The organism is Parabacteroides sp. PF5-6 (genome assembly GCF_029504695.1).
Classification (GTDB): domain Bacteria; phylum Bacteroidota; class Bacteroidia; order Bacteroidales; family Tannerellaceae; genus QVMG01.
Map to the genome: position 1 here is coordinate 173,015 of NZ_JAQFIN010000004.1, position 230,686 is coordinate 403,700.

General features: G+C 48.7%; 159 protein-coding genes and 3 tRNA genes (2 of these 162 cut by a window edge). 76 read left to right on the plus strand and 86 right to left on the minus strand.

Annotation, left to right across the window (positions count from 1 at the left end; all coding sequences use genetic code 11):
• The 10 genes from M2133_RS06640 to typA all read right to left on the minus strand — a co-directional run.
• Window positions 1–811 carry the 5' portion of a TolC family protein gene (locus M2133_RS06640; protein WP_277465245.1) on the minus strand. 449 nt of this gene lie to the left of the window's left edge, so 811 of the gene's 1,260 nt are visible here — the first part of the coding sequence; its start codon is at window positions 809–811; the stop codon falls past the left edge of the window.
• Between the two features lie 28 nt (window positions 812–839).
• Window positions 840–3,911, minus strand: a complete 3,072-nt coding sequence (locus M2133_RS06645) for a CusA/CzcA family heavy metal efflux RND transporter (RefSeq protein WP_277465246.1) — start codon at window positions 3,909–3,911, stop codon at window positions 840–842.
• 2 nt (window positions 3,912–3,913) lie between these two features.
• Window positions 3,914–5,017, minus strand: coding sequence for an efflux RND transporter periplasmic adaptor subunit (locus tag M2133_RS06650; RefSeq protein ID WP_277465247.1), 1,104 nt, complete (start codon window positions 5,015–5,017; stop codon window positions 3,914–3,916).
• Between the two features lie 153 nt (window positions 5,018–5,170).
• Window positions 5,171–5,512, minus strand: a complete 342-nt coding sequence (locus M2133_RS06655) for a hypothetical protein (RefSeq protein ID WP_277465248.1) — start codon at window positions 5,510–5,512, stop codon at window positions 5,171–5,173.
• 815 nt (window positions 5,513–6,327) lie between these two features.
• Entirely contained in the window at window positions 6,328–6,657 is a 330-nt protein-coding gene (locus M2133_RS06660) for a hypothetical protein (protein ID WP_277465249.1), read from the minus strand.
• 666 nt (window positions 6,658–7,323) lie between these two features.
• A tRNA-Leu gene (locus M2133_RS06665) sits at window positions 7,324–7,405 on the minus strand.
• A 48-nt stretch (window positions 7,406–7,453) separates the two neighbouring features.
• Complete coding sequence (locus tag M2133_RS06670; RefSeq protein WP_277465250.1) at window positions 7,454–8,461, minus strand: S41 family peptidase; 1,008 nt, start codon at window positions 8,459–8,461, stop codon at window positions 7,454–7,456.
• A gap of 4 nt (window positions 8,462–8,465) precedes the next feature.
• Window positions 8,466–9,323, minus strand: coding sequence for a DUF3316 domain-containing protein (locus tag M2133_RS06675; protein WP_277465251.1), 858 nt, complete (start codon window positions 9,321–9,323; stop codon window positions 8,466–8,468).
• Between the two features lie 3 nt (window positions 9,324–9,326).
• Window positions 9,327–12,050: a DNA gyrase/topoisomerase IV subunit A gene (locus tag M2133_RS06680; protein WP_277465252.1), complete on the minus strand. Its 2,724-nt coding sequence runs from the start codon at window positions 12,048–12,050 to the stop codon at window positions 9,327–9,329.
• A gap of 694 nt (window positions 12,051–12,744) precedes the next feature.
• A complete protein-coding gene (typA, locus tag M2133_RS06685) occupies window positions 12,745–14,541 on the minus strand; it encodes a translational GTPase TypA (RefSeq protein ID WP_277465253.1) in 1,797 nt (598 codons plus the stop codon).
• 174 nt (window positions 14,542–14,715) lie between these two features.
• Here typA and rpsO point away from each other — a divergent pair, with 174 nt between their 5' ends.
• The 15 genes from rpsO (at window position 14,716) to M2133_RS06760 (ending at window position 34,534) form a co-directional block, all read left to right on the plus strand.
• The gene (gene rpsO, locus M2133_RS06690) at window positions 14,716–14,991 is read left to right on the plus strand and encodes a 30S ribosomal protein S15 (protein ID WP_277465254.1); all 276 of its coding nucleotides are present in this window, start codon (window positions 14,716–14,718) and stop codon (window positions 14,989–14,991) included.
• Window positions 14,992–15,357: 366 nt separating this feature from the next.
• Entirely contained in the window at window positions 15,358–15,942 is a 585-nt protein-coding gene (locus M2133_RS06695) for an XRE family transcriptional regulator (RefSeq protein WP_277465255.1), read from the plus strand.
• Between the two features lie 3 nt (window positions 15,943–15,945).
• On the plus strand, window positions 15,946–17,610 hold the full coding sequence (locus M2133_RS06700; protein WP_277465256.1) for an AMP-binding protein: 1,665 nt from the start codon (window positions 15,946–15,948) through the stop codon (window positions 17,608–17,610).
• Between the two features lie 184 nt (window positions 17,611–17,794).
• On the plus strand, window positions 17,795–18,184 hold the full coding sequence (locus M2133_RS06705) for a DUF559 domain-containing protein (protein ID WP_277465257.1): 390 nt from the start codon (window positions 17,795–17,797) through the stop codon (window positions 18,182–18,184).
• A gap of 225 nt (window positions 18,185–18,409) precedes the next feature.
• Window positions 18,410–21,154, plus strand: a complete 2,745-nt coding sequence (locus M2133_RS06710) for a TonB-dependent receptor (protein ID WP_277465258.1) — start codon at window positions 18,410–18,412, stop codon at window positions 21,152–21,154.
• 61 nt (window positions 21,155–21,215) lie between these two features.
• The gene (locus M2133_RS06715; protein WP_277465259.1) at window positions 21,216–23,873 is read left to right on the plus strand and encodes a valine--tRNA ligase; all 2,658 of its coding nucleotides are present in this window, start codon (window positions 21,216–21,218) and stop codon (window positions 23,871–23,873) included.
• An 18-nt stretch (window positions 23,874–23,891) separates the two neighbouring features.
• Entirely contained in the window at window positions 23,892–25,892 is a 2,001-nt protein-coding gene (locus M2133_RS06720) for an ATP-binding protein (RefSeq protein WP_277465260.1), read from the plus strand.
• Between the two features lie 76 nt (window positions 25,893–25,968).
• Window positions 25,969–27,894, plus strand: coding sequence for a HAMP domain-containing sensor histidine kinase (locus M2133_RS06725; protein ID WP_277465261.1), 1,926 nt, complete (start codon window positions 25,969–25,971; stop codon window positions 27,892–27,894).
• Window positions 27,895–27,970: 76 nt separating this feature from the next.
• Window positions 27,971–28,750: a hypothetical protein gene (locus M2133_RS06730; protein WP_277465262.1), complete on the plus strand. Its 780-nt coding sequence runs from the start codon at window positions 27,971–27,973 to the stop codon at window positions 28,748–28,750.
• A gap of 12 nt (window positions 28,751–28,762) precedes the next feature.
• The gene (locus M2133_RS06735) at window positions 28,763–29,986 is read left to right on the plus strand and encodes a HAMP domain-containing sensor histidine kinase (protein WP_277465263.1); all 1,224 of its coding nucleotides are present in this window, start codon (window positions 28,763–28,765) and stop codon (window positions 29,984–29,986) included.
• A 163-nt stretch (window positions 29,987–30,149) separates the two neighbouring features.
• The gene (locus M2133_RS06740; RefSeq protein ID WP_277465264.1) at window positions 30,150–31,994 is read left to right on the plus strand and encodes a HAMP domain-containing sensor histidine kinase; all 1,845 of its coding nucleotides are present in this window, start codon (window positions 30,150–30,152) and stop codon (window positions 31,992–31,994) included.
• Between the two features lie 25 nt (window positions 31,995–32,019).
• The gene (locus tag M2133_RS06745) at window positions 32,020–32,871 is read left to right on the plus strand and encodes a sugar phosphate isomerase/epimerase (RefSeq protein ID WP_277465265.1); all 852 of its coding nucleotides are present in this window, start codon (window positions 32,020–32,022) and stop codon (window positions 32,869–32,871) included.
• 3 nt (window positions 32,872–32,874) lie between these two features.
• Window positions 32,875–33,909 (plus strand): DUF6340 family protein, encoded by a 1,035-nt coding sequence (locus M2133_RS06750; RefSeq protein WP_277465266.1) that lies wholly within the window; start codon window positions 32,875–32,877, stop codon window positions 33,907–33,909.
• 55 nt (window positions 33,910–33,964) lie between these two features.
• On the plus strand, window positions 33,965–34,429 hold the full coding sequence (locus M2133_RS06755) for a hypothetical protein (RefSeq protein ID WP_277465267.1): 465 nt from the start codon (window positions 33,965–33,967) through the stop codon (window positions 34,427–34,429).
• Window positions 34,430–34,461: 32 nt separating this feature from the next.
• Window positions 34,462–34,534 (plus strand) — tRNA-Thr (locus M2133_RS06760).
• Window positions 34,535–34,746: 212 nt separating this feature from the next.
• On the opposite strand, the gene M2133_RS06765 is transcribed toward M2133_RS06760, so the two are convergent.
• The 6 genes from M2133_RS06765 to M2133_RS06790 all read right to left on the minus strand — a co-directional run bounded on the left by M2133_RS06765 (window position 34,747) and on the right by M2133_RS06790 (window position 41,196).
• Window positions 34,747–35,364, minus strand: a complete 618-nt coding sequence (locus M2133_RS06765) for a hypothetical protein (RefSeq protein WP_277465268.1) — start codon at window positions 35,362–35,364, stop codon at window positions 34,747–34,749.
• A gap of 19 nt (window positions 35,365–35,383) precedes the next feature.
• On the minus strand, window positions 35,384–36,154 hold the full coding sequence (locus M2133_RS06770; protein ID WP_277465269.1) for a hypothetical protein: 771 nt from the start codon (window positions 36,152–36,154) through the stop codon (window positions 35,384–35,386).
• Window positions 36,155–36,497: 343 nt separating this feature from the next.
• Window positions 36,498–37,085, minus strand: coding sequence for a tyrosine-type recombinase/integrase (locus tag M2133_RS06775; RefSeq protein WP_277465270.1), 588 nt, complete (start codon window positions 37,083–37,085; stop codon window positions 36,498–36,500).
• Between the two features lie 142 nt (window positions 37,086–37,227).
• Window positions 37,228–37,683 (minus strand): JAB domain-containing protein, encoded by a 456-nt coding sequence (locus M2133_RS06780; RefSeq protein WP_277465271.1) that lies wholly within the window; start codon window positions 37,681–37,683, stop codon window positions 37,228–37,230.
• Between the two features lie 689 nt (window positions 37,684–38,372).
• Window positions 38,373–40,229 carry a hypothetical protein gene (locus tag M2133_RS06785; protein WP_277465272.1) on the minus strand — a complete coding sequence of 619 codons (1,857 nt, stop codon included), beginning with the start codon at window positions 40,227–40,229 and terminating at the stop codon, window positions 38,373–38,375.
• A 229-nt stretch (window positions 40,230–40,458) separates the two neighbouring features.
• The gene (locus M2133_RS06790) at window positions 40,459–41,196 is read right to left on the minus strand and encodes a phage Gp37/Gp68 family protein (protein ID WP_277465273.1); all 738 of its coding nucleotides are present in this window, start codon (window positions 41,194–41,196) and stop codon (window positions 40,459–40,461) included.
• Between the two features lie 978 nt (window positions 41,197–42,174).
• Between M2133_RS06790 and M2133_RS06795 the strand changes: the two genes are divergently transcribed.
• Entirely contained in the window at window positions 42,175–42,741 is a 567-nt protein-coding gene (locus tag M2133_RS06795) for a hypothetical protein (RefSeq protein WP_277465274.1), read from the plus strand.
• Between the two features lie 134 nt (window positions 42,742–42,875).
• On the opposite strand, the gene M2133_RS06800 is transcribed toward M2133_RS06795, so the two are convergent.
• Together M2133_RS06800 and M2133_RS06805 are read right to left on the minus strand one after the other, a co-directional pair.
• Complete coding sequence (locus tag M2133_RS06800; protein ID WP_277465275.1) at window positions 42,876–43,436, minus strand: hypothetical protein; 561 nt, start codon at window positions 43,434–43,436, stop codon at window positions 42,876–42,878.
• 88 nt (window positions 43,437–43,524) lie between these two features.
• Window positions 43,525–44,724: a site-specific integrase gene (locus M2133_RS06805; RefSeq protein WP_277465276.1), complete on the minus strand. Its 1,200-nt coding sequence runs from the start codon at window positions 44,722–44,724 to the stop codon at window positions 43,525–43,527.
• A gap of 121 nt (window positions 44,725–44,845) precedes the next feature.
• Between M2133_RS06805 and M2133_RS06810 the strand changes: the two genes are divergently transcribed.
• Window positions 44,846–44,918: transfer RNA gene (locus M2133_RS06810), tRNA-Thr, on the plus strand.
• 112 nt (window positions 44,919–45,030) lie between these two features.
• Window positions 45,031–45,327, plus strand: coding sequence for a nucleotidyltransferase domain-containing protein (locus M2133_RS06815; protein WP_277465277.1), 297 nt, complete (start codon window positions 45,031–45,033; stop codon window positions 45,325–45,327).
• Between the two features lie 1,083 nt (window positions 45,328–46,410).
• Here M2133_RS06815 and M2133_RS06820 read toward each other — a convergent pair.
• Complete coding sequence (locus tag M2133_RS06820; protein ID WP_277465278.1) at window positions 46,411–47,379, minus strand: hypothetical protein; 969 nt, start codon at window positions 47,377–47,379, stop codon at window positions 46,411–46,413.
• Window positions 47,380–47,540: 161 nt separating this feature from the next.
• On the opposite strand from M2133_RS06820, the gene M2133_RS06825 reads away from it, so the two are divergent.
• Both M2133_RS06825 and M2133_RS06830 read left to right on the plus strand, forming a co-directional pair.
• Window positions 47,541–50,345: an ATP-binding protein gene (locus tag M2133_RS06825; protein WP_277465279.1), complete on the plus strand. Its 2,805-nt coding sequence runs from the start codon at window positions 47,541–47,543 to the stop codon at window positions 50,343–50,345.
• A gap of 3 nt (window positions 50,346–50,348) precedes the next feature.
• The gene (locus M2133_RS06830) at window positions 50,349–51,452 is read left to right on the plus strand and encodes a 6-bladed beta-propeller (protein WP_277465280.1); all 1,104 of its coding nucleotides are present in this window, start codon (window positions 50,349–50,351) and stop codon (window positions 51,450–51,452) included.
• A 15-nt stretch (window positions 51,453–51,467) separates the two neighbouring features.
• Here M2133_RS06830 and M2133_RS06835 read toward each other — a convergent pair whose 3' ends face one another.
• The 7 genes from M2133_RS06835 to M2133_RS06865 form a co-directional block, all read right to left on the minus strand.
• The gene (locus M2133_RS06835) at window positions 51,468–52,184 is read right to left on the minus strand and encodes a hypothetical protein (protein WP_277465281.1); all 717 of its coding nucleotides are present in this window, start codon (window positions 52,182–52,184) and stop codon (window positions 51,468–51,470) included.
• 40 nt (window positions 52,185–52,224) lie between these two features.
• Window positions 52,225–56,943 carry an efflux RND transporter permease subunit gene (locus tag M2133_RS06840; RefSeq protein WP_277465282.1) on the minus strand — a complete coding sequence of 1,573 codons (4,719 nt, stop codon included), beginning with the start codon at window positions 56,941–56,943 and terminating at the stop codon, window positions 52,225–52,227.
• 291 nt (window positions 56,944–57,234) lie between these two features.
• Complete coding sequence (locus tag M2133_RS06845) at window positions 57,235–60,336, minus strand: efflux RND transporter permease subunit (protein WP_277465283.1); 3,102 nt, start codon at window positions 60,334–60,336, stop codon at window positions 57,235–57,237.
• The gene (locus M2133_RS06850; RefSeq protein ID WP_277465284.1) at window positions 60,333–61,397 is read right to left on the minus strand and encodes an efflux RND transporter periplasmic adaptor subunit; all 1,065 of its coding nucleotides are present in this window, start codon (window positions 61,395–61,397) and stop codon (window positions 60,333–60,335) included. Before M2133_RS06850 ends, M2133_RS06845 begins: the two co-directional genes overlap by 4 nt.
• A gap of 67 nt (window positions 61,398–61,464) precedes the next feature.
• Window positions 61,465–62,952, minus strand: a complete 1,488-nt coding sequence (locus tag M2133_RS06855) for a TolC family protein (protein WP_277465285.1) — start codon at window positions 62,950–62,952, stop codon at window positions 61,465–61,467.
• A gap of 77 nt (window positions 62,953–63,029) precedes the next feature.
• On the minus strand, window positions 63,030–66,341 hold the full coding sequence (locus M2133_RS06860) for an ABC transporter permease subunit (protein WP_277465286.1): 3,312 nt from the start codon (window positions 66,339–66,341) through the stop codon (window positions 63,030–63,032).
• Between the two features lie 65 nt (window positions 66,342–66,406).
• Window positions 66,407–67,303, minus strand: a complete 897-nt coding sequence (locus M2133_RS06865) for an ABC transporter ATP-binding protein (protein ID WP_277465287.1) — start codon at window positions 67,301–67,303, stop codon at window positions 66,407–66,409.
• Window positions 67,304–67,659: 356 nt separating this feature from the next.
• Between M2133_RS06865 and M2133_RS06870 the strand changes: the two genes are divergently transcribed.
• On the plus strand, window positions 67,660–69,990 hold the full coding sequence (locus tag M2133_RS06870; RefSeq protein ID WP_277465288.1) for an outer membrane beta-barrel protein: 2,331 nt from the start codon (window positions 67,660–67,662) through the stop codon (window positions 69,988–69,990).
• Window positions 69,991–70,240: 250 nt separating this feature from the next.
• Here the strand turns inward: M2133_RS06870 and M2133_RS06875 are convergent, their stop codons facing one another.
• Together M2133_RS06875 and M2133_RS06880 are read right to left on the minus strand one after the other, a co-directional pair.
• Window positions 70,241–71,101, minus strand: coding sequence for a sugar phosphate isomerase/epimerase (locus M2133_RS06875; RefSeq protein WP_277465289.1), 861 nt, complete (start codon window positions 71,099–71,101; stop codon window positions 70,241–70,243).
• Between the two features lie 29 nt (window positions 71,102–71,130).
• Window positions 71,131–72,459, minus strand: coding sequence for a Gfo/Idh/MocA family oxidoreductase (locus M2133_RS06880; RefSeq protein WP_277465290.1), 1,329 nt, complete (start codon window positions 72,457–72,459; stop codon window positions 71,131–71,133).
• Between the two features lie 253 nt (window positions 72,460–72,712).
• Here M2133_RS06880 and M2133_RS06885 point away from each other — a divergent pair, with 253 nt between their 5' ends.
• A complete protein-coding gene (locus M2133_RS06885; protein WP_277465291.1) occupies window positions 72,713–73,885 on the plus strand; it encodes a cellulase family glycosylhydrolase in 1,173 nt (390 codons plus the stop codon).
• 38 nt (window positions 73,886–73,923) lie between these two features.
• On the opposite strand, the gene M2133_RS06890 is transcribed toward M2133_RS06885, so the two are convergent.
• Entirely contained in the window at window positions 73,924–74,766 is an 843-nt protein-coding gene (locus M2133_RS06890) for a hypothetical protein (RefSeq protein WP_277465292.1), read from the minus strand.
• A gap of 174 nt (window positions 74,767–74,940) precedes the next feature.
• Here M2133_RS06890 and M2133_RS06895 point away from each other — a divergent pair, with 174 nt between their 5' ends.
• Complete coding sequence (locus M2133_RS06895; RefSeq protein WP_277465293.1) at window positions 74,941–76,056, plus strand: DEAD/DEAH box helicase; 1,116 nt, start codon at window positions 74,941–74,943, stop codon at window positions 76,054–76,056.
• 351 nt (window positions 76,057–76,407) lie between these two features.
• Window positions 76,408–80,142 carry a leucine-rich repeat domain-containing protein gene (locus tag M2133_RS06900; RefSeq protein WP_277465294.1) on the plus strand — a complete coding sequence of 1,245 codons (3,735 nt, stop codon included), beginning with the start codon at window positions 76,408–76,410 and terminating at the stop codon, window positions 80,140–80,142.
• 117 nt (window positions 80,143–80,259) lie between these two features.
• On the opposite strand, the gene M2133_RS06905 is transcribed toward M2133_RS06900, so the two are convergent.
• A complete protein-coding gene (locus M2133_RS06905; RefSeq protein ID WP_277465295.1) occupies window positions 80,260–81,882 on the minus strand; it encodes a PL29 family lyase N-terminal domain-containing protein in 1,623 nt (540 codons plus the stop codon).
• A 372-nt stretch (window positions 81,883–82,254) separates the two neighbouring features.
• Between M2133_RS06905 and M2133_RS06910 the strand changes: the two genes are divergently transcribed.
• Both M2133_RS06910 and M2133_RS06915 read left to right on the plus strand, forming a co-directional pair.
• On the plus strand, window positions 82,255–83,688 hold the full coding sequence (locus M2133_RS06910; RefSeq protein ID WP_277465296.1) for an HD domain-containing protein: 1,434 nt from the start codon (window positions 82,255–82,257) through the stop codon (window positions 83,686–83,688).
• A 379-nt stretch (window positions 83,689–84,067) separates the two neighbouring features.
• Window positions 84,068–84,433 carry a hypothetical protein gene (locus M2133_RS06915; protein ID WP_277465297.1) on the plus strand — a complete coding sequence of 122 codons (366 nt, stop codon included), beginning with the start codon at window positions 84,068–84,070 and terminating at the stop codon, window positions 84,431–84,433.
• 4 nt (window positions 84,434–84,437) lie between these two features.
• On the opposite strand, the gene M2133_RS06920 is transcribed toward M2133_RS06915, so the two are convergent.
• Genes M2133_RS06920 through M2133_RS06940 form a run of 5 tightly spaced genes read right to left on the minus strand, consistent with a single transcriptional unit; the run spans window position 84,438 to window position 88,509 of the window.
• On the minus strand, window positions 84,438–85,181 hold the full coding sequence (locus tag M2133_RS06920) for a LytTR family DNA-binding domain-containing protein (RefSeq protein ID WP_277465298.1): 744 nt from the start codon (window positions 85,179–85,181) through the stop codon (window positions 84,438–84,440).
• Entirely contained in the window at window positions 85,178–86,365 is a 1,188-nt protein-coding gene (locus M2133_RS06925; protein ID WP_277465299.1) for a histidine kinase, read from the minus strand. The genes M2133_RS06920 and M2133_RS06925 overlap by 4 nt, the downstream gene beginning before the upstream one ends.
• Window positions 86,366–86,369: 4 nt before the next feature.
• The gene (locus tag M2133_RS06930; protein ID WP_277465300.1) at window positions 86,370–87,047 is read right to left on the minus strand and encodes a DUF2490 domain-containing protein; all 678 of its coding nucleotides are present in this window, start codon (window positions 87,045–87,047) and stop codon (window positions 86,370–86,372) included.
• Window positions 87,048–87,059: 12 nt separating this feature from the next.
• The gene (locus tag M2133_RS06935; protein ID WP_277465432.1) at window positions 87,060–87,680 is read right to left on the minus strand and encodes a DUF4956 domain-containing protein; all 621 of its coding nucleotides are present in this window, start codon (window positions 87,678–87,680) and stop codon (window positions 87,060–87,062) included.
• A gap of 49 nt (window positions 87,681–87,729) precedes the next feature.
• Window positions 87,730–88,509, minus strand: a complete 780-nt coding sequence (locus tag M2133_RS06940) for a polyphosphate polymerase domain-containing protein (RefSeq protein WP_277465301.1) — start codon at window positions 88,507–88,509, stop codon at window positions 87,730–87,732.
• A gap of 226 nt (window positions 88,510–88,735) precedes the next feature.
• Here M2133_RS06940 and M2133_RS06945 point away from each other — a divergent pair, with 226 nt between their 5' ends.
• From M2133_RS06945 to M2133_RS06960, 4 genes are all read left to right on the plus strand, one after another.
• Complete coding sequence (locus tag M2133_RS06945; RefSeq protein ID WP_277465302.1) at window positions 88,736–90,316, plus strand: carbohydrate-binding domain-containing protein; 1,581 nt, start codon at window positions 88,736–88,738, stop codon at window positions 90,314–90,316.
• Window positions 90,317–90,609: 293 nt separating this feature from the next.
• Window positions 90,610–91,092, plus strand: a complete 483-nt coding sequence (locus M2133_RS06950) for a sigma-70 family RNA polymerase sigma factor (RefSeq protein WP_277465303.1) — start codon at window positions 90,610–90,612, stop codon at window positions 91,090–91,092.
• A gap of 17 nt (window positions 91,093–91,109) precedes the next feature.
• Window positions 91,110–91,685 (plus strand): hypothetical protein, encoded by a 576-nt coding sequence (locus M2133_RS06955; RefSeq protein ID WP_277465304.1) that lies wholly within the window; start codon window positions 91,110–91,112, stop codon window positions 91,683–91,685.
• Between the two features lie 99 nt (window positions 91,686–91,784).
• The gene (locus M2133_RS06960; RefSeq protein WP_277465305.1) at window positions 91,785–93,122 is read left to right on the plus strand and encodes a TlpA disulfide reductase family protein; all 1,338 of its coding nucleotides are present in this window, start codon (window positions 91,785–91,787) and stop codon (window positions 93,120–93,122) included.
• Window positions 93,123–93,151: 29 nt separating this feature from the next.
• On the opposite strand, the gene M2133_RS06965 is transcribed toward M2133_RS06960, so the two are convergent.
• Complete coding sequence (locus tag M2133_RS06965) at window positions 93,152–94,552, minus strand: rRNA cytosine-C5-methyltransferase (RefSeq protein WP_277465433.1); 1,401 nt, start codon at window positions 94,550–94,552, stop codon at window positions 93,152–93,154.
• A gap of 50 nt (window positions 94,553–94,602) precedes the next feature.
• Here M2133_RS06965 and M2133_RS06970 point away from each other — a divergent pair, with 50 nt between their 5' ends.
• Window positions 94,603–95,307 (plus strand): SAM-dependent methyltransferase, encoded by a 705-nt coding sequence (locus M2133_RS06970; protein ID WP_277465306.1) that lies wholly within the window; start codon window positions 94,603–94,605, stop codon window positions 95,305–95,307.
• Between the two features lie 8 nt (window positions 95,308–95,315).
• On the plus strand, window positions 95,316–95,903 hold the full coding sequence (locus M2133_RS06975; protein ID WP_277465307.1) for an acyltransferase: 588 nt from the start codon (window positions 95,316–95,318) through the stop codon (window positions 95,901–95,903).
• 140 nt (window positions 95,904–96,043) lie between these two features.
• Here M2133_RS06975 and nadC read toward each other — a convergent pair whose 3' ends face one another.
• Window positions 96,044–96,883: a carboxylating nicotinate-nucleotide diphosphorylase gene (gene nadC / locus M2133_RS06980; RefSeq protein WP_277465308.1), complete on the minus strand. Its 840-nt coding sequence runs from the start codon at window positions 96,881–96,883 to the stop codon at window positions 96,044–96,046.
• A gap of 3 nt (window positions 96,884–96,886) precedes the next feature.
• Window positions 96,887–97,258 carry a DUF4783 domain-containing protein gene (locus M2133_RS06985; protein WP_277465309.1) on the minus strand — a complete coding sequence of 124 codons (372 nt, stop codon included), beginning with the start codon at window positions 97,256–97,258 and terminating at the stop codon, window positions 96,887–96,889.
• An 89-nt stretch (window positions 97,259–97,347) separates the two neighbouring features.
• Between M2133_RS06985 and rlmH the strand changes: the two genes are divergently transcribed.
• Both rlmH and M2133_RS06995 read left to right on the plus strand, forming a co-directional pair.
• Window positions 97,348–97,821, plus strand: a complete 474-nt coding sequence (gene rlmH, locus M2133_RS06990; protein ID WP_277465310.1) for a 23S rRNA (pseudouridine(1915)-N(3))-methyltransferase RlmH — start codon at window positions 97,348–97,350, stop codon at window positions 97,819–97,821.
• 142 nt (window positions 97,822–97,963) lie between these two features.
• The gene (locus tag M2133_RS06995) at window positions 97,964–98,743 is read left to right on the plus strand and encodes a DUF1080 domain-containing protein (RefSeq protein ID WP_277465311.1); all 780 of its coding nucleotides are present in this window, start codon (window positions 97,964–97,966) and stop codon (window positions 98,741–98,743) included.
• 95 nt (window positions 98,744–98,838) lie between these two features.
• Here M2133_RS06995 and M2133_RS07000 read toward each other — a convergent pair whose 3' ends face one another.
• Entirely contained in the window at window positions 98,839–100,614 is a 1,776-nt protein-coding gene (locus M2133_RS07000; protein WP_277465312.1) for a DNA polymerase III subunit gamma/tau, read from the minus strand.
• A 71-nt stretch (window positions 100,615–100,685) separates the two neighbouring features.
• Here M2133_RS07000 and M2133_RS07005 point away from each other — a divergent pair, with 71 nt between their 5' ends.
• Both M2133_RS07005 and M2133_RS07010 read left to right on the plus strand, forming a co-directional pair.
• Window positions 100,686–100,991, plus strand: coding sequence for a septum formation initiator family protein (locus tag M2133_RS07005; protein ID WP_277465313.1), 306 nt, complete (start codon window positions 100,686–100,688; stop codon window positions 100,989–100,991).
• Complete coding sequence (locus M2133_RS07010; RefSeq protein ID WP_277465314.1) at window positions 100,992–101,327, plus strand: hypothetical protein; 336 nt, start codon at window positions 100,992–100,994, stop codon at window positions 101,325–101,327. It begins immediately after the preceding gene.
• 33 nt (window positions 101,328–101,360) lie between these two features.
• Here M2133_RS07010 and M2133_RS07015 read toward each other — a convergent pair whose 3' ends face one another.
• Window positions 101,361–103,688 (minus strand): ABC transporter permease, encoded by a 2,328-nt coding sequence (locus M2133_RS07015; RefSeq protein ID WP_277465315.1) that lies wholly within the window; start codon window positions 103,686–103,688, stop codon window positions 101,361–101,363.
• Window positions 103,689–103,875: 187 nt separating this feature from the next.
• Here M2133_RS07015 and M2133_RS07020 point away from each other — a divergent pair, with 187 nt between their 5' ends.
• The gene (locus tag M2133_RS07020) at window positions 103,876–106,029 is read left to right on the plus strand and encodes an HRDC domain-containing protein (RefSeq protein WP_277465316.1); all 2,154 of its coding nucleotides are present in this window, start codon (window positions 103,876–103,878) and stop codon (window positions 106,027–106,029) included.
• A gap of 4 nt (window positions 106,030–106,033) precedes the next feature.
• On the opposite strand, the gene M2133_RS07025 is transcribed toward M2133_RS07020, so the two are convergent.
• Window positions 106,034–106,591, minus strand: coding sequence for a phosphatase PAP2 family protein (locus M2133_RS07025; RefSeq protein WP_277465317.1), 558 nt, complete (start codon window positions 106,589–106,591; stop codon window positions 106,034–106,036).
• A 173-nt stretch (window positions 106,592–106,764) separates the two neighbouring features.
• On the opposite strand from M2133_RS07025, the gene M2133_RS07030 reads away from it, so the two are divergent.
• From M2133_RS07030 to M2133_RS07060, 7 genes are all read left to right on the plus strand, one after another.
• Window positions 106,765–107,481 carry a glycosyltransferase family 2 protein gene (locus M2133_RS07030; protein ID WP_277465318.1) on the plus strand — a complete coding sequence of 239 codons (717 nt, stop codon included), beginning with the start codon at window positions 106,765–106,767 and terminating at the stop codon, window positions 107,479–107,481.
• A 1-nt stretch (window position 107,482) separates the two neighbouring features.
• The gene (locus tag M2133_RS07035) at window positions 107,483–108,223 is read left to right on the plus strand and encodes a lipopolysaccharide kinase InaA family protein (RefSeq protein WP_277465319.1); all 741 of its coding nucleotides are present in this window, start codon (window positions 107,483–107,485) and stop codon (window positions 108,221–108,223) included.
• Window positions 108,224–108,311: 88 nt separating this feature from the next.
• Window positions 108,312–108,818: a sigma-70 family RNA polymerase sigma factor gene (locus M2133_RS07040; RefSeq protein ID WP_277465320.1), complete on the plus strand. Its 507-nt coding sequence runs from the start codon at window positions 108,312–108,314 to the stop codon at window positions 108,816–108,818.
• Window positions 108,819–108,821: 3 nt separating this feature from the next.
• On the plus strand, window positions 108,822–109,313 hold the full coding sequence (locus M2133_RS07045; protein ID WP_277465321.1) for a hypothetical protein: 492 nt from the start codon (window positions 108,822–108,824) through the stop codon (window positions 109,311–109,313).
• 33 nt (window positions 109,314–109,346) lie between these two features.
• Entirely contained in the window at window positions 109,347–109,811 is a 465-nt protein-coding gene (locus tag M2133_RS07050) for a hypothetical protein (RefSeq protein WP_277465322.1), read from the plus strand.
• 44 nt (window positions 109,812–109,855) lie between these two features.
• Entirely contained in the window at window positions 109,856–110,764 is a 909-nt protein-coding gene (locus M2133_RS07055) for an outer membrane beta-barrel protein (protein WP_277465323.1), read from the plus strand.
• Between the two features lie 540 nt (window positions 110,765–111,304).
• Window positions 111,305–112,105, plus strand: coding sequence for an aspartate dehydrogenase domain-containing protein (locus M2133_RS07060; protein WP_277465434.1), 801 nt, complete (start codon window positions 111,305–111,307; stop codon window positions 112,103–112,105).
• Here the strand turns inward: M2133_RS07060 and M2133_RS07065 are convergent.
• The 9 genes from M2133_RS07065 to M2133_RS07105 all read right to left on the minus strand — a co-directional run bounded on the left by M2133_RS07065 (window position 112,088) and on the right by M2133_RS07105 (window position 120,841).
• The gene (locus M2133_RS07065) at window positions 112,088–112,972 is read right to left on the minus strand and encodes an NAD(P)-dependent oxidoreductase (protein ID WP_277465324.1); all 885 of its coding nucleotides are present in this window, start codon (window positions 112,970–112,972) and stop codon (window positions 112,088–112,090) included. The two genes, M2133_RS07060 and M2133_RS07065, sit on opposite strands and share 18 nt — an antisense overlap.
• Window positions 112,973–112,996: 24 nt before the next feature.
• Window positions 112,997–114,076: a gliding motility protein GldN gene (gldN, locus tag M2133_RS07070; RefSeq protein WP_277465325.1), complete on the minus strand. Its 1,080-nt coding sequence runs from the start codon at window positions 114,074–114,076 to the stop codon at window positions 112,997–112,999.
• A 12-nt stretch (window positions 114,077–114,088) separates the two neighbouring features.
• Window positions 114,089–115,654 (minus strand): gliding motility protein GldM, encoded by a 1,566-nt coding sequence (gene gldM / locus M2133_RS07075; protein ID WP_277465326.1) that lies wholly within the window; start codon window positions 115,652–115,654, stop codon window positions 114,089–114,091.
• Window positions 115,655–115,659: 5 nt separating this feature from the next.
• Window positions 115,660–116,727 (minus strand): gliding motility protein GldL, encoded by a 1,068-nt coding sequence (gldL, locus tag M2133_RS07080; protein WP_277465327.1) that lies wholly within the window; start codon window positions 116,725–116,727, stop codon window positions 115,660–115,662.
• 23 nt (window positions 116,728–116,750) lie between these two features.
• Window positions 116,751–118,205, minus strand: coding sequence for an SUMF1/EgtB/PvdO family nonheme iron enzyme (locus M2133_RS07085; protein ID WP_277465328.1), 1,455 nt, complete (start codon window positions 118,203–118,205; stop codon window positions 116,751–116,753).
• A gap of 4 nt (window positions 118,206–118,209) precedes the next feature.
• Window positions 118,210–119,163, minus strand: a complete 954-nt coding sequence (locus M2133_RS07090) for a type IX secretion system membrane protein PorP/SprF (RefSeq protein WP_277465329.1) — start codon at window positions 119,161–119,163, stop codon at window positions 118,210–118,212.
• A 133-nt stretch (window positions 119,164–119,296) separates the two neighbouring features.
• Window positions 119,297–119,518, minus strand: coding sequence for a DUF2795 domain-containing protein (locus M2133_RS07095; RefSeq protein WP_005633363.1), 222 nt, complete (start codon window positions 119,516–119,518; stop codon window positions 119,297–119,299).
• 76 nt (window positions 119,519–119,594) lie between these two features.
• The gene (locus tag M2133_RS07100) at window positions 119,595–120,158 is read right to left on the minus strand and encodes a cob(I)yrinic acid a,c-diamide adenosyltransferase (protein ID WP_277465332.1); all 564 of its coding nucleotides are present in this window, start codon (window positions 120,156–120,158) and stop codon (window positions 119,595–119,597) included.
• Window positions 120,155–120,841, minus strand: a complete 687-nt coding sequence (locus M2133_RS07105) for a class I SAM-dependent methyltransferase (protein WP_277465333.1) — start codon at window positions 120,839–120,841, stop codon at window positions 120,155–120,157. The genes M2133_RS07100 and M2133_RS07105 overlap by 4 nt, the downstream gene beginning before the upstream one ends.
• Window positions 120,842–120,920: 79 nt before the next feature.
• Between M2133_RS07105 and M2133_RS07110 the strand changes: the two genes are divergently transcribed.
• The 13 genes from M2133_RS07110 (at window position 120,921) to dgt (ending at window position 141,995) form a co-directional block, all read left to right on the plus strand.
• Complete coding sequence (locus M2133_RS07110) at window positions 120,921–121,391, plus strand: DUF4625 domain-containing protein (protein WP_277465334.1); 471 nt, start codon at window positions 120,921–120,923, stop codon at window positions 121,389–121,391.
• 840 nt (window positions 121,392–122,231) lie between these two features.
• Window positions 122,232–123,398, plus strand: coding sequence for a Gfo/Idh/MocA family oxidoreductase (locus M2133_RS07115; protein ID WP_277465335.1), 1,167 nt, complete (start codon window positions 122,232–122,234; stop codon window positions 123,396–123,398).
• 30 nt (window positions 123,399–123,428) lie between these two features.
• Window positions 123,429–126,533 carry a glycoside hydrolase family 2 TIM barrel-domain containing protein gene (locus tag M2133_RS07120; RefSeq protein ID WP_277465336.1) on the plus strand — a complete coding sequence of 1,035 codons (3,105 nt, stop codon included), beginning with the start codon at window positions 123,429–123,431 and terminating at the stop codon, window positions 126,531–126,533.
• Entirely contained in the window at window positions 126,530–128,098 is a 1,569-nt protein-coding gene (locus tag M2133_RS07125; RefSeq protein WP_277465337.1) for an SUMF1/EgtB/PvdO family nonheme iron enzyme, read from the plus strand. Before M2133_RS07120 ends, M2133_RS07125 begins: the two co-directional genes overlap by 4 nt.
• A 117-nt stretch (window positions 128,099–128,215) precedes the next feature.
• A complete protein-coding gene (locus tag M2133_RS07130; RefSeq protein WP_277465338.1) occupies window positions 128,216–129,625 on the plus strand; it encodes a Gfo/Idh/MocA family oxidoreductase in 1,410 nt (469 codons plus the stop codon).
• 95 nt (window positions 129,626–129,720) lie between these two features.
• On the plus strand, window positions 129,721–131,724 hold the full coding sequence (locus M2133_RS07135) for a hypothetical protein (protein ID WP_277465339.1): 2,004 nt from the start codon (window positions 129,721–129,723) through the stop codon (window positions 131,722–131,724).
• A gap of 145 nt (window positions 131,725–131,869) precedes the next feature.
• Window positions 131,870–132,868 carry a GSCFA domain-containing protein gene (locus M2133_RS07140; protein WP_277465340.1) on the plus strand — a complete coding sequence of 333 codons (999 nt, stop codon included), beginning with the start codon at window positions 131,870–131,872 and terminating at the stop codon, window positions 132,866–132,868.
• Window positions 132,869–132,928: 60 nt separating this feature from the next.
• A complete protein-coding gene (locus tag M2133_RS07145) occupies window positions 132,929–135,394 on the plus strand; it encodes a bifunctional UDP-N-acetylmuramoyl-tripeptide:D-alanyl-D-alanine ligase/alanine racemase (protein WP_277465341.1) in 2,466 nt (821 codons plus the stop codon).
• Window positions 135,395–135,458: 64 nt separating this feature from the next.
• Window positions 135,459–136,316 (plus strand): SDR family oxidoreductase, encoded by an 858-nt coding sequence (locus M2133_RS07150; RefSeq protein WP_277465342.1) that lies wholly within the window; start codon window positions 135,459–135,461, stop codon window positions 136,314–136,316.
• 113 nt (window positions 136,317–136,429) lie between these two features.
• Window positions 136,430–137,038 (plus strand): L-threonylcarbamoyladenylate synthase, encoded by a 609-nt coding sequence (locus M2133_RS07155; RefSeq protein ID WP_277465343.1) that lies wholly within the window; start codon window positions 136,430–136,432, stop codon window positions 137,036–137,038.
• Between the two features lie 100 nt (window positions 137,039–137,138).
• Window positions 137,139–139,655: a glycoside hydrolase family 9 protein gene (locus M2133_RS07160; protein ID WP_277465344.1), complete on the plus strand. Its 2,517-nt coding sequence runs from the start codon at window positions 137,139–137,141 to the stop codon at window positions 139,653–139,655.
• Window positions 139,656–139,662: 7 nt separating this feature from the next.
• Window positions 139,663–140,637 (plus strand): glycoside hydrolase family 5 protein, encoded by a 975-nt coding sequence (locus M2133_RS07165; protein ID WP_277465345.1) that lies wholly within the window; start codon window positions 139,663–139,665, stop codon window positions 140,635–140,637.
• Between the two features lie 29 nt (window positions 140,638–140,666).
• Window positions 140,667–141,995, plus strand: coding sequence for a dGTP triphosphohydrolase (gene dgt / locus M2133_RS07170; protein WP_277465346.1), 1,329 nt, complete (start codon window positions 140,667–140,669; stop codon window positions 141,993–141,995).
• Window positions 141,996–142,506: 511 nt separating this feature from the next.
• Here the strand turns inward: dgt and M2133_RS07175 are convergent.
• The 7 genes from M2133_RS07175 to M2133_RS07205 all read right to left on the minus strand — a co-directional run bounded on the left by M2133_RS07175 (window position 142,507) and on the right by M2133_RS07205 (window position 156,163).
• On the minus strand, window positions 142,507–144,552 hold the full coding sequence (locus tag M2133_RS07175; RefSeq protein WP_277465347.1) for a beta-L-arabinofuranosidase domain-containing protein: 2,046 nt from the start codon (window positions 144,550–144,552) through the stop codon (window positions 142,507–142,509).
• A gap of 235 nt (window positions 144,553–144,787) precedes the next feature.
• Window positions 144,788–147,202 (minus strand): beta-L-arabinofuranosidase domain-containing protein, encoded by a 2,415-nt coding sequence (locus M2133_RS07180; RefSeq protein ID WP_277465436.1) that lies wholly within the window; start codon window positions 147,200–147,202, stop codon window positions 144,788–144,790.
• A 151-nt stretch (window positions 147,203–147,353) separates the two neighbouring features.
• Window positions 147,354–148,328, minus strand: a complete 975-nt coding sequence (locus tag M2133_RS07185) for a family 43 glycosylhydrolase (protein WP_277465348.1) — start codon at window positions 148,326–148,328, stop codon at window positions 147,354–147,356.
• 50 nt (window positions 148,329–148,378) lie between these two features.
• Window positions 148,379–150,079 (minus strand): alkaline phosphatase, encoded by a 1,701-nt coding sequence (locus M2133_RS07190; protein ID WP_277465349.1) that lies wholly within the window; start codon window positions 150,077–150,079, stop codon window positions 148,379–148,381.
• Between the two features lie 121 nt (window positions 150,080–150,200).
• The gene (locus M2133_RS07195) at window positions 150,201–151,712 is read right to left on the minus strand and encodes a RagB/SusD family nutrient uptake outer membrane protein (protein ID WP_277465350.1); all 1,512 of its coding nucleotides are present in this window, start codon (window positions 151,710–151,712) and stop codon (window positions 150,201–150,203) included.
• 11 nt (window positions 151,713–151,723) lie between these two features.
• The gene (locus M2133_RS07200) at window positions 151,724–155,014 is read right to left on the minus strand and encodes a TonB-dependent receptor (protein WP_277465351.1); all 3,291 of its coding nucleotides are present in this window, start codon (window positions 155,012–155,014) and stop codon (window positions 151,724–151,726) included.
• A 219-nt stretch (window positions 155,015–155,233) separates the two neighbouring features.
• Window positions 155,234–156,163 carry a FecR domain-containing protein gene (locus M2133_RS07205; RefSeq protein WP_277465352.1) on the minus strand — a complete coding sequence of 310 codons (930 nt, stop codon included), beginning with the start codon at window positions 156,161–156,163 and terminating at the stop codon, window positions 155,234–155,236.
• Between the two features lie 151 nt (window positions 156,164–156,314).
• On the opposite strand from M2133_RS07205, the gene M2133_RS07210 reads away from it, so the two are divergent.
• On the plus strand, window positions 156,315–157,481 hold the full coding sequence (locus tag M2133_RS07210) for an AAA family ATPase (protein ID WP_277465353.1): 1,167 nt from the start codon (window positions 156,315–156,317) through the stop codon (window positions 157,479–157,481).
• A 1,338-nt stretch (window positions 157,482–158,819) separates the two neighbouring features.
• Here the strand turns inward: M2133_RS07210 and M2133_RS07215 are convergent.
• Both M2133_RS07215 and M2133_RS07220 read right to left on the minus strand, forming a co-directional pair.
• The gene (locus M2133_RS07215) at window positions 158,820–159,389 is read right to left on the minus strand and encodes an RNA polymerase sigma-70 factor (protein ID WP_277465354.1); all 570 of its coding nucleotides are present in this window, start codon (window positions 159,387–159,389) and stop codon (window positions 158,820–158,822) included.
• A 94-nt stretch (window positions 159,390–159,483) separates the two neighbouring features.
• Window positions 159,484–160,938 carry a hypothetical protein gene (locus M2133_RS07220; RefSeq protein WP_277465355.1) on the minus strand — a complete coding sequence of 485 codons (1,455 nt, stop codon included), beginning with the start codon at window positions 160,936–160,938 and terminating at the stop codon, window positions 159,484–159,486.
• A 437-nt stretch (window positions 160,939–161,375) separates the two neighbouring features.
• Here M2133_RS07220 and M2133_RS07225 point away from each other — a divergent pair, with 437 nt between their 5' ends.
• From M2133_RS07225 to M2133_RS07240, 4 genes are all read left to right on the plus strand, one after another.
• Window positions 161,376–163,535: a M64 family metallopeptidase gene (locus M2133_RS07225; protein WP_277465356.1), complete on the plus strand. Its 2,160-nt coding sequence runs from the start codon at window positions 161,376–161,378 to the stop codon at window positions 163,533–163,535.
• Between the two features lie 135 nt (window positions 163,536–163,670).
• On the plus strand, window positions 163,671–167,258 hold the full coding sequence (locus M2133_RS07230; protein WP_277465437.1) for a discoidin domain-containing protein: 3,588 nt from the start codon (window positions 163,671–163,673) through the stop codon (window positions 167,256–167,258).
• 948 nt (window positions 167,259–168,206) lie between these two features.
• Entirely contained in the window at window positions 168,207–170,066 is a 1,860-nt protein-coding gene (locus tag M2133_RS07235; protein ID WP_277465357.1) for an FAD-dependent oxidoreductase, read from the plus strand.
• A gap of 302 nt (window positions 170,067–170,368) precedes the next feature.
• On the plus strand, window positions 170,369–171,139 hold the full coding sequence (locus M2133_RS07240; RefSeq protein ID WP_277465358.1) for an SGNH/GDSL hydrolase family protein: 771 nt from the start codon (window positions 170,369–170,371) through the stop codon (window positions 171,137–171,139).
• 25 nt (window positions 171,140–171,164) lie between these two features.
• Here the strand turns inward: M2133_RS07240 and M2133_RS07245 are convergent, their stop codons facing one another.
• Window positions 171,165–173,114 (minus strand): beta-L-arabinofuranosidase domain-containing protein, encoded by a 1,950-nt coding sequence (locus tag M2133_RS07245; protein WP_277465359.1) that lies wholly within the window; start codon window positions 173,112–173,114, stop codon window positions 171,165–171,167.
• A 101-nt stretch (window positions 173,115–173,215) separates the two neighbouring features.
• Between M2133_RS07245 and M2133_RS07250 the strand changes: the two genes are divergently transcribed.
• Complete coding sequence (locus M2133_RS07250; protein ID WP_277465439.1) at window positions 173,216–176,077, plus strand: sugar-binding domain-containing protein; 2,862 nt, start codon at window positions 173,216–173,218, stop codon at window positions 176,075–176,077.
• Window positions 176,078–176,304: 227 nt separating this feature from the next.
• On the opposite strand, the gene M2133_RS07255 is transcribed toward M2133_RS07250, so the two are convergent.
• From M2133_RS07255 to M2133_RS07275, 5 genes are all read right to left on the minus strand, one after another.
• Window positions 176,305–177,456, minus strand: coding sequence for an MFS transporter (locus M2133_RS07255; protein WP_277465360.1), 1,152 nt, complete (start codon window positions 177,454–177,456; stop codon window positions 176,305–176,307).
• 122 nt (window positions 177,457–177,578) lie between these two features.
• Window positions 177,579–178,466 (minus strand): carbohydrate kinase, encoded by an 888-nt coding sequence (locus M2133_RS07260; protein ID WP_277465361.1) that lies wholly within the window; start codon window positions 178,464–178,466, stop codon window positions 177,579–177,581.
• A 7-nt stretch (window positions 178,467–178,473) separates the two neighbouring features.
• Window positions 178,474–180,042 carry a glycoside hydrolase family 32 protein gene (locus tag M2133_RS07265; protein WP_277465362.1) on the minus strand — a complete coding sequence of 523 codons (1,569 nt, stop codon included), beginning with the start codon at window positions 180,040–180,042 and terminating at the stop codon, window positions 178,474–178,476.
• A gap of 50 nt (window positions 180,043–180,092) precedes the next feature.
• Complete coding sequence (locus M2133_RS07270; protein ID WP_277465363.1) at window positions 180,093–181,817, minus strand: RagB/SusD family nutrient uptake outer membrane protein; 1,725 nt, start codon at window positions 181,815–181,817, stop codon at window positions 180,093–180,095.
• Between the two features lie 34 nt (window positions 181,818–181,851).
• Entirely contained in the window at window positions 181,852–184,971 is a 3,120-nt protein-coding gene (locus M2133_RS07275; RefSeq protein WP_277465364.1) for a TonB-dependent receptor, read from the minus strand.
• 199 nt (window positions 184,972–185,170) lie between these two features.
• Here M2133_RS07275 and M2133_RS07280 point away from each other — a divergent pair, with 199 nt between their 5' ends.
• The 6 genes from M2133_RS07280 to M2133_RS07305 all read left to right on the plus strand — a co-directional run bounded on the left by M2133_RS07280 (window position 185,171) and on the right by M2133_RS07305 (window position 197,225).
• Window positions 185,171–187,885 carry a substrate-binding domain-containing protein gene (locus tag M2133_RS07280; RefSeq protein ID WP_277465365.1) on the plus strand — a complete coding sequence of 905 codons (2,715 nt, stop codon included), beginning with the start codon at window positions 185,171–185,173 and terminating at the stop codon, window positions 187,883–187,885.
• 242 nt (window positions 187,886–188,127) lie between these two features.
• Complete coding sequence (locus M2133_RS07285) at window positions 188,128–191,202, plus strand: TonB-dependent receptor (protein ID WP_277465366.1); 3,075 nt, start codon at window positions 188,128–188,130, stop codon at window positions 191,200–191,202.
• A gap of 64 nt (window positions 191,203–191,266) precedes the next feature.
• Window positions 191,267–192,871 carry a RagB/SusD family nutrient uptake outer membrane protein gene (locus tag M2133_RS07290; RefSeq protein ID WP_277465367.1) on the plus strand — a complete coding sequence of 535 codons (1,605 nt, stop codon included), beginning with the start codon at window positions 191,267–191,269 and terminating at the stop codon, window positions 192,869–192,871.
• A 207-nt stretch (window positions 192,872–193,078) separates the two neighbouring features.
• The gene (locus tag M2133_RS07295) at window positions 193,079–194,392 is read left to right on the plus strand and encodes a hypothetical protein (RefSeq protein ID WP_277465368.1); all 1,314 of its coding nucleotides are present in this window, start codon (window positions 193,079–193,081) and stop codon (window positions 194,390–194,392) included.
• Between the two features lie 14 nt (window positions 194,393–194,406).
• On the plus strand, window positions 194,407–195,603 hold the full coding sequence (locus M2133_RS07300) for a DUF6057 family protein (RefSeq protein WP_277465369.1): 1,197 nt from the start codon (window positions 194,407–194,409) through the stop codon (window positions 195,601–195,603).
• A gap of 257 nt (window positions 195,604–195,860) precedes the next feature.
• Window positions 195,861–197,225 carry an outer membrane protein transport protein gene (locus M2133_RS07305; protein ID WP_277465370.1) on the plus strand — a complete coding sequence of 455 codons (1,365 nt, stop codon included), beginning with the start codon at window positions 195,861–195,863 and terminating at the stop codon, window positions 197,223–197,225.
• Window positions 197,226–197,262: 37 nt separating this feature from the next.
• On the opposite strand, the gene M2133_RS07310 is transcribed toward M2133_RS07305, so the two are convergent.
• From M2133_RS07310 to M2133_RS07340, 7 genes are all read right to left on the minus strand, one after another.
• Entirely contained in the window at window positions 197,263–198,948 is a 1,686-nt protein-coding gene (locus M2133_RS07310; protein ID WP_277465371.1) for an MFS transporter, read from the minus strand.
• 6 nt (window positions 198,949–198,954) lie between these two features.
• Window positions 198,955–200,037: an HlyD family secretion protein gene (locus M2133_RS07315; protein WP_277465372.1), complete on the minus strand. Its 1,083-nt coding sequence runs from the start codon at window positions 200,035–200,037 to the stop codon at window positions 198,955–198,957.
• A 15-nt stretch (window positions 200,038–200,052) separates the two neighbouring features.
• Window positions 200,053–201,375, minus strand: coding sequence for a TolC family protein (locus M2133_RS07320; RefSeq protein WP_277465373.1), 1,323 nt, complete (start codon window positions 201,373–201,375; stop codon window positions 200,053–200,055).
• 117 nt (window positions 201,376–201,492) lie between these two features.
• Entirely contained in the window at window positions 201,493–202,344 is an 852-nt protein-coding gene (locus M2133_RS07325) for a helix-turn-helix domain-containing protein (RefSeq protein WP_277465374.1), read from the minus strand.
• Window positions 202,345–202,360: 16 nt separating this feature from the next.
• Window positions 202,361–204,958, minus strand: coding sequence for a DUF5686 and carboxypeptidase regulatory-like domain-containing protein (locus M2133_RS07330; protein WP_277465375.1), 2,598 nt, complete (start codon window positions 204,956–204,958; stop codon window positions 202,361–202,363).
• A 171-nt stretch (window positions 204,959–205,129) separates the two neighbouring features.
• On the minus strand, window positions 205,130–207,697 hold the full coding sequence (gene glgP, locus M2133_RS07335) for an alpha-glucan family phosphorylase (protein WP_277465376.1): 2,568 nt from the start codon (window positions 207,695–207,697) through the stop codon (window positions 205,130–205,132).
• Between the two features lie 120 nt (window positions 207,698–207,817).
• Complete coding sequence (locus M2133_RS07340; RefSeq protein ID WP_277465377.1) at window positions 207,818–209,464, minus strand: glycosyltransferase; 1,647 nt, start codon at window positions 209,462–209,464, stop codon at window positions 207,818–207,820.
• Window positions 209,465–209,591: 127 nt separating this feature from the next.
• On the opposite strand from M2133_RS07340, the gene M2133_RS07345 reads away from it, so the two are divergent.
• From M2133_RS07345 to M2133_RS07365, 5 genes are all read left to right on the plus strand, one after another.
• Window positions 209,592–209,888, plus strand: coding sequence for a hypothetical protein (locus tag M2133_RS07345; RefSeq protein ID WP_277465378.1), 297 nt, complete (start codon window positions 209,592–209,594; stop codon window positions 209,886–209,888).
• Window positions 209,885–210,436, plus strand: coding sequence for a lysophospholipid acyltransferase family protein (locus tag M2133_RS07350; RefSeq protein ID WP_277465379.1), 552 nt, complete (start codon window positions 209,885–209,887; stop codon window positions 210,434–210,436). Before M2133_RS07345 ends, M2133_RS07350 begins: the two co-directional genes overlap by 4 nt.
• Window positions 210,437–210,472: 36 nt before the next feature.
• Window positions 210,473–211,258: an amidohydrolase gene (locus M2133_RS07355; RefSeq protein WP_277465380.1), complete on the plus strand. Its 786-nt coding sequence runs from the start codon at window positions 210,473–210,475 to the stop codon at window positions 211,256–211,258.
• 29 nt (window positions 211,259–211,287) lie between these two features.
• Window positions 211,288–212,541, plus strand: a complete 1,254-nt coding sequence (locus tag M2133_RS07360) for an MFS transporter (RefSeq protein ID WP_277465381.1) — start codon at window positions 211,288–211,290, stop codon at window positions 212,539–212,541.
• Between the two features lie 98 nt (window positions 212,542–212,639).
• The gene (locus tag M2133_RS07365; RefSeq protein WP_277465382.1) at window positions 212,640–213,002 is read left to right on the plus strand and encodes a hypothetical protein; all 363 of its coding nucleotides are present in this window, start codon (window positions 212,640–212,642) and stop codon (window positions 213,000–213,002) included.
• 500 nt (window positions 213,003–213,502) lie between these two features.
• On the opposite strand, the gene M2133_RS07370 is transcribed toward M2133_RS07365, so the two are convergent.
• A complete protein-coding gene (locus tag M2133_RS07370) occupies window positions 213,503–214,111 on the minus strand; it encodes a TlpA disulfide reductase family protein (protein WP_277465383.1) in 609 nt (202 codons plus the stop codon).
• A 635-nt stretch (window positions 214,112–214,746) separates the two neighbouring features.
• Between M2133_RS07370 and M2133_RS07375 the strand changes: the two genes are divergently transcribed.
• Window positions 214,747–216,237 carry a DUF3843 family protein gene (locus tag M2133_RS07375; protein WP_277465384.1) on the plus strand — a complete coding sequence of 497 codons (1,491 nt, stop codon included), beginning with the start codon at window positions 214,747–214,749 and terminating at the stop codon, window positions 216,235–216,237.
• 242 nt (window positions 216,238–216,479) lie between these two features.
• Here M2133_RS07375 and M2133_RS07380 read toward each other — a convergent pair whose 3' ends face one another.
• The 13 genes from M2133_RS07380 to M2133_RS07440 all read right to left on the minus strand — a co-directional run bounded on the left by M2133_RS07380 (window position 216,480) and on the right by M2133_RS07440 (window position 229,749).
• Window positions 216,480–216,899, minus strand: a complete 420-nt coding sequence (locus M2133_RS07380; protein ID WP_277465385.1) for a hypothetical protein — start codon at window positions 216,897–216,899, stop codon at window positions 216,480–216,482.
• Between the two features lie 30 nt (window positions 216,900–216,929).
• Window positions 216,930–219,986, minus strand: coding sequence for a type I restriction endonuclease subunit R (locus M2133_RS07385; protein WP_277465386.1), 3,057 nt, complete (start codon window positions 219,984–219,986; stop codon window positions 216,930–216,932).
• Window positions 219,983–220,453: a type II toxin-antitoxin system death-on-curing family toxin gene (locus tag M2133_RS07390; protein ID WP_277465387.1), complete on the minus strand. Its 471-nt coding sequence runs from the start codon at window positions 220,451–220,453 to the stop codon at window positions 219,983–219,985. The genes M2133_RS07385 and M2133_RS07390 overlap by 4 nt, the downstream gene beginning before the upstream one ends.
• Before the next feature lies 1 nt (window position 220,454).
• Window positions 220,455–221,474: a DNA-binding protein gene (locus M2133_RS07395; protein ID WP_277465388.1), complete on the minus strand. Its 1,020-nt coding sequence runs from the start codon at window positions 221,472–221,474 to the stop codon at window positions 220,455–220,457.
• A gap of 5 nt (window positions 221,475–221,479) precedes the next feature.
• A complete protein-coding gene (locus tag M2133_RS07400; RefSeq protein WP_277465389.1) occupies window positions 221,480–222,664 on the minus strand; it encodes a restriction endonuclease subunit S in 1,185 nt (394 codons plus the stop codon).
• Window positions 222,661–224,223, minus strand: coding sequence for a type I restriction-modification system subunit M (locus M2133_RS07405; protein WP_277465390.1), 1,563 nt, complete (start codon window positions 224,221–224,223; stop codon window positions 222,661–222,663). Before M2133_RS07405 ends, M2133_RS07400 begins: the two co-directional genes overlap by 4 nt.
• A gap of 11 nt (window positions 224,224–224,234) precedes the next feature.
• Window positions 224,235–225,905 carry an AAA family ATPase gene (locus M2133_RS07410; RefSeq protein ID WP_277465391.1) on the minus strand — a complete coding sequence of 557 codons (1,671 nt, stop codon included), beginning with the start codon at window positions 225,903–225,905 and terminating at the stop codon, window positions 224,235–224,237.
• 2 nt (window positions 225,906–225,907) lie between these two features.
• On the minus strand, window positions 225,908–226,195 hold the full coding sequence (locus M2133_RS07415; RefSeq protein ID WP_277465392.1) for a helix-turn-helix transcriptional regulator: 288 nt from the start codon (window positions 226,193–226,195) through the stop codon (window positions 225,908–225,910).
• Between the two features lie 379 nt (window positions 226,196–226,574).
• Window positions 226,575–227,537 carry a DUF5712 family protein gene (locus M2133_RS07420; protein ID WP_277465393.1) on the minus strand — a complete coding sequence of 321 codons (963 nt, stop codon included), beginning with the start codon at window positions 227,535–227,537 and terminating at the stop codon, window positions 226,575–226,577.
• 1 nt (window position 227,538) lies between these two features.
• Window positions 227,539–228,126 (minus strand): BfmA/BtgA family mobilization protein, encoded by a 588-nt coding sequence (locus M2133_RS07425; protein WP_277465394.1) that lies wholly within the window; start codon window positions 228,124–228,126, stop codon window positions 227,539–227,541.
• A 207-nt stretch (window positions 228,127–228,333) separates the two neighbouring features.
• A complete protein-coding gene (locus tag M2133_RS07430; RefSeq protein ID WP_277465395.1) occupies window positions 228,334–229,059 on the minus strand; it encodes a hypothetical protein in 726 nt (241 codons plus the stop codon).
• Window positions 229,013–229,402, minus strand: coding sequence for a hypothetical protein (locus M2133_RS07435; protein WP_277465396.1), 390 nt, complete (start codon window positions 229,400–229,402; stop codon window positions 229,013–229,015). Before M2133_RS07435 ends, M2133_RS07430 begins: the two co-directional genes overlap by 47 nt.
• Entirely contained in the window at window positions 229,399–229,749 is a 351-nt protein-coding gene (locus tag M2133_RS07440) for a helix-turn-helix domain-containing protein (protein ID WP_277465397.1), read from the minus strand. Before M2133_RS07440 ends, M2133_RS07435 begins: the two co-directional genes overlap by 4 nt.
• Window positions 229,750–229,929: 180 nt before the next feature.
• Here M2133_RS07440 and M2133_RS07445 point away from each other — a divergent pair, with 180 nt between their 5' ends.
• Window positions 229,930–230,686 carry the 5' portion of a hypothetical protein gene (locus M2133_RS07445; protein WP_277465398.1) on the plus strand. Its footprint extends 395 nt past the window's final position, so the window shows 757 of its 1,152 coding nt (coding positions 1–757); the start codon lies at window positions 229,930–229,932; the stop codon falls past the right edge of the window.

Below are 230,686 nucleotides of genomic sequence, written 5' to 3' on the forward strand. Positions count from 1 at the left end.
CCAGGTCGATCGCCCGGTTCGCCCGCGCCAGGCGTAGGTTATTGGCCGACAATTCACGCCCGTGCAAGGCGGCTTGCAGGTCGGCCCGGCTGTCGAGAGCATTAGCCGTCAGTATGGCCAGGTCGAAGTCGTACGGGTCTGATCGCAGCTCACCGGCCAGGGAGTCGGGCATTTCCATCGTCTGGCTGCCCTGCATCAGTTGCAACACCAACAGGGCGTCTTTCCAATCGGCCTCGCTGGCATGTACCTCGTTCAACATCGAAGCGGCTTCCAGGCGCGACTGCTGTGCGTCGACCTCCATGATCGCCCCCAGACGGAAACGCACACTATCGGCATGCGCCAGCCGGAGCATCTGCTGATACGAGGCCTGTTGGATGGCGTAGGTATCGCGCGCTTTGAGAGCCGTCAGGTAGGCGACGGTCGCATCGGCGCGCAGGTGACGGAAATAGTCTTCCACCAGGGCGGCAGCCATCTCCTTCTCGCTCTGGGCGACCCGGATACGTGCCCGGCGTTTGCCTCCCAATTCGAGGGTATAACTCAATTCGGCGTCGAAGCCGTAACCCATCTGCAGGTTCCACTCCTGGTTGTTCGCATAGGCGACCGAGAACTCCGGATCGGGGAAGATACGGGCCGCTTTCACATTCGCCTCGGCGATATCCACATTGTATTGCTCGGCGAGGTAGCTGATGTTCTTTTCTTTGACATTATTCAGGTAGTCCTGGAAAGTCAGTATTTGCCTTTCCTGGGCATGGGCTGCTGCCGTCAGGCAGCAGGCAAGTAATAGGGGGATTATTGATTTTATCTTTTTCATGTTGTTTCTTTTTTTCTTTTTTAGGAGTTTAAGGAGTCTCCTTCCCCTTCTCCAACAAATAATAAAACGTCGGCAATACATAAAGCGTCAGTATCGTCCCAAACAACAGCCCATAGACAATCACCGTCGCCAGTGGCCGCTGCACATCCGAGCCAATGCCATGGGATAGCGATGCGGGCAGAAGCCCCAGGATCGCCACCGTAGCCGTCATCAATACCGGGCGTAGCCGGTGCGACGAGCCGGAGATCACCGCCTCTTTCAAGGCAATGCCCCGCTTGCGCAGGATATTGATATGGGAGATCATGATCACCCCGTTCTGCAGGAACACCCCGAACAGCGCAATAAAACCTACCGCCGAGGAGATATTAAACGTCATGTCGCGCACCACCAAGGCCAGCATCCCACCGAACACTGCCAAGGGCAACATACCGATCAATAGTCCCGCCTGGCGGAACTTGCCGAAGGTAAAGAACAGGAACAGAAACATCACCGCCAGTGTGATCGGCACGATCACCGCCAGACGGCTATACGCCCGGTGTTGATTCTCCAACTGCCCGACCCAATGGAAACGGAACTGGGAATGATCGTAGGGCACTTCCCTTTCGATTTTCGCCTGGGCGTCGCGTACGAAGGAGGTCAGGTCGCGTCCCCGCGGATTGACGCGTACGGTCACAAAGCGCTGGTTCATCTCCCGGGAGATCATACTGGCGCCGGCGGTCATCTTCACCTCGGCGACCTGCGAAAGCGGGATCTTCGTGCCCGAAGCAGCCGTCAGCATCAGGTTACCGATCTTCTCCGGCGTATCGCGCGACTCCTCTTTGTACCGGCAGATCACATCGTACACCCGGCTGTCGATAAACACCTGCGAGATCGCCATACCCCCGATAGCCACTTCGATCAATTCCGCCACATCGGCCACATTCAAGCCGTAACGGGCGATCTTCTCCCGGTCGGCCACGATCTGCAACTGCGGCAGGAAAGGCTCTTCCATAATACCTACGTCGGCAGCGCCTTCGACCTCCTGCAATACCTCGACCACCTGCTCGGCAATGCGTCGGCTCTCGCCGATGTTTTCGCCGAAGATCTTAATCGCCAGGTCACTGTGCGCGCCGGCGATCTGATCCATCACCATATCGATGATCGGCTGCGAGAAGCCTACGTTGTAGCCGGGCATCGTTTCGATCATCGCCGCCATATCGGCAATCAGGTCGGCCTTGCGGCGCCCGTTCTTCCAGGTGTCGTAGGGTTTCAGCCCCACCATCACCTCGATATGCGAAAAAGAGAAAGGACAGATCCCTTCGTCGTCGCGCCCGGTCTGTGTCATGACGTAAGTCACCTCATCGAAGGTCTTGATCCTGTCGCGCAAGACCGTCGCCATCTCGGACGATTTCTCGAGCGACATACCTGCCGGCAGTTGCACCTGAAGCCAGATACTACCCTCGTCGAGCTGCGGCATAAAGTCCTTACCCACCGACACCGAAAGGGCAACCACGGCCGTGAGCACCACCACAATGGGCGCGATGATCTTCCGCGGTGCGGCTACGATATTGGCCGTCTGCCGTTTGTAGATCTCCGTCAGCCGTTCGAGCCAACGGTTATGGTATACCTTCTGCGGCTTGCGATAGACCGCAAACGCCAGGCCGGGGATCAATATCAAGGCCGAGGCCAATGCGCCCAACAGGGCAAAGCTCAAGGTGAACGCCATCGGCGTAAACAATTTCTGCTCCACCCGTTCGAAAGCGAACAAAGGCAGGTAGGCAATGATGATAATCAACGTAGCAAAGAAGATCGGCTTGGCCACCTCAGCGACCCGGCGGGCAATCGTCGCGCGCTCCAGGGGCTGATCGGGATCGTCTTCCCGTTTCTTGAGAATGGTCTCCATCATCACGATCGTGCCGTCGACAATGATCCCGAAGTCGATCGCGCCCAAGGAGAGCAGGTTGGCGGGGATATCGGTCAGCCACATCAGGATAAAAGCAATCAAGAGGGAGACAGGGATAGTGATCGTCGCCAATAACGCGCCACGGGGACTACCCAGGAAGATAATCAACACACCGATCACCAACAGGATACCGAAAGAGAGCGTATGGGAGATGGTGTTCAATGTGGCGTCGACCAATTCGGTACGGTCGTAAAAGGTATGGATGCGGACGCCTTCGGGCAGGCCGTTGGCGTTTAATTCCTCGACCGTTTCGTTGATTTTCTTCAGTACCCGCGACGGGTTCTCGTAGCGCAACAGGCAAACCATGCCTTGCACGCCGTCTTCGTAGTTCACCTCATCGTCGAGGTAACCCATGATGCCCTTACGCTCGAGGTTGCCGTATTTCAATTCGCCCAGGTCTTTGATATAGACCGGCACGCCCCCGACACTCTTGACCACGATATTGCCCAGGTCTTGCAGATCGCTCACCAGCCCGACGCCGCGCACGACATAGCTCAAATCGCCTCGCATCAATGTGCTGCCGCCGGCGTTGGAGTTGTTCAATTCGATCGATTCGGTCACCTCACTCAATGAGAGGTCGTATTTGATCAGTTTGGCGGGATCGATCTCGATCTGGAACTGCGTAGTCAGTCCGCCGAAGTTGGAGACCTCGGCAATGCCGTGGATCTGCATCAGGCGGGGGATGATCACCCAGTGGTTCAATTCGGTCAGTTCGCGCAGGCTTTTATTTCCGGTGACCACATAGCGGTATATCTCACCCGTAGGCGACGTTAGCGGATCGAGCGCGGGCTGGGCTCCGAAAGGCAGATCGACCTCGCCGATACGTTCCAGGACACGCTGGCGGGCCCAATATTCATCTACCCCATCATCGAAGACCAAGGTGATCTTCGAGATGCCGAAAAAGTTCTTACTGCGCATCACCTTCAAGCCGGGAATGCCATTCAATTCGCGCTCCAACGGGATGGTGATCTGTTGCTCAATCTCCGAGACCGCCAGGCCGGGCACCTGTGTGGCTACCCCGACCGAGACATCGGCAATATCCGGATAGGCATCGATGGCCAGTTGCCGCCAGGCATACAAGCCGATACAGGACACAATGACAAACAAAGTCACGATCAGCCAACGCCGATCGATCAACTGATTGATAAGCTTTTCCATAGTCAGTTCGCCATTAGATAAATACCCCCTTCAATCACTAAGACATCTCCCGGCTGCAAGCCCTTGTTGATCAATACCTCGTGCGGATTGGCCGTCTCTGCCTCTACGGGGCGTTTGACGTACTGTCCCCGGGCCGTCTGTACCAGGACATACGATTCCTCCTCGCTCTGCAATAGGGCTGTCGAGGGGATGACAATCGATTCCTTCGGTGTATGGATAAAGTGGATATTAGCGAACATCCCGGGTTTCAACCGGCGATCGGCATTGTCGCACACAATCAATACCTGCACCGACCGGGTCTCCTCGTCGAGCAACTCGCTGATATGGGAGATCGTTCCCGTCAGGCATTGCTCGGGATGTGCGTCGGTGCGGATCTCCACCTGATCGTCTTGCCGGATCAGGCCGATATGTTTCTCTTTGACCTGCGCCACGACCCAGACCTTACTCAGCTCGGCGACAATCGCCAACGGCTCGGCGTCGCTTCGCACATACTGTCCGATCACCATATTAGTCTGTACCACCTCGCCGGCAATGGGTGAAACCACACGCATCGCCTGGCTCATGGTTACCTCCTGTGGGTCGATATTGAGCATCTGCAATGTGGCCCGGGCGTTCTCATATTCGCGCAGGGCGATCTCCGCCTCTGTTTCCGCTTCCTCGAGATCGCGCACGGCGCCCACACCGTTCTTCACCAGGTCGTGCTGGCGCCGGAGGTTCGACTCCTGCATCTTGTGGGTCTGTGCCGCCTGGAAATAGTTCTTGACCGCTTCGAAATACTCCGCCGAATGCAACTCAAACACCGGAGTACCGGCATTCACTTTCTGCCCCAGACGGACAAAGGAACGGGTCACCCGCCCATCGAACGGCGGAGCGATCTCCGCCAACTGTCCGGCCATGGCACGTACCACACCGGTTGTATTCATCTCCGCGCTATACGCCTGCGTAGCTACGGTATATAACTTGATCTTGGAATTCACCACCGCGCGCTCAGCGACCGTCACCGTATCGCCGCGGTATTGGATGCCGGTCGTCTCCGCCTCCGGCTTATTCGATTGACATGCAGTCAGCAGGATACACCCACTGACGAACAGATATAATTTGTTCATGGAAATAATGGAATAAAATAAATTACCTTTAAAATTGTATTAAATATAGATAAGAAGCGGGTTGAACCCACTTCGGGGTTCAGAGAGGGTGTGACCCACTACCCCGGGTTTCACCCGGGGTTATCCATATGTAACCCCTTGCGGGGTAAATGATTATAAAGGCGGAGCGCGTAAGGAATAAGAAAAGGGTGAAGCGGAAACGGCCTTCTCCGCTATAATAACCGGCCGGATGGCTTTCAACAGTAGGAATATACCCATGCCCACAAGCCATATAAACGCCTGTGACGAGTCGAAAGAAGATAAAAGGGAGATCAGTGTCAGTTCGCTACTATTGTGCGTACCGGTCTGTGTATGGGTATTGTTGTGGATATGGGAGTGCACGATCGTCACCCCATTGATAATGTGGCTATGCTGGAAGAAGTTGATATTCACATAATACGCTGTGAAGATCAACAACAGAATACTTCCGACTATCTGCTTACATTTCTGTGACATCCATACTGATCTTAGACCGTAAAGATAGTGTTTTTTTTGAAACAATGAGATTAGGATATATACCTATATAAATCCCGGTATCCTCTCCCGACTTCATCATTTCTCATGTGGAATTACGATCTTATCGGTTAGTTTAAAATTATTCTCCTATCTATACTATTAGCATAGGATGATGAATTAAAATAAACTAAAGTACAACATGTTTTGAGGAATGAAAACCCGATTTTAAGCTAATCTCTCTGACCGGTGCATAATCCGGAGCATCCCCACCCAGCAATCCGGTTCTAAATCCATTAGAAATTGGGTCTTAAAATCTGCCATTCCGGCAGATACCCACCCAAAAACGGGGCAAAACAGTAAAAAAAGGGCACTAAATAGGGGTGGCCGCACCGGATTCCGGAGGATTACCACCCAGTGAGGCAATCCGATGGTCAAACCGACCGGATTCCGGAGCATACCCACCCACTTTTGCACTCTTAAGTAACTGTTTATAAGCGAGAACATCTTCTGTCTTGCTCTTCATTTCGGTCGTTCCGGATTCCGGACGATACCCACCCACTCACCGGCAAAAAGGCCTATATTCTATATATGTCTGTAAAAGCATATTCATACATAGAAATACAGGTCGATGGCATTTAAGTTCAATACTTCAACAATAATATCACCTGAATTGTACTTTAACTCAGATTTTGCGATCAGCGGAAGACTTGTACAAGAAATATAACAGGGTGATTCCGGATTCGAATAGACACACAAGTGCATTGTCAAACACTTATGTTTCAAAATAGGCCAAAGGGAGTCTCTCCTTTCTCCCCCTACTGCAATAATAGAGTTTGAGAATAATCAGGAATTTTATAGGAATAGAATATATAGGTGCCAAATAAGGGTGTGCAATATTTTATATCTTCTTCCCTCTCTTCGGTTTTTTTAGGTATCTGCTGTTGATTATTTTCCTGTTTTTCATCCTTCTTAATCTTCAGATCGTCCCATGATTTTTGATAGTCCGTATCGGACTTATTCTCTTTCCATAGGTATGGATAAGCATAGGTTTCCATACCCCACCACTTGACTTTGGCTTTGGTGATATGACCATTCTCGACCAAAATCTTATCCCGAATACGCATTTCGTACTTCCCATATTTCACAAACTCATCAGGATTGTTAGAGGGGAAAAGTATTTTTGGGTGACACAAGCTTATAGAATGCCTACTTTTTGCCTAAATCAAAATTTCCAGTTTGCCATTCGTTTTAAAAGAATCGTATGACCTTTTTCAGTTACTCGCGCGAGAAAAAACAATTACTCGCGCGAGTAACTGAATTTTCTCGCGCGAGTAACTGAAAAGGGGCATACGAATGCCCGAAGGCACCCCCTGGCAATACACAACCAACTATGGTAAGATTTGATATGCACGATGATAAGGAATAATAATCAGGGTGATGCATTTACGAAGTCGGGTGAACGGACTGGATTTGTATGAAGCAATCTGCAATAACTTTCAGAGGAGAGGGTTTATAGTATGTGCTAGCACATACGTTACTTTAAACGTTGTTTTTGTCATAAAAAATTGTGTTTGAAATGTTAAACAGTAACCCAAACGAACGTCATAACAAATTGGTATTTAAAGGAATAAGCACCTTTGAAAATGTTAAACAGTAACCCACTCTAATTTTCAAAAATCAGGTTACGATTTAGCACCCAAAGGACTCGAACTTTACAAAAACAATAAAGAATAGAATAACCCATAACCACCTATAAACCACCCCCAAACAAAAAATCCCCCTGAACTCAATCAGGAGGATTTTTAACCTTGTGCGGCTGAAGGGACTCGAACCCCCACGCCGTGAAGCACCAGATCCTAAGTCTGGCGTGGCTACCAATTACACCACAGCCGCATGGTTTGCGGGGGCAAAGGTAAATCTTTTTCAGGAATTGACAAGAGTTTAGTGGTTTTTTTCTGTGAGGTGGCGGATGGCTTCTTCCAGGATCGTGTCGATGCCTTTCTGGAAATCATCGGGGGGGATATTGACGGCGATATCCGGGTCGATACCGAATTCGGTATGCTCTTTGTTCGCATCCAATAAGGGGCTGGAAGAGAAACGGACGCCCCAGCCGTTGGGAAGCTCCGAATTGAAGGGGAAGCCACTGCCTCCACCCGTTCGGTCGCCCATAATGATTACGTGGGGGATCATGCGCATTTTCTGAACAAAATCGTTCGTCGCACTATAACATTGTCGGTTGGTTAAGACCACCACCGGGGCAAACCATTTGACTCGGGGCGAAGGGGAGAGATAGATCGGATAGGGATCGGAGAAGTCGTCATGCCCTTTGCCTTTCTTATGTTGGATGTAGCCCACCAAAAGCTTCTCCCGGATGAAGCGGGAGGCGATCCGGTCGGAATTGGTGAGCGAACCTCCACCGTTGTTGCGCACATCGATGATAAGCCCTTTGCAGCCGCTGAAATGATCGAAGACATAATCCAGGTTAGATTCTCCTATCCCTTCGGCAAAGCTTTCGTAGTAGAGATAACCAACCTCCTCATTGGCCAGTCGTCGGTATTTTATGCCGCCGGCAACCTGATATTCCGTGGACTTCCCCAGGTATTTTTTCTGTATATTCTTATAAAAATTGAGCGGATAGTCTTCATACCAATCCCAGTAGCGGGAAACATTAAAAGAGGAGATCAGATTGGTATGTCCGTCTTTCAATTCGTTCAGCATATCTCCCATCTTCTCGAAAAGCTGATATTGATCCATCGAGTCACTCACCTCCCGACTGTAGCGCGCATGCACCTCATCCCAATCGATTTGTTTGTATTCGAAAAAACAGTAATGCTCATCGATGATCTGCCATAGAGATTCGAAGTTCTCACGGGGGGAAAGCGAATAGTCGCCGGTGTCTTCACATCCGGCCAGTAGTACAAGCGATAGCAATAGACAAGCCTTTTTCATATATTTAATAAAAAGCGCTTTTATGCTTTTCCCGGTCTTTCGCCCGTCGGATGACAAACGAATGGAATTCTTTCACCAGCCCGATCACAAACGAATGGGAGATGATATGGGTCTGGAGATTATTTACATCCGTATAATAATAGCTATGCAGATAGCCGGCACGTACCGTTACATTCCGGATAGGGAAATCAATCGTCAGGTAGTTCCGGATCGCGAATTTGTTGTGGAAAGAGTTGGCTTTGACTACGCCCGAATAGTTTCCGAGGTTAAAGATCTCATAGTACGATTGCCCATAATGCGGCGAGAAGAACACGCCCAGAAAAGGCAGTTCCATCTGATAGCGGAAGGTTAGCGGGTAATCTCCGATATTCAGTCCGTAGATCGCCATGGCAGAAAGGTTTAAGTCGATATCGACTTTGGCGGAAGTGGGATTATTCCCATTGCGGGTATTATAGATGAAACCACCCATGCCCCGTAGGGAGCCTCCGGTGAGTATCTTCAGCTGCGGCAGTGGCTTAAAGCGGTAATGATACCCCAGGCTGTAATCGATAAATCCGGCGAAGTTCGTAGCCGTTTCCGCCGGGTTGTTGGTAAAGGCGATATCAACATTGAGGACCTGCTGGCGAGAGATTCTATGATCAGCCAAGCGAGTCAAGCGCATCCGTTCGTTCAGAATGCGCAATCCGACCCCTGTATAATTCATATTCTTCCCGGGGGAGAGATAGGTGTCCTTCAGATTGGAGCCGCCTATACCCACCAGCGTACCCTCGTTCACCGGATAAGGATCGTTATTCTTCTCTGATTGTGCTGCCAAGGGCAAGGCCAGGCAAAGAAATAGGGGTATCAGCCAGATTGGTTTCATGGGCTAATCATCAAAAAGCTTCATCTGGCCGGTGATCTCATCAATGATGTCCGTATTGCTCTGCTTGTCAGAGTTATCCTCTTCGTTTTCATCTTCAACCTGTGCCGACTCTTCCTGTGGTCTGTTTTCGTCCGGGAAGCGGGTAGGTTCCAATTCATTGATGGTCTGCACTTCGAAGGTGGTCAACCGTTTCCCTTTAGCTTTGAAGCCTTTCACGCCGATGAACTCTTCGGCGTCGATGATGAGCGACTCCCGGAAGCTGTCGGCACCACCGAAGACCACTTCGATACGCGGATACATTTCGTCGGTCAACAAGAACAATCGGCTGTTCGCATTCTCCCCGATAAAGTTTTGCTTCTTATTGGTCGCTTCCAGTTGGAACCGTTTCAGGTAACGGTAACCCTGGTCGGCGTCGAACAATGCGCAGGTCCATACTTTCTGCGCATCATATTTTTCAATCAGTAAGATATTATCTTCATAGTGATTGCTCACGTCAAAGCCGGTCGTGTAGAAATCACCATTGCGCAGTACCACCAGGATCCGGTCTTCGCTATGGAACTCGCCCAAAAGCTCTCCACGTCCGTCGTAATTCAGGCGTAACACGTCCCAGTCGAACCATACTTGGCGCCCGCCCAATGTAGAGCCTCCTCTTTGCTTGAAGGTGATCTTGTGGATCTCGAACTTGGTCAGGATATTTCCCATCGAGCTTCTTCCTTTGATCAGGATGTCGCTGAACTCTTTTTCGAATACCAGTATTTTCAGACGGGGTTTGGGCTTGAGCACAAACTTGATCGTTTCCGCTTCGCCATTCGGGTTGGCACTGAAGTAGAGGATGCGCGAACCTTTCGTGCCTTGCGTCACATCATATTCTTTATCCCGGGTAACACCGGTGACAAAGAAGCGCTTGATATAGTTGAAACCATCTTTTCCGTCGCGGTAGACCAGGTTATAAATCGTTCGTTTATCGTTTTTCTTGAAGACATTGACATACAACACATCCTTACCGACAAACATCTTATCGGCCACTTTCACGATCTTATACACTCCGCTGCGGTAGAAGATAATGATATCATCGATTGTGGAGCAGTTGCAGACAAACTCATCTTTTTTCAATGCCATACCGATAAATCCTTCGGTCCGGTTGATATAAAGCTTTTCGGTTGCTTCCACCACCTTGGTGGCTTCGATCGTATCGAAGTTGCGGATCTCCGTACGCCGGGGATAGGCCGCGCCGTATTTTGTTTTTAGCTTTTCGAACCAGTCGATGGTATAGGCCACAATATTCTCCAGATGATGATTGATGCGCTCGATGTCTTTCAGTATCTGCGCGATCAGCTCTTCATTCTTCTGCGCGTTGAATTTGAGGATACGTCCCATCTTGATCTCCATCAGGCGCAGGATATCTTCCCGGGTGACTTCGCGGATCAGGTTGGGTTTGAACGGCTCCAGCCGCTTGTCGATATGCCCGATGGCCACATCCATATTCTTCGCCTCTTCAAACTCTTTGTCTTTGTAGATCCGTTCTTCGATAAAGATTTGTTCCAGTGAAGCGTAAAAGAGACTTTCTTCCTGTTCGGCCTTTTCGATCTCAAGTTCTGTACGCAACAGGTGCAATGTGTTATCCGTCGAATGGCGCAATACATCGCTCACCGTCAGGAAGTGCGGTTTATTATCCCGGATCACACAACAGTTGGGCGAGATACTGATCTCACAATCCGTAAAGGCATAGAGCGCATCGATTGTTTTATCCGAAGAAACGCCCGGCGCCAGATGCACCAGGATCTCTACGTTCTGCGCCGTATTGTCGTCGACCTTCTTTATCTTTATTTTATTCTTATCGTTGGCTTTGAGGATCGACTCGATGATCGTTGTAGTCGTTTTTCCGTAAGGTATTTCGGTGATGACCAGTGTTTTGTTATCGACCTTGCCGATCTTGGCCCGAACCTTAACCGAACCGCCTCTTTCTCCGTCGTTATATTTCGTTACATCGATATAACCGCCTGTTTGAAAATCGGGATAAAGCGTAAACTCCTCTTCTTTCAGATAGGCGATCGAGGCATCGAGCAGCTCATTAAAGTTATGCGGTAGTATTTTGGAAGAAAGCCCTACGGCAATCCCTTCGACGCCTTGCGCCAGCAATAACGGGAATTTGATCGGTAGGGTGATCGGTTCTTTGTTTCGTCCGTCGTATGAACTTTGCCATTCGGTGGTTTTCGGATTGAAGACTGTTTCCAAGGCGAACTTAGTCAACCGCGCTTCGATGTAACGAGGCGCAGCCGCTCCGTCGCCGGTCAGTATATTCCCCCAGTTCCCTTGACAGTCGATCAGCAAGTCTTTCTGCCCAAGTTGTACCAAAGCATCCCCGATAGAGGCATCCCCGTGAGGATGAAACTGCATGGTATGTCCGACGATATTGGCCACTTTGTTGTAGCGGCCGTCATCCAGCCGCTTCATCGAGTGCAGGATCCGGCGTTGTACCGGCTTCAATCCGTCGTAGATATGGGGAACGGCACGTTCCAGGATCACATAAGAAGCATAATCCAGAAACCAATTCTGGTACATGCCCGACAAATGGTATTGCCGCGTGCCTGATTTCTCCGGCATTTTATATTCCGAGTGCGCTTCCCCTTCCGGAGTGGTTTCTTCCTGAAGAGGTGCGTCTGTCTCTCCTGTTTCTTTCTTTTCGTTGTGTTCTTCTTCGATGTTTTCTAAGTCTTCCGGCTTCATATCTCTTTTATTTCATCTTTATAGCAAATCCAATCTTTCCCCACTATGCTTCAGGGATGCACAAAATAGAGTGAAAGCCAAGCGCAATCATGAAAGCTCGCTTTCAAAGATTGTCAGGGCGCATCCTCTATCCTAAAGGTGTGACTCAAAAGCGGTTAGCGGACAGCCGAGGACAGCCGTTTGATGGTGAGTGCGGAAAGCCCTTTGTTCGACTTGTCTTGCAGGACAGCCTTTACAGTCAATAGACAAAGATAAGATAAAGTTCGGTTACCACCTCATTACCCGATGCGAAAAGTGCAAATTGGCGATAAGTCGCTATCTGTCCGCTTCTTGCCTTAGTCTGCATAACCTCTTGTCGCACAATTGCTCTGTCACAGGGCGTTCCGATAGAAACTGTCCAAGTTTCACCCGATTTGAAACCTACCCCAACTCCCTTTTTCAAACTACCGGTACTTTGCGCGCAAACTACTAATATTTTGTCGACAAACTACCGGTATTTTGTTCGCAAACTACCGGTAGTTTCTGAGGAGAATATTAATATCTCATTTTCAAAGACTTAGAGATTGGGCGTTATTCGTTACTTCGTAGGTCATTGACCTTTGTGAAATCAATCTCAAACGAAGTTCTCCGCAAGATATTTCTTTATTCTACAAATAGGCTGTATACAATAAATAAAGCCGAAAAAAGAAGCTAATTACCGCGAAGCTCTTTTCCTTTCCGTCTCGTCGAGGATGATTTTGCGCATGCGCATGTGGTTGGGGGTGATCTCTACGTATTCGTCGATGCGGATATACTCCAGGGCGTCTTCGAGGCTGAAGAGGACCGGCGGAGCCAGGATAATCTTATCGTCCGTTCCCGATGCGCGTACGTTGGTCAATTTCTTGGTTTTCGTCAGATTCACTACCAGATCGCCATCTTTGGAGTTTTCACCCACGACCTGTCCGGCGTAGATATCTTCACCCGGCGGGATAAAGAAGCGGCCACGCGATTGTAGGTTATTCAAGGCATAAGCAATAGCTGTACCCGTTTCCATCGCAATGATCGATCCGTTCTGACGTTTGTCCATATCTCCTTTCCAGGGTTGGAATTCCAGGAAGCGGTGCGCGATGATCGCCTCACCGGCCGAAGCTGTCAACAGGGCGTTGTTCATGCCGATAATCCCACGTGAAGGGATCGTAAATTCGAGGAAGATCCGGTCGCCCTTGCTCTCCATCATCGTCATTTCCCCTTTCCGACGGGTCACGATATCGATGATGCGGCTGGAACTTTCTTCCGGCACGTTGATCGTCAGCTGTTCTACCGGTTCACATTTCTCTCCGTTGATCTCTTTGATGATGACCTGCGGCTGTCCCACCTGTAGTTCATAGCCTTCGCGGCGCATGGTCTCGATCAATACCGACAGATGCAGGATGCCCCGTCCGTAGACCAGCCAGGCATCCGCCGAGTCGGTCGGTTCGACCCGCAGGGCCAGGTTCTTGTCCAGTTCGCGTTGCAGGCGATCGTATATATGGCGGGAGGTAACGTATTTACCATCTTTTCCGAAGAAAGGCGAGTTATTGATCGTAAAGAGCATCGACATGGTCGGCTCATCGATCGCGATGGTCGGCAGAGCCTCCGGTTCGTTCAGGTCGGCAACCGTTTCGCCAATCTCAAACCCATCGATGCCCACCAGGGCACAGATATCTCCCGAGCTGGCGGAGGCGACCTTCGTACGTCCGAGTCCTTCGAAAACATTCACTTCTTTGATGCGCGACTTCACCATCGAGCCGTCGCGTTTGCATAACATGATATCTTGTCCTTCGCGCACCTCACCCCGATGTACCCGTCCGATAGCGATACGCCCGATATACTGGGAGTAGTCCAACGAGGTAATCAGCATCTGCGTCGGTCCTTCGTACACCTCAGGCTCCGGGATATATTCGATAATCGCATCCAACAGGGGTTGAATATCTTCGGTCGGATTATTCCAGTCGTCCGACATCCAGCCTTGCTTGGCCGAACCGTAAATCGTTGGGAAATCCAATTGCTCTTCCGTCGCGTCCAGGTTGAACATCAGGTCGAACACCATCTCCTGCACCTCCGAAGGGCGGCAGTTGGGTTTGTCTACCTTATTAATAACTACGATCGGCTTCAGTCCGATCTGGATCGCTTTCTGCAATACGAAGCGCGTCTGCGGCATCGGCCCTTCGAAGGCGTCCACCAACAACAGGCAACCGTCCGCCATATTCAACACACGTTCCACTTCCCCTCCGAAGTCGGCATGGCCCGGAGTATCGATAATATTGATTTTATATCCTTTGTAGTTGATAGATACGTTCTTGGCTAAAATCGTAATGCCACGTTCACGTTCCAAATCGTTATTGTCAAGGAATTGGTCGGGCTCCGCCTGTCCCTCACGAAACAGTTTGCCGGCTAATAACATTTTATCTACAAGGGTTGTTTTGCCATGGTCGACATGGGCAATAATTGCAATGTTTCTGATCTTTTGCATCGAAGACTAATTTTTAGTGGGTGCAAAGTTACGATTTCTAATCGAGAAAGAGGGGGTATCGGATCGATAATTCTTCAGAAAAAGAGAGAGAAATACTTGTTGTTCCAAAATAAAGCCTTATATTTGCACCCGCTTAAATAACATAGTATTAATTTATTAAAGTATCAAAGAATCATGTATTTAGATTCAGAAAAGAAAAAAGAATTATTCGAAAAGCACGGAAATGCTAAGTCTGCAACCGACACAGGATCTCCTGAAAGCCAGATCGCGCTTTTCACGTATCGCATCAGTCACCTGACTGAGCACTTGAAAAAGAACCGGAAAGACTTCGGTACTACCCGGTCACTTCAGAAGTTAGTAGGTAAACGTCGTCGTCTGTTGGATTACCTGATCAAAACAGATATCACCCGTTACCGTGCGATCATCAAAGAATTAGGCATCAGAAGATAAAATCTTCATACCCAAGCTAAGGGGCCTCCGAAAGGAAGGCCCCTTTTTTATTCCTTTTATCGCCCCAAGCCCCCAATTTTTCTCCCTATTTCAGCAGAAAGTATTATATACTGTATATGAGCGAATTGTAGGGACCATTCATTTGTTGATAATTATCAACAAACAAATACTCCCACCGGAAAAGGGAAATACTCTCGCTGATTCGGAATCATATAGGGGAGATAAAGAGAGGATAGTTGTTTTCTCTCTCATATGTTTTGTTGAAATGAAATATTCTCTTAATTTTGCGGCGTTTAATTACAAATCATCATCAAAAAGAAGAATTTAATTAACAATCCATAGCAAAATACCATAATAAGAGAAAAGATGGGGAATAACAAGATCATTGGAGAGAAGATCAAAGCGTTGCGCGAGACAAAGCAGTTGAGTATGGAGGAGATAGCCGAACGTTCGGGTTTGAGTAAAGAACAAATCGAACGGATCGAAGGAAATGTGGATTTCCCGTCGTTGGCTCCGCTAATCAAGATCGCGCGGGTATTGGGTGTGCGTCTGGGCACGTTCCTCGACGACCAGGCGGAGCTCGGTCCGGTGATCAGCCGGCGCAAAGACAATTCGGACGAGAACAGCATCAATTTCACCAATAACGAATCGCACGGGCGGAAACACATGGTCTACCACTCCTTGTCGCAAGACAAGTCGGGGCGCCATATGGAGCCGTTCCTGATCGATATCGCGCCTTCGGAAGAGGGGGTCGATTTTGTGCTCTCCACCCATGAAGGGGAAGAATTTATCTATGTATTGGAAGGGGTTGTGGAAATCAATTACGGCAAGAACATCTATGTATTGGAAGCCGGCGACAGCATCTATTACGATTCGATAGTCGCCCACCACGTACATGCCGCCACGAACGAGACTGCCCGGATTCTGGGGGTTGTTTATACGCCTTATTGATCTATGGGAAAAGAATATCAACTGCAAGACAAAACACTGGGAGACTGGCTCGAACATTGGGCACGGGTGACTCCCGACAAAGAATATCTGGTGTATTCCGACCGCAACCTGCGCTTCACCTGGAAGCAGTTCAATCAGCGGGTCGACGATATGGCCAAAGGACTGATGGCGATCGGTGTCAAACACGGCACGCATGTCGGGATCTGGGCAACGAATGTGCCCGACTGGCTGACGTTTGTCTATGCCGGGGCTAAGGTCGGCGCGGTACTGGTGACCGTCAATACCAACTACAAGCAACATGAAGTGGAATACCTGGTCGGCAATGCCGATATTCATACTTTATGTATTACGGAAGGGGTCTTCGACGGCAGTTATATCGACATGACCTACGAGATGCTGCCCGAGTTACGGGAGGCACAACGAGGTTTCCTCTCCAGCAAACGTTTTCCTCACCTGAAGAATGTCGTTTACATCGGGCAAGAGAAGTACCGGGGCATGTATAATACGCCGGAGATCTTATTGCTCGGGCAGAATATCAGTGATCAAACACTGGAAGAAGCGAAAAAGAAAGTCAGTTGCCACGATGTGGTCAATATGCAATATACTTCGGGCACGACCGGCTTCCCCAAAGGGGTGATGCTGACCCATCATAATATCGCCAACAACGGATACTTCACCGGTGAGGGCATGAACTTCACGGCCGACGACAAGCTTTGCTGTTGCGTTCCATTGTTCCATTGTTTCGGTATCACCTTGGCGTCGATGAATGTGATGACACACGGAAGCACGCAGGTGATGGTCGAGAAATTCGATCCGTTGACCGTCTTAGCCTCGGTGCATAAGGAGCGGTGCACGGCATTATACGGCGTGCCGACCATGTTTATCGCCGAGTTGAACCATCCGATGTTCGATATGTTCGACCTCACTTCCTTGCGCACCGGTATCATGGCAGGCTCCCTCTGCCCGATCGAACTGATGCGGGCGGTGACCGAGAAGATGCACATCACCCATATCACCAGCGTGTACGGTCTGACGGAGACCTCGCCCGGCATGACGCATTCCGTGACGGAAGACTCCTTCGAAGCCCGCTGCACCACCGTCGGAAAAGAATACCCTTTCACCGAAGTCAAGATCTTCAATCCCGAGACCGGCGAAGAATGCCCCGTCGGCACGCAAGGCGAAGTCTGCTGTCGCGGTTACCTGGTGATGAAAGGCTACTACAAAAATCCGGAAGCAACAGCCGAAGCGATCGACAAAGACGGCTGGCTGCACTCCGGCGACCTGGGCGTGAAAGACGAAGAAGGCTATTTCCGCATCACCGGCCGCATCAAGGATATGATTATCCGCGGGGGAGAGAATATCTACCCGCGTGAGGTCGAAGAGTTTCTTTACCATCTTGAAGGCGTGCAGGATGTGCAGGTAGCCGGTATCCCCTCGGAGAAATACGGCGAAGAGGTTGGCGCCTTTATCATCCTCAAAGAAGGGGCCGTCGTCACCGAAGAAGAGGTCAAAGACTTCTGCCGCGGCAAGATCGCCCGCCACAAGATCCCGAAATACATCTTCTTCATCGACGCCTACCCCCTCACTGGCAGCGGCAAGATCCAAAAATTCAGGCTCAAAGATATTGCGCTGAAGATGCTGGAGGAGAAAGGGGTGAAGCCGGTGTAATAAACACTCCTTTCATTTCTTTGATTGAGGTTGACCCCAAAACATTAAATATACTATCTTGATGTCCTCGCCTGGTCAGGCGAGGGGGACCATCGCTTGCGATGGTAGAGTGGTTGTTTTCTAAAAACACTTGCTTTCTCCACAGAAATTTCTGATATTTACACACAATTAAATACCAGAAACTATGAATCCAGATAAGCTCATTAACCATAAGGATTGCAAATCTTACCGAAACCATCTACGCACGCACTCCACTCATGCCGAAATAGAATTGTGGCAACTGATAAAAAATCGCCAAGTTGAAGGTTTAAAACTTAGACGCCAACAGAGTATTGGGGCTTATATCGTGGACTTTTACTGTCCGCAGATTCGTTTAGCCATAGAATTGGATGGGCAAGTACACGTCGGTAATGAAGAATATGATGACAAACGCACGAACTATATAAAAGAAAAGCTGGGGATTCATATCCTCAGATATGAAAACAAGTTTGTGTATGAACATCCGGATTGTATATTGGAGGATATTAAAGAATATTTAGAGAAAAGGACAACCACTTCACCGCCTCAAAAATAGCAGATACACTATCAAATCGTCCTCTCCTGACTCAAAAGTTATCAATCCAGTATCTCGATGTCCTCGCCTGACCAGGCGAGGACACTAAGATAGTATTATTCATCACAATGAAGTTACACTTCTCTTCATTCGTCCCTTTCCCCCGAATATTCGTCTGATTAAAAAGTTCTTTCTTTCTATTCGGGAGATTTAAGTATATTTATCCCCTATTCAAATACTTAGGAGATGAAACAATTATACCATGCGATTCTGTTTTTTCTATTGATCTCTACTGTGGCTTATGGACAACAGGTGAGCGGATATGTCTACGATGAGACGACTAACGAGGTATTGCCCGGCGTAAACATCTATTATAAAGAGCAATCGGAAACGGTCGGCGTGGTCTCCGACAAGGACGGGCGGTATGAGATCAACCTGCCGGAAAAAGGGGCAACGCTTGTGTTCAGTTACCTGGGCTATCAGACACAGTCGCTTCCGTTATTCGTTGCCAAACACCAAACGAAGACATTGAACGTAGCCTTGCAGATGGAAACGCAACTGATGGAAGAGGTGGTGGTCAGCGTCGGGCGCTACGAGCAGAAACTCAATGAGATAACCGTTTCGATGGAGGTATTGAAAGCTCCCGATATTGCCAAACAGTCGCCGACAGATCTGACAACGGTATTGAAAACCATCCCCGGCGTGGAGGTTACCGACCGCCAGCCCAGCATCCGCAGCGGCAGTGGTTGGACCTACGGCGTGGGTAGCCGAAGCCTGATCCTGATCGACGGCATGTCGGCCTTGACTCCCGGCTCGGGTGAGATCAACTGGAACGTGATCCCGATGGAGAACATCGAACAGGTCGAGGTATTAAAAGGCGCCTCTTCCGTATTGTATGGCTCGTCTGCATTGAACGGCTTGATCAATGTACGCACCAAACGTCCGGGGCTCGAACCTTCCACACGTATCCATACTTACGCCGGCATCTACGGCAATCCCAAAGAAAAGAGTTATAAATGGTGGGAGGGCGACTACCACAACCCGCTCTACACGGGCATCGAGGCCTCGCACTCCCGGCGCATCAAGGACTTCGACCTATCGGTAGGCCTGAACTACTTCAAAGACGAGGGCTACCGCAGCGATAACGATACGGAACGCTTCCGCATCGGCGGCAACCTGACCTATCACCATCCCCGTGTGTACGGCCTGAACTTCGGTGCGAACGCCAACTTCCTGACCAACGACTACACCGGCTTCTTTATCTGGCGCTCGCCCCAAGAGGCCTACCAGCAGTCGCCGCTCGCCAATATGGGACGGCGGGAGTATATGTTTCAGATCGATCCGTTCCTCAACTATACGAACGACGAAAAGGGAACAACCCACCGCTTCAAGGGACGTTTCTTCCGGCGCGGCAATCAAATCGTGACACATACGACGGATAAAAATATCTTCGACATCGCCAATAACATGGGCTTCGACTACAACCGCATCAACGAGGTAGTCGATCTGGGGCAGAACTGGCAGACGAAACTATTGCCGCGCTTCCTGCCCTACCTGCCGCAGTTGATGAACGGCAATGTGAACGGCCTGATCGGCGAAGCGAAGAAGATCCTGAAAGATTATTTCCCCACCGGTCGGCCGGCGGATTATATGGATCTGGTATCCTGGGTGATGGGACATACGCCGCTGCCCTCCAGTGCCGACCAGGCTATTCCCTGGCTCACCGGCGCCCTTACACCGCCCTCCAACGGGGTAAGCCCGACCGACTATACCACCGCCTATGCGATGGATTACCAGTTCAGCAAAAAGTTCGACCATTCGCAACTAACTGTCGGGGCAAGTTACGACCATGTGTATATCAACTCGGCAGTCACCGGACGCCACCGCAGCGACAACGCCGCCTTGTTTGCACAGTACGATCATAAGCTTTTAGACCGCCTGAACGTCTCTGTCGGTGGGCGATTGGAGTATTTCCGGATCGACGAGAGCTACCGCGAAGCGGAGACGGAGATCTTCGGTATGGATGTGCCGGTCAAGCCGGTCTTCCGCGGTGGGTTGAACTACGAATTGGCGGAATATAGCTTCGTCCGCGCTTCGTTCGGGCAGGGCTACCGTTATCCGTCGGTCGTTGAGAAACATGTCTTGAAAGATATCGGCGGTATCGGCGCTTTCCCCAATGCGAACCTGAAAGCGGAGAGCGGATACAATGCGGAGATCGGCATCAAGCAGGGCTATAAATTCGGCAATCTGCAAGGCTTTGTCGATCTGGCCGGTTTCTATACCCGGTATAAAGATATGATCGAGTTCCGCCTGGGCCTCTTCGACAAGAGAGACTTCAATTATGTCGAAAGCCTCGATGGACTGATCAGCTTACTGACCGGCGGGATCGAGAATATGGGCATTGGCGCTCAGTTTGTCAACGCGGGACGGGCGGAGATCTATGGCGTAGACCTTTCCACCACCGGTTTCTACGCGTTTAATCCCGATACCCGGCTGGCCTACAATCTGGGGTATGTCTTTACTATGCCGATCGACCTTGATGTCGACGAACGCAACGCCGCCGAAGAAGCCAATACCGATCTCTTGGCCATGCGCTCGAAGTCGAACGACTCGCGCTACCTCAAATACCGCCAGAAGCATACGCTCAAAGCGATGTTCGACCTGGAATGGAAAAACTTCTCGATCGGCACCAACCTGGCGTGGAAAAGCAAGACATTGGCAGTCGATTACTTTATGGTGGACGAACGCACGAAAGGAATGCCCAACCTCTGGGATCATGTGCGCGGCATCCTCTTTGGCGACCTGCATTCTTACTGGCAAGAGAACAACAAAAGCCATTTCACGATGGACCTGCGCATGGGGGTTGGGATCACAAAGAATCTTCGCCTACAGGGCATGATAAATAACCTCCTGAACACAGAATACAGCGTCCGCCCGATGGATGTTTCGCCACCACGAACGTTTGTGGTGCAGTTGAGTGCGAACTTTTAGGAAACTTTTTTACCTTTGCACATTCTAATAATGTGTTTATCAAAGTTATTCAAATAGATTTATGGAAATAGCAAGCAAGTACAACCCCGCCGAGGTGGAAGGTAAATGGTACCAGTATTGGTTAGAGAACGGATTTTTTCATTCGGAACCGGATGATCGTCAGCCGTATACAGTCGTTATCCCTCCGCCAAACGTCACCGGTGTGTTGCACATGGGGCATATGCTGAACAATACGATCCAGGACATCCTGGTGCGCCGTGCCCGGATGCAGGGAAAGAACGCTTGCTGGGTACCGGGAACCGACCATGCCTCGATCGCTACTGAAGCCAAGGTCGTGGCCAAACTCGCCGCCGAAGGGATCCAAAAGAACGATCTGACGCGTGAGGCGTTCTTGGAACATGCTTGGGAGTGGAAAGAAGAACATGGCGGGATTATCCTCAAACAACTTCGCCGCCTGGGTGCTTCGTGCGACTGGGACCGTACGGCGTTTACCATGGATGAGATCCGCTCGGAGAGCGTGATCAAAGTCTTTGCCGACCTCTATAATAAAGGATTGATCTACCGGGGTATCCGTATGGTGAACTGGGATCCGCAGGCGCTGACGGCCGTGTCGGATGAAGAGGTGATCTACAAAGAAGAACATAGCAAATTGTATTATCTGCGCTATAAGGTTGAAGGAGAGGATGGCCAGATTATCATCGCCACCACTCGTCCGGAAACGATCCTGGGCGATACGGCTGTCTGTGTCAATCCGAACGATCCGCGCTACAGCCACCTGAAAGACAAACGGGTGATCGTGCCTTTGGTGAATCGCTCCGTTCCGGTGATCCGCGATGAGTATGTGGATATGGAGTTTGGTACCGGTGGCCTGAAAGTCACTCCGGCACACGATGTGAACGACTATATGCTGGGCGAGAAATACAACCTGCAATCGATCGATATCTTCAACGATAACGGAACGATCAACGAAGCCGGTGAGTTGTATGTCGGCATGGATCGTTTTGCCGTTCGCAAGCAGATCGTATTGGATCTCGATGCGGCCGGCTTACTGGAAAAGATCGAGGATTACGACAATAAGGTCGGCTATTCGGAACGTACGAATGTGCCCATCGAGCCGAAGCTTTCCATGCAATGGTTCCTCAAGATGGAGGAGATGGCTCGCCCGGCCTTGGAGGTGGTGATGAGTGACGAGTTGAAATTCTATCCGCCCAAGTTCAAGAATACCTATCGCCACTGGATGGAGAACATCAAAGACTGGTGCATCAGCCGCCAATTGTGGTGGGGACATCGTATTCCGGCGTACTACATAGAAGCCCCCCTCAGTCCCCCCGAAGGGGGAAGCTGGGGTTTCGTGGTCGCTGAAACCGAAGAGAAAGCACGAGAGTTGGCTTTAGCCAAACACCCCTCCTTGGGAGGGGTTGGGGGAGGCTTTACCTTACGTCAGGACGAAGACTGCCTCGATACCTGGTTCTCTTCCTGGCTGTGGCCGATCTCCCTTTTCGATGGCATCAACCATCCGGGCAATGAAGAGATCAATTACTACTACCCGACTTCCGACCTGGTGACCGGCCCGGATATTATCTTCTTCTGGGTGGCTCGTATGATCATGGCGGGCTATGAATACGAGAAGAATATGCCGTTCCGGAATGTGTATTTCACCGGCCTGGTACGCGATAAGCAAGGACGTAAGATGTCGAAGTCATTGGGTAACTCGCCTGATCCGCTGGATCTGATCGATACGTTCGGCGCCGATGGCGTTCGCATGGGCTTGATGCTGACCGCTCCGGCCGGCAATGATATCCCTTTCGACGAATCCCTCTGCGAGCAAGGTCGTAACTTCAATAACAAGATCTGGAATGCGTTCCGCCTCGTTAAGGGATGGACGGTCGATCCTTCCCTGGCGCAACCCGAAGCCTCGGCGGCTGCCGTGAAATGGTTCCGTATGCGGCTGGATAAGACCACTGCGGAGATGGACGACCTCTGCGATAAATACCGCCTGAGCGAAGCCCTGATGACCGTCTATAAGCTGTTCTGGGATGAGTTCTCTTCCTGGTACCTGGAGATGATCAAACCCGGATACGAACAACCTATCGACGCGGCGACCTACCGGGCGACCCTCTCGTTCTTCGACGCCCTGTTGCGCCTGTTGCATCCGTTTATGCCGTTCATCACCGAAGAGCTCTGGCAGGCTATCGAGCCGCGCCGCGAAGGGGAGAGCATTATGGTTGCCCTGTTGCCCGAAGTGGGCGAGATCGATGCGGCTTACCTCGATGCTTTTGAGCGGATGAAAGAAGTGGTGAGTGGCGTGCGTACGGTGCGTCTGCAAAAGAATATCCCGAACAAAGAACCCCTGGAACTGCAAGTGTTGGGCGATCATGATAACAGCCTGGATGCGGTGATCGTCAAGATGTGTAACCTGACAGCCATCACGGCGGTCGAAGAGAAAGCCTCCGGTGCGGTCTCCTTCCGCGTGGGAACGACGGAGTTTGCCGTGCCCCTGGGTGCGTTGATGAATGTCGAAGAAGAATTGACTAAACTGCGCGAAGAGCTGGTTTACCAGGAAGGCTTCCTGAATTCCGTATTGAAAAAGCTCTCGAATGAAAGCTTTGTTAATAAAGCCCCGGCTCAGGTGATCGAAGGAGAACGTAAGAAACAGGCGGATGCCGAAAGTAAAATTAAAACGATAAAAGAAAGCATTTTGGCTTTGGCAAATGAATAATTACTATATTTGTTCTTGATGAGACGTTGGGTTATACTCTATTCCTTTTGCCTGCTGGCTGCCGTTTGCCTGAACGCGCAGGGAACGTGGGTGGATAGTTTACGCCACGAAGTCGGTCTGATGCCCGACTCCGCGCGTCTCTCTTTCCTGAAAAACAAGATAATAGAGAATGACCAAAACCACTCCCGCGTGGAGTATGCCCGTTTGCTGTACGACGAAGCCCTGCGCCAGCAGAATGAAGAAGCGGAAGCGGAAGCGATCTACTCCTTTGCCCGTCATTTCTATCCCGTCAATAGCGATAGCATGCGTTATTGGGTTGAGAAAGGAGTTACATTATTCATCCGCCTGGGACGGTTGGAAGATATCTGTCGCATGAAAGCCTGGGATATCTATTTATTAAATCGGGAAGCGAAGTCGGAGGATGTGTTGAAAGCGGTTGAAGCCTTGCGGCTATTCAGTGATGAGATCAGCTTTCCCGAAGGGCGGGAGATGGCCGATCAGGCGATGGCCGATTTTTATTTCCATAATAATATGCCGGACGATGCCGAACGCTTATACCTCGATGTGATGGAAAGGATGAAAAAGAGGAATGCCCCTCCGGTGAAAACCTTTAATATCCTTCGACAGCTGATGGCGATGATAACCGATCCGGAGAAACGCTTGAAATACACCCGGCAGGCTGAAGAATACCTGGCTGAATGCAAACGGAACGGACTTTCCCAACTGGATGCGATCACGCCTATCTACGCCATGGAATACATCGTAAGCCGTATCACCGCTATGGCTTATGTACAGAGAAAAAACTTCACCAGCGCCTGGGTGTACGCACAAAGAGCCGACTCGATCGCTTCCCAATACCAGATGGTACGCGCCGTCAATGAGATGAACGAATTGTATTTTAAGTATTACAATACTAAGGGCGACTACCGTCTGGCTCTGGCTTATGCGGATCTGATGATCGCCTATCTGGAGGAGCGGAATATGGCTAAACCCTTGTACGACATCTTACGGGAAAAAGCCAAACTGCTCGATCTGATGGAGCAGCCGAAAGCAGCCTATGACTTATCTGTCCGTCTGGTAACACTGAAAGATTCGATCAACAAAAGTGATTTCCATGAGACGCTGGCTACGGTCCGGACGGAACACGAGGTGGAAAAGCTTGAACTGGATAAACTGCGCATGGAAGAACAGGAACAGCAAACCCGGCAACAGATGATGTTTGTGGTGATCGGTTGTATGCTGTTGCTGATTGTGATGGTCGGTTTGATTCACATGATCCGTGTGATCCAGCGCAACCGGCGCGAACTGAAAAAAGCAAAAGAGAAAGCCGAAGAAGCCGATCAGCTCAAATCCGCTTTCCTGGCGAATATGAATCACGAGATACGGACACCGCTAAATGCTATTGTCGGTTTCTCCCAGGTATTGATCGACGAACAGGATAAGGAGGTGCGGAAGGAATTCGCAGGTATTATCCAGAGCAATAACGAACTGTTGCAGCGCCTGATCGCCGATGTATTGGATATCTCGAAGTTAGAGTCCGACTCGATGTCGCTTCTCTATTCGATGCAGAATGTACCGCTATTGATGAAGGAAATCTACAATGTGATCCTGCTCCGGATGCAACCCGGGGTGCAGTTGATTCTGGAACCCTGTGAACCGCTCATGCTGGAAACCGACCGGAACCGGCTGATGCAGGTTTTGACCAATCTGTTGACCAATGCGGTGAAACATACCGCCCAGGGAACAATCCATATGGGGTATGAAGTGCAGGATACACATGTGCGCTTCTACGTGCGGGATACGGGTGAAGGAATAAGTAAAGATCAGTTGGAGAGTATCTTCGACCGTTTTGTGCAACTGGCAAGCGGGAAGAAGGGTGTAGGACTGGGACTGGCGATCTGTAAAGGGCTGGTACAGAAGATGGGCGGCACGATATGGGTCACCTCCGAATTGGGGGTTGGTTCAACCTTTTATGTGCAACTGCCGAAGATACGTCCTGCAAAGCACGAGAAAAACTAAAAAACGCATTACTTTTGCATTTATGCGAAAAGGGGTCATAGTCATATGCTGTCTGATCATTGGGTTTGTCAATCTGATGAGCCAGAATAAAGTGCTGGAAGATAGTGTCCGGACACTGATCAAAGGAATGCCTGCGGCGGAACGTCTGACCTACCTGGATCAACACATGTATGAGAATGTTTCCAACTTCAACCGCCTGATCTACGCCCGTCTGTTGTATGAAGAATCGCTCCGTCAGCGTAACGAACAGACCGAAGCCGACGCACTCTTTATGCTGGCCAAACACTTCTACGCCAACAGCAACGACAGTATGCGCTACTGGATCAAAAAGGCAGAACCTCTCTACCGTAAGCTCGGACGCCATGAAGAACTGTGCCGCATGAAAGGCTGGGATATCTACGCCATGGATTCGGAAGGCAAAGGTGAAGAGGTCTTGCGGGCTATTGACAACCTGAAAACGCTGAGTCGTGAACTGGCTTTCCCCGAAGGATTGGAAATGGCGGATATGGCGTTGGCGAATTTCTATTTCTCGAACACCATGTTCAAAGAAGGGGAAGAGCTGTATCTGAATGTCCTGAAGCGGATGGAGGAACGCGATGCACCTATAATCAAACGCTATACAGTAGTCCGTCATCTCTTTAACCGGATGCCGGAAGTCGATTCCCGTCTGGCTTACCTGAAGAAGGCGGAAGATATGCTGAAAACCTGCAAAGAACAGGGCATGACCTATCTCGATCCGGAATCACCCATCATCGACCTGGAATATACTCTGCATCGGAATTACTGCCGCGAATATGTGAACGTTTATGATTTGCAGGAAGCCTGGAACCATCTGCATATGGCACAGCAAATTGCGGATGCAAACAATATTTCCCGGGCACAGAGCGAGTTGCTCCACTTATATTATATGTGTCATCGTTATGCCGGCGAATACGATAAGGCGTTGGAATACATTGAGAAAACGGAAAAACGTTCGCGTCAACGCAATATCATGCCTTCCCTGAGCAATGCCCTGAAGAATAAAAGCTTCCTGCTCAATGAGCTGGGGCGCTCCCATGAAGCCTACCATACATTGCAGGAACATATCGCCTTGCAAGACTCGATCAATAATAATGATTTTCACAGGGTGTTGGCCGAATTACGTACCAAGCATGAAGTAGAGAAGTTAGAGATCGAAAGCCAACAGGCCGAGCTCAAAGCCGAACAAAACCGCCTGAGGCTCTCCTTTATGTATGTCTGCGGCCTTATCCTGGTGGTCGTTTTGTTTGTGTTGGCGTATATGGTCTATGTCAATAACCGGAAAGAGAAAAAGATCAAAGCGGCCAAAGAGAAAGCCGAAGAGATCGATAACCTGAAAACCACCTTCCTCTCCCATATCAACAACGAGATCCGGAACCCGCTGAACGCCATCGTCGGCTTCTCCGATATTCTAATCGATGAAGAAGATCAGGATACGCGTCAGCAATACGCCAAGATTGTCGAAGAGAACAATGAACTCTTGCAGCAACTGATTGCCGACGTATTGGATATCTCCAAGATCGAGTCGAACTCCATGACGCTGTTCCTCTCCGAGCAAGATCTCCCCACGATCCTCGGCGATATCTATGATGATATGAAACCCTGGGTTTCCAACCGGGTCGAATTCGTATTAGATCCCTGCTCTCCCCTGGGCCTGCGGGTCGATAAAAACCGTTTGACACAAATTATTTTAAATTTATTGCGCAATGCGATCAAATTCACCGAACAAGGAAGCATTCATTTTGGTTATACTGTAGAAAATGAGCAAGTGCGGTTCTATGTGACCGATACGGGCATAGGCATACCGGAAGATTTGCAGATTGTCATTTTCGATCGTTTTGCCCAGATGGCACAAGGAAAGAGAAAAACAGGCCTGGGATTGGCTATTGCTAAAGGTCTGGTCGTGCTGATGGGTGGCGATATCCATGTAGAGTCCACACTGAATAGGGGGACTACCTTCTTTTTCACGATTCCGCGGGCCTGATCCCTGCATAGCTGCGCCGCTATGCTTTTTCCCGGCGAAAGAAAAAGAACTAACGCTAAAGAAGTAAAAGACAGAAATGAGGAATTACAGAGATCTCTTGATCGGATTATGTTTTATTCAGTCTCTTTTGATCAGTGCCTCCGTCTTTGGACAGGAGGCAAACTATGCCGTGCAGGTAGACAGTGTACGGATCGTTATGCAGGATATGCCTGCGTCCGAACGGCTGAACTACCTGGCCGAACTGGCACGCAAGCAGTCCGTGAGCCCGGATTATCGGCAATATATCCGTTTGTATGAAATAGAAGCCCGCAAGCAACATGACGATGCTCATCTGATCAAAGCCTTAGCGATGCTGGGGCGAAGTTATTATCCGGAGAACTCCGACAGTATGTTGATTTTCAAACAGCAGGTTGAGCCCCTTGCTCAAAAGAATAAGGACTATGCCGCCTATCTGGATCTGTTCGGTATGTACAATTATGCCCTTATCTGGCAAGGAAGGAAAGACGGGGTGGAAGAGTCGGTCAGGGAATACCGTGAGTTGGCAATGGAGCTGGGTAATGTGGGTGCCATGGAATTGGCCGATCAGAACATGGCCTATTTCTATTTTATGAACAATATGCCCGTCGAGGCGGAGAAATTATACCTGGAAGCCTTACACAGTAAAGAGAAAAGAGGCGCGGAGATTGCCGGACAAGTCGGTATCCTGGTGCAGTTGTTTAATAATCTGCCACAGGTGGATAAGCGCAAGATGTATCTGCAACAGGCCATCGAGTTGATCGACCGCTATAAGAACGGCACCGAGAAAGACCCGAATTCCGACCAGTTGATTGTGGCACACGAATATTCGGTGCATTGATCGTATGCCTCATTGTTTCTGGAAGAAGGCAAATCGGCCGAAGCGTTCGAACACATGCAGCTCATGGAAGAGCTGATCAGGCAATATAATATGAAAGAAGACCGAATCGTTGGCCTGAAACAGATCTACTTTGAGTATTACTGTAGCCTGAAGGAGTGGGACAAAGCGTTGGAGATCCTCTCGCAACTGGAGGAGGTGATGCAACTGCGTAATATCTATACCAATATCAAGATCTACCGCAGCCGCCGGGCGGATATCTATACGGAGCAGGGACGTCTGCGCGAAGCCATCGCGTTGCAGAAAGAGGTGATCCAGATGCAAGACTCTATCGGTCAGGCCAGCCTGCAAGAGAAGGTGGCGGATATGCGCACCAAATACGAGGTGGAGAAGCTGCAACTGGAGAAACAACAGATCGAGATCGACAACCTGAAGACCCGTAGCCGGGCAGCACTATTGACTGCCGGCTGTATCCTGCTGTTGCTGATCACGTTTGGGCTGGTCTATCTGGTGCGCGTCACCCAGCGCAGTAAGAAATCCTACCAGCGCGCCAAAGAAAAAGCGGAAGAGGCCGATCAGATGAAGTCGGCGTTTCTGGCCAATATGAACCACGAGATCCGTACGCCGTTGAATGCCATCGTCGGCTTCTCCCAGGTGCTGGCCGAGGAAGAAGAAAAGGATAGCCGGGTGGCTTTCGCCGGCATTATCGAACAAAACAACGAACTATTGCAACGCCTGATCGGCGACGTATTGGATATATCCAAGATCGAGTCCAACTCCATGTCGCTGGTCTATTCGCAGCAGGATATCGCCGCGCTGATGAAAGAGATATACGCCATGATCTCGTTGCGCATGCCCGACCAGGTGATGTTGATACTCGATCCCTGTACACCGCTGCAGATGGAGACCGACAAGAACCGCCTGGTCCAGGTCATTACTAACCTATTGACCAATGCCACCAAGCATACTACGCAAGGACATATCCGTTTCGGCTACCGGCTGACGGAGACCAATATCACGTTCTACGTCGAAGATACCGGCGAAGGCATACAGGCCGATCAATTGGACAGCATCTTCGATCGCTTCACGCAGTTGGAGAATAGCCGCAAGGGTGTCGGACTGGGCCTGGCCATCAGCCGCGGACTGGTCGAGAAGATGGGTGGACGCATCTGGGTGGAGTCGGTCTATGGCAAAGGATCAACCTTTTTTGTCGCTATTCCTTTGGACTTGTCTTTGTGACTTTTTTTTGTGTCGCAAACAGCCTTTTCACTGTATCGCAAACAACCAGCTTTCGGCGGATCTTTTGTTAAGCTTTCTAAAACAAAGTATGTAACTGCGGTTCGAAGGGAATTATTTTGCGGATAAAAACTTCTAAAGTGTTTTTTTTCATACATTTGTCGTCATGAAATATTTTCGGTTATTACTCGTGTTGTCTCTTCTGCTCCCTGTGGGTGCTGTCCAGGGCCATCGATTGGCTGTGGATGCGGTTGCGCAGTTGAGGACTCAGCAGCCTGTCGATCCGGCGGATAGCTCGGCCGACAGCCTGCGCGATCAGATCAAACAGTGGGAAGCCGCATTCCTTGAGGAAGAACGCTACGACGATTTGGAACAGTTGCATTTCGAATACATCTCTCTGTTGATCAGCAACCTGCGTAACGTTGAAGCCCTCTCGGCTATCGAAGACCTGCGGGCGTTGAGCCTGGAGATCCAACATGAGAAGGGTGTCGAACTGGCCGATCAGGCCATGGCCAACTTCTACATGGAGAACGATATGCCGTCTGAAGCCGAAGACCTTTACCTTTCGATCCTCGAGCGGAAGAAAAACCGGAAAGCACCCGTCGATGAACAACTCTCGATCCTCAACCAGCTCTATACCAAATCCACCAGCCATTCCCGCCGTATGCAGTTCCTGCGCGAAGCGGAGGATATACTCAATGACTATATGATATCGGGAGCGGACGCCTCCCAACAACCGCTTTACGAAGAAGAATACGATCTGCACCGCAGCTATGGCAATGAACTGATCTTGGCCTCCCGTTTCGACGAGGCACGTGCCCATTTGGAGAAAGCCGAGGATATCGTCAAGGCTCATCACATCAACCGGGCACAGACCGAACTGCCACTGGTGTATCTCAATTATTACATGAAGCGGAAAGACTATACAAATGCTTTGTCGTATATCGACCAGGTCGAAGCGAATGCCCGGGCACAGCATGCGATCACGGATATCTACGATGTATTATTGCGCCGGGCGGAAGTTTACCGCGCTGCCGGACGGAATGATGAGGCGGTCGAACTCTACGATGAGATTATCGAACTCAAAGACCTGATCCGTCAGAGCGATTTCCACAAGCTACTGGCCAGCGTACGTACACAATACGAAGTAGAGAAGCTTCAGACCGAGAAAGACCTGATCCAGGAAGATGCACGTAAAGTGCGCAACCGCATGATGGGCCTGGGTATAGGGCTGATTTGCCTATTGATCATTATTGGCGTGATGGGCTTCCTGATCCATACGATTCAGAAGAACCGGCGCGAGCTGAAGATCGCCAAGGAAAAGGCGGAAGAAGCCGACCAACTCAAATCGGCTTTCCTGGCGAATATGAATCATGAAATCCGTACGCCGCTGAATGCGATCGTCGGCTTCTCACAAGTACTGGTCGATGAAGAAGACCGTGACAACCGCAAGGAATTCGCCGATATCATTGAAAGCAATAACGAGTTATTGCAACGCCTGATTGCCGACGTATTGGATATCTCCAAGATCGAATCGAACTCCATGTCGCTGATCTATAAAGAATGTGATATGGCGGCGATGATGCGGGAGATCTATAATGTGATCAACCTGCGCGTGCCGCCGGAAATCAACCTGATCATGGAGCCGGTCGAACCTTTCGTATTCGAAACCGATCCGAACCGCCTGATGCAGGTCTTGACCAATATCATGACCAACGCGATCAAACACACACAGAAAGGACATATCCGTTATGGTTATGAAGTGACCGAGGAAGAAATCTATTTCTTCATCGAAGATACCGGCGAAGGCATACCCGAGAACCGTTTGGAGAGCATCTTCGACCGCTTCACACAGTTGGAGAACGGCAAGAAAGGGGTTGGCTTAGGTTTGGCAATCTGCAAGGGATTGATCACCAAGATGGGCGGAAAGATCTGGGCAACCTCCATACTGAAGGTCGGCTCCGTCTTCCATGTGAGCCTGCCCCGGGTCAAACCGGTCAATATAAACTAAACTCAATAGAAAAGATATGAAAGAGATGAAACACTCAAGACGTACATTTGTCAAACAAACATTGGCAGGTGCTCTGCTATTCGGCACCGCTCCGGCGATTAATGCCTGGCCTTCTAATGTGATCAAACCAAAAGCGGCCAAGGCGGTTAATCCCTTTCAACTGGGGATGGCCGGTTATACCTTTGTGAACTTTGATCTGGAGACGACATTGAAAACATTACAACGGCTGGATATACATTATCTATGTATCAAAGACTTCCATCTGCCTTTCGACAGTTCGGCAGAACAGATCCGGGCTTTCCATGATAAATGTGCCTCATACGGGGTGACCGGTTATGCCGTCGGCCCGATCTATATGCGCAGTAAGGAGGAGGTCGACAATGCCTTCGAATATGCTAAGCGGGTAGGGGTGAAGCTGATCGTCGGTGTGCCCAACTACGATCTTCTGCCCTATGTCAACGAGAAAGTCAAAGCCTACGACTTCCATTATGCCATTCACCTGCACGGTCCCGATATGCCGCTCTATCCCGACGCTACCGATGCCTGGGAGAATACGAAAGACCTGGATGCCCGCATGGGGATGTGTCTGGATATTGGTCACGACCTGCGCAACGGCTGTGATCCGGTGGCTGATATGAAGAAATACCATTCCCGGGTATTCGATATCCATATCAAGGACGTGACCGACTCCACGAAAGCGGGTGTCGGTATCGAGATCGGACGTGGAAAGATCGACTTCCCGGCATTTATCAGCGCACTGCGTGAAGTGAATTATACCGGTGTGTGCAGCCTGGAGTACGAAAAAGACATGAAAGATCCTTTCCTGGGTATTGCCGAGTCGATAGGCTACTTCAAAGCCGTAAGTGATAGCATATAAGCGATGAAAAGAATAGCTTCCGTCTTATTTCTGGTCATTCTTTTAACCGGGTGTCAGTCGATAAAAGAGTTATATATCGAAACCTATAATCCGGCGGAAATCACTTATCCGGAAGCTGTTGCCCGGATTCTGATTGTGAACAATACTGTACCGCAGCCTCCGGATGTGGGGTATGAATTGTATCTTTTAGGCAAACAGCAAGATACCTGCCGGGCCAATGCGGACAGTGCGGCATGGGATGCCTGCAAAACGCTGGGAAAAGCGATCATTGAGGCCAACTATTTCGAGGATGTATTGCTCTATCATTTTCCTACGCGGACTGATGATCGGTTTATCGCGGATGGGAAAATGTCGGCGGAGAAAGTCCGGGAGCTGTGTAAAGAGACAGGGACAGATGCGATTATCTCTTTCGACCGCCTTCTGTTTAATATGCGGAAAGATGTCGATGCCGTTTCGAACGATGAGTTTCAGGGAAAGATCAAAGTGGAAGTGGGCGGTATTGTGCGGACTTACCTTCCCGACCGGACCATTCCTTTGGCTTCGGTGGTGGTGAACGATAGCTTAGAGTTCCGCGAATATGCTGTTCATCAGGAACTATTGGATGTTTTTCTGCCTACTCCCGACGTGGCCTTGCGGGCAGCAGGTACGTATATCGGTGCGACACTCTATCCGACGTTTGTTCCCTATTGGGATGAAGAGAAACGCTGGTATTATACCGGAGCCGGTTCCCGCTGGAAAGAAGCTTCGGCTTATGCCGCTGCCGGGAAATGGACGGAGGCATTGGAAAGCTGGCATACACTCTACACAAAAAGCTCCAATAAAAAAATAAAAGCGAAGCTGGCGTCCAATATGGCGTTGGGCGAAGAGATGACAGGCCACTTTGATAAAGCACATCATTGGGCCGTTACCTCGAAGGACCTTTTCAAAGAGACAGAAGGAGAGGAAGCGATGCATACAAAATTATTACATGCATACACTGCCGTGTTACAACAGCGAATACAGTCGGATAAGAAATTAGATATTCAATTTGGTGAGTGATAGTGCTCCCGTTTGACCATTTATTACTACTTTTGCAGAAAACAGGAAAGTTATTATGAACACAAACACAGCGAAGGTACAATCTATTATTGAAGCAACCTTTGTCTCTGCGATGGAAGGATTGACCGGGAACGGAGCAGGGAGCTTGATCAGCGACCTCTATGTACAGGTTGAGAAAGAAACCGGTGAGTTGCAGATTTACGATGATAGTGAAAACGTATTGAATAAGATCGTTATCTTCGACTGGGTAAAGCGGAAAGACAATGATACGGATAGTTTCTACAAACATGTAGCTGTCACATTGAAAGCCGTGCTTACTGTTTTGTCGACCAAAGGCCTGTTCGAAAACCCCTGTTTCATAAAACCTCTTTCTGTTAGCCTAACCGATGATTCTTTTGTCGTTATTGAAGAACTTCTCTTCATCGACGATGACTTATTTCGCTTGGATGATCCCTTATTACAAGATTTGGATGCCGAATTAGACGATTTTTTAGCCAATCTGCTTTCAGATGTAAAATAAGGTTTTATCTTTGCACCCGAAAAATAATTCCCGCCGAAATAGCTCAGTTGGTAGAGCAATTCATTCGTAATGAATAGGTCGCCGGTTCGAGTCCGGCTTTCGGCTCAGTGGGAAAGAGACAGTTACTTTAGGGGTGGCTGTCTTTTTTTTGTGTTTTATTTTCTTGGTTTACACGTCAGTTTACACAAGTTGTAAGATTAATACTATTATAATTATCTCAAATATCTTAGTGAGACAGCTTTTGGAGAAGGTATATAACCTGAATCTCACGAAAAGCTGTCTCATGTTTTTCAATTCACCAAATAGAGGTGAAGACTTTACCATTCCGGGTACTCCCCAGGGTCTATTGCGTAGTCTGATAACAGATATAAAGGATCAGATTTTGAGTATAAAGATGTCTTATAGCTTCTATCTGTCTTGTATGAGACAGGATCGTATGAAACAATGTAATGAATATATTCATGTGACAATTGATATAATTCATTTTCTTTTAATACAAGAAGAGAAGAATACGATTCTGTATAGGATTTCACTCCATTTATATATGTTTGACCTTCTTGTTTATGCAACCATATCATATAGTAACAATGATAGTTGCTGTTCATTTTAACAACACGAAATATATCCAAATAACTAAACTTAGTTCTTGAAACTGTAACTGAATCAGATGTAATGTGTATAGTTTCATTAACTTTTTCTTGTGAGGATATAACTGGTTTTGTATGTTTAGTAGTAATACAAGATCCAGATAATGTGTAACTTCCAACACTCTTGCTCAGCATCATTTTCGCATCATCAATAGAGATCTTAATGGTATCAACTATGAATTCTGCGACATCTATTTCTTTTTCAGGTGAGTGTGTTTCCTTATCACATGAAGATAATAGACATAACACTATCACCGAGAATAAAGACACGAATATGATCTTTTTCATACGCTAATCTATTAATCATTTAAAACTCAAATCCAAGTTTGCAATTAATTCCACCGACCCAATTTGTAGTGCCATCAGAGTAACTTGAATCTTGATAGTGAAATTCTGCAACTTGATAGAGATATCCAAGAGATAAATTTGCAGCACATTTAGCTGATATCATAAACTTAACACCGAGAGAAGGTATAATATGAAAACCGGTTTCCCTGTATGTTTCATTTTTAGAAATCAGAAATGAATAACCAGCTTTAACCCCTAAAAAAGGGACAATAGATCCTTTCATAAAGTTAGTTCTAATATCTAAGAATACAGGTATAGCGGTGTGTGTATGCTCTGTATAATGCTTAGACACTCCTGCTGCTCTATAAATTTGTGTTCCTGCTCCTGCTCCTATAAACAAATATGGTGAGAATTGATACCCATGACTTGTTGACAATTCATAGATATCGAATATTCCGTCGACCAATGAACTTTTTGTAAAACCTCCATCAATAAACCCACGATAACCTGTAATATCATATTTCTTAGAGAAGTAAGAATTCGGATTTCTTGTTTTATATCTTGCCAAGACTTCTTCTTTTGTGATTTTCTCCACTTCTTCCATTTTGTAAACGAAAATGCTCCCGTCTGCTGTTTGGACTTTGATAGATTGGTTAGGGACTTGTTCAATAACTGAACCTTTGATAACACTCCCATTTTTCAAGTAAATGGTTTCCTGTGCTTTGTTTTGCGAGAATAAAGCTGAATTAAAGCTGAACAAAACGATTAATAGTAAAAATGCTCCTCTCATGAAATTATCGTTGTACCTTCCTGTTCCCTTTGGGAGGTGATTATATATAAAGAAAGCGTGGGAACTGTATTTAAGCTTATCCACTCATCAGGCTCTCGCAAAGCCAAATCGTACAGATAAGCAACAGTAGCCCACGCCATATTATTATATAGTCTATCATAAGATAGATACATAACATAGACGTGAGCGTTTGTTGCTATCACCCCTGTACGATATACAAATTTGCGAGATTTGATGAGTAGGGATAATTCCAATAAACGCTTTTCTAATATGTCATTCCACTTCTCACCGCTGTGAGATTTGGAATTATGCAAATATAACAAAAAGCGTTTGATTATGTTCGTCAGAAAGAGAGACAATCGTAAGTTTCCATTAACTCATCTTGTCTCAATCCCAAATATCGCTTGGTTATACTCACAGAACTATGATTAAACAGTTCCATAAGCTTCACAAGTGCCATTTCTGCATTATCAGAATTTTGGTTGTAAACCTGTCTACCGAAAGTTTTTCTAAGCGAATGACAAGAGAAATTTTTGATCTGAACCTTGTAATCAGTCTTGATCTCTTTCAACTTCTGATTGATCCTCTGGATACTGAAAACCGTTCCTTTTTGTGACACAAGTATTGGAGAATTAATACTGATCGGATTGATATTCTTGTAACACTCCGAAATATGTCGCTTTAGCTGTGTATTGATTCGGATTGTTCTGTTCTTACCGGTCTTCTTCTCTTGTATGGTAAATTCATCTGTATTTAAAATTTGTTTCCATCTAAGAGAGAGAATATCACTAATTCTCAATCCCCAAAATGAGCCTATCGCAATAAGCAACGAAAAGTTATGCTCCCCGTCCTTTGCTAATCGCCTGACAAGGTTTGTCATTTCGTCCCAATTAAGGAAATCCGCTGTTGTGTTAGAATATTTCAAACTCATAATATCTTCTGTTTTATTTGATTATACATAAAAGTGAATGTTATTAAAGATTCAAATTTTAGGTTTCTCTGTAAAGTGCTGATTTATAGGGAAACGTCCACTTTCTATATAAGTGAAGAACATTTCCCTATAAAGTCAAAATTTAGATGCGCCCTTCATCTGCATAACTGAAATAACTCTCTGGCGTTACTATAATGTGGTCAAGTAATGATATATTCATCAACTTACACGCTTGTGAAACTTTTTGTGTCAATAGATCATCTTGGTTGCTTGGTTGCAAGTTTCCGCTTGGGTGGTTATGACTTAGAATTAATCCGCTTGCATTACCCAAAATTGCAGCTTGCATGATGATCTTAATATCCGCACTGCATTCATTTGTACCACCGATTGAAACGGTATGGAATCCCAAAGCTTTATTTGCTCTGTTTAAGAGAATCAGTTTCAAACTCTCATGGTGTTCGATCGTTTCTGAATCAAATACAGAGTTTATAAGTAGCTTGTAAATATCCTGTGAACAGAATATTTGCGGACGTTCGCTTGCTTTTACTTTGTTCTTGTATGTTAGCTTTACTTCGCTAACTGAATAGATGTTTTCCATAATAAATTGATATTAAACTGTTTGTATTCTGTTTAGTTGATAATTTCAGATAAAGGAGAGGGAAAGGATATTTCAACAAGTAAAGACAGAGAGAGTTTTTCTTCTTTACCTGTTAATTTGGGAAGATGCTATTATATTACCTTTAGTAGGCTTTTCTGAGAGGTCAGATTTTTTCTGAAAACGTCCCTTATTGTCCTGTGCAAATTCGAGTAAAATATCCATTTTTTTATTCCACTACCGGAGGCGGACTTGATATGTAGTCAACTGGGGCGTATTCCGCCCCAGTTTTATGTATTAAATTGGATTTTGATTTATCAGGGGAGGGGGGTGTTTTTCATAGAAGTGATTTTTATTACTGTTTTTTCTGATACAGTTTTTTTGATTCGGAAATGACATATATGCCTATAAAGAAAAAAGTAGTTCAATTTTTCTGTCCTTAAATAATTCAGCTAAAAGAAAGTATGAGTTTGGAGTTTCATGGCTAAGAAGTTACCGTCGGTTTTTGTAATAGGATTGCTTGCTCAAATCCCATTCAGAAGTAAGCAGACAGGTCGATATTACCTGTAAAATATAAACTGATTCTTGATTTTTAAATAGGAGATTGAGACGGATGTTTTTTATAGACCCGGCTCAAACTCTCATATAAAAAAAGAGGCTCCCATTTCTGGAAACCTCTCTTTTATGAAATATCAAATTAGCTTTCGCCTTTTGATATGGTAACATTCTGTTGATTTGCCGTCTATTTTCAACGTGAATTTCTCTGCATCAAACCAATTTTCTATATCTGTCGCCTTTGCTGTTAATCTTTTACCTAAAGAATTATATATCCCTTGCAAGGTTTTCTTAATTTTACTTGAGGGGACATCCATCACCTCACCGATTCCTTCCTCTTTCAGACATTTAACGATCTTGTTATCCATTGATGTATCAGAAAGCCTTGTCAATTCCCGACGGATATTTCCAACATGGTATTTCAGACATTTAACCCGATCAACACCTAACAACTCATAAGCTTCTTTTAGCATTGGCTTTGTTTTCTCTATAATACTCAACCTGTCCTCACCATTCGGAAAGTAGATTAATCCTGCCAAAGAATCACGAATAGTTGCATATTCTAAAAACAAATCCATAAATGACACTTTCGCTTTCGGATTTGCAGCGATTTTATCTGTTTCAAAAATATGTGGTGATAAAGACTTTACCTTGAACCCACTTTGGCTATAAGCTGTTTCCACTCTTAACCGGAGCTGGTAGAGGTGTTTCGTTATCTTGAAATTCATTATATCAACTTTTATCAGGTTTTTATCTATAACCAGTTTGTCGTCTATCACAGACAAGTATTTAATATCCATCTCTTTTAGCAATGACTTTATCACTTTTTTTCGGTTGGTTTCACTCATTGCATTAACCTCTTCCACTAAGCTTTCACTTTCGGCTAATACCTTATATGAACTTTGCGTAAACTCTTCCAAGGTTACATTTCCGCTATACCTTGTTTCAGAATAGATATGAGTTACATGGGTATTATATTCTGAATCTCTGATCCGTCCACAAATCTGAATAAACAAGGTCGATATATCCATCAAAGTATGTGATTTATTCTTATCACTCACAATATAGGTTTTGCCCTCTGGGTCGTAAATATCACATCCTTCAAAGCAGGTGGATGTATAAAAATTGATCTTTTTTACAGGATCAGTTGTTTCAGCAATCGGGTAATCATTCCCTAATTTGGTCTGATTCTTTTTCTTCCCTTTCCCCGGATTGTTATTCTTGGAACATATCACCCTTACGTGCTCTGGTCTTATTCCCGTATCTTTTATAACCTTGGCTATGAAATCAACGCTATTGACGAATATATGCAAATTCCCCAATATTTTACCATTCAAAGCATTCACGATTAAATAGCATACTGTTTTTGTCGGGCTATTTGTTGGTTTGGAATAAACTGTTACCTCCTTTGTGTTTTCCCATTTAACTTGTTTGACAGGAATATCTTTCATTTCCTCTAAGAGAAACTCCTCTTCGATGGGTGTCGCTGTCATATACGTGTACTCTTCAAAATCCGAGACAGTATTTAATACTCTTTTTATCGCACAATTTCTGAACACATATTGATTGAACAGTAAATGCCATTCATCGACAAGAATCCCGAATGTATGGAATACTTCTATATCATTATCCAATAACAGTTTCACAAGTCGGCTAAGACTGTCATAGGTAACAAGTAGCTTCCGCTTGCTTTGGGTCTTTACATATTCGACTATCTCTTCATCTGTTGCCGGCTGTATATCATCCTTACTTAACCCGAAAGATGAATATACCCCTAAAATCTTTGTTTCTGTCTCGTTATGCTGAAATAGCTTGTTCTTTATCAAGCTCACAAATGGCATAACAATAATCATATCTTTCTCACATCTAATTGCAAGCTCTGTACCTCCACATCCTGTTCTCCCTTTATCAAGTAAACATTTAGTGGGTAGCTTACTCATGAAATCGCCTAAATACTTTGTTTTTTCCGGTGCATATATTATTTCCGGGGTCATAGTTTTAAAATTTTGTAATTAATAAATCGTTTGATCTTGGTTCTTGGTTTCCAGAAAATTTGACTATTCTTTCTTTATAGAGGTTTTCTATGTTTCGGAATCAAAAATTCTGGAATCGGAATCTATGATCTAATTAGCTGTTACAGAAAAATTGAGTAGTTTTTCTTTATAGACATTTTTATACTTTCAGAATCAAAAAATCTGTAACAGCAGTTATCTGCATTTCTTCTTAGTATATCTGCATTCCGAAAAAGGACGGAGTATATTCCGGTATTTCTTTATACCTCTTACCATTTAATAGGTCTCCTCCGTCTCCATACTTACCGCCCCATTGTTTAAAGAAGAATTTCACATTCTGATCTTTACATTGTTGTTGTATGTCAAGAACCCATTCTTCTTTCATTGGTCGTGCATTCTCCGCTTTCTCTCCACCGACAATTACCCAATCAATACCTATTAAATTCAGATTATTCAGCGAACCGAGTAAAGGTTCTATTGATAAGAATTTCACTTTCGCATCCGTCTGTCTTAGTAAGTCAATCCGGTTTATTACCTTTTCGTTCTCGACTGAAACACCCATCCAAATGTTATCTGTCCATTTTAGTTGTGGATTCAATTCAAGTAGGCACGCCGGGCGTTTAGTCAAAATTTGGAAAGTAAGATGCTCATTATGGTGCATTACTTGAAATACTTGCTTGATAAAGTCAAATGGAACATCTTTGTGAAAAAGATCACTCATTGAATTGACAAATATCTTTTGTGGCATCTTCCATTTATATGGGAGAGACAAAGTTTCAGGATGACATTTTACTATATCGAAACCATACTTGTACTTCTCTTCTCCTTCTAATCTCTTTTTATTTGCGATGTCTTTCGCATAGCAATTTTTGCATCCATCGGATGTCTTAGTGCATCCTGTTACCGGATTCCATGTTTGATCTGTCCACTCAATCGTGGTGTAACTCATAGTCGTTTTGTTTTAGTTTATAGCAATTTCAATCTTATTTGTTGGCTTCCAGAAAAATGAAGTAATTATTCTATATAAGGATTTCGGAGTGTTCCGGATCAAAAATTCTGGAATGGAAATCTAAACTTGTTTTGGGTGCAGACAGAAAAATTGGATATTTTTTCTTCTTAGAGGTTTTAACCATTTGCGGATCAAAAAATCTGGCGCTATAATCTATGTGGTTTGACTCCAGAAAAATAGAAAAAATATTCTTCTTAGACATTTTACCTGTTTCCGGATCAAAAAATCTGGAAATGAGAAGTAAAAAAATATGAACCTTTCAACTCATCTTTTTTACGACACTCACACCTGTGAGTTTGAGGTATGTTTTAAATGATATTTTTCGGAGTGAGAAGGATTTGAAACAAATAATGCGCTGTTTTGTAGAGTTTTTGCCATGCGCACTCTTCCCGATCTTGTAATACAAAGGTACGAAAAAAAGAGGAGACTGCAAAATCAACGCCTAAGAAAATTTCAGGCAGGTAACAAACACTTCGTTTGGTCGTTTTGGGGTTAAAAATCAACCTGAATGTACGTGTTTGTGGTAGCATTCACCTCGGTTGTACATTTTCTTGTTATAAAACATGGAAATTGGATACGTTTATGTTTGGACATGTTGTTTTTCGGTATTAATTTTGCAATCCCTTTAAGCATTTCAAGCGTGAAATGCCTTGGATATGGTAGTGATACCGTATGTTTAACGTATTGAGTAATTTGCTTAAGGCTAAAGCAAAGCAATGGGAGCGTTGCTTTATTTTTTTAAATAGGTTCTCCCATCAAAATTCTAAATATTTCATTATTTATGAATGGGATCAGTCAGTCAATTAGTGTTACATTTTAGTTTTCATGTAATACGATCATAGTTTATGATTCACGACTGACTATATCATTCGACTGAAAGCTGAATTAATTTATTTGTTTTATTAAATTTTATTCACAATGAAAGAATTTAGAACAGTTGTAGAAGAGCTTGCTGAAGCCAAAAGGTTGTTAACTGAAGCGAATGCGAAGATAGCCGCACTCGAAAATAAGAGAGTAAAAAGAGTTGAATCCATGAAACGTAACCGTAAGATAAACCCTGAAGAAAAGGGTTTTAATGCGGTATTACAAGCCTCCCGGAAGGCTCTTGAAAGCCAGCAGTTTAAAGACCCGTTTACCCTTAATAGAATTATTAAGGATAAAATAGTACAAAGAAAATATGAGAAATTCACTTTCTTTTCTATTTATAACGAACGGATTAAGCGACTAAAGGATATATCCACTTTTATTTCCGATTGTGATTTTCATAGTTTAGATGCTGATATTGTTGCCCAGCACATCGTCTCGCACGGTGAAAAGGAAATGAGTTCAGTGTTTAAGTTTGGTCTGATTTCTGCGATTGGAGAAGATAAGTTGAAACTAATGAAGAAACCTATCTTTGATAAGACAGAGTTGGATTTAAATACCTATGAGCTGGAGCCGCATCCTGATTCTGAACAATCAATAGAAGTAGCAACTCAAGAATAGTGACTTATTATAGACTGGGGAGTACCAAGGCGCCCCGGTCTATTTTTTTGTTATGATGTCAACATAGTCCACTATTTGTTCTGTAAGATATAGTTTAAGCAAAACAATTAAACTCTCTGGTTGGATTCTAAGCATTACAGGTTAAGCCATTTTTTAGATGCATAATATTTAGGTGGACTATCCTTGAATAATAAGTAAATTCTTATTTTAGGATTGAAACCACCCACTTTCTTTAGCAGAAATTCTTTCGATTTCTCAAATAAAGAATTGCTTTCGAGTAAAATAATGTAATAGCATAAATTCCTTCTTGATACTATTAGATTATTTAAAGTTTTAATATCTTTATCAATACCACTATGGTTTTTGTTTATTGACCTTTTGTAATATTTAACTTCTATAGCTATTGCATCCGAGTCATTTTTGTATCCTTTATTCTTAACATTACTTTTTTCATACTTATCCCTTTGCAAAATAACAATATCAACTCTTGCACTATGCCGGGATGCATCATTATTATACCAAGGAATTTGAGTATGAACATCCAAATTATCACATTTGATATTGTCAGCAATAATATTTGATAAATGGCGTTCAAAATCAGACTCGCATAAAATAGAAAGTTTATTGTTTTCTATGTACTTATATGTTTCAAAAAGAGCTTTTTTGATGGTGTTTTGCTTGACTATTTCACACATAACTTGCTATTTGATTAGACTTCAAATGTAATAATAATCTGATATTTAACCTAAAAAATCCCACCTATTACAGGTAGGATTCTCTCTTTTATAGCAAGTTTTTCATCGCTTCATCTATCTGGGAGTTCTCAAAGCTATCCAAGTAAATCTGTGTAACCTTTTCTGAACTATGCCCAAGACATTCGCTAATTATAGACGTAGATACACCGGAGCGTTTCAAATTCGTGGCGAACGAATGGCGGCTAACGTATGTCGTAAGCTTTATTGGTAGCTTCAATTCTTCTCCGATTGCTTTCAGGTGCTTACTCACATGACCATAGACTTTATGTACCCGGTTCACCTTCTGTTGTTCTGTCTTATGAAAGGAAGAGAGAATTGGAAAGAGATAAGGAGAATCGTCTTGTTTATACTTTGCTATCAAATCAATTGCACGTTGTTGTAACGGAATTTTTATAAGTTTCTTTGTTTTCTTTCGCTTGTACACCAACCGATCACCAGTTATATGATCTGTTGTTAGTCTTGCAATATCAGCAAAGTTGATACCTGCTGTTAGATAAGCGAAAGTAAAAACATCTATTGCAAAACATTCATAGTATGACTTTCCTTGATAATTGAGAATACTTATAATTTCTTCTTTGGTGATAGATCGTTTTGCAGTCTGTTCGTTTAGCTTAGAAACCTTAAACTTCTTGAACGGATAGTAATCAGGCTTGACTATATTCTCTTCAATCGCTAAATTATAAACCACCCTCAAATGGCGGAATCGTGTTCCAATAGTATTTAGTGCAAAGCTTTGCTTATGCTGCCATGCTTCATACTTTTTCAACCAAGCCACATCAATATCAGAAAAGAGAATATCCAAATGACCATTGTACGCCAGTAAAGAAGTAAGCGTTGACTCATACATTTGCGCATAACGTAAACGATTTGCATCTTTCAACCTTGTAATGTATGAATCGAATAATTCTTTTACGGTTTTTACCTTTACTGGATTGTTTACCTTCGCTAATAGAGTTGTCGCTGTAAACTCTTTCTTTGTTGCTTTGAACTCTAATATCTGCTCTTGATACTCTTTTGTTCGTTCAGATATTATCTGAATGATCTGTTCTCTGTTTGGACAATTTCGCTTAGGTTGATTCTTTTCAAAATCCCAATGTTTAGGATTTATAGAGATTCCTAAACTCAAATACTTCCTTTTTCTATCCTTAGTGATACGAATCATTAAAGGATGTTCGTTGTTTTTCAATACTTTAGCTTTGTAACAAATTGCATTTACAGTAGTACTCATGGTTTACACACTGGTTTACACAACCTGTATAAATTGAAGTAAAAACAGCATAAAAACACAAAAAACGACAGGATTAAAAGACCTGCAAATAAGCGATATTGCACTGATTATCAATATGCTTGCCGAAATAGCTCAGTTGGTAGAGCAATTCATTCGTAATGAATAGGTCGCCGGTTCGAGTCCGGCTTTCGGCTCAGACAGTATGAGACAGTTACCTTAGAGGGTGGCTGTCTTTTTTTGTATCTGCCTCTTTATCTGCATGTCAAAAACTATTCTTACATTTGCATAAAGCAGAATTCCAAATTTATGGACTTAAGTAAATATATACCCGTGATCGTTGCTTTGTGTAAACAACACAAGGTAAAGAAGCTATTTGCTTTTGGCTCTGTATTTACCCCTCGGTTCAATGAGAAGAGTGATATTGATATGGTGGTAGATTTTGAGGAGGTGGACCTAATGGAGTATGCTGATAACTACTTCTCACTGAAAGAATCCCTCTCTCGCCTACTCGGACGGGAAGTGGATTTATTGGAAGACAAAGCTATCCGCAACCCGATTTTACGGAAGAATATTGATAACTCGAAACAGTTAATCTATGGATGAGTATATAGAGAAACATCTGAATGATGTATTGATGTCCATTCGCAATGAACCGCTCGCCGGTTCGAGTCCGGCTTTCGGCTCAGTGGGAGAGAGACAGTTACTTTAAGGGTGGCTGTCTTTTTTTGTATCTGGCTCTTTATGGATCACCCCGAACCGAAGGTCGCTAAGCGAAGCGTAAAGCAAAAGTTGTGGATTTGAAGGCGCCACACCCCCCTTTTCCAAACTACCGGTAGTTTGCGCGCAAACTACTAATATTTTGTCGACAAACTACCGGTATTTTGTGAACAAACTACTGGTCGTTTCTGAAGGGAATATTAATGTTTCATTTTCAATGGTTTATAAATTCGTGAAGTTCACATCGAAGAAAATTTGAAGATCTTCCGGTGATAGCAAATGGACATTCTCGGCTCCTCTTCTTGGATAAGAAGAGGGGGACCGCCGGCATAGCCGGTGGTGGAGCAGTTTGATCCTAATCGTATATGAAATAAGTATTTATCATTTGTTGCGGCATTCAAACTGCCCCACCATCGCAAGCGATGGTCCCCCCCTTCTTGTCCAAGAAGGGGAGCTGAGAATGTCCACTTGCTACCCCGGAAAATCCTCAAGTCTCACAAGATTTGAACCCCGCCACACCCCCTTTTCCAAAACATTGCACTTTGGGCGACAAAACATTGCGCTTTGGTCGAGCAAAGTGCGATGTTTATTCTGGGCAGCCTACACATAAAAGTTTTGACCCCGGTCTTCACCTTTCACCCTTCATCGAAACCCCTGTATTGATCAGCGTTTTGGGTGAAGGATTGGAGAAGATTATGATCAAGGATGGAGTCCTCACCAAAAGGCCGGCGGGGTTTTCCAAAAGGCTGCCGGCCTTTTTTAAAGGGCTGCCGGGGTTTTAGAAAAGGCCGGCGGCCTTTTTCGGGAAGCCTTCGGAGGGCTGCCGTTTTTTTAAGGTATTCCTTTGCCTTTCACCCGAAACGCTGATCAATGCAGGGGTTTCGGTGAAGGGTGAAAGGTGAAGACCGGGGTGTGAACTTTTATGTGTATGTGTTGCGTCGGGCCGTGTCAAAACCTTTTGAATAGTCTTTAGAGCAGCGACAGGCTATCTATGATCTCGTGTTGTTTCTTTAAGAAATTGAATCTTTCTTTTTCGTTGCATTCGGTGATCAGTATGGATTGGTTTTTCATGGATTGCAACAGGCGTTTGAGTTCTTCAAATACCTTTTTGTCGGTAGTGGCGACCCCGTTGAGTAAGAATGATTTTATGATTGTCAGATGATAATCGGGACCTTCGATATAGCAGTAGCTGGTGTCTATACTTACGTTTGAAATATAGATGTTGATCTTTTTTCCGGTCTCTTTGAAAATGCCGGTACGGGTCCAGCTGTCGATCTCATCCAGTATCCTTAACAGGTCTTGCTTGATCCGCAGGATCTCTTCTTCGGTGATCAAACCGACATAATAGAAATGTTTGATGCTCGTGACCAGGTTGCTGAATAGCTGATAATCGAATACATATTCCGTTTGTAAACACTTGGCCCATTTCACATTTTCCTCCTGCGTCTGCTGCAGCTTATCAACGATGACGATGTCTTTATAAGGTATGACTTCGCTTGGGGAGTTGGATTGGTATTTCCATTTGAAGAGATAGAATTTGAAGATATGTTCGTAGCCTACATATAAAGGCTGGGGCAGTATGTTGGTGATCTCACCTCCTTTGGCAAACGGCGTATCCTTGAAGAATTTCAGGATGGTGATTATCTCTTCCATCAGGGCGAAGTCGGATTCGGCCGGATTGATGTATTCTATTAGTTTGAGTTTGAGTGGTTTGGATATGGGTGAATTGATCATGTCCAGGCTGTCTAACGAGATGCCCAGTTGGCGGGAGATGGTTACAGCTTCGTAGAAAGTAAAAGGCACTTCCCCTCTCAACCTTCTGTATACCGCTTCTTTTCCAATGCATAAGATATCGGAAAGAATACCTGCTATTTCCGTTTTCTGTGAAATCTTTTCTTCTATCTTCGCTAAAAAATTGGTGTAAAGTTCAGATTTCATATGGATCTGCTGATTTTCGGGGATAAAACAATTCTGATGGCTACAAATATACAAAATACTTATTCATGTACGAAAAAAGTTGCTTGGTCGATTTTATTTTGTTGAATAACGGTGATTTATGTATCTTTGCTGATTAAACTGCCATAGTATATAAAGAAAATATGAAGGACGTACAGAAAGAAGCGGATAAGCAGGGTAGGGTTGCCAATCCGTTTGATCTTCAGACTCTCCCCGATTTGTTGGATATGGGTTGGTGGGAAGCAGATATCGAGCGTAACCGGTTCTCTTGTTCGGCTTATACCGCCGGATTGTTAGGGTTTGAAAGTGAATCCATCGATATTGAGTTTTTCTATAAGATGATCCGGGAGGATTATCGGGCGCGTGTTATTGCTTCGATCTCTTTGGCCACAAAGACCCAGGCTTCGCAGCAGATATTCCCCGTGTATGTAGCAAACCAAACGGTATGGGTATGTGCGCGTTTCAAACGCAAAGACGACGGATATAAGATCGCCGGTATGATACATACCGTAGATGATCAGGAAACGCATATCTCGGAAGTGGCTTCCCATGATACCGTCAAGAACCTGATCTACCAGTTGAACGGGATCGCCACTTCGCTTCTGGCCTTTATGAAAGGAGAGAAGCTGGACGATATGGTCAACCATATCCTCGCCTCCTTGGTGACCCACTTCAGCGCCGAGCGCGCCTATATCTTTGAATACTACTGGGAGACCGCTACACAGAGCTGTACCTACGAAGCCGTCAGCCGTCCCGGTCTGGAAGAGATCGAGAACCTGACGAATATGCCTTGCGATGCCGATACCTGGTGGAACCAGCAGGTACTGGCCCAACGTCCGATCATCCTCAATACACTCGACGACCTGCCCGATTGGGATGTGTACGACCGGGAGATCCTGGAGTCTCAGGATATCAAGTCGCTTATGGTTGTGCCTTTCATCAACCAGGACAATACGATCTGGGGCTATGCCGGCATTGATATCGTCGACCGCCAACGCAACTGGTCGGACGAAGACTTTCAGTGGTTCTCTTCCCTGATGCACATCATCAACATCTGTATCGAGCTGAGCAAGTCCAAAGCGCAGATCCAGGAAGACAAAGAATACCTGCAGAACCTCTACAAATATATGCCGATCGGTTACCTGCCGTCGAAGATCATCTACGACGAGAACGGTGTGCCGGTTGATTTTGTGTACACCGAGGCCAATAAAGAGATCGAACGCATCACCGGACGGCCTGCCTCCGATATCGTCGGTATGTTGGGCTCCCAGTCGAACTCTTTCCACGACCTGCCCTTGATGGTCGATGTGGTGAATACGAAGAAGTATGTCGACTTCGACATGACGTTGCAACCCTATAATAAACATTGCCGGATCATTAAGTTCTCCCTGCGCAAAGACGAAGTAATCTCGCTCGTACTCGACGTAACCGATGCCACCAATACCCACAAGGCACTGGAAGAAAACGAAAAACTACTGCGCACCATCTACGCCAACCTGCCCGTCGGTTTCGAGCTGTTCAGCCGTGAAGGCAAACTGGTACAAACCAACGAGAAAGCACTTGAAATACTCGGCTTGAGTGAGCCTACTTCGGATGATGTCTTGAATATCTTCGATCACCCGATGATCCCCGCCGATGTGAAGCGGAAGATGAAAAGAGGGGAGACGGTCGACTTCAATCTCATCTACGACCTCAACAAGATCAGAGACTTCTATCAATTGGACGAACCGGATAAACCGCTGCAGAACCTGACCCTAAAGATCGCACCCATCTTCGACGGCCGACAGGAAGTGGTCTACTACCTGCTCCTGATCATCAATAATACAGAGACTACCAACGCTTACCTGAAGATCCAGGAATTTGAAGAATACTTCTCGTTGATCGCCAACCTGGCCAAGGTGGGTTACTTCAAATGGAACCTCACCACCAACGAAGGTTTCGGTATCAGCCAATGGTTTATCAACCTCGGCAAGCCGGCTACCAGCCAGATGACCGAGAACCTGGAGGATATCTACGGCAATCTCTATCCTGAAGATTTCAATGCCATCGCCCAATTCTACGCCGCTGCTACCGCCGGCGAAGCCCATAGCTTCGAACGCGAACTGCGCGTGATGGACGGCGAAGGACATATCCAGTGGCTGCGCTGTACGCTGATCGCCCGGAAGGAAAAGATGAGCAACGATATCGAACTGATCGGTGTAAGCTACGACATCACCGAATTGAAAGAGATGATCCTTGCCAAAGACAAAGCAGAAGCACTCGACCGTCTCAAATCGGCCTTCCTGGCCAATATGAGCCATGAGATCCGGACGCCGCTCAACTCTATCATCGGCTTCTCCGACCTCCTGGCCGAGACCAACGACGAAGACGAACGCAAGGAATTCATCGCCATCATCCAGCGTAACAACGAACTCTTGCTCAAACTGGTGTCCGATATCCTCGACCTGTCGAAGATCGAGTCGGGGACGTTCGATTTCGTACGCCGGGAGATCAATACCCATACCATTTGCGAAGAGGTGATGCAGACCTTCCGCAACAAAGAACTGCCCGAAGGGGTCGAACTGCAGTTCGACCACGACCTGCCCGAGCAGGTGATGTTTGCCGATCCGGGACGGGTGAAGCAGGTGTTGATGAACTTCATCACCAACTCGTTGAAGTTCACCCATCAAGGCTATGTCCGCCTGGGCTACGAACTTAAACCCGACGACACAATGCTGTTCTTCGTCGAAGACACAGGTACGGGTATCGCACCCGAGAATATCGAAAAGATATTCGACCGCTTTGTCAAGCTCGACAGCTTCGTACAGGGTACCGGCTTGGGCCTGTCGATCTGCAAGAGCCTGATAGAAGAGATGGGGGGCGTGATTGGCGTCTCCTCGGAAGAGGGCAAAGGTTCCCGCTTCTGGTTCACTCTGCCCCTATGCCTCGAACTGGCCGGGCAGGAGTAAGGAATGCGTCTGAAGCACTATATATCCGGCCTTTTTGCCGTCTGCCTCCTGGCCTGTGCGCCGAGAGGGCAGGAGTTTGTGGCGATCGATTTATCGAAAGATAAGTTCGAGGCCGTCACGCTCACGCTGGAACCCTATGTCAAGCAATGGATCCGTGTCGATCTGGAGACCACCTCCGAGGCACTGATCACTCCCTACCACAGTATCTATCCCTGCCGCCATTCAATAGTCGTCTACAACTACAACCGGATCATGGAATTCGATTATACAGGGAAATACCTCGGTGAGATTGCCGGACCGGGAGAAGGACCCGATGAGATCGGCTCGCTGATCGACTGCCAATTCGATACCGACAACAACCGCCTGTATTGGATCGACCGACTCAAACCGGATCATATTCGAGCCTACGACCTGAACACCCATACCCATCTGCCGCCTGTGCCGATCGCTGCCCGACGGATGTTGTACGCTTTCCGCGTGATCGACCGTTCGACCTTGCTCTGCTTTCCTTATATGGGCAGTCGCCCCCAGCGGTGTTATTTTCAGGATATGGAAGGCCGTTTTATCAGACAAGAAAACCCCTCTTTCGAAGACCCCGAAGGCCCTTTCGTGGCTACGCCCCTCAAAGTCTTCGCCCATGAAAACGAATGGTTCTACCAAGGCATACTGGAGGATACGGTCTACTCGGCCACGACCCGCGAGCCGCTGATGTCGCTCGCCAAAGGAAAAAGCGCCACACCCCAAGAGGCCATGTTGTCGCCCGAGAACAAACTGAACTTCCTCAACCCGCTTTTCTATACCACCGATACCTATTGGCTGGCACACAACCTCTATGAAGTACGCCCCGTGCAGGAGAACTCCTTCGAGATGTTCCCCGTCCGGCAACGTTGTTTCCGCTATCACCTGAAAGAGAAACAAATGGTAGAGGTTACCGGACTCTACTTCGAGCCCCTGGACAAGACCTATACCGCTGCGGATATCGGCGAATGGATCTCAAAAGTCTCTGCATTGAACCCCGCCAAAGTAGTCGTCAACTACCCGGCAGACGAACTATCACCCGAGGCCTCAGACGAGAACCCCATCCTGTTTATCGGGGATTTGAAGTAGTCTCCCTTCTCTCATTTACCCGACGAACTTCTCACGTTGCTGCAGCTTCAACAGCCCGATCATCATCCAGATCATACTGCCGATCAACAGGAAGATACGGCTCTTGATAACTATCCCTTCCCAAATGGCAGGCATAAAGTTATTAGGTACCCGGAAAGGGTTGAGCAACACGTTCCAGAACGTCCGCTCGATAAAAGGCATATTGGAGAAGAAGAGCATCAGGATGCTCGTCACAATCACCACCACCGCCGTGCCATTGCCGCTGCGTGTAAGGGTAGAAAACATAAACGCCATATTACCATAGAACAATAACGGAAACATCAACTGAATCGTCATCTCAAACGGATTGATCGGGTAAATCAATATCACCGCCAGATAACCGAAACCCAACAGAATAAAGAAGATGCCCACATAGATCATCAACAACCGCACGCCCCATACCTTATATTTATAGTTCGGAATGCCAAACAACAATTCAAGGATCCGCGCGTCTTCATCATTCTGTATGCCGAACACGGCCGGGTAAAAGATCAGTAACACTGCCGGGAAGATCAATAGTTCATACAGTATACCTTCATTGATCTCCTCCTGTTCCCATGCAAACTGGAACATAAAGAGGCAAAAGAAAGCCAGTGCCGCCAATAGAAACCAGAAGAACTTACCGGCGAAGATCACCTTCATATTGTATTTCGCCACCCGTGGGGCGAGGGAGAGGAATTGTTTTAGTGTCATTTTTGTCGCTTTCAACTTTCAACTTTTAACTTTCAACTATTTATGTTTGCTTGAGCAAACATAAATAGGCATCTTCCAGATTAGGTTCCACCCGCACAGCCCCCTCGAAAGGTTGCTCCGTAGAGAGGTAACGCACCTGGATCGTTTCTTCATCCTGGATATGATGGATCACCAACGAAGGATCCAATTCTTGTTCGAACTGCTCTTTCGTCACGGAGAACTTCCATATCTTGCCCTCTGCCATTCCAACCATATTCGAGGGATGCCCGAAGTACTTCAGGTCTCCTTTGTTGATCACCACCACCTGGTTGCAGGAACTGGCAATATCTTCGATGATATGGGTCGAGAAGATCACAATGCGCTCCTTGCTCAACTCGACCAACAAGTTGCGGAAACGAATGCGTTCGCGCGGATCCAGCCCTGCCGTCGGCTCGTCGACGATCAGGATACGCGGCAGGTGCAACAAGATCAACGCAATACCAATCCGCTGCTTCATCCCGCCCGAGAACGAACCGATCTTATCGTCTTTGCGCTCGTACATATGCACCGCTTTCAACACGTATTCGATCCGCCCGCGCCGTGTGTCCGCATCGGTAATGCCTTTCAGTATAGCCTGGTAATCGAGAAACTCGGTCGACGACATATTCTCGTACGTACCGAATTCCTGCGGCAGAAAACCAATCAGGCTCTGTAGTTCCTCCCGGTACACACGTGTGTCCAGCCCATTGATCCAGATGCTGCCATAACTCTGTTCCAGGATGCCGCAGACGATACGCATCAATGTCGATTTCCCGGCACCATTAGGACCCAACAATCCGAACATACCCGTGCGGATCGTAAACGAAACCCCGCGCAAGGCCTTGAACGGCTTACGCTGTTTCCCAATCAACGGAATACTCTTCACCAAGCGGAACCACGAACGACGCAGCCCGGCGAACCGCCCTTTCACCCGTTCGATATTGATCTGGTTGTCGTACAGATAATGCGAAGTGATATAGATCGCAATACCCACGCCCCAGAGCAATCCGATGGTAATTACCAGGTTTGGGCTATCCATCTGCCGGAACATAGCCGTTAGGATCAATAGCGGGATACCCCAGAATACGACCCGGTTCAGGATCTTGATCCAACGCCTTGCCGGATACCGGTAGAAAAGGTACTGTCGCAGCTTACGCCACAACGCCAATGCCGAGAAGTAAATGGCGATCGACAACAGGAACAGCCACAGGTCGCTATCGAGATAAACGTAGGTAAACCAAACGCCAAACCCAAACAACACAAACTGCCAAAGTGCCGGGATAAAATCTTTCAAGCGATGAAACTCGTTCTCCAGCCCCAGTCGGCGGCGCAGGTTCAGCCCGCTCTGCCACTGACGCGAGAAGCGTCCCGGCCAGTCGTATATCTTTACCAAGTTACGGATGACGATCTCGATCTCTGCCTGCGGGTCGATCACCTTCGCCTGTGCCCGGCGCAGGCTGTTCTGCGCGAAGTAGGTCATACCCGGAATCGCGATCACCAGCGTGACGAAATAAATGATCTGCCACAACAACCCTTCGGCATAATACCAGATACAGAACGTACCCACGGCAAAGAGAACGGCATGGATAAACCACATCCGCTTCGAGAGCGTTCGGTACCATTGCAACGTATTCTCCATGCCCATACAAGCCGTCGGCACAAGTATCAGGGTCAGCAATGCCGAGAACGTCAACCCGCCGATCACCGTAATGGCGAAAGGCGCCCCGATGGCTCCCGCGTATTCCGAATCACCCATCGCCAACGGCAACATCGCCACAATGGTGGTGATCGACGTAATCAGGATCGGACGAATACGCGACAAGCCGGCAGTCATCAACGCCCGACTACGCCGGAAGCCTCGCCGGCGCAGGATATTGGCATAGTCGATCAGGATAATGCTATTGTTGACTACGACCCCCAACAAGATCAGGAAGCCCGTCAGCGTATTGGCATTCAACAAGCTATTACCCGTAATCAATAATGCCACCAACGAACCGATCGCCGCCAGCGGAATGGCAAACAACAACACAAAAGGCGTCGACAACGACTCGAAAACCGAAGCCAGAATCATGAATATCAGGATAAAAGCAGCAAAGATCAGGAACTTAAACTCTGCAAACGCGTCCTCCTCGTGAAACACCTCGACTGCCACGCCCGAAGGCAGGTTGTAGTCGGCCACCAACCGGTCGATATCCGCCCGGTAGCCTTCCAGTAGCGACTTCGACGACTCCACATCGCGCGAGAAATTATAATACACCTCGATCTGCTTGTCCTGATTGACACGCAGGATCTGTGAGCGTCCCCGCCCATATTCGATGGCGGCGATATCGTCGAGCCGGTGCAATCCGCCCGTGCCGCTCTGCACCTGTATCGCCCGCAGGTCGTCGACTGTCTTGTCCCGTCGCGCCTGTTCTTCCTCCTCTTCCGTTAGGATGCTGTTGCGAATGATAATATCATAGCTCTCATCGCCAACCTTAAACGAGCTGCCCGACGAGAGGTCACCATTCAATGTCATCAATCCCGCGGAGATATTGCCCCGGCTGATCTCATACGAAGTCAACAGGATCGGATCAAAGTTCAACAGGATCTCCGGCTGCCGCCGATTAGACGACACGCGTGAGCTGCGGATAAACTCCTGCTCGTTGAGGTAGTAACGGAAGTCTTCGGCAACGACCTGCATCATCTCGAAGTCGGCGCCCTTAATAACAATCCGTTCCTGGTTGTCGCCAATGCCCAATAAACGCATGAAGTTACCCATGCCGCCCATCGAGGCACCGCCGCCACCTCCGCCGCCTCCGCCACCGCTATTGCCGCCCGAAGCTTCGGTGATCGACACCTCCGCCCCGTTGATATTGCGCAATAGCCGTTGCACTTCGGCTTTGATATCCGCGATCTTGCGTTTACCGATCTTCTGGTAATCTTCTTTCAGGATCAATGTCAATACGGCTTCCCGCTCCTGCACCCGGCATACCAGCTCCTCTTTCTCGGGAAACTCCGCCAGCCGGTCTTCCATCACGCGCACGGCCAGGTCGGTCGTCTCCAACGTGCTGCCCGTCTGCATACTCACATAGATATTGAAGCGGTCGGAGTCGACATCCCGCATCTGCTGGATATTGAGCGTGATCGAAAGAATAAGCGTCACAAAGAGTACAACCACCGCCCCCAGGATCGTTACGCCCGGATTGCGCATACACGTCTTCAAAAACACAAGGTAGACCTGCACCGCCCGCTGCCTGACCGACACCTTTTCGTAGAACACACTCTTACCTTTCTTGCGTTTGAGAATCAGGTAAGTCGCCATCGGAATAAACAACAAAGCGACAAAAAGTGAGATTACCAGCGTCGAAACAATCGACACCCCAATATGATGTCCAATCATCTTGATCAGGAAGTTATCCGAGAACACAAAAGGAAGGAACACCGTTACAGTGGTCAGTGTCGCCGCCAGGATCGATCTCCATACTTCTTTCGTGCCCTGCGTCACGGCGCGTTCGGCAGGCATTCCGCCCCCCGAGAGCCGGTAGATATTCTCCAACACCACCACGCTATTATCCAACAGCATACCGACCGCCAATGCCATACCAACCAGCGTCAGGCTATTGATACTGATACCGAAAGCATAAAACAGATTAAACGCCGTATACACCGAGATCGGGATCGACAGCGCAATAAAGAACACCAGCCGCAGGTTGCGTAGAAACACCCAGAGAATCAGGATTGCCAGAAGTCCGCCGGTCAGTGCCAGTTCGATGATCTGGTTGATATTGTCCTCCATAATCTGCGCCGTATTGTTCTGCACCACAATCTCTACATCCATCGGTCGCAATTCCTCGTTCAGGCGTTCGATCACCTGCAATGTACGGTGCGACAGCTCAATCAGGTTTGCCTGCGAATCATTTGTGAGCGCGACGGCAACCGCCTCTTTGCCATTCACCCGGCTAAAGGTCGTCTCCTCTTTCAGATCGAAAAAGATCGTCGCAATATCCTTCAACAGTATCGGGCCGGGTGCCACCACGATATTCTCCAATTCGGAGACATGTGTATAGAGCGAGTTAATATGCACAAAGAATTTCCCGTAAGACTCGTTCACATAACCCACAAATTCTTTCTCGCGGGTGTTCTGTGCCAATAAGTTACTGATCTGTGCCGCCGTCAGGTTAAGCGCTTTGCAGGCTTCCGGATCGAGTTGGATCTCAATCGCCCGTTCCCGACCCCCGAATACGTTTGCAGCCGCTACCCCGTCGATATTCTCCAATTCAGGCAAGACCTCTTTATCCACCACATTACGTACCCGGTCGACACCGCCCGAGCCACGCACCTGCACGACCATAAAGTTATTGGTCAGTTGCTTCGTGTCGATCTTATGCACCTGCACGTTGATCCCCTCAGGAAACCCGGCAGCCACCTCGTTGATCTTCTCCTCCAATCGCAGGGAAGTCATCTTGAAGTTGATATTCTTCTTAAAGTCGATCTGGATAAACGACTGCCGGCTGTCGACGGTCGACTCAATCTTCTCTACCCCGCCAATCGAGCTAATCGCCCCTTCCAGCGGAATAATAATGTCAGACTCGACATACGAAGGATCATTCTCCTGTTGTGAGCTCACCTGCACGAACAGCATTGGCAACTCCGCATTCGGCAATAACTCCACCGGTAACTGCTTATACGACACATAGCCCAGCAACGTAAGTGCGATAAACAGCATACAGATCGTTATCCTTCTATGTAGTACAAAGTTCATACGATTCAATATTACATTAAATTCATGTTAATATATATTTTTACTTAATATTATTTAACGCTGACATCTCCGATTATCCTATCAAAAGCAGCAAAATATGACATTATGGCGTATTTTCGGCCTGCCTTCGATGTGCCTTCGATATGCCTCCGATGTGCCTTCGATGAAACATCGTAGAAAACATATAGAAAATATGTAGAAAATACGTAGAAAACACGTGAAAAACACGAAGAAACTACGAAGAAACTACGGGAAAACTGCAAAAATGGCATAAAATGGGCACGAAGAAGTCTACTTTGCATTTCTTTTTATTAACATTTCTTTCATCTTTTCTAATAGAAAATAGACACACGGGATGACCATCAGACTCATCAGCGTCGAGGTAACCAGTCCGCCGACCACAGCAATAGCCATCGGTGTACGCAACGAGCTGCCTTCGCCAAAACTAAAGGCCATCGGCAACAGGGCCAGAATCGTGGTCAAGCTCGTCATGATGATCGGGCGAATACGTTGCTGCCCGGCTTCGACAATGGCTTCTGTCAATTCCATGCCGCCTTGTTTCAACTGGTTGATCCGGTCGACCAGAATGATGGAGTTGTTCACCGCAATCCCTACCAGCATCACGATACCGATAAAGCCCATCATATTGATTGTCGTTCCGGTAAGGAAAAACAACAGGATCGCTCCAACAACGGCTAAGGGAATCGTCAATAGGATTGTGAACGGGTGAAGCAGTGACTCGAACTGCGATGCCAGTACCATGTACACCAGGATAACCGAAAGAATCAGGGCGAACAGCAGGCTGTTCATCGACTCTTGCCGCTTCTCTTCTTCACCGGTCACCGTGACTGTATAATTGAGTGGCAGTTCCACATCACTCAGGCTCTGCCGAATCTGTTGCGCCATCTTATCCAGTGAATAGGAGCCTTCCATATTCGCCGTCACCTTACTGATACGGTGTTGGTTGCGGCGGAAGATCTCTTTCGGCGCCTGAGTCTCTTCCAATCGCGCGATCTCCTGCAGGCGGAATGTTTTCTCGCCACTCTTGATCGTCAGTGCACCTAATTCACGCAAGCCGATATCCGGCAGTTTGATCACGATGTCGCGCATCTCTCCCCTGTACTCCATTTGTCCGGCCTCACGACCACTCAGTTGCTGACGTATTTGCTCGATCACTGTCGATACGCTGAGGTTATTGATGCCGGCCACCGTCCGGTCGATGGAGATGGTGATCTCCGGCGCCCCGTCTTCGATCGACGACATGATGTTATAGAGTCCGTCTACATTGAGCATCCGGCTTTTCACCTCTTCCGTGATAGTGGCAATTTCATCTAATTCTTCGCCTTTGACTTCGACAACAATAGGCGCGCTTTCATTACCTAAGAGGGAGCTGAGGGAGTTCTCGTCCTGTCCGATAGTGAGTTCCAGCCCGTCGGGGTTCTCTGCCGTCTGCACGAAATGGGCGATCACCGTCTCCGGTGTCAACTGACACTGGGGCGAGAGGATCACCTTCAGCATGGCGGTATGTTCGCCTTCAAAGACGGCATTCTCCGCGTTGCTTCCCGTTCCGATATGACTGTAGACCACCAGTCCGGGGTCTTCCGTAATCGTGGCTAATAGATCTTCCAGGTTGGCCACGGCCGATGCGGTGCGTTCCAATTGGGTGCCTTCCGCCATCTTTACATTGATCGTGAAGGTCTTGCTTTCTGCTCGCGGCATAAATTCAGTGCCGATAAAAGGAATAAGCAATCCGGTCAATACGATCAAGCCGGCGGCTATGCCGACTACCAGCCAGCGGTGTTGCAACAGTTGGCGCAAGAGTGGGGAATACCATTTCATTTCAATGGACTTCACTTCACGCACGGCCTCTTTCCGGCGCTTGCCTACCCAGTAGTAGAGCATCGGGATCACTCCGATTGCTACGATCAAAGACGAAAGCAAGGAGAACGAAACTGTCCACGCCTGGTCTTTAAACAGCTCTCCGGTAGCGCCATGCAGGTAAACGATCGGCAGGAACACTACTACGGTGGTCAGTGTCGAAGCGATAATCGCTCCGCCCACTTCCGCGGTCCCGGTGACGGCAGCCTCATGGGTATCGGCCCCTTTCTCCTGGTTTCGGAAGATGCTCTCGATCACCACAATGGCATTATCGATAAGCATGCCCGCACCCAGCGCGAGGCCACCCAGGGTCATGATATTGAGCGTAAGCCCGTTGAAGAACATGAGGTTGAAAGTAGCTACGATAGAGATCGGGATAGCGATACTGACAATCAGTGTCGTACCCACGCGACGCAGGAACACAAAGAGGACGATTACGGCCAGGATCACGCCGAGTACGGCACTCTCTTGCACTTCATCGATCGCCTTGCGGATAAAGGTGCCCTGATTGGTGATCACCTGAAAGCGATAGCCCGGCAAGGCGTTTTCGATCACCGCCAGTTGCTTATCGACGGCATCGACCACGCGCACGGTATTGAATCGCATTTCTTTATATACGGAAAGCCCGATACTGCGTTCGCCGTTGATGCGCACGATATTTTCCGGTCGGGCATTGACGAAGCTGACGTTAGCGACTTCTCGTAGGTAAATAGGCGCATTCGCGGCTGTGGCAGTGGCTGTTGCGGTCGCAGTCTCCTGTGCCGTTACCGGGCGGTAACCGACAATCAGGTTCTCGAAGTCGGCTTCGGAACTGAACATCGTGGCACTCTTGACCAGGTATTGCAGGCCAAGCTCTGTCACCCGTCCACCCGATACACTCTGGTTGTTTGCTTCGATCTTTGAAGCGATATCATCGATAGTCAGGTTGAAAGCGGCCAGGCGGTACGGGTCGGTATGGATCGTTAGCGTACCCGATTCCTGTCCCGAGAGCTCCACTTCGGCTACCCCTTCCAGGCGGATCAGCTCGTTGCGTATATAGCTCTCGGCGACTTTGCGCAGTTCAGCCATATCGGTGATATTCTGATGCGACATGGCAACCAGGATGACCGGCGATTGGTTAGGGTCGTATTGGGTAATCTTCAGCTCTTCAATCTCATCGTTGCGGGCAAAGGTGTTCATTGCCTTTTGCAAGTCGAGGAAGGCCTCGTCCATATCTTTCGACCAGGCATATTCGACCGTGATGCGTGCCGAACCGGCTTTGATCACGGAAGAGACCTCCGTCACATCGCTCTGACGGATAGCCATCGACTCGATATTGCGCACGAATTGTTTCTCGATCTCTTCGGGTGGCCGCTCACCTGCTTTGACTTCGATAAAGAGGCGGGGGTTGTTGAGGTCGGGCAATAGGTCGACACTCAACTGATCATACGAGATCTTACCCAAGAGTAAGACGGCAAGTACGACCATCGTGATTGTCACCGGGTTGTTGACGGCGAATCTGACCAGGCTTCTCATCGCTGTACCTTCACTTTACTGTTCTCCCGCAAGGTCTCGTATCCCCGGGTGACAAGGTTGTCGTTCTCTTTCAAGCCTTCGAGCACTTCCACATGGGTCTCGTCTTCCAGTCCAGTACGGATATTGCGCACGATGGCGGTGTTCTTCTCTACGATATAGACGTATTTCTGACGGCGGGTGGTCTGAATCACTTCTTTGGGGATAATCAAAGCGCTGTCGGCTTTGTCGACCACGATATCTGCTTTGACAAACATACCCGGACGCAGTAACAGGTCTTTGTTCTCGATCAGTAGTTTGCCTTTGAATGTACGCGTTTCTGTACTGATCGCGGGCGAGAGTTCACTGATCGTGCCTTTGATTGTATCCTCGGGCAGGGTGTAGTGGGTGATATAGACCAGTTGTCCGGCAGCGACGTAGGTTATAGCGCTCTCGGGCAGGTTGATATCCATATACATATGGTTGTATGCCATAATGCCAACCATCGGTTTGCCTTGTTCCACCTTTACGTCCGGGGTGTAGTGGGGGAGATTGACGATCATCCCGTCGAACGGTGCCCGGATCTCCATCTTGGCAAGGCTCAAGCGTGCGTTCTCCACGTCGTAACGGGCGTTGGTTACCCGTACTTCCGTATTACGCATCTCACTCAAGGTGACTCCGCCTTTCTCGTACAAGGCTTTCTGTTTACTCTGTTCCTGCTCGGCAATCTCGAGGCTCAGCTCTTTGGAATCGAGCGCGATGCCGTTCTCGTATTCCTGATCGGTGAGGCGGATCAGTACCTGTCCTTTACTCACCCGGTCGCCCAGTTTCAGGGGACGTCCGGTGCGTGGGTTCTGTTGCAGGCGGTAGGTACCGCTCATCTCCGCGGTGAGTTCCACGCTATAAGTAGCCTGTGCCGTACCTGTGGTATTGATCAGTTTGCTGATCGAGCCTTTTTTCAGTTCGGTTACTGATACCGGAGTGGCGATATCACTTTGTGTGCTCTGCGAGCCGCTGTCGCATCCTGCCAACGCGAGTAAGGCGGACAGGGTAATGGCTGCGATGGTTTGTTTTTTATATCTCATGGCCTATTCTTAATTGCTTTATATTTCGCTAAACGATTCCCAATTCTTAATTTTTAATTTTTAATTCTTAATTCTTAATTTCCATCGGAACAATGGCCTCCCGTTTCTCAAAGTCGTAGAGGGAAAGGATCTTCATATTCAAGAGTTGGATCTTGTAGTTGATCAATGCCTGTGTATAAGAGATGCGTTTGTTGGAGAGCTGAGTCTGAAACTGGTTCATCTCCATCCCGGTGATATCGCCTTCGCGGTAGCGGGTGAGGTTGAGGTCGTAGGTGAGCTGCGCGTTCTCTACGTTCTGCTCAGCAATACTGATCTGCGTACGGTAGTTCTCCAACTGGCGCCAGGCCTGGCGGATCTCGAGCTCGATATCTATTTCCGCATCGCGGGTCTGGTACTCGTGGATCTGTTGGGCGATCTTTTGTGCCTTGATGCGCGCTTTCTTCTCGCCCCAGTCGAAGATGGGCACCGCAAAGGTGATCATCACCTGCGGGCTTTGTGTGGGTTTTTTGTAGATCTGTCCCAGGCTGCTGTCGTCGCCCGTCAGTCCGATCGATAGGTTGACTTCCCCTTTGAATTCGTTCTGTGCTTTGGTACGGATCATCTCGAACTCCAGTTGCTCGGCTTCGATCTCGCGTTCGCGCAATTCCAGGCGGGAGGAGAGGCCGCTCTCGATGGCCTGTCCGAGGTTGATTTCCACTTCTTTGAGGGTGACCTCGGTCACGACGGTGATCATTTCGTCGAGCGGTATACCCAGGATTTTCTTCAGTTGGTCTTTGGCGTTCTCTAATGTGGTGAGTTCGCTTTCGACATTCGACTTCGCCGTGGCCAGATTCAGTTCGGCCTGGAAGAGTTCGTCGCGGGCAGTCAGGTCGGCCTCTACCTTGTCTTTGATGATGTCGTAGCTCTGTTGCGCGTTTTTCAGCTCTTCGTGTGCGATGTCCAGGCTGCTCTGTCCGGAATAGACGCGGTAGAACTGCTCGGTGATCTGCGACTCGGTGCGCAGGCGCTGCAGGGCGTAGTTGATATAGGCGTTTTCGTAAGCAAACTCAATCTCTTTGAGTGCCATTCTGCGCGTGTTGTATGTGAAGATGGGTTGGCTTAATTCGAGGTAAAGACGGTTTTGAAACGAGCGGTTGCTTGTCTCCATGTCTCCGGTCGACGACTGGCTGTCTTGCCAACTCAGGTTATTGATCAATGAGATGGTCCCGTCGGTCAACAGGATGGGTTGTTGTACCATGAACTGGCCTCCGGTGGAGAACGATTCGTTGGTGTACCACTGCGACAGGCGGTTCTCAAATTGCCTGTCTTTGCGGTAATTGATGGGCGTCAGGTTGAGGGAGAACCGTGACTTCAAGGAGGCGCGCTGGGCGATCAGGTTTTGCTGGTAGCGCTCCAGGTTCATCCGCGTATCGCGCAGGGTCGGACTGTTCTCTTCGGCGATATCCAATGCCTGTTCGATAGTCAGTAGCCGCTGGCTATGCCCTGCCACCGACAGGCTCAGTATCAACAGGCATAGTCCTACAAGCCTGAGAGGTGATAATGGTCTTTTTCTCATATTCTTTATTTAATATTCGGCTCCACCAACTTCTCCAAAGGGGAGGCTCTTCCCTTTGAGGGGAGATTGGTGGGGGCCTATCGTTTTACTATCTTTACTGCATCGGCTGTCACACTGCGTGAACGGCATTTGTTTGTTAATGTTACTTCCAGCGTGTCGGCACTCAGGTAATAGACACCCAGTTGCTCCCAGCCGTTATCTGCCCGGCGCATATTGAGGAAGGCGTCTTCTGTCTCGCCATCGTAGTTGATCCGGAACTGGTATTCAGCGTCTCCGCCGCGTCCGCGGCGCAGGTCGTCGTTTTTGTGTACATAATAATAGAGCTCATAATGTCCTTCGGCGGGTACGGGCACTTTCCAGGTGGCCGTTTGGCTGCCGCTGCCGCTCTTGATCACGTAGGCTGAGCGGATATATTGGCCGTAGTAACCGGCGTTGGTGGTTGCTGTCCACCGGTAGGGCGGACGCCAGGTGGTTACGCCGGAGTATTTGAAGGAGGTCTCTTCGGTTTCGTCGAGCCATTGGGTCAATAGCCCGACACGTTCGGGTTCGGACAGGATGAACAGGGTCGAGTCTTCATTGTCGACGATCACCTCACCCCAGGATTCGGGCAGGCCGTTGGTCAGGGTGTAGTCGCCTTCTATGGCTGTCGACTGGCCGCGTTCCTGCTGGATATTACTGATCGGCTGTTGGATCGTATTGGGCAGGTTGCCCGAGATCAAGGTATAGATATCGGCGCTTCGGGGTACTTCCTCCCAGACGGATACCAACTCTTTGGCTTCGTATGGCATCATTCGTATCTTGCGATTGGTACGCGGGTCGCGGGTTTCCGTCTGGCGGCTACCGTCGTTGATATCCAGATGGATGATGCCTTCCTCCGCGGAGTTGTTGCTGATCTGTATCTTCATCACAAAGGTTTCTTTGCCGCGGTAGGTGTATTTGGTGACGACGGGCGGCACGACGGTAAAGACGGGTAGGGGAGTTGCCTCGTCCCAGCTTTGGATATCCGGACGGATCGGCGTCTGGCTGACCTGCTCTAAGGTATCGAGCATGTATTCGAACCGGATGTTACTGAAGGTGTTCCTTTCCAACAGGGCGTAGACGGTGTCGCGGAAACGGTTGACTCCCATGGTGATCTCCGCTGGGGCGAACAGGCGTTGGCCTTTGAGTCCGATAACGCTGCTCATCAGGTCGCGGTGTTCTTCGTTGGCGAGTAGTTCACGGAACGACAACTGTTCCATTAATAGGCTTGCTTTTTCGTTGTTGCTGATACCGTTCACCTCGCGTTCCCAGCCGGAGTTATCTGATTTGTTCTGCAGATACAACTCGATCATGCGATTGGTGATCGGCCATTCGGGTGAATAGATATTGTAGCGGAAGTTATACAATAGGGGGAAGAGGAAGTAGGGGTTCGCCTGGTGACTGACATTGAACCCGCCCCGTCCGCTCGACTCGAAATTGGTCTCACCTTCCTGGCGGGAGAGTGTATGCAGGACGTCATTGAACGTACGGATCTGCGCTTCTTCGTCGTTGATCTCCTGGCCCTGGTTCTTTGCCCATTGTTTCTGCCGCTTGGTGCGCTTGGCCAGGTCGTAGGTCTCGTCTTTCCAGTTGTTCTCGATCATCAGGATCATCTCAGGCTGGATCGTCTCCTGTGCTTCCGACCAGGCATGGGGGTAGGAATGGAACTGCGCGGGCACCTCGACGAGGGAGAAACGCGGGAAGGCGTATTGCAGTTTGTGTTGGCGCTCCATATCTTCTTTGAAGTTGACCAACAGATAAGGGATGGTATCGCGGATCGAGTCGAAGGCCGCTTCGAGCTGGCGGTTACCCAGGTGCCAGACGCTGTAGGTGATACTGTCGGAGGCGATGACGCTTTTCTGTTCGTACCGCCCCGAGAGTAGGGTCATGGCCTGCATGGGGTATTCGGGAGCGAAGGTATAGCTGCCGTCGGCCTGGGGTACTGCTTCACCCTGGGCGATAGGCGTCAGGCCCGGCAGGGGTTTCACGCGCAGGCTGAACCGGCTGAAGTAGTTCTGCTGCCAGTTTGCGTCTTCCGTACTGTAAGCCGTTCCCGGCCGGGGATACCAGTAGGTTTCCGGCGTGAGCAACAGGTAGTCGGACGTATGGAAGCTGTATTGTTTGTCGGCGCTGAACATGAAGTTGCGGTTTTCTTTCCGCAACAGTTCTTCGGGGATATCGAGGTAGCAGAAGGCATTGTCGACCTTGCCTGCGTAGGTGATGGTCAGGTTGAGCGGTTCGCCTTCGGCACGCGGGCGTTCGAAGTCGACAAGTACGATCTGCCGTTCTCTTTCAAAGGAGAGATCCCGATCGCCTTCGCGGATACTTTGGATAGTCAGGCCGGGATTCAGGCAGAAGGTGAAACGGGTGGAGGCTTGGAGCGCAATGCCCTGCAGGGTGGCTTCGGCGGTGAAACGGTCGGCTTGTTGCTCGACGCGGAGGTCGTAGTGGTCGACTACCATCTTGGGGGTATGCACGTATTGATTGTTCACAGCCGTATATACCTGGCGGATCTCCGTCTGATAGGTGATCTTTTGTACATGGCGATAGCCGGAATAACCGCTGCAAGCCAGAAACAACACTGCCAGTGCCAGCCAGGGATAATGCCCGCGCGACGTATTCGGCAGGCGGCGAAACAGGGAGATGGTGATGCATATAAAGGCCAAGCCGGCAAAGAGATAGATGGAACGATGCGTGAGGATGGCCTCCAGATTCGTAAATCCCACCACCCGCGATTTGACCATCGGCAGGTAAAACGCCATATAGTCGAAGATGTAATAGAACTTATCGCTGAAATAGAATATGGTGATGCCCACATAACCCAGTAGGATAATGAATGTCAACGCCTGATTACCCAGGAGCAACATCAGAAAGATCGATAAGCCGATGATATAGATCAGTGTCGGGATGCTGATCAGGAAGAAGTAGATGATATAACTTTGCCAGTCGACCGGTACCTTGCCGATAAAAGAAAAGAGCAGCGCCATGCCCATAATGATCAGGTTGAGTACCAGGAATACGCGCAGGTTACCCCAGATCTTGCCGATCACATACTCGGCGTTACTCAGAGGATGCACATAGAATACCTCGGAGGTGTCCAATTTTTTGTCCCTTTTCAGGAAGTCGGAAGCCAGGAAGATCGCGATCACCGCCTGCCCGGCATTGAGTATGAGCAGGTTGAAATACGGGATGTTCGACGCTATCGCTTTGATGGGCCAGAACCCGCTGCTGTCGGGGACCACAAAAGCACCCAGGTTGAGAATCGTCAGCGGGAACATCGCCATCACCGTAAAAAGCCGGAAGAACCAGCTTCGCAATAATAGCTTGCTTTCGTATTTCGAGACGGATGATATGTTGCTTATAAAGGACATCTTTTTTAAATTGATAATGGATAATGGATAATTGATAATGGATTTCCCCTTTTAATTATCAATTATCAGTTATCAATTATCCATTGATTCAACTTGCTTTCCATATAATAGACGTACGCATGTTCCAGGTTGGGCGGATAGGGCTCGGCGTCGTAGCCTCGGATCTCGTCGGCGATCACCTGCACTTCCCAGCCTGATCCGGAAGGGATCGTGGAGATGATGGGGTATTTTTTATCGATCTCATGCAGTTGGTCGCCCATGATCTGGATACGCCAGACCTTGCCTTCCGCCTGGCGCAGCATCTCCTCGGGCGAACCGTAATAGGCTACCTCTCCTTTGTTCATCAACGCCATGCACTTGCAACTGCTGGAGATATCGCCTACGATATGGGTGGAGAGGATAATGGTCACATCCTGTTCGCTCACCGCGGTCAAGAGGTTACGGAAACGGATCCGTTCCTCCGGGTCGAGACCGGTGGTCGGTTCATCTACAATAATCACTTTGGGATTGTGGATCAATGCCTGGGCGATGCCCAAGCGACGCTTCATTCCGCCGGAGAGTTTGTTGGCATAGCGTTCGCGTACATCGAACAGACCAACGCTTTCCAGCATCTGGTCGACTGCCTCCCGCCGTTTGCGGGTATTGTTCATGCCCGAAAGTCGGGCGGCATAGTCCAGAAACTCATGGGTTTTATACTTGGCAAAAAAGCGGAAATCCTGCGGCAGATAACCCAGTAGGCGGCGCACCTCTTTGCGGTCTTTCAACAGGTCGTGCCCAAAGACATTCACTTCGCCCGAAGTCGGCTCCATCAGTGCCACCAGGATACGCATCAGGGTGGATTTACCTGCCCCGTTCGGACCCAATAGGCCGAACATGCCGGTTGGTATCTCCAGATTGATATCCTTCAACGCCTTATTCCCGTTTGCATAGGTCTTATTCAGCCCCTTGATCGATATGCTCATCTACGCAAGTATTACTCTTTAGGTTATATTTCTTATAAACGACAAAAGTATGGATATATTACTTTATGTCAGGAAAATCAACGACTTAAGACCTGATCCTCTTTTGTCGAAAGAAAGGAAATACAGATTTATAAGATGTAGTCAGATTGACACTGTAGTGTATTAATAGACCGACACACTGCAAATGTAGAATCTATTTTGATCTAAACAAATTATTTGAGCCTTTTTCTTTAGCTATTGTGAAATTCGTTGTAACGTATTTTGCCTTTTGATCGTCTAATTGGATAAAGGGATAATAATATCTCTCGATAATGAGATAGGCCACCTTGTTATCGATCCTAAAAAAAGAAGAACTTATGAAACAAGGATTAATTGTAATGCTACTTTGTAGTGTTATACAGGGTGTTTTTGCTCAGAATCTGAGGGTTACGGGCAAGGTGTTGGAAAGCAAAAACCGGGAGTATTTTGAGTTGGCCAATGTCGTGTTGCTGACTAATGACTCTGTTTTTGTGTCGGGAACAACGACAGATATACATGGCGATTTTGCTTTCGAGAAAATCTCTGCGGGGGATTACCTGATTATTATCTCGGCCATAGGGTATGTCACCCGGGAGCTTGAATTACCTCTATCTCTGCTTCGCGCAAATCATTCCTTGGGTGAGATTTTGCTGGAAGAAGATGCGATCGCTTTGGCTGATGTGACGGTTTCCGCCTCGAATACAAGTAGTTATTCGGACCGGAAACTGATCTATCCTTCCGATCGGCAAGTGCAAGCTTCCACGAACGGGGTGAGCCTGTTGCAGCAGTTGATGTTGCCCAAGCTTCAAGTGAATCCGCTGTTTAATGAAGTTTCTTTGCCGGGAGGCGGTGAATTGCAATTCCGGGTCAATGGGGTGAAGGTGGAGATAAAAGAGATCCTGGCTTTACAGCCGTCCGAGGTTGTTCGTGTTGAGTATCATGATAATCCGGGCTTGCGCTATGGGAATGCCGAGGTGGTATTGGATTATATTGTACGTCGGCCGGAAACCGGTGGGAGCTTCGGGCTTGATCTGAGTGATGCGTTTGACCTTCCCGCATGGGGGAATAATGCGGTCTCGGCGAAGATCAATCATAAGAAGTCGGAGTTCTCCGCCTATTATAGTTTGAGTCATCGTGACTTCGATAAGGTATCCCGTGAGAATCAGGAGCATTTTGTTTATCCGGATGGTTTGGTCTTGGATCGTATAGAAGAAGGAGAATCGGGTAAGCTCAAGGGGGGATGGCAATATCTGAGTGCCACGTATAGTTTTCAGGAACCCGACAAGCGAATGTTTAACGCCACTTTTCGTTTTTCTTATGAAAGCTGGCCGCACAAGGACTATGCCGGCTCGCTCTATAATGTGGCCGATCCGACGGACCGGGTGTATATGATTGATCATACGGCCGATGACGGATCACGTCCCGCTTTGGACTTATATTATCAGGAAAATCTGAAGAATGATCAGACGTTGGTTTTCAATCTGGTTGGGACGTATAACAAAAGCAATATCCATCGTTTCTACCAGGAAGGTCGCGGTGGGGCACTGCTGACGGATGTGAATAATCATGTCGCGGGAAATAAATATTCTATTATCGGTGAAGGGATATATGAGAAGAAACGGGGCGCAAACCGGATCAGCGCCGGGCTGCGGCATACCCAGTCGGTGACAGACAACGAATACCTGAACGGGTATCATTATAAAACCGAAATGGATCAGGCGCTGACCTATGTTTACGGAGAGTTCCGAGGGAAATGGACCAAGCTGGATTATTCTTTGGGCCTTGGCATGACGCGCTCCTGGTATAAACAAAAAGGGGAGGCGGAAGACTATGAAGATTATACGTTTAACCCCCGCCTGTCGTTGCACTACAACCTGCCGGGCCGTTCGTTTATCCGCCTCAACGCGAATATAAATAATAATAATCCCTCTTTGTCGAACCTGAGTGCTGTCGAGCAAATGATCGACTCATTGCAGATACAACGGGGAAATCCCAATCTGAAGCCCTACAATAGTTATAACGTAGCGCTGACGTATGAAGTGCAGAAAGGACTATATTATGGAAATATCTGGGGATATTATGAATATCAACCGAAAGCGATTATGGACGAAAAGTTCTGGGAAGGCGATAAGATCGTACAGACCTGGAATAATCAAAAGGACTGGCAACGCCTATCGGGACGGGCAACCGTACGCATTGGTCCGATCAGGAATATGCTTCAGTTTTCGGCTACCGGAGGTGTCAACCATTACATGAGCAACGGCAATACCTATGCCCACCGCTATACGAACTGGTATGCCAATATGCAGCTGTCGGCAACCTACAAGAAGTGCATGCTGGCAATGGCCTTAGAAACCAATTGGAACTGGTTTTATGGCGAGACCTTGTCGGGCGGTGAGAATATCCATTATATCATGCTGCAATACAGTCACAAGCACCTCGCCGTAGGAGTCGGCGCTTTCAACCCGTTTATCAATAATTATAAAGTGGAAGCAGAAAACCGGTCGCAATATGCCTCTTACCGCCGAACGAATTATATCGGGGAAAGTTCCCGTATGTTCGCGCTCAAGCTTACCTACAATTTCTCCTTTGGACGGAAATTCAATCCGGGACAGAAGAAAGTGGATAACCAGGATACCGAATCGGGCGTTATGAATACCGGGAAATAGCTTCTGTTTTCTATGCCGGTTTATCGTGTTCGATAATAAAACGTTTGACTCCGGCAATGCTGTTCAAGCGGAAGACCTCCAGATCGTCCGCAATCCACCCGAAGCATTTCCCAAATATAGCGACTATTTATTTGTTGATAACCGTCAACACATTTGTTGACAATTGTCAACAGATCTGTTGATAATTATCAACAAATGAATGGTCGCGGCAAACGTGTCCCAGATCGGTCGCTCAAATAAAATACCGATCTCAGAATTTCACTTCCGATAAATACTTCGCCGCTGTGCGAACGCATTGTTCGGGATCAGCCGGTTTGTCGTGTTCGACGATAAAATGTTTGGCTCCGGCGATGCTGTTCAGGCGGAAGATCGACGGGAAGTCGATAATGCCCTGGCCCACATATTCGAAGCTCCGGTCAGGCGTTTTGTCCATATCTTTGATATGAAAGACAGGGTAGCGACCCGGGTATTTTTTGATGTATTCAACCGCCGATTGATTGCCTTTGGTGATCCAGTAGAGATCGAGTTCGATGGATGCGTATTCCGGGTTCAGATTGGGCATCAATACATCGAAAGGGATCTGACCGTCGACGGGCAGGAATTCAATATCGTGGTTGTGGTAGAGTAGGGTAAGCCCTTCTTTGCGACAGATCTCGCCACCCCGGTTCAGGTTATCGGCTACTTTCTTCCAGTCGTCCGCTTTTTTGTTTTGTCCGTCATCGGTCCACGGCCAATAACAAACAATATATTTCTGTCCCAGTTCGTGGCAGGCTTTGATATCCTTAGCCAATTGCACCGGATCGTTCATGGCGCCCATACTTGTCGGGCCAAGCAGGGGCTGCAACCGCAGCTCTTTCAATAGTGCTTTCAATTCGGGCATCTCCAAGCCCATCGTGCCACCGAACTCCAGCTCTTTATAGCCCAGAGACGCAATGGTTTTTAATGCTTTCTTCGGATCGGCTTTCAGCCATTCGCCGCCTGTATTGCCTGTGATGATACCGAAGGACGGGAGTTTGGCTTGAGTTGCGCTAACAGATGCCGATAGCGACTTGGGTAAAAGAGATAAGCCGGACAAGCAGGCACTTGTTTGTATAAAATTTCGTCTGTCCATACTGTTTATTTATTTATAGATTGATTGGATTATACATTGGGGAATTGCCAGGGTGAACGATACGACGGTCGCAGGTATTTGTCGGCTTCCGCGTTGTTGATAAAATGTTTCGCGGAGTCGTCGTAAACCAAAACGGTGCCTGTACGTGCCGCGATATTGCCCAGGTGCGCGTATTTGGCACAGAGGCTACCGTTCTCGATGGTACACGCTGTTTCGAAATCACGGCTCTTCATGCAAGCGAGGAAATTGCTCACATGATCTTTGTGATCCTGGAAGTCGGCTTCTACCTTAATGGACTCGATCTTGTTCCGCTTGTTTTTTCCGTCCCATTCGGGATAGATCTCCCAGTTGTCCCGGTTGGCGACCAACGTCCCGTTCGTGCCTTTGAAAGCCATACCGTAGTTCCGGTTGTAAGGCCCTGTCTCCGTACCGCCCACATTGCTCCAGTTCATCAGGAAAGAATCAAATTCATACGTCACCTTCAGCGTGTCGAATGTCTCCGGGCAGTTGTCCGGATAAGCAAATTTGCCCCCCAGCCCGACAATCCGTTTGGGCATGTGTTTGATATCCATTCCCCAGAGCACCATATCCAAGAGATGCACGCCCCAGTCGGTCATCAGGCCGCCGCCGTATGCCCAGAACATACGCCACGAACCGTGGAAATGCTGTGGATTGAACGGCCGTGCCTGTGCCGGCCCTTGCCACATCTCATAATCGACACCTTCGGGAACGGCCGTGTTCGATACGGGAAGCGAGAGCGCTCCGTAGTTGAAGTTCGCCCAAATATCAGCACAGGCAACAGTGCCCAACTGTCCGCTTTGCAGGTATTCCACCATGGTTTTCCAATGATTGCCGCTTCGTTGTTGCTGTCCGACAGATGTGATACGGCCATATTTGCGCGCCGCGTTGACCATTACATCACATTCGGCGATATAGTTGGCGATCGGTTTTTCTACATAAATATCTTTTCCCGCCGAACAGGCATCTGTAAATTGCAGGCAGTGCCAGTGGTCGGGTGTTCCGATGATCACCGCATCCAGTTCTTTCATCTCGAGCATTTTCCGGTAATCGGCAAACAGTTTCGGTTTTCGTCCGGTTGTTTTTTCCAGTTCCGCCGCTCTTTCATGCAGGATCTTACTGTCGATATCACATAAAGCGATACATTCAACCTCTTTATGAAGCAGGAAATCGGTCAGGTTGCTCCACCCCATATTGCGGCAACCGATAAGTCCGACACGTATTTTGTCATTAGCCCCTGAAGGTTGAAGATTCAGAAGGCTTTCTCCCCAAACGGATGAAGTTAATCCGGCCGCCACCGCTGCCGCCGATGTTTTAATAAATTGTCTGCGTGTTCCCATCTCTATGATTTAAAAGGTTATTACTCTTAATTCTCGTGTTTGCTTGAAAACTATAGGCTTATAGCGCTCATACAAATCTATGAAAAGATAATGTATGATCGGCTAAATTTGAACCATTTTATCGTTTCGATAAAGAAATGCATATCCCGGACAAGCTGTTCGGGTAATAGGCGACCCTTTTTATATGGAAGACTGAAAAAAGTGATTACTTTTACGAATCAATAAAAAGTATGGGATAAAATAAAGGGATACCATGAAATCCATCAATCGACGACAATTTATAAAGACCGCGGCGGCAACGGCTGCTGTGGCAGGTTTGCGGCCTTTCCCGGCGCAGGCAGAGGTGCAGGCCGCGCAAAAAGCGATAGTGAAAAACGCATTGCCGCGTTGGCGGGGATTTAATATCCTTGATTTCTTCTCCCCCCGCCCTTTCTCGGCGAAGAATCTGGCGGCGACAACGCAGGATTTCCAATGGATGGCGGACTGGGGTTTCAACTTTGTCCGCTTCCCGCTGGCTTATCCGGGTTATATCCGTTACGATCAGAAAAGTGATCAGCCTATCCGTCCGGAACAGACGGTGGAGTTCAATGAAGAGGCGATCGAGATGGTCGAGAAAACGATATACGCGGCGAATAAACACGGGCTGCATGTGAGCCTGAACTTGCACCGGGCACCCGGTTTCTGTATCAATGCCGGTTTCCGCGAACCGTTCAATCTGTGGAAGGATACGGAAGCGCAACAGGCTTTCTATACACATTGGGAGATGTGGGCCAAGCGCTTGCGGAACATACCGTCGCGGCTGTTGAGCTTCGACCTGGTGAACGAGCCTTGTTACAAAGAAGATATGAACGATCAATACGCGCCGTCGACGCCTATTCCTGGTGATATATACCGCAAGGTGGCGCAAGGTTGTCTGGAGGTGATCCATCGGTATACGCCCGACCGCTTGGTGGTGGCCGATGGCAACCACGGGGGTAGCCTGGTGATTCCGGAGCTGACTGATCTGCCGATTGCGCAGAGCTGCCGAGGCTATTATCCGCATTATGTGTCGCATTACCGGGCGGGCTGGGTATGGAAAAACCCCGACGACGCACCGATGCCGCAATGGCCGGGTGTGATCAATGGGGAAGAGTTCAACCGCGCGATATTGGAAAAGTTCTACCAACCCTGGCTCGATCTGGTGAAAAGCGGGGTCGGCGTGCATTGCGGCGAATGTGGTTGTTACCGGGAAACACCCCATGAGGTCTTCCTGTCGTGGTTCAACGATCAACTGGATATCCTCACCTCCCACGGCATCGGTTGGGGCTTATGGAACTTCCGGGGCGACTTCGGTATCCTCGACTCCGGGCGCAAAGACGTTGCCTACGAAGATTTCCACGGACATAAGCTCGATCGCAAGCTACTGACGTTGCTGCAAAAATATTAAAACAAAAACTTCGTGCAACTTCGCGAAACCGGAAGAGTTTATTGTTTTGCGTTCTCGCCCTCTGCCAACTTCCCTCTCAGGTACTCTATTCGTTTCTCGGATTTTTCTTTTTCCTGGTGCATGCGTACGAGGTCGCTCAGGACCATGGCCAGGTTGTAGGTGGCGGCGATGGCTTTTTTGTCGCCGTCGGCGATATACATTATATAAGGTTTGCCGCCGGTGTATTCGGTACGGATGCGTTTATCGGCGTTGTCGGCGATGAACTTCAGGGCGTTGATACCGTTCTCGCCGTTATAGGTCACCACTTCGGTGGTAAAGCCCAGGTTGGCAAAGCGGTAGTTGACACCTCCATCGTAAGGGATGGCGGCTGTTTCGGCATAGAGTCCGTCGGGGGTGCTGACTTTGATGCCCGTATGTTGCAGCGGGTTACTGCCGTAGTAAACGCTGGCCAGATGGATTTCTCCCCGTTCATTCACGCCGCTGCGCACGTAGCAGCGCTCCAGATTGCGTTCGATCGTTTGCTGTTTCCAGACGTATTTGCCCAGATCGTCGTAGAGCGAGTCTTTCTCGAAAGTGAAATCTTTCTTCAACCGGTCGAATTCTTCCTGGCGGATGGGTAACAGGCTGTCACAAAAGGCGATATTACGTTCGGCTTCTTTCCATTCGACCTGGCGCATCAGCTTGAGTGCTTGCTGTTGGACTTTCAGTTCTTTGGGATAGAGTGTACGGATACTGTCGATCTCGTTCTTGGCACCGAAATACTCGTTTTGCTCGTACATCATACGGGCTTTCTCCAGCCTCGCTTCTGCCTTTTTGGTTTCCTGATTGCAGGCGGTCAACAATAAGACCGCACAGAGTATCATATAGATCGATGATTTCATACCTTCGTGTTTATTCTCTTGTTAGCGTTGCAAACTTACAAAATTTTCGTATCTTTGCACGCTGAATAACCAAGTTTATGTGGTATCTATCCTCTCCATGTTACGCTCCGCCAGCCTTTCGCGGATCTTTCCATCGCCAGAATCGACATCAAGATAAACCCTAAAAGTAAAAGAATGACATTCAAAGAATTAAATATATCTGAATCGATATTAAAAACATTAGATGAAAAAGGATATGTAAGCCCTACGCCCATACAGGAGCAGGCCATTCCAATCGTATTGAAACAAAGAGACCTCCTGGGCCTGGCCCAGACGGGAACGGGTAAGACTGCCGCGTTCTCCATCCCAATCATACAACAGTTGTATCTCAACTGCAAGAAAGAACAAAGACGACAGATCAAAGCCCTGATCCTGACGCCTACGCGTGAGTTGGCGATCCAGATCAACGACTGCATCCGGGAGTACGGCAAGTACACCGGCCTGCGCCATGCGATCATCTATGGCGGCGTGAAGCAACACGAGCAGGTGAAGGCCCTGCAGGCAGGTGTTGATATCCTGGTGGCTACGCCCGGGCGTTTATTGGACCTGATGAACCAGGGGTATGTGCACCTCGAGGCGATCCGTCACTTTGTGTTGGACGAAGCCGACCGGATGCTCGATATGGGTTTCATCCACGACATCAAAAAGATATTGCCCCGGTTGCCGCGGGAGAAGCAAACCCTGTTGTTCTCGGCAACGATGCCGCAGACGATCGCTTCGATCTCCCAATCGATCCAGCGCAATCCGGTCCGGGTGGAAGTAACCCCCGCCTCGTCCGTAGTCGATACGGTGGAGCAATACCTTTATTATGTAGAGAAGAACGAGAAAAAGAATCTCTTGATCGATCTCCTGGGCAAAGACAAGAAACAATCCGCCCTGATCTTCTCGCGCACCAAGCATGGCGCCGATAAGATCGCTCGTCTGCTCTGCAAGGCCGGTATCGGCAGCGAGGCCATTCATGGCAATAAGTCGCAGAACGCCCGGCAACGTGCACTGACAAATTTCAAATCGAACAAAACCCGGGTATTGATCGCTACGGATATCGCCGCGCGCGGGATCGATATCGATCAGTTGGAGTTGGTGATCAACTACGACCTGCCCGATGTGCCCGAGACCTACGTACACCGGATCGGCCGTACAGGCCGGGCAGGAAACACCGGCACAGCACTGACCTTCTGCGCCGAAGATGAGAAACTGATGTTGCGCGATATTCAACGCCTGACGGGTAAAAAACTTCAGGTAGCACGTTAATCCTAACGGATAGTTGCCGACTTTTTCCACAAAGGCGGCAAATTTTCCCCAATAGCCGGCAGCTTTTTTTGAAAGGCTGCCGGCTATTTTCTTCTTCAGTCAATTTAAATTGGCTTCATCTCAAGTACTTTTCTGCCTCCCGTTCACTGCGGGATGAACTTTATGTCCTTATATTCTTTTCCCCTTCTTTTTTCCCTCTTATTTCGTAACAAACGCTCTTTGTTTTAGTCACTTTAGTGCTTGATGCGCCTTCTTGTCCCCTCTACTTTTGTCTCGCGAAAATAACCGTTTAGACATGACGATAGTATTTACCCCCCCCCCATTAAATTTTTAAAGGAAATGAAGAAGAAAATGACTTTTTTAGTTCTCGTATTGTTTGGGCTGATGGTCCAATGGCAGCCTGTGGCTGCGCAGGATCTACCCTACAACACCGAAGACATGACAACGCTGAAGCAGTTCTTTATGAGCCATCCGGGTTTATTGAAGCTCTGGTGTACTTCCCTCCCCAGTGAAAGACCGGATGACACCAATGCGGATGACCCCTTATGGGATGCCCAACCGAAAGGTTGGCATACTAAATGTGGTATGACCTGGATAGTTGATGAACAAAAGAATGAAAACACGATCCAAAGAATCAGTATCAGTAGTACGAAAACGAATTTGGAGAAAGTGACGTTGAGCGGTTTCAAAAACCTGCTGACCATAAAGTTCGAAGGGTTTAAAGCATTGAAAGAACTCGTTTTGGACGATCTTCCGGCTTTGACGGCGATCAATCTCAAAAGCGCCGAAGTGGAAAGCCTCACCTGTACAGATCTTCCGGCTTTGAAGAATATTGATGCGACTAAGTCCTCGTTGAAAAGTTTTACACATAGCAATCTCTCCGCTTTAGAGGTGTTACTTGTGCAAGAAACCCAATTAGAGTCTCTGGATCTATCCGATCTATCGACACTGACGACATTGGAAACATATGTGGCATATAATTTAGCTACAATCATTTTACCGGAAATGAACTCTGCGTTAAAGCGGATCTATGCGGGACATCATCCGAACTTAACCGAATTGAAAAATTTGGAAAAGCAAACTAAATTGACCTACCTTTATGTGATCAATACGGGTATCTTTTCTTTGGATGCAAGTATGCTCAAGGTGTTGACCAACTTGATTTATTGGAATAGTGATCCCGTAAATGAAGTGAAATTCCCGAATAGCTTAGAAGTCTTACGGTTAGGTGAAACCTTACAAACCGAAATCAATATGTCGGGCCTGAGTAAATTACATCAGTTCACCATTAGCGGCCCGAACCTAAAGGCATTGGACTTGAGTAATAACACAAATCTTACATATCTTGCAGTCAATAATACGCCTTGTTTAACCCGGTTAGACCTGAGTACTCATTCGGGAACCAGGTTGGCTACAGTAGATGTTGATAACAATCCGAACTTGGAGGAACTCGTTCTCCCTATACAAACCATAACAAATCTGAGTTGCAAGAATAATCCTAAATTGTCGAAATTAAAGCTGCCTTCGATGGATAACCCCAAGAAGTATAGTGCTTTTGACTGTACGAATAATAGCTTACCCTTTAACTTTATTCCCCAGTTTTTGGATAAAGAAACAGATAAGTTAAAATATACCGGACAAACGATTACGATACGAATTCCGGAAGGGATTCCTACGATCGATATGGCTGAATTGGGGCTTTATGATGCAACAAACGCGACCGAGTACCGGATTTCACCCTCAAAGATCGTAGAGACCCTCGAGTCGGAATTTACGGTTCCGGCAGACTGGAAAGAAGGAGATGTTTATACGTTCGCGATGTGGCGCAGTAATACACTACCCGATTTTAAAAACAAACCCCTGATCCTGAAGGTGGAGGTAGGGAAAGCTTATAAAGTGTATTATAATGCCGTAAACGGAACGATGGATGTTTCGCATAAAGGAGAAGCGATTGCCAGTGGATCCAATGTGATGGATCAGGAAGAGCTTGAACTTACGGTGACACCGGATACGGATCATTTACTGGCTTTGTTTGCCGTGAACAATCGTCCGATGGAGGGCATAGAGGCAAACCAGCCTTTCAATTTGACTGTAGAGAATAATATACGTGCTTTTGCCCTTTCGACCACTGACGGTGCGCCGGCCGACAATAGCGGTAAAGGCATTGTCGCCTGGGACATGGAGAATGCAACGATCGAAGCCAAAGTCGACGGTACGGCGATAAACAACGGTGCCCTGTTAGCTTCGGGTACGGTGGTGGATTTCACCATTGCTCCGGCGCAGGATATGGGCATTGAGGAGATTCAGTTGAACGAAGAAGAACTGGATGTGACCGAATGGTCGTTTAGCGTGCGTATCCCTGAGGCAGAGAATAAAGTGGTTCCTCCTACGATCCTGTGGGTTAAGGGTAGTGCCGACGGTTGGAAAGCGGGTGATCCCGATCCGGGTGCGGAGAAATACACCTTGACGTATGAAGCGATCGACGGTGGCATTGCCGTAGCCCAGGGTGTACTGATCTATCCTTCGGGTTCCTCCGTACGCAAAGGCACCGAGCTGTCGGTGACGGTTACGCCCGATAATACAAAAGAACTGGCATTGGCAGCCATCAACGGCGTAGCCCGTACGGATGTGGAAGCAAATAAACCCTTTGATCTGACGATCGAAGGCGATACCCGCATCTTTGCCCTTTGCACGACAGCAGGCACAGCCGCTGATGGTAGCGGCAAGGGTATCCTCGCCTGGGATCAGGAGCATGCAACGGTCGTGGCAGCGGCCGATGGAACGGTGGTCGCCAATGGCGCCCTGTTGGCCGCGGGAACGATCGTGGAGATCACTGTCAGTCCGGCTCCCGATATGGGCATGGAATTTATCCGCTTGAACGGAGAAGAACTGGATGTGACCACCTGGTCGTTCTCCATCCGTATCCCCGATGAAGAAAACAATAAAGTCGCTCCGACTTTCCTTTGGGTCAAAGGCAGTGTGGACGGCTGGGAAGCGGGCGATTCCGAACCGGTAGTAGAAGTAGAGCGGTATAAATTGACACACGATGTAGAGTATGGCAGCCTGATGGTCTATAGCGGAAGTTTAGTTTGTCCTTCAGGCATGCAAACCACCAGAGGAACGCTCTTGCGAGGGTTAGTCACGCCCGATGATGGTTATGTGGTAACCGCCGTAGCCCTCAATGATATGGCATTAGGTGCTGTCTCCAGCTTTGAAACGACCATGGACGGCGACCTGGAAATCCTTGCCCTTTGTATGCCCGATGGTGAAGATACCGACGGTAAAGGCCGGATCTATTGGAACCTGCATGACGCGACACTGACCGCCCAGGTCGGAGGCCAGGAGATTGAGAACGGAATTTTGTTGGATCCGGGAACTGTGGTCAACGTAACGGTTGTCCCTGACGATTCGGAACACGGTATCTTGGAATTGCAGGTAAATGGCGATGATCAGGATAAGACCGTATGGAATTTTACCGTAACGATCCCCGAAGCCGATGGTGCCGGCAAAATAGCGGATACCTTTATCTGGGCCAGCTTTGGCGTAGGCGGCTGGAAACCGGGTAACTCGGAACCGGAACTCACTTACCATACCCTGGAGATCCTGGAAACACCGGAAGCCATCACCATCAACCCGTCTGCGGGTAAACACCTGGTCGAAGAAGGCTATCCGGTCACCCTGCGCCTGGCAGTGGATGAACGGTATGACGAGAAATACGTCTTCCTGCGTCTGGACGAAGAGTTTGTATTGGTTAAAAAACCGGCAGCGCCGCTTGATTTCTCCTATATGCTGCCGGGCATCACCCAAGATATGGAGGTCGAAGTGATCGTCTCGAATACCGAAAACCCCGACGGCTCGAGTCCCGTAAGTAATGACCGGATCAACAATGAAACGATCCGTGTCTGGAGCAGTAATAACCAGTTGTGGATAGAAACACCCCGCCCGATGCCGGTAGAGATCTACGCGGTTAATGGACGGGTAGTTGCCCGCCGCACGGTCAACGGAACGGAGCGGTTCTCTGTCGACGCCGGGATCTACTTCATCAAAGCAGAAAAGACTGTGGTCAAAGTCGCAGTTAGTCGCTAAGTGCTTCTTCCTTTCTGAAAAAGAGGGTATGTCAAAATAGACATACCCTCTTTTTTATCAAACGCGTTTGTGTACTGTCTTACAACACCGCGCAGAGGAGATGCATCGATCAGTGGGTTAAAAGGCCAGGATAGCCCGGGTGAGAGAGTTTTTATTATATTTCTTACCGGCAGTGTTCGCTATTTCTCCATCATTGAAACTGATAGACCACATATAGTAGTACTTACCAGCTTCACCAGGAACTTCTTGCTCTTTGGACAACCGGTAGGTTTTTGCCTTATCAATGGAGAGTGCTATCCCTTCATTATTCGTCAGTTTAGTATTAAAATCCGTCAAATCAAATTCAAACGGGGCTATATAATCCGTTTGATTATCACTGTCAGGCCAGCCCCAGGTCTGCAGCGATTTGCCGCTTGCCGCACAGAATAAATATTGTAAATCTGCTGGGGCCGGGAAATACCAAAGACCCGTAGCGTCAGGCGTATAATTGGCTGTGCCGCCGTTCATCGTATGTATCCATTCGAATGCGGGGAAATTACTCCACGATTTATCGTTGTTGTCGCGGATATATGCGGCCATTGCCGCCATATTCAATCGACCGTTTGTGTAAGAGTCGCATCCTGTCTGATCATAATCATATCCACTCTCTGCCCACGCTGCGTTTGATTCTTCCAGGCTTATTATGCGGCCCTTGCCATCGCGGGAGTCCCCGGTAGGGATATAAACCATACCTGCCGCTTTGCCGTTCTCATAATAGGTAGAGCCGTAGAGGTTGTTGGAAACGGAATTGAGCGTCAATTCGTACATGGCCGTTACCAGATCACCGTCGGCAACCAGTATTTTTGCCGTACCGCCTGAATTAGCCGGCCCAATCGTCACTGGAGGCGTGATGGTGATTGTTTTATCTGACATATCGACCGATATTTTCCATTCTGTCGGAATATCTATTGCCCAGACGTGGGTCGGTTCCCATGTACCAGTGGAGATGTATGGAATCACCTGCTCCCGGTTTATTATAAAGACTTCCGGCCGATTGAATCTAATGCCGGAGGCTCTGTGTTTAGGCAGGTTGATGATCGTGCCGTTCGCCAGTGTGAAGGTCACGTAGTCCGGGTGGGAGTTGTCTACACTGCTGAACAGGCCGCTGCCACTGCCTCCTGATTCTCCGGCGTCTCCGGTCGCTTTCACGCCCGTACTTACCCAGCCGGTGCCCGGAGCCTTGCCGGTAGCCGTACCGTTGGCTGAGATATACCAATACCCGTCGCTGCCGATAGCCAGTTTCGGTGTGGCTCCATCTGCGCCTTTCTCACCTGTGACGGCCATCTTCTTGCCGTCGGCGGTAAGCCATTCACCGTTTATTGTCCAATAATAGACTCCGCTGCCGGAAGGGTATTCCTCTACGCCGATGATGGGTGTCGAGCCGTCTTTACCGTTGGTCCCGTTTGTCCCGTGGTAGAGCGTAATCGGTGAGCTCTTGGAGAACGTAATCGTGTAACCGCCCGGTTCCGGACTGGCAAACGGGGTTACTCCGGTTATATAGTCGTTGTCCCCGAGCGCCGAGACCAGTCCCTGTAAGGTAGAGATATTGCTGTTGACCGTCGTTTGCCATTGCTCCAGCGCGGCGATACGTGCGGCCTGGCCGTTCACCGCATCCCATAGTTCGGTGTCGTCATACTTACAGCCGCCCAGCAAAACCGCTGCCGTAAGGATCATTCCCAAAATGTACTTTGTTGTTCTCATAATTGTCTTAATTAGTAGTTATTGATATTGTTTATTCGCTGTTTATTCGCCTGAATGCAGGCATAAGAAGTCTACCCTGCAAAAATAAATAGGGCTCCCCAATGCGTCAATGAGTAATTTTACTCAAATGATACTAGGTAATATTACTTAGAAGGAGGGGAGGAGAACTACCTTAAGTCTTTCTACCCGTAGTGGTTAAGTAATTTGCTTCTACATTCGGCTTTTTCGTATCTTTGATTGCTTCTACGCTCGGCTTTTCGTATCTTTGATTCCATAGAATGGAATCGAAGATAGGATGCGCCTCGGTATAATCAAACAAGTTTGCTTCTACGCTCGGCTTTTACTATCTTTGCGGCGGAATAAAGAAGACAAATGTACCTTATAGAAGAGGAAGAGATAATGCGGCATTTATCGGCAAAGCCTTTCCGGCTGGTGTCGGAGGTGGCCGATGAGTTGCAGGTCGAAGCGTATGTGATTGGTGGTTATGTGCGGGATATCTTTCTGCGGCGTCCGTCGAAAGACATTGATATTGTTACCGTAGGAAGTGGTATTGAACTGGCTAAGGCGGTAGCCGGGAAACTGGGCCGGAAGGCGCATCTCTCCGTCTTTAAGAACTTCGGTACGGCACAGGTGAAACTTCACGACCTGGAGCTTGAGTTTGTCGGTGCCCGCAAAGAGTCGTACCAACGCGACAGCCGCAAGCCGATCGTCGAAGATGGCACATTGGAAGACGATCAGAACCGGCGCGACTTTACGATCAATGCCATGGCACTCTGCCTCAATGCCGACCGTTACGGCGAACTGGTCGATCCCTTCGATGGACTCTCCGATATGGAAGACCTGACGATCCGCACCCCCCTCGATCCGGATATTACTTTTAGCGATGATCCCTTGCGTATGATGCGGGCGATCCGCTTTGCTACCCAACTGGGCTTCTTTATCGATCCGGATACGTTTGATGCCATCGAACGCAACAAAGCACGCATTGAGATCATCTCGAAAGAACGCATCGTAGACGAACTGAATAAGATCATTCTCGCGCCCAAACCCTCCATCGGCTTTGAACTCCTCGACCGCTCTGGTCTATTGGACCTGATCTTCCCCGAACTGACCGCGCTCAAAGGCGCGGAGACCCGGGAAGGCATCGGGCATAAGGATAACTTCGCCCATACCCTGATGGTGTTGGATAAATTGTGTAAGACTTCCGACAACCTCTGGCTGCGCTGGAGCGCCCTCTTGCACGATATCGCCAAGCCGGCCACCAAACGGTGGGATAAACGCCTGGGCTGGACGTTCCACAACCATAACTTTATCGGGGAACGGATGATCCCCGGCATCTTCAAGCGGATGAAACTACCGATGAACGAGAAGATGAAGTACGTGCAGAAGATGGTGAGCCTGCATATGCGCCCCACGGTATTGGCCGATGACGAAGTGACCGACTCTGCCATCCGCCGCCTCCTATTCGATGCGGGCGACGATATCGACGACCTGATGCTGCTTTGCGAGGCCGATATCACCAGTAAGAACCCGGAGAAGGTACGCCGGTTCCTGCGTAACTTCCGCCTGGTACGTGAAAAGATGGCAGCTATCGAAGAGAAAGACCGGGTACGTAACTTCCAACCGCCGGTGACCGGTGAGGAAATTATGGACACCTTCGGCCTTCCCCCATCCCAGCCGGTGGGAGTGATCAAAGAAGCCATCAAAAACGCCATCCTCGACGGCGTGATCCCCAACGAATACGAGGCTGCCCGCCGCTTTATGCTCGAACGTGCCGAGAAGATGGGGCTCAAACCTCAGCCTTGACTCTCCGGCTGACCTAAAAGCAGCGAATATACTATTTGGTGTCCTCTCCTGGACAGGAGAGGGGGACCGCTGCTTGCAGCGGTGGAGAGGTTGTCTTTGTTTACATGGAACAACCACTCCACCATCGCAAGCGATGGTCCCCCTCGCCTGACCAGGCGAGGACACCGAGATAGTGGATTGATCACTTTGAGGTTATCAATATTTAACCCCTGGCGGGGTAATTTCCATAATAATAGTTAAGCTTTGTGAATCAGCCATTTTGCATGCAACAAAATGGCATTCTTTTTGTTCTATCTATACAAAGCATAATAGTTTTTTGTTAGGTGTTAGTTTTTATAGGTTTTAGGTTTTTGAATAGGTATTAGTTTAAGGCAAAAAGATGAAAAGGTTATTGGTACATATTTTAGTATTCTCGTTCGCTCTCCCAGCAGCCTGGGCAGAAGGAGGAGAGGTCGCGAGCAACGCCGCCAAGACCGTTGTGACCAAAGCGACCGAAATGAAGGCCCGGACGGAACAAGCCGCCGGCAAGGAACAGGCTGCATCTCCCCTGACGTTGAAAACATACAGCATGAACAGTTTATTGTTTGTCGAGACCAACAGTGAGCATCCGGTCTCTGTCTTGACGGCAGACGGGAAGCTGGAACGCGAAGTATCTCCCACGGGTGTACTGATGGCGATCCCGGTATCCCGCGGCACGTACACGGTCAAGACCGGCAACCTGTCGGAGCGGGTCGTAGTGAAGTAAGGCTTTACGACTTCCCCAGGATATGTTTCTCAATGTATTGATTAAAACTTTTCTTGTATTGATCGCCCACCGGGATATAGGTGTTCTTGTCGAAGATGATCCGGTTGTTGGCGATCGCTTCTATCTTCTGCAGGTTCACGATAAAGGAACGGTGCACGCGCATAAACCTATCGGCGGGCAACCGGCTCTCGAGCGTTTTCATATTTAGCAGGGTCATGATCGGCTTCATCTCTTCCGTATAGATCCGTACGTACTCACTTTTCCCTTCAATGTATAAGATCTTCTCGATAGAGAGTTTGATCATCTTGTATTCCGCTTTCACGAACAGGTATTTCTCTTCTTCTTTCTCTTTTCTCTTCTCCGTCGAAGAAGGTTGCAAGGCTGAATTTTGCAGCTCCATATAATGTGCCGCTTTATTCGCCGCTTTCATAAAGTCGGTAAAGCCAAACGGCTTGAGCAGGTAATCCAGGGCATCGACGCGGAAGCCTTCCACGGCGTACTCCGAATAAGCTGTCGTAAAGACCACCATCGGGCGGTTTTGCAACGACTTGACAAAGTCCATCCCGTTCAGGTCCGGCATATTGATATCGGCAAAGATCAGGTCGATCTTCTCGTTGGCAAGGATTTCCAAGGCTTCGAACGCATTCTTACAGGCTTTCACCAGCGTCAGGAAAGGCACTTTGGTGATATAGCCGGAGATCTGTCGCAGCGCTAAAGGCTCATCGTCAATGGCAAGGCATCGGATCATAACGGTAGCGGGATAATAAGTAAAACATGGTATTGATTGTCGCTTTCGCGGATCTCCAACGTGTAGTTATCCTTGTAGAGCAGTTGCAAGCGCTTGCGGATATTCTCCAGCCCCACGCCTTTGGTCTGCTTGTCGGCATTCTTAAAGCTACTATTGGCGACAAGGAATTGCAGTTCCCCGTTCCGGATCTCCATCGAGATATGGACAAACGACTCCTGCTGGTAACTGATCCCATGCTTGAAGGCATTCTCGATAAACGAGATAAACAGTAATGGCGGGATCTGCACGTTCGGCACGTCCTCGGGCACAGACAGATGAATCTCGATCTCATCGGTATAGCGGATGCGCATCAATTCGATATAATTGCTGATAAAATGGATCTCATTGCGCAATGGAAGCGCTGCCAGCGACGAGTCGTAGAGCAGATAACGCATCATCTTGGAGAGTTCAATCACGGTCTCTTTCGCTTTCTCCGTATCGATATCGATCAACGCGTGGATGTTATTCAGCGTGTTCATAAAGAAATGCGGATTGATCTGATGCTTGAGGTAATCGAGCTCGGTCTGCAGGTTATGGCGTTCGAGCTCTTTCATCCGGTGGTCGTCGCGGAGCGATTTGAACAATAGTTTGATCGCCAGGTTGAGCCCGAGCACCAGGATCACCATAAACAACACATTGGCATAGGGAAGCATAAAGAAAGGGCGGCGGAAGAATTCAGGACGCCGGTCGTCATTGGGCCGCTGCGGGTTATCCCGCTGCTGCCATCGCGGCGGAGGCATAAGCGCATCCCGCTCCTCCGGATTGAAATGTGTCGTGTCGCGGGGCGGGAACCGGTGTTGCAGCCGTTCGGCAGGCAGTTCCCGCTGTGGCGGACGGTTATTCTGCGGCCCAGGGGGACGCCATAACGAATGAATGCAGTAGACACAACCGATCGTGATCAACAGGAGCGGGAAATACCCCCAGTAACGTTTGCGAAGCAGGAAGAACGGCAACAGCAGATAGTTATGCACCAGAAAGAACGCCAGGAAAGGCGTCAGCATTTTCCATACGCGCAAGACCTCTTCCCAACGGGCTTCCGAATGGGTGTAGTAGTTTTCGATCAGCGGCACAAGAAAAAGAGTCAACCAGATAATGCCGTAAATCAGGTTCTCCAATAACGCCTGTCTTTTCTCTCCCTTTCGCATAATTTTAGAATTTGAATGAATAACCGAGGCCAATCAGATGCTTCGAGTTGTCTTCGTCGTCTGCGTAACTGACGTAGCGATAATACAACTCCAATGCATGCTGCTTGTTCAGCTTGTACGTGCATCCTGCCGTGTACCTGACGCGATCGAGTTCGTTCTTCTGCGGATCATTCAGCGTATGGTAGAACTCCACCGAAAGAAAAGGCTCGAAAGGCGAGCGGCGTATATCGTATTCCACGCCCAGCCTGCTGCGCAGGTAATGTTTGGGATTGGCGCGCTTCGCCGTCTCTTCCACGCCCACGCGATAGGTGCTTTGGAACCGTTCGCGTAAAGATAGGGTAAAACGATTGAAACGGTAAGATCCTGTCGCATAAAAATAATAGCGATGACGCGTTTCCCATCCTTTCGTCTCATGGTTGTAGCGGATCAGGTTGTAGGCGCCGCCGACTTTCAGGTAGTCGATCACTTTATAGCTCAGCTCCGCCGTGGTCGAGAAGCGGTCGGTCTCACCCAGGTTCTCCCGCATGCGGAACTCCTCTTCGAGTGAGAACTGTAAGCCTTTGACGATCTTTTTTGTAACCTTCACTTCCAGGGAAACCCCGAACTCATCCTGTGCCCCGGCCGGAAAGAGGCAGGCGCAGCCAAAGAACAGATAGACGATGATCAGTATCTTGTTTTTCATAACCATTCGATATTAGTCTTCCCGGGGGAAGCGGGTGAGGTGGTCTACCGTATTGATCTCTTGGTTGTCCGACTCGTAGTAGACTTTGATAAACGCGGCGTCGCGTAGGAAGTCGATATGCCCTACTTCCACCTTGTTGATAGGCAGTCCGGTGCGCTTCTTCAGGTCGTCGAGTAATTCGGCTTGCCGGTCGGGTGTGATCAACTGGATCTTATCGTACAGGATCAGCTTGCAGGAGGTATGCTTGAGCCAGCGTTCGCTCTCCAATAGCCAGATACAGCCGATAAACAAGGCGTTGGTCACCAGCATCTCGGCATAAGAGATCTGCACCGCCAAGGCGTTGATCACGGAGATCGCGATGATCACAAACAAATAGGTCATCTCCCGGATCGGCACCTGCTCTGTGCGGTAACGGATGATGCCGAAGATGGCAAAGATACCCAAGGCGAACCCGATCTTCAGCTTCACACTGCCCATCAACAGAATCAAGAGAAAGACACTGACGTTGATCAATGAGAAAGTGAAGTAATAATCCCGGCGTTTGCTTTTCGGATAGTAGAAGCAATGAATAATAATGCCGACAACGATGAAGTTGAAGATGAAACGAAAGAGTAACTGCCCCAGGGCTTCCATCTCGAAGAAGGCCAGGGCGAGGCTCTGGCTGCCCGGCTCTTCCATGAATTCAGCAAGTAGTTCCATGCGTACAACGTGTTAGTTTATTGATTTGTATTAATTTGCTTTTGAAGCGGTTGTGTTTGATCTTCGGGTCGGTCAGGACGGATCCCAGGCAGTATTTGCTGATATGGATCGGACGGATATGCAGTGCTGCCAGAAGATCCTTGGCAGGCGAGGCATGGTTGCCGTCGCGTTTGAGCTCGATGATCACCATCTCGCGTAGCTTCTGTGCCGTTCCCGTGCGGCAGTTGTGGAAACACAGGGAGAGGTCGATAGTCAACCGCTCCGTCATCTTCTGGTTGACCAATGTTATCCGCTTGAAGTCGGTCTCGATGCAAGGATAGAGCTCGTAGAGCGAGAACCGCGAACGGGTGCGGGTAAACTCCCGGATCTCCTCATCCTGTGTGTAATTGAGCGTATGCAATGGCAGGCGAACCTTCGAAGTCCGGCCTTTATTGTCTTTGTCTTTGATCTCGAAGAACGACTGCCGGGTATCGGCGTAGTCGCGGATCCGGATCTTCTCTCGTTGCCGGCGCCCGTTCTGGTGGGCGAGGTACATGTCCTGCCGTTCCGTATCGAGGTAGGTCGTATGGTACCGGCTCAACCGGTTGCCGTTGATCTCCTGCACGTAATAATCCGCGGCCATGCGCTCGAGGATCGTCGCCAGCCGATCAGACGAAGTCAGGAACTTGGTATCGGTCCGGTTCATCAACCTGACCGACACCATCTGTTCCAGTGAAATAGGGCGGAACCGCCCCAGAACCTCAACAATCTTCTTTTCAACCATAATTCTACTTCTGAAACTTGACGCAAAGGTAGGCGCTGCCGGCAAGGCCTGGAAATACAATCAACCAACCGCCGCTTTTCATCTACTAACGCAGGGGAAAAACTCCCGCTTGCGGTTTCTCGCGCGAAAGAAAGGCATTCGCTGATAAAATCGGCGCGTTGGTGGATTTGATTCGCAGGGGAGGAAGGCGTGTCTTACTTTTGCCATGTATTTAAGATTTCAGGATATGAAGAAAAATAGGATCTGGACTGGCCTGTTGGCCTTGTCTGTCTTGTTGTGTTTTGCGTGTTGCGACAAAGAGGATTTGCCGGGAAGTGAAGAAGAACGGGTTGTGCCCGATGATAGTGCCGACGATGTGGGGAACGCGGTGTTCTCCCAGACGCTTCAGATCGTGTTTAGCTCCGGCGGTGCAACGGTCACTAATCCTTTGGAGGGCAAAGGGGTGACGGTCAGTACGAATGGGAATGAGGTAGTCGTGACCTCGACCGTGGAAGAGGTCGAGTATATCGTCTCGGGAACCACTACGGATGGTATGCTGAAGATGTATAGCGACTATAAGTTTCAACTGGTACTGGATGGCGTCAATATCACTCATGCCGACGGGCCGGCGATCAATATCCAGTCGAAGAAGCGGGTGTTTGTCTGCCTCAATGCCGGGACACAGAACTTCCTGACCGATGGCTCGGCATATACTACCGTTAGCGGAGAGGATATGAAAGCTGCCTTCTTTAGTGAAGGGCAATTGATCTTCAATGGGAGCGGAGCGCTGACGGTTACCGGTAACTATAAACACGCGATCTGCAGCGACGACTACGTGCGCATCTACGAAGGAGCGATCACGGCCATGAGCAAGGTCGCTGACGGTATGCATACGAACGATGCTTTTGTGATGGACGGTGGGGCACTGACCATCCAGGCGGCGACCGATGGTATCGAATGCGAGAAAGGATATATACTGATCAACGACGGGGAGATTACGATTCAAAGTGCAGATGATGGGATCGCGGCTTCTTACGAGGAGAGCGATCCCGCTGTTGATCCCTACCTGGAGATCCATAAAGGGCGGATCACGGTGACCACCACCGGCACTTCCGCCAAGGCAATCAAGAGCCGGGGCGACCTGATCATCCACGACGGCGAGATCCGTGTGAAGACTTCCCAGCGGGAGGCCGAAGGCATCGAAAGTAAAAAGACGTTGACGATCAACGGCGGCACGATCCACGTCGAAGCCTACGACGACTGTATCAACGCCGCGAATCATATCGAGATCAACGGCGGTGATATCTACTGTTATAGCACGGCGAACGATGGGATCGACTCCAACGGCACCCTGACCGTCACCGGTGGCCGCGTGATCGCTATCGGCACCTCTTCGCCCGAAGAAGGTTTCGACTGCGACCGGAACACCTTCAAAATCACCGGAGGAACACTGATCGGCATCGGCGGAGCAACCAGCACACCGACCGCCAACGCCTGTACCCAACGCGCACTGGTCTACTCCGGAAGCGGAACGGCAAACACCTTGTTTTACCTTGTCTCGTCGGACGGAAAAGAAGTGCTTACCTACCTTATCCCTCGCTCCCTGAGCCCCATGACTCTTCTATTTAGCAGCCCTTCGCTGGAACAAGGCAGTTATACTATTTATTCCGGCGGGCAGACCACGGGAGGCACCAATTTCAACGGCTTGTACGAAGGCGCCACCTCTTCCGGAGGTAGCCAACTGACAACTTTTACCGTCCAGTCCATAGTCACCACCGTCGGCTCCCAACAAGGCGGCACACCCGGTGGCGGTCCCGGCGGAAGATAGTGAAATTCTCTACTCCCGGGCCGGATTTTTCTCCCGCCCGAGCGCCTTTTGAAGTATGACCTACTTTAAAAATAATTTAGAGGTACCTCAAAAAAAGTTTAGAGGTACCTCTAATTTTTTTTTGACGTACCTCAAAAATGATTTTGACGTACCTCTAAATAATTTTTGACGTACCTCTAAACTGTTTTTCTTTCCGGCTTTCTACTTTTTCGTGCCTTCTTCCGGAGAAAAAAGCCCTATCTTCTGTGATTTTCTATATTTGTTGGCGTCTAATGAGGTAAGAAAACAAAAAAATGACAAAGACAGCCATTGATAAAGAGTTTATGGAGATGATTCGGCGGCATGAAGCGATCATCTATAAGGTCGCTTCGTTCTATACCGATCAGGAGCACCCGATAGGCGATCTTTATCAGGAGGTGGTGATCAATCTCTGGCGCAGCTTCTCCGCTTTCCGGGGCGATAGCAAGTGTTCGACGTGGATCTACCGGGTGGCGCTTAATACGTGTATCTCGTTTATGCGGCGAACGAAGAACCGTCCACAGTTTGTTGATATCAGCATGGATATCCCGCAGCCGGATGATCACCGGTCGGAGAAACTCAAAGAATTATACCGGATAATCAGCCGGCTGGAGAAGATCGAACGGGCGCTGGTCTTGCTTTATCTCGACGATAAATCGTACAAAGAGATCGCGGAGATCACCGGGCTGACGGCAACCAACGTGGCCACCAAGCTGCACCGCGTCAGAGAGAAGATGAAAACAATGACTGAAAATTAAGGAAAGGAGACCATAGGATGGATTTGGATCAAATGAAAAAAGAATGGCAGGAAACGCCGTTGGAGGTGAATGTCGGTGAAGAGAAGATCGGGCAGATGATCGGTAACGAAGGGCGGAGCGCTTTCCGTAAGCTATTGCGCAATGAACAGATCGCGATCATAGTGGCTGTTTTGTGCGCGCTGATCAGTGGGATCTTCAAGTATCCGGAGTTGGTCTGGTTTTATCGGATTACAATCGCCTTGGGCTTTTGCTGGCAGATCTACAAAGTGGTGTATCTCCGGAGGGTGGATCTGATTAATATGTCGATCCTTGAGATCTCCCGCTCGTATATCCGTTACCGGAAGATGGCGATCTATGAGATTGTATTGGGGCTCGTTTGGTTCTGGGCTTTCACCGGTTTATACGCCTACCTGGAATATATACACAATGAGTTTTTTGGGATCTATGAATACCTTGTCTTTGGTATTATCTTCGGATTAGGCTTCCTTCTCTGCCTTTGGACGATCTGGCGCCTGCAATGGCGGCACATTCGCCAACTGGGCCGCAGCATTCGGGAAGTGCAGGAGTTGGAAAAAGGGAATGAATTTTATTAATATAGAAAGAAATAAAAAAAAAACTGCTTATTCTTGCGTTTGCGCGGCCTGATGGGTGCCGGGCTCGATCAGATGGGGAGAGATAACAAAATATATCATATGAAAACTGTTTTCATTATACTTTTAGTCCTGTCTAAGATAACTGTAATGGCAGGTTCCTATGATGCCGTCCCTTCTTTGCATGATAATAAGAAGTCGGTAGATACGGTTAAAGTCATTTACTATCTTGACGGGAAACAAGTACCTTTCAGTACGATCCGGGAAAAAGGACAAAAAGGCGAACTGGGGAGTGTGGAAGGACAAGATGAACCTAAACACGCTATCCGGCAGTATGGAGAAAAGTTCCGGAATGGAGTTCTTTTTGCCTCATCAGTAGAAGGAATGGAGGAGAAAGAAGCCGATGAACCTTATGATCCGGAAACCATGTTTCAACTTAATGGAAAGATTGACTCCCGGTATGACGGCAAGCAGATTATGTTATTTACTTTTCGGCAGGACACCATCCACTCGGTTGATACGGCAGTTGTTCAAAACGGCACATTCCGCTTTCTGGGAGATGAATATGTGGACGATTTCTCCTTAGTGTCTATCGGAAACTACCCGGACAAAGTCCTTTCGTCCGAGGTGATATTAAATAAAGGGAGTATTTACCTTGAGTTCGACACCCTCAACCGGGTATGGGGAGGAGAGTTGAATGATAAGTTCCTCGCTTTTCGAGATTCCATTGAAAGTTTATATACCCAAATGCGTGCCTTTGACGCGGCATCCCAACATGATGAATATGCGAGAACCTTTAAACATCACATGGCATATACTTATGATTTCATGGTTGAGAACCAGAGGAATCTATTGGGGTTATATGCCTTTAACGCCTTCTTAGGGCATTATACATTGGAAGATCCTTCCCGATTCGAGGAGTTATGTGATTGGTTTGATAAAGAGAGAAAGAGTGCTGTCGTAAAAAGAGAACTAAGGCACAAGGAATTATATGCCCAACGGCAGCAAAGCCAGGGAGATAAGTATATAGACTTTGAACTACAAACACCATCCGGCGAAACAGAGAGATTGTCGGATTATGTAGGGAAGTCGGAATATATATTTATTGATTTTTGGGCATCCTGGTGTGGGCCTTGTATTGCCGATATGCCTTATTTGAAGAAGGTTTATGAAAAATACAAAGATAAAGGGCTTGAAGTAATAGGCATCTCGATAGACCACGATAAGAAATCCTGGCTAAAAGCTTTGGAAAGAGTAGACGCTCCCTGGAGGCATCTAAGTGATCTGAAAGGTAAGCCTTCTCCACTGACAGAGGCTTATCGTATCAATGAAATTCCATACGGCATACTACTCAATAAAGAGGGATCTATTATTGCGACAAACCTGAGAGGACTCGTATTGGATGAAAAAATGCAAGAACTGATCGGTGAGACAGAATGAACCATGTCTTACATAAAGTCTACCATCTATCATTTCATGTGACTCGGCAAACTTTCCGTATCTTCAGTCGGTACATAACTCGAACGGATACGCCATTCCGCCGGGTAGAGGTTGTTCGCCCGGTTGCCGAGGTTCTTGACAAAGCCTAACGGATGGTTTTGATAGGTCAGTAGAACATAACCTTTCTCCGTGCCTTCGGGCAGGGGAAAGGTTTCTTTTTGCAGGTAACGGATGGCGTCGTTGCGGGAGAGCTCGATCGCGGGGAAAGCCTCACGGCGGAACGCGTGGCTGATTGCCAAGGCATGATCGGGGATAAAGTCTTTGCCTTTGACCTCGCCCAGGGCGATACCGGCGGAGACGATACGCAAGGCATCGGCCAAGAGGCGGTAGGTATCGAACCAGGCAGCGGGTATGGCCAATAACTTTTCTTGCTGGAAATGCCATTGAAAAGTGGTCGGATCGGCGAGCCAGTCCTTGACCGACAAGGGCAGGGTAGGGGTGACCTTGCCTTTCTCTTTTTTATTCTTCGCCCGGTAGCGGACGGTCTGGACAACAGCTTCTGCCTTGCGCACGACGGCGAGGAAGAAACCTTCGCCCCGGGTTTTATGGGGGAAGAAGCGGTAGACGGGGTTGTCGTGTTTCAAGGGGCCACTGACGTTCCAGGCATCATTGACGGCGATCGGTAAGGCTTCTGCTTCCAAGGCTTCGATGAGGTATTGGATGTTCTCTTCGTTCTCTTCCGTGTTATAGGTACAGGTGCTGTAGATCAATAGTCCGCCGGGCTTCAGGGCTTCCCAGACGTCTTGCAGGATCCGGCGCTGGCGGGCGGCGCAGAGGTTCACGTTCGCTACGCTCCATTCGTTGATGCTCTCCGGGTCTTTGCGGAACATGCCTTCACCTGAACAGGGTACGTCGGTCACGATCAGATCGAACAGGTGCGTCAGGCGGCCGATCTCCGCCGGGTCGTTCTGGGTGACGATGGTGTTCGGATGGCCCCATTTACTCAGATTCTCCGCCAGGATATGACTGCGGCTGCGGATTACCTCATTGCTGACCAACAGGCTTCCTTCCGGCAAGAGCGAAGACAGATGCGTGGACTTCCCACCCGGCGCGGCACAGAGATCCAGGCAACAGACCGGTTCGTGTACATACTGGCGGATCGCCTGCTCCAGAAACATAGAAGAGGCCTCCTGCACATAATACGTGCCGGCATGAAAGAGCGGATCGAAAGTAAACGACGGACGCTCGGGCAAGTAATAGCCCGTATCGCACCAGGCGACCGCCTCGTGTTCCGGTGGCTCAATCCCTTTGGAACGGTTGATACGGATACTGACGGGAGGCTCTTCTTTCAGGGCGTCGACAAACGAGGCAAAAGCCTCTGGGCCTAAGAGGTCCTGCGTGCGGGTAATAAATTCGGGAGGAAGCGTCATCATACTCTATCTTTGATGCAAAAGTACTATATTTGCATAAAACAAGATGTATGAAAGCTTCTCTTTTCCTTATACCGGTCACGCTGGGCGAAACGGATCATCAGAAGGTCCTGCCCGCCTATAACCGGGAAGTGATACTTCAGATCCGCCACTTTATCGTGGAGAACGTACGGACCGCCCGCCGTTTCCTGAAGAAGACTGAGCCGGCGATCGTGATCGATGACCTGACTTTCTATGAACTAAACAAACATACGACGGCCGAACAGGTGGCGGGCTACCTGGCGCCGATGGCCAAAGGCGAGTCGGTTGGCATTATCTCTGAAGCCGGTTGCCCGGCGATAGCCGATCCGGGAGCCGATGTGGTGGCGATCGCCCAGCAAAAAGGGTATCCGGTCGTGCCTTTGGTGGGTCCTTCGTCTATCCTCCTGGCCTTGATGGCTTCGGGATTCAACGGACAAAGCTTTGCTTTCCAGGGCTACCTGCCCATCGAAGGTAATGAACGAACCCAGGCAATCAAGAAACTCGAGAACCGGATCTACGCCGAACACCAGACGCAGATCTTTATCGAGACCCCTTACCGTAACGACAAACTGGCTGAAGAACTCTTGCGCCTCTGCCGCCCCTCGACCCGTCTCTGCATCGCCTGCAACATCACCTGCGACGACGAATACATCCGCACCCGCACCATCCAGGAATGGAAAGGCAACCTGCCCGACATGCATAAGAAACCAACGATTTTTTTACTTTATAAATAACGAAAGCTATGGAACAAGGATTATATATGGCACATGAAACAGCGGTGATTGATCCCGGCTGTAAGATTGGGGATGGTACCCGGATCTGGCACTTCTCGCATATTATGGAGGGGGCTATTATCGGGAACTTCTGCAATATAGGGCAGAATGTGGTGGTCTCGCCCCAGGTGATCCTGGGCGATCATGTGAAAGTGCAGAACAATGTCTCTATTTACACCGGAGTGATCTGCGAGAACGATGTCTTTCTGGGCCCCAGCTGTGTGTTCACCAATGTATTGAATCCGCGTAGCGCGATCGACCGGCGCGGGCAATACGTGCAGACCCTGGTACGCCGCGGCGCGACGATCGGGGCGAATGCGACAATCGTCTGCGGCCATATGATCGGTGAGTACGCACTGATCGGTGCCGGCGCAGTAGTCACTAAAGACGTACCTGCCTACGCCTTGGTTGTCGGTAACCCCGCCCGCCAGATCGGTTGGGTCAGCGAAGCCGGCGAACGATTAGCCTTTGATGAAGAAGGTTTTGCCACCTGCCCGGAGGGCGGTGAGAAATACCTGCTGCGGGACGGGGCGGTAAGCCGTATCTATCTTGCCTGAACCCCTATTTTCAGCATTAGCTTTAAACTCCTTAAGCCCCTTAAACTCTTTTAAAGCCTTTAACAAAAAAAGCAGGACGAAATGCCCTGCTTCCTTTGTATCTAAATCCTGTAAATTTATTTAATCCTCTTAATTGGGATTCAAACCGCCTTCAAACTCATGTCCAAGCTCTTTACCGAATGGGTCAATGCTCCAACGGAGATATAATCGACACCGGTTTCGGCGTAGTCGCGTAAGGTGGCGAAGGTGATGCCGCCGGAAGACTCCAGTTCGTAGCGGCCGGCTACCATCTCTACGGCTTTCCGGGTGTTCTCTACGTTGAAGTTATCCAGCATGATGCGGTCGATACCGCCGACGTTCATTGCCTGTTGCAGTTCGTCGAAGTTACGCACCTCTATCTCGATCTTCATCGTTTTACCCTTCTCACGCAGGTATTCCTGTGCGCGGGTGATGGCTTTCTCTATGCCTCCGGCGAAGTCGACATGGTTGTCTTTCAACAGGATCATATCGAAAAGACCAATCCGGTGGTTGACACCTCCGCCGATCTTCACCGCTTCTTTCTCCAGCATACGCATACCGGGCGTGGTCTTGCGGGTATCGAGCACACGGGTTTTCGTGCCTTCCAGTTCCTTCACGTATTTGCGGGTCGTCGTGGCAATCCCACTCATGCGCTGCATAACATTCAACACCAGGCGCTCCGTCTGCAAGAGCGACTGTACTTTGCCTTCCACCGTAAAGGCGATCTCTCCCTTTTTTACTTCAGTCCCATCGGGGATAAAGACCTGGATCTTCAGATCCGGATCAAAGTGATGGAAGATCTTCTGTGCGATCTCTACTCCGGCCAATACACCGTCTTCTTTGATTATCAATTGGCTCTTTCCCATGGCGGTTGCCGGGATCGAAGAGAGCGTGGTATGGTCGCCATCACCGATATCTTCGGCAAAGGCCAATTTAATTAACTCATCAATAAGTTGATTCATCTCTTATTCTATTCTGATTGATTGTATGATCGCTTTGTCGCCCTCGGAGCGGTAGGTGATATTCACCCGGAACTCACCCGAGGCGGTGGGTAATTTGGCTACGAAGAAGCCGTTCTCTTTCTTGTCGGCATGGTGCAGGACCGTGAAGCCGCTAGGTTTGTTAGAGTTGAAGAAGGTATTCAATAGGGCGGTTGCCTCACTATTGTTCGTTTTCTTTGCCGATCCCGGAATCGCCATATCCACTTCCACATCCATCGAAGCGGTCAACGCGGAGGCATTTCCTCCTTTGAACGCGTTGGTTATCGTTGTTATGTCAGCTGCTTTGATACTGAAAATGGAGAGTAAAAAAGCAAGAGTAATCCATATCCGTTTCATACTTTTTCTCCTTTTAGTTTACATATATAATACAAAGGTATGTTTTTTTCTTGTACTTTCGCCCTTGTAACGGGTTAAATATAAAACAGATGAAAGTCGTATTTGTTGTTATCGGCAAGACAGACGCCGCGTATTTCGCCGCAGCGATTGAGGAGTATAAGAACCGGTTGATTCATTATATTCCTTTCGAAATGACGGTGATACCCGACATAAAGAACGTCCGTAACCTCTCGGAAGAGCAGCAGAAAGAGAAGGAAGGTGAGTTGATTCTCAAAGCACTGCAACCAGGCGATCAGTTGGTGTTGTTGGATGAGCGCGGAAAGGAATTCTCTTCGATGCAATTTGCTACGTATATCGAAAAGAAGATGCATACGGTAGCTCGCCGGTTGGTGTTTGTCGTTGGTGGGCCTTATGGTTTCAGTGAAGCGATCTACAAAGCGGCTGCCGAGAAGATCTCTCTGAGCAAGATGACCTTTTCGCATCAGATGATCCGCATGATCTTTGTGGAACAGTTGTATCGGGCGATGACTATCCTCAAAGGAGAGCCCTACCACCATGAATAATTGACAATTGACAGTTGACAATTGACAATTAATACAGTCTCAGAGACTTTTCTACATACTAATAATTGTCAATTGTCAATTGTCAATTGTCAATTATTTTGTACGTTTGCATACCATTTGTTAAACTTTAAATAATTAGACCATGAAAAGAAGTTCCTATTTGGCTAAAGGTTGTATGGTGGCCTTAGCAAGTTTGTTTTTTGTAAGTGTGAGTGCGCAGGAAAAGGAATATCCCAAGCCCGAACGGATGACTCCCGGTATGTCGGAGTTTTGGACTCCCCAACCGCCCATTGTAACTCCGGGAGTGGATTATACCATTGCTCCTCCTTCCGATGCGATTGTTTTGTTCGACGGAACCAATCTGGATGCCTGGCAAAGCAGCCGGGGGGGTGGCGAAGCGAAATGGACGATCAAAGACGGTGCCTTTACGGTTACTCCGCGTACCGGAGATATTGAAACGAAACAACATTTCAACAGCTTCCAACTGCATATCGAGTGGACTGCTCCGACTGTGGTGAAGGGTGAAAGTCAGGGGCGTGGCAATAGCGGTATCTTCCTGCAGGGAATGTATGAGGTGCAGATCCTGGACTGTTACCAGAACGAAACCTACTCAAACGGTCAGACGGGTAGTATCTACAAACAGACCCGTCCGTTGGCGAACGTAATGCGCAAACCGGGTGAGTGGAATGTGTATGACATCATTTACAATGCTCCGACATTTAAGGAAGACGGTACCTACCGCACGGCTCCGACGGTAACCGTAATTCATAACGGTGTGGTATTGCAAAACCATACGACAATCCTGGGTACAACCGAATACATCGGTTTCCCGAAAGTGACTCCCCACGGTGCCGGCCCGATCAAATTGCAGGATCATGGCGACCTGGTGAACTTCCGCAATATTTGGATCCGGGAACTTTAAGCCGCAGGCTTAAAGTTCAATTATGAATTTTGAATTATGAATTATGAGAATAGGCTTCCTCCTTTTTCTCATAATTCATAATTCATAATTTCTTTCTACCCATCCGTCGTCAGATTAAACTCGTCCTTGAGTTTGCCTAATAAGGGGTTGATCTCCATTAGGTGTTGGTATCTTTCTCCTGTGGTATAAGCCAGTTTCTTTTCGTTTGTTTCGCTGATACTTACTCGCATCTGGATATGGGTATTCTTTAATCTTTGCCGCAAGGAAGCCAGAATATCAACTGCAGCATTGAGTAGTTCGTCCTGTTGTCCCTGGTTGTGTACTTTTACCTCAAAAGAATGATTCTCCTGTAACTGAGGTTTACAGTTGATCATTGCATTTTTCAGATAGATCTTGGTATCCAAAGTTGACGCAAAAATATCCCAGCCGGCAAGCAGGTCTTCCTGGCTGAAAGGATTACTCATAACCTCCGTATGAACCTGTTGTTCTTCCTGTACTTTCGGACCTTCATCCGTCAGCCCCTTCAGCGAGGTGCTGATCGGCCGCACCAGCTTTTTTGCCGGAGGCGGTGTAGGCTGTTGATTCGTGGGGGATACCGGGATATGTGCATCCGGCGAAGCCTGAGTCGGCTGGCTTGGAGGTGCCGATGGCGGAGTGATCTGCACCGGTGGCGCAGTCCTTGCCGGAGCGGTTTGCCCGGTTGGTGGTGCCGGTGGCGTTACCGCGAGGGGTTCAATCAGCGTTTTTTTTTTATCCTCTTCCGTAGAAGCAGCACCTGTTGTGTTCAGTTGGCATAATTGGATCAATGTCAGTTCCAACAATAGGCGTTTGTTGCGGCTGACACGGTAATCCAGGTCGCATTGGTTCGACAGAGCGATCGCCTTGAAGAGGAATTGATCGGGGCATTGCTTCGCCATGGCGATATATCGTTCGCGGATCGAAGCGCCTACCTCAAACAAGATCAGGGTTGCTTCGTCTTTGCATACCAACAGGTCGCGGAAATGCCCGGCCAGCCCGGTGATGATATTCTGTCCTTCGAAACCGATCGACAGGATCTCGTTCAGGATCAGAATCGCTCCCCTGACATCGCCGGAAAGGATCGCGTCGGTCAGGCGGAAATAATATTCGTAGTCCAGGATATTCAGGTTGTCGATCACCGCCTGGTAGGTAATGTTCCCGTTCGTGAAACTTACCGCCTGGTCGAGGATCGAGAGCGCGTCGCGCATCCCCCCGTCGGCTTTTTGAGCGATGATGTTTAGTGCTTCCGGTTCGGCTGTCACACCTTCGGACGAAGCCACATATTGCAGATGCTCCACCATATCGGCGATCGTGATCCGGGAGAAATCGTATACCTGGCAACGGGAAAGGATGGTAGGCAACACCTTATGTTTTTCCGTTGTCGCCAGGATAAACAAAGCGTGATGCGGCGGCTCTTCCAGCGTTTTCAGGAAAGCGTTAAACGCCGCGGAACTCAGCATGTGTACCTCATCGATAATAAACACCTTGTATTTCCCTATCGCCGGCGGGATACGCACCTGTTCGATCAGCGAACGGATATCATCGACCGAGTTGTTCGAAGCCGCATCCAACTCATGGATATTATACGAGCGCGACTCGTTGAACGCCAGGCAGGACTCGCAGGCATTACAAGCCTCGCCATCCGCCGTCGGCGTGAGGCAATTGATTGTCTTGGCAAAGATCCGGGCACAAGAAGTCTTTCCCACCCCGCGCGGACCGCAGAACAGGTAAGCATGAGCCAATTTGTTTTGATGAATCGCGTTTTTCAGGGTGACTGTCAACGTCTTTTGTCCTACCACACTTTGAAACGTATCCGGTCGATACTTCCTTGCCGAAACAATATAGTTGTCCATTTGCTGTATTTACTGATCAATTATACAAAGGTAAATAAAATATTCACTATTTTTGCAAAAAACATTCTCCCATGTCGCGCATTAAAGAGTTTTATGAGAAGTATCTTTCGTGGATCAATGTGTATGGGTTGGTCACGATTGTTTTCCTGGTATTGACGTTTACGGCCGGGGACAGTAGTCTGTACAGGCGCTACCAGTACGACGAGAAGATTCGGGGTCTGGAGAAAGAGATCAAGATCTATCAAAACGAGATTGAGGTGAACCGGCAGAAATTGGATGCGCTTCATACTGACCGGGAAGGGTTGGAGCGGTTTGCGCGCGAAGAATATCACATGAAGAAACCGGACGAAGAGATCTTCCTTATCAAAAAGAAATAAATGAATCCACAAATCCGTACGACTGTTTTTTATATGGCTGCCATCTGCGTTCTCTGCGGTGCAGTACTCTATTTCATCCAATGGTTTTTTGCCCCTTACCTGTTTGCTTTGGGTGCTGCCGGGGTTGCGGTCTGTTTCCTTACACTGCCGACGCGCGATATGGATTTCCGCCAGAAACGGCTCCACCGCTACAATATCTTTGCCGGCCTGTTGATGGTCTTTGCTTCCGCCCTGATGTTTTCCGACCGGAAAGAATGGGTGCTTTGCCTGACCGTAGGCACGGTCTTTCTGCTCTATAGCTCTTTTGCTTCCCCTTCGGATAAAGGGGACGCCTGATTCAGCCCGTTTTTCACTTTCCCATTTGATTCCTTATTCCGCCTTCACACTGTCTACCGGATTGGCATTGGCAGCCTGGTAGCTTTGGAAATAGACAGTCAGGAAAGAGATCAAGAGACAGAACAGTCCTGAACCGATAAAGATCAACGGTGAGAGGTCGATCCGGTAGGAATAGTCCATCAGCCAGCGCCGCATGATATACCATACCAATGGGGTGGCGATCACAAAAGCGATCCCGACATAATTGAGGAAAGTAAAGATCAAACGTTTCAATACCTGTCCCTCGCTCGAACCGAATACCTTACGGACGGCGATCTCCCGCGAACGCTGCTGAATGAAATAGGTCGACATCGCCAGCAATCCCAGAAGTGAGATCAGGATCGCAATCACACAGAAGATCATCACGATCTTCGCTGTGCGGCGCTGTGAAGGAAAAGAGTCTTGGAGCTGCTGCTCCATATACTTCCCGGGCATATCAAGACCCATCATCTTTTCGTAGACCTCTTTGACTTGCTCAAAAGCGATCTGCGGATCACCATTGATCTCGACCAGGATATTCCAGATCCACAGGTTTTCACCACTTCTGACTATCACCTGGGTCGGCGGAAGATCGGACAGGATATTCCCCACCCGGAAGTTTTTCAGTTTGCCGGCGATAGGTGCATCGCGGTCGTAGTATTTGAAGCTGGGCGTATCGTCGCTGATCATCAGTTCCTGATATGCCTGTTCGTTCAGATAAATACCTTCGGTCGGAGCCAATTGGTTATCCACTAATATCTCAAAGCCAAACAGGGAGAAATACGTACTGTCGCCCATCAGCGTCTGGAAAGAGATATTCCGGTCTTCATAACGCATCGTATTGTTATTGCCCCGATTGAAAGGGGTGCCGGCACCATACGCCACCCGGTTGACCGAAGCCAGTTGACTCACCTCATTGCCAAAAGCATAGATCCGCTCGCGCGACTGAAAATGATGGGAAGAGATATCGATGATATTCTTCATATTGTAACCCAACGGTGCATCGAGCATGTGGTTGATCTGCAAGACCATCGTCACCGAAGCGGCGATCATCATAATCGTAATCACATTCTGGAACGTAATGAATATCTTGGAGAACACCATCTTTGTCTTTACCCGGAAGCCACCGCGCACGATATCGATCGGCTTCGAGTTGGAGATAATCCAGGCGGGCAATAAGCCGGAGGTAAGGCCCAACAGCAGAATCACAGCCAGAGCGATCAGTATATTCGTCGGCGTAAGGGATCCCATCAGATCGATATGTGTCCGCAAGAGGTCGTCAGCAAAAGGCAGTACGGCCAACGCCAACAGAAAACCCAAGACAAAAGAGAAGAGCGACAGCAGGGTCGACTCCATAATCAGGCGACTAAACAGTTCCCCGCGGGAAGACCCCAGCAACCGTCGCGTAGCCATCTCTTTGGCGCGCTGCCCGGTCTGCGCCACTGTCAGGTTGATATAATTAATCACAGCAAAGAGCAGGATTAGGATACCTACCGACATCAGGATCATCACAAAGTCCCAGTCGCCCTTCCGGATATTGTTCCAGGCACCGACCTCCGAGAAATAAATCTCACTCCACGGGTGGAGGACTACCTCTCGCTCCGGATAATTCTTGTAGAACCAGAAGATCTCCGCAAAAAGTTCCTTCATATCAGGCAACTTCGCGTGCAGGTCCGCTCCTTCTTTAACCAACACAAACAGGTTAGCTCCCGTCGCATTATTGAAACTCTCGACAGCAAGGCCAGAATTGAAAAAATGGATATTCTCTATACTTAATAAGATATCGGGTTCCGGAAAGATCGAGTTCTTGATATCCTTCATAATACCATTGACCGTCACGGTCACCGAGTCGTTAATATGGATCATCTGCCCCAGCGGGTCTTCACTACCAAAGGCTTTACGGGCAAATGATTCTGAGACCACCGCGTAGTTGGGCACTTCGATTACCTTATGTTTATCACCAATCAAGAGCGGATAAGAGAATACGTTGAAAAAGGTAGTATCCGAGAAAAGCAAATCAGCTTTCATTGTTGTTTCTTTGATCTGCACCAGCTGATCCTGAGAAGACGTAACAGTAGGAACGATAGCCTCGATCTCCGGATAACGACTCATCAGGTGATTTTTTATTTTCCAATGTGAGCCAATCTGATCCTGGCTCCCCAGAACATATACCCGGTCGGCCTTTTCCTGGCCTTGATCGACCGATAGTTCCTGCTGGGTATAGACCGCGATCAGAATCACAAACATCAACGAAACGGACAAGCCGAAGATATCGATTGCCGTGTACCCGACATTCCGACTCAGAAACTTAAAGAAAGACTTAAAATTCAACAGGTTGTTCATGACGATATGGTCTTATTTATTTATTCTGCCCACCCACAAGCAAAGAATGTGCCAAACAAAACAAACCAATGAAACACAAAGAATTAAAGAAAGCCCCACCGGATGCCACTGTCTAATAATTAGACACTACTGTAAAGATATTTGACATTTATCATTACTTTTGTTTTCAATCTAAAAGAATGAACACATGGAAATGCACAAGCAATCAGACCTGGCTTTGAAATACATACAAAATACCGGCACGCATCTCTTCCTGACCGGGAAGGCGGGGACCGGGAAAACGACTTTCCTCCGGCGGTTGAAAGATCTCTCACCCAAACGTATGGTGGTGGTAGCCCCAACAGGTGTGGCGGCGATCAATGCCGGCGGCGTGACGATCCATTCCTTTTTCCAGCTTCCTTTCGGACCGTATATTCCGGGGGTGACCGATCAGGGCAACCCATCCTCCTCGCATAAGTTCAGCCGCGACAAGATCAATGTGATCCGAAGCATGGATCTGTTGGTGATCGATGAAATCAGTATGGTACGTGCCGATCTCTTGGATGCGATCAGTGATATGTTGTGCCGTTTCCGCGATAAGAATAAACCTTTCGGCGGCGTGCAATTGTTATTGATCGGCGATATGCAGCAATTGGCACCGGTAGCCAAAGAGGAAGAGTGGAACCTATTGAAGGCGCATTACGCCTCGCCTTATTTCTTCGACAGCAAAGCGCTCGCCCAGAGCCACTACCTCTGCGTGGAGCTCACCCATGTGTATCGCCAGAGTGACGATGCTTTCGTGCGTTTATTGAACCAGATCCGCGAGAACCAACCCGACGACGAGACCCTTCGCCGGCTGAACGAACGCTACATCCCCGATTTCAGGCCGGACGATAAAGAAGGCTATATCACCTTGACCACCCACAACTATCAGGCGCAGCAGATCAATAGCCGTAAGCTTGCCGAGCTGCCGGGACTGCCCTTTGTCTTCAATGCCGAGGTCTCCGATGAATTCCCGGCCTATTCCTACCCGACCGACGAACGACTGGAGCTTAAACTCGGCGCGCAGGTGATGTTCGTTAAGAACGATTCGTCGGGCGACAAGCTATATTATAATGGTAAGATCGGGAAGATCGTCTTTATTAATAATGAGAAAATAATTGTCAACGACGAACGAGGCAACGATATCACCGTGAACCGGGAAGTCTGGCAGAACGTGAAATACACAATCAACGAGGAGACACAAGAGATCAGCGAAAACATCGCCGGCTCCTTCTCCCAGTATCCGCTCAAGACCGCCTGGGCGATTACGATCCATAAGAGTCAGGGCTTGACATTCGAAAAGGCGATTATCGATGCGGCCGCCGCTTTCTCGCACGGCCAGGTCTATGTTGCCCTGAGCCGGTGCAAGACCTTGGAAGGTATGGTATTGACCAGCCGGATCAGTCGGAATGCCCTCATTAACGATATGCGACTGGATCAGTACAAGCAATCTCTCTCGGGCATACAAGCCAATGAGGCTTACCTGCAGACGGCGCAACAAGCCTACTACCTGAAACTCGTACTCGAGCTTTTCGATTTCGAAACGGTCCAGCAACGTTTGCAGTATGTCGCTCACCTGGTTTCCGCCCATCTCGCCAGGCTCTATCCCGAATGGAGCAGCCGCTATTCGCAGAGCCGCGATGCGTTCCGGGCGGAGGTGACCGAAGTGGGCAATCGTTTTCAGACCCAGCTCCGGCAACTGATCGAAGGCAACCCTTCGTATGCACAAGATGAAGTGATACAAGAGCGGATCAAGAAGGGAACCGCCTATTTCCTGCAGCAGATGGAGAAGTATGGCGCGGTTGTATTGAAAGGCTTTGATTTGGATATCGACAACAAAGAAACCCTCAAGCTCCTAAGCAAAGCGTCGAACAACCTGAAAGACGATTTTCTCTTGAAATGGTCTGTCCTGAAAGCCTGCCGGGAGGAGTTCCGCATCAGCGCCTATCTCTCCGCCAAAGCCAAAGCCCAGATGGAGCCACCTCCCGCGCCCAAGCGTAAGAAAGAGAAGGCCGTGCGTGCAAAAAAAGAAAAAAACGAAGAGATCGAAGCCGCCGTGCAAGGCGATATCCGCCATCCGGTTCTCTACAACCGGATACGCAACTGGCGGTATGAATTGTCGGTCGAGAAGAAACTCCCGCCTTATACCATCCTGCAGCAGAAAGCTTTATTGGGCATCGTGAACCTCTTGCCCTCGAATAGTAAAGAGCTGTTGATGATTCCCGGCATCGGGAAAAAGGTAGTCGAGAATTACGGGCAGGAACTGATGGAGATGATTGATCGCTATCGGGAAGAGATCGGAAAAGGCGACCAGGGGTGATCCCTTAAAACGTCACCGACGCATAAAACCCGAAATGGTTGGGGGCGGCGATGGGAGAGAGGGTGATCTGGTGCTTCTGCAGGTAAGGGTGGGTGAAGAGGTATGCGCTGCCTATGCCCAGTGCGGCACCGGCGACGACGTCCCACCAATCATGTTTTTTGCTGTAAACACGGCTCCAACCGACATAGGAGGCGACGGCATAGGCGGGGATGCCCCATTTCCAGCCGTAACGTTTCTGGAGAAAAGCGGCGCCGGTAAAGGAGATCGACGTATGTAAGGAGGGGAAGGAGTGGTTGTCGCTACGGTCGGGCCGTTCTTTCCCCACCAGGTACTTGAGGCCATAGGATACGCCCAGGGTGGTTGCCGCGGCGAATGCTCCTTGTTTCAATCCCTCCCAGTCCTGCAAAGCCAATACCGTCGCGGCGCAAGCCAGGGGCGTCACCGCTGCCATGATGTCGCCGGAGGTCCTGACGGATTTGCGGCTGCCGGTTATCTCTACCTGTTGCGCGGCGACCGGAACAGTCCAAAGGATAAGGCTTATAAAGAGGAATACGTATTTCATGCTTTCACGTTCTTTAATCGTTTATTTACCAACGCAAAATTATCGTTTATATTGGTTTACCCGTGATTTATTTGTTCCCGGTGGGGAACAAAAACAGGATGTGATTCGAATTGCGGGGAGAATCGCTATCTTTGCAGCTCCGGTTTGCTCCGGCATATTAAAACAGATTATAGATGAAAAAGATACATGTGATTACTCCGGTAAAGGATTCGATCGAATTGACCCTGCAAACGATTCAGGCGATAAACGCGTCTTCCTTCCGGGTGCCTTTCTCTTATACCGTGTACAATGACTTCAGCACCCCTGAGAATACCCGCCGCTTGGAAGAGGCGGCGCGGGAATATGGTTTTACCTTGGTCAATCTCTCCGATATCACGCAACATCCCTCGCCCAACTACCTCCTGGTCTTGCAACTCGCCCAGCAGCAAGCGATAACGGAAGAGGCCGCTTTATGCCTCGTCGAGTCGGATGTGTTGGTGAAACCCGATACCTTGCAGTCTCTTTTCGATGAAGCTTTGAAACAGCCCGACTGCGGTATGATTGCCGCGGTGACTGTCGACCGGGAAGGGGAGATCAATTTCCCCTATCTGTATGCCAAAGGCAAGAAGAGCGGACTTTTTGCCACGAAGAAGCGGCTGAGCTTTTGTTGTACGCTGCTGACGCTGCCTTACCTGAAGGCCTTCAGCTTCGAGCGGCTCGATTCGACCAAGTCGTGGCACGATGTGACCGTGTCGCATGAATCCCTGAAGCACGGCTTCCGCAATTATCTCTGCACCAGCCTGCCCGTGTTTCATCAGCCCCACGGCAGCCGTCCCTGGAAGCACCTGAAGTATAGCAATCCCCTGAAGTATTATTGGTTGAAGTTTATCCACAAACGCGATAAGATCTGATATGAAAAAGGAAAAGCCTGCCAAGTTATTGGTTCATCCCGATTACAAAGTCTTGGAACCGTTTGTCGAACGTCTGCCCGAATCATTCGCCCGCGGGGAAGGCCGTTGCATCTATAAAGGGCGTAATGAGTTGCGTGCCTTCGAAGAAGAAGGCTTTCAGTTGGTTGTGAAATCCTATCGGCGTCCCAACCTCTTCAACCGGCTGGTTTATTCTTTTATCCGTTCGACCAAAGCGGAGCGGGCGTATCTTAATGCCTTGAAGTTTATTGAAGCAGGCATCGGCAGCCCGGCTCCGGTAGCTTTCCTGGTGCAGAAGAAAGGCGGGTTGGTCGACCAGACGTATTTCGTTTCCCTGCAATCGACCTGTCCTTTTACTTTCCGGGATTTGACGCGGCAGACGTTTGCGCGCGAAGAAGAGATCCTGACCACTATCGGGCAGGTTTCGGGCCGGATGCACAACCAGGGTTTTTTGCACAAAGACTATTCCCGGGGTAATATCCTTTTTGATGACCGGGAAGCCACGATCGCCATTGAAATCGTTGACCTGAACCGTATGCGTTTCGGCACGGTCTCGCAGAAGGCCGGCTGCCGCAACCTCAACCGCTTGCCTTTGCCCGACGGGATGTTTGATGTCCTGGGTGCTGCCTACGCGAAAGAAAGAGGATTTGATCCGGAAGTGTGTATCCGGGAGATCAAAGCTGCCCGCAAGCGGGAAGCGATCCGCACGAACGAACCGTTCTGAGTTATTTCAGGGGTTCGACCACCCTCTTTCCCGGGTATTATTTCTCTCCCATGTTATGTTTTCTTTCCTTTGTCGTCTAATCAATAGAATGGAACTCGAAGCGTTTAAGACAACGGTTGTACCCCTGCGTACGAAGTTACTGCATATTTCCCTGCGGCTACTGGATGAACCGGCCGACGCGGAAGATGTGGTGCAGGAAGTCCTGCTTAAACTCTGGCAGATGCGCGATCAGTTGGATCAGTACCATAGCGTAGAGGCGCTGGCGGTGACGATGACCAAGAACCTGACATTGGACAAGATCAAACTGCGCAAGCCGCAAGGCGATGAAGCGGAGCTGCTGCGTCTCGACTCGGGCATGCGAAACCCGGAGCTGAGTCTGGAGCAGAAAGATGCAGTGGACTGTATCCGCCGGCTGATCGAAGAACTGCCACCCCTGCAACAGGCCATTATCCGGATGAAAGATATCGAAGGCTACGAACTGGCCGAGATCGCGAGCATCACCGGGACGCAGGTCGAGTCCGTTCGTTCCAACCTGTCGCGGGCACGGAAGAAGGTTCGGGAGCAATATGTACAAATTATGAGTTATAAGATATAAGTTATGAGACGGATAGAAGATCTTTTAGATAAATACTTCGAAGGGGAGACGTCGGCGGCGGAAGAGCAAGAGCTGCGGCAGTTCTTTGCCTCGGACGCGGTGCCGGAACATCTGCGGATCCACCAGCCGCTGTTCGCCTACTTCGCGGAGGAGATCCGCAAAGAAGAGGCAACGACCGTTCGCCGGCAGATGCCGCAACGGCGCCGGGTGCTTCTTTGGGTGTCGGGCGTAGCGGCGGCGGTATTGTTGCTGTTGGGCATCGGACAGGTATATGTCTTTCCCGGAAGGACCTTCTGCTCCGACAACTACGTGGTGATCAACGGACGCTGTTATACCGATCCGCACACCATCCGGGAGCATGCCCTGAACGCCTTGCAGGAAATCTCCACCTCGGAACGCGATCTCTTCCCGGTGATCAGCGACGACGACGATCGCCAGGTGATCGAAGAGCAGTTTCGCGCCTTGGGTTCTTTCTTTAGTGATGACGACGAATAAATGAGTATACACACAATGAAACAGATAAACGATATGAAACGGATAATACATACGATGACTTGCATCCTATTACTCGGCCTGTTGTTGCCCGCGCCGGCAGTTGCCCTGGAGATGCAGAAAGACCTGCGCATACAGGATGTGTTCACCCGCTACGGGAAGAAGAAGAATGTGACCATGGTCGAGCTCTCGAACGAGATGCTGGAGACCTACGGCATGACCCACTACAAGAGCATCACGATCAAGAACGATGCGGATGCCCTGCGTTTCACCCGCCGTTGCCTGGAGGCCGACCAGAAAGGCGCGCGCAAGATCAAAGAGGTGACCGACGACGGCGGCATCATCTCGGCCTACTACCAGTTGCCGACCGTGAAGGAGGATATCAACCGCTTTGTGCTTTTCAAGGTGAATAAGAAAGGGGTGATCACCCTGGTCTATATCGAAGGCGAACTGGATAGCGACGACTTGATTACGTTGCTCTTTACGCGCAATGATTTTTGAAGAAGAGAGAAGATAGAAGAGAATAAACTAAAAATATAAAGAAGATGAAAAGATTACTATGGATTATGGTAGCGTTCCTGCCGATGGTGGGCTGGGCGATGGATGTTGAACCTTTAATGCCCGATACGACGGTGTATATCGAAGGGAAAAAGATTGTGGTGAAGGATGGCGAAGATCGCCTGAAAGTCAGGGTGTACGATATGGCGCCGGATGGCGATCTGACGGAAAACGAACTGGTGTTCGAAGGGCATTACAAAGGCGGACAGAGTTATGAGAAGCGCAAATACGGTAAGTCGATCACGATCCCGTTGCCCAACTGGAACCGCGACTTCGATCCGCACTGGGCGGGCCTGGGATTGGGCTTTGCCAACGTTGCCGATGGCAGCTTCCATGTGAATGAGATCGATGGCGTTTCGCTGCGCAGCGAGAAGTCCTGGGAGTTGAACCTGAATTTCCTGGAGAAAGAGTTCCGCCTGTCGCGCCGTTACGGTTGGGGGCTGGTCACCGGGGTGGGGATCCGTTGGGACCGCTATCGCCTCGATGGCAATGAACATTTTCAACGTGTGGACGGGCATACCGTATTGGTGCCGGCGCCCGAAGGGGTGACCTATACCAAGAGCCGGTTGAACATCACCAGCCTCACCGTTCCCCTCTTACTCGAATGGCAACGCGGCCGGCGTTGGGACACTGATTTTTATATCTCCGCCGGTGTGGTAGGCGTATTGAAGACCGCCTCTTCTTCGAAGATCAAGTACCGCGATGAGAACGGAGGCAAAGGCAAAAAGAAAGTCGACGAAGGCCTCTATCTCCGCCCGATCAGTATGGACTTCCTGGTGCAGATGGGCTACGACTGGATCGGCATCTACCTGAAATACTCCCCGTTCGAGCTTTTCGAAAACAACAAAGGCCCGGCGATCCACCCGGTCTCCTTAGGTATTCACTTGCATATCTGATCTCTGCCAACGGCCTTCGATGCCACGGATAACCACATAAAAGTTTTTACCCCGGTCTTCACCTTTCACCCGATCGCCAGATCCCTGTATTGATCAACGTTTCGGGTGAAAGATAAAGGCATACCTCAAAAAAACGACAAACCTCCCGGCGGCTTCCCGAAAAAGGCCGCCGGCCTTTTCTAAAACTCCGGCAGCCTTTTAGAAAAGGCCGGCAGCCTTTTCCAAAACCCTGCCGGCCTTTTGGAAACTAAAACAGCCAACCTTGTTCAAGACGATACACTTTGGGAAGTTCTTCACCAAGCCTTCACCCGAAACGCTGATCAATACAAGGATCTGGCGATCGGGTGAAAGGTGGAAGGGGGTACGAAACTTTTATGTGTAGTCCTTCCCAAAAAAACATTGCACTTTGCTTGGCCAAAGCGCAATGTTTTTTCGCCCAAAGTGCAATGTTTTGGGAAAGGGGGATCTGGCGGGGTTCAAATCTTCTTCGATGCGCCTCAACAGAGTCAAATAAGCTTGTCTCTGTGTTTGGCTTTCCTTATCTTTGCCGCCATGGAAAAGTTAGTGATTGTCGGATGTGGGCGGCTGGCGGAGATTGTTGCTGAGGCGGTCCGGAAGGGATTGTTGGCGGAGTATGAGTTGGTTGGGGTGTATTCGCGTACGGCGGCGAAGGCAGAAGCGCTTGCGGCGAAGATGCAACAAGCGGGAATGCCTTGTGTGGCTTGTTCTTCATTGGAGGAATTGTTGGCGTTGAAACCTGACTATCTGGTGGAGGCGGCTTCTCCGGCGGCGATGAAAGCGATTGCTTTGCCGGCCTTACGCAACGGGACTTCGATCGTGACCCTGTCGATCGGCGCTTTTGCCGATACGGCTTTCTATCAAGAGGTGCAGCAGACGGCTCGGGCAAACGGCGCACGGGTGTATATCGCTTCGGGAGCGACGGGCGGCTTCGATGTGTTGCGTACGGCTACCTTGATGGGCAATGCTTCCGCCCGGTTTTTCAATGAGAAAGGGGTGAATGCGCTGCGGCGTTCGCCGGTCTATACTCCGGCGTTGGAAGCGGAGAAGCGTATTGTCTTTTCGGGAACAGCCCGCGAAGCGATCGGTGTCTTTCCTACCGGCTTGAATGTTTCGGTGGCTGCCTCACTGGCGTCTGTCGGCCCGGAAGAGATGCAGGTGACGATGCAGTCTACCCCCGGATTTGTAGGAGATACGCAACGGGTGGAGATCCGCAACGATCAGGTGCATGCGGTGGTGGATGTGTATAGCGCGACGCCTGAAATAGCCGCCTGGTCGGTGGTCAGTACCTTGATTAATATTACCTCACCCATTGTATTCTGAGAGGTTGTGCAACACCTTCTCGCTCAACCGGTCGAATGCCTGACGCGTGCGGCCGGTGGATACCTGCATGCAACGCACATGGGGGTGATGCAATAGCTGCGGTGCGCCCAAGGCTCCCAATGTGTCGCAGAAGCAAAGGTTGTCGCCTTCCAGCCATTGGGTAAAGGCCGGTTCGTCCCAGGCGGGCGATAGGCCGGTATTGAACAGGATCTTTTTGTTTCCGAAATGGTTGAATTCGGCTTCATGTAATAAGACGGTATTCTTGTTGAGGCAGCAGCAGACGACCTCGCTCTCGGCCAATAACTCGTTCAGCGGCAGGAAGCGGTAGCCTTTGTTGCGGGCTTCCTCCTTTTCGCTCCGCGCAAAATAAGTGATCTCGGCACCGAAGAAACGCAAGGCGTCGGCGATCATACCTCCCGATTTGCCCAAGCCGATAATGCCGGCTTTCAGTCCGGTGATCTCACGCGCCATACCGTCCCATGCCGGTTGCTCGAAGCCATGCAGGCAACGTACCAGTTCGCTGATCACATATTCCACTACGCCTTCATCGCCATAATCCCGGATGCCGGTCACCGTAATGCCTCGTTCGTTGGCATAACGGATATCCACATTCGCGCTCTCGGGCGAGTATAACGAACAACACATACCGATATACTTCACATTCGGGCATTGCTCGAGGGCAGCCCGGTTGATGCGTGAGGTATAACTCAACAACACGGCGTCGGCATCGGCGATACGGGCAGCCACCTCGTTGTCGTCGGCCGGTATATCCGGATACATCACCACCTCTTGGGCAAAGGTCGACAGCGCCTTTTCCGCCGAAGCGATCAGGCTGACAGGTTCTATGGCAACAAGTTTACGAAACATGGGATTGACAGTTAAAACAACTTCTTATCTCGAACGGCGCACACTGCGGACCGGAGCGGATTTCTCGGCTTTCGGAGCAGAGGCTTTCGGCGCTTTGGCTTTATTTTCTTTGGTGGAAGAGACGCGACCACGAGCCGATTTGGCAACCGTTTTCTTGGCTTCTTTGCTGTCGGCTACCTGGGTGGTGTCTTCTTTGAACCACAGGGATTCCTGGAAAGTCGTCAGTTGCGTTTCGATCGCCTGTTGTGCCAGCTTCAACGAATCGGGCTGGGGGTAGAGCTCACGCATGGTGCGGTTCATCAGGTTCTCCGTTTTGATGATCTCTCCATTGAACATCCGGCGACGGAAATAGTCGTCGATGGTGAATGTCTTTGCGTTGTTGATGTTGGAAGTCATGATGTAGCTCGTATTGATATACGGGCGGATATTCTCGTAAGGCAACCAGAACAGGGCCATGGTCTGCAAGGCGCCGAAGTCGTCGACGGTGGTCAGGCGCGGGCAGATCGCCAGGGTCTTCACATCGAAAACGGAGTTGTTCTGATCGAAATACCAGGCTTCTTTCACGTAATACGACAGGACATCGGCCGAAGGGATATCGCTCTCATTGATCACATACGAAGCGGGTTCGCCGGCACGGCCGGGTATTTCTTCGTAATAGATACGTGCCACGTTGAGGATCTCTTTGAAGTCTTCTACATGCTCTTCGTCGAAGATCTCGTAGCCGTCCATATATTTATATACCGTCAGTTTGCCTTCACTCAGTAGTTGGAAGATGGTCGTAAAGAGGTTCATCTGCCCGTTCATCGGACGCACCGGATAATACAAAGGTGCGTTCTCGTCTTTCTGCAGGTCGACTTCCCGGTAGAGGATACGCATCCAGGGCGCGTTACCGATCTGTTGGATATTGCGCTCGTTCAGGTCCTGTGCCCGTACGGTCAGGTCGGGCAGACCGGTGTTCTGTTGGGCTTCCTGCCGGGCTCCGCGTGAAGCCTGCGGCGTACGGCGTTGTTGCTGTTGCTGGTTGGTTTCTTCCTGCGCGTATACGGACGGCGCAGCCATAGCGACAACACATAGCGTCAAGATAATATAATACAGACGTTTCATATCTTTCTTTACTTAATTTACAATAATATTGATCGGTGAGATGTTGCGTTCCACCTGGTCGGGACCCCGCGCTACCACTCCGGTTATCCAAATGTCTTTTCCCCGTTGCAGGTTATTGATCAACGTGCGCTGACGCTCCGTAAAGGTGCCGCCCTGGGCGGTTTCCCGCTGTGCGTTACCGAACGAGTCGTAATACTGCACATCGAAGCGAAGCACGGTAAACGGGATATTCAGGATATCGTCGTCGATCGCTGCCTGGATACCTCCTGCTGCGAGCAGATCACGCCGTGCCATACGTCCGCCTTTGAACTTGCGTGGGTTGCCGTTGGCATCCTTTGCTTCGATAAAAGGCATCGGGTCGGGTAGGGCGCGTACGCGGAAGGTATTCTTCGCCATCTCTACCGAACGGCCGTCTGCCATACGGGCATGTACCGTGACGATCGCTTCCGTGCCGACGGTGGTCGGTTTGGCTACCCAGAGATCACCCTGACGCGTCAGGCCTCCATTGGTCATCGTAGCGGTTACGCTTCCGCTGGGAATGCCCGGTACGGCGATACGGATCGGGTTATCGATGCCGGCGTATAAGACATTCATCAGGGTCGGAGCAACCGTAGCGCTGGGTTCGGTCACGAAGTATTCGCTTTCGAATTCGCGTCGCATGGTCGAACCGTCGCTATTGGGCATTTCGATATATCCTTTGATCGGGAAGGTACCGGTCGATCCGGTATTGACGGTGAAACGTCCCGCCTGTTCTTCCGTTAAGAACTCGCCGTTGACGAAGACCGTCGGGCGTTTGGTGGAGTCGACTGCCGACAACACGATATTGGCGCGGTACTGGCTGCCCCGCATCACGATCTGTGATTCGGGAATCACCTGTGCCGTGATATCATTCACCCGGTAGTCGCCCACATCCACACTGCTCAACAGGTAGCTCAGCATCTCGCCTTCCGCGTAACGGATATCACTCTGTAGCTTCGTTAGCAGGGTAACAGCCGCGGCCACAGGCATGCTTTCGAACAATGCCTCTTCCCAGGTGCGGATATTGAGACCGGCTTTGCGCGGGGGTGTCGTACTCAGGGTCGATTCCACCAGGCGGGTCTTCGCCGTATCCTGTACCATCTCGGCCAATAGTGCCCGGTAGTTATCGATCGATTCACGCAGTTTCTTGCCTTCGCCGATCACGGGTGCCAGCATCACACGGGAAGCGGCTTCCAGGTCGTCTTTCTTATCGATATTGTTCACATCCCCTTTGGCGCCGTCGGCCGTTTTGACGATGCGGACTTTCAAGTCCTGCACGTAATTGAATAAGGTGTCGGATGCTGCTTTTACAATATTCTTTTTATCGTACCATTCGCCCGTCTTCTCCGGATTGATCTGGTGATAGGCATCCATTTCTTCGGAAACCAACGTATTGCGGTTGGATGCGTTATGGATGGTGGTACGCAAACTGTCTTCCACTAATTCAAACCCGTTCAATACTTCGGAAGAAACATTGAGCGCCATCATTGCGATGAACACCAGATACATCAGGTTGATCATCTTCTGACGAGGAGAATTAGGATTGTTCCCTATTGCCATATTGTTTACTTATTCGGGTTATAAGGAGGTTGTTGTTGATAGGGGTTTCCCTGTGCAGGCGGCTGTGGATTGTAAGCCTGTTGCTGCTGGAAACCCGGTTGCGGGTAATTCGCCGGTTGCTGTTGCGGCTGTTGTTGCTGATAGGGATTGGCTACCGGCATATTGACCGTCATCGCCTGAAGCAAGCGTGTATAGACCTGGTTGAGGTCGGTCAACTGGCGCGTCATCTTTTCCGTTTCGTTGCGGAAGACGGAGCTGTCGACTACCGAACCGTCGTACATTTCCCGGATCCGGTTCAAGCCACCGTTGATATGTTCGATCGATTCAATCTGCGAGCTGATGCTCTTCAACTGGATTTCGTAGATCGTATTCAGGCCGGAGATGTTCCGGTTCAATGTTTCCATCTGTTGTACATAACCACGGGAGTTCTGGTTGATACCATCCGAATTGTCCGTGATATGTTTGTAAGAGTTAAGCAGTGTGTCGGATACATCGGTCAACGAGGTGGTCACCTGTCCGAAACGTTCCATCTGATCGGAAACGCCGGAAAGCTGTTCGAGGTATTTCTGCGTTGCTTCGGTCAGTTCCGCCATTTTAGAGATCTGCTCGGCAGCGCCGCTCAGTTTCTTGATGCTGTCGGATAGGTTCTTCGTATCGTCTTCGGTCAGGTCGAGGTTGCCCGCGATATTGAGGCTTCCTCCGCCGGAGATACTGCCGATCGTTCCGTTTGTATCATCATCCATATTGACTTCCGAATGAATCATGGAAGAGACGGGCGTGCCGGTAAAATCGGGACGGTCCATCGGATTCTTCGATTTCAGTACCGGGAACACATCTTCCCAGTGGTATTCGTTTCCCGGCTTCTCGAAACCAAAGATAAAGAATACCAAGGCTTCAACGCTTAATGCGATACCGATGATCCAGTTCGCATAGGGCAGGTGCAACAGTTTGAACATCGTTCCGATGATCACAATCGAGGCTCCCCAGCTGTAGACAAAATTCAATAATCTCTTTCCTCTTTCGCTGGAGAGGAACATCTCTACTCTGTTTTTATATCTTCTATATTTTCCCATTTTATTGAGCTCTAATTATCTTCTTATTTCTTACCTTTTGATTTGGAAAAGCCGACCTGCGTACGGGCGCAACGGAATCCGATATACGAACGGGTCTCATTCTGATATTCCGACGTGCGCATATCCGAACGGATAAACTGGGCCACATCTTTCCAGGAGCCGCCGCGAACGACTTTCTTTTTCATCGCGTATGGATCTTCTTTGGCCGCGTCGTAATGCAGTTCCGGGTTCATATCACTCATTTGCGTCGGGCCCGATTCGGAGAAGCTCGTCGAGGTCCATTCCGCTACGTTCCCTGCCATATCGTATAATCCGAATTCGTTCGGCGCGAAAGAGCCGGTGCGCGAAGTGATGATATGTCCGTCTTGTGTATAATCGCCATCGCCCGGTTTGAAGTTCGCCAGGAAGCAACCTTTACTGCTTTGTAGGTCATCACTCGACCAGGGATATTTGTTTTCGTTCTTACCCGTACGGGCGGCGTATTCCCATTCTCCCTCGGTTGGCAGGCGGAACGGTTCGATGTTCTGTCCCGCCGGGAGATTCAACGATTCTTTGAAGGTGTTCGTGCGCCATACGCAATAGGCGGTTGCCATTTCCCAGGAAACCCCTACTACAGGATAATCATCGTATCCCGGATGATTGAAATACATCCGCATATAGGGTTCGTTGTACGCATTGTTGAAGTCGTTGATCCAGACCGTTTCATCCGGATAGATCGCTACGATGCGTGTATGCAGGAAGTCCCATTCGCTGCTGAGCGGGCGGGTGATCGTTTCGTTCACGATCCGTCCTTCATCGTCGATATAGGCCGTGTCTTTGGAGATCATCACCACCTCGTCGGGGTTGACCGTCAGGTCCGTATTGCGTATCCGCTCGTAAGGATTCAGGCGGTTCTTTCGCAGGGCTGCCGAGGTGTAGTCGTACCATTCGTATTTATAATACATCTGCGCCGGATCGAGTTTCTTCTCGCCGGTCACCGGATGGGTATAATAGATACTTTCGATTGCCATTTCTTCCTCTTCGCTGGCTCTTTTCCAGGGAATCGGTCGGCTCCAGTCGAGATAAGGCTCGATCGGATCGCCGTAGCGGTCATCGGTAATCTTGAAGAGCTCGTTACCGCCGAACTGCGGATCGTACAAGCGTTCGCGGATAATCGAGTCGCGCACGTAATTGACAAACTGGCGATACTTCGCGTTGGTCACCTCCGTCTGGTCCATCCAGAACGCATCAAACGAAACCCCTTTCGTCTCCGGCATCATGCCCCATAAAGAATCTTTATCGGAAGGACCCATCTCGAAAGCGCCCCGTTTGACCAGAACCATCCCGTAGGGAGTCGGTTCGTTGACGGCAGCCAAGCGTACGCCTGTTACTTCTCCACCCGATCCTCTGAGTGAGCGACCGCATGATGTGGTAAGCAGTCCCATGGCTATAAGTACAAGGAAGATATTGATCTTCTTACTTCTTACTTCTATCTTCATATGGTTATAATATTCTAACACTCTTATGTCTGTTGTTTCCTGTTTGTGTTTTCTTCAGTTTGATGTTGAACCGGACCATCAGTTCGTGGCTTCCGCTACTTCCTTTCAATATCGGAGAATAGGGGAAGTCGTAGGCGTAACCTACCTGAAAGCGTCCGATCGATGCCCCTAAAAGGAAAACGACCGATTCGTTCACCCGCCAGGAGACCCCGCCGTTAAACATCTTGTTATAGATCACCCGGGCAGTCAAGTCGGCCTGAAAACTGTTCATATCGGTTTTCAGAAAAACAGATGGCTGCAATTCGTATAACGGGTTACGCGTCTGAATATTGTATCCGGCAGTGAAATTAAGCGCTCTTCCAATGTAGTATGAGGCATTTTCGTCGAATTGTATTTCCGGTTCCATCAGGTGGGTCACGCCGAAGCCGGCATAGAATTTGGGATGGGTATAAAAGATACCGGCGTTCATATCCATCACCATGCCGTCGACCTGGGTGAGTGGGATTGCCTCGTCGAGCATACCGCTCGAGAAGCCGTCCATCGTTAGTAAGCGCACGCTATCGCCCTGAAAAGCGATATTGGCAATACCCGCCTGGATTCCGATACTCAATTCGCCGCCCCAGAGTTTTTTCTTGAACGCATACTGTCCCGATACATGGGTGAAGGTGAAAAGCCCGATCGTCTCGCTGAGCATCACCGCCCCTACGCCGTGGTTCGTATTACCGATCTTGAAAGGCATATCGACCATCGCAAAGATGGATTGGGGCGCCCGGTCGATGCCCACCCATTGCTGGCGATAGAGCCCGAAGAAGCGCAGATCTTCGGTGTTTCCCGCGTATGCCGGATTGTAATAACCCATGGCATTGAAGTACTGGCTGAACTGCGCATCGTGTTGTGCCCACGTCGTTTGTACGCAGATCATCCATAATAATATAATAGGAAAGAGAAACTTCTTCATTCAATAAGCATATCCAATCTCTATAGAAACGGATAAGAGGCGCGTAAATTGTATATCTTGTTTAAAAAACAGAACGAGATAACGGATTTAATCCGCTACCTCGCTGTTATCTTCTTTTGTTTTTATTCTTTTGTTAATACTCTTCTTCGTTGAAAAAGAAATCTTCTTTACTGGGGTAATCCGGCCAAATGTCTTCCATGCATTCGTATATTTCTCCTTCATCTTCCATTTCCTGTAAATTCTCAATCACTTCCAACGGGGCACCCGAACGTTGAGCATAGTCAATCAGTTCGTCTTTGGTTGCTGGCCAAGGCGCATCTTCTAATTTTGAAGCTAATTCTAGGGTCCAATACATGATGTTAAATGTTATAACTGCCTTCGCAGTCAGGTTACCAATTTCCAATTTTTCCGCAAAAATATAACAATATTCGTTAGATGCAAGTATAATCCCAAATTATTTCGTCACCATTGATTTTTATGTTTTCCTTGCGTCCCAAAACAAAGAAATAATCCGACAGGCGATTGATGAAAGTCAAGACCGGTTCTTCCACCCGGGAGGTCTGTGTCAGGGCATAGATCCGGCGTTCGGAGCGGCGGCAGACGGTACGGCAAACATGTGCCAGTGAGGCGCTTACGCTTCCTCCGGGCAATACGAACGCTTTCATTCGTGGCAGTTCGGCATCGATCCGGTCGATCTCCCGTTCCACGCGTTCGATACTTTCGGGAGTGATGCGGCTTTCGATCTTTAACTCCGTATTTTCCTGGTCGGTGGCCAGGTACGAACCGATGGTGAACAGTTTGTGTTGCACGAACGAGAGGAAATCTTTATCCTCCTGTTCCTCGACCTGGGTGATCAGCAGTCCGATAAAAGAATTCAATTCATCGGTCGTGCCATAACTCTCGATCCGCGGATCGGCTTTGGAAACCCGCTGCCCTCCGACGAGTGAGGTGGTGCCTTTGTCGCCACCGCCGGTATAGATTTTGCTTTTCTTCATCGTTCAAAATAAATTTTATAGTTGCGTTTATGTAGATTCTTATGAAATAGAACAATGCCCAGCGTAAATTGTTCCAGGCTGACGGTCACTTCCGGATGGGTGATGATCTGCTGCCAGGCCTTCCGCGCCGTTTTGTTCCGGCGGATCCCGTCGACGACCACCACCGTATGATCGGCCGTATGGGGCAGGCAGGTGGTGAATGTTTCCAGGAGATCGATCCCCTTGTCGCGTCCGTTGAGGAAGATAAAATCAAGTGTCTTTCCTTTTTGCAGGTAGTCGCCCAGTTGCTGGCGCACGTCACCGGTATAACATTCGATCGGCGTACGTGCCGCCTCACGGTAAACGCGCTGTGCGATTGCCGCGTCCTCCTCGATCGAAGCGCAAGCGAGCCCCGCGGCGTACGAGCTGAGGTAAAGCGTGGAAAGACCCAACGAAGTCCCCACCTGCAGGATGGTCTGCGGCTTGAAATGGTTCGTCAATCGGAAAAGCAATGCCCCCTTGCGGACGGAGATCGCCTCTTTGGCCACCCGTCGCGCCGTTGTCCGATCGCTTTGCTGCAGGCGTTTGCGTATCCGTTCGATCTCTTTCAGCCGGTAGTACGTGCCGTGTTCCTCGATCACCTGGGTGATCAGATGAAAGACAAAAGGGGAATGCACCCTGTATTTTCCGGGCAGTAGACTCATGATTTTCTTTTGAAGCGGTAAAGGTAGATAAATTATATGTATCTTCGCCGGTGAGTAAAATAACATTTAATCCGAAAGAATGATGATACGTATTTTGATTTTTGCCGTAAGTCTTTTGTCCTTTTTGAATGTAAAAGCCGCGCCGGTAGTGGAAGGCGAGAAACAGGCTTCCGCTCCGAAGATCACCCTGATCGCTCCGGGCGAGAACGATGTGTTACAGATCGGCAAAGCGATCCATTTCGATATGGATCTCGACGACGAAATCCTGCTGCAATCCTACCGGGTAGAGATCCACGATAATTTCGACGGCCATTCGCATACGCAAGCGAACGAAGGCAGCCCTTTCCCTTCGATCTTCGATAAGACCTGGGAACTGCAGGGCGTTAAAAAACGGAACATCCACCATCACGGCATCGTCATCCCCGCCGACGCCAAAGAAGGCATTTACCACCTGCGCATCTGGTGCACCAACGCCAACGGCGAACAATCAACCGTCATCCGCACCGTCCACCTCAGCAAAGGCCCGGGCACGCAGTATCACCATCATTAAAAGCGCCTCTTTAACCTGCTGGGAATGAGGTGTTAATATTTTCTTCAAAAACTACCGGTAGTTTGCGCACCAACTACCGGTAGTTTGTCGACAAAATATTAGTAGTTTGCGCGCAAACTACCGGTAGTTTACCACATAAAAATTTTTAGTCCGGTCTTCACCTTTCACCCGGTCGCCAGATCCCTGTATTGATCAGCGTTTCGGGTGAAAGGTAGAAGAATACTTAAAAAAACGACAGACCTTCCCGAAAAAAGCCGCCGGCCTTTTGGAAAACTCCGGCAGCCTTTTGGGAAACCCTGCCGGCCTTTTGCAAAACCCTGCCGGCCTTTTTCGGGAAGCCTCCATCTTTCACCCGAAACGCTGATCAATACAGGGCTCTGGCGATCGGGTGAAAGGTGGAAGGGGGTGCGAAACTTTTATGTGTAGACTGCCCAAAATAAACATTGCACTTTGCTCGACCAAAGTGCAATGTTTTTTTTACCAAAGTGTAATGTTTTTTCGCCCAAAGTGCAATGTTTTGAAAAGGGGGTTCTGGCGGGAGGATCATCTGTGGGAGGAGCGGGCATAGGGGAAAGAAAAAAAGTCTTTTTATGTGTATGAATACATTTATTTGTATATTTGCATGCTATCGGAGGTGTCCCGCCATGATTCAGGAGCGCTTGATTTTGTGTGCGACCTTCATGATGTTTACGGCGAGTTACGTATTATTGACCTAATTCGATGGATTCGATTTGAGTGATTCTTTTTTTTGAGAGGAGACTTCCTTGTGAGCGACAGGAGTCCGATGTGATCTGTGTATAATGTATTTTTAATCTATATCTAATAAATATTACAAAACGTATGAAAAACAGGAAATTGCGCATGGGCATGGTAGGCGGCGGAAGCGACGCGTTTATCGGTGCCATTCACCGCAGAGCGGCATTCATGGATAATCAGATTGAATTGGTGTGTGGATGTTTTAGTATCGATCCGGAGATCTCGAAAAGCTCCGGTTTATCTTATTTCTTACCGGAAGACCGGATTTACAGCACGTATCAGGAGATGTTCGAACGCGAGATGTTGTTGCCCGAAGGCGAACGCATGGATTTCGTGACGATCGTTACGCCTAATCGGTTCCATTTCGAGCCGGCAATGATGGCGTTGGAGCGGGGTATGCACGTGGTGGTCGACAAACCGATGACTTTCTCGCTGGAAGAGGCTAAGGCTTTGCAACAGAAGGTGGAAGAGACGGGTCTGGTATTGGCTTTGACGCATGTGTATAGCGGTTATCCGGCGGTGAAAGAAGCCCGCGACCGGATCGCCAAAGGCGAACTGGGGCAGTTGCGCCGCTTGTATGTGGAGTATCCGCAGGGCTGGTTGGCCGATCGGATCGAGCTGCAGGGTGGAAACAACGCCGGTTGGCGTACGGATCCCAAGCAAACGGGCAAGGCCGGCTGTATCGGCGATATCGGAACGCATGCCTGGCATCTGGCCGAGTATGTGACGGGTCAGAAGGTGTTGGAACTCTGTGCAGAGCTGAATACGTTCGCTCCGGGACGTCCGGTCGACGATGACGGGGCAGCCTTCCTGCGCTTCGATGGGGGCTTGAAAGGCTGTCTGACGGCCTCACAGATCGCTAAAGGGGAAGCCAACAACCTGCGCCTGCGTGTTTATGGCGAAAAGGGTGGACTCGAATGGCATCAGATGGATCCGAACCGCTTGATCTTCAAATGGGGCAACAAGCCCGAAGAGATCGTTCATATCGGTAATAATACCTTCCTGGGCGAAGCTGCCGGCTGGGATGTACGCACCCCGGCGGGGCATCCGGAAGGCTTTATCGAAGCGTTTGCCAATATCTACCGCAATTTTGCGCTGACGGTCATGGCGCGCCGCAAAGGGGAGCAGCCTACCGAGGATATGCTCGACTTCCCGACGGTCTACGATGGCGTACGCGGTATGCAATTCATCGAAACGATGGTCGAAGCCGGCTGGAACGATGAGGTGAAATGGCTGAAGTGGCAAGAATAAGGAATTGATAATTGATAATTAATAGATAGAATGAAATTAAGATTTATAGTTGCCGCATCCGCACTCTTATGCGTGAATGCTTGGGCACAAAAGAACGAGTGGCAGGACCCGGGCGTGAACGAAGTGAACCGGGCGCCGATGCATACGAATTATTTCGCGTTTGAATCGGAAGACGCTGCGGCGAAAGGTTGCCGGGAGTCGTCCGTAAACTTTATGACGCTGAACGGGACCTGGAATTTCAACTGGGTAAAAGATTCCGATCAGCGTCCGACCGACTTCTATCGCGTCGGTTATAACGATAAGGGCTGGGGCACGATGCCGGTTCCGGGAAACTGGGAACTCAATGGCTACGGCGATCCGCTGTATGTCAACATCGGATATCCCTGGCGTCACCAGTACAAGAGCGAACCGCCGAGTTTCCCGGTCGAAAACAACCATGTGGGATCTTACCGCAAGGAGATTGTGATCCCGGCCGACTGGAACGGGAAGGAGATCTTCGCGCATTTCGGATCGGTGACGTCGAATATGTATCTGTGGATCAACGGACAGTTCGTGGGCTACAGCGAAGACAGCAAGTTGGAGGCCGAATTCAATATCACCCGCTTTGTGAAGCCGGGAAAGAACCTGGTAGCTTTCCAGGTGTTCCGCTGGTGTGATGGGACTTACCTGGAGGATCAGGACTTCTTCCGCCTCTCGGGCGTGGGTCGCGACTGCTATCTCTATGCCCGCAACGCGAAGTATATCCAGGACATCCGGATCACACCCGATCTGGACGCACAATACAAAGACGGTAGCCTGCAGATCGCATTGAACCTCAAGGGCAGTGCAGCAGTCGACCTGAAATTGGTCGACGACAAGGGCGCAGAAGTAGCCACAGCGGCCGTACGCGGTGCCGGTAAGCTGACTGCTGCCATGCAGGTAGCCGATCCGAAGAAGTGGACGGCAGAAACGCCTAACCTGTACCGGTTGATCGCCACGTTGAAAGACGGCAACAAGACGTTGGAAGTCATCACCCAGAAGGTGGGTTTCCGCAAGATCGAACTGAAAGACGCCCAGGTGTTGGTCAACGGCAAGCCTGTCTTGTTTAAAGGCGCCAACCGCCACGAGATGGACCCCGACGGCGGTTATGTGATCTCGCGCGAACGTATGATCGAAGATATCAAGGTGATGAAGCAGTTCAACCTGAATGCCGTACGTACGTGTCACTACCCCGACAACAACCTTTGGTATGATCTCTGCGACGAATACGGCCTTTATGTCGTGGCCGAAGCCAATATCGAGTCGCACGGCATGGGATACGGCGAACGTTCGCTGGCGAAGAATCCTTCGTTTGCCAAGGCGCACCTCGAACGCAACCAGCGCAACGTGCAACGGAGCTTCAATCATCCCTCGATCATCTTCTGGTCGTTAGGAAACGAAGCCGGTATGGGCCCGAACTTCGAAGCTTGCTTCAAGTGGATCAAAGCCGAAGATCCTTCCCGCTTGTGCCAGTACGAGCAGGCGCATGGCAATCCGGAGTTTACGGATGTGTATTGCCCGATGTATCTCGATTACAAGCGCAGCGAGGCGTATAGCCAGCGTACGGATATCAAGGTTCCGCTGATCCAGTGCGAATATGCTCATGCGATGGGTAACTCGCAGGGTGGGTTCAAGGAATACTGGGACCTGATCCGCAAGTATCCGAAATTCCAGGGTGGATTCATCTGGGACTTTGTCGATCAATCGTTGCGTATCACCCGCCCCGATGGCGTATCTTACTACGGCTACGGCGGCGATTGGAATCCGTATGACGCTTCGGACCAGAACTTCTGCGATAACGGCTTGATCAGCCCCGACCGGGTGCCTAATCCGCACATGTACGAGGTAGGTCATATCTATCAATCGATCTGGGCTACCCCCGTCGATATGAACACGGGCACGATCAGCGTTTACAACGAGAACTTCTTTATCGACCTGAGCCGTTATTATGCCGAATGGCAGTTGATGGCCAACGGTGAAGCCATCCAATCGGGTATTATTAACGACTTGAAAGTCGGCCCGCAGCAGAAGGCGAACCTGAAGCTCGACTACGACCTGACGAACGTCTGCAAATGCAAGGAATTGCTCCTCAATATCTCTTTCCGTCTGAAGAAAGCGGAAACACTCTTGCCTGCCGGTTATGCCGTAGCGAAGAACCAGTTGGTGGTTCGTCCTTACGAAGCGAAAGCCTTGGCATTGACGAACAAAGAAGCGATGCACGTGGCAACGATTGAGCCGAAATTGGTCGAAGTGGACAAAAACTTCCTGATTGTCGAAGGCGAAACGTTCCGGATGGACTTCGGTCGCCGCGATGGTTTCTTGTCGCGCTACGAAGTGAACGGCATGTCGCTCCTGAACGAAGGCGGCAAGCTGACTCCGAACTTCTGGCGTGCACCGACCGATAACGATATGGGGGCACAACTGCAACGCAGATACCGCGCGTGGTTGAATCCGGAAATGAAACTGACGGGATTGACCGGTAAGACGGAAAACGGCCTGGTAATTGTCGACGCAGCTTATGAAATGCCGTCGGTATCGGCTAAGTTGTTCCTGACTTATGTGGTCAACAACGAAGGTGCCATCCAGGTGACGCAACGCCTCGAAGCCGACAAGTCGGCGAAGGTATCCGACCTGTTCCGTTTCGGAATGCAGATCCAGATGCCGAAGCAGTTGAACCACATCAAATACTACGGACGCGGACCGTTGGAGAACTATTCCGACCGCAACAACGTGACCGATATCGGTTTGTATCGCCAGACTGTCGACGAGCAGTTCTATTCGTACATCCGTCCGCAGGAGACCGGCACGAAGACCGATATCCGTTGGTGGAACCAGACGAACAAAGGCGGCACAGGCTTGCAATTCGTTGCCGATGCACCGTTTACGGCCTCTGCGCTCAACTACTCGATCGAGTCGCTCGACGAAGGACTCTATAAGATCCAACGGCATTCCGAACTGGTGCCGCAGATCGACTATACGAACGTATGTATCGACAAGGTGCAGATGGGATTGGGTTGCATCAACAGCTGGGGAACGCTCCCGCTCGAGCAGTATCGCATCCCGTACGGAGATTATGAATTCACCTTTATCATGCAACCGGTTCAGTCGAAACTATGACAGCAAATGCAACAGATAAGAAGAAGAAAACTGGCTTCTTCAAGAAGAGAACCTTTATCTTCCTGGTCGGACTGGCCCTGGGGATGGGCGTTGTGGCGGCAGCCTACCTGACTTCGGTCTATTTCTCGACCGACGAATCGTGTATGATGTGCCACGTACATCCCCATGTCGAAGACAGCTGGAAGATTTCTACTCATGTCAACAACGGCAGCGGGGTGAAAGTGCACTGTGTGGACTGTCACCTGCCGCCGAAGAACGATACCTGGGATCACTATACGGCCAAGTTGCAACTTGGCCTGAAGGATGCCTGGGGATACTTTACGAAAGACAGCGCTGATTTCGACTGGGACCTCAAGTCCGAACTCGAACACGCCGTCAAATACATCCCGAACCAGTCGTGTAAGGAGTGCCATCAGAATCTTTTCCCCCAGGGCATCACGCCCGATGGGATCACGGCGCATCTTTATTACGACGAGAACGAGAAGAAACTCGACTTGCAGTGTATCAGTTGCCACTTGGACGTGGGACATCACAATCCGAACTACACACACGGCAAGCTGACCGGTATCCCCGGCCAGGACGGCGGTGCGGTAGTCGATCCGAGTCTGTATTTCAAGGAAGCAACCGTAGTTAGCAGCTTCGAGAACTATACCGAAGAGGTACCGGGAACCGCCGTATCATTCAATATGATCGCCATTCCGGGCGGAACGTTTGCTATGGGTAGTACGACGAAGGAAGACTTTCATCAGCCCGACGAGGCACCCGTACGCAACGTGACGGTGAGCCCCTTCTTTATGGCCGAAGTGGAAGTGACCTGGGATCAGTTCTGGGCATTCTACGGACAGACGATGAGCGAAGGACGAACCCTTCCGGCTGATGTCTATGCAAACAACAGCGACCCCGATGTAGACGCGATCTCAGGACCGACACCTCCGTTCGGATTCCCCGACCAGGGTTGGGGCTCGGGCGATCGTCCGGCCATTACGATGACGCACTACGCCGCAGAGACGTTCTGTCAGTGGTTGTCGATGCAGACGGGCAAGAAATATCGCCTGCCGACCGAAGCCGAGTGGGAATATGCGGCAAGAGGTGGCACAAAGAGCCCTTATTTCTTCGAAGGTCAGCCCAAGAACTTCTCCGATCAAGGCTTCATGCGCAAGTTTATTGCCGCGAAAACGGAGCCGATCTCCGAATATGTGATCTACGGCGCCAACAGCAAGAACCGCACGCAGGAACCTTCGGCCGTCAAGGCCAATCCGTTCGGCTTGAAGAACATGCTGGGTAACGTCATGGAGTATTGTGCCGACAAATACAGTCCGGAAGCCTACGCCAAGACGGCGGAAAGCGTCACGGATCCGTTGGTCACGGAAGGCGAAGAGTGGGTTGTGCGCGGAGGTAACTATACTTCGGACGCTGCCGACGTACGCGTAGCCGCCCGCGACTACACGAAACACGACCAGTGGCTCAAGACCGACCCGCAACAACCCAAGAGTATCTGGTGGTACTCCGATATCCGGGGCATTGGATTCCGGGTGGTTTGCGAACCAGGCTCGGTAGGACTATAGTAATTATGAATTATGAGTTATGAATTATGAGATTAGGGGCGTCCCGCTTTCATTCGTAATTCTTCTCTCATAATTCATAATTCATAACTCATAATTTTTTCTCTTAAATCTCGTATCATGAAAAAAGAAAACAGTATCAGTAGAAGAACCTTTTTGAAAAGCTCGGCAGCAGCCGGTGCTTTGGGTGTGATCGGAACCGGCGGAACCGCTGCGGTGTTAACTTCTTGTGGCGGAGGGGGCGCTAAGGAGCCTGCCATGAAGCCGTTGAGAGAACCGGGAACATACTATGTTCCTAACCTGATGGACTTTGCCAACGACGGACAGGAACTCAAAGCCGGTGTGATCGGTTGCGGTGGACGTGGCTCTGGAGCTGCCTTCAACTGGCTGAATGCGGCCAACGGTGTGACCATCACTGCGTTGGGTGATACGTTTAAAGAACGCGTCGACGACCTGGCCGGCAAACTGAAAGAGCAAAAAGGAATCGATATCCCCGAATCGCATCGCTTCGTGGGCTTGGATGCCTACAAGCAGGTGATCGATAGCGGCGTGGATGTGGTATTGGTGGCTACGCCTCCCAACTTCCGTCCGATCCATTTCCAATATGCGACGGAGAAAGGCAAACACTCATTCCTGGAAAAACCCGTATGTGTCGATCCCGTAGGCTATCGTACGATCGTAGCCACCGCCAAGCAGGCGGCAGCCAAAGGCTTGTGTGTGATTGTCGGTACGCAACGGCGTCACCAACGCTCCTACGTTGAATCGTTCAAGCTCTTGATGGACGGTATCATCGGAGAAATCAAAGGCGGTACGGTATGGTGGAACGGCGGTATGCTTTGGTTCCGCGAACGGCAACAGGGATGGAGCGATTGCGAGTGGATGATCAAAGACTGGGTGAACTGGAGATGGCTCTCGGGCGACCATATCGTCGAGCAGCATGTGCACAATCTGGACGTATTCACCTGGTTCACGAATATGAAAGCCGTCTCGGCCGTAGGTTTTGGCTCGCGCCAACGACGCATCACCGGCGACCAGTACGATAACTTCAGCGTAGACTTCACGATGGAGAACGGCATCCACCTGCACAGTATGTGCCGGCAGATCAGTGGCTGCTCGAACAACGTCAGTGAGTTTATCCAGGGAACGAAAGGAACTTGGTGGGGCAATCAAGGCCGCGATGCGATCTTTAAAGATGTCGACGGCAACGTGATCTGGAGCTGGGACAAGGAAGCGGAAGACGCCAACTTCAAACAGGTCGACCCCTATACGCTTGAGCATGTCAACTGGATCAACCATATCCGCAGCAAAACGCTTATCGAGCAAGCTTCCGAGATTGCGATCCCCAACATGATGGCTATCATGGGTCGCGAATCGGCTTATACGGGTAAAGAAGTGACCTGGGATGAGATGGCAGCGTCGCCGTTAGACTATATGCCGGACGACCTGAACCTGGGTAAGATGGATATGTCGAAATTTGTCGTTCAGGTACCGGGAACACCCTACGATCCGAACCGCAGAAGAAGAGGATAAAAGAATCTTTTCCACAGCATAAAAAGAGGGATGCCGGCATGGCATTCCTCTTTTTTTCGGTATGTTTGCAATCTAAACGCAAAAATATGAGTATTATGGAAAAACGCTGGACAGCAATAGCCTTCGTATGGGCTATGAGTTTCTTACTTCCCGCCTATGCGATCGAACCGCAGACGGTCGACCGCACGATTCAGGAACTAACACGTAAAAACCCCGCCGAGAAAGACGCCATCGAAAAGGGCGTGCGCCAGATTGCCCGCCTGTGGCAGGAGAAAGATGGCGATGATGCCGTGTTTCAAACCTTCTGCCTGGAGAAATACATCACCGATCCGGTGGAGAAAGAAGTGGTCTTTCGGAAAATCAGCGACTATATGGAAGCCATCAACGGCCATTTCGCCCAAATGTCGGAACGGCTGGGCTGGCATGTGACGGTCGATACCGGACCGATCCACCCGGTCGACTATATGTTCTCCACACTCGGCCCACGGGCGCATCTGACCGAAGACCTCTACGACAAGAAGATCGCTTTCTATGTCGCCTTGAACTTCCCCAAGCTCACCCTGGCCGAGAAAGAGGCCTTGGGCAACGACCGCCGGGCATGGGCCTACGCCCGTTTGGGCGATTGGTTCACCAGCCGGATCCCTACCGCCGTACGCCAGCAGAACAGCCTGGTCAGTAACGACGCCGACCGCTATATCGATGCCTACAATATCTATATGGGCAACCTGTTGACGCCCAAAGGACGCAAGCTCTTCCCCCAAGAGATGATCCTGCTCTGCCATTGGAACCTGCGCGACGAGATCAAAGCCAACTACAACAAAGGCAAAGAGGGCTTGGAGAAACAACAAACCGTCTACGAAGTGATGAAACGGGTGATCAGCCAGGAAATCCCGCGCGAAGCCATCAATTCGGGGCGCTACGATTGGAATCCCTACACCAATACCCTCTCGGACGCGGGACAAACCATCCCTTTCACGCCCGAATCGCCCGAACGCTACCGCAAGATGCTCAATAACTTCCACGCCCAGCAGCGGATCGACCAATATATGGGCGATACCTACCTCGACCGCAAGTTCAACGACGAGATGGAGATGGCACTGACCGATGTCGAAGCGCTGTTCGACCGCTTCCTCTCGGCACCCGAATTGAAGGAGGTGGGCCGACTGATCCAGAAACGCATGGGACGCAAGCTGCAAGCCTTTGATATCTGGTACGACGGCTTCAAAGCCCGCGCCAACCTCGATACCGAGAAGCTCGATCAGCAACTGCGTCAGCGTTATCCCGACGCCCAGGCGATGGAAGACGACCTGGCAAACATCCTGGTCAAGCTCGGTTATGCCCCCGAACGGGCCAACTACCTGGCGGAGAAGATCGCCGTCGACGGGGCCCGCGGATCGGGACATGCCGCCGGTGCCTCGATGAAAGGACAGAAAGCACGCCTGCGTACCCGTATCCCCGCCGGAGGAATGGATTATAAAGGCTACAACATTGCCATCCATGAGTTCGGACATAACGTCGAACAGACCATCTCGCTCTACGATGTCGACTACTACCTGCTCGAAGGGGTGCCCAATACCGCCTTTACCGAAGCCCTGGCCTTTGTCTTCCAAAAGCGCGACCTGGAGATCCTGGGCATCGACAATAACGATCCCGAAAAAAACCGGATGGACCTGTTGGATAAGGTATGGAGCCTGTACGAGATCGCCGGTGTGTCGATGTTAGACATCGCCGTGTGGAAATGGCTTTACGCCCATCCCGAAGCGACAGCCGTTGAATTGCAAGAAGCGGTCGTCGCGCTCTCGAAAGAGGTGTGGAACCGCTACTACGCCCCCGTCTTCGGTGTGAAAGACGAGACCGTGCTGGCGATCTACTCTCACATGATCGGCTATCCGCTCTACCTCTCGGCTTATGCCTTCGGTCAGATCATTGAATATCAGTTGGAGAACTACTTCGCCGGCAAACACTTCGCCACCGAAGTCGACCGCATCTTCGCTTTAGGCTGCCTCACACCCAATGTCTGGATCCAACAAGCCACGGGCAGCCCGCTCACTGTCGATCCCCTGCTCGAAAACCTCCGTAAGGCGCTGGAAAAGAAATGAAACCGGCACTTTTTCATTGTTTGACAGCTATCGAACAGGTGTTTGACAGCTGTCAAACAGCTGTTCGACGGCTGTGAAACAGTTGTTCGATAGCTGTCAAACAATAAAAAAGAGGTAGCTTTCGAAATATAAAAGAATATTGGATATGGAACTCTATACCAAAGTAACACATTCCCCGGCAGCCTTTCATCTTTCCCATGCGGATTCGATCCTATTATTGGGCTCCTGTTTCGCGGAGCATATAGGCCGTCGGTTGGAAGAGAATAAATTCAAAGTCGAACTGAATCCTTTCGGCACGTTGTACAATCCGGCGTCGGTGGCTTCGGCCATCCGTCGGTTGATCCGTCCGGAGCGGTATACGGCAGCCGATCTTTTCGATCGGGACGGGGTGTATCATAGCTTTTCGCACCATAGCCGCTTCTCTTGCGTGTCGGCGGAAGAAACTTTGGCGCAGATCAATAACCGGTTGGAACAGGCGGCGGAAGAACTGCGGCATACGACGCGGGCGGTGGTCACTTTCGGCTCGGCGTATGTCTATCGGTTGAAGACAACCGGGCAGGTAGTGGCCAACTGTCACCAACTGCCGGATGAGCTTTTTGTCCGCGAGCGACTCAGTGTAGAGGCCATTGTGGAGGAATGGACTGCCCTGTTGTATGCCTTGTGGGAGCATAATGCGAAGCTCAAACTCTGGTTTACCGTCAGCCCTATCCGCCATTGGAAAGACGGGGCGCATGGCAATCAACTGAGTAAGGCGACACTCTTGCTGGCGGTCGATCGCTTGCAACAGTTGTTCCCCGAGCAACTCTCGTATTTCCCGGCGTATGAGATCCTGATGGATGAGTTGCGCGACTACCGCTTTTATGCCGAAGACATGCTGCATCCGTCGGCTCAGGCGATCGATTATATCTGGGAACGCTTCGCGGCGGACAGCCTGTCGGAAGAGGCAAAGACAATTCTTAATATATGGAAAGAAATACAAAAAGCCATCCGGCATAAGCCGTTTCAGCCCGAGAGCGAAGCCTATAAACGTTTCATCCATCAAACTTTGTTAAAGATGGAACAACTTCATCAGAAATTTCCGTACTTTGATCTTCGTAACGAAGAACTTGCCCTGCGGGCAAGAATTATGAATTATGAATTATGAGAGATAGAGCCAATGACATATCTCATAATTCATAATTCATAATTCATAATTTGGAACAACATGGAATATAAAATAAAAGAGATAGCCCGGATCCTGGGTATACGCTCCGGGAAGTGGAACGAGGATTCGATCAGTATCTTACTGACCGACAGCCGCCGTTTATCTTTCCCCGAAGAAAGCCTTTTTTTTGCTTTACGTACGAAAACGAACGACGGACATAAATATATTGAAGAGCTTTATAAATTGCGTGTCCGGAACTTTGTGGTCAGCGAGATGCTGCCGGTGTTCGAAACGCTGCCGGACGCCAATTTCCTTTTGGTCAAAGATACGGTCAAAGCGTTGCAGAAGCTGGTTGCTTTCCACCGGAAACGGTTTGATATTCCCGTGATCGGCATTACCGGCAGCAACGGGAAGACCATTGTGAAGGAGTTTCTTTATCAATTGCTCCATGATGAGTTTCATATCGTGCGTTCGCCCCGGAGTTACAATTCACAGATCGGCGTGCCGCTCTCCGTCTGGGAGATGAATGAGAAGCATACCTTAGGCATCTTTGAAGCCGGGATCTCGCAACCCGATGAGATGGAACGGCTGCAACCCATTATTGCACCGAAGATCGGACTGATCACCAATCTGGGGGAAGCGCATCAGGAAAACTTCTTGTCCCTGAACCAGAAATGCCAGGAGAAGCTCCAGCTCTTTGCCGAGGCGGAGGCAATCATTTACAATGGCGACGACGCGATCCTCTCGCATAATATCGAATCGGCATTGCTCTCCCATAAAGCCGTGGGATGGAGCCGGACAGACAAAGAGGCGCCGCTTTATATCTCCTCCATCGTGAAGAAAGAAGGGGCGACGACACTCACCTGCGTCTTGTTTGGGATCGACCGGCAGTTTACCATCCCTTTCGACGACGATGCCTCGATCGAGAATGTGATCCATTGCCTGGCGGTGATGCTCTGTCTCAAGCCGAGCAGCATCAATGATATCGCGAAGTTCTCCCGCCTGGAACCGGTCGATATGCGCTTGAATATCAAACAAGGGATCAATAACTGCATGCTGATCAACGATACCTATAACTCGGATATCAATTCGTTGGATATCGCCCTCTCTTTCCAGCAATCGCGGAAGGTAGACAAGAAGATGAAGAGCACACTGATCCTTTCGGATATCCTGCAGACAGGCACCTTGCCGAAGTCGCTCTACAAGAAGGTGGCCGATCTGATTCATCGCAAAGGCGTGCAACGGTTGGTGGGTATCGGACGCGATCTGGCCTCTTTCGAACATCTGTTCGATATGGAAAAGGAGTTTTATCAGACAACGGAAGAATTCATCCGGTCCGGGAAGTGGAAGAACTTCCATAAAGAGCTTGTATTGATCAAAGGCTCCCGCCGTTTCCATTTTGAACAGATCAGTGAACTGCTGGAGAAGAAGGTGCATGAGACCATTCTGGAAGTGAACCTGGATGCGATCGTACACAATGTGAACTATTACCGCTCCCGATTGAAGCCGGAGACCAAGATGGCCTGTATGGTCAAAGCATTCGGCTATGGTGCCGGCTCTTATGAGATCGCAAAGACCCTGCAGGAGCATCGTTGCGACTATCTGGCCGTCGCTTTGGCCGATGAAGGGGAAGCCTTGCGGAAAGCCGGGATCTCTATCCCGATCATTGTGATGAACCCGGAATTCAGCAGTTTCAATGTCCTGTTGGAAAACTATCTGGAGCCCGAAGTGTATAGCTTTCGCCTGTTGGATGCCGTGATCCGGGAAACGGAACGCCGGGGCATGACCTTCTATCCGATCCATATCAAACTGGATACGGGCATGCACCGTTTGGGTTTCCAACCCCAGGATATCCCGGAGATTATCGAACGGATAAAAAGACAAAGCGGTGTCAAAGTACGCAGCCTCTTCTCCCACCTGGCCGGCAGTGATGAAGCGGCATTGGATGAGTTCACGCACCAACAGGTCGAGTGCTATGAAAAGGCTGCCCTCGCACTCGAACAAGGCTTGGAATATAAAGTAATCAAGCATATCCTGAACTCCGCCGGCATCGAGCGTTTTGCCGACAGCCAAATGGATATGGTGCGGTTGGGATTGGGTTTGTATGGCGTCAGCGCCTCCGGGCAGTCCGGCTTGAAGAATGTAAGCACCCTGAAGACTACGATCCTGCAAATACAGGAAGTGCCCGCCGGCGACTCTGTAGGCTATAACCGGAAAACGTTTATGCCGCGCGACTCCCGCATCGCGATTCTCCCGATCGGTTATGCCGATGGCTTGGATCGTCACCTGGGAAACGGACGGGGAGAAGTCTATATCAAAGGCAAACGCTGCCCCATTGTCGGAAACATCTGCATGGACACCTGCCTGATCGATGTCACCGATACGGATGCCCGTGAAGGCGACCCCATCATCCTCTTTGGCGAAGAGTTACCCGTCCAGGAATTAGCCGCCAAATTAGATACCATCCCCTATGAGATCCTGACCTCCATCTCCCCACGCGTTAAGCGGGTGTATTATAGGGAGTGATTGACCTCAATTGCGTATCTCCCCCATTATGCGTACCTTTGTGCAGGTTTTAAATAGAAAAGGTATGAGTCATAATTTATTGAAAGGCAAGCGGGGCATCATATTCGGTGCGCTGAATGAAATGTCTATAGCCTGGAAAGTGGCAGAGAAAGCTGTCGAAGAAGGGGCAATCCTGACTTTAAGTAATACACCGATGGCGTTGCGCATGGGTGAATTGAACGCGTTAGCTGAAAAGCTGAATGCAGAAGTTATCCCGGCGGATGCGACGAACGTGGAAGATTTGGAAAGGGTATTTTCCAAGTCTGTTGAGATATTGGGTGGAAAGATCGATTTTGTCCTTCACTCCATCGGTATGAGTCCGAACGTGCGGAAGAAACGCACGTATGATGATCTGGACTACAATATGTTGGAGAAGACATTGGATATCTCCGCCGTCTCTTTTCATAAGATGTTACAGGTAGCAAAGAAACAGGATGCCATTGCGGAGTACGGCTCGGTTGTTGCCCTGAGTTATGTGGCGGCGCAGAAGACATTCTTCGGATACAATGATATGGCGGATGCCAAAAGCCTGTTGGAATCGATCGCCCGCAGCTTCGGGTATATCTACGGACGGGAGAAGCATGTGCGTATCAATACGATCTCCCAATCCCCGACCATCACCACGGCCGGTAGCGGTGTGAAAGGTATGGATCACCTGATGGACTTCTCCGATAAGATGAGCCCGTTGGGAAATGCCACAGCAGAAGAATGTGCCAACTATTGCATCACCCTCTTCTCCGACCTGACGCGTAAGGTGACCATGCAGAACCTCTTCCACGACGGCGGCTTCTCCAGCATGGGCATGAGCCTGCGCGCAATGAACCAATACAGCAAAGGCTTGGAAGAGTATATGGATGAAAATGGAAATATTATCTATGGGTAAACAGTAGTTTATCCTACATGAAACAAAAGTTTCTCCCAGGAGAAACTTTTGTTCCACTAAATAGAACGGGGTGGAACAAAAAGACATACCTTTGCTGAAAGCAGAAAAAAGAGATGTTAGTCAAGATTTACCCCGAGAATCCCAACCCCAGGGAGATTGATCGTGTCGTGAATGTATTGCGCGATGGCGGTTTGGTTATTTATCCGACGGATACGGTCTATGCGATCGGTTGTGATGCGTTGAATGTCCGTGCGGTGGAGAAGATCTGCCAGATGAAAGGGGTGAATCCGCAAAAGAATAATCTGTCGATCATCTGTTACGATCTGTCGAACATCAGTGAATACGCCAAGGTGAGTAATACCGTATTCAAACTGATGAAAAAGAACCTGCCGGGGCCGTTCACCTTTATTCTTCCCACCAGTAACGAACTGCCCAAGATTTATAAACATAAAAAAGAAGTCGGTATCCGGGTTCCGGACAATACGATTGTGCGCGAACTGGTCCATGTGCTGGGTAATCCGATCCTTACGATGTCGATCCACGATGAGGATGATGTGATCGAATACTCCACAGACCCCGAACTGATCGATGAGAAATACGAAGATACCGTGGATCTCATTATCGACGGCGGATACGGTGGCACGGAAGCCTCGACGGTCGTCGATTGTACGACGGATGAATTCGAGATCATCCGCCAGGGGAAAGGCGAACTCCTTTTTTGAGTAAACTGTCGGTCTGTCATCCCCACAGGCAACATTTCGGGAGGTGATTGTTATCAAAAAGTAATGTAGGGCTTTCGGAGGATATACTATTTTTGTACGTATGAAAAGACTACTGAATATGGTGTGCCTTATTCTATTTGTCGGCTTCGTTCCGGCCGCGGCACAGGAGTTTAAATTGGGCGATAACGGTTATTTCCGTAACCAGGGAGTGGATGTGATGGGCTTCGATGATATCTATCCCGAAGGTCATCAAGGGGGTGTTTCATTGATTATGCATGGACACCGGGTGGCAACCAATGGCGATATCCGCCTGGAACCGGCTCCCGGACAGTGGCAACCGGTGCCCAAACAGCGAAACCGTTCGCTGGATCTGACAGCCAATACCCTCACGGCTTATTTGAGTTTCCCCGATTCTTCCCGTCACATGACTGGCTTCAATCCGATGATCTATCCCGATCTGGTGTTTGATTATACGGTTACCGTCAAGGGAGAAGGCGGCTCGGTCGTTGTTACCGTCGATCTCGACCGCCCCGTGCCGGAAGCATTCCTGGGCAAGGTCGGTTTTAATCTGGAGCTTTTCCCCGGTGCACTCTTTGGCAAGCCCTGGATCATGGATGAACAAACGGGCATCTTCCCGCAACAGCCCAACGGACCGACGCGTTACGAACCGGCGAATCATTCGCATCCGGGTGATTTCAATCCGGAAGGAAAAGCTTCCGCCGCGCAATTGGCGGGGCAAGGCTATAGCCCGATCATTGCTGATGATATTGTTTCCGAACCTTATGCCACGGGACGTCGCTTTACCGTGCGACCCGATGATCCCTACAATAAATATACGATCGAAGCACTGGGTAGCGAATTGAAACTGTACGATGGACGGATGAACCACAATAACGGTTGGTTTGTCGTGCGCAGTGAGGTGCCCGCGGGTAAAACCAAAGAAGCCATCAAGTGGATTATTACGCCGAACGTGGTGCCTGACTGGGTGTATACGCCTGTGGTACAGACTTCCCAGATTGGGTATCATCCCAACCAGCCGAAGGTGGCGGTGATCGAACTGGATAAACGCGATCAACGACGGTTGAAGCCGTCGCTCCGCCGGATCACTGCCGAAGGAGAGAAAGAGGTAACGGTTGCCGAAGGCGAGGAGTGGGGACAGTTTCTGCGTTATAACTACCTGAAGTTTGACTTTTCAGCCGTAAAAGAAGAAGGCCTTTACCAGGTTTATTATGGGGATGCCGCTTCGTCGATCTTCCGTATTTCAAAAGATGTGTACGATCGTGGGGTATGGCAGCCGGTGCTGGAGTATTTCCTGCCGGTACAGATGTGCCACATGCGGGTGAATGAGAAATACCGGGTATGGCATGACGGTTGTCATTTCGATGATGCCCGGATGGCTCCTGTCGGTTTCAACCATATCGACGGCTATGTGCAGGGAGCTTCTACGTTGACAAAGTATACTCCCGGGGATATTGTTCCCGGACTGAATATCGGAGGGTGGCATGATGCGGGTGACTTTGATCTCCGGGTCGAGTCGCAAGCCGGTGAAACTTATATCCTCGCCCTGGCGTATGAAGCTTTTGGTGTGGATTACGATGCGACGGCTATCGATCAGATCGGACGAATCACTGAGATTCATCAGCCCGATGGGAAAGCGGATCTTCTGCAGCAGGTCGAGAACGGGGCGCTGACGGTGGTCGGTGGATACCGTGCGTTGGGCCGGCTCTACCGGGGCATTATCTGTAACGATCTGCGACAATACGTGATGCTGGGCGATGCGGCGGCAATGACCGATAATCAGATCGGCAATGCGGACGACCGCTGGGTGTTTACGGAAGACAATCCCAACCGGGAACTGACTACCGCCGCGCAGATGGCGGCCGCTTCCCGCGTACTGAAAGGGTTCAATGATACGTTGAGTGTGCAGGCGCTCGCCTGTGCCCGTGAACTTTTCGAGGTGACGAAAGAGACGGCGCGCTCCCGTTCGGCGAAGGTGCATGCGGCAGCTGAACTCTATCTGACGACTGGCGAACAGCCGTACAAAGACTATCTCTTGCAAGAGCAGGCGTTCATCACGCAAAACATCGAACGCGTGGGCTGGTTTATCGCCCGTGCCGAAAAGAAGATGAATGATCAAAACTTCACCAAAGCGATACGTGAAGCGTTGGCCGGTTTCCGAACGGAGCTGGAAAAGCAGGGTGCCGAAACTCCTTACGGCATTCCTTACCGCCCGCATATCTGGGGCGCCGGCTGGGACATTCAGGCCTTCGGCTATCGCCACTATTTCCTGCATACGGCTTATCCCGATCTCTTCGGGCCGGAATATATCTACAACGCGCTCAACTTTATCCTGGGCTGTCATCCGGGAACGAACACCGCTTCGTTTGCTTCGGGCATCGGAGCCGTCTCGGCTACGGTGGGCTACGGGTTGAATCGTGCCGATTGGTCGTATATCCCCGGTGGGGTGGTGTCGGGTACGGCATTGATCCGCCCCGACTTCCCGGAACTGCTCACCTTCCCTTACCTGTGGCAACAGGTTGAATATGTGATGGGAGGTGGCTCTTCCCACTATATGTTCCTGGTCTTGGCGGCTCAACAATTATTGGACGAAAAATAAATTCAGTATGATGCGATACATCTATCTATTATGCCTTCTTTTGGGTCTGAGTTTCCTGTCTTACGCGGCGGATAAAGAAACAATCGTGGAGCGGCATGGCCGGTTATCGGTCGACGGTGTGCAATTGGTCGATGAAAAGGGAGAACCTTTAATCTTGCGCGGCGTTAGTTTGGGGTGGCACAACTGGTGGGCGGGTTATTATAATGCCAATGCCGTCCGGCAGATTGCCAACGACTGGAAAGCAACCGTCGTACGTGCCGCTATCGGTGTGGAGCCCGACGGAGGGTATATCAGCAATCCGCAGCGCGCCATGCAATGCCTTACTCAGGTGGTCGACGCGGCCATCGAGCAGGGTGTGTATGTGATTATCGACTGGCATAGCCACGGCATCCGGTTGGAAGAAGCCAAAACCTTTTTCCGGATCGTTGCCGAGAAGTATAAAGACTCGCCGAATGTCATCTACGAACTGTTCAACGAACCGGTTCACCAATCCTGGGATGAGGTCAAGGCCTATTCCATCGAGTTGATCCGAACCATCCGCGCGATCGATCCCGATAATATTATCCTGGTCGGCAATCCGCATTGGTGCCAGGACATCCATCTGGCGGCAGACGATCCGATCACCGGTTACGCGAACCTGATGTATGTGATGCATTTCTACGCCGGCACGCATAAACAATGGCTACGCGACCGTACCGACTATGCCTTGTCGAAAGGCCTGCCGGTCTTTATCTCCGAATGTGCCGGCATGGAAGCTACCGGCGACGGCCCGATCGACCAAACGGAGTGGAACGCCTACATCGACTGGATGAATAAACAACAGCTCAGCTGGGTCGCCTGGTCGGTCTCCGGAAAAGACGAGAGCTGCTCCATGCTGCACGTCGGCACCGACCCAACCGCCACCTGGCCCGAAGAATCCCTCAAAGAATGGGCAAAAATCGTACGGGCTGTTTTATTATTCCCTACCTTTGCGGATGAATGACTGTTCTCTATAAGGTAGATAATAGATTTATGAACTGGACACAACTACTTTCCGATAAGCGTTTGGGGATGGAAGAGTATAGCGATCGGAAGCATGATCGCACGGACTTTCAAAGGGATTATGATCGATTGATCTTCTCTTCTCCTTTTCGTCGATTGCAGAATAAGACACAGGTGTTTCCGCTGCCGGGACATATCTTTGTGCACAACCGGTTGACGCACAGCCTGGAGGTGTCGTGTGTCGGACGCTCCTTGGGCATGAATATCGGGCGTGAACTGCAAAAGAAATATCCCGGGCTGGAGGCGAACTTCTCCGATATCGGTTCGATCGTTTCCGCTGCCTGCCTGGCGCATGATATGGGTAATCCGCCGTTCGGGCATTCCGGTGAACGGGCAATCTCCGCTTTCTTTGCCGAAGGAGGGTTCGGAGAGAAGTGGAAAGAACAGGTGCAAGCCGAGGGGGGCCGTTGGGAAGATTTCCTGCATTTCGAAGGCAATGCCAATGCGCTTCGCCTATTGACGCATCAGTTTATCGGAAGGCGCAAAGGCGGATTTGCTTTGACCTATAGTACACTGGCTTCGATTATCAAATATCCTTATTCTTCCGAATACGCGGCGCCCAAAGGGAAGTTTGGCTATTTCCAGTCGGAAGAAGAAACATTCCATAAGATCATCGAGGAACTGGGCATCTGCCCCGACAGTGAGAACCCGAATAAGTATGCCCGCTATCCGTTGGTTTACCTGGTGGAGGCAGCCGATGATATCTGTTACCAGGTGATGGATATCGAGGATGCCTGCAAACTGCATATCCTGACCAAAGACGAAGCGATCGGTTACCTGTTGAATTTCTTCGAAGGGGAAAAGCGTGAACGTATCCTCCGCGTGATGCGGATGGTGGATGATGCCAATGAGCAGATTGCCTATCTGCGTTCCAGCATCATCGGCCTGTTGGTCGAGGAATGTTCCCGTGTTTTTATGGAAAAAGAAGAAAGTATCCTGCGGGGTATCCCCATCGGTCCATTGATCGATCATATATGCGATCCGGCGCGGAAGGCGTATGCGGAATGTTCGGCTATGGCTTATAAGAAGATCTACCAATCCCATGAGGTGGTCGATGTGGAATTGGCAGGTTACCGGATCTTTAGCCAACTGATCAGCCTGTTGACCGAAGCGGTGATGAGCCGGAAGAGTACGTATAGCAAACTGCTGCTTCACCGCATCCCCGACCAATACGATACCCAGGTGCCGACCACCTACGGCAAGATCCAGTGTGTGTTGGATTATATCTCGGGCATGACCGACGTGTATGCCCTCGATCTCTACCGAAAAATCACCGGCATGAGCCTGCCGGCGGTATAGCTTTTACACCCTCTTTTTAAACTACCAGTACCTTGTGAATAAAGTATTAGTAGTTTGCGAACAAACTACCGGTAGTTTGTTCGCAAACTACCGGTAGTTTATTTTGAAGGGTACACATAAAAGTTTCGCACCCCTCTTTCACCTTTCACCCGATCGCCAGATCCCTGTATTGATCAGTGTTTCGGGTGAAAGATAAAAGAATATCGTTATAAACGACAGACCTTCCCGAAAAAGGCCGGCAGCCTTTTAGAAAAGGCCGCCGGCCTTTTGAAAAACCCTGCCGGCCTTTTGGAAAACTCCGGCGGCCTTTTGGGAGGGTTCCATCCTTGATGATAATAGGGCACGCAGATGACGCAGACTAAAGCGCAGAAGGAAGCCGCCCCGTAGGCTCAACTTCCAATGCCGGGAGAGATAGGGGTCAAGAGAGGAAGAAAATTATGAATTATGAATTATGAGAAGTTTGGTGTCCCCCTTTTCTCATAATTCATAACTCATAATTCATAATTTCTTCTTAGTAGTTTCTCACCGGGAATTCCGTAATGCGCAGCGTCGTGCAACCGAACGGGATCAATTCGATCTCTACTTCGTCCGTGCTGTCGGGACCTTGCTGGGTGAAATAAGGAACAGAACCGGCTGATCCTCTGTAGGCCTGCCAGCTGGGGATGGGGCGTCCTTTGCCTTTGATGGTGATCGGAGCATCTTCAAGCGTCCAGGGGTAACGGGATACAGTGCCCGATTGCACCACTTTAAAGTGATCGTTGATGTTTTCCGGACGGAGCTGGCGCGTACTTAAGGCGTAGTTCCACGGACTATCCGAAGTCACTTCGTAATACCATTCGCCGTACTGGCCAGCCTTTTCCGGCTCCATGGTTTTCTTTTCCCATTTCTCGTTCATCTTCAGGGCGTAAACCAGCGGTCCTCTTTCGATCACCGCCGCGCCGTCGAACCAATACGTGGCTTCCAGATGCATCGGTAATTCAAGGGTTAAGCGATCGCCGTTCTGCCATTCGCGGTTGAGGCGCAGGATCTCTCCGGTGTAGGCTTCGGCTGCGATTACGTTTCCGTTCAACTTCACCACGGGTTGCTTGCACCAGGCCGGTACGCGCAGGTGGAAAGGGAAGAAGGCTTTCTTTGTCTTCTTGTCCGTGAAATTGATGGTGAACTGGATCGCTTCTTCAAACGGATAGGCTGTCTCTTCGGTGATCTGCACCTCTGTGCCGTTCGCCACTTTGGCTTTCACGCTGGAAGGGGCATACACCAGGGCGGCGATGCCATTATCGGCCGTGGCATACCACAGGTTTTGCACAAACTTCGGCCAGCCCTGGTGCAGGTTCGACGTGCAACAGGGATAGCCGCAGAGGATACCGTGGAGATTATCCGTGTCTTCATGCGGTGTCACGAAATCACGCCAATGCCGGTCGATCGCTATCTGATTGATCTGTTGATAATACTGACGGGCGGAGAAGTCGTCGGTGATCTGCGTCGGCAGGGCATTGTAAGTCACCCGTTCCAGATGATCGGCCCATTGCACGTCGCCGGTGATCTCGAGTATCTTTTCCAAGGAAAGCATCATCTCGACCGCCGTACAGAGTTCGGAACCGAGATTCGGATTCCCGAAACGCAGGAGCTCATCGCCTGCCCACAATCCGGTAGGGAAGCCGATGGTCGTGCGCATATCGGTCACGGCTTTCTTCACGGCTTGGATCTGTTTCGGGTCTTTGTTTTGTTGGAAATAGATCACCGGTTCTTTGAAGCCCTGAGCCAGATTGACACAATGCAGGCTATGTTGCCGTCTGAGATGATCCTGATGCAGGAAGATATCGGTCCAGTCCAAAGTCTGTTTATGGATCAATTCACCCAGTTCGAGCAGGAACTGATCGCCGGTGATGTTATACAGCCAGTAGACCACCATCAGGTTGTCGCCACCCCGTTGCTCGCCCCAGAAGGTCCAATGCCCCAGTGGCGTTTTGGGCAACTCCTGCAACTGGTATTTGAAATAGTTGGTCAGGAAAGGGATCACGCGCTGGTCGGCGGTTGCCGAATAGTATTGCTGCATGATCTTCAATACCACCATCTTAGGCCACCAGTCGTGTGAGTTGTCACGTTGCAAGCCCGGTTCATGCGGTCGGTCGGTATCCGGACCGAAGTATCCGTTGGGCTTCTGTGAAGCCAGGGTCCATTCGATCCAGGGCTGTACCTTCTCGATCAATGCTTTGTCGTCCAGGATATAGGCCAGTGGTAGTAAACCGTCGATCCAGTACGGTCCGCGTTCCCATACATCGCCGTCGCCACCGAGCCATCCGTTGCGCTCGCCCATTACCTGCGGATAGATCGTGTCCATATGGCCGGTCATGCCCGTAGCCATCCGGTTCAGTTGCTCTTCGAGCCAGCCGGAAGGTTTGATCGTGCCGATAGGCAGTGCAACATACGGTTTCGTAATCAGCGGAGCACGGTTGTTCCTATAATTACCACTCAGGTTCTCCTCCGAAGTGGGGTTTGCCAGGGCTAATGTGCCGGCAGCAAACAATGAAAGAATGATTAGAAATGTTCTTTTCATGATATATTGTTAGTTGATGTTTTTAGGTATATAATATTGAAAGACACAAATAAGCTATCTAAGCTTCCCCGCCTGGTCAGGCGGGGGGGACCGCTGCTTGCAGCGGTGGGGCGGTTGTTCCCATAAATAAAGACAACCACTCCACCACTGCAAGCAGTGGTCCCCCTCGCCTGACCAGGCGAGGACACCGAGATACTGGATTGCTGACTTCCATCTGATAATTAACCATTAATCATTAATCATTATTCTCTATATTGATCTCACAAACCCCTACCGCCTTCTCCGGCTGCGGCTTCATCCGTATCTTAATCTTATCAGTAACCACCTGTCTTCCAGGATGCACCATATTGAACTGGTCTTTGAAAAGGTTGTAAGCATCCGTCAGGTAAAGCGGGAACGTCTCCCATTGCCCGTCGGCATCATATTCCAACGACCATTCCCGGGGCACTTGCGTGCCGCCGTTATCATCGTACCAATAGACGGAGACGCTTTGTATATCCGTCGGTTTGTCTAAGGTGACCGTGATCCATTGCTCTTTGCCCTGCTCGCCCCAACTGGTCCAGCGATAGGCCGACCGGTCGGATGAAGAGGCTGGCACTTTATTGTCGGCCACGGCCACTAAATTATCGCCCGAATAGGTGTGTGACGCTTCAAGCGCCTTGTATTTGCCATGCAGCTGCAGGTGGCGATCGACATAGGCTTGTGTCTGATCCGATTCCGGAAACCAGACCATCATACTGCCATCGCCACGGTTATCCCAGGCGTAATAGGGCAGCAGCGTCAATCGGATCTCTTTATTCCCGGCCGTGGTCTTTTCATACGCCGGGATCTTTACCTGCGGAATGCCCTGCATCAGTCCATCGGTATAAGTGGAATAGTCGGCTGACCTGGAGGTGTTCGTGATAAATACATTCGGCAGGCGATCTTCATTGTCTATCCCTTCCGCACAATACACCAACGGTCCGCGTGTCAGGCAGAGGCGGCCTCTGTCGGCTTCCACCTTTTCGATCGCTTTCGAATAACGCAAAGGCATAGGCAGTGTCAGCTCGACTACATCCCCTTTCTTCCAGGAACGGTTGACGGTGGCGAATCCTTTATCGAGGTCGGCTTTCACCTCTTTACCGTTCACTTTGATGCTCCACCCCGAAGGCTGGGCGTGGAGGTAATGGTATAATTCGCCCGGCACAAACTGATTGCCTGTCCAGGTCGGTATCCTCAGTTTCATGGCGAAGCGGTGTCCGTTTTTCTCCGGTGTGACTTCCCAACGGATCGTTTCGCCAAAAGGATAGGCGGTGGTCTGCTTCAGTTGAACGTTCCCTTTCTCCAGGGCAAGTGTTGTATGACTTCCGGCATAAAAAGAGCAATAGATCTCATCGCCCGTAGTGGCATACATCAGTCCCGGCACCTGTGGGATCAGACGTGCCAGGTTGGAAGGACAACAAGCCGTGCCGAACCAGGGCGAACGGCCACGCATCCCATGATTGAACGGTTTGATGCCGTCGGCCTCCAAAGGATTGAGGTAGAAGAAACGGTTCCCTTCGAGGTTGACCCCCGCCAATACATTATTTAATAATGCCACTTCCGCTACATCCATATATTTCCCGTCTTTCTCCATCAGGAACATCCGGTGATTAAAGAACACATTTCCCACGGCAGCACAGGTTTCGCAGAACGCTTCCTGGTTGGGCAGTTCATATTCGGGACCAAACCCTTCGATGCCATGCACCGCGCCCAGTCCACCGGTGATATGCATACGCGTATCCACAATATTATGCCAGATACGATCCAATGCCGGACGGAGTGAAGGGTCGTGGGTATATACACTGACATCGGCCATGCCCGAATAGAGATAGGTGGCACGTACGGCATGTCCCACTGCCTGGCTCTGCTCTCTGACGGGCAGATGCTGCTGCGCGTATTCGGGAGCCATAGTGCCCCGCCCTTCCGGCCGGTAGGTGACGCCCCGGATATCAATGAATTTCTTTGCCATCTGAAGGTATAGGCTGTCGCCGGTTACCCGGAAGAGCTTCACCAAGGCCAGTTCGATCTCCTGATGTCCGGGTGCCTGGTTGACCGGCTTACCGCTATTATAGTTCGGATCTCCTTCAAAGAATACCTTGTTGATATGGCGTGCATTGGCTTCGGCTACCCGTAGCCATTTATCTTTGCCCGTGGCCTGGTAGTAAGCAATAGCCCCTTCGTACATATGCCCCATATTGTAGAGCTCGTGGCTGTGCACCACATAAGAATAAGGTGTTTCTCCCATCCCGTTCATATCGTGCTTGGCCACTTTGGTGATATGCGACTCGTAGTTATAGCCATCCGGCTGCTGCGCCTCGGCAATGATATCGATGATATGGTCCATCTTCTTTTCCAGTTCGGGATCCTTTTCCAACTTCAACAGGTAAGCCGCCCCTTCCATCACCTTATAGAGGTCGGAAGAGACAAAGCGGTGCGTGAAAGGCAGTTCATCGGGTATGCCTTTCAGGTAACTACCCGTCCGGCGCAGGTTCTCAACGGCCGGTTCCGTTTTTTCCAAAGCAAAAGGCACCAATACCTCCTTTTGCCTCACTAAGCGGGGCAGCCAAAAATGGTCTTCCAACGTCACTTCATTGAATGGGATCGGGTTCAGGATTTCCTGCCCCAGCATCCCGTAAAAGGGAAAGAGTAATAATGCGCATGCGGTCAAGGCGCGTTTTTTGATTTTCATACTGTAGAGTTTAATTCGTAAAAAAAGAGGTGTGCCAAAAGCACACCTCAAATGTATATAAATACCGCAAATAAATCAGCTAAAAGATAAATTATTTAAAATAAGGCGTAAGGTCTTTCCATAAAACTTCTTTCTGGGAGAGAAACCAACTACGGCCTTTGTCTTTGTTGCCCTGGAAGAATAGGTAAGTGCGCCCGTCGTGATCGGTAAAGATATGCGGATGTCCGGATTCGCTTTCGTTCCATTCACCCGGTTTGCCGTTGGGCAGGAAGGGCTCGTTGAAGAGTCTTTGCCAGTGCAGGCCATCATCGCTCGTAGCCACCCCGACCTGTTGTGGCCAGTTGTTGTAGGCTCCGGCATAGAACATATACAGCTTGCCGCCTTGCTCGGTAATCGAAGCCCCTTCGATACATTCACCTTCCCAGGGTAGGGTGGGATAGAGGATCGGTGCGTCGACTGCCTGTGTCCAGTCTTCCCGGTTGAAATTCGTGCCGGCGGGAGCAGTGGCTACGCCTACCATCTGTATCTTAAACGCCGGATCGCGTGTAGCAAAGTAAAGGAAATACTGCCCTTTGAATTCGCATACTTCGGCATCGATCGCCCGTCCGCAGTTCCACTCGCCGGTCGGACGAAAGATCGGATTCGTCGGATTGCGTTCAAACCGGATGCCATCTTTCGAAGAAGCATGGCAGATCGCATCGTTCCGCCCATTGCCATACGTCTGATAGAAAAGATGCACTTTCCCATCGCGTACCAAAGCCCCGGGCGCACATAACCCTTTCTTTTCATATTCCGCATCAGGTCCCGGCGTAATCTCGCCTATTTTCTCCCAATGGATCAGATCCCGGCTTTCCGCAATCCCAATATTCCACCCCGACTCCGGATCATTCTTGAACGGCGGAATAGAGAAATACATCAGATACCGCCCATTAAAGTTAACCACATGCGGATCCTTCGCAAACGGAGTCCCCGTCCGCGACGTGTCCCCAAACATCATCTGAGGCGACTGTGCTTTTCCTGAGAAGGCTGTACAGATCAGGATTAAAAAAGAGAGATAGGTTTTCATGGGCATCAGATATTTACTTCTTTACAAAGATAAAGGATTTTTTCTTGATCTCAATTCAGGTACTGCGTCAGATTCTCCGGTAAATAGAACGTATTATTGGCATCGACATAGACAATCACGGAATTGAGGTGAATCTCTTCCTGCCCTTTCCGGCCCACCTTCACTATATTCGTGAACGGGGTAATGGTCAGTTGTTTGTTTTTATTCTTTTTGTTTTTAACAACCAACGTCGGAAAGTCTTTCCCTTCAGTGGACGGAATGATTTCACAGGTGTAATCCCGGAACACATCCGTATGGTGGGCAAATACCTGATGGCTCAGCTCATCCAGGGAAACCGGAAGGCCGACAGCCTGACACATGTATTGATTTATCTCAATATTGGTATGGCGTCCCAATGGCAGTGTTCCTTCAGGATGGTAAGAAGCAAGAAAAACCTCTTCACCGGTATGCCCACCTGTGGTAAAGCCGAAGCAGGTTCTTGAAGTCAATAGTTTAGCAACGAAGGCAGTCAGTGATCCGCTGTAGAGAGACGGTTCAATCCCTTCAGGAGAACGGTTCTCGGCGGGGACCGGACTGTTTTTATAATCTTTGATTTGCGTTAAAGCATGCAGTTCCGCTTCGGATAATTCGAATCCGGCATACGTACGGAAGATGTTCTGTACTTCGGAAAAAGCTTCACTGTTTATTTTTTTCGCAAAGCCGTCAGCCGTCAGTTTGTATTGTGCAAACTGATGAAACAACTGGTCTTTGGTCAGCCTGTCATATCCCCCACAGGTGTATTTGCCCAGGCTGAGCCCGCTGTTGCCATGATCGGGCAAGATCACAACAAGGGTTTCCCCATCTTTGCGGGCGAACTCCAAAGCAGCACCACAGGCACGGTCGAAAGCCAGGAATTCGGTACATATACCCACCGGATCGTTGACATGAGCCGCCCAGTCCACTTTACTGCCTTCAACCATCAGGAAGAATCCATTTTCATTGCGGGAAAGCTTCTCGAGTGCTTTGCGTGTCATCTCTTCTATCGAAGGCTGCTCGTCCGGATTGCGATCGAGGTCGTATGCCATTTCACTGTCTCCGTATAAAGCCCACATCTTATTATTCTTGTCGGCACGCATCCCCTGCAGATTATCGCGATAGACACCATATCCGTTGTCAATCAAGTATTTCTCCATATCCTCAGAAAGCAGGGATACGCCACCACCGATCACCACATCCAGATCGTTATGTACCATCTGGGGAGCGATCCAATGATAATTTCCCCGGCGATAGCTGTGCGACGAGCAGTCGGCCGGAGTCGCCTGTGGAAATTCGCAGGTGAAGACCAGTCCGGTGGATTTGTTTTGTGTCATTTTCATGGCTTCCAACAGGGTAACCAGCGGCTGGTAAGCCCGCTTCGGGTCTGTAGGATAGATATCGTTCTCGGGATCGGGTAGCGGATAAGTGGAGACATATCCTGAACGGCTCGGATGCCCGGTCATATAGCAGGAGGTAGTGGGGGCAGAGTCGCCGATCGGAGCATTGGAGCAGAAAGTGCTGACCGTACCGCATAGATAGGGATCGATATGCAAATTCGGCTTGTCCGGATGCGTATACCATTGCAGCCAGCGGGATACGGAAAGGACGGGCAATGAACAACCGTCGGGGATCATTACAATCAGATTCTTAACCGGTTTTACCTCTTCCGGTCGATTAGCTTGTGCCTGGCAGAATGTAAAGACCAGAGACAAGAGTATAAAAGTTATTCTTTTCATGATAATTTAATGTGTAGTTGAAGTGAAATTTGATAAGAGAGCGAGACCTTGTCAGAAAAAACCGGCGGCTTTTTTAGGCCGCCGGCTTTATACGTATTATCGAACACTTTCTGACGCAAGCTTACCAGCCGTCACTGGGCGTGCATAACTCATTTGTTTGCAATTCCTTTGCCGGAATAGGGAAATAATAAAATTTTTCCGAGAAGTTTGCAAAACGAGCCGGATCCTGTTTCTGAAGCGCTTCTTCAAGTAGTCCCCAACGGCGAAGATCATAGAAACGTTCGCCTTCGACGAAGAATTCAACCGCGCGTTGGTGAATCAGATCCGCTTTGATCGCTTCTTTATTCAACCCGCCACTATAGGCATTCAGGTTCGCCCGTTCCCTAATCTGGTTCAGGTAGCCGACGGCCGCCGGGAAGTTGTTCAACTCCAATTCCGCTTCAGCGAGCATCAGAAGCACATCGGCGTAACGCATCGCCCTGTCATTGATAAAAGATTTGGGCGGAGATACTTCTCTTTCTCTTGTTTTCCAGTTCTGATATTTCAATATCCAGTGGGTGTTCAAGCGATCTCCAATAAAAAGGTCCTGAAAAGATCTCTTGTAATACATACAGCCCTCATAATTCCAGGCAACGGAAACCTTGGCACGGTAGTCGAAATCTCCGTCTTTGTCTTTCTCTGCGAAAAACTCATCCATCATGTTTTGCGTGGGAGTCGCTTCATACCAACCTCCTACTTCAGATGCCGCGTATTCTTTGGAACGGCTGGTTGATTGGGTTGAGTTTATATTTTCACCATCTCCCCATACATCGTCACCGCCGAGGTTATCCATGATAATCTCAAAGATACTTTCTTCATTGTACTCATGTTCTTCATCGAAGTTCCAATAAAAGTCTTCGACCAACTTATACGAATAAGGAGATTGGGTTAACGGCTCTAAGGCGTTTTTAGTCTCTTGCCAATTTTCCATATAAAGATGTACCTTCCCCAAGAAAGCCAGTGCCGAACCTTTTGTTGGTTTGCCGTTCTGATTGGTCAGCGGCAATAAGTTGGCTGCTTCTTTTAAGTCCGCGATGGCCTGTTCATAGACTTCGCTTTGCGGAGATTTGGCCAATGGGAATGTCGAAGGATCCTGGGATGCGATCATGCGAAGAGGCACATCCTTGAATTCCTTTCCTAAGACAAACAGACAATACCCACGGATAAACAAAGCTTCTCCCCGGATCTTATTTACAAATTCGGCAGAGAAATTTTTCTTTTCCAACTCCTGGAAGATCGAATTGGTCCGGTATAACGCATTATACAACTGATAGAACATCCCTTGTACCAAGCTGTTGGTATTACTGTTTGTAAAGCGATGAACCGTATACACATCGGCAATATCGTTGCGGAATACCACATCGTCGGCGCGGGAAAGACGCAGCATCACTCCGCGCGTACCGTAATAACCAACCTCTATGCCACTCTTTAAAGGTGCATAACAAGAGGTCAGTGCTAAATTGAAATCCTCTTCTGTTTGCCAGAAAGTGGTTTCGGTTGCCTGATTGGGATTGATCTGATCCAATTGCCCTTCACAAGAAAAAAGTATGAGTGAGATTGAACAGGCGAATATGATTTTCAAATATGTTTTCATAAGACTACGAATTAAAATGTAACATTTAGACCTAGCATAAATACCCTGTTGGTCGGATAGATAAAGTAATCCAATCCGCGGGAGTAAGTTCCACTCGCATTCACATCCGGTGAGTACCCTTTGTAAGAGGTCAGGGTGAGCGGATTCTCTACGTTGAAGTAGATGCGGGCTTTGTCGATCATATCTTTAAACAATGTATTAGAGAAGGTATATCCGAGTTGAATATTCCGTATGCGGAAATAAGAACCGCTCTCAAGGTAACGATCGGATTCTGCCCGTGCGTTCCGGTTGGGATCATCCCATACTAATCGGGGGAACGAAGCATTCGGATTTTCCGGAGTCCAATAATCCAGGGTTGTCCGTAAGTAGTTTGTTCCTTTGGATACATCTTCCAGGGTTTGGCGTGTGGCATTGTATATTTTGTTCCCGATAACAGCCTGGAAACCGATGGAAGCGTCAATGTTTTTATAACTGATATTTCCATTAAGTGAGAAGGTCACATCCGGGAACGGACTGCCGCAGTAGACGCGGTCGTCATCATTGATCTGTCCGTCGTTATTCGTGTCCTTAAAGCGCACATCTCCTGCAGTTGCGTTGGGTTGAATTGCTACGCCGTCTTTGGAGTGGGCGGCAACCTCCGCTTCACTGCGGAAAATGCCATCATAAGGAATCAGCCAGAATCCGGCGATAGGATAACCGGCCAGCGTCTTGCTCGTATTGATATTTTGTACTGTCGATCCGCCCCAGATCACCTGGCTTCCTGATCCCATTTTGGTCACTTCGTTTTTAATAAAGCTACCGATCAGATTCATGCCGTAGGAGATATCTGCGTTCGGACGGTCGTTCCAACCGAGATTAAACTCAAACCCATTGTTCTGTATCTCGCCCGCATTACGTACCGGGTCATTCGCTCCACCGGAAGAAATAGGGATAGGAACGCTCAACAGAATATCTTTGGTGTTTTTAATGAAATAATCGGCAGTCAGGCTTAACCGGTTATTCAAAGCCACAAAATCAAGCCCGAGGTTGGTCATCGTGGTCTCTTCCCACTTGATTGCCGGATTGGCGAATTCTTTCGGGAAAGCACCTTGCAATAATCCTCCTTTTCCATCCGGATAGTTAATACCCGTAGAGATGGTTGAGGTATACTGATAATCATCAATTTCCTGATTCCCTAACACCCCGTAGCCGGCACGTACCTTTAACTGATCCATCCAATGCAGGGATTTCATAAAGTTTTCTTCCGAAATATTCCAGCCGATAGATGCCGAAGGGAAATTACCATACCGGTTTTCTTCCGCAAATTTGGAAGAACCGTCCCGGCGGATGGTTGCAGTGATCAGGTAACGATTTTTGTAGGAATAGAATACACGAGCCAGGACCGAAGTCAATACGCTTCTCCGGGAGTTCCCTCCGTTCACCCGTTCAATGGTGGCGGCATCCACTTCTTTCAGCCCCAGGGGCATGCCTTTCCCTTTCGCTTCCAGGTAACGGTAGCGGTTGTCCTGGTAACTGTATCCGGCCAAAGCCGATACTTTATGATCTCCGAATGTGCGATCGAAAGTTAATAGATTTTCAATCAATATATTATTCTTTCTGACTCGGGATTCTTCGATGGATGTATCTTCATTCGACCGTAATCCCCAATCATAGAGGCCCAGATAGTACATGCTGCGGCCGAATTGGAAGTCCGGAGTGATATTCAATTTGTATTTCAATCCTTCGATCGGTTCCAATTGAAGATAAAGATTGATATAGACTTTCTGGTTTTCATTATAACGTTCTGCCAGGTTTTTGTCCATGACACCCAACGGATGGTTCAGGTTCACCACATCCCCATACGAGCCGCCGTAACCGCCGACATTATTTTCGTCATATTTTTCCAACGTAGGAACCGCCTGCAGAATACTTCCCAGCATACCACCCCGGGATTCACTGGGGTGAGGTGCGTCGTGGCTGCTAGTCATCACGATATTATTACCTGCGGAAAATATACCTTTTTTGTAATTGGATTTGAACTGGAAAGAGAAGCGCTCATAATTGGTTCCGTCGACCACACCGTCCTGGTTCATATATCCTACACCGGCATAATAGTTATAGGTATTCCCTCCCCCTTTGAGTGATGCGTTGTAATTCTGCATTAACGCGGGACTGAGTGTAATGCGTTGCCAATCGTTATCCGGTTTGTTAGCCAGATCGATCGCCATATCGAGTGCAGGCATGTTGATCGCTTCCCGTGCAACGGTCGTCACTTTGGCCCATTCCGCCGCATTGAGCATATCCAAGTATTTGTTCGGCATTTGAACCCCCATGTTGACTGAGATATCAACAATCGGTTTGCCTTCCGTATTTGCGCCTTCTTTGGTGGTTAATATCACTACACCGTTTGCTGCCCGCGAACCGTAAATTGCTGCCGAGGAAGCATCTTTCAATACATCGATAGAAGCGATATCATTGGTGTTGATATGATCGATATTGTCCATATACATGCCATCCACAATGTAAAGCGGATTGGAATTGTTCAATGTACCGATCCCGCGGATCATCACTTTGGCTCCCGAACCGGGAGAACCACCCTGGGTCACAATATCGACCCCGGCAATCTTCCCTTGTAAGGCCAGTCCCAGGTTGGCATTGCTCTGTGTGTTAAGCTTTTCCGCATTGATGTTAGCAACCGATCCGGTCAGGTCGGCTTTTTTCTGGGTGCCGTATCCAATAACTACCACCTCATTGAGGCTCTGACTGTCTTCCCGCAGGATAATATTCAGTGAAGTCTGGTTTTCTACTCGGATATCCTGTGAGATATATCCGATATAAGAAATCTGTATCGTGGCGGAAGGTGATACGGAAAGGGTAAAGTTCCCGTTATAGTCGGTGACTACACCGTTTGTTGTCCCTTTTTCAACGATATTCGCCCCAATAATCGGTTCCCCTGTCTCGTCTTTTACGATGCCGGTGATTGTCCGGCTGTTTTGTTGTGTACCTTCAGGGGCATTTTTCACCTGGTCGGAAAGTACAATATGATTCCCGACCATCTCATAATTGACATTTGTCCCTTCCAGCACCCTGTCGAGCACTTTCGATACCGGTTGATTGGAGGCGCGAACGGTGGTCGGATGGTTTACGTCTACATTCTTTTTATTGTAAAGAAAGAGATACTCCGTTTGCTCTTCTATGTCATTGAGTACTTCCTGTAGCGCTACATTCTCCCGGTGGATGGTGACTTTGGCATTCTGTGAATGCGTGTTTTCCGCGAAGAGTGTGAATATGGCGCAGAAAAATAAGAATGAGGTTATTTTCATAATGCGTAGTATTTTGCCTTTCCGCCGGAATTCTTCCGCGAAAACAGGCTTTCCAAATTTTTTTTTCATAAATTTGTAATTGACTTATTGTTAATACTGTGATAATTTAGATTGTCTGGTAGTGACAAGTTACGGCCAGAGGGTGGTTCCAGCACTCTCTGGTTTTGTCTTTTCATGGGATTATATATGCATAGGCAATACTTTTTTAATAATTGATAATTATCTGATTGTGATCTCGTTTAATTCATTGTCGTGCGTATAGCTGAACTTCATCTCCGCCTGCAGTACTTTCAAGGCATAATCGACGCCGTCGCTCTGGCGGAATTTTCCGGTACAGCGGTAATCGCGCAATTTGGGATTTTGTATGATGATTTTGATATCGAAATAGAGGGAGAATTTATTGGCCAGGTCTTCAAAGCGTTCATCATCCAGGCAGATCAATCCTTCCGTCCAGCGAAAGTGATCCGGGTTGTCGATCGGTTTGATATGCAGGCGTCCTTCCACTTCGGAGACTTGTTCATCCGGATTCAAAACAATGGGCTGCATGTTTTTGCCGGCCGTACTGATCCGGACCGAACCGGTTAACAGCGCCGTTTCAAACGACTCATGGTCGGCATACGCCAGGACGTTAAAGCTGGTTCCCAATACTTCTACGTTGTATCTGTCGGTCTGCACAATAAAAGGATGTGCGGCGTCTTTCGCTACATCGAAGTAACCTTCTCCGTTGAGCTTGACAATTCGCTTTTCGGAAGTGAAAGAAGCCGGGAAGGCCAGTGTAGAGCGCGAGTTAAGCCATACCGAAGTGCCATCGTCCAGGGTGACCTGTGCCCGTTGTCCGGGAGGGACCCATATGGATTGCCATTTTTCCTCGGGTTGCTCCTCGGGCGTAAACCATAGGGATAATGCAAAAAGCAAAGCAATGGAAGCGGCAACGGTAGAGAACATCCACAGGTTGACCTTTCTTTTGGATCGGATAAGCGTTTTTTTATCCCCCAGATCGGAATGAATCAACAGGGCATCCCACCATCGGCGTTCTTTGAGATACAACCGGTAGTTGTCCGCCGAAGCTTCCGCCCAATCCATAATCTGCTTTTCTTCCTCTTCCGAGGCTTCTCCTGCGAAGTATTTATATAAGAATTCTTTGTCCATACTCTAATAACACGCCAGAGCGGAAATACCCTAAAGTGTGAAGCTATTTTTTTTGGGATTCCCTCTTTTTGCACTCTCACAGTGCAAAATATTGAAGAAAATGCACTGTCGGAGTGCAAAAGTCTTTATCTTTGTAGAAAAACAGAAACGTATGGATAAGTTATTTGAATATTCAAATCGGTTGATAAGAGAAACAGAGACCTTGTTTTTCCGGTATATCTATGATGAGATAAACTGGAGAAACAGGATGATAGGACTTGTCGGACCTCGGGGTGTGGGTAAAACCACTTTGGTGTTGCAATATATCAAACAACATTTGAATCCGGCGGAAACACTGTATGTCACAGCGGAAGATTTTTATTTTGTAGATAACCGGATTCTTCATTTGGCCGATACTTTTGTTAAGCAGGGCGGTAAATACCTGTTTATAGATGAGATACACAAATATAAAGATTGGGCAAAAGAGTTGAAATTGATTTATGACTATCACAAAGATTTAACTATCGTATTTACAGGCTCCTCGGTTTTAGATATAAAAAAGGGTGCTTCCGACTTAAGCCGCAGGGCTGTTGTCTACAATATGCAAGGCTTGTCTTTCAGGGAATATTTACAATTATTCCACCATATTCCGGCGAAAACCTACACTTTGGAAGAGATTCTGCAACACAAAGTCGAATTGCCCGTGCCGCACCCGCTGCCTCTTTTCGCAGATTATCTGAAAACAGGGTATTATCCGTTTGCTTTGGAAGAAGATTTTGATTTGCGTTTGCGACAAATTATCAATCAGACTTTAGAAAGTGATATTCCGGTTTATGCCAATATGAATGTGGCGACCGGGCGAAAGCTGAAGCAGTTGCTGGCCATCATTTCCAAAAGCGCACCATTCAAACCGAACCTGAGTAAGATTGCCGAAATCTTATCCGTGAGTCGTAATAATATTTCAGACTATTGCCTGTATATTGAGGAAGCCGGAATGATCGCCCAGTTGAGAGATCAGACAGGAGGAATCCGGGGATTGGGCAAGGTGGATAAGATATACCTGGATAATACGAACCTGATGTACAACCTGGCGGAAGAAACAGCTAACAAGGGGAATATCCGCGAGACATACTTCTTAAACCAGATGCGGGTGAAATACGATATAGTATCCTCTTCGGTCGCCGATTTTTTAATTGAAGATAAAACCTTTGAAGTCGGAGGAAAGAACAAGGGGCAAAAACAGATTAAAGAAATTGAATACGGCTATGTGGTGAAAGATGATATTGAGAATGGCCATTTGAATGTAATCCCCTTGTGGCAGTTTGGGCTGACTTATTGAGTGGGTAAGCCACACAAAATAATTCAACAGAACATTGAAGAAGATTGGACTTTTTAGCTGTTGAAAGTGGGTAGGCACAAGGGGGAAATCGAAGAAAATGTGAAGATCAATTGTCTGAATCAGGATTATCAGGATTGAATAAATGGGCAGGATTAAAGCCTGTGACACTCGCTTCGCTCGCCTCTAATCTTGTAAATATATTCAATCCTGATAATCCTGATTCAGACAATGGAATCTTCAAGTTTCACAATATTTGCAGATCCGAAGCGAGTTATTGGAGAACGGAAACCCCAAAAATACCCTCCGAACAGAGTTTTTCGTTTTTTTACTTACATCATACAGGATTTTTTCACACCGCTGTATATCAATCATATAGCTATTCCAAATAGCGTGAAGAGCAGTAAAATTCCTGTAAGTAACTTTCTGATACCTGTTGGCGAGCCCCGGCAGTGATCGGTTTAACATTGTTGCCTGTCCAGGCTGTATGATGGTAGTAAAAAAATGAAAAACTATGTGCGGAATGATAGGTTTACCATTATTTGTCGTTTACATTTGTTGACATCCGGCTTCGACTACAAAAAATAGCCTCTTTCACTGAAAAGGCCGGCAGAGTTTTCCCAAAGGCCGGCAGGGTTTTGCAAAAGGCCGCCGGCCTTTTTCGGGAAGCTGTCGTTTTTTTAAGGTATATTTTATCTTTCACCCGAAACGCTGATCAATACAGGGATCTGGCGGCCGGGTGAAAGGTGAAGACGGGGGTAAAAACTTTTATGTGGTAAACTACCGGTACTTTGCGCGCAAACTACTAATATTTTGTCGACAAACTACCGGTATTTTGTGCGCAAACTACCGGTAGTTTGGGAAGGGGATATTAATGTCTTATTTTCAATGGATTAGGAGTCGACGAAGTCCATTCGCATCGAAGGGAATTTCTGAACTCTGATTTAACTGATTAAATGATGAACTATGAGTCAGGATTTGTGTACGATCGTCCTGAAAGGACAATGAGCGCTGAAAGCGCGTTAGACACCAGCCCGGGGTCAGAACCTTGAAGAGGTTCGCCACCCTGGGTTAAGGATACATATAAAAACGGAGCGCTGAAAGCGCGAAAGATTTGCTTTCGCGCTTTCAGCGCTCCGTTGTGTGTGGGTGTGTTCCCGACCCAGGGTTGCGCAGACCGAACGGCCTGCTGACCCTGGGCTGGGCTCTAACGCGCTTTCAGCGCTCACTGTCCTTACAGGACACAAACAAAATACATAAATCCCTGTGGTCCGCGGCTAAAAACCTTCACATCTCACAATGTTTGAAACCTCCCATACCCCTTTTTTCAAACTGACGGTACTACGCCATCGGAAAGCCCAAAAGCAGAAAAGGCAGATAGTCTTTGAGGTTGGCGCGCAAGACCTTCAGGGTTTTGGTGATGTGGTACTCGACTGTTTTGATGTTGATATTCAATTCTTGCGCAATCTCTTTGTTGGTTTTGTTTTCATAGCGACTCATGTAAAAGATCATCCGGGTATGTTCGGGTAGGTCCCGGAGCGTATAGTCGATGATGCGGCGGATTTCATCGGTGAACAGTTCGCTGGGTTCGCAGGCTTCAAGCGTGGATATGCGGAAATTCAGTTCGCGCGACTGATGTTCGGAGATGAATTGCCCGGCATCGTTTCGCACGCTTTGTTGGCGCAGGGCATTCAATGCCCGGTTCTTAACAGCGGCAAGCAGATAGGAAGGGATATGTGTATTTCCCGGCAGTTCCTTGCGGTTTTCCCAGAAGCGCATCATGGTGTCCATATAGATATCTTCCGCTTCATCCATATCTTTGACATACGAATAAATAAAGCGTATATAGGGTTTCCTGAACCGTTCAAACAGGGATGAAAAGGTTCTTACCTCGCCATGTTCGTTATCCATTGTTTTTTGTCCTTTCCTCTACAAGTCTTGTATCTCAGAGTCAAATGTAGGAAAAGATTTACATAAAACAAACTATTGAGATTCTGCGAAGCGATTAGAAATATTTTTCATACAGCTCATGAATGTTGTATAAGGAGTAATCATACATGGGATTTCCTTCTCCGGTTAGTAATTGTTCAATGAAATTTTCTTTGGCGAAGAAATGTTTCATCTGTTCTGTTTGCATATGTACCTCTAAATCGGGAACTAACTCTTTTAATTGGGTATCAAGGATACAGGAAATAATACGGATAAAAGTGAGCACGTCTAATGGAACAGGGTTCTCGTTCTCTTTACTGTAGGATGCCAGTAGCTCGCGGAACCACCCGATCACTTCTTCTTTTCTTTCTTTTTCATGTATAGCGATATAGGATACGGCTACTGCGGCACAGGTAGGCACCGCAGGCGACAAGCCTGCTTCTTTGGAATAATCCATAAGTGCAGGTAATTGATTGCGTCCGATACGATAGAGCATCAATGAGAGAATCTCTTCTACTGCCTCTTCAAAGTGGTATATAAAACAATCTATATCCTGCCTTGCCACTTCCAATACTGCCGGTAGACTACGTTCAGCCTTTAGCTCTCCTAACAATAACAAGGCATGTCTTAACGGGCTGCAATACTCTTTTTCAAATAAATCGTCAATATCGACGCCAGTGGTTCTGCCTAATTCAACATATATGATATGGATAAGGTCATCGATCAAAGATTCTTTGGGTAATTGCAAAAGCCGGACAATTGTTTCTTTATCCAGCGGGCACCAGTCTTCTGTCTGGTATAGCGCTTCCAACTCCGGATGGTTAAGCTTCAATACGGTCGGATACTCCGGACGTTGATAAGTATACGAATCCTTTGCGATATTATCCGTATATCCGAGTGCAGCGTTTAATGCCTCTCCAAAATCTTCATCGTCCTCCTCTTCCTCCTGATCCTCAAAGTCCTCCTCTTCCTCCCAGATATATACACTGTATTTGCCTCCCGTATGTTTTTCCAAAAGCGGGATATACCGATTCGCCTCGGACTGGCTACTCACCGCCAGATGGGGCATCCCATTCAGCCCGAACTCCATTTCAATCAGAGGAATCTCATCGGTATCTTCTTCCAGGATATATTGCGCGATTCTAAAATTCTTATGTGGTGCGATCCCTAAGTCTTCGGCATATTCGATGGCCCCGTATATCAAATTATGCGCTTTTTCGTAGGAGATTTGTTCCACTTCATCGGTGGAGTTGAGGTATTCTATTCTCTTTTCATAGTCATAGGCAGAGATATTGTATCTGTACATCGCATCTCTCACGCCCAGACAAGAAATATCAACCAGATAAGAGCCGAATGTCACGTTACCCGAAGCATGTTGCCGTGCCACAAGCAGGTGGGCAGCCCCTTTCTCTTTGTAATTCTTTGTCACCCAGCATTCTTTGATCGGAAGGTCTCGAGCTTTTGTTTGAATATATTTTTCAGGAGATAGTAAGCTCACCTGTTTTGCTGATTTGTTTTTTGACTTTGCCATTTGTTTCTACTTTTTTGTAAAAGTAATGTTTTTCTTTTTTTGAAACAAACTTCATCTATGGGAACGACGAGATACGTTGAGCGCCATTGCCAATCTGAATGCTTTCCTTTTGCCTTAACCAAAAATCGCTGCATTGTGGCGGGAGTATTTGTTTGTTGATAATTATCAACAAATAACTACTCCCTGTAGTGGATTCAAATACAGTACCTTTTCGGTCACGAAGAATATGGAAAAACCTTTTTTCGTATCCCGAACCCTTTGTTGTCAGGAAGATAGATTTTTGTATATTTGTGGTGTGACAAATGAAATGGCCTATCCCTCTGTAAGATCGAGTTGGAACACGATATTTCCGAAGCCTCCCATGCGGTCGAGGATTCAAGTGTGTTGAGTATTGTAAGGATATGGGCCATGAAATAGTAAACCTAAATAACTATTGTATGAATAAGCTCTATTTTTTTCTCGTTTCTCTTTTTTTGATCATCTTTTTCTCCGGTTGCGGAAGTGATTCGCCGGGAGAAGTAACCGTGCCGGTTGAACCCAAAATTACGCTCGACGACAGTAATGTTTACAGCTACTTCGCTGATGACAAGGAGGGGTCGGTTTCTTTTACAAGCAATCAGGAATGGACGGTTTCCGGAGGAGCATCGTGGCTGACCATTAGTCCGCAGAAAGGGGATGCCGGAAAATCAACCTTATCCCTCTCTTTGACCGAAAACAAAGAGCCGGAAGAGCGCGAAGCCGCCTTCACCATCTTATCCGGAAATATCAAACAGAGCGTAGCGATCAGTCAAAAAGGAAAAGACGCCATTATACTCTCTCCGGAAATCAGAGAGGTCGGAGCCAAAGGAGGCATGTTGGAACTGGTTGTGAAATCAAATATTGAATTTGGAATTGAGATAGATGCGGATTGGATCAAGAGGCAGGAGACAAAAAGCATGGTTACGCATACGCTGCGATTCTCTATTCAGGAGAATCCCATAGAGGAAGAACGAACCGGGCATATCAAGTTTTACCATGTCGCAAACCCCGAACTTGCTGAGACGATCACCGTCAAACAGGAAGCAAAAGAAAAAGCACCCGAAGTGGTGACGGAAGACGAGAGGGCTGCATTGATGGCCCTGTACAACTCGCTGAAAGGTAGCGGATGGAAGAACAAAACAAACTGGGGAAGCGATAAGCCTGTGGGCGAATGGTATGGGATCACCACGGAATTGGAAAGAGTGGTCGCTATCGATTTAACGGGTAATGGGTTGCAAGGGGCTATCCCGAAAGAGATCGGTGATCTGAAAAAACTAAGATCCTTGTTGCTTTCACACAACCAGTTAACAGGTTCTATCCCCAAAGAAATAGGGAATCTGACGGCTTTAGTAGATCTCAGGCTTTATGCCACCTCCAATCTGTCGGGTAGCATTCCTGGCGAAATCGGCAATCTGTTCCATTTAGAAGTACTTATCTTAGATCATAATAAGCTTTCGGGCACTCTTCCTGTCGAATTGGGTAAATTGACGAATCTTTGGAGCCTGATGCTTTCCAATAATAACCTGGAAGGAAATATACCGGTGGAGATCACCCAGATACCCGGATTGAGGCAATTAGCTTTAAATAACAATAGGATGGCGGGAGAAATACCACAACAAGTACAAGATTATCTGTGGTTTACCGGTTGGTCGCCATCTACAAATATCTATCCGCAGCAGAAAGGATATGGGCTTTATATTCCGGAAGAGGAAAAACATCCTTTGGATGGGATTGTATATACTTATGTAAAATCATCGAAACCGCGGGCAGCCACCTTGGTCTTTATGGGGGATGGTTTTGTGGCGAAGGATATGGGTGAAGGCGGAAAATATTATTCTATACTTGCGAGAGCTGCGGATGAATTATTGAATGTGGAGCCCTTCAAATCGTACCGTGAATATTTTACCATATACTTTGTCAATGCAGTCTCGAAAGAAGAAGGAATATCTTCTCCGGAGAAAAGAGTGAATACGGTTTTCGGCACGGTAGTTAATTTTGGGAATTCAGCTGGAATGAACTGTAACCAGGAGTTGTGTTATGAATATGCGGAGAAAACAGGAATAACCGGCGATAACGGAGCCATACTTATGGTGGCCAATACGAATGCATTCGGAGGTTCATCCGGAGGCTTATGGCGAAATGGAGGTTTTGCTGCGGTCACTTATGATGCCACATATATTAACACTGTAGTACATGAGATGGGGCATGCTTTTGCTTTCCTGGCTGATGAGTATTTTGCTCCTGGCGATGAGAAATTTCCACAATCCGCATATGCTGAACTCGATATAGCCCATGCCAGTGGAAAACAGTTGAATGTGGATTATCGGAATGATGCGCGAACAGTGGTCTGGAGCCATTTTATAGGCCACCCTAAATACCCAATGGTCGGTATCTATGAAGGTGCGTTATGGCCCAAAGGACTTTATCGCTCGGAAGAGGTTAGCTGTATGGATGATAATCGCCTCTATTTCAACGCGCCAAGTCGGGAAGCGATTGTCAAACGAATTTTGTCTCTGGCCGGTGAGACGTATTCGTTCGAACGGTTTGTCGAAAAAGATATCATCGAGTTTAAGGAATAAGTTGGAATAAAAAAAACGATAAACTTTATAGGTTTGAAGCAGAGTTGATGTACATTTGTCGAACTTTGGGTGCGAATCAATTAGAATACAAATCAAATAGACTTTTATCGTATGAAGATGTGTAAACAGCAAAAAATGTCCTGCGCTTTCCGGTTTTTGGGGGTGACTGTTGCTTCGTTATTCCTTTGGGGATGTGGTGGGGCTGGTGTGACAAACGAATCGTTCGAGCGATCGGACTATTATACACGGGGGATTGGGCAGTATCCCGGTAATCCGAAAGAAGATTTCTCGCCGGAATTGGTGCCGGATCAGTCTGCCTACCGGAATATCGCCCTTTTGCGGTCGGCCTTCAGTTCGTCTAATCACGACTATAACCTGACGGCCCAATTAACAACCGATGGCATGGTGACCGATCAGCAACCGCAGTACCTGATCTTGTCGACTTCGGCCGGTGAACTTCCCCGGCGTGAACGCGAATGGATGCTCGATGAAGGCCCGTATTCGCGGAATACCCTGGAAGGGGCAGATACCTGGTTCCGGTTGGCCCTGAAGAATTACAGTAAATCGGTGGATAAGGTGGTCTTGACCGGTAACCTGATCTACGACGATCAGTTGGCTAAAGAAGGGTTCGAGATCATTTGCCAGGGTTCCAATGACGGACAGAACTGGACGGAAGTCGGCAAGTTGGCCGGCAAAGGCTTGCCGGGCGAAGCCTTGCGTTACCGTATGCCGGTGACCGACCCGAACAAGCAGACCGAGCAGATCTCTCTTCCGGTCCGCAAACTGAATGAGGTTGTTACGTTTGATAAAGCGGGCACCTATTCCGACTATCGGGTTCTATTGAAGATGCCGGGCGCTCACAGTTGGGTGTTTATGGCTGTCGATTTTTATGATAAAGGCCATTTGGTGGAGATGAAACCGTCTCAGTTTTTCCATAGTTCGTGGATGAGTGCGACGGCAGGTGAAGAATGGCTGTATGTGGATCTGGGCAGCCGTTCCGAATTGGACAAGGTCATTCTGCACTGGATCAATAAGGCGGTCAAAGGAAATGTGCAGCTTTCGGATGATGCGGTTCGGTGGACGGACGTCGCCGGATTGCCCGGAGGAGAAAGTTTGATCGACGAGATTTCCCTGAACGGAAAGAAGAACGCGCGTTATGTGCGCATTCGGATGCAAGAATCGATAGATGGAAAACGCTATATCCTGAGCGAAATGGAAGTGATGGGTAAAGGCGGCCTGGTGGCCCAGCCTGTTGCTGCACCTGCCGTTTCGAATGGGAAGATCAACCTGGCCGGCGGAAACTGGAAGCTTCAACGGGCTTCCGAAGTGACTGCTGCAGGCGAAAAGATATCGACTCCGGACTTTAAACCGGAAAGCTGGATCGTCGCTACGGTTCCGGGAACGGTATTGAGCAGTTATAAAAATATCGGAGCCGTTGGCGATCCCAATTATGCGGATAACCAGTTGCAGATCTCCGAGTCGTTCTTTAATTCCGACTTCTGGTATCGCAATGCGTTCGAGGTGCCGGCCGACTTCAAGCAGGAACGTTTGTTCCTCAATTTCGATGGCATCAACTGGAAAGCGAATGTCTATGTGAATGGCAAAAAGACCGGCCGCATCGAAGGCGCCTTTATGCGTGGAAAGTTCGATGTGACGGATGCGATCGTTGCGGGCAAAAATGTGATTGCCGTAGAGATCATCAAAAACGAACATATCGGTGCGATCAAAGAGAAAAACGTGCAGAGCACGGATTTCAACGGCGGTATCCTCGGAGCGGACAACCCGACATTCCATGCTACGATCGGTTGGGACTGGATCCCGACGATGCGCGGACGTAATATCGGGATCTGGAACGATGTGTTTCTGACCACTTCCGGAAAGGTCACCGTGGCCGATCCGTTGGTCACTTCCGTCTTGCCGTTGCCCGATACGAACTCTGCTGTCCTGACGGCGGAAGTGATTGTGAAGAATCATGATAGTCATGCGGTAAAGGGTATGCTGGAATTCAGTGTCTGTGACCGTCTGATACAGCAATCGGTAGAATTGGCTGCCGGAGAAGAAAAAGAAATTGTACTCGATCCGTTCGAAGTGCAGAACCCTCGCCTGTGGTGGCCTAAGGGCTATGGCGAGCCGAATCTTTACGATGCGCATTTCGCCTTTAAGGTAGACGAAAAGGTGTCGGATAGGAAGGACTTCAAAGTCGGTATCCGTCAGATGACTTTCAACGAAGATAATCAGATCCTGAGCCTCTTTATCAACGGTCGCCGCTTTATCGGCCGGGGAGGAAACTGGGGCTTCAGCGAATCCAACCTGAACTATCGTGCCCGCGAATACGATATCGCGGTTGCCTATCACGCGGATATGAACTTTACGATCATGCGCAATTGGGTCGGTATGATCGGCGACGAAGAACTGTATGAGGCCTGCGACCGTCACGGTATCGTGATCTGGCAAGACTTCTGGCTGGCCAATCCGGCCGACGGACCCGATCCCTATTACCCGGAGATGTTTATCGCCAACGCGGAAGATTATGTTAAACGGATCCGTAGCCATGCCTCTATTGGCCTCTATTGCGGACGGAATGAAGGTTTCCCGCCCGAACAGATCGACCAGGCGCTGCGTCGGATCATCCGCGAAGATCATCCGGATATGCATTATATCTCGAGCTCGGCCGATGAGGTCGTAAGCGGCCACGGTCCCTATCGTATGTTGCCGGCTAAGGAATATTTCACCCTGAAAACGGGCAATGATAAATTCCATAGCGAACGCGGTATGCCGAACGTACTGACTTACGAAAGTATGCTGCGCACCTTCTCGCCGGAAGGAATCTGGCCGCAGGGCGACCAGTGGGGGATGCACGACTATACCCGCGAAGGCGCGCAGGGAGCGACCTCTTTCAATGAGATCATCGCCCGGGGATACGGCGAACCGCAAAGTGCCAAGGAGTTTTCGGAACTGGCACAGTGGGTGAACTACGACGGCCACCGCAGCCTGTTCGAGTCGCGCAGCCTGAACCGTAAAGGCCTGCTTATGTGGATGAGCCACTCCTGCTGGCCTTCTATGGTGTGGCAGACCTACGATTATTACTTCGAACCGACGGCCGCCTACTTCGCGATCAAGAAAGCTTCCGAGCCCTTGCATATCCAATGGAACCCGGCAACCGACGAGGTCGAAGTGGTGAACTACAACGCCGGCTCTCACAAAGGACTGGTAGCAAAGGTGCAAGTTTTGAATATGGATGCCTCCGTAGCCTGGGAAAAAGAAATAACGATCGATAGCGAGGAAGATACGACGAATAAATGTATCCGCCTGGAATTCCCGTCCAACCTGTCGAAAGTGCATTTCCTCAAAATGACGTTAACAGAAAACGGGCAGATCATCTCCGACAACTTCTACCATAGAAGCCTGGAAGACATTAACTACCAGGAGCTGCGTAACCTTCCGAAGGTGGCCTTGCAGACTGCAACCTCCACCAACAAAGGTGCCGACAGAGTCTGGAACGGCACAGTCGTGATCGAGAATACAACCTCGACCCCGGCCTTGATGATCCGTGTGAATGTCGTCGGAGAGAAGGACAATCAACAGTTCCTGCCGATGTTCTATTCCGATAATTACTTCGCCCTGCTTCCAGGCGAAAAGAAAGAAATCTCTTTCCACTGGAAAGACGAAGACACCCGCGGCAATGCCCCCAAGGTAGTCGTCTCGGGATATAATGTAAAATAAGCCCTGTAACATATCGATGTATGAAAGAGAAAGACCGGCCGGAAAGCCGGTCTTTTTCTTTCATAAAATTCTTATCACCGGAACACGAATGTTTTGCCGGCCAAAGCGCGATGTTTTTTCGGCCAAAGTGCAATATTTTTTCAGGCAAAGTGCGATGTAAATATTCTCTTTAGAAACTACCGGTAGTTTGCTCACCAACTACCGGTAGTTTGGCGACAAAATATTAGTAGTTTGCGCGCAAAGTACCGGTAGTTTGAAAAAGGGGGTTGTAAGGGCCGCCAGCCCTTTGGAAAAGGCCGGCGGCCTTTTGGAAAACTCCGGCAGCCTTTTGGGAAACCCTGCCGGCCTTTTCGGTGAAGGAGGTCGCTTTTGTCGTCAAACAGCAAATGTTAGCAAATGTAAACGACAAACAGTGGTAAACAGATCATCCCGCACAGCGTTTTTCATTTTTTTACTTACATCATACAGCCGGAACCGCCGACAATGTTAAACCGATCACTCTTGGAACTCTCCAACAGGTGTCGGAAAGTTACTTACAGGAATTTTACTGCGTTTTTTGCTATTTGAAATGGCTATATAGTTGATATACAGCAGCGTGAAAAAATCCTGTATGATGTAAGTAAAAAAACGAAAAACGTTGTTCGGAGGCTGTTTTAGGGTTTCCGGCATGGAAATTTCGATTCGATATGCTCCTGATCCGGCAACAATGCGAATCAAATATACCCCCGAATAGATCAAACGCGCGGAAATGAAATATGGGAAGTTAATATAAAGCCATTAACGTCATGATGCCCAGCGTCAGATCCGTATGAAAGATAATATTTTGGTTATTGATGACGGAAAAGCAAAAATAACCGTAAATTGGCCCGGTGATTATCATGGACAAGCGCCTGTTCTTTGGTGCGCGTATGCTTTGTTATTCTAAGTTTATTCTAAATTAGTAAGCGTATGAAATATTTATTATTCATTTTATCTTTTGTTTGTTTGCAGACGGCGGGGATCGCCCAGCAGAAGGAATACGATCTGGTGATTGTTGGTGGGACCCCGGGAGGGATAATGACCGCTATCGCAGCCGCTCGTGAAGGAAAAACATCCGTGTTATTGGAACGGACTGCCCATATCGGAGGCTTGCCTGCCAATGGGTTGGGTGCTACGGATATTGCTACGCGTGACGCGACCACCGGATTGTTCCGGGAGTTTGTCGACCGGGTCAAACAACAATATATCGATACTTACGGCCCGGATTCGGAACAGGTTAAAGTCTGTAGCGATGGCTATCACTTCGAACCTTCGGTTGGAGCCCGGGTGTTCGATGAGATGCTGGCGGGATACAAAGACAAGATTACGATCCTTCGTATGCGTCAGTTCGATGCGGAGGCCCGGAATATCGACCGGAAAGATGATCGCATTGTGGCGATACGCATCCTGAACCGGGAAAGCAAACAGATAGAAACGTATACCGGTAAAGTATTTGTAGACGCGACTTATGAAGGTGATCTCGGTGCCGCCGCTAAAGTTCCTTTCCGCATTGGCCGTGAAGGAAAAAGTGAATTCGGAGAACCGGGTGCCGGACAAGTGTATAAATATTGGTCGGGGCCGGAGCAAGACTGCAGCACCTTCGAACCGGACAACGCGGTACAGTCCTATAATTACCGATTATGTCTGACGAATAATCCCGCGAACCGGGTTCCTATCCGGAAACCGAAGAACTATAACCGCCAGGAATATATCTCTATGATCGAAGATGTATGGACCGGACGCACGACCAATGCGAAGATGCTGGGTGTAACTCCCGAAATGATGGAAGAGAATCGCCGGAACATCAAAGCCGGAAATGTCTCGACTCTTCCGGGTGATATCTGGGGAATTGCCCGTATCACCAATATCGTTCATGTGCCCAATATGAAGACCGATGCCAACAACCAGCACGACGCCTTCATTTCGACCGACCTGCCGGAAGAGAACTGGCCCTGGCCAACCTCCGGCTGGGAGTGGCGCGATCGCTTTGCCGAACGGTTGAAAGAGTATATTTTGGGGTTGTTTTGGTTTGCGCAAAACGATAAAGAATTACCCAAACATTTCCGTGAAGCCTGTCTGGAATGGGGATTAGCTAAAGACGAATACATCGATAACGAACATTTCCCACGCCAGGTGTATGTGCGAGAAGGAAGACGTTTTGAGGGCGAATACTTCTTTACGGCAAACGATGCGTTACCGGTTGCTCCGGGCAAACGCCCTCCCTTGCATGGCAATAGCATTACAGCCAGCCACTATGCCTTAGACTCACATGCTGTGCGCAAAAGAGAAGCGGGGAAAGTACATCTGGATGGTTTCCTCAGTTATGCCTCCGCAGTATATACCGTTCCGTTTGGTGTGATCGTTCCACAAAAGATAGATAACCTGTTGATTCCGGTACCGGTATCGGGCAGCCATATCGGATTTTCCACCTTACGAATGGAGCCTTGCTGGATGGCCTTAGGCGAAGCCGCGGGCATAGCCGCTTCTTTAGCAATCGACACAGAGAGCAAAATAAAGAATATAGAGATAGAAGCATTACAGGATAAATTGATCGAAAAGAAGTCTACCCTGATCTATTTCCGCGATGTCGACATAAACGATCCCGATTTTGCGATGGTACAATATATGGGATTACGTGGTTATCTGCCTGATTGGAATGCGTGTCTGGATGATACGATAGATGACGAAACCGTCTCTTTGTGGAAATCCTTATCCCAGATGGATATTAAAAAAGGAACAAGTAGGCGAGAGGCGTTGAAAGTTATCTATTCTTTTAAAACCTCTCAGTAAGCCGTTCGCAATTGATTGGTGTTTCCGATGAGTACAGTGATCTTGTGATTGAAGATTATCCCTCGGATCATAGAGCTGTTTTGAGTACGTTTGCAATCAAGAACTTATTTTGAGGGGCGGAATAATTGGAAAATAGTGCAAAATGCTTGATCTTTGGGGTTTCTAATGGCTGAAGTGTTTAAAAATCATAGAATATAAAAGAAAGAGAGACCATGAAACGAGCCATTAAAACTGTTTCGCAAAAGGCGATGACATTAGCGCGAGTTCCATACGACCGAAATATAATAATTAAATAATAACGTATGAAAGATTCCAGAAGAGATTTCCTGAAGAAGAGTATGTTGGCGGCAGCGGGGGCGCTGTTGATCCCGGAGTTGGCGAAGGCTGTTGTGCAGGAGCAGGCGGCGGTGCATGCGCCGAAGATTACTTTGAAGAAAGATGCGGTGATTATGCTGCAAGGCGATTCGATCACCGACGCGGGGCGCGATCGGGCAAACAATATCGCGAACTCCATGCCGATGCTGGGGAGCGGGTATAGCCTGTTTATCGCCAGTCAGTTGTTGAATACCCATGCGGCGAAGCAACCCAAGGTGTACAACCGGGGCATCAGCGGCAACAAAGTGTATCAGCTGCGCGAGCGTTGGGAAGCGGAATGCCTGGCGTTCTTTCCCGATGTGGTCAGTATCCTGATCGGGGTGAACGATTACTGGCATACACTGACCGGCGGCTACAAAGGGACAGCCGAGGTGTACGAGAACGACTACCGTAACCTGCTTGCCTATACGAAAGAGAAACTGCCGAACGTGCAATTCGTGATCTGTGAGCCTTTTGCTTTGAAAGGCGGATCGGCGATTGAAGAGCAGCGTTGGTTTCCGATGTTCGATGAATATCGCCGGATCGCAAAGAAACTGGCCGGTGAGTTCAATGCCGTATTTGTTCCTTTCCAATCCGGCTTTGATGCTGCCGTGAAGCAGGCGCCGGCTCGCTACTGGGCGGGCGACGGCGTCCATCCCGACCTCCCCGGCCGTCAACTGATGGCGGAGATGTGGATGGAAGCCACAGGACTTAAATAATGAGAAGAATGCGGTTGCCTTATGGTTAAGGCAACCAGACCTTCATGCGGTTGACACCTCTGTTCGACCAGGCATAGTAGGGAACCAGGCATACGGATTCGCCCGGATCTTTTGAAATGAGCGTATGGACGCCGTTCAGGAGATCGGGGCGTTTTTCTGCCGTAAAAGTGGTGGCAGGAGTAATCTTTACCTTATCGAAGCCCGGATTATCCACTTCTTCCATGCAGTAGACCAATGGTCCGCGGGTGATCGTGGTGAGCCCCCGGTTGCCTTCGATCTTTTCGTCGGCTACGACCTGGCGGACGGGCATCGGGAAGTTGAGCTCGATTTGCTCGTCGGTCCATTCGCGGGTGATAGAGAGGTAACCTTCTTCGTCCAACCGGGGTTCGATCGATTCACCGTTCAGGGAAACCGTCCAGGGCTCGCCCGATTCATTCTTATAGCTATACAGGGCGCCCGGCATCACTTCGTTGCGCGTCCAGCCGGGGATGCGAAACTTCAGGGTGGATGTTTGCGGACTGTCGGCTTTTACTTTCACTTTCACTGTTCCCTCCCAGGGATAGTTTGTTTCCTGTTCGATCGTTATCTTTTTCCCGTTCACCGGGATAGTCGCCTGGTTGGAGATGAAGAGATTGACATAGATCTCTCCCGCTTCGCCGGTGGCGTAGATCAGGTTGGGCACGGAAGGGATGAAACGCATCAGGTTGCTCGGGCAGCAGGAGCAATCGAACCAGGGAGCGCGTGTGCAATGGCCCCGGTTAAATTGATATTCGCCGTCCGACTCCAGGGCGCAGGGATAGAAATATTCCGTCCCTTCGAGGGAGATACCGGCAATCAGGGCATTGTAGAGGGTATGCTCCAGAATATCATGGTATTTGGCCTTTCCGGTGAGCCGGAACATGCGGTCGTACCAGTAGACGCCACCGATCGCCGCACAGGTCTCGCTATAGGCTGTCAGGTTGGGCAATTCGTAGTTGTCGCCGAACGATTCGCCCTGGTGGCGGGCGCCCAGCCCACCGGTGACATACACCTTTTTATTCGTCACGTTGTCGAACAAGGTATGGATCGCCTTCAGGTAGTCCTTATCGTTGAAGATCGCTGCGATATCCGCCATGCCAGCATACATATATACCGCCCGGACAGCGTGTCCTACGGCCTCGTCTTGCTCTGTCACCGGCCGATGATCCTGCCAGTAGTCGCCAAACACTTTTCTGCGACTCTTATCTCCGCGCAGGTCGAGGAATTTTTTCGATAAGAGCAGATAGTCTTCTTTTCCGGTGATCTGATAGAGTTTCACCAGACCGGTTTCGATCACCTGATGACCGGGCACGGCAAAGTAATCGGGTGCGCCAAAGACTTCGACGATCAGGTCGGCATTGCGGAGTGCTATATCGAGGAAGTTCCGTTTGCCGGTCGCGTGATAATGGGCTGCTGCCGCCTCATAGAGGTGTCCGGCGTTGTAGAGCTCGTGGCTCATCTGCAGGTACGACCAGCGTGGGCCAGGTTCGACCCAGCTGCAAGGCGAGCCGTCGGGCATGATCGTGCGCCAGGTGGTCAGGTATCCGTCGGGTTCCTGTCCCTGGGCCACGATGCCGATCACCGAATCCACGTACGCTTCCAACTCTGCGTCGGGAGCCGAGATCAGGGAATAGGCGGCACCTTCGATGATCTTATAGACGTCGGTATCGTCGAAAGGCATCACGCCGATGTATTCGCCTTTCCCGCCACGCATCACTTTGCCGGCGGTGACAAAATTCTCGAAGCGCCCTTCGCTCTCACATTTGTCGAAGGCATAAGCGATGGCTTTCTTTTGGATCGTCTCAATCTTGGGTAACCAGAAGTTATCGGTCAGACTCACCTGGTTGAGGTTCACCGACTGAATCGGATAGTCGGCATACGTATTCTCCGGCTGTGGTGTGCCGCAGGCTGCAAGCAATAAAACGATTGCTGCGGATAAAATAGATGGTCGTTTCATGGTTTTTTATGTTTCTCACGGCAAAGATAGAATAATTATTATGCAGAAATAGAGGTGAGTAAAGATTATTTGTATATTTGATACTTAAAAACAATCGTATGATGAAGAACTACCTATTTTCGTTTATCTGTGTGTTATTTCTCGGTCTGTATACCGCTTGCACATCTCAGCCGCAACCGCGTGCGCATCTTTCTCTGGAAGGAATATGGGGATTACAGTTGGATTCTTTGGATGTCGGGATGGCAGCGAATTGGGCGCAAACGACTTTCGCGGACTCTTTGTCTTTGCCGGGAACAACGGATGTAGCCCGGAAAGGAGTATATAATACCGATCATTCGAACACCACCGCTTTGTCGCGCGCATATACCTATGTGGGCAAAGCCTGGTATAAGAAAGAAGTGATGATCCCCGCCGACTGGAGCGGGAAGGAGATTGTGCTGGTTTTGGAACGGACCAAGCCGACGGATGTCTGGGTCGACGGGCAGTATGTGGGGAAGAATGACAATGTCTCGACTGCCCAGGTTTATGATTTGAGTAAATATATGACTCCCGGTTCCCACCAACTCGTGATCCGGGTCGACAATGGCGAGTCGGTTCCCCCGCAGGTGATCACCAGCTCGCATGCCTATACCGAATCGACGCAAACCAACTGGAACGGCATCATCGGAGCGCTCTATCTCGAAGCCCGTGCACCGCTGCATCTGGCAGATATCCGCGTTACGCCGCGTCTCGCCGGCAAGAAGGTCGAGGTAAAGATCCATATCGCCCATCCGGAGCAGATCACCGAAGGCATGGCTGTCCGTCTGGAGGCTTCGGCCTGGAATACGGATAAAAAGCATCAGGTACGGGCAGCGACATATCCGCTGCAGAAGGGAGAAGGCCAGTATACGTTCGACTACGCGTTGGGAGAGGAGGCTTTATTTTGGAGTGCGTTCGATCCGGCGTTGTATCAACTGAAAGTGTCGCTGGAAGACTATGATTACCAGGAGGTGACATTTGGCCTTCGGGAGTTTGGGGTGCGGGGCACGCAGTTTGTGATCAACGACCAGCTGACTTTCCTCCGCGGCAAGCACGATGCCTGTGTTTTCCCTTTGACGGCTCATGTGGCGATGGATGTCGATGCCTGGCGCCATTACTTCCAGGTGTGTAAGTCGTATGGGATCAATCATTGCCGCTTCCACTCCTGGTGTCCGCCCCGTGCCTGTTTTGAGGCGGCGGATATCGAAGGGATCTACCTGCAGCCCGAATTGCCTTTCTGGGGATCCTTACATCAGGACGATGAACGGCTGACGACTTTCCTGCATAAAGAAGGCGTGAACATTCAGCAGGCTTATGGCAACCATGCCTCTTTTGTCTTGTTCGCGCTGGGCAATGAACTATCGGGCGATCTGGAGGTGATGGAATCGCTGACCCGCTCTTTCCGCGCGGTCGACGACAGGCATCTCTATGCCTATGGCTCGAATAATTATCTGGGCTTCCGCGGACAGATCCCCGGTGAAGATTTCCTGGTGACCTGCCGCATCGGTGGAGCCGAATGGGAGAGCTTCCGGACCCACACCCGCGGCTCGTTCTCTTTTGCCGATGCCTACGATGGCGGATACCTCAACCATACGTATCCCAACTCGGTGATGAATTTTGATTCCGCCGTTGCCGGCTGTTCCGTGCCGGTGATCAGCCACGAGACCGGGCAGTTCCAGGTCTATCCCAATTATAAAGAAATGGAGAAATACACGGGTGTCTTGCGCCCGGACAATATGGAGATCTTCCGCAAACGCCTGGAAGAAGCCGGTATGCTGGATCAGGCCGATGATTTCTTTAAGGCCTCCGGACGCTGGTCGGCTCTTTTGTATAAGGCGGATATCGAGATGGACCTGCGCACGAAAGGCTTTGGCGGTTTCCAGTTGCTCGATCTGCAGGATTATCCCGGACAGGGCTCTGCCTATGTGGGGATCCTGGATGCTTTTATGGACAATAAGGGACATATCACGCCGGAGGAATGGCGGGAGTTTTGCAATGATGTTGTCCCGTTGTTTGTGACCGAGAAGTTTTGCCTGACCCACGACGAAGCGCTGTCGGGAAAGATCCTGATTGCCGACTATTCGCCTGCGGCTTTGACCGGTAAGACGGTCGACTGGCGATTGACGGGCGCGGATGGGGAAATGATCGATCAGGGGCAACTCCCGATCGAACGGACGGAAAAAGGCCTGGTCGAGGTTGGAAATATTAACCCGCAGATCTCCTCCGTAAAGAAAGCGGCAAAAGTCACGCTGGAGATCGCGATCGCGGATACGGACTATCGCAATCATTATCCGCTCTGGATCTATCCGGCGCGTACGGAAATACAAATACCGGAAGAGATCACCCTGACCCGCGCGTTGGATGCTCCGGCGATTGCCGCGTTGCGCAAAGGCGGTAAGGTATTGTGGTTTCCCCGGAAAGAACAGATGAAACACCTGACGGTTGGCGCCCTGTTCCAGACCGATTACTGGAACTACCGGATGTTTAGTAGCATCTGCGAACGGATCGGCAAGCCGGTATCCCCCGGGACGATGGGCTTATTGATCGAACCCCGTCACCCGCTGTTCGACGACTTCCCTACGGATTATCATACGCACTGGCAATGGTTCCCGATCATCAAAGAGAGTTATCCGATGATTCTCGACCGGATGCCGGCCGATTATCGCCCGATCGTGCAGGTGATCGATAATATCGAACGCAACCATAAATTGGGGCTGGTGTTCGAACTGAGTGTCGAAGGGGGTAAGCTGTTGGTGTGTATGTCCGATCTGGAAGCTGTGGAAGACAAACCGGAAGCCCGGCAGTTCTACAAAAGCCTGATCAACTATATGCAATCCGACGCGTTCGCACCCTCCACGTCCATGGATTTCGCTTCCGTTCAGGACTTGTTTTCTAAAGGTGTGCAGACCGGAAAGATCGCGGTGCTCGAGAATATATCCTATTAGGAACATGCCTCTCAAAAAAAGGCCGCCGGAGTTTTGAAAAAGGCTGCCGGAGTTTTAAAAAAGGCCGCCGGCCTTTTTGGAAACTCCGGCGGCCTTTTCCGCAACCCCCTACACATAAAAGTTTTTACCCTGCTCTTCACCTTTCACCCTTCACCCGAAACGCTGATCAATACAGGGATCTGGGTGAAAGGTGAAAGGTGAAGGCCGGGGTAAAAACTTTTTTGGGGTTAGGTGTTTTTGAGTTTTCCCGTGAAGGCAAATAGATATAATACACCGAAGGACATAACGATCAGTGCACCCACCTGGGTTTGCATCGCGTCGGAGGCAATACCCATGATCAACGGGAAGATTGTTCCGCCGAAGAGGCCCATGATCAAAAGGCCGGACACTTCGTTTTTCTTGTCGGGGCGGTTCAACAGGGCTTGCGACATGATGATGGGGAAGATGTTCGAATTGCCAAACCCGATCAGACCAATGCAGACATAGATCGAAGTCAGGTCGCCGAGGAAGAACAAGCCTCCGAAACCCAACACCATCGCCACCACGCTGACGAGGAAGAACAGGCGCGAGGAAAACTTCGCCAGGATAAAGGTGCCCAACAGACAGCCGATGGTGCGGAAAAGGAAATACACGCTGGTGGCATAACCCGCAGCCGAGAGGTCCATATCCAGGCGTTCGATCAGGATCTTCGGCGCCGTCACGTTCACCCCCACATCGATGCCCACATGACACATAATGCCCAGGAAAGAAAGGAAAATCATCTTATCACCCAATAACGCAAAGCACTGGGCGAAGGTGGAAGTTTCCCCTTTCTCGTCCTGTTCTTTGATCTCTACCGTGCTCAAGCCGAGGATCGCCAGTACGGCAATGGCCATAAAGATCGGGAAGAGGAATTTCCAATCCCCAAACGAAGCGGCGGCCCAGGCCGCGATGATGGGTGCCAGAAACGAGGCGATCGCTTTGACGAACTGCCCGAAGGTCATGCTGCTGGCCAGGCGTTCGTTGCTGACGATATTGGAGAGCAAGGGGTTCAGGGACGTTTGCATCAATGCATTGCCAATACCCAAGAGGGAAAAAGAGATCAGCATGGAAATAAAAGAATAGCTGATCAACGGCAAAACGAGAGAGACCGCTGTGACGGCCAGGCTGAGCAATACGGTCTTCCGCCGGCCGATCCGGTTCATCAGTATGCCGGTCGGCACCGAGAAGATCAGGAACCAGAAGAAGACCATCGACGGGAAGAGGTTGGCCAGGGTATCCGACAGATCGAAGTCGGCCTTGACATAGTTGGTGGCGATGCCGACCAGGTCGACGAAGCCCATCACGAAGAAGGCCAGCATGATGGGGATGAGTTTGAAGAATATGTTTTTTTCTTTCATTGTTTTAATTTTTATAAGAGGACATTAAAGAAAACAACCTCTCCACCACCGCAAGCGGCGGTCCCCCTCTCCTGGCCAGGAGAGGAGCCGAGATAGCTTCATTAATTGTCAATTATCAATTATCAATTATCAATTGTCAATTCGTATGCCGGCCAAGCCCCCTGTTGTGTACAAACAAAGGCTGCTATCTCGACCGCTTTTTGATGCGCTTCGCGAAGGGAGCGCCCTGTCAGGATCGAATAGACAAAAGCTCCGGAGAAAGAGTCGCCGGCACCTACCGTATCGGCTACCGTCACCTTCGGGGTGGCGAGGGTCGAGGATTCTTCCGGCGAATAGATCGTGCTGAACCGGCTGCCTCCGGTCAGAATCAGGTAACGCAATCCATATTCCCGCATAAACCAGCGGCATACTTCTTCGTCACTCCCTTCCAGGCCGAACATCGGGCGCAACAGGAGGAGCTCCTCGTCGTTCAGTTTGAAGACATTCGCTTTCTTCAATGACGCTTCGATCAGTTCTTTACTGTAATAATGCTGGCGGATATTGATATCGAAGAAACGCAAGGCTTCTTCTTTCGCGTAACCGAGCAATGCCGTGATCGTCTCGTGGGCTACCGGTGAACGCTGCGCCAGGGTGCCGAAGCAGATGGCATCCGCCTGTTTCACCAGCTCGATCGCCTGTTGGGTCAACGGCAGATAGTCCCAGGCGACCCCTTCGATGATGGTGTACGTGGGCGAGCCGTTGTCGAGTTCCACCAGTACGCTTCCGGTAGGATGCTCCACCTTCTCGATATAATTGCCGATCCGGTTCTTCTCGAGCTCCATAATGATCTCGGTGCCGAAAACATCATTGCCTACGGCGCTGATTGCACACCCTTCGGCGCCCATCTGCGTGGCATGATAGACGAAGTTGATCGGAGCGCCTCCCGCTTTCTTCCGGTCCGGGAAGACATCCCAGAGCAGTTCGCCAATACCGACGACCACCGGCTTCTTTGTTTCTTTATCTTGTGACATAATGGGATCAGTAAATACTTTGTAACTCATTGATCTCTGCCGAAACGAGATCGATCTCTCCGTTCTGCGTGAACAACTCGATCGTATCGAACGGCGCGGAGGGATAAAACAGATTGGTCAGGACGATGCGGCCACCGGCGGCGAAGAACTCGATGGAGTTGGCGTCGATGATCAGGTGCCAGTCCACCTGCGGGCTGTTCACGATATAGGGCACGCCGTGCAAGGACGAGAAATGCTCGGAGAAAATCTCCGCCGTCGCGTTTGTCCGGTCGACATAAAAGATCTTTTCCATGTTATCATAGCCGATCAGGATGTATTCTCCCTTGTCGTTCTTGAGGCGTATGCCGTATTTGGCGGGGAAATTCATCTGCGTATTGTTGCTCTGATCGAATGTCAACTTGATCTCCAGTGGCGATGCGGCGAATTTGAACTGATCGGTCAATAGGTAGGAACTCTTCACCGGGGTCTTTGCCAATTGCATGTTTTGTCCTTTCAGGTGGTCGATCTCTTTCACAGGCGTGGAAGTCAACAGATAGAGGGAACCATCTTGCACCAGGCCCATCTCGCGCGGGAAGGTAGCGGCGCCGCTCCAGGTCGGTGTCGGTTCTTTGCCGGCGTACTGCCAGTTGTTCATCCAGCCGATCAGGATCCGCCGGTTGTCCGGAGCGTCCGACCAGGTCACGCCGGCATAGTTGTCTTTGCCGTAATCCATCCAGAGTGTCTCCTGCTGGGCGGAGGTGAACTGCTTGCCGTCGAAGTCGCCGACGAAATACTGCGTAGCCGATCCGCCGGCCGGTCCTCCGGGATTGATATTGACGATCAATACCCATTTCTCTTCGTTCGATCCGTTTACTTTCAACGGGAAGAGATCGGGGCATTCCCATACACCCTCGTGACTGCCGACGCCTTTGCCGAACGCACTGAGGTATTCCCAATCCAGACAGTTTTTCGATCCGTAGAAACGGATGACCTGTCCGGAGGCAATACTCATGACCCACTGGCGGGAAGGAGCGTGCCAGCATACTTTCGGATCGCGGAAGTCGCGGATGCCCGGATTCTTCAGGATTGGGTTTTGGGCATACTTCGTCCAGGTGCGTCCTTTATCCAGGCTGTAAGCGATGCCTTGCGATTCGATATCGATCTCGCCCGCTTTCTCTTTCTTCATATCGTGATAGGTGAAGAACGCGATCAACGGCGGGTTCTCCGTACTGCCCAGACCGGAGGTGTTTGCCTTGTCCACCACCGCGCTGCCGGAGAAGATATAACCCAGTTCATCGGGGTAGATCGCAATCGGCTGGTGCTCCCAATGCACCAGGTCGGTGCTGATGGCATGGCCCCAGTGCATCGGCCCCCATTGCGTATCGTTGGGGTAATGTTGGTAGAACAGGTGGTATTCCCCTTTATAATACACCATCCCGTTCGGATCGTTCATCCAACCGGAAGCCGGACTGAAATGTACCTGCGGGCGATACGTCTCCTGAAACGCTCTCGTTTCACTCTTTGTCTCACTCTGACTCGCTTTCCCGCCGCAAGCGCAGAGGAAGCAACAAACGCATACATATAGATATAACTTCATGGTACTGATATTAATTCTTAATTTTTAATTCTTAATTTTTAATTCCCTCTCTACCAGCCATAGTTCTGCTGATACAATTTCTTGCTAAAGTTAACCTGTGCTTTTGGAATAGGGAAATATTCGTCCCTGTTTTTTGTGAAAGTAGCTTCTTGCAGGTAAGCGCCACGTCTTGTTTTCTCGACGGCGAGATAAGCGTTCACCGTTTCGGCGGCAATGCCCCAGCGTACCAGATCGAAGAAGCGATGCCCTTCCTGCGAGAACTCCAGGCGGCGTTCGAAACGTAAGGCTTTGCGGGCGAAATCCTGTGTCCATGCCGGGCAGTTCACACCGGGTTTGTAATTGTCGACCTTGAACCGGCCGATCGCATCTCCCTGCACATCGACCAGGCGTGCCGTGCTGTTGGCCGCCCGTTGGCGGATGGCATTGATCAGCGATAAGGCTTCGTCCTGCCGTCCCAGTTCGATCAATGCTTCGGCCTGCCAGAGGAGCACATCGTCGTAGCGGATCACGTCGCGGTTCTTCGAGCTCGACATGAACGGGTCCGCTTTGGCAAAGCAGGGGCAGTCGGGCAATACCGTTTCTTTCATCGACATAAACGGGCCGTAAGTCTGCGGACTGCGGTTCCAGTCTTCCTGGAAAAGGAACTCCGGATTGTACTTATAAGGCAATCCCGGTATGGCTACCGTATGGTTCAGGCGCGGATCGACGGGGTTGGCCAAGAGATCGTCCGGGGTAGTGATACTTTTCTCGTTGAACGTATCGAGTAGGGGCAGGCCGTTCTCGTCGGTGCGGAAGGCATTGACCATATTCTGTGTCGGCTGGTGGAAACCACAGCAGCCATATTCCGGGTTCATCGGGTAGTTGAGCATCGCTCCCCAGTCGAGGCGGCCGCGCAGGGTTCCGTCGCTATGCGAGTGTTGGATGGCAAAGATCGACTCACTGCCGTTCTCGGTCTCGCAGAGGAAGTTCTCGGCAAAATCGCTTGCCAGGGCATACTTACCGCCTAATCCTTTGCAGAGACTGACTACCTCTTCCAGCTTGGTGCGGTTGATATTGACTACATTGTGTTTCTCGTCCTGCTCGTAGGCCGAATACAACAGGGCTTTCGCCAGGTAGGCCTGTGCCATGCCTTTGTCGGCTCTTCCTTTGTCTTCGTTGTTGTCGGGCAGATTCTCCGCGGCGAAGCGGAACTCGGCAACGATCTTATCCCAGAGCTGCTGATCGGTAAACTCCACGTTCGAGACATTGATATACTCTTCGGTCGGGATGGTCTCGTCGACATAGGGCACGTGTTTGTAGAGGATCTTCAATTCGAAGTAGTAATGGGCACGCAGGAAGCGCATTTCCGCTTCGCGTACTTTCTTCTTCGGGAATTCACTCTCGGAAGCTTCGACAAGGCGTGCCAGGGCATCGTTCGCCCGGGCGATATTGACGTATTGGCCGTACCATTTCTGATCGAGATAACCCAGGTCGTCGCGCATATACACGAAGGTCTCGAACGTATTGAAGTCGCCCATGTCGCCGGGCCCGTCACCCCCTTTATGGGAGTCGCCGCTACGCAGGTCGCCATAAGGCCAGAGCGCGTTCATGCCTCGCTGGTAGTTGTCGTTTCCCAATGAAGAATAGGCTGCAATGACCATCTTCTCTATTTCAGCCGGGCTGTTTAGGGCTTCCGAACCGGCTACGCCTTTGGGCGATTCGTCTAAGAATGAGTCGCACGCTGCCGTTGAGAGCAGTAAAGCGGTGGCTAATGTGGTATATTTGAGTGTTTTCATTATCAATTACGAATTAAAAATTACGAATTACGAATTAGAAAGATACATTGACTCCGACGGTAAAGGAACGCGGAACCGGATAAGCGAAACGGGGTGTTTCGGGATCGACACCGGTGAAGGCGTCTTTGCCCGATCCTTTCTTGATCGTTAACAGGTTCTGTCCGGAGATATAGATGCGGGCATTTTCCATGCGTGCGGCTTTCAAGAGGTTCGCCGGCAGGCGGTAGCCCAGTTCGAAGTTCGCCAATTTGAGGAAAGAGGTGTTTTCGACAAAGTAGTCCGACGTACGGATCTCGTTGTTTACATCGCTGCCCGAGACTGCCGGGATCGTCGTGTCGGTATTGTCCGGACGCCAGCCGTCTAACAGGCGGGTACCGTAGTTCTGTCCGCCGAAGAAGCCGTAGAAGTCGGTGAATTCTTTCAACCAGTTGTAGGTGTACGAGCCGACCTGTCCGTTCCAGAACATCGAGAAGTCGAAGTTCTTCCAGGAAGCAGCCACGTTCAAACCGTAGAGGAAGTCGGGATCTTCCACGCCGAGCCAGGTGCGGTCTTCGTCGTTGATCTTGCCGTCGTTGTTGAGGTCTTTGTAGCGGATACGTCCCAGTCCTTTGCCCGGTTGCTCGGCATGGGCGTCGATCTCCGCCTGCGATTGGAACAAGCCGTCGGTCACGTAGCCGAAGAGCGACTTCCACGGACGCCCCAGAATGGTCTGGTCGTTCCCGTTACCCGGATAGGAGTTGATCACATCCTCCGGCAGTTTGGTGATCTTATTGCGGTAGCTGGCGATATTGCCGGTTACGGAAAGATCTACTTCGCCGATCTTCTGGTTGTAGGTCAATGCAAACTCCAACCCCCAGTTCTCCATGCTGGCACCGTTCACATAGCTGTCGCCACCAAAGCCGATCGTTGCGATATAGGGCGGTTTCACCAGGATATCATCGGTCTTCTTCAGGAAGTAATCGACCGAGCCGACAAACTTCTGGTTCAACAGGCCGAAGTCGATCCCGCCATTGTGCTGAGTGGTCGCTTCCCATTTGAGGTTGGCGTTCGGGCGTTGCGTACGCAGGAAACCCGAAGGCAGTGTGCCCTGGTTGTTGCCGTAGATATCGTAGGCCGTACCCTGGTCGCGTTCCCAGGTCGGATCGGTATAGTAGCGTGCCTGGTAGAGGCCGTAAGCGGCGTAGTTGTCGATCTCCTGGTTGCCGGTTTTCCCCCATCCATAACGCAGTTTGAGGTCGGAGAATACGCTCTTCGCGCTTTCGAAGAAAGCTTCTTCGCTCACGCGCCATCCCAGGGAGAAGGCGGGGAAGGTACCCCAGCGGTTGTTGCTCCCGAAGCGGGAAGAGCCGTCGCGGCGCAGGGTGAATGAAGCCAGGTATTTATTATCGTATGCATAGTTGATTTTGCCAAAGAAAGAGGAGAGCGCGTAAGAAGTGGCGCCTCCGCTGTTGCGGAAATTCGCTTCACCCGCCGAGAGATACATATAGTCCGGTGTCTCCAATACAAAGCCATCGCGGCCGGCCGACATCTCTTCGAAACTGTATTTCAGCATCTCCTGACCGGCCAATAGGTCGAAGTTATGCTTGCCCAGGTCGAACTTATAGTTCAGGGTATTACTCAATACCCAGTTGCCACCGTAGTTCGAATGGGTGTCCAGGCGGGCGGTCTCGTCGGAGAGGAAGCCCGACTGATAGCTCTTCTGCATATACCGTTGCCAGAAGCCGGTATAGTCGATCCCCAGTTTGGAGCGGAAGTGCAAGCCTTTCAGGATCTCGATATCCAGGCTGATATCCCCGAACAGGCGGATCACATCCTTATGGTTGTCTTTGTTGTCTTCGATCATACGCACCGGGTTCTGGCGGTCGCTCATGTTACTGGCGGGACCTCCCCAGCCGCCTTCCCTGTCGTAGACGGGCACCAGCGGTTGGATCAGGCGGGCACGGTCCTGCAGGTTGGCGGCGTCGAGCGCCGACTCCCGCGTTTTGGAGATCGAAAGGTTCTCACCGATCGTCACCCGGCCGTCGAATAATTTGTAATCGCTGTTCACGCGGGCAACGATACGGTTGAACTGCGAGCCTTTGATCGTTCCTTTGTTGCCGTAGTAGTCGGCGGAGAAGAGCACGCGTCCTTTCTCATTGCCGTTGCTCACCGTCACATTGTAGTTCTGGATAAAGCCGGTGCGGCTGATCTCTTTTACCCAGTCGGTATCGGTGGCTTCCATCGTCGCCACGCCACCGACATAGAGGTATTGCGGCAGGTTCACCTTATCCAATACGCCATAACCGTTGGCATCCCGGTGCCAGTCGAAGGTGTAGTTTCCGTAGTTCGGATCGTTGCCGTCGGTCATGGCGGCCAGCCACTGCGCCTGTCCGCGTTGTTCGGCATTCAAGAGGTCGACCGAGCGTTGCCATTGGGAAGCCGTCAATGAAGCGCGGAAATCAATCTGCGTACCACCGGCTTTCCCCTTTTTGGTGGTGACGATAATCACACCGTTTGCCGCGCGCGAACCGTAGATCGTCGCTGCCGAAGCATCTTTCAATACCTGGATCGACTCGATATCCGATGTGGCGATCTCGTTCATCGAACGGGTACTGGGCACACCGTCGATGATATAGAGCGGCTTGCTGTTGCCCAGGGTAGAGACGCCGCGCACCTTCACGTCCACATCGCCCGTTGGGTTACCCGTATTGGTGATATGCACGCCCGGCACACGCCCCTGCAGGGATTGCATGGCATTGCTGGTGTTGATCGTCTTGATCTCATCCATCTTAACGACGGAGACCGCTCCGGTCAGGTCGGCCTTTTTCTGTGAAGAATAACCGGTCACGATCACATCGCCCAACGCTTGCACGTCTTCCCGTAATATAATATGTAGGGGAGAGGCATTTTCGATGGTGATCTCCTGTGTCGTGAAACCGATGTAGCTGATCTGCACGATCGCTCCTTTCGCTACGGAGAGCGTGAACTGCCCGTCCAGGTTGGTCACGGTCCCGTTTGTTGTTCCTTTCTCAATCACTGAAGCGCCGATGATCGGATAGTCGTCCGTGGCGGAGATAACCGTTCCGCTGATCCCGATCTGTTGCGCGTAAATCATTTGTGTCATCAAAAGCAGGAATGCCCAGACGCACAGTTTACCAAGAGGTGATGTTTTCATAAAATTGTTTTTATGTGTTCGACATGATATTCTGTCGGCAAAGCTAAAGGACGGCGGGGTGGCGGACTATAACAAATCGACTTGGGGCTATGACAAATGTCGCATAGGTGACAAATGTGATCGTAATGTGACAAATGTGATCGTTTCAACGCTTTCGTTTCCGGTATTTTTGTATGTTTGTAATCGACAGCTGTATGATATGCGCTATATTCAGGTTCCACTTTTGTTACTCTTAGGCAGTGTTGTCCTGATGACCTCCTGTCATTCGCGTTCCGGCAAAAAAGAATATGTGGTCGGGCTCTCTCAATGTATGCTCGACGATGCCTGGCGGCAGACGATGATCCGCGAGGTGGAGATCGAGGCTTCCATGTACGATGGCCTGCGGTTGGAGATTCGCAATGCGGACACCAACAACCAGCAACAGATCGAGCAGATCCGGGAACTGATCGGTATGGGTGTGGATGTCTTGATCATCTCCCCGAACGAATCGGCGCCCTTGACGGCGGTGGCCGAAGAGGCCTACCGCGCGGGCATACCGACGGTTATCACCGACCGGAAGATCGACAGCGAACTTTATACCACCTTCGTCGGCGCCAATAATTACGAGATCGGGAAAGACGCCGGCCTCTATGCCGCCGCCCACCTGCCGAAAGGCGCCGTGGTGCTGGAGATCTGGGGCTTGTCGACCTCCTCGCCCGCGCAGGAGCGGCATATCGGTTTTACGGATGCCCTGATGGGGCGGTCCGATCTCTCGTTGATCAAACTGGAAGGGGAGTGGCGCTACGATACAACCTCCGTGCGTATCGCCCGGATGCCGTTGCCCGAGAAGATCGATTTTGTCTATGCCCATAACGATATGATGGCGATTGCCGCCCGGGAGTTCTTCGTACGGAGGGATCCGGTCGAAGGGGAGAAACTGCATATCATCGGGGTCGATGCCGTGCCGGGTGCCGGCTTGCAGGCCGTTGCCGACGGGCAGATCACCACCTCGTTCCTTTATCCCACCGGCGGCGCCCAGGTGATTAAAGCCGCCATGCAAATCCTGCGCGGTGATAGCGTACCCAAGTATATCCCGCTCTCCACTTCGCAGGTGAATGCCGGCGCGGCGCGCACCTCCCTCCTGCAGTCGGAGCGGATCGAGAACTACCAGCAACAGATCGAAGCGCAACGCTCGCGCCTGGACGGGATGTTCACGCAATACCATTTCCTGCAAAACTCCCTGTTGATTATCTCCGTCTTGATGATCGGCTTTGTCATTCTTACGCTCTATGCGTTCTTTATCAACCGGAAGATGAAGCAGACCAACCAGGCGCTTCGGGAGACCAACCGCAAAGAGGAAGAGCAGCGCAAGAAACTCATCGCCCTCAATGCGGAAATCAAAGAGGTGACGGCGCAGAAGTTGCAGTTCTTCACCAACGTATCCCACGAGGTGCGTACGCCGTTGACGCTGATCCTGGCGCCGCTCGACCGGTTGATCGGGCTGATGCAGGACTCGCCTTACCTGCCCGATCTGCAACTGATCCGGAAGAATGCCGATCGCCTCTTGCGGGTGATCAACCAGATTCTCGACTTCCGCAAGATCGAGAACGACCAGGAAGAACTGAAGATCCGGGAAGTCGAGATGGTGAACTTCACGCGCGAGGTGATGAGCTATTTCGACAGTATGGCGCAGGTCCGGCAGATCCAGTATCGTTTTCTCTCCGAAAGCAAAATCTGTCGTGTCTGGATCGATACGGACCAGATGGAAAAGGTATTGGTCAACCTCTTGTCGAACGCCTTTAAGTTCACCCCGGAGAATGGCGTGATCGAAGTGGCGTTACACGAGGATGCCGACCGGGTGCGGTTGCAGGTGCGCGACACGGGGGTGGGCATCAAACCCGAAAACCTGCCTTATCTCTTCGATCGTTTCTATACCGAACACCGGACGACCGGCACAGGCATCGGCCTGCACCTGGCGAAGCAATACCTCGAGATGCACCACGGCGAGATTGCCGTGCAGAGCCGGCTCGGAGAGGGTACGACCCTCACCGTCACGCTGCGGAAAGGTAAGGCACATTTCTCAGAGAAAGTGGTGCAGGAAATGCAGATCTCGCCTTATGCCTACGAGGCCTCCCAATTGGATGATACGGAAGCACAGGAATTGTTAAATCGCTCGTATGCTTATCCGATCCTGATCGTGGAAGACGATGAAGAAGTGCGCGCCTATCTCGAGAAAGAACTGCAGGAACAGTTCCCCGTCGTTGCCGTGGCTAACGGGGTGGAGGCCCTGGCGGTGCTCGAACGGGGAGAGGATATCTCCCTGGTATTGAGCGATGTGATGATGCCCGAGATGAATGGCTTCGAGCTCTGTCGCGCGATCAAGACCAATCTGTCCTACAGCCATATCCCGGTGATCCTGTTGACGGCATTGACCGATGAACGGCAACGCCTCTACGGAGTGGCCCGCGGGGCGGACGGTTATATCCAGAAGCCGTTTGATATCCGGTATGTGAAGGTGAAGATCATCCGCCTGTTTGAAGAACAGAAACGGCTGCGTGAGCAGTTACTCCGCAAATTGCAGGAGAACCGGCTGTTGATTGCCGAGCCGGAGAAAGCGGAGAATATCGACGATCAGTTCCTGCGCCGCCTGTTGGCACGCTTGGAAGAGGTGTATACCGATTCCGAATTCAATGTGGAACGCCTGAGTGATACGCTTGGCCTCTCGCGCGGACACCTGCACCGGAAAGTGAAAGAGCTGACGGGCACCACGCCGGTCGACTTCCTGCGCAACTTCCGCCTGGCCAAAGCTGCCGAATTGCTTCGTGGCCATACCCTTTCCGTCAGCGAAGTAGCCTACCAGACCGGCTTCTCTTCGCCCGCCTATTTCACCAAATGCTTCAAGGCAGTCTACGGTGTGATCCCCAAGGAATATTAGGTTGAATCCTCATCAGTATTCTCAGAATATGGGGGAATGGGCTTTTCATACCATTGGTCATGACGAGTAGTGTGCCCACCTGGGATTACCTTTTTTACCGATAAAAATGATGTTTTCACGATTGGATTTGGGTCGTTCACAGATAAGATTAGGAGAATAAGTGTAACCCCGGTAATTTTATCCAGTATTTTAATCCGTCAATTTTTGTAATTTAATATTATTATAAACAAAAACGAATGAGTATGTTGAAAATCGTAAGACCAGTTTCCTTACTGCTGCTATTGACAACGATTTGTTCCGGAAAGGCCATGTACGCGGCAGGTGAGTCCAGCTTACCCGTTGTTCACATAGCCCTGCAACAATCCACCGTGAAAGGGGTGGTGGAAGACGCGTACGGACCGATCATCGGGGCTTCAGTCATTGTGAAAGGAACAACGAACGGTATGGTTACCAATCTCGATGGTAACTTTGAGTTGAATAATCTGAAACAGGGTGACATTATCCAGGTCTCTTACATTGGATACCTTACCCAGGAAATCCCGTACAGCGGGCAATCCTCCCTCCGGATTGTCTTGCGTGAAGACACCCAGAAGCTGGAAGAAGTGGTGGTGGTCGGTTATGGAACACAGAAGAAAGTGAACCTGACCGGATCGGTCGCCAATGTGGACAATAAATTATTTGAAAACCGCCCGATCACGAACGTCTCCTCCGGTTTGCAGGGCTTATTGCCTGGGGTGAGTGTTGTGCAAAGTAGTGGCCAGCCCGGTTCGGATACGGGAAAGATCCGGGTGCGGGGTACCGGTACGTTAAACTCGGCCGATCCGATGGTTATTGTGGATGGCGTGGAATCCACGATGAACGATATCGATGCCAATGATGTGGAGACTATTTCGGTACTGAAAGACGCGGCTTCGGCAGCTATTTACGGATCGAAAGCGGCCAATGGGGTGATCCTGATCACGACCAAACGCGGAAAGACAGGCAAGACGTCGATCAATTATTCCGGCAACTTCGGCTTTACCCAAGCCACCCGCATCCCGGAGTATTTCTCTTCGGCGCAGGTCGCCGAATATTGGAATGCCGCGTTGGAATACGAAGGCAGTAGCCCTATCTATACCGCGGAAGAGATCCGGAAATACAAGGATGGCTCCGATCCGGAGAACTATCCGAATACCAACTGGCACGACCTGGTCTACAAAACGGCCTTCCAGCAGACGCATAATGTGAATGTGAGCGGTGGAAGCGACGCGGCGCGTTATATGGCTTCCTTAGGCTATCAGGGACAGGACGGGATCATCGACAACTACAACAAGAACCAGTACAATATGCGCCTGAACCTGGATATGAAACCGACGGATAAGATGGAGACTAGTTTCAGTATGGCGTATACCCAGCAGGACATCAATTCGCCCGTTGGCTCGTATTCGGACGGGAGCACGGCCCAGATTCTGCGTTTGTTGAACCGTATCTCGCCGATGGTGGTCGGCCAGTATAGTGATGGCACTTACGGCGCTGTCTCGGACGGTAACCCGTTGGCGTGGATACAGGACGGTGGTACGCAGAACCGGAAAGTACATAACCTGATGGCTGTCGGTTCGGCGAAGTATCAGTTCCTGCCTTCCCTGTCGCTCAAAGCGCAAGTCGCCTATAAGCTGCAGATGGAAGAGACCGACAAATACACCAAGCGTATACAATACAACCCGACCTACGCGCAGGGAACCACCTCGAAAGCGATCACCGGCAAAGACTACGACCGGATCACCTTCGACCTGACGCCGGAATATAAGAAATCTTTCGGCAAGCATAACCTCGGTGTATTGGGCGGTTTCCATTCCGAGCTGTATAAATATAAGTATAGCTATTCGTACCGGAGCGGTTATCCGAACACGTCGCTGACCGACCTGAACGCCGGTTCGGCCTCAACCGCCAAGGCGGAAGGGTACACCCGTGAGCTGGCGATGATCTCTTACTTCGGGCGTGTGAACTACGACTACGACGGGAAATATCTTTTCGAAGCCAATATCCGCCATGACGGATCGTCGCGTTTCTCGAAAGATAACCGCTGGGGAACGTTCCCGGCCGTTTCCGCCGGATGGCGTCTCTCGGAAGAAGGCTTCTTCGAAGGACTGAAAGATAAAGTGAACAACCTGAAACTGCGTGCTTCCTGGGGTAAATTGGGGAACCAGGAAATTCTCGATAGCGATGGCTATTCGAACTACTACCCGACCGTGTCGACCATGACGCTGGGTAAAGACTATGTGTTGGGTGGTTCTTTGGAATCGGGTGCGCATACCTATTACGCCGTTAATTCCGACCTGAAATGGGAGGAGACTACCACCTGGGGCGCGGCAATCGATATCGCTTTGCTGGATAAGGTCTCTTTCACGGCCGAATACTACAACAAGACCACTTCGGGTGTGATCATGGAGATGAGCACGCCGAATACCTACGCGCTGAGCAGCTATTTTGCCAACCTGGCGAAGATCCGCAACTCCGGGATCGAGCTATCGGTCGCTTACAATGATAAATTCGGGGATGTCGGCTTTAACTTCGGTGGGAACGTGGCGTTCAATAAGAATGAAGTACTGAATATCGGCACAAACGAATATGAGTATGTCACCGGTATCGACAACTATACCGCTGTCAACTGGGTAGGTCATTCGATGAACAGTATCTATGCCTACGAAACTGCCGGTATTTTCCAAACACAGGAGGAGCTGGATAACTGGGCGGAATATGGTTTTACCTCCAAGACCCGCCGGATCGGCGATGTGAAATACGTCGATACCAATGGCGACGGCAAGGTGACGGCCGAAGACCGAACCATCCAGGGTTCTACGGATCCGAAGATCGCGTTTGGCTTCAACTTCGGACTGACCTATAAACAGTTCGACCTGATCGCTTTCTTCCAGGGCGCCGCCAAGGTGTCGAGCATCGTCTCGGAAGGAAGGGGCGGACTGAGCGCGTCGACTTCCAAGCCCCACAATCTGTGGTTAGACAGCTGGACGCCAGACAATACGAATGCCAAATACCCGCGCCTGGCTACTTCCAATGCGGATATCAATACGGAACATTCGGATATCTGGGTGATGAATGCTTCGTATCTGCGTATGAAAGACCTGCAGATCGGTTATACGTTCCCTAAATCCCTTTTGGATAAGATCGGCATTCAGCGGTTGAGGATTTACTATAGCGGACAGAATCTGTTTACGCTTACCGGAATGCTCGACGGATGGGATCCGGAAGCGCCTGCCGGACGTGGAAATGCTTATCCGCAAACTGTGGTGAATTCATTCGGATTAAATCTTACATTCTAATCAACTAAGGAGGTATAAAATGAAGAAATTTTTAATTAATATAATACTTGTTTTGCCCGTATTCATGTCAAGTTGTTCCGACTTCCTTGACCGATATCCGGTAGATGCCTTATCCCCGTCTACTTTCTGGCAAACCGAAGATGACGCCTACCTGGCAATGGTGGGCTGCTACAACCGCCTGGAACCGATCTATGGCGGATATAATATGATGTATTGGGATACGACATCGGACAACTTGTTTAATTATTTCAGTTGGGAAGGCTACAAACCGATCGCTAGCGGGAATATGCAAACCAGTGATACTGGAACGAGCTTCTTTAATTTCCTGGATATCCGTTCCTGCAATGAATATCTGGCCAATGAGGCGACGGTAGACTGGAGTACGACCGAAAAACAAAACCAGTACAAAGCGGAAGTGCGTACGCTGCGTGCGATGTTCTATTTCTGGAAAACAGAACAATACGGCGACTTTCCTTTCTTTACTGATGTGTTGGAAACGCCTGAAGAAGCGCAACTGGCGCGCACCGATGTGGCGACGATCCGTGAGTTTATCGTTTCCGAACTGAAAGAGTGTATCCCTCATCTGCCCAACAAAAATGGAACAGCACAGGGACGTATCAACAAACAGGCGGCCGAAGCGTTATTGATGCGCTATTATCTTTATCAGGGCGACTATACAAATGCCTTGACGTATGCCAAATCGATCCATGAAAGCGGACAGTTCGCGATGCCCGCCATGAGTTATGCCGATGCGTTTCTGGTGGCGAACCAATATAACAGTGAAACGATCCTGAGTCATAGCTATCTGGAAAGTACATCCAATGATCTTTACCTGCCTCCTTTTATGCCGAATATGATTGGAGGGTGGTCTTCCGTTGTGCCGACAGTAGACCTGGTCGAATCGTATGAGATGAGCGACGGGCGTACGATCGAAGAAGCCAAACGCGACGGTGATTACGATGAATCCAACCCGTTTATCAACCGCGACCCCCGTTTGCGTGCAAGTGTATTGTATCCGGGACAGATTTATCATGACAACTACAAAAACACTTATAGTGGTTGCTATAACTCCCTGCTTCAGTATTTTGCCAACGGCGATAAGAACGACGACTACGGTATCAATGCCGATAACGCGAGCAAGACAGGCCTTCAGGTGAAGAAGTTCTTGCAGAACCTCGACCAATTCAGTGATGTGAACACGGCAAGTTTGCATTTTCCGATTTTCCGCTACGCGGAAGTCCTCCTGACCATTGCGGAGTGTCATATCGAATTGAATCAGAATCTGAGTGAAGCGATCGAATGTATAAATAGGGTGCGTAACCGGGCAGGTATGCCGAATGTGGATACCGGCAAATACGCCGATCAGAGTTCGCTGCGCACACTGGTTCGTCGCGAGCGTCGTGTCGAGTTTGCCGGGGAAGGTCTTCGCCGGGCGGACCTCAAGCGTTGGGGTCTATTAACTTCGACGCTGGCCGGATTTGATATCCTTCGTTATGACGGGGATGTGACGACAACATTAAATGCTGATGGTGATTATAATGTGGCAATCACGGGTAAAAGTGTTGTTAGCGGAGAAACGTACAATTTCAAATCGCATAATGAACTGTTGCCTGTTCCGTTGACACAGATGGAGTTGAACCCGAATCTGGTACAGAATCCAGGCTATTGACAGCCTTCCATAATAACAAAACTATCCTGGCTCTCCTCCTTTTCTGGCGGGGAGCCGGGATCGTACATTTATTGTTTTTTTATCTGTTTATACGGTATGCGTCATGTAGTTTTTGCCTTTATCATTTTACTTCTCGTTTGCTGCACTCCAAAAGATGCTTCCTTGGCGAGTGACAGCTATCCGCCTATATTTCCGGATTATACATTTGTGACTATACCTGCAAATATCGCACCGTTGAACTTCGGGATAGAAGAGGCATCTCATATCAAAGTGGTATTTAGCCATGCCGGCGAAGAACTGAAAACCCTGAACGGAAAATCATCTTTGAAGATCCCCCGGAAACTATGGACAGAATGGCTTCATTTATACGCCGGAGAAGAGTTGACTGTGACCGTTTCCGCCTGGACAAAAGATCAGCCGGAGGGCGTCGTTTATAAGCCCTTTACGATTTCTGTCTCTGCACACGGAATAGATCCCTGGATCGCCTATCGCTTGATTGAACCCGGCTATGAATTATGGAACGAAATGGGGATCTATCAGCGCGACCTGACTTCTTTCAATGAGAAAGTGATCCTGACGAATAAAGAAAATCACGACGGATGTATCAACTGCCATTCCTTTCATCATTATTCTCCTGAAAATATGATGTTTCATGCACGGGGAAAAAACGGAACGACCGTATTGATGGAAAACAACAACCTACGGCGTGTAGACCTTGCCGAACTTGGCCCCAAGAAACCGGGAACCTATCCCGTATGGCACCCGTCGGGGAATTATATCGCATTTTCCAGTAATGAAACCCATCAATCTTTTTATCATTTCGGACAAACGCCAACTGAGGTTTACGATCTGTCTTCAGACCTTATTGTATATGATATAAAAAAGGATGAAGTCTTATCTGATCCCCGGTTTACAGAAGAAAGTCAGTTTGAAACATTCCCGGCCTTTTCGCCGGATGGGAAATATTTATATTTCTGTCGGGCAGAGGCCAGAGAGATGCCGTTTGCCTATAAATCCCTGAAATATGCCTTGTGTCGGGTTGCTTTTGATGAGGCAAACGGAACATTGGGAGAGCGGGTTGATACGCTTTATCATCCGGCAGATAAAGGGGGAAGCGTTTCTTTTCCTCGTATTTCACCTGATGGGCAATATCTGCTTTATACGGAGGCCAACTGTGCTACCTTTCCGATCTGGCATAAAGAAGCCGATTTGAAAATGATCCGGCTTAGCGACGGAGAGGAAATAGATACCGCTGTTATAAACAGTGAAGATACGGAGAGTTACCATTCCTGGTCTTCCAATGGGAAATGGATCATATTCAGTAGCCGTCGTATCGATGGACGATATACCCGTCTTTATATTGCGGCAGTGACGGAAGCAGGTGGCCTGGGCAAACCTTTTCTGTTGCCGCAGAAAGATCCTGAAGAGAATGCCCTGCGGATGCGATCCTATAATATCCCGGAATTTGTCAAGGGAGAAGTGCGGCTGGACCGCCGTGAGGTCGCTTCTTTGTTCGATTAAACTGAAAGGCCGGAATGAAAGAGAATCTGAAATATCAAATCGGTTTCCTTGTGATAGTCTATCATCTGTGGTGCTTTGTCTATCCGGAAACGTTAGGCAGTATAGAGGCCAACAGTTTTTTTGTCTGGACGCCGGACTACCGGGCGATGAAGCTCTCCCGCCTTGGAGGAATCGTCTCTTTGATCGCCGATTATCTCTCCCAGTTTTATCGCTGGCGGGAGGTGGGCGCGTTGATGCAAACGGCTTTTCTTGCTTTATTCCTGTCGCTTTTCGACTATCTGTTTTATTGGTTGAATAATGGGCAAAACGCGTGGATCTTCTTTCTCCCGGCCAGCCTGTTCCTGTTTATGCAACTCTATACACCCAGCTTATTGTTGCCGGTCTATTGCGTCTTGGGTACAGCCTTGTTTGTTTTGATTGTTTTATTCGTCTGCCGGTCTGCCGGAAGAGTCATTAAGCCCATAAAGGTACCACCGGCATTGCCGTATGTCTACGCTTTATTGATTCTCTTTACTGTAATTCTTGTATTTGTTTTCTGCCCATCAACTCGTCAGCGGGAAAAATTAATAGGTATTGAGCAGGCGGCTATCGCTTCTCAGTGGAATTATGTACTCAATCGGATCACACCGGAAGAAGCTTTATATAATCCCAATTTGCAACGATATGTGCTTCTTGCCCTGTCGGAACAGGGGAGATTAGCCGATCATTTGTTCAAATTGAATCCTGCCAGTGAAGAATGTTTTTATTTTTACAGGGCAACGACTCCTCCAGCCCGCCTGTTCAACAGCCTGTTCTATAAAAACCTGGGCATATACAACGAATCGGTTCATCAGCTGTTCGAAATGGCCATTCAGACTAGGAACGGCATGACATTTCAATGCCTGCGCCAATTGATCGATAGTTACCTGAAAATGGGAAATGTGGCGTTAGCCGATAAATACCTCACCATCCTGCAACACGCGACATGTCATAAGCGTTGGGTAGAAAATCGCGGAAAATTATTACAAGCCCTCCGTCAGAGCCCCATCGACACACCGGTAAAAAGCCGGAATGATATTTTTATCGGTGCCTATCCCTTCCTGAAAGAAATGGCATTACTCCTGGAAGAAAATCCGGAAAACCTGAAAATACAGACATATTATCAGTCTGCCCTCTCGATCCGCAAAGCGGCCTCTACTTCAAGCCGGATCGGCGGGAGTGTTTCTCCTTAATGGCGGGAATATTTATTTGTTGATAACCGTCAACACATTTGTTGACAATTGTCAACAGATCTGTTGATAGTTATCAACAAGTGAATAGTCCCTCGAATTTTGCTTTTCTTTTCCTGTTCTTTCCTCTTTTATCTGTTTATGTTTTTTAATTTGTTGCACAATATCTATTGAAACGTGCAATTATTTAACAAAAGTATATATCTTTGCCGCCGCTCGCCTACGTAAAGGCGGGTCTTTATCTAACGAATTAATATTGTATGAGAAAGATTATTACACTTGTATGTCTGTGTGTGCTTCCATTGACTTATATGGCGGCAGAAGGTTACCAGGTCAATTCGCAGAGCGCCAAGCAGAGCGGGATGGGCCATGTGGGCGTTGCCATGAAGCTGGGTGCGGAGAGTATGCATTTCAATCCGGCGGGATTAGGATTTATGGAGAATACGCTGGATCTGTCCGCGGGGGTATTTGCGATATTCCCCGATGCGAAATATTCCAACGGGAGCTATTCACATAAGACGGAGAAGAAGGCCAGTACGCCTTTGTATTTCTATGGCGCATTCAAGATCTACGACTTCCTGTCGGCCGGTATCAGCGTGACCAATCCCTATGGAAGCGCAATCGACTGGGGAAAGAACTGGGCCGGAGCTTCCCTGATTCAGGATATCTCGCTTAAATCGTTTTCTATTCAGCCGACCCTTTCGTGGAAGGTGACGGATAATTTCAGTATTGGTGCCGGTGCGATGCTTGTATTCGGTAACTTCGAGTTGAGCCGTTCGTTATTGTCGGGCGACTACTTAAATGAAAAGATGGCTCCGTTGGGAGCGGCAGTGCCTCAGGTGGCACAGATCCTGGATGCATTCAAGGGCACTCAGGTGGCTGCGACTACGCTTTCCGGAAATGCACCGATACGGATGGGCATCAATTTCGGCTTGATGTGGGATATTACTGACAAATGGACGCTTGGAGCTTCTTACCGTTCGAAGGTGCGGATGAAAGTGAACGAAGGCACTGCCGAAATGATTTATGCCAATGAAGCGATGTTGCAACAATTGATCCAGATCGCTACAGCGGCCACGGGAAGTAATCCGATCCCCATCCCTCCGTTGAACAAAGGAACTTTCAAAGCGGAATTGCCGTTGCCGGATAATTACCATGTGGGGCTGACTTATAAAGCGAACGACCGTTGGTTGTTTTCCGGTGAGGTACAGTTCGTGGGCTGGGGTGCATACAAAACCCTGAATGTGCAGTTCACCGAAGAAGTATTGGAAGGCGGATACAGTATCAACGCGCCGAAAGAATACAAAAATACCCGCATCTATCGTTTGGGAACCCAGTTCGCGGCCACCAGCCGTCTGGATCTGCGCTTCGGTGCTTACCTGGATGAGACCCCGGTCAAAGATGATTATCTGAATCCGGAGACACCCAGTATGAATAAGTTAGGCATCACCGCCGGATTGAGCTTCCGTCCGGTCGATCGTCTTTCCGTCGATTTCGGTTTTGGTTATATCACCGGCTTCGGCCGCGACGGTTCATATACCGATGCCCTGACCGGCAATAAGTTTGAAGGCCATTACGAGGTGACCGCCTTATCTCCGACTATCGGTGCGGCGTATCGCTTCTAAATCCATAGATCTACAATATAAAAAGAAACGGCAGCTTTTAGTGAGGCTGCCGTTTTTTTATACTTGTTATTTTGGAGGTGGCAAGTCCACTATCCAATCTTCGCTTGGGATACGGCATAAATAAAACAACCCCCATGCAAAACAGACAGGCGTAGATCGTCCAGCCTGCCATTTCTTTCAGGGCGGAGAGTGTGGCCTGCACCTGAACGCGCCCTTTAGTCGAGAGGGCCGCCATGTTTTCGGCTTCCGTACGGCTCTTGCCCTGGTAGCGCATTCCCTGCAATGTCTGACTATAGGAGGCGGAGGCGTCGGGGTTGATGGCGTCTACATTCTGGGCGTAGCGGGTAATATAGTGTTGTTGGCGTTCTTGCAGGAGATTGGTATAGGCAGCCGTGCCGATGCCCGGTCCTAAGACCATACGCACGGTGAGCATGATGCAAATCCAGGTCGAGAGGTAGCGGAACGGCATCCGCTGGTTGGCATAAACCGCCGTCAGCGCGTAGAGGATCATCATGCCGGCGGAGCGTATGATGACCGGATACTTCATGCGCTCGTACAGGCCGGCGCTCTGCACTTCGAAATACATAAAGGCTGCCGACAGTCCGATAATGAAGAAGCCGAGTGCGAACAGATACTTAAAATGCACCTTCTTCGCACCGAGTATAATAGAAAGGATGGCGCCTATCGCATAGCCTGCGATGCTCCAGTTGCCCAAGGTGGCGTTCTGGTAGTTGTCGATCTTCATGCCTACATTAGTAAACACATTGACAAACATAGCGCTCGAATTGACAATCATCAGCATCAGGTAAAGCATAATGCCCACGCGGATTGTCCGCAAGCGGAAGATGCTCAAGAGGAAATAAGGGAAATGCCGGCGTCCGTCTAAATAGAGAAATACGCCGGCGGAGAGGATGCCGATCGCTGTTGCCTGGCGGATCGTGGGGTCGTCGTACCAGTCGAGCGTCTTGCCGTAAATCAATACGTAGGTGATGCAGATAAGTGTGATGCAGAAAGCCACTACATTGCCGAACTTGCGGAAGGTGATCGGGAAGCGTCCCAGGTACTTCCGGTAGGGCATGGTGATAAAGACAATCAGGATAGAGAGCAGCAATAAACCCATCATAAAATAATAGACATACTGCCATTCGTATTCGTAGGCGAGCCAGGCGGTGAGCGAAGTACCCAATTGCCCGAATATCATAAAGAAGAGGTAAATGATAGGTTGGCTCGCACTTTTCTCTATATCGAGCTTATCCCATCCTTCTTCATCTATGGGTTCCATGCCGGGTGTGATATTGCGGGTGGCCTCCATGCCGAAGGCATATCGGATAAGGGTAAAGAGATTGACCATCATCAATACCATGCGCAGGAAACCCATCAACAGACTGCAAAGAGCCAATAGGAAGACACTGTCGGTTTTCGCGCATATATAACTAAAGATATACATGAGTGAGAAGCCGATGATACACATCATCTTCTGTCGGCGGATACGAACCAACTGGTAGAAGAAGGGAGCAAAAGCCGCCATGCCGATGGCGGTTACGAAGTTGGCAAACTGGATATGCTCCGACACAATGCCTAAGCCGCTCATCATCTCGCCGCTATTGACCGAGTAAACGCCCCCGATAGAAAGGATAGGCAGGAAAAGAAACAACAAGATAAGGATACCCAGAGGTTTGGGTACCCAGTTATAAAACGGATAGTTCTTCGGGTAAAACGCCACCTTCTCTTATAGTTTTGCTTTTACGACTACCATCATGCCTGCCACCAACTTCTCATTGTCTTCGTCGGGCAGATCGGTGAAGTCGATGCGCACAGGAATACGCTGTTGTATTTTCACGAAGTTACCGGCCGAGTTGTCGGTCGGCACCAGAGAGAACTTAGAGCCGGTAGCACCCGATATGGCGGTTATCTTGCCGGTAAATGTCCGGTCGCTGATGGCGTCGACCGTGATCTCTACCTCTTGTTCGAGGTTAAGGTTTTCGATCTGTGTTTCTTTGTAATTGGCAATGACCCATTTCTGTCCGTCGGGCAGGATGTAGGTAATCGTCTGTCCGGCTGAAATGAACTGTCCCTCTTCCAAAGCCCGACGGCCGAGTTTACCATCACTTGGAGCCAATACCACCGTATAGGAAAGGTTGAGTTTGGCCATCTCCAAGGCTGCCGTAGCCCGCTGAATGGCGGCTTCGGTATTCTTACGGCGAAAAGCCACTTCGTCTACGCCTGAGAGCGCCGCCTTTTTCTGTCGCTTCACTACTTCGAGCTTTTTGCGGGTCGCTTCATATTCCGTCTCTATCTGTTCCAGCTGAATAGGCGTAGCGGCATTGCGGGCAACCAGATTCTTATAGCGTTGCAGGTCTTTCTGCAGTTTAGACAAACGGATCTCTATCTCGGCGATAGAGGCGTCGTAGACCGAGGCGGTGTTCTGCGTTGTCTGCAAAGTGGCGCCCACAACCGTCGCTCCGGCTTCGGCGTCTTTCAGTGCCGCTTCGGCTTCCATTACACGGATTTTGTATTCGCTGTCGTCAAGAACCAGTAGTGTATCTCCTTTTTGCACTGCCTGATGTTCCGTGAAATAGATCTTCTTGATATAACCCGATGCCCTGAGGTTGACGGGCGAGATGTACTGTTCGATTTGCGCGTCGTTACTGGTTTCGGTACGTTTATAATTAAAGAAGAGGCAGATGACCTGAAACAGTCCCCAGGCAATGATCGTTATGCCCAATATGCTGACTACGATTTGCCAACGGCGCAGTTTCTTTAATCTCTTGACCTTATCCGGATGGGTGTTCTTCTGTGTTGTATCTTCCATATCTGTTTCTTTCTTTTATTCGACTAATGTATTTATCTGCCCGGTCAGTTTCAACAGGCTCAGGTTGGCTACCTGATAGTTATAATGCGCGCTGATGTAGTGGTTTTGCGCTTCCACCATCTGCATTTCATCTTGCAATACCTCAATCATCGAAGCGATGCCTTCGCGGTAGAGCTCCGTGGTGACGGCATATACATCTTCGGCTACCCGGTAGTTGTCTTTCTGCCGCTTGAAGTTTCGCAGGTTGTTCATCATATCGTTCCGGGCATTGAGGTATTGGGTGTTGAGATGTTTCCGCAGGTCTTCCTGTTCCAGGCTTATCTTCTCAATATCCATTCGTATTTGCCTTGTTTTCTGTTTCTTCTCCAACCCGTCGAAGATGGGAATGCGCAGTGACAGCCCCAGCCCATAGGAGCGGTACCAGTGATTGGAGGGTCCTGAATGGAACCAGTTCTTGAACTTATCGGTATAGGCCGAATACATCCAGCTGCCCGTCAGGCTTAACGAGGGGATGTAATTGGTTTTTATCATCTCTTTCTGTTGCTCGGCGAGTTGCTTTTGCGAACTCAGGAGCTGCATCTCGTAGAGGTCTTCCGGTAAGCCGGTAAGGGGAACGGTCGCGATATTTTCCGTATTGACATGGAGCAATGCGATCTCTTCTTCCGCCGGGTAGTCGATAATGTATTTCAACATATTGAGTTGTTGCTCCAATATGGCTTGCGAATTATCGTATTGTACCTGCAGGTTCTCCAGGTTGATATTGACGCGCTTGATGTCGACTTCCATCGCCATGCCGTTGTCGTAGAATGCCAAGGCGATATTTCTCAGTTCTTCCAAGCGGGCGATATTCGATTTGATCAATGCGATCTGCTCCACCGTAGCCTGTCCCAGGTAATACATTTTGCTTATTTGCACGATAAGGTCTTCCCGAGCTTTCTCATAGGAGAGCAGGCTGATCTCTTCTACCGTCTTGGCAATCGAAATGGATGTGTAGAGCGTTTGGTTATAAAGCGGCATTTGCAGTTGCAACCCGGCGTTGCTGTTGTATTGCAAGGTATGGGTTACGTTATACGGTGTGCCGTACGAAGAACCGTCGGTAACTGAAACCGGGGGATCGAAATTATTCGTGTAATTGGCAAAGCCGTTTATCTGGGGCAACAGCCTCGCCCGGTTCTCGGATACGCCATACCTGTTTTTTTGTATCATTTTCCGGCGGCCTTCCAAGGACAGATTGTTTTCAATACCAATTGCCAGACATTCTTTCAACGTCAGAACGGTTTGAGTATGTGCCTGAACAGTAAGCAGGCTAAGAAAGATAAATAAATATATTCTCATCATTGTCGCAAAAAATAGAAGCGGCAAAGATACGGAGGTCTTTGTAGGCGATGCCGACCGTTCCGGCGATAGATATGTCCGATTTTTCCTTTTTAAGGTAGGGGTAGTCTCTCGCTTGTTTTATTGGTTACGATAGCGATATTGAAGCGGTGTTTCCCCGGTATGTTGTTTGAAATAACGTCCGAAAAAGGAAGCGTTAGGGAAGTTGAATTCTTCCGAGATCTGCAGTACGGTAAGCTGGCTGCTTCGGAGGCATGATTTGGTTTTTGCAATAACGACCTCATTGATACACTGCAAAGCGCCTAATCCAATAACTTCTTTTACTGTCGCCGACAGGTATTTGGGGGTTATCGACATTTTATCGGCATAAAAAGCGACATGATGTCCTTGTTTATAATGGGTAAGCAATAGGGTGATAAATGTTTCGGTCAGCTCTTCTTTTCGGGTTTTCACTGCCGGCAGGCGTGTCTGCTGGTGTTTGGCGTATTCGGAACCGACCTCCAGGACTACCGCCAACAACATCGCTTTTACAATCTCTTCTTTATACGCTTTGCCCTTGCTGTTGTAATTCTCAACAATCAGGCTGTGCATTTGAAGGATGGATCGCATCGTCTCCGGCGATACCGATAATACCGGGTCCTCAATCATCCGAAAAATAACTTCGTAATTGATAGGTGAGAGGTAATCGGGCATAAAATCGATCGGGAAAACCAATAATTGTCCGAAGAAATCACTACTTTGCGAGATCACCTTTATGGTTTGGCGTGGCAAGAGCGTAAAGATCTGCCCTTGGCTAAGTGCATAGTCTTTCTTCTGGGTGCTAAAACGGAATGTGCCTTTTGTACAGGTACACATGGCCATTCCGCCATAGATAGATAATTCACCCTCCCGGATCTTATCTTTTTCCGACGAGCTTCCTAATACAAAATCAGTGATGGTAAATACTCTGCTTTGAGAAGGTTCTTTATTCATGTTCTTCTTTTTTTATTTATCTCACCCCCATCTCCCGCAGTATCGGAATAGCGATGGTGAAGCCGATGCCGTCGTAGTTGCCGTTTTCGAAGCCGGCGAAGAGGCCGATATTACCAACGTTGCGGATGCCGATTGAATAACCCAGTTCCGTATGGTTCTTGCCGGGGATCCACAACGTACGGGCGTGCAACGATTCATTGAACATATAGTTCTGCAGGAACGGGATATGTTTGATCAACAGGTAGGCCGTCGAATAGGTCAGGTGGGCCTCCAGCCAGCGTCGGTTGGTGGAATACTGGTAGTTGTCCAATAGGCTGAAGCTGTTTTCCAAAGCGTTGCCGGTGATAAACAATTCGCTGGTGCGGAAATGTTTGAAGTCGGGCAAGGCACCGGGATGTCCGTCCATAAAGGCTCCCGCGCTGAGGGTATAGTTCAAGTAATCGAACGGGTTGAGTTCGATCTGCTGCCGGATACTGGCGTCTATCAGGTGATAATTACTGAATCGGTTGCTGATACCTCTGACATAACCCAGGGCGAAGGTCGGGAACTTCGAATGCGCGTATCGTTTGCGGCCGCCCTGCAGGTGATAATAATGGCGGGGCGTATATTCCAGGTAAGCCATGTATTTGGTGGTGCGGTTGTCTTCCATCGGTATCACCTGGCCATTGGGCGTATTCGCGTGGGGTGGACCGCTGAAGATGCTGTACGATAGATTGTTGTGTAACGCGTTTCGGTCTTCCACCGAGAAGCCGGCCATAAAAACCAATCCGTTGGCTATATCGATGCGATTGACTGCTTCGATATAACGTTTCTGATAGAACCGGATCGGGTTCTCGCCGAAGAAAAGGGAAGAGAGGGAGTTGAGTAGGCGCAGTTCACCGTCCTTACTGAAGTCGGTGGATGTATTCCCACCGGACAGGGAAAGATAACCGTTCCGCAGCGGCGCATAATACAGGTTGCCGTCGATCTGCCAGTTGATCGCTTCGCGTGCTGTGGTATAATAAACGGAAGGGGAGAGGGAGAATCCGTATTTCTTTTCGTTCATGCCCATCGTCAATCGCTGACCCAGCCAGACACCATCGACGAAATTGTATTCGGGCACCGCCCCAATCAGACCGTTAAACCGGAAATAGCCTTTCTTGCCGAGTTGATATTGCTTGCCTCCCCACCAGTCGCCGCTGCTGCCGGCGCCGACGGATGCGGTAATCACCCGTTGTCCCTGATCGTCGGTCAGCAACTTCAGGCTGTCCAATGTTTTGAAACTCTCCCGTTCCTCCGTACGCAGGGGCAGGGCGCGCACCTCTTCCCAATAGAGCGAGTCGCGCTTTTTCGCCAGGCTGTCGACTGTCAGTTTGAGGCTCGTATTGCCGGGCAATAGCTCGAGCGACTCTTTCTCTTTCCGTCGTTCTTCAGGCTCGACCATCTCTTCCATCAATTTGGCCATCTTATAAGCATCGCGGTTGGAGAGTTCTTCTTTGGCATTGAGCTTGTCTATTTTCTGCTGTGCTTTTTGTTGCTTGGCGGTCAGCGTTTTCTCCTGCGCAACGACGGGGCGCGTCGCGGTCTTGGAGCGGATCACGCCTTGTTCTTCATTCAGTTCCACCTCTTTGTATTGCACGGAAGAATAATATTTTCCGGTTGCTTTCACGCCCATCACATCGATCTTCAGATCCATATCGTAAGCCGTAGGCAGGAATGCGTAGGGTTTGATCTCGTTGTAGGAGGCGGTGAAGCGGAGGGTCACGCCGAATTCGGTCGCTGCCAGGTCGGCGCCTTGCACGTTCCAGCTGTTCTCGATGATATACAACCAGCCGCTCACCAGCTTAGGGTTTTTCTTTTTCGGGGTCACGCGGATCTTATTGACCATGTGGTTGCCTTCGAAGGTGATGCCTTCCAGATGGAATTTGTAAAAAGAAAAGGCCTGTGCGGAGAGTGGGGAGATGCGGCCCATCGCTTCCGGGTCGTAGATATTGGTGGTGATCACATCCAGTGCGTCGGTCACATCTATTTCCTCCGGAAGGTTGCTGCTTGCTGCCACCACGTGCTGCTCGTAGTTATTCGGCGCCGTAAAGCGTACCTGGTTTTGCGACTCGATCAGGAAAAGCTTGTTCTGTATGTCTTTCAACGACTGCCCGCCGGCTTGTATCTTCAATATACTTGGGATCTTCTCCACTTTTATCGTGCCTTTGAGGTAGACTTCCGACTCGTAACGTTTGATCTGATGCAGATAGAAAGGAGCCATACTGATCGCTTTGCGCATCACGGCATAAGCAGGATCTTCGCGCTTGGAGGAGACGACCACCTCGGGCAGTGAATACGTCTTCTTCTCCAGTTCGACGGCTAAGGTAACGGGCTTTTTATCTACTACAACCGAAATACTCAATCGTTCATAACCCAATGAACTGAATTCAAACGTATAGGACCCTTCTTTCAGGTTGATCTGGAACTCACCCTGGTTGTCTGCCATAATGCCCTGCGTCACTTCCCGGATATAAAGCGCCGCATTCGGCACCGGCTCGCCGGAGCTATCGGTTATCTTCCCTTTGACCTGGCTATAAAGGGGAGAAGCCATCATCACACAGCACCACAAAATCAACAGAAAAGAAGTTCTCATAATTAGTCTATTCAGATTTGTCTTCAAAAATACAATAAATACTTCCCAGACCCGGCAGCCCTTGTGTTATTTACTCTTAAGATACCCCAAAAAGAAAGGGACAAGCCCGTAAGCTCATCCCTTCCTTATCTCTTATAATTAATAATTAACCATTAATAATTAATCATTCGATCAGATCCACCGTACATAAGCAAAGTCCATGCGGTGTGGCAGGTCTTTGTTTTCCGGATAGACGCGGAAGCCTAAGCGTACGTGGCCGGCGGTGTCCGGGGTGATCTTGCTTTCGAAATACAAGCGCGCTCCTTCTTCTTTCACCAATTTGAACGGATGCATATTGATCATCTCTTCGGCATGGGTTTCCGGGTTCTCGCGGATGACGAGCATCTCTACGCCCAGCATGCCTTTCAAGTCGTGGCGGTTGATCACTACCTTGGTGATGTATTCTTCGCCGACCACCGGACCTTGCGCGGTGAATATATCCGGGGTGCTGGTGAACGATTCCACTTCGAAGCTGTCCCAATGCTCGGCCACTTCCTCTTTCCAGGCGGCAATCTCTTTGGCTTTCTGGTAGTTCTTGTCTTTCAACAGGGCCGAACGGGTAGCTAATTTATTGTAGAAGCGGGAGATATAATCATCCAACATACGTTTCATCGTGTAGTCGGGAGCGATCTGGGCAATGGAGTTGCGGATATACTGGATCCATCGGGGCGAGTATCCCTCTTCGTTCTTTTCGAAGAATGTCGGGATGATCTCGTCTTCGAGGATATGATAAATCGTAGCGGCATCCAGTTGATCCTGGTATTGCTGGTTCTCGTAGGTCCGTTTGTCGGTCAGTGCCCAGCCGGCGCCTTCTTTATATCCTTCGTACCACCATCCGTCGAGCACGGAGAAGTTCAGTACACCGTTCATCTCTGCTTTTTCGCCCGAGGTGCCCGAAGCTTCCAATGGACGGGTCGGTGTGTTCAACCATACGTCGACACCGGCGATCAAGCGACGCGCCAGACGCATATCGTAGTTCTCGAGGAAGATAATCTTACCCAGGAACTCCGGACGGCGGGAGATCTCCACGATATGTTTGATCAGTCCCTGTCCGCCACCGTCTGCCGGGTGCGCTTTCCCGGTAAAGATAAACTGTACGGGGTATTTTTCGTTGTTGACAATCTTAGCCAAACGATCCAGGTCGGTAAACAACAGGTGCGCCCGTTTGTAGGTGGCGAAGCGGCGACCGAAGCCGATCAACAAAGCGTTCGTATTGATTTTCTCCAGGATAGAGACTACCTTCGAGGGATCGCCCTGGCTCTTCAGCCAGTTGCCGCGGTATTGTTCGCGGATATATTGGATCAGTTTGCGTTTCAATGTCTTGCGCAATCCCCAGATCTCCGGATCGGAAATCTTATAGATCGCTTCCCAAAGGGATTTGTTCGACTGGTCGGAGAAGAGCTCTTTCGGGAATTTCTCCGCATAGAATTGTTTCATCTCCGTTGCTGCCCAGGTCGGCATGTGTACGCCGTTGGTCACCCAGCTCACATGCAGCTCGTCGGGGAAGTAACCTTTCCAAACGGGGGCAAACATCTTCTGCGATACCTTGCCGTGCAACCAGCTTACGCCATTGGCTTCCTGGCAGGTGTTCAAGGCAAAGACACTCATGGAGAACTTCTCGTTCGAGCCGGGATTTTCGCGTCCCATATCGATAAAGTCCTGCCAGCTGATACCCAGTTTGCCGGGGAACTCGCCCATATATTTACCGAACAGGCTTTCGTCGAAGTAGTCGTGTCCGGCCGGAACCGGCGTATGCACGGTATAGAGTCCGGAGGCCCGTACGACTTCCAGTGCCTGATTGAAGTTCAGTCCGTCGTTCTGGATGTAGTCCACCAGGCGTTGCGCGTTCAACAGTGCCGCGTGTCCTTCGTTACAGTGGTACACCTGTTTCTTGATACCCAATTTGTTGAGCATCATCACCCCACCGATCCCCAGGAGGTATTCCTGTTTCATACGGTTTTCCCAGTCGCCGCCATAGAGTTGGTGCGTGATCGAACGGTCCCATTCGCTGTTCTGCGGGATGTCGGTATCCATCAGGTAAAGAGGCACACGCCCAACATCGCATCGCCAGACATGGGCGAATACTGTGCGGCCGGGGAAGGGTACTTCAACGACGAAAGGTTCGCCGTCGGAAGTATTGACCTGTGTCAATGGCAGGCTGTTGAAGTCCTGCGCCTCGTAGTTGGCAATCTGCTGTCCGTCCATGGCCAGCGATTGGGTGAAGTAGCCGTAGCGATAAAGGAAGCCGACAGCTGTCAAGTCGATATTGCTGTCGCTGGCTTCTTTCAGGTAGTCGCCCGCCAGTACACCTAAGCCACCGGAATAGATCTTCAACACATTGGTCAATCCGTACTCCATGCTGAAGTAAGCGACCGACGGTTTGGTCTGATCCGGTTTCTGATTGATGTATGCTTTGAAATCCGCATAGACGCGGTTCATCTCCGACATGAATGCTTTGTCGGCAATTATTTCTTCGATCCTGTTATAGGTCAATTGTTGCAGTAGGAGGACAGGGTTTCCTTCAGTTGATTTCCAAAGGTCTTCATCTATTCTTCCGAATAGCTTGGCGCCTTCGTGATTCCATACCCACCAGAGGTTGTGAGCCATCTCGAATAGCGGGTTCAACTGTTTCGGTAATTTCGCATGTGAATAAACTTCTTTCCAGATAGGGCTATTCGCACTGTTTGCCTTAATTTTCATTACTTATGAGATTATAAATAGTTTCTAAATCAAATTCTTGGTCTTGTTTATCTCTTTTGGGGAAAAACAGGACAAATATAGTGTTATCTTGCCAATTAAGAGTTGGCGGGGAGCACTTTCTTATTGTTTATCTCCGCAAGCGATTGCGAACGCCTGTTGGTAGTAAGCAATAAATTCACGCCACTCGGCTTTTCCGGCCAGGGCTTGACATTCTTGACGGATAGCATTGATCTCTTTTTTATTCTTATTCGTCAGGGTGAGGATATGGTTGCTGATCGCATCGGCCACATCAAAGTAGTTGAAGTCGGTGCGTTCGACAACGGCTACACCGTCTTCGATCCGCTCTCCCGACAGGTGTTCGAGCGCCCACATGCCGAAGCCGGCGAGGTTGGTCGTGATCGTCGGAATGCCGAAAGCAATACTTTCCAGCGGTGTATATCCCCAAGGTTCGTAGTATGAAGGGTAGACCGTAGCGTCCATCCCGATCAGGATGTCGTAGTAGGTCTTGTTGAAGATGCCGTCTTTCCCGTCCAGGTAGCAGGGAACGAAGATAATCTTCAGCTTCTCACTCGCCGCATTGGTAAATCCGGCATGCAAGAGGTAGTTGATCACCTTGTCTTCTTCCATCTGATGGAGCCAGTGGGTAGAGAAAGGCATCTGCATGGGGGCCGTTATTTTGATATCCTTCTCGAGCGCTTCCTGCAGGTCGGCGCGGGCGGCACGTGTCCAGGCGGGTACGGTGATGAAAGCCACCACTTCTTTTTGCAGGCGGCCTGAAGTGCGTACCCGGTTCATCGCTTCGATAAAGACATCGATGCCTTTGTTCCGGTATTCATAGCGTCCGCTGGTGGATACCAACAGGGCCTCCGGATCGATCGGGCAGCCGAGTAGTTTCTCTGCTACGCGGATCAGGGTCTGGCGCGCCTCTTTCCGCTTCGCCGTATAGGCATTGCCGGAGGGCACGAAGTTGCGTTCGAAACCATTCGGGGTAACGATATCCGGTGTTTTGTCCAATAGGCGGGTACATTCGCGGGCGGTGATCTCACTGACCGTCGTGAAGCAGTCGGCATAGTGCGCCGCTTGTTTCTCCAATGAGTGCTTGGCTTCCATATTCAGTTCGCGCGCCATCTGATCTCCGTTGTAATTGTCGAGATAAGCATAGAGCGCTTTGTTGTTGCCGGCAATAGAGCGGCCGATGGAAGTGGCATGTGTCGTGAAGATTGTCGCGATTGCCGGGATCCGGTTCTTAATGTATAAGGAGCCCATGCCCAGCATCCATTCGTTGAACAGGGCCACGACTTTCTTGTCGTCGAGCTTATAAAAGCCATAGAAACTTTCGATCACTTTGCCTACGGCATAAGCGAAGATGCACGACTCGTCGTAATCGCCATAGGCATGCATGGAGTCGACCTGGTAGTTTTGCCAGATATGGAAGAAGAGGCTGTCGCGATCAACCGTAAGCGGTTTGAAGTCGACCAGTACGACCGGTGGTTTGCCCGGCACGTCCCAGCGTCCCACCTTTAGTCGCAGGTGGTTCTCTTCGTCAGCGTGTTGCTGCCATTCGGCAAACAAGGATTTGTCTTCGATAAAATCGGCGATGGGTGCGTCGCCCCATACGTCCGGTCCGATAAAGATGACTTTATCGTTGAATAGTTTCTGTAATGTTTGTGCTTTTGTTGATAGAACTGTGTAAATTCCTCCCACTTTGTTACAGACTTCCCAGCTACTTTCGAACAGATAGTCGGGTGTCATTATCTTTTTACTCATATTGATCTTAATTCGTCTCTGACGGTTTCAGTGCACAAAGATAAGCTATTTTTATGTTTTTCCCCTGATAAACACGTGGATTAATGACTTTGTTTTTATCTTTGTCGATATTAAAAATACGAAAAAGATGGCTAAAAGAAGAAACTTAAAGAGAGATATCGGTTATGTAGCCGGCGAATTGTTTACGGAAGTATTGGTGGCAAAGATGCTGGTTCCGGGAATCGATCAGGATCAGAGCGATGAACTATTGGCACGGATCCTGGAGATGCAGGATCAGTTTGTGCAGCGTGCGGCCAAACCCGATGCGAAGGAGAACAAAAAGTTAGTTAAACAATATTATAAAAAGCTGGAAGAAGATCTGCAAAAAGAAATTCAAGCGATTGTTGGCGGCATTGAAACGCTGAGCAAAGGGAAAGAAGTATGAGAAAAGCCTTAAGTAAAGCCATCCTGAACGTGATGGGATGGAAACTGGGGCCGTTGGAAGGGGTGGAACTCCCCAAATGTGTGATTTGCGTTGCTCCGCATACCAGCAACTGGGACTTCCCGTTGGGTAAAATCGTGTATACGGCCATTGGCTGTACGGCCAGCTTTCTGATCAAGAAGGAATGGTTTTTCTTTCCATTCAATTTGATCTTCAACGCGCTGGGTGGAATTCCTATTGACCGCAGCAAACGCACGTCGGTCACCGAGCAGATGGTTGAACAGTTTAATAATCGTCAGGTCTTCCAATTGGCGATCACGCCGGAAGCAACCCGCAAACGGGCGGAGGAATGGAAGAAAGGATTTTATTACATTGCCCTGGCTGCCAACGTACCGATCCTGATGGCCTATTTCGATTACGGAAAGAAAGAAGTCGGCATCAAAGGTGTCTTTCACCCTACGGGCGACGCGGATGCCGATATCCGGCAGATCCGATCGTACTACAAAGGGGTGAAAGGAAAGAAACCGGATAACTTTGTCGATATCGAGTAAACTCCGGGAAACAAAAAACTTAAATCAATTCAAACCATGGAACACAACTTACGTATCAGCATGATACAATCCCATATCATTTGGGAAGACCGAGACGAGAACCTGGGATACTACGGCGAACTGCTTCGCCGGGTGAGTGGGAAAACCGATATCGCCGTCTTGCCGGAGGCTTTTTCGACCGGCTTTTCCATGAATGTGGAGAAGCTGGCCGATACGATGGATGGCGTTACCGTGTCTACCATCAAAGGCTGGGCGAAGAAATACAAACTGGCGGTGGTCGGTAGCTTTATCGTGAAAGAAAGCGGGAAGTATTTCAACCGGGCTTTCTTTATCACGCCCGAGGGGCAGGCTTCTTATTATGATAAACGGCATCTCTTCCGTATGGCGGAGGAAGATCAACACTTCACGGCCGGCAGCGAGCGCACGATCGTCGCGTATAAAGGTTGGAACATCTGCCTGCAGGTGTGCTACGACCTGCGTTTCCCCGTCTGGAGCCGCAATGTAGACAAAGAATACGATCTGTTGATCTATGTGGCTAACTGGCCGGAAGCCCGTAAGCGGGTATGGAAAACCTTGCTTCAGGCACGCGCGATGGAGAATATGGCTTTTGTCTGTGGCGTGAACCGGGTAGGTATCGACGGCAAAGGCTTTGTTTATCGGGGCGACTCGATGGTCTTTAGTCCCAAAGGAAAGAAACTGGCCGATGCCGGCAAACGGGAAGAGATCACCCGCACCTGCACGTTGGAAAAGAAAGAACTAAGCAAACTGCGTGAGAAATTCCCGGCTTGGCAGGATGCGGATCGCTTCTCAATAAATCTATAAAGTAGTTAGTACCAACTACTTTTCAAAACATGAAAAAGCATTCCCCCTGGTCTTGGGTTCCCTCCCTCTATTTCGCCGAAGGTCTGCCTTATGTGGTGGTCATGACCCTGGCGGTGGTGATGTATAAAAAGTTGGAAGTCTCGAATGCCGAGATCGCTTTATATACCAGTTGGCTTTATTTCCCCTGGGTGATCAAGCCGCTGTGGAGTCCTTTCGTGGACCTGATCCGTACCAAGCGCTGGTGGATCTGGGCGATGCAACTCCTGATCGGAGGAGGCATGGCGGGAGTCGCTTTTATGATCCCGATGGACTTCTATCTGCAGGCGACACTGGCGTTCTTCTGGCTGATGGCGTTTAGCTCGGCTACCCATGATATCGCTGCCGATGGTTTTTATATGCTGGGACTCGACGAAGAGAAGCAGGCCTTCTTTATCGGGATCCGCAATACCTGTTACCGTATTGCTATGCTGACGGGGCAGGGCTTGTTGGTGATGATCGCCGGTACGTTGGAAGAGCTGACCGGCCGGATTCCTTTTGCCTGGAGCATTACCTTCTTTATCCTTGCCGGATTGATGATCGCCCTCTCACTCTGGCACCGGTTTATCCTGCCGTATCCGAAGACCGACGCGGCGCGCCTCAACCTCTCGGCCGCCCATATCCTTAAGGAATTTGGCAATACCTTCGCTTCATTCTTTCGCAAAAAGGGCATAGGCTTCGCGCTTCTGTTTATGCTGACCTACCGCTTGGGTGAATCGCAACTATTGAAGCTCGCTTCCCCGTTCCTGCTCGATAAAGCGGAAGCCGGAGGGCTTGGACTTTCAACGACGGAGGTGGGCATGGCATACGGTATCGTTGGCGTGATCTGCCTGTTGTTGGGTGGTATTCTCGGTGGAATCACCCTTTCCCGCTACGGCTTGAAAAGATGTATCTGGCCGATGGCGCTCGCTATCTCCCTGCCCAATCTGGTTTATCTGTATATGGCGTATGCCTTGCCCGAGAGCTTTGTGACCGTGAACATCTGCGTCGGCATCGAACAGTTCGGCTACGGCTTTGGCTTTACGGCCTACACCATGTATCTCATGCTCTTCGCCGAGGGCGAATACAAAACCTCCCATTACGCGCTCAGCACCGGCTTTATGGCATTGGGCATGATGCTGCCCGGCATGGTCTCGGGCTGGATCCAGGAACAAATCGGCTACCAGCACTTCTTCATCTGGGTCATGATCTGCTGCATTCCCGCCTACCTGGTCATTCCGTTCCTCAAGCTGAACGACCGACGATAAAAAAAAGAAGTGTTTAAACCAAATGACTTTCATGCGGTCTAAAGCATTGGTTGTGGGGAGCATTTTTTGATTGTTTCATTCAATAAATTCAATAAGTTATGAAAAAAGTGATTTTCATTTGTGCGTTAATGGTGTTAGGTACGGTCTGTATGTCCGCTCAAGGTCGCGGTGATATGCAGCAGATGATGAAAGAGCGTGTGGAAAACTATGTGAAAGAGTTGAAACTCGAGGGTGAGAAAGCGACAAAGTTCCGCGAAGTACAAAATGCTTCGATGGAAAAGATGCGAAAAGAGATGGAAAGCATGCGCGACTCCGGCACGATGGATCGCGATGCCATGCGTGAAAAGATGCAGAAATTCAACGAAGAACGTGATGCTGAAGTCAAGAAAATCCTTTCCGCCGACGAATTCAAGAAATACCAGGACATCCTGAGTAAAGAACCGCGCGGCCCACGAAACTAAATCTAAAGCCCTTTTTAGATTGAAAAGGCCCACTTCGCCGGGTTTTGAGAAATCAAATTCATCCTTCAGTGGGCTTTAACCTCTTGTATTCTAATATGTATGGCTGTGGATAAATGCCTTCAGCCATATTTTCATTCGTATAATAGAGAAAAGGCTGCCGGCGATTACCAAAAGGCCGGCAGCCTTTTCTGAAGAGCTGCCGGCCTTTTGGAAAACCCCGCCGGCCTTTTTAGGGAAGGCGGCGGCTTGGTCGTTAAATGGCGGATGTTAACAAATGCAAAACGGCAAACAGGGATAAACCTATCATTCCGCACATAGTTTTTCATTTTTTTACTTACATCATACAGCCGAGACAGGCAACAATGTTAAACCTATCACTCCGTACCCATTCGGTCTCCTCTGACTCCTGCATAAGGCGTAGTAGTACGCCGATGTAGCGGCAAAAGAAAATCCTGTATGATGCAAGTAAAAAAACGAAAAACTCTGTTCGAAGCTATTTTTTAGAAATTGTTGTCCATGTAATTATCAATAAACTTCACCATCTCATTGAATTCTTCCATCTCGAACAAACGGGTGAGCATAACGATCTTTCCGTCTTTATCAATGATAATATTGCGGGTCACGCCGGCCTTCGGAGCGGTAAATAATGAAAATTTATCCCCATCCAAGTCCAATGTGATTGGATAAGTCACTTTCATATCTTCGGCAAACTTGGCAGTCGTCATTTTATCCTCTTTCAAATCAATCCCGATCAGTGCAAAGTTCGGATTGTTTTTGTGTTTCAACCAGATATCCTTTTCAATATACGGCATCTCTTTACGACAAACCCCGCACCAACTGGCCGTAAACTGCAGCATCACCAGCTTCCCCTTCAATTCGGATAATTTGACCGACGTACCATCCACATATTCAATCCTAAAGTCCGGCGCTTGTTCCCCCACGCTGACGATATACCCGCGCTCATCCGCAGCATTCGCCTCTGAGGTAGTCTCCGTCGTCGCTACCTGGGTAGTTGTCTCGGCAGCCTCCGTGTTTTTCTCTGTCTTTTTGCAAGCCACCACACACAAGCTCGCTGCAATAACAAATAATAAAATCTTTAATCCTTTCATTGACCATTTAAGTTTTTAAGTAAATAATAACCCAACCTCCCTGCTGCCCAAAGCAAACAGGCCAGCAAGATAGAAAGAAAATACGATATCAAGAGCTTTTTCTGGTAGAAATTAAAAGTGCAACCTTTACGTGTGACATCGTACTCCTCTGACTTTTTTAAATTGTTTCTTAAATCAATTGTTTCTTGTTGAATGTATTCGGTTAGAAAAGGTAATTATCAAAAAAAGGCGAGTTTCCCCGCCTTAAAGCTGTCTGTAATATGTCAAAGATACGATTTTGAAAGCTACTCACAACATAAGGTGATAATAAGAATTGGAACGAATAACTGTCTTTAATAAGCAAAGATAGTTTGGAGATCCGATTTGACATTCTGTTACCCTATAGGTAGTATTTCGTCGTACTACCTATAGTATGGCGCCGTACTATATATAGTATGCGCTCGTACTATATATAGGAACACTTTTTAACATATCATAGTGTCATTGAATGGCATTTTCACAAGAATCCGGGGTGGTATTAAAATGAGTTGTCTGCAATATATCAAAGCGTTTTTTATGTGTGAAGGAGGAGTTTTGTCTTTTGCATTTGGTTAATGGGATGATTTGATAGATATTTGTTGTAAAAATAATCTGAGATGAAGCAAAAGAAGATTTTTCCGGCAGACTGGTTGAAGTATCACCCTTATAATCGGGTGAATGAGACCGATCTTTATTATATCAAGGTTGCGAATGAGGTGTTGAATCTGTTGGATACATGCCCTATCCCGGAGGCTTTTCCTTCTTTTGAAACGAAAAAGGAGGTGGCTTGTTGTGTCACAGCTTGGTTTGAAGATATGGTCTCTGAACTTGGGATCTGGAACGCTTTCACGAAAGAATGCCGGAAGTTATATGGCCGTCCTTTGCCGTTTATTGAAATAAATGAAGAGGAGTATCTGGATGAGGCAATCAATCCGGAGGATGTGAATTTCCTTTTATGGCATCTGTTTCAACGGTTAAGTCCGCATGTTTTGATCAATCCGGAGAATCCGGGCATCCATGCGGTGGCATGGGGACTGTATGAATTGTTGGATGCGCATTGTGAAGATGCGCCTTGTAATATGCGATTGCTGGATTATGTCGATTTTGAGCGAGAAGAATTAACCGATTTTATCGAGTATAGGAAACTTATCGAGTGGCTTCATTTTGATTGTTATATAAATTATGGTAATAGTGAAAGCTATCAAGAAAAAGTGCTTCAACAGATTGCGAAGTATGACTTTAGTAAAGATTATGCAGATAAAGTCGCGTATGATCAGAAAATATATGACTTGTTTAATCATCGCAATCATTTGTTGGCATTGACTACTCCGGAATGGTACGCTAAGATTGCAGCTTTTTATAGGTTTGATGAGAATAAATCAATCTTTGAGGATGTCGAATTTAGACCTCAGCGGAAATATTATTTGGAGAAGGAGGATGAAACATATTATTATTTGATCGATATTCTGACACACGAAGAGTTCCCTGTATTTAAAAAATCGACAGGACATGTGCCGAACGCTAAGCCTGGGAGTACACTTTTTAATTGTGCCCTTGTACGCTTTGGAGGTGAATGGTGGCAAAACGGCATAATGATCGGTTATGATAGAAAAGACTTGTCTCAGAAGGATTTGGAAGATACCGAAGAAAGAGAAAAGAAGAATAAAAGAGCTGCTTATGATGATTTTATAAGGGCCTCAAAGGGTGAGCCTTTAATGTATTTCTCTTCGGATAAGGAATTAGATACATTTCTGACGAAATCGATGAAATATAACTATGCGGATGGATTAGAAGAATTTAAAGTAGGTGGCGGGTTGATTTTAACCGCTACACCGAAAGATGGACTTATCATTCAAAAGAGTGGGTTGGAATCAATCAAAGATCCGCGTAATCCTTTTTATGATCCGCATGTCGCCAAGCGGGAGGCCATTTCTTTTTATGCTGTATCTGGTTTTTGCCCGATCGAGATTGTGCAATACCTGACCCATAAAAATTACCTGCCGGATGCAGCTTTGAATAGTATCAAAGGCGAAGAACGAGGCAAGCAGCTTGTCCGCGAAAACTGGGACTTCCTGATTCGCTATTATCAAAGGAGAATCCCGAAATAATCTTTTCGAACGTGTATAGTAAATAAAAGAACAGCCATCAGAAAACTCTGATGGCTGTCGTTTGTATTACGGATTGGTGTAATTACTTCACTTCTTCGAAAGAAATGATATATGAATATCAGTCGGTTATGTTTTTATGGTACAAATACGATACTGATATTGGGTGTGCAAAACATCGGTTATATTGTCGTTTGTGATCCATTTTAGGGAGTTTGTTCGTCTTCTGACCACCTCCATTTTGATTATCGACCTGCTTCAATAGTTGCATCAGGATATTCACGACAATCACGCAACACCGATTTACAGAAATCTACAAAGATATCATAATCTCCCCAACCATTGGGAGGATTGAATGTTTTATATTTATCCGGATTAGCCACCAGTTCCTCAAGTCCTTCCTCAAGTGGTACAATCATCTGGAAAGCTGTAGTAATCCCAATCTCTTCAGGTCTCCATAAAACTTCATACAACCCGACCGCTTTAGCCATATTATTGAGATTATGGGTCACATTAAGATTGGACAGCGTTGCCTCCTTATAATCACCTTCGAGTTGCTCCAGTTCTTCCTTTATAGCTTGCAACTTTGTGTAAGTGGCATCTATATCAGCTCTGCTTTTCTGAATATCAAAGCCGTTTTTGAAAAGATATATGTCTAAGCTCATAGTGTTTTCTTTTTTGTTCTGTAATAATACCTAATCCTCAAACTTACCGCCTGAAATATCCCAAAACTTATTGAAGAATGCTTTCAGTTTCTCAATGACAGTCTCTCTCTTCTTTGTACGGTCTCCTGTTGGGCTAAATCTTGAAACAGGTGGTAACACTTTCGTAAGGGCTGTACCCGTTGCTTGAATATAGCCATCGCGAAAAGCGTTGTTTACATATTTATATGTTTCGTCTTTATCAAGATTCTCTTCAGCAATAATCACGTTTAATTCTTCAAGTTTCTTAGCATCGACAAACGAATGCCAATCGTCATCTATATTGGAAGACGGATTGAGTGAATCGATAAAACGTTCAATAAGGTCTTTCTTGTTACGAAGCTCAACGCTTGAATCAATTGCTTTATTGATACTTACCACAATTTCTTTATCTTGTAAATGCCCTTCGTGGTACTTCTTGATCAGAGTTAAAATATAGTCGATATTGATTTCAACTTGTTTTATCAACTCCATCTCAAAGACAATATCATCATTCACATTTTCGCTATCTCCCTTATTTTTCCCTCTGAATTCATTGTACAGATTGATATACATACTATGATAGTCTTGTACATCTCTTTCCGATATAATATCATTTCCTGCAAATTCATCGAAAGTAGAAAGTATATTTTTCACTTTCAAGATAGTACTATATAGCTTGATAAATTCTTTTTGGTTTTCTTCGCCGACAATTTGTTCTCCTACTGGATATTTATCTAACAACTCATTCACCAAATCAGCATAACCCGGAACATCTTTATCGCCCTTTTGGTAACCGTTGTAGTACTCGGAATAGGTTTTCAGCAATACAACACCTCCGGCTTCTTTGTCTCCAAATAAGGCTATACTTTCATTAGTCGCTTTCTCTAAATTGCGAAAGCATACAATGTTTCCAAAGGTTTTAACTGCATTGAGAATGCGGTTTGTGCGAGAATATGCTTGTAGCAATCCATGCAAACGCAGATTCTTATCCACCCAAAGAGTGTTGAGTGTTGTCGCATCAAAACCGGTAAGGAACATATTGACGACTATTAGCAAATCTATTTCGCGGTCTTTTACCTTCTGCGATACATCCTTATAATAGTTCTGAAACTTATCGCTTGACGTATCGAAGTTGGTTTTGAACATCCTATTATAGTCCTGAATGGCGGATTCCAGAAAATCTCTTGAACTCTGATCCAATCGGCTTGTGTCGTCCAAATTTTCATCTTCGATAATACCATTATCCTCATCGTCAGGCTCATTAACTCCAAAACTATATATAGTGGCAATTTTTAGTTGCTTATCGCTTGGTAAACCTGTTAATTGTTTCTGAAACTCAGTATAGTATTTTTTTGCCACATCAATAGAGGCTACCGCAAATATGGAGTTGAATCCAGCCAAGCGACGATCTTTTAATTGGTAGTAGCTATTCCGTTTCGTCTTTTGGTCGAAGTGCTCTCGTATGTATTGAACGATATTGCTGATTCTCTCGGGAGAAGCTAATGCCTTTTCGCGGTCAATATCCCAAACTTTCGCGTCTGCAATATCTTCCTGCTCCTTCATTGTGCGGATATAGTCAATACGGAAGGGAAGCACATTCTTATCGGTAATAGCATCGACAATAGTATATGTATGGAGCTTTGCTCCAAATGCTTGCTCGGTAGTACGCAAATGAGGCTTGCCGCTACTACTTGAATTTTTAGAAAAAATTGGAGTTCCGGTAAAGCCGAAAAGGTGATATTTCTTAAATGCGCCGGTTATGGCTGTGTGCATATCGCCAAACTGCGAGCGGTGGCATTCATCGAAAATGATTACAACATGCTTATTGTACGACGCATGCTTTTTATGCTTCGCAATAAGTATAGATAGTTTCTGAATGGTAGTTATGATAATTCGAGCTTCCGGCTTTTCCAGTTGTTCTTTTAATTTAGACGTATTGGTATTGCTATTGGCTGCCCCTTTCTCAAATTTATCATATTCCTTCATCGTTTGGTAGTCGAGGTCTTTTCTATCCACCACAAACAACACCTTATCTATAAAAGGCAACTTACTTACCAACTGTGCGGTCTTAAATGAAGTAAGCGTTTTTCCACTACCTGTCGTATGCCAGATATACCCTCCACCCTCTATTGTGCCATACGATTTATAATTGTTTGAAGAGTTGATTTTTCCAAGTATGCGCTCGGTGGCGACAATCTGATACGGTCGCATAACCAACAAAAGCTTGTCGGACGTAAACACACAATACTTTGTAAGGATATTCAGTAAGGCGTGTTTCGCAAAGAATGTACGGCAGAAATCCATCAAATCCGTTATTGGTCGATTGTTGGCATCTGCCCACCATGAGGTAAACTCAAAGCTATTACTGGTGCGTTTCCCTTTTTTCACCGAGCCATCACCCAATTCTTTTATATGGGCAAAACGGGTGGTATTGCTGTAATATTTTGTATAAGTACCATTTGAAATAACAAAAAGCTGCACATACTCAAACAATCCGCAGCCCGCCCAAAAAGACTCCCGATTGTAGCGATTGATCTGATTAAACGCTTCTTTAATATCCACCCCTCGTCTTTTCAGTTCAACATGTACCAAGGGCAAACCGTTTACCAAAATGGTTACATCATAGCGATTGGAACGCTGTCCATTGTCGACTGTGTATTGGTTAATAACCTGCAATCGGTTATTGTGAATATCTTTTTTATCAAGCAGATAGATATTTTTAGTTGTGCCATCATCTTTATCCAAAAGCTGAATATGATCTTCCTGAATAATGCTTGTCTTCTCCTCAATACCGTTGTTCTGATTGGCAATTTTGCTCTTGAAAAACTGTTTCCACTCTTTGTCCGAGAACTGGTAATCGTTCAGCAATTCCAACTGCTTTCGCAAATTGACAATCAACTCCTCTTCAGAAGTGATAGGCAGATACTCGTAAGCTTGCGTTTGAAGTTGTTCTACAAATGCCTTTTCCAGTTCGGCTTCCGACTGGTAATGCTGCTCTCGTTTATAATCCGATTGATATTCGGAAACAACGGTGCTTTCGGGATTTTCGGCAACTAAAGAATATGTCATACTAATTCATCATTTTCGTTAAACCCAATTTCTTGATTGTCAATAGCAAGTAATAGTTTCAATTTTAGTTCTTCGCAAAAATCCTCTTCATTTTCTAAAAACGAATGAATGATTTCAGCCAGTAGTTCTTTCTCTATACGTCCGGCGGCTAAGTGATAGCTGATATTTTCCATCTCGCGCAAAAACCGTTCTATACAATATAAATAACCATTCAACGACAAGAACTGAACACCTAAGGTTATTGACAACCGTTTATTCCCATCCGAAAAAGCGTGATTCCGATTAATAGACCACACTAAATGAATGAGCTTATCTTCGAACGTCGGATAATAATCATCATTTTGTATTAGCTCCAAGGCACTATACAGATAACCGATATTTATAGCTTCGTAACTACCTCCACCACTGAGATCAACCGTCTTTTTGTGGATATGTTCAGCTTGCTCCTGTGTTATATAGAGAATCATATTAATCGCGTTCTTTTAAGCGTTTCAAAGCTTCTTTGTATTCTTCAAGACGTTCGTCAAGTTCCATGCTTTTTTCTCCTAAAAAGCGTTCGAAATCAGCTTGCGGAACAGAACTAATATATTCTTCCAAATTCTTATGCAACGCATCTCTGAAACACAAATCCCGACTTGCCATTTTATTTCTTGCCTTTTCTCGCAATGGTTCCCAAAGTCTCTGCTTCTCAAATTCTGAAAATAACTTATCTGTTTCAAAAGAAGTTAGTTTGCGATCTAATCGTTGAGATTCTCCCTTTAGTAGTTCAGCAAATCCTGTTTCGTAACTGGAGATAATATCCAAGACTTCACTATACATTGTTTGTCGAACGTTTTCTTTTTCTTCTAATTTTAATACGCGCCGATATTCAGCAGCATTTTCCTTAAAAATGCTATTGTATATTTTGTCAGTATAAACCATGTACTTAAAGTTACCCATATCGACAAAATCACGGAGGGCATCGGTAAATTCTTTGCGATAATCTTCTCCACGCAACAAATTTCCTATAAAATCCTCATCACGTTGATTTATATATTTTGTACTTCCTCCTGTACGTTTATTTATGGTATCTATAACAATATCCAAAATAACGCTCCTTAATTCACGAGCTTTTTCGCTATCTGTTAGCAACATAGCTATATTAAGGAATGCTCTAAAATTAAAGACTCCGAGGCGGACTGTTTTGATCACGAAATCGTTTTCGTTATCAAATTCTTTAGAAAACACTAACTTAAAGTCTATCAGACGTTTACCGTTCAAAACCTCGTAGCCGTTTTTAGATAACTCTTTTTCGTATTTTTCAAGATAGTTATCTATAGTACGCTCTGTAACCTCAAAGAAATCTGCAATCTGCCGTTTGAGGAACTTATATTCGCTCTCAAATAAGATTCCTTTTACTCCAACTGCCTTTTGTATTTCGTTTACGGCAAGCGAGTTATTAAGTATGTTCTGCCTTGAGACAGAAGAATTTGTCAGTTTATTTGGCATAATAGTCAATTATTTACATTATTAAAAGTCAGCAGTTTCTCGCGATAATATTCGTACTGCTTTCTTCTTGCTTTGATTTCTGCAGGGAGACCTTGAGAAATATCGTTGACTAAGTGATCGAATTTATCTAATATGGCAACAATGCGTTCTTGTTCGGCAAGAGGGGGTATGGGGATTTTATATTTTTTCACCTTGCTGTTAGATATTGCAGGATATCCTGCTCCTTCTTGATTATTTTCCACATAATTGTAAAAATCGCTTGTTGTTAATGCGAAAAACAAATACTGTGGCATAATAATATTTTTATTGGCTCGTAACACGCAAAATCCGGTACTACATATTTGTCCATCATATTCGGACTTTATAAAACAATATCGCCTTAAAGTGGGTCTTGTTGTTCCAAAAATTACATCTTCATTTTGCACAATTTGTTGGGCTCTGCTCGGTGCATTATCAGCACGAATTGTCTGTGTTTCTAATATTGTATTGGTTTCTCTATCAACAGAAGATAAATCTATATATTCATATTCAACACTTACACTATCTTTCCATTTAACATTTTCAGTCTTTTGACAAACCTCCCCTAATGTTTTCCAATCCACGTTATCTTTGTCAAACGATAGCAGTTGATTTCTATAGAAATCATATTGGCGCGTACGCGCCTCCAGCTCCGCCTCCAGCTCCGCCTCCAGCTCCGCCTCCAGCGAAGTGAATTTGTCGAGAATCGTTACGATTTCTTGCTGAATGGCGAGAGGGGGTATGGGTATAAGGATTTTTTCAACGACATTGCTCATCAATTTAGGGTTTCCCATCCCAGTGCTCACATAGTTCTTCATTATTATGCTCAAGATATAATATGCAAATTTAGGTATAATTCGCTCATCCTTAGCTTTTAGTAAACCGCATACATTTGTTATACTAAATCTGCCATTTCTATAGAAAATAGTGCCAGCATTAGCTCCATCCGTAGTCCAAGTTAAATATTCTCCATCAAAATCATAACTTCCAATTTTCCCTATTTCTCCATTATTAGCCGTTTGGGAAGAATAGACGGGATAGATTCCTAAATTATCTCTCAAATACTCTTTAGACATAACTCTACCACGAGTTATACTAAATATATCTTTCAACTTTTGATATTTCACCCCATCAGGGCAAAGCTCCTCAATCAGCTTCTCTACTTTATTCATCGCTTACCTCCTTCTAAGTCTGCGACTATTGCATCAATCGCTTTGCGCAATTCGCTTTGGCGAGCTACAATGGTTTCTATTTCGGCATTTAGTTTGGTAATATCTATTTCTTCTCGGGTATCTTCCTGCTCCACATAACTGCTTACGGCGATATTGTAGTCGTTTTCGGCAATCTCGCTATTGGGAACCAGGCAGGTAAAATGCGCCTCATCGTTACGCTCAATAAAAGCATTGAGTATTCGCTTGCGGTTATCTTCGCTTAGTTTATTCTTATTGCCGCCACGCACAAACTCAGCAGAAGCATCAATAAACAGCGTAGCATTGTCTTTTTTGCTTTTCTTCAATACAATCACACAGGTGGCAATCGTTGTGCCGAAAAACAAATCAGGCGGAAGCTGAATCACGGTGTCAATATAATTATTGTCGATCAGGTATTTGCGAATCTTTTGCTCGGCGCCACCACGATACAATATGCCCGGAAACTCAACAATCGCTGCCGTGCCTGAAGTGGCAAGCCAAGAAAGCATGTGCATGGTAAATGCCAAATCGGCTTTACTCTTGGGTGCAAGCACTCCGGCAGGTGAAAAACGAGAGTCGTTAATCAGAAGCGGATTGGCATCGCCTTCCCACTTAATAGAGTAGGGAGGATTAGAGACAATACAATCAAACGGTTCATCGTCCCAGTGCTTCGGTTCAGTTAGCGTATCTCCGTGAGCAATATCAAACTTCTCGTAATTAATATCGTGCAAAAACATGTTGATACGACAAAGGTTGTAGGTAGTGATATTTACTTCCTGACCAAAGAAGCCTTGTCGCACGTTTTCTTTTCCTAATACTTTAGCGAACTTCAACAACAAAGAACCCGAACCGCAAGCAGGGTCATACACTTTATTCACCTGCTTCTTTCCTACAACAGTTATTTCGGCAAGCAACTCGGAAACCTCCTGCGGTGTGAAAAACTCACCTCCTGATTTTCCGGCATTGCTGGCGTACATAGTCATCAGAAACTCATAGGCATCGCCAAACATATCGTTTGTATTGTCCTGATAATCGCCAAGACTCAAGCCACCGATAGCATCTAATATCTTTTGCAGTTTCTCATTTCGTTTCTGAACGGTAGCTCCCAGCTTGTTGCTGTTTACATCAATATCGTCAAACAGACCTTTGAGGTCGTCTTCGCTGTCAGTTCCCTTTGCCGAGTTCTCAATATTCTTAAACACACGACTTAGCGTTTCGTTCAGGTCTTCATCCGCCTTGGCATTCTTACAGACATTGACGAACAGTTCAGAAGGCAAGATAAAGAAGCCTTTTTCTTTTACTGTGTCAGCCCTGCCAAATTCAGCATCTTTATCGGATATTTTGGAATAATCAAAGTTGGCATTACCGGTTCGTTGCTCTTCTTTGTTAATAAAGGAAGTCAAATTCTCGGAGATAAACCGATAAAATAGCATTCCCAATACATATGACTTAAAATCCCAGCCATCTACGCTGCCTCTTAAATCGTTAGCAATCTGCCATATTGCGCGGTGAAGTTCATCACGTTCTTGTTCTCTTGTCATGATATGTTATTTTAATTTCCTGTGATATAATCCATATTGTGCAAAATTTCTTGTTTGCCTACAATGTCATCTAACCATTTTAAACAATCAGGAACTTCCTTTTCTCTATCAATGCTCTTTACAAACTGGAATGCTTTTAACGGCTTATCTTTTCCTCCAGATAAAGAAATATTATGTGCTGTCTCAAAATTAGTAGTATGTACATAGCGTCTTGCAAGATTCGGTTTTACACTATTGGCTTCTTCTATTTTCGTCCAAATAGTTTGATTTAGAGTCCATGCAGGGTTATTGTTGCCATTAGAGGATTTCTCTGTGTCTGTATCGTGAATGACAAAATGATTAATTTGGAATCGAGTAAGTATCTCTTGGAAGAAAGGGATATTGTTTTTTGATCCTGTGTTCAATACAAAGATTTCTTCGTTTGGGTAATATCTATTAAGGATATCTCGATAAACAATTGTTTCTGTATCTCCTTCTACAAGAAGAACTTTATCTGCATAAAACGCTTCGCAAATATGCGGATTAAATCGGTTTATCATCTGCACTCGCTCTTTTTGTTCATCATCTCGACCGAAAACATCCTCACCTATTTGAAAAGTCGTAGTTGTTTCGTCCATATTCTTTACAACCCTTATCAATGAAGAGTGTGGCTTAGAAATATCTATCATTAATGGAGAATGAGTGGCACAAATGATTTGATATGGGCTATTTTGTGCTAACTCATATAAGCTTTCGCGCAATTTAAACGCAATTTTGGGGTGCAGAAAGACTTCCGGCTCTTCAAACAATATCAAATACTGCTTTCTGCTCGTTTCAGAATCTCTTTTCAGGAAAGTCAGAAAATTAAACAATGCCTGCCTAATTACACCATGTCCATTTTGCAAGAAGGTTTCTTTCCGTGAACTTTCTTTTCGCTCTACAATTACAGAGTGGTTTTTTTTGAAGGCATCTTCAATTTTAATATTCTCATCTTTTGTGGCTTGAATTTTCAATGTCAGATCAGCAAACACCTTTTGAAAGTGTTTGTTTAAATCTGCATTCAAACTTTCAACTGACTCCGAGCCGGTTATCAAAGACTGTAGTTCTTTTACGCCAGTTATTAGTGCTTCATATTTTTCAGGATATGTCTCTTTAATTTTTTTTACAAATTCCTTTTCGAGCAAATCATTCACTTTTTTTTCAAGGGAGTTTTGATCTTCCATCGCACTGATAACGATTGGTGTAGGCGAATACTTTGCAAACAACGTATCCATACCTCCAAAACCATTCTGCACCCATTTGTTTTCAGACGGAGAATATGTAAATTTCTCAAAGCTACTCCCGACAGTCTTCCATTCTTTTCTAATTTTCACGAAGCCATCTTCTCCAACCCATTTGCTAATCCACTCTGCATCTTTTTCTTTTCCTTTGCCTTGCAATTCAGTGTCATCTTCATCAGCATCTTCTTTTATAAACCACCCTTCAATGGTAATTGTGTTATTTTCAGTAGTATGATTATGAAAATCCTCTTTCTCTGCTGCTTGTTTGGCATTTGTAAAGAATTCGTACGCACGCAAATAAGTAGATTTTCCAACATTATTTTGCCCCAAAAGAAAAATTATATCTGAATTGGAGAAATCTATTTCATTTGGTTCTCCTTTCAATCCTCTAAAGTTTTGTACTATCAGTTTCGACAATTTCATGATTACTCTCTATTTATATTATCCTTAGCAATATTCAAGACTTTCTCAGCAATACTTTTTTCGTCAGCTACAATTGCTGAAACTTGGTCTGCAAGCCATAGGCTTAGAAGTTCCTTCTCCTCTATATTAAGCACCTGTGCAATAACTACAACCTGTTCTTTTTTTACCTTCCGTTCTCCTTTCTCAATTTTGCAATAGGTTGCTGTATCAATATCCAAAGCCTCAGCCAATTTCCGTTGCGGTAATTGCAGCTGCTCTCTTGATTGTCTTATGAATTCTGTAAACAACATGATTTTATTATTTTGTCTTGACACTATTTGGCAAATATAGTAAATGTTCAATAAACAGCAGGCGTATGTGGTAAAAAAGTTATCAACATCACATATATACATAAGTATTCTTCTTGTTTTTACGGGCAAAAACAGGAATTGTTCAAAAGGACATCGCCCACCCCAACCTGTCTCTCATACACACCCCTTCATATTTTTCCCCTTTTACATTTTGCAAACACCTCTTCTATGGAAAGAATAAATAAGGCAACACTTTTGCGGGAAATACTACCCGAAGCATAGCGGAGGTGTGGAGATTTCGCGTAAAACCGCTTGCGGCTTGGTGTTGACGTTTTATTCTTGGAATATATCTTTGTTTACCAAATGAGAAAGGAGTTCATTAACCTATCCTTCTGCCTTTCTTCTTTTTCTTGACTTTTTTAAGTGGCTGTTCTTCTTCCGGATTAGGATTGCTAACATCCGCAGCGGTGGGGAGTATGGAGAATAAGGAAGATAGAGCGTTTAGCTCGATATTTCTACAACTATTCGACTGTCCGGCTGGCTGGTCGTTTGACTGGCCAAACGTTTGTCTGCTTGGCTGTATGCCCGCACCAACGCTGGTACGCTCTTGCTTTTTATTATTCTCTATTTCAGACACTAATGGCTTTTGAGGCTGCTTCAATTCTTGCTCCTGCATCTGCAATTTGTCTTTAAGACTGCCATTTTTCATTGTATTACAGTACACAAACGTTTCTTGTAAATCTCGTTGATAGTCGAATAGCTTATCAAAACCTACCTCCGCTTGTTGAAACAAGTTCGTTCTTTCGAAACCGCCTTTGATTGCTCCCTTCTTGGTGTTCTTATGGTTGGTTAATGGCGACAACTTCTTTTTGTTCGATTGGTCTTTCCGACTGACAATTAAATGGCAGTGCATATTTAGTTCGTTATCTGATCTGTCGCGGTCAAAATGAATCTTTCCGTAGAACTTTATATCTTCTGCGGATAACCCTTTATTGAAGTTCTTGGCATATTCGGGAATAAAGACCTCTCGAATGTATCGCTTCATGGCTTCGGCTTGTTCCTGCTCGCTGTTGCCCATCGTTTTCAGTTCCTTCTCCGACGGACTGACATGTATTACATAAAATTTGGCATCCGTTTTCAAGAGCTGCCCGATATTGGTATCAATATCCTCAATAACATCGGCTTTGTACAGATTTTCTTCTGTCAGATTGAAGAAACCTTCGGTGTAAATGCCTTTCTCCATACGTTCCAAATCCTCATGTTCAAGGTAATTTGCCAACTGTCGGCAACCTCCGGCATTGTTGTATGTTCCTTTGGAGGGTGGTGGGAAGTCGATATTCATACTATTGCTCGTTTATCAGGTTGAAAATCTCAGTCTTGAGATTATCTTTTCGCTTGCCATCCATAACTCCACACGTTGCCAGTTCGGAATAGAGGCTAATCAGATTTAACAATTTCTGATTATCTCGCTTTTGTTTCTCATCAATAGAGGATAATCGCTTGGTCTGACCATTTATAATCTCAGCGTGGTGTCCGAAGGTATCACTGATTTTTTGTAAGACACCAGAATTCCTTTCCCACATTGCCTCAATCTCCGACTTAATCATCTCTTCCAAGGCTTTTACTACTCCATCGAAACGGGCAGCTATCGAATGAGTCGCCCGAATCATCGGATTCAGCTCTTTTTCTTCAAAGTGGCGAATAAAACGTATCAGGTCATCCTGCCGCTTGTTTATCTTCGCTAATTCTGTTTTAACGGATTCCGGCGGCTCGGACGGATTGATACACGCCTTATCCATATACTCGAAAGCGAGCTTTACGATTTCTCCTTTTTTCAGATTGTACCGCTTGCAAAGTTTATCTATCTGGCGATTGGTACTGTGGTCAATTCCAATCGTCGTTAATGCAGTTTTATTCTTATTTGGTGTCATATTATAACTTTTTTATAAGAAATCATTTTATTAATCGCTTAATCAATAGACTATTAGCGATTTTATTTATGCGAGTCTTTATAAAACTCGTTTTTAATATCTTGCTGATTAACAGCAAGTAACCCCGTAGGGCAAGAGGATAGAACAGGACTTGTCCAGTTCCCTCTTGCTACATTGCTCGCCAACAGTGAGCCATTAGTTGAAAGCTTAAACTCGACGGCTTTCACCTTTCAATGTGATAAAGTTGAACATCACTTTGAGGCGGTCGCCAATCATGCCTCCATAGAACTCTTCGGACGAAAGTGTATCAAGGGTGAAGTTGGTGGTACCATGTGTAACCGTTCCGATATCGCTTCTTAAACTCAGTAGTTCCGATACCGGACGAATAATATTTCCGTAATCCATAACCGTTTTTGACTCTCTGCCGAACTCGTCAATAATCAGCGGTCGCCGAACAAAGGTCTTGACCGATTGCGAAATGATTTGTTGTTGCAGCTCCACGGACTTGACAAATGAAAACAAAGGCTGGCTCAGACTGAACTTCCTCACGACATAATTGTGAAGCAGAGAATAGGTTTCCATGATAAGTGTTTTGCCACATCCGTATTTCCCCTGCAACATAATCCCTTTGCTCAGATCACCGGAAAAGGAAGGATTGTTGGTGACGAAATAATAAAGCTGTTCAACGATTGGCTCGTTATCCTCGTCAATAACAAAACTCGTATGCTGATTCCGTTGGGATAGACAATAGTTTCCGAACCAGATAAACAGCTCTCGAAAATCAGGATAAGCCAGCGGCAATATAAATCGGCGTTGCTGCATCTTTTCTTTTTCATCGGCAAACATATCCTGAACATCTTTCCGTAACAAGTGATAAAACTCCTGATTAGTCGAAATCACTTCCCGAATGGATGAATCCTTTCTTTTTTCCATAAGAATTAGTATTTGATTTTTTGTCTTTAGTCTTATTATATGGTGGGAGTTTAGAGTCAGACTTAGGTGCCAGAATCCGATACTTAGTTTTGACCCTATGTCCACCCCCAGAAACATAATCCAGTAGCCCGGCTTCTTTCAACCGGTCACGTGCGGATTTCAATACTTGCAAGGAGATATTCGCATTGGCTACCATTCGGTCGTTGGAATATTCGATCCACTCCGACCAATACGAACGGTTCGCTAAATGAATCAAGTAGAAATACAACCGTGTTTCGTTTCCGCTGAAGTTTTTCTGTTCGTCCACTCGCCAAAAGTTGGCTAACAAATCAAACAGATTCATCTCCGTAGATTTTTACGCTTATTGTACTCCGTTTCTGCTTCGGATTCAATTTCAGATAAGGTCTTCTTTTTACCTTTGGCAATCCACTCTAATAACTCATCTTCGAAGAAATAAAGCTTCTTGCCGTTTTTATAACAGGGGAGTAGTCGTTTACGCACGAGGGCGTACACGGTAGGTTTTGCTTTGCCAATCATCCGGCAAGCTTCTTCAATTCCAATCGGAACTCGTTTCTGGGGAACAGTTGGGGACTGACCCTTTACCACTAAAGATTTAATTTCCGCCAACTCGTTTACCAAGTGGGCGACTGCTTTCGGCAGGTTTTCAAAAGAAATGTCGTTTGCTTCCATATTTATCGTTTTTAATGAATATGGTGCAAATGAAGCAAGTGTTTCCACTGGGTTTCCCGACACAGGAAGAACACAGAGAGAACACTTAAAGTGATGATCTTTAGTGTAATTATTGAATTGGAGAATAAGATATAATCTAAAAATCACTACATTTGTGGTCTAATTCATTAAGTGATTAATATGAGGAAAATTTCAATTCTTATTTTTTGCCTATTTCTTACATCATATTCTTATTCAGATGTATCACGATCTCCAGTTGAAGAGTGTTGTTCTGATATAGTATTTCAACTAAATGAGCAAAATAAAATACTGTCAGAACAAACCGTTGCCATACAAAACAGAACGTTTGAGACAAATGAGATCAATACTTATTTGTCAAAACTATCTGACCTTATGCTATCTCAGAAAGAAGATATTTCCTCAATTCCTAAAAACAAGATATTAGGAATTCCTGAAAATTTAGCAATAATACTTTTTCCGGCATTGATAACCTTGATGATTTTCTTTTTAGGAGAAATTCTAAAATGGTATAGAAAACAGGAGATGAAGCGAAATGAAACGAAAGAATATAGAGAAGTAATCCTCAATTGGATAGATTTAATCAACAATCCAATTCAAAAACAAATAGAAGCTTGTGATAAAATAGCAGTCGATATTTTAAACTCTCAGAATATTCATCCAGAAAGAATGGAATATAGAAAAATGTTGGCAGATAAAATTGACAGTATAGGGGTCGATCGATTTATCAATACTTTCATGATTAATTCTACAGCCCCAAAAAGTGATGCAAAAAATGATAAAATGACATATAATTTAGTAAGTCAATTCAATTTTTTAAAATCAATTGAGCCCAATTTGTCAGAAACATATAAAGAGTATCAAGTTCAAACTTTGGCACTGATGGATGAATGGAATAGCGAATTCATGAAATTAAACG

Excerpts from the sequence above, each read along its gene's own strand:
- dgt (WP_277465346.1), top strand. The coding sequence starts at position 140,667 with ATGAACTGGACACAACTACTTTCCGATAAGCGTTTGGGGATGGAAGAG.
- M2133_RS07420 (WP_277465393.1), bottom strand. The coding sequence starts at position 227,537 with ATGAATATCGACTTCCCACCACCCTCCAAAGGAACATACAACAATGCC.
- M2133_RS07250 (WP_277465439.1), top strand. The coding sequence starts at position 173,216 with ATGAAGAACTACCTATTTTCGTTTATCTGTGTGTTATTTCTCGGTCTG.
- M2133_RS06880 (WP_277465290.1), bottom strand. The coding sequence starts at position 72,459 with ATGGGAACACGCAGACAATTTATTAAAACATCGGCGGCAGCGGTGGCG.
- M2133_RS07130 (WP_277465338.1), top strand. The coding sequence starts at position 128,216 with ATGAAAAAAGAAAACAGTATCAGTAGAAGAACCTTTTTGAAAAGCTCG.
- M2133_RS06745 (WP_277465265.1), top strand. The coding sequence starts at position 32,020 with ATGAAACACTCAAGACGTACATTTGTCAAACAAACATTGGCAGGTGCT.
- M2133_RS06955 (WP_277465304.1), top strand. The coding sequence starts at position 91,110 with ATGGATTTGGATCAAATGAAAAAAGAATGGCAGGAAACGCCGTTGGAG.
- M2133_RS07215 (WP_277465354.1), bottom strand. The coding sequence starts at position 159,389 with ATGGATAACGAACATGGCGAGGTAAGAACCTTTTCATCCCTGTTTGAA.
- M2133_RS06925 (WP_277465299.1), bottom strand. The coding sequence starts at position 86,365 with ATGCGAAAGGGAGAGAAAAGACAGGCGTTATTGGAGAACCTGATTTAC.
- M2133_RS07315 (WP_277465372.1), bottom strand. The coding sequence starts at position 200,037 with ATGGAAGATACAACACAGAAGAACACCCATCCGGATAAGGTCAAGAGA.
- M2133_RS07340 (WP_277465377.1), bottom strand. The coding sequence starts at position 209,464 with ATGAGTAAAAAGATAATGACACCCGACTATCTGTTCGAAAGTAGCTGG.
- M2133_RS06875 (WP_277465289.1), bottom strand. The coding sequence starts at position 71,101 with ATGGACAGACGAAATTTTATACAAACAAGTGCCTGCTTGTCCGGCTTA.
- M2133_RS06905 (WP_277465295.1), bottom strand. The coding sequence starts at position 81,882 with ATGAGAACAACAAAGTACATTTTGGGAATGATCCTTACGGCAGCGGTT.
- M2133_RS07210 (WP_277465353.1), top strand. The coding sequence starts at position 156,315 with ATGGATAAGTTATTTGAATATTCAAATCGGTTGATAAGAGAAACAGAG.
- M2133_RS07350 (WP_277465379.1), top strand. The coding sequence starts at position 209,885 with ATGAGAAAAGCCTTAAGTAAAGCCATCCTGAACGTGATGGGATGGAAA.
- M2133_RS06755 (WP_277465267.1), top strand. The coding sequence starts at position 33,965 with ATGAACACAAACACAGCGAAGGTACAATCTATTATTGAAGCAACCTTT.
- M2133_RS07200 (WP_277465351.1), bottom strand. The coding sequence starts at position 155,014 with ATGAAAATAACCTCATTCTTATTTTTCTGCGCCATATTCACACTCTTC.
- M2133_RS06995 (WP_277465311.1), top strand. The coding sequence starts at position 97,964 with ATGAAAAGAAGTTCCTATTTGGCTAAAGGTTGTATGGTGGCCTTAGCA.
- gldL (WP_277465327.1), bottom strand. The coding sequence starts at position 116,727 with ATGGGAAAATATAGAAGATATAAAAACAGAGTAGAGATGTTCCTCTCC.
- M2133_RS07305 (WP_277465370.1), top strand. The coding sequence starts at position 195,861 with ATGAGAAAGATTATTACACTTGTATGTCTGTGTGTGCTTCCATTGACT.
- M2133_RS07030 (WP_277465318.1), top strand. The coding sequence starts at position 106,765 with ATGAAAAAGATACATGTGATTACTCCGGTAAAGGATTCGATCGAATTG.
- M2133_RS06730 (WP_277465262.1), top strand. The coding sequence starts at position 27,971 with ATGAGGAATTACAGAGATCTCTTGATCGGATTATGTTTTATTCAGTCT.
- M2133_RS07240 (WP_277465358.1), top strand. The coding sequence starts at position 170,369 with ATGAAAGATTCCAGAAGAGATTTCCTGAAGAAGAGTATGTTGGCGGCA.
- M2133_RS06815 (WP_277465277.1), top strand. The coding sequence starts at position 45,031 with ATGGACTTAAGTAAATATATACCCGTGATCGTTGCTTTGTGTAAACAA.
- M2133_RS06720 (WP_277465260.1), top strand. The coding sequence starts at position 23,892 with ATGAGACGTTGGGTTATACTCTATTCCTTTTGCCTGCTGGCTGCCGTT.
- M2133_RS06790 (WP_277465273.1), bottom strand. The coding sequence starts at position 41,196 with ATGAGTTACACCACGATTGAGTGGACAGATCAAACATGGAATCCGGTA.
- M2133_RS06670 (WP_277465250.1), bottom strand. The coding sequence starts at position 8,461 with ATGAAAAAGGCTTGTCTATTGCTATCGCTTGTACTACTGGCCGGATGT.
- gldM (WP_277465326.1), bottom strand. The coding sequence starts at position 115,654 with ATGGCAATAGGGAACAATCCTAATTCTCCTCGTCAGAAGATGATCAAC.
- M2133_RS07365 (WP_277465382.1), top strand. The coding sequence starts at position 212,640 with ATGAAAAAAGTGATTTTCATTTGTGCGTTAATGGTGTTAGGTACGGTC.
- M2133_RS07005 (WP_277465313.1), top strand. The coding sequence starts at position 100,686 with ATGTCGCGCATTAAAGAGTTTTATGAGAAGTATCTTTCGTGGATCAAT.
- M2133_RS06860 (WP_277465286.1), bottom strand. The coding sequence starts at position 66,341 with ATGTCCTTTATAAGCAACATATCATCCGTCTCGAAATACGAAAGCAAG.
- M2133_RS07150 (WP_277465342.1), top strand. The coding sequence starts at position 135,459 with ATGAGTCATAATTTATTGAAAGGCAAGCGGGGCATCATATTCGGTGCG.
- M2133_RS07290 (WP_277465367.1), top strand. The coding sequence starts at position 191,267 with ATGTCAAGTTGTTCCGACTTCCTTGACCGATATCCGGTAGATGCCTTA.
- M2133_RS06725 (WP_277465261.1), top strand. The coding sequence starts at position 25,969 with ATGAGCCAGAATAAAGTGCTGGAAGATAGTGTCCGGACACTGATCAAA.
- M2133_RS06970 (WP_277465306.1), top strand. The coding sequence starts at position 94,603 with ATGAAAGCTTCTCTTTTCCTTATACCGGTCACGCTGGGCGAAACGGAT.
- M2133_RS06750 (WP_277465266.1), top strand. The coding sequence starts at position 32,875 with ATGAAAAGAATAGCTTCCGTCTTATTTCTGGTCATTCTTTTAACCGGG.
- M2133_RS07045 (WP_277465321.1), top strand. The coding sequence starts at position 108,822 with ATGAGACGGATAGAAGATCTTTTAGATAAATACTTCGAAGGGGAGACG.
- M2133_RS07220 (WP_277465355.1), bottom strand. The coding sequence starts at position 160,938 with ATGGCAAAGTCAAAAAACAAATCAGCAAAACAGGTGAGCTTACTATCT.
- M2133_RS07085 (WP_277465328.1), bottom strand. The coding sequence starts at position 118,205 with ATGAAGATAGAAGTAAGAAGTAAGAAGATCAATATCTTCCTTGTACTT.
- M2133_RS07280 (WP_277465365.1), top strand. The coding sequence starts at position 185,171 with ATGCGCTATATTCAGGTTCCACTTTTGTTACTCTTAGGCAGTGTTGTC.
- M2133_RS07160 (WP_277465344.1), top strand. The coding sequence starts at position 137,139 with ATGAAAAGACTACTGAATATGGTGTGCCTTATTCTATTTGTCGGCTTC.
- M2133_RS06870 (WP_277465288.1), top strand. The coding sequence starts at position 67,660 with ATGAAACAAGGATTAATTGTAATGCTACTTTGTAGTGTTATACAGGGT.
- M2133_RS07385 (WP_277465386.1), bottom strand. The coding sequence starts at position 219,986 with ATGACATATTCTTTAGTTGCCGAAAATCCCGAAAGCACCGTTGTTTCC.
- rlmH (WP_277465310.1), top strand. The coding sequence starts at position 97,348 with ATGAAAGTCGTATTTGTTGTTATCGGCAAGACAGACGCCGCGTATTTC.
- M2133_RS06915 (WP_277465297.1), top strand. The coding sequence starts at position 84,068 with ATGAAAAGGTTATTGGTACATATTTTAGTATTCTCGTTCGCTCTCCCA.
- M2133_RS07065 (WP_277465324.1), bottom strand. The coding sequence starts at position 112,972 with ATGTTTCGTAAACTTGTTGCCATAGAACCTGTCAGCCTGATCGCTTCG.
- M2133_RS06825 (WP_277465279.1), top strand. The coding sequence starts at position 47,541 with ATGAAGGACGTACAGAAAGAAGCGGATAAGCAGGGTAGGGTTGCCAAT.
- M2133_RS07110 (WP_277465334.1), top strand. The coding sequence starts at position 120,921 with ATGATGATACGTATTTTGATTTTTGCCGTAAGTCTTTTGTCCTTTTTG.
- M2133_RS07020 (WP_277465316.1), top strand. The coding sequence starts at position 103,876 with ATGGAAATGCACAAGCAATCAGACCTGGCTTTGAAATACATACAAAAT.
- M2133_RS07125 (WP_277465337.1), top strand. The coding sequence starts at position 126,530 with ATGACAGCAAATGCAACAGATAAGAAGAAGAAAACTGGCTTCTTCAAG.
- M2133_RS06940 (WP_277465301.1), bottom strand. The coding sequence starts at position 88,509 with ATGGTTGAAAAGAAGATTGTTGAGGTTCTGGGGCGGTTCCGCCCTATT.
- M2133_RS07275 (WP_277465364.1), bottom strand. The coding sequence starts at position 184,971 with ATGAAAACATCACCTCTTGGTAAACTGTGCGTCTGGGCATTCCTGCTT.
- typA (WP_277465253.1), bottom strand. The coding sequence starts at position 14,541 with ATGCAAAAGATCAGAAACATTGCAATTATTGCCCATGTCGACCATGGC.
- M2133_RS07145 (WP_277465341.1), top strand. The coding sequence starts at position 132,929 with ATGGAATATAAAATAAAAGAGATAGCCCGGATCCTGGGTATACGCTCC.
- M2133_RS07090 (WP_277465329.1), bottom strand. The coding sequence starts at position 119,163 with ATGAAGAAGTTTCTCTTTCCTATTATATTATTATGGATGATCTGCGTA.
- M2133_RS07115 (WP_277465335.1), top strand. The coding sequence starts at position 122,232 with ATGAAAAACAGGAAATTGCGCATGGGCATGGTAGGCGGCGGAAGCGAC.
- M2133_RS06650 (WP_277465247.1), bottom strand. The coding sequence starts at position 5,017 with ATGAACAAATTATATCTGTTCGTCAGTGGGTGTATCCTGCTGACTGCA.
- M2133_RS06935 (WP_277465432.1), bottom strand. The coding sequence starts at position 87,680 with ATGGAAGCCCTGGGGCAGTTACTCTTTCGTTTCATCTTCAACTTCATC.
- M2133_RS06820 (WP_277465278.1), bottom strand. The coding sequence starts at position 47,379 with ATGAAATCTGAACTTTACACCAATTTTTTAGCGAAGATAGAAGAAAAG.
- rpsO (WP_277465254.1), top strand. The coding sequence starts at position 14,716 with ATGTATTTAGATTCAGAAAAGAAAAAAGAATTATTCGAAAAGCACGGA.
- M2133_RS07040 (WP_277465320.1), top strand. The coding sequence starts at position 108,312 with ATGGAACTCGAAGCGTTTAAGACAACGGTTGTACCCCTGCGTACGAAG.
- M2133_RS07435 (WP_277465396.1), bottom strand. The coding sequence starts at position 229,402 with ATGAATCTGTTTGATTTGTTAGCCAACTTTTGGCGAGTGGACGAACAG.
- M2133_RS06865 (WP_277465287.1), bottom strand. The coding sequence starts at position 67,303 with ATGAGCATATCGATCAAGGGGCTGAATAAGACCTATGCAAACGGGAAT.
- M2133_RS07405 (WP_277465390.1), bottom strand. The coding sequence starts at position 224,223 with ATGACAAGAGAACAAGAACGTGATGAACTTCACCGCGCAATATGGCAG.
- M2133_RS07095 (WP_005633363.1), bottom strand. The coding sequence starts at position 119,518 with ATGTATTGGACCCTAGAATTAGCTTCAAAATTAGAAGATGCGCCTTGG.
- M2133_RS07100 (WP_277465332.1), bottom strand. The coding sequence starts at position 120,158 with ATGAAGAAAAGCAAAATCTATACCGGCGGTGGCGACAAAGGCACCACC.
- M2133_RS07300 (WP_277465369.1), top strand. The coding sequence starts at position 194,407 with ATGAAAGAGAATCTGAAATATCAAATCGGTTTCCTTGTGATAGTCTAT.
- M2133_RS07375 (WP_277465384.1), top strand. The coding sequence starts at position 214,747 with ATGAAGCAAAAGAAGATTTTTCCGGCAGACTGGTTGAAGTATCACCCT.
- M2133_RS06775 (WP_277465270.1), bottom strand. The coding sequence starts at position 37,085 with ATGAGTTTGAAATATTCTAACACAACAGCGGATTTCCTTAATTGGGAC.
- M2133_RS06675 (WP_277465251.1), bottom strand. The coding sequence starts at position 9,323 with ATGAAACCAATCTGGCTGATACCCCTATTTCTTTGCCTGGCCTTGCCC.
- M2133_RS07260 (WP_277465361.1), bottom strand. The coding sequence starts at position 178,466 with ATGTCACAAGATAAAGAAACAAAGAAGCCGGTGGTCGTCGGTATTGGC.
- M2133_RS06710 (WP_277465258.1), top strand. The coding sequence starts at position 18,410 with ATGAAACAATTATACCATGCGATTCTGTTTTTTCTATTGATCTCTACT.
- M2133_RS07135 (WP_277465339.1), top strand. The coding sequence starts at position 129,721 with ATGGAAAAACGCTGGACAGCAATAGCCTTCGTATGGGCTATGAGTTTC.
- M2133_RS07235 (WP_277465357.1), top strand. The coding sequence starts at position 168,207 with ATGAAATATTTATTATTCATTTTATCTTTTGTTTGTTTGCAGACGGCG.
- M2133_RS06855 (WP_277465285.1), bottom strand. The coding sequence starts at position 62,952 with ATGAGAAAAAGACCATTATCACCTCTCAGGCTTGTAGGACTATGCCTG.
- M2133_RS06705 (WP_277465257.1), top strand. The coding sequence starts at position 17,795 with ATGAATCCAGATAAGCTCATTAACCATAAGGATTGCAAATCTTACCGA.
- M2133_RS07225 (WP_277465356.1), top strand. The coding sequence starts at position 161,376 with ATGAATAAGCTCTATTTTTTTCTCGTTTCTCTTTTTTTGATCATCTTT.
- M2133_RS07360 (WP_277465381.1), top strand. The coding sequence starts at position 211,288 with ATGAAAAAGCATTCCCCCTGGTCTTGGGTTCCCTCCCTCTATTTCGCC.
- M2133_RS06765 (WP_277465268.1), bottom strand. The coding sequence starts at position 35,364 with ATGAAAAAGATCATATTCGTGTCTTTATTCTCGGTGATAGTGTTATGT.
- M2133_RS06885 (WP_277465291.1), top strand. The coding sequence starts at position 72,713 with ATGAAATCCATCAATCGACGACAATTTATAAAGACCGCGGCGGCAACG.
- M2133_RS06900 (WP_277465294.1), top strand. The coding sequence starts at position 76,408 with ATGACTTTTTTAGTTCTCGTATTGTTTGGGCTGATGGTCCAATGGCAG.
- M2133_RS07345 (WP_277465378.1), top strand. The coding sequence starts at position 209,592 with ATGGCTAAAAGAAGAAACTTAAAGAGAGATATCGGTTATGTAGCCGGC.
- M2133_RS07415 (WP_277465392.1), bottom strand. The coding sequence starts at position 226,195 with ATGTTGTTTACAGAATTCATAAGACAATCAAGAGAGCAGCTGCAATTA.
- M2133_RS07185 (WP_277465348.1), bottom strand. The coding sequence starts at position 148,328 with ATGAAAACCTATCTCTCTTTTTTAATCCTGATCTGTACAGCCTTCTCA.
- M2133_RS06835 (WP_277465281.1), bottom strand. The coding sequence starts at position 52,184 with ATGACACTAAAACAATTCCTCTCCCTCGCCCCACGGGTGGCGAAATAC.
- M2133_RS07285 (WP_277465366.1), top strand. The coding sequence starts at position 188,128 with ATGTTGAAAATCGTAAGACCAGTTTCCTTACTGCTGCTATTGACAACG.
- M2133_RS07055 (WP_277465323.1), top strand. The coding sequence starts at position 109,856 with ATGAAAAGATTACTATGGATTATGGTAGCGTTCCTGCCGATGGTGGGC.
- M2133_RS06950 (WP_277465303.1), top strand. The coding sequence starts at position 90,610 with ATGACAAAGACAGCCATTGATAAAGAGTTTATGGAGATGATTCGGCGG.
- M2133_RS07120 (WP_277465336.1), top strand. The coding sequence starts at position 123,429 with ATGAAATTAAGATTTATAGTTGCCGCATCCGCACTCTTATGCGTGAAT.
- M2133_RS07010 (WP_277465314.1), top strand. The coding sequence starts at position 100,992 with ATGAATCCACAAATCCGTACGACTGTTTTTTATATGGCTGCCATCTGC.
- M2133_RS07165 (WP_277465345.1), top strand. The coding sequence starts at position 139,663 with ATGATGCGATACATCTATCTATTATGCCTTCTTTTGGGTCTGAGTTTC.
- M2133_RS06785 (WP_277465272.1), bottom strand. The coding sequence starts at position 40,229 with ATGACCCCGGAAATAATATATGCACCGGAAAAAACAAAGTATTTAGGC.
- M2133_RS06715 (WP_277465259.1), top strand. The coding sequence starts at position 21,216 with ATGGAAATAGCAAGCAAGTACAACCCCGCCGAGGTGGAAGGTAAATGG.
- M2133_RS06645 (WP_277465246.1), bottom strand. The coding sequence starts at position 3,911 with ATGGAAAAGCTTATCAATCAGTTGATCGATCGGCGTTGGCTGATCGTG.
- M2133_RS06975 (WP_277465307.1), top strand. The coding sequence starts at position 95,316 with ATGGAACAAGGATTATATATGGCACATGAAACAGCGGTGATTGATCCC.
- M2133_RS06920 (WP_277465298.1), bottom strand. The coding sequence starts at position 85,181 with ATGATCCGATGCCTTGCCATTGACGATGAGCCTTTAGCGCTGCGACAG.
- M2133_RS06700 (WP_277465256.1), top strand. The coding sequence starts at position 15,946 with ATGGGAAAAGAATATCAACTGCAAGACAAAACACTGGGAGACTGGCTC.
- M2133_RS06770 (WP_277465269.1), bottom strand. The coding sequence starts at position 36,154 with ATGAGAGGAGCATTTTTACTATTAATCGTTTTGTTCAGCTTTAATTCA.
- M2133_RS07015 (WP_277465315.1), bottom strand. The coding sequence starts at position 103,688 with ATGAACAACCTGTTGAATTTTAAGTCTTTCTTTAAGTTTCTGAGTCGG.
- M2133_RS07390 (WP_277465387.1), bottom strand. The coding sequence starts at position 220,453 with ATGATTCTCTATATAACACAGGAGCAAGCTGAACATATCCACAAAAAG.
- M2133_RS07325 (WP_277465374.1), bottom strand. The coding sequence starts at position 202,344 with ATGAATAAAGAACCTTCTCAAAGCAGAGTATTTACCATCACTGATTTT.
- M2133_RS07230 (WP_277465437.1), top strand. The coding sequence starts at position 163,671 with ATGTCCTGCGCTTTCCGGTTTTTGGGGGTGACTGTTGCTTCGTTATTC.
- M2133_RS06795 (WP_277465274.1), top strand. The coding sequence starts at position 42,175 with ATGAAAGAATTTAGAACAGTTGTAGAAGAGCTTGCTGAAGCCAAAAGG.
- M2133_RS07050 (WP_277465322.1), top strand. The coding sequence starts at position 109,347 with ATGAAACGGATAATACATACGATGACTTGCATCCTATTACTCGGCCTG.
- M2133_RS07245 (WP_277465359.1), bottom strand. The coding sequence starts at position 173,114 with ATGAAACGACCATCTATTTTATCCGCAGCAATCGTTTTATTGCTTGCA.
- M2133_RS06930 (WP_277465300.1), bottom strand. The coding sequence starts at position 87,047 with ATGAAAAACAAGATACTGATCATCGTCTATCTGTTCTTTGGCTGCGCC.
- M2133_RS06830 (WP_277465280.1), top strand. The coding sequence starts at position 50,349 with ATGCGTCTGAAGCACTATATATCCGGCCTTTTTGCCGTCTGCCTCCTG.
- M2133_RS06890 (WP_277465292.1), bottom strand. The coding sequence starts at position 74,766 with ATGAAATCATCGATCTATATGATACTCTGTGCGGTCTTATTGTTGACC.
- M2133_RS06845 (WP_277465283.1), bottom strand. The coding sequence starts at position 60,336 with ATGAGAAGCCTGGTCAGATTCGCCGTCAACAACCCGGTGACAATCACG.
- M2133_RS06960 (WP_277465305.1), top strand. The coding sequence starts at position 91,785 with ATGAAAACTGTTTTCATTATACTTTTAGTCCTGTCTAAGATAACTGTA.
- M2133_RS07000 (WP_277465312.1), bottom strand. The coding sequence starts at position 100,614 with ATGGACAACTATATTGTTTCGGCAAGGAAGTATCGACCGGATACGTTT.
- M2133_RS06680 (WP_277465252.1), bottom strand. The coding sequence starts at position 12,050 with ATGAAGCCGGAAGACTTAGAAAACATCGAAGAAGAACACAACGAAAAG.
- M2133_RS07035 (WP_277465319.1), top strand. The coding sequence starts at position 107,483 with ATGAAAAAGGAAAAGCCTGCCAAGTTATTGGTTCATCCCGATTACAAA.
- M2133_RS07320 (WP_277465373.1), bottom strand. The coding sequence starts at position 201,375 with ATGATGAGAATATATTTATTTATCTTTCTTAGCCTGCTTACTGTTCAG.
- M2133_RS06740 (WP_277465264.1), top strand. The coding sequence starts at position 30,150 with ATGAAATATTTTCGGTTATTACTCGTGTTGTCTCTTCTGCTCCCTGTG.
- M2133_RS07440 (WP_277465397.1), bottom strand. The coding sequence starts at position 229,749 with ATGGAAGCAAACGACATTTCTTTTGAAAACCTGCCGAAAGCAGTCGCC.
- M2133_RS07025 (WP_277465317.1), bottom strand. The coding sequence starts at position 106,591 with ATGAAATACGTATTCCTCTTTATAAGCCTTATCCTTTGGACTGTTCCG.
- nadC (WP_277465308.1), bottom strand. The coding sequence starts at position 96,883 with ATGAATCAACTTATTGATGAGTTAATTAAATTGGCCTTTGCCGAAGAT.
- M2133_RS07255 (WP_277465360.1), bottom strand. The coding sequence starts at position 177,456 with ATGAAAGAAAAAAACATATTCTTCAAACTCATCCCCATCATGCTGGCC.
- M2133_RS07265 (WP_277465362.1), bottom strand. The coding sequence starts at position 180,042 with ATGAAGTTATATCTATATGTATGCGTTTGTTGCTTCCTCTGCGCTTGC.
- M2133_RS06655 (WP_277465248.1), bottom strand. The coding sequence starts at position 5,512 with ATGTCACAGAAATGTAAGCAGATAGTCGGAAGTATTCTGTTGTTGATC.
- M2133_RS07190 (WP_277465349.1), bottom strand. The coding sequence starts at position 150,079 with ATGAAAAGAATAACTTTTATACTCTTGTCTCTGGTCTTTACATTCTGC.
- M2133_RS07105 (WP_277465333.1), bottom strand. The coding sequence starts at position 120,841 with ATGAGTCTACTGCCCGGAAAATACAGGGTGCATTCCCCTTTTGTCTTT.
- gldN (WP_277465325.1), bottom strand. The coding sequence starts at position 114,076 with ATGAAACGTCTGTATTATATTATCTTGACGCTATGTGTTGTCGCTATG.
- M2133_RS06965 (WP_277465433.1), bottom strand. The coding sequence starts at position 94,552 with ATGACGCTTCCTCCCGAATTTATTACCCGCACGCAGGACCTCTTAGGC.
- M2133_RS07430 (WP_277465395.1), bottom strand. The coding sequence starts at position 229,059 with ATGGAAAAAAGAAAGGATTCATCCATTCGGGAAGTGATTTCGACTAAT.
- M2133_RS07400 (WP_277465389.1), bottom strand. The coding sequence starts at position 222,664 with ATGAATAAAGTAGAGAAGCTGATTGAGGAGCTTTGCCCTGATGGGGTG.
- M2133_RS06985 (WP_277465309.1), bottom strand. The coding sequence starts at position 97,258 with ATGAAACGGATATGGATTACTCTTGCTTTTTTACTCTCCATTTTCAGT.
- M2133_RS07380 (WP_277465385.1), bottom strand. The coding sequence starts at position 216,899 with ATGAGCTTAGACATATATCTTTTCAAAAACGGCTTTGATATTCAGAAA.
- M2133_RS06945 (WP_277465302.1), top strand. The coding sequence starts at position 88,736 with ATGAAGAAAAATAGGATCTGGACTGGCCTGTTGGCCTTGTCTGTCTTG.
- M2133_RS06895 (WP_277465293.1), top strand. The coding sequence starts at position 74,941 with ATGACATTCAAAGAATTAAATATATCTGAATCGATATTAAAAACATTA.
- M2133_RS07195 (WP_277465350.1), bottom strand. The coding sequence starts at position 151,712 with ATGAAAACATATTTGAAAATCATATTCGCCTGTTCAATCTCACTCATA.
- M2133_RS07330 (WP_277465375.1), bottom strand. The coding sequence starts at position 204,958 with ATGAGAACTTCTTTTCTGTTGATTTTGTGGTGCTGTGTGATGATGGCT.
- M2133_RS07355 (WP_277465380.1), top strand. The coding sequence starts at position 210,473 with ATGGAACACAACTTACGTATCAGCATGATACAATCCCATATCATTTGG.
- M2133_RS07270 (WP_277465363.1), bottom strand. The coding sequence starts at position 181,817 with ATGAAAACACTCAAATATACCACATTAGCCACCGCTTTACTGCTCTCA.
- M2133_RS07155 (WP_277465343.1), top strand. The coding sequence starts at position 136,430 with ATGTTAGTCAAGATTTACCCCGAGAATCCCAACCCCAGGGAGATTGAT.
- glgP (WP_277465376.1), bottom strand. The coding sequence starts at position 207,697 with ATGAAAATTAAGGCAAACAGTGCGAATAGCCCTATCTGGAAAGAAGTT.
- M2133_RS07370 (WP_277465383.1), bottom strand. The coding sequence starts at position 214,111 with ATGAAAGGATTAAAGATTTTATTATTTGTTATTGCAGCGAGCTTGTGT.
- M2133_RS06850 (WP_277465284.1), bottom strand. The coding sequence starts at position 61,397 with ATGAGATATAAAAAACAAACCATCGCAGCCATTACCCTGTCCGCCTTA.
- M2133_RS06695 (WP_277465255.1), top strand. The coding sequence starts at position 15,358 with ATGGGGAATAACAAGATCATTGGAGAGAAGATCAAAGCGTTGCGCGAG.
- M2133_RS07180 (WP_277465436.1), bottom strand. The coding sequence starts at position 147,202 with ATGCTGGGGCAGGAAATCCTGAACCCGATCCCATTCAATGAAGTGACG.
- M2133_RS07175 (WP_277465347.1), bottom strand. The coding sequence starts at position 144,552 with ATGAAAAGAACATTTCTAATCATTCTTTCATTGTTTGCTGCCGGCACA.
- M2133_RS07140 (WP_277465340.1), top strand. The coding sequence starts at position 131,870 with ATGGAACTCTATACCAAAGTAACACATTCCCCGGCAGCCTTTCATCTT.
- M2133_RS06800 (WP_277465275.1), bottom strand. The coding sequence starts at position 43,436 with ATGTGTGAAATAGTCAAGCAAAACACCATCAAAAAAGCTCTTTTTGAA.
- M2133_RS06805 (WP_277465276.1), bottom strand. The coding sequence starts at position 44,724 with ATGAGTACTACTGTAAATGCAATTTGTTACAAAGCTAAAGTATTGAAA.
- M2133_RS06910 (WP_277465296.1), top strand. The coding sequence starts at position 82,255 with ATGTACCTTATAGAAGAGGAAGAGATAATGCGGCATTTATCGGCAAAG.
- M2133_RS07425 (WP_277465394.1), bottom strand. The coding sequence starts at position 228,126 with ATGACACCAAATAAGAATAAAACTGCATTAACGACGATTGGAATTGAC.
- M2133_RS07410 (WP_277465391.1), bottom strand. The coding sequence starts at position 225,905 with ATGAAATTGTCGAAACTGATAGTACAAAACTTTAGAGGATTGAAAGGA.
- M2133_RS07395 (WP_277465388.1), bottom strand. The coding sequence starts at position 221,474 with ATGCCAAATAAACTGACAAATTCTTCTGTCTCAAGGCAGAACATACTT.
- M2133_RS07205 (WP_277465352.1), bottom strand. The coding sequence starts at position 156,163 with ATGGACAAAGAATTCTTATATAAATACTTCGCAGGAGAAGCCTCGGAA.
- M2133_RS06840 (WP_277465282.1), bottom strand. The coding sequence starts at position 56,943 with ATGAACTTTGTACTACATAGAAGGATAACGATCTGTATGCTGTTTATC.
- M2133_RS06780 (WP_277465271.1), bottom strand. The coding sequence starts at position 37,683 with ATGGAAAACATCTATTCAGTTAGCGAAGTAAAGCTAACATACAAGAAC.